Origin of the sequence: Sphingomonas zeicaulis (assembly GCF_050433225.1) — a bacterium.
In the GTDB taxonomy this organism is placed as follows: domain Bacteria; phylum Pseudomonadota; class Alphaproteobacteria; order Sphingomonadales; family Sphingomonadaceae; genus Sphingomonas_D; species Sphingomonas_D zeicaulis.
In genome coordinates, this window is sequence record NZ_JBNPXQ010000003.1 from 343,385 (window position 1) to 536,717 (window position 193,333).

Below are 193,333 nucleotides of genomic sequence, written 5' to 3' on the forward strand. Positions count from 1 at the left end.
CCTCTGTGCCCGATCTCGGGCCGAAGCCGCAGCCCCGCGCCGCCGGTGACATCGCCGCCACGCGCAGCTTCGTCAGCGCCACCAGCGCCTGGCCCGTCGACCAATGGTGGAGCGCCTATGGCGATCCTCAGCTTGCCGGGCTGATCGATGAAGGGCTGAAGAATTCGCCCGACATGGCCGCTGCCACGGCGCGCTTCCGCCGCGCGCAAGGCCTGGCGCAGCAGGCCGGCGCGCCGCTACTGCCTTCGATCGACGCCAACGGCACCGCCTCGGTCGACAAGCAGAGCTACAATAACGGCATTCCCAAGGAATTCGTGCCCAAGGGCTGGCAGGATCGCGGCGGCGCCTCGATCGGCGCCAATTTCGATCTCGACATCTGGGGCCGCAACCGCGCGTCGCTCGCTGCCGCCACGTCCGAGGCGCGCGCCGCCGAGATCGACGCCCAACAGGCACGGCTGATGCTGACCACCGGGATCGCCGATCTCTATGCCGATCTCGCCCGCCTTCACGCGCTGCGCGACATCAGCCAGCAGACGCTCGACCTGCGTAGCGCGACCAACAAGTTGGTCGCCGATCGCGAACGCAACGGGCTGGATACACGCGGCAGCGTCCGCCAGGCCGACGCCACCGTCGCTTCCGCGCGGGCGGAACTGTCCGCCGCCGACGAGGCGATCGCGCTCCGCCGCAACCAGATCGCCGCGCTGGTCGGCGCCGGTCCCGATCGCGGGCTGGACATCGCACGGCCGCAACTGGGCGCGCTCGCGCCGCGCGGCCTGCCGACCGACGTCACTACGGACCTGATCGGCCGCCGGCCCGACATCGCCGCCGCGCGCGAACGCACCGAGGCGGCGGCGAGCCGGATCAAGGTCGCCCGCGCCGATTTCTTCCCGGCAATCCGGCTGAGCGCGCTGATCGGCGTGCAGTCGCTGGGGCTGAACAATCTGGTCGAAAGCGACTCCACCTATGGCAGTGTCGGCCCCGCGATCAGCCTGCCGATCTTCCGCGGCGGCGCGCTTTCGGGCGCCTATCGCGGCGCGCGCGGCACCTATGACGAGGCCGTCGCCGATTATGACAAGACGGTGCTCACCGCCTATCAGGAAGTGGCGGACGCGCTGACCAGCCAGCGCATGCTCGCGCAGCGGCTGACCGATGCGCGCGCGGCGCAGACCGCCGCCGAGGATGCCTACAACATCGCCCGCCAGCGCTACGAAGGCGGGCTTTCCACCTATATCGACGTGCTGAACGTGGAGGATCGCCTGCTGGTCGTGCGGCAGACGGTCGCGGAGCTCGACGCCCGCGCCTTCGCTCTCGACGTCGCCCTCATCCGCGCGCTCGGCGGCGGTTTCACCACCACGACCGCCGCCGCATTCAAGGAAGATCCGAATGGCTGACGCCGCCCCTTCGCCGCAGACCGCCCCCGATCAAGCCGATGCCGCCGCCGCCGCCGCCGGTCGCGGCGCCACACGGCGCAAATGGCTGATCCGGCTGGCGATCGCCGTCGCCGTCGCCGGGGTCATCTGGGCCGCCTATTATTTCCTGATCGGCCGCAACCATGTCAGCACAGACAATGCCTATGTGAATGCGGAAGTGGCGCAGATCACGCCGCTGCTGTCCGCGCAGGCCGTGGCGGTCGAAGTGTCGGACACGGCGATGGTGAAGCCGGGCCAGGTGCTGGTGCGGCTCGATCCCTCCAACGCGAAGATCGCGGTGGCGCAGGCTGAGGCCGAACTGGCCGAGGCGCGCCGCCGCTTCCGCCAGACCAGCGCGACCAGCACCGCCCTCTCCTCCCAGGTCAAGGCGCGAGGCGCTGACATCGCTCAGGCGCAGGCGCGGCTGGCGACCGCCCGGGCCGATGCTGACAAGGCGCGCATCGACCTGCAGCGCCGCGAACAACTCAAGGACAGCGGCGCGGTTTCGGGCGAGGAACTCACCGCCGCCCGCACTGCCTACGCGGCCGCGCGTGCCGCGCTGCTGCAAGCGCAGGCTGCCGTCGGCCAGGCGCAGTCCGCACGCGGCGCTGCCATCGGCGAACTCGAAGCCAATGACGTGCTGGTGCGCGGCTCCACCGAGGATACCGATCCCGGCGTGCTTGCCGCCAAGGCCAAGCTCGATGCGGCGCGGCTCGACCTCGACCGCACGATCATCCGCGCGCCGATCGCCGGCGTCGTCACCAAGCGGCAGGTGCAGGTCGGCCAGCGCGTGACCCAAGGCACGCCGATCATGACGATCGTTCCGGTCGCCACCGTATATGTCGATGCCAACTTCAAGGAACGCCAGCTCCGCCGCGTGAAGATCGGCATGCCGGCGACGGTGACGGCGGACATCTATGGCGGCGACGTCGAATATCATGGCAAGGTCGTCGGCATCGCCGGGGGCACCGGATCGTCGACGGCGCTGATCCCGGCGCAGAACGCGACCGGCAACTGGATCAAGGTGGTGCAGCGCCTGCCGGTGCGCATCGCACTCGATCCGAAGGAACTTGCCGAACATCCGCTGCGCATCGGCCTTTCCGCCGAAGTCGAGATCGATCTCTCCGAACAGTGAGGCCCGGCCGATGCCCCAGCAGGCAGACAGCTATACGCTGATCGCACCCTCCCGGCGGCTGCTCGCCGGGCTGGTGCTGGCGCTCAGCAACTTCATGGTGGTGCTCGACCTCACCATTGCCAACGTTTCCGTGCCGCATATCGCCGGCAATCTGGGCATCGCGCCCAGCCAGGGCACCTGGGTGATCACGGGCTATGCGGTGGCGGAGGCGATCTGCGTGCCACTGACCGGCTGGCTGGCGCTGCGTTTCGGCACGGTGCGCGTGTTCATCGCCAGCATGATCGGCTTCGGCTTCTTCTCGGTGATGTGCGGGCTTTCGCCGACTCTCGGCATGCTCGTCGCCTGCCGGCTGGGCCAGGGCGTTTGCGGTGGCCCGATCATGCCGATGTCGCAGACTCTGCTGCTGCGCATCTTCCCGCCCGAGGCCCGCGGGAAGGCGATGGGGCTGTGGGCGATGACGACCTTGCTCGGGCCGGCCATGGGGCCGATCATCGGCGGCTACATCAGCGACAATTGGAGCTGGCACTGGATCTTCTTCATCAACCTGCCGGTGGCGGCGATCTGCACGTTCGCGGCGCTCGCGCTGCTCAAGCCTGTAGAGACGGATCGCCAGATCCTGCCGATCGACCGCATCGGGCTGGTGCTGCTGATCTTCTGGATCGGCTGCCTGCAGATCATGCTCGATCTCGGCCGCGAGCATGACTGGTTCGCCGATCCGATGATCCTGACCCTCGCGATCCTGGCGGGCATCGGCTTCCTCGCTTTCATCATCTGGGAGCTGACGGAAGAACATCCGATCGTGGACCTCAGGATCTTTCGACATCGCGGCTTCACGGCGGGGGTCCTCGCACTCGCGCTGTCGTTTGGCGCCTATTTCGCGAGTATCGTGGTGATCCCGCAATGGCTGCAGACCTCGATGGGCTATACCGCGACAATGGCGGGCATCGTCACCGCCTTCACCGCGATGGCGGCGCTCACCACCGCCCCGATCGCGGCGCGATTGGTGGGCAAGGTCGATCCCCGCATCATGGTTTGCGGCGCGGTGTTGTGGCTGGCGATCATGTCGGTGTGGCGCTCGCAATGGACCAGCGGCGCTGATTTTTGGACATTGGTGCTGCCGCAGCTTGTGCAGGGTTTCGCGATGCCCTTCTTCATCGTTCCCCTGACTACGATCACGTTGAGCGCGGTCCGCCCCTCCGAAACGGCATCCGCCGCCGGGCTGCAGAACTTCCTGCGCACGATGGCGATCGCGATCGCGACATCGGTGGTGCTGACCTTCTGGGAAGATGCGCAGAAGGTGTCGCGCAGCGAGATCGTATCGACGCTGCAGCCCGATGCGGTGCAGTCCAGCCTTTCGGGCGCGGGATTCGGGATGGAGCAGATCCGGCAGATCATCTCCAACACCGTCGACCAGGAAGCGACGATGCTGGCGGTGGATCATACCTTCCTGATCAGCGCCTTCGTGCTGCTGTTCGCGGCATCGGTGATCTGGCTTTCGCCGAAGCCGAAACCGAACGTGGATACGTCCGCAGCGCACTAGAGCGTTGTACTGATCCGTTCGCCCTGAGTAGGAACTGAGCCTGGCGAATGCCCGTATCGAAGGGCTTGGCTCCGAGCGTGGCCCTTCGATACGCGTCTTCGGCTTCGCTCAGCCGCTACTCAGGGCGAACGGTTAGATTGCTCCGGCTGCCCCGGTAAACCGGGGGAACGTCATCGGCGCGCCCCCGATCTGTCATCAAAACGTATTCCAGCGCCTCTAGCCGGCCAGCGATGGGTGGCACGAAGGGTTCTACGCGCGACGGGGCGCTGATGGTCGGCTGGGCGCGGCTGCGCGACCAAATCGCGCGGATGACGCGGCGCGACGATGCCGAGGATCTGCTCCACGATGCGTGGATCGGCATCACCCAGCGGCAGACGCAGGCACAGAACAGCGAGGCGCTGCTCGCCCGTGCGGCTGCCCACCGCGGCATCGACGCCTATCGTCGCGAACGTCGGATGGGATCGACATTGGTCGCCGAACCCGCCGCCGACGCCATCGCCGATTGCCGCCCCCTGCAGGATGAAGCGCTCATCGCCCGCCATCGCCTCGAACGGCTGCGCAGCGGCGTCGCGCAGCTGAGCCCGCGCACGCGGGAGATCTTCTTGATGCATCGGCTCGACGGCCGTAAATATCGCGAGATCGCGCAAGAGCTCGGGATCAGCCAAAGCGCTGTCGAGAAGCATATCGCGAAGGCGATGGCGTATCTGGCCGATTGGATGGAGAATTGGTGACGTGATCTTCCGCAGCGAGCCGGAGCGTATCAACCGGCAGGCGGCGGACTGGTTGGCGAGACTGCACGCAGACGATCGCGCGGCCGAAGACGAGGCCGCGTTTCGCGCGTGGCGGAAGGCCGATCCGTCGCATGAAGACGCGTTTGAGCGCGCCTCGATGATCTGGGATGCCGCCGGCGGCCTGCGCGATCAGCCGTTCGCGCGGGACATGCCCGCGCCTGCGGCGCGCCTGTCTCGCCGTGCGGTGCTGGCGGGGGGCGGCGCGCTGTTCGTTGCCGGCGGGCTGGGGCTGGGCTGGCAGCAGGCCTATGCCGGCGTCTATCATACCGGCATCGGTGAGCAGCGACGGCTGGTGCTCGAAGACGGTTCGCGGGTGATGCTCGATACAGACACCAGCATCCGCTTCCGCGCCGGCAACGCAGCGCGCACGCTCTCGCTCGCCACCGGCCGGATCGACCTCGATATCGCCCGCGACACCCGCCCCTTCGTGATCGAAGCGGGCGAGCGGCGGGTGATCGCAGCGGCAGCGCGGCTCGACTTGCGCCGCGACGGCGACGCTGTCGCGCTGACCGCGATTCAGGGCAACGCACGGATCGACGCGCCCGAGGCGGTGGGCGCACCGGCAGCGGTGCCAGTTCCGCAGGGCACGCGCATCGCGATGGCTCGGGGGCGCCCCGATCGCCTCGACCAGCCCGAGCTCGACGACCTCATCGCCTGGCAGAGCGGCCGGCTGGCCTTTCGCGACGAGACGATCGCGCAGGCCGCCACCGAGATGAACCGCTACAGCAAGCGTGCGCTGGTGGTCTCCGATCCCAAAGTCGCGGCGCTGCGGCTGAGCGGCGTCTACCGTGTCGGCGATCCCGAGGCTTTTGCACGATCGCTGGCGGTGCTGCTACCGGTGCGGGTGGCAGCGGACGGCGAAACGATCCGGATTTCTGCCGCCGACTGATTTTTTTCACGCAGGGGGGGTGAGGAAAAGCCCGCCGCCATCGTCGAGGGGGCGAGCGCTCGCAAGGAGCGCGACACGGGGACATCAAGATCATGACAAGTCTGAAACGGCAGCTTTGCCGATCGGCGGCGCTTGCGCTCACGCTTTCGACGCTGGCGGTCGCCACCGCCGCCGAGGCGCAGGCGATGGCGCGCCGCGTGCGCATCTCAATCGCGGCGCAGCCGATGGACCGCGCGCTTGAGCAGCTCGCCCGCCAAAGCGGCAACGACATTCTCTTCACCCGCAGCGCGGTCGAGCGGCTGACCGCTCCGGCGCTGGCCGGCGAGTTCGATGCCGAGACCGCGGTGCGCCGCCTGATCGCGGGCAAGCCGCTGACCGTCGTGCGCGACGAGACGGGCGCTCTGATCGTGCGCCCTCAGGTGGCGGCGGCCGAACAAACGCCATCCGTCGCCCGCGCTGACGCGCCTCCGGGCGAGGACATCGTCGTCACCGCGCGCTTCTCCGACGGCGTCGAACGCGCGCTCGACGTCAAGCGCAACGCAGACTCGATCTCGGATGCGGTGGTCGCGGCGGACATCGGCAAGCTGCCCGCCTTCAACGTCGCCGAGGCGCTGCAGCGCGTGCCCGGCGTTACCATCGTCCGCGAGGCGGGCGAGGGCCAGTTCATCAGCGTGCGTGGTCTGGGCCCGAACTTCCAGGCGGTGACCTTCAACGGCATGCCGCTCGCCTATAACGAGAATATCCGCAACTCGGGCCAGTCCGGCCGCCAGTTCCGCCTGCAGGTGCTGCCCGCGCAGCTCATCGACAGCGTGGTGGTCACCAAATCGCCCACCGCCGATCTCGTCGAGAGCGGCGTTGGCTCCACCGTCGACATCCGCCTCGCCAAGCCGCTCGACCGTGGCTCGTTCGTCGCCGCCAGCGCCTATGGCGGCTATGAGGAGCGCACCGACACCTTCAATCCCAATGGCTCGATCGCCGCGGGCTGGCGCAGCGCGGATCGCAGCTTCGGCATCCTCGGCGGCATCTCCTACACGAAGCGCGAAGTGCAGTTCGACCGTCTCCGCCTCGGCTGGGACGATGCCGAGATCGCGAGTCTAGGCAGCTTGCGCGTGCCCGGCGACGCACAGCCCTATCTGGAGCTGGAAAATCGCAAGCGGCTGAGCGCGGTTGTCGACATGCAATGGCGGCCGACGTCCAACCTCGAGATCGAGATCGACGGCCTCTACTCGCAGTTCGACAATGAATCGATCGAACGGCGGCTGACCTACTACATCCCCAGCCAGCTCTCGCGGCTCGACCTGTCCACCGCGGTCGTCGAGGACGGCCGGCTCGTCGCCGGCACGATCCGCGGCGCGCGCATCCGCAACTATGCCGAATATATGGAGCAATCGCACGAGAACCTGCAGCTCAACGGCATAGTGAAGCTTAATCTGGGCGGCTGGCATATCGAGCCGCGCTTCAGCTATGCCCGCGCGCGCAGCGATCTCGATACGCCGATCCAGCGTGTGCAATATCGCACCGCCAACGGCCGCGGCGGCAATTTGACGTTCGATTTCAGCGGCGATGTGGTCGGCAAGGGCCGGGTCACCTCGCTCTACAGCGATCTCGACCTCACCGATCCGTCGCTGATGCCGTTCGAGAGCTTCGCGGTCCGCCCGATCAATTCCGAGGATGAGGACAAGACCGCCATCCTCAACGTCTCACGTGACACCGACTTCGGCGTCGGCGGGTTCAACGTGACCCGCGTCCGCTTCGGCGGCCAGGCCTCCGACCGGTACCGCGATTATCAGCGCCGCGACCGCGCCACCACGGTGCTGCGCGACGGCCTCACCCGCACCGGCGACTTCCTCTCTTATCCGGTGCCGGGCAACGCCTTCGACCAGTCGATCGTCAACCGCCAGCCCTGGACCAATGTCGACTGGGATCTGTTCAACCAGTCCTATGTGCTCGCCGGCGAATATGATGGCGTGAACCCCAGCGCCTACGACCTCGAGCCGAACGCCGCCGACCTCCAGAATTCCTACCGGATCGGCGAGAAGATCTATGCCGGCTATGGCCGGATCGATTTCGAATCGGTGATGGGCGACGTGCCGGTGACCGGCAATCTCGGCGTGCGCTATGTGCGCACCGAAACCACTGTGCGCGGCACGACGGTGTCGGCGGTCGCCAGCGGTGCCGGCGGCGTGACCACCACGGTGACGCCGGTGACGACAAAGGCGCATTATGCCGAATGGCTGCCGAGCGCCAACGCCACCTTCCGCTTCACCGACAATGTCCAGCTTCGCCTTGGCGTCGCGCGAACGATGACCCGGCCGTCGCTTTCCGAACTGCGCAACTCGATCAACACCAACAGCGTCACCGTCACCAGCATCTTCAACGAAGGTGCCGCGGCGCTGGCCGATCCGACGCTCAACCTGCAGGCGTCGGCCGGCAATCCGAACCTGCGCCCCTACACGTCGTGGAATTTCGACGCGTCGTTCGAATGGTATTTCAGCAAGTTCGGCGCCTTCACCGTTGCCGCCTTTCACAAGGATATCAGCGACTATGTCGCGTCCGACTTCGAGACGCGGACATTGGCCTTCGCGGTCAATGACGGCTCCACCCTGCCCGTCGACATTCTCGTCGCCACGCCCACCAACGTCGGCGACGCGAAGATCTCGGGTGTCGAGTTCGGCTATACCAACAAACTGCCGTTCGGCCTCGGCGTGACCGCGACCGCGACCTTTGCGACCACCAAGCTGGAACTGGACCGCGCCGGCGTGGGCCTGCAGTCGGCTGGCATCCAGGGTGTTTCGGACGTGAGCTATTCAATCACGCCTTTCTTCGAGGCAGGACCATTCGAGATCAACGTCAGCTACACCTATCGCAGCAACTACATCACGGACTCGGGCGCACTGGTGACTTCGCTGCCGACGCCGGATGATGTCGTCGCCTATTACCAGAAGGGCTTCGGCATCGTCGACATGGGCGCCAGCTACCAGATTCGCCCCAATATCGAGGCCTTTGTGCAGGCGGTGAACCTGCTCGATCAGCGCCAGGTGTCTTATGCCGGCACCAAGGCCGAGTTCACCGAGATCCACACCTTCGGCCGCTCGGTCAATTTCGGCGTCCGCGCGATGTTCTGATCGGGGATCGAACATCTTGAAGCCGGTTGCCGGGCGCGCTTTCAGCGCCTCCGGCAACCGGCGGCATCAGAAGCTTACGTTCAGCGATGCACTGAACCGGCGCCCATCAAGGACGTGGGCGAAGCCATCTTCCGGCGATACCTGCGTATTGGTCAGCTTATAGACGCCGACATTGATCCGCACATCCCCAGTCGCGGTGACAACGCGCCGAAATTGTGGAAGGTGTAAGGTGGATAGCGGAAATCATTGGTGCCCGAACCGCTGGAATTCGTCGTGCGGCCGGAGGTCTTGCCGCGATAGTTCAACTGCCCTCACAGCTTCACCGGCTCCGAGACATCCCAATCGAGCGATGCGTTGAACACATGCTCCGGAATGTCGTGGAGCGGCTTGTCGGCATTGACGCCCGATGTCTGCTCCGTCTCCGGATAGGTGGAGCCATGGCGATAGCGCAGCGCGTCGGTGATCTTCCATTCGACCGTCCACGCGACGCCCTTCAGCTTTACAGAATCGACATTCTCATAGGTGGCGTAGCCGAACTGGTGCGTCGGATAGGTCACGCCATTATGTTCGCACATGGTGTTCTGCGCGCAGATGCGACCGGTGCGCAGCAGCTTGTCCTCGAACTCGCTGTTATAGGCTGTCAGGCTGGTCGAGATGCCCGCATCACGATTGACGTAGCTGACCCCGGCTTCATAGTTCAGCGTCTTTTCCGGCTTTAGCGCCGGATTGCCGATGATGACGCGACCCATCGAGGTCGAGCCGAAAACGGTCGCTGCGAGGCGCAGGCTGGGCACCTTGTAGCCGGAGGTGATGCCGCCCTTGATCGTCAGCGTTTCCGTGGCGTTGAACATGGCATAGGCCTTGGGACTGAAGCGACCACCGAAGGTTGCTGGCCCGGCGCTTCCCGCCCCCCGGCGGCAAAACATTCTTGTTCTCTCAATCGCCTGGCTCCGATCGCAACCCTCTCTGAACGCCGCGCGGCACGATGGGCGCCGTGCACCGCCATTTGCCCCTTCTCTCTGCAACATGAGTGTCATCAACCGCGCCTAGCGGCCAAGGGCACGCAATGCTGGGGATCTTGATTCGATGAGCGCGACGATGGCGATGGATGCGGCAGGCGCGCGGCCGGATCTCGACAAGGGGCTGGGCATTGCCGGCAAGGTCGGCTTTCTGGCTACCATCATCGCGGCTTTGCTCTATGTCGCGTACAGCATCTATGCCGATGCCACCGCCGCGGGCGTGGAGCCGACCACCTACCTTCCCTTCGCGCTGCTGTTCATCGCGCTGCTGATCGCGCTTGGCTTCGAGTTCGTGAACGGCTTCCACGACACCGCCAACGCCGTCGCTACGGTAATTTATACCAACGCGATGCCCGCCAATGTCGCGGTGGTGTGGTCGGGCTTTTTCAACTTCCTCGGCGTGCTGCTTTCTTCGGGCGCGGTGGCTTTCGGCATCGTCTCGCTGTTGCCGGTCGAACTGATCCTGCAGGTTGGCTCCAACGCCGGCTTCGCGATGGTGTTCGCACTGCTGATCGCGGCGATCCTGTGGAACCTCGCAACCTGGTGGCTGGGCATCCCCTCCTCCAGTTCGCACACCTTGATCGGCTCGATCATCGGCGTCGGCGTTGCCAACGCGATCATGCACGGCAAGAGCGGCACCGCCGGCGTCGACTGGAGCAAGGCGACTGAGATCGGCAAGGCGCTGCTCGTCTCGCCGCTGATCGGCTTCGGCGTGGCGGCGCTGCTGCTCATCGCGATGAAACTGCTCGTGCGCAACAAGGCGCTGTACGAGGCGCCCAAGAATGGCGTGCCGCCGCCGCCGTGGATCCGCGGCTTGCTGATCTTCACCTGCACCGGCGTGAGCTTCGCGCACGGCTCCAACGACGGCCAGAAGGGCATGGGGCTGATCATGCTGATCCTGATCGGCACGGTCCCCACGGCCTATGCGCTCAACCGCGCGGTGCCCGCACATTATACCGCGGAATTTCATGACCGCTCGCGCGCCGCCGAAATGGCACTGGGTCAGCCGGTCCCCACCGAAGCCGATACCAGCGCCGCACGGCGCGAGATAACGCGCTACATCGCCGACAAGAGCTTCAGGCCCGAAACGGTGGCCTCCCTCACCTTGCTCGTTCATGATGTCGACCAGCAGGTCACCGAATATGGCTCGCTGGCCAAGGTGCCGGCGGCGGCGGTGAGCAACATGCGCAACGACATGTATCTCGCGTCCGAGGCGATCAAGCGGCTGGGCAGCGAAAAGGCCGCTGACCTTTCGGAGCCGCAGCAGGCGACGCTCAAGACCTACAAGGGCTCGCTCGATGCCGGCACGCGTTTCATCCCCACCTGGGTCAAGGTGGCGGTGGCGTTTGCGCTCGGCCTCGGCACGATGGTCGGCTGGAAACGCATCGTCGTCACCGTCGGTGAGAAGATCGGCAAGACCCACCTCACCTACGCGCAGGGCGCCGCCGCCGAGCTCGTGGCGATGGGCACGATCTTCGGCGCCGACCATCTAGGCCTGCCGGTTTCGACCACGCACGTCCTCTCGTCGGGCGTGGCGGGGACGATGGCGGCCAACAAATCCGGCTTGCAGATGAGCACGGTGCGCAACCTGCTCACCGCCTGGGTGCTCACTTTGCCGGCCTCGATCATCCTGGCCGGCCTGTTGTATATGGTGTTCGCCCAACTGATCTAAGCGGAGGCTGCCATCGTCGCGGAACCGCCCAGATTCGTGCCCCTACCCCTCTCGCTCGGGGGGATGGGCCCCGGTTTGATCTGGGGGATCGACTTCACCGACGAGGGTGCACAGCCCGTACAGCGTTGCGAGGCCCAACCCGCCGGACGTTTCCGCTGGCTGCATCTCGCGCTGGCCGACCATGGCACGCGCAGCTTCATCGAGCGCGCGGACCAATTGCCGGCGGATGTGCGCGAATTGCTGCTCTCGCCCGACACACACCAGCGCGCGCTGGTGGATGGCGGCACGGTGGGCTGCGTGCTGCATGATTTCGAGCGCGACTTCGACGTGGCGGATACCGCGCGCGTCGGCGCGCTGCGTATCGCGCTGACTCCGGACCTGATGCTGACGGCCCGGCTCCACCCGCTGCGTTCCGCCGACATCGCCAAGAGCCGCCTCTCCAAGAGCGCCTCGCCGATCGGCCCAGCGCAGGCGCTCGATCTGCTGGTCGGCGCGATCGGCGACAACATCACCGACATCAGCCGTACACTGGCTGCCGATGTCCAGCACGCAGAGGACGCCTTCCTCGATGGCCACCATCCGCCCAGCGCGCGCGACCTGATCGGCATCCGTCGTCGGCTGGCACAGATCCACCGCCTGCTCTCCGGCATGCGCGGCGTGTTCCAGCGGCTGGAAAAGGATGAGGAACTGCCCGAAGCATTGCTGCCAACGGTCGAGAAGCTGACGCAAAGGCTGCAATCGCTGGATGCCGACACATTGGAGGTACAAGGGCAGCTCCGCCTGCTGCGCGAGGAACTTGATATCCAGGAAGCGCAGCGGACCAACCAGAACCTCTACATCCTGTCAATCGTCACCGCGTTGCTGCTGCCCGCGACGTTGGTGACGGGTATCTTCGGGATGAACACCGGCGGACTACCCCTGGCCGAGGGACCGTGGGGAACGTTCCACGCAACGGTGCTGGCGGCGATGGCGGCCGCGGCGACCTATTTCTGGTTGCGATGGATGGGGTTCATGCGGCGATAGGGCCATGCGCCGTTCATTGCGCGTTCGGCGGGGACGCGGCAGCTTGACGTCCCATGGTCATCGCCCACCTCGACCGCCGCGCCGTGCTGACCGGCCTCGCTGCGAGCCTTACCGTGCCTGCCCTCGCCCAGCCGCAGCGTCGAAGCGCCACCGCGCTGATCGCCTCGGCGCGCCGCCAGGTGGGCGTCACCCTCAGCTATGACCCGGCCTATTCGGTGCTGGCCTTCCCCAATGGCGACGTGCCCCGCGGCAAGGGCGTGTGTACCGACGTGCTGATCCGCGCCTATCGCGACGCGTTCGGGATCGACTTGCAGGCGCTGGTCAACACCGACATGAAGGCGGCCTTCTCCGCCTATCCCAATACCTGGGGGCTGCGCCGCCCCGATCGCAACATCGATCATCGCCGCGTCCCCAATCTGCAGACCTTCATGGCGCGCAAGGGCGGCAAGCTGCCCGTTCCCACCGATGGCGGCGGCTGGCGGCCGGGGGATATCTTCACCAGCCTCGTTGGCGGACGGCTGCCGCATATCGGCATCGTCTCGGACCGGCGCGCCCCCAGCGGTCGCTGGTCGATCATCCACAATATCGGCGCCGGCGCGCGCGAGGAAGACGCGCTTCTCGCGCATCCACTGACGGGTCGCTACCGCTTCATGCTCGACGGCTGATCCGGACAGGCATTGCCATGCACCCTTCCCGGGCTCCAAGCATTGATGGGCAAGGACGCGCGTGGAGGGCGGCATGAGCGAAGATTTCCTGATCTTCGGGTCCAACGATGTCGACCTCGCGCGATCGCCGTTGCGCCGGTCGCTCGACGCGCTGACCTATGTGCTCGGCGCGTCCAACCCGGGTCTGGCGGTGCTGACCTCCGGCAATCTTCTTCTGACGGTGCGCGTCGCCGAGGCGCTGCAGGAAGCGATAACCGGCGAGCATGTGCTGGCGATCCGCTGGACACCGGATGGCTATGTGCTCGACCGGCACCCGCTCGTCGGCGCCAGCATGAAGGATCCGCGCCAGTCGAGACTGCACATGCCACCCACCGCATGCTCGCGCTCACCTCTCTGTCATGGCTGCCGCCGGTGGAACCCCTGATGGCGGCGGCCGCATCTTGGCGGTCCATTATGACAAGGCGATCCAGCCCGCCGCATCCTACCAACATGATGGCATCGAGGACGCGCGGATCAGCGAGGTCGACAGGTGCTGGTACATGACCACCTGTTCGGTCTCTGCCGAACGCCACTGCATGACGCTCTAAACCTGTGACAACGGCCTCGACTATCGGCTGGACGGCGTCGTCCTCGACCATCAAAACAAGGATATGATCCTGTTCGAGGGCAAGGTCGGCGGTCGCTTCGTGGCACTCACCCGGCCGCGGGGCGAATTCCATTTTCACCTGTGCGCCGGAAAGCCCCCTATGTTGGCGCCCCCCGCGATCAACCTTGCCCAATCGCCCGACGCGCTCCACTGGAAGCCACTCGATCGGCCCTTCCTAGTCCTCAAGCGCGGCTCGCTGGCCAATATGAAGCTGGGCGGCGGCAGTCAGCAGGTGCTGACCCCTGAGGGCTGGTTGATGATCTACCACGGCGTGGAGACGCGCGAGGCAGTTGGCATCTATCGCAGCTTCTGGGCGCTGCTCGACCGCGACGATCTATCAAAGGTGCTGCGGCTCGAGGACGAGGTGCCACTGCTCGAAGCCAATGCCGCGCCCATCGCCGACCGCCTCTATCTGCAGCACCCGGCGGTCTTCACCACCGGCATCGCCGACGCCGACGATCCTTTTATATCATCGCCAGCGGCGAGGCCGACCTCGCCTGCCACATCACGCGCATCGCGAAGACGTCAATTCGATGATCGATGATGTGCAATATATTGCACATCATATAAGATCAAGGGTCGACCGGGCTGGGGCCGAGCCGAACACAGCACCGAATTTTTGACTTTCGGGTGCGGAACCGACATGTCGACTTCGTCGGTAGAACATGGACGCAGGGTCGATGAGAAGCGCATTCACCGCCGCTGTCGTTGCCGTTTTCGGCGCGTCGATGGCGTTGAACATCACGGGAGCGGTCGTCGACGCGCATTGGCTTGCGCTGCCCGCGCTAGCGGTTGGCTGGTATGTCGCCGACATGCTCTCCGGCCTGATCCACATGTATATGGACTATCGCCCCTGCCCCCCGGGCCACGGGCTGGACCGGCTCTATTTCTATGAAGGCTCGCGCGCGTCCGACGAATATGCCAGCCTGTTCCGCGCGACGATGAAGCCACTCAACCCGTTCGAGCGGCTGGTCTACGACTTCAAGAACCACCATCCCCGCCCCGACGCACTCGGTCGCCGCGCAATGTGGCGCCAGATCGGGTCGACGGTGATCGCGGGCACCCTGCCCGTTTCGCTGCTGCTCAACCTCGTCTGGCTGACTGTGGGGCTGCCCGGCTGGGTGATGGCCGGGTTCGTGGCGCTGCTGATCGGCGGCAGCTTCGCCCAATATTTCCACGGCACGCTGCACCGCGCCGACAATCCCTGGATCGTGCGCGCGATGCGCCAGGCCGGGCTGCTGATGACGCCGGAAGCGCACCAGCTTCATCATGACACGTTGAAACGCGACTTCAGCACCAATTGCGGCTGGTCCAACCCGCTGCTCAACCGGCTGTTCGACAGAGCGCGGGCACGCGGACTTTTCGATGAGTCCGGGCTGGAGCCAACGACATGATCGGTGCAATTGTTCCGGCCCCGGCGCATCATTTCTCCGTGCATCCACTTGCTTTTTGCAAAGGCATAAAGAAAGGCCGCCCCTTAGGGGCGGACACAACACACTGCGCACTTTGGCGCGAACGCGAGTCGAACGTGGGCATCTGTTCAGGATAATCTATTTATTATGGGTCGGAATTTTTCGGCGCGGTTGCGGGGTGTCAACCGGCTCTTCCTTTTAACAGTCGCCATTCCAACGGCTCTGGCGATGATTTATTTCGGGTTGATCGCCTCCGATGTTTACGTATCGGAGTCGCGTTTCGTCGTTCGCAGCCCCGACAAGCAGCAAACGGCGGGCCTCGGCTTCCTGCTCAAGAGCACGGGTTTCGGCAGCGCCGGCGAAGAAATTTATGTGGTTCAGGATTATGCCCTCTCGCGCGACGCGCTGAAGGAACTCGATCGCGGAGGCGAGGTGTCACGGTCCTACAGCAATCCGCGCGTGGATTGGTTCAACCGCTTCGGCAGTCTTACCGATGGCAGTTTTGAATCGCTCTACAAATATTACCAGGCGATGGTGACGACCGAACATGACACCACGTCCACCATCACGACGTTAACCGTCCGCGCCTACACGCGCGACGAAGCTTTTCGATTGAACGAGCGCCTGCTCCAGCTGAGCGAGACGCTCGTCAATCGCCTCAACATCCGGGGCCAGCGCGACCTGGTGGTCTATGCCGAGCGCGAAGTTGAGGAGGCGGAGGAACGCGCACGGCAGGCTGCCGGCGCGCTCGCAGCCTACCGCAACCAGCAAGGCGTGGTCGATCCGGAAATTCAGGCGAAGGCAGTCCTTCAGCTCATTTCGAAACTGCAGGATGAGTTGATCGCGACCCGCACGCAGTTGGTTCAATTGCGCGCCTTCGCTCCCCAGAATCCACAGATCGGGGCGCTTCAAGCGCGTGCCGCAAGCATTCAGCGCGAAATCGACGACGCGATGTCGGGCGCGGCAGGAAACCGCCGTTCGCTGGCGAACCAAACCACGCAGTTCCAGCGCCTGCAGCTGGAGAGCCAATTTGCCGATCGCCAGCTCGCCAGCGCGATGGGATCGCTGCAGGAGGCACGGAACGAAGCACGTCGGAAGCAGGTCTATCTTGAAAGGATCGTGGCACCGAACCTTCCGGACAAGGCAATCGAACCCAAGCGTTTGCGCGGCATCTTTGCCACGTTCGTCCTCGGCCTCGTTGCCTGGGGTATTCTCTCGATGCTGCTCGCCGGCATACGTGAGCATCAGGGCTGAGGCGGATGAGCGGCCTAAACGCCCTTTCCAACGGATGGCTGATGCAACGCCGCGTGATCGGCGCGCTGCTGATGCGGGAAATATTGACCCGCTATGGCCGCCACAACATCGGTTTCCTTTGGCTGTTCGTCGAGCCGATGCTGTTCACCATCGGCGTGACGACGCTCTGGACGCTGACGAAGGCGACCCACGGTTCAGACCTTCCGATCGTCGCATTTGCGGTAACCGGATACTCGAGCGTGCTGCTCTGGCGGAACATGCCCGGCCGCTGCATCGGCTCCATCCAACCGAACCTCTCGCTGATGTTTCACCGGCAGGTTAAGGTCATCGACATCTTCATCTCGCGCCTTTTGCTTGAGGTTGCGGGTGCGACATCATCCTTCATCACGCTCAGTTGCATATTCTATTCAATTGGTTGGATGAAAATGCCGGAGGACGTTCTTCAGGTCATCATCGGCTGGTTGATGCTGGCATGGTTTGGGGCTTCGCTCGCGATGCTGCTCGGTGCACTCGCGGAAGAGCATGAGACCGTCGACAAGCTTTGGCATCCCTTTTCCTATCTCATGTTTCCGCTGTCGGGCGCGGCGTTCGTCGTCGACATTCTGCCGAAAATCGCGCGCGATGTCGTGCTCTACCTGCCGATGGTGCACGGCGTCGAATATCTGCGCGGCGGATTCTTCGGATCCGCATTCAAGCCTCACTATGACATGGCCTACATGACATTCTGGTGCCTGGGCCTGACAATCCTTGGGCTTGCGCAAACACGCAAGATCAGCCGCGCAGTGGTGCCGGAATGATTGTTCTGGATCATGTCAGCAAAAGCTACCCCACCCGGCACGGCCAGATCACCGTCCTCGACGACATCGATCTCACGATCAAGCCTGGGGAAAAGGTCGGTATCCTCGGCCGGAACGGTGCCGGTAAATCTACGCTGATCCGCCTCATCAGCGGCGCCGAGCGGCCGACCAAAGGTGCGGTGGAGCGTCGGATGAGCGTCTCCTGGCCGCTGGCCTTCGGCGGAGCGTTTCAATCCGCATTGACCGGACTCGACAACCTCCGCTTCATCTGTCGCATCTACGGCATCGATGCCAAGGATAAGATCGACTATGTTCAGGAGTTCTCCGAACTCGGTCGTTTTCTGGGGGAACCGATCCGCTCATATTCGTCGGGCATGCGGGCGCGACTGGCGTTCGCGATCTCGATGGTAATCGAATTCGACTGCTTCCTGATCGACGAGGTCGTGGCTGTGGGTGACGCCCGCTTTCAGGAAAAGTGCCATGAAGAACTGTTCGTCAAACGCGCCGATCGCGCCATGATCATCGTTTCTCATGACATGACCTACATTAATCACCATTGCGAAAGAACGAGCGTCATCCATCAAGGACGCTGCTTCAATTTTGATAATATCGAAGATGGTGCCGAGTACTACCAGGCTACATACGCATAATTGACAAACAGGAACTCTCTCTACGTACCGATCAGGGCAAGGATGGTCGGCGGAAATACTTCGAAATGGACGGCAATGCGCATAGTTGTTGACACCTACAATCTTTCCAAGAAAGGCGGCACAGGCGTCGCGAGCTATGCACGCGGATTCACGAACGTTGCGCGTCGGCAGGGCCATGAAGTGGCCTTGCTGACCAGCGAAATCTTGAAATCGCGAGGCAATGCCTTGATGGAAAATGTCGCGCTCGCAGATTCTGAGCGATCATCCGGAGGGCTAATCCGGCGGAAGATGGGCAAAATCTGGGGATCGATGCGCGCGCTTGCTGGCAACCCAGTTCATCCCTTCACCCCTGTCGGCGAAGTTCATGGCGGCGTCGATCGCCTGCCTGAGGCCGACTTGATCTGGAACAGCCCTGACATCTTCAGGCGTGCGATCGGCGCATATCGCACGACGGGCCGGACCACGAAGATCGACATACCGGGTGCCGATCTGGTGCACTGGACCTATCCCCTGCCCATCAGTGCCCGCAATGCCGCGAACGTCTACACTATACACGATCTCGTCCCCCTCAAGATTCCGGAGGCGACGCTGGACGACAAGGATCGATATTACCGGCTCTGCAAGCGCATCGTTGACCAAGCGGACCATATCCTCACGGTCTCCGAAGCATCGCGTTCGGACATCGTCAATATGCTGAACGCGGATCCCGCGAAGGTCTCGAACACCTATCAGGCCTGTGATGTCGAGCCGGAATTGCTGAGCCGTAGCCTCGAAGAAGAGGCGGGCTACGTCAAAGGCGTGTTCGATCTCGATTGGAAATCCTATTTCCTCTTCTTCGGCGCCATCGAGCCGAAAAAGAATATCGGCCGGATCATCGAAGCCTATCTCGCCAGCCGTGTCGCAGCGCCATTGGTCATCGTTGGCGCTCCAGGCTGGAAATCTGAGGACGAGATGCGGCTGCTGGATTCGTTGCGACATACGCCGATGGCGAAGCAGATCCTCCAGGTAGAGTATCTTCCGCGATCGACTTTGGTCTCGCTGATCCGTGGCGCCAAGTCCGTCCTGTTTCCGTCTTTGTACGAAGGGTTCGGATTGCCGGTGCTCGAAGCGATGTCCCTTGGCACCGCAGTGATCACCTCGACGGCCGGCAGCCTTCCCGAAGTCGGTGGGGATGCGGCGCCTGCGGTCGATCCTTACGACACAACAGCGCTGATGCGCGCGATCCAGCAGATGGATGGGGATCAGGAATTCCGTCTGCAATGCGAGGCTCGCGGCCGCGTTCAGGCTCGATTGTTCAGCGCTGAGGCCTATGGCGCACGATTGAGCGAGGTTTTTCGCCAGTTCGGCACTATGTCCGTCCAGGCACCCTGGTCGAACATGACAAACGCCGTCAACGGCGAGCAGCAGGAATATCAGCGATGAGTCTCCCCCGCGCGATGTGGCGCCTTGCTTCCCTGGTGGCATTGGGTGCCGCTTCTCAGTCTCTCGTCGGCTGTAGTTCCGGTTTCATGTCTTCTGCGGGCCCCTCGACGGGGAACATGCTGAAGGTGGGGAAGCCTGCGGACACCTCCGGCATCGCCTTCGTCGAGATCGACGATGTGGTGGCGCGGCGCCTGCTCTCCTCCGAAAAGCGCGACCTCTTCTCGACGACATTGGGCGAAGGCGTGCCTGTCGGAACGATCGTCAGGCCCGGCGATGCCGTCGAAGTCACGCTTTGGGAAGCGCCGCCCGCGGCCCTGTTCGGCACGAGCCCGGCCGGCGCGCAGTCGATCCTTGCCAACACAACTTCGCAATCGGTCAGCCTGCCCGAACAGACGGTCGATCTGACCGGCAAGATCAACATCCCCTTCGCGGGCATGATCGATGCCTCGGGTCGGACGACTGCGCAGATCGAGGCGGAGATCATCCGACGCCTGAACGGCAAAGCACATCAGCCGCAGGCGCTGGTGAGGATCGTCAGAAATTCCACCGCTACCGCGACCGTGGTCGGCGAAGTGGGCGGAAGCAGGCTCGTCCCGCTCAGCCCGCGGGGTGAGCGCCTGCTCGACGCACTGGCGTCGGCCGGCGGCACGCGTCAACCGGTTGGCAAGACGACGATCCAGATCACGCGCGGCGCGGAGGTTCACCGCATGTCGCTGGACCGTATCATCGCCGATCCGCGGCAGAACATCATTCTTCAGTCCGGCGATGTCGTGACCGCGTTGTTCCAGCCCTACAGCTTCACCGTCGCCGGCGCTGCCGGTCGCAACGAGGAGATACCGTTCGAATCGTCGGGGCTGACGCTCGCTCAGGCGCTGGGCCGCATCGGCGGACTTCAGGATCAGCGGGCTGACGCACGCGGCATGTTCGTATTCCGCTTCGAGGATCCGGCAGCGCTCGATCCCACAGCGGCGATCGCGGCCCGTCGTACGCCGGACGGCCGGGTTGCCGTCATCTATCGCGCCGACCTGCGCAATCCGGCGACCTTCTTCGCGGCGCAGAGCTTTCCGATGCGCGACAAGGATATCATCTACGTCTCCAACGCGCCCCTGGCGGACCTGCAGAAGTTCGTGAACATCATCTCCTCGATCGTGTTCCCGCTGGTCACGCTGGAGAATGCGACCAGCAACTGAGTGCGGCAAGGATGACCGAACCCGAGGTGCTGCTGGACGTCAGCCGCCTGATCTGGCGCGCATCGACCGGCCGACTGCCGACCGGCATCGATCGCGTTTGCCTAGCTTATGTGGAGCATTACCGGCATCGCGCGCGCGCCGTCGTCCAGTATCGGACGATGCGCCGCGTGCTGCCGCGTTCGCTTTCCGACGAGCTCTTCGATCTGCTGCTCACCAGCAGCGACCAGTTCCGGCGCGACGCAACGCGGCTGGTGCTGCGGTCTTTCTCCACGCTCCGCAGCCCACGCAGCTTTCACGGCGAGATCTATCTCAACATCGGTCACACCGGGCTCAACCAGCCCGGGCTGGGCGAGTGGCTGGCCGCTGCCGACACACGCCCGGTGTACATGCTGCACGACGTGATCCCGATCACCCACCCGGAATATTGCCGTCCCGGCGAGCGCGAACGCCATGAAATGCGGCTTGCGACAATGCTGCGCAGCGGGGCGGGCCTGATCTGCAACTCGGCGGCAACGCGCGCGGCAGCAGCAACCCATGCCCGCAGTGCCGGCTTGCCGTTGCCGCCGGCGGAAATCGCATGGCTCGGGACCACGCCCCTCCCCCTTGCCGACGAGCCGCCTTCGACCGATCGCCCCTATTTCGTCATGCTGGGGACGATCGAAGGACGAAAGAACCATCTGCTGATGCTGCAGATCTGGCGCGAGCTGGTTGAGGGATGGGGCGACGCTGCACCGCGCCTACTGATCGTCGGGCAGCGCGGTTGGGAGGCAGAACAGGCGCTCGCGATGATCGATCGCGCGCAAGCGCTGCACGGTGTCGTCATCGAGATGCCGCGCTGCACGGACGACGAACTCGCAGGGCTGCTCCGCGGCGCGCGTGCACTGCTGTTCCCTTCCTTCGCCGAAGGCTATGGGATGCCGCTTGTCGAAGCGCTCGCACATGGCACACCCGTCGTGGCAAGCGAGATCGACGTGTTCCGTGAACTGGCGGGGCCAATACCCGACTATGCAGCACCTACCGACGGAAAGCGCTGGCGGAAGCTGATCGAAGCCTATGCCTTCAGCGCAGACCGCATGCGCTCCGCGCAACTTTCAAGGCTGGTCGGCTTTCACCCGCCAACATGGTCTGGGCATTTTGCGATCGTCGACAGCTGGCTGGCGACGCTTCCGACGCGGTGAACGCTCAAGCCGAGCGTTGTACGGCGTGCTGCCAGTCACCGAACAACCGCTCCTCGATCGAGTCGATCAGGATATTGGTCGCGGATTTGCTGGCGAGTCCACCGCGTACGAGGCAGCGGGCGTGGAGGACACGCTTGAACGCATCATAGACATGCGGCTCGGGCGCCTGCGGATCGATCCAGAACCGATCAAGCCCCGCCTGGTGGGTAACACCGCGGATTGCATAGATCGCATGGCCAAGCACCATCACCGGTACGCCTGCGCCAAGCGCCAGCGTACCCGAGGTGCTGTTGACGCAGACCATGCCGGACGATGCTCGCGAAAGCGCATCCAGGTCTCCTCCGTCGATATGGAGGATGCGGTCGGCACAGCCCAGTGCACGCGCCTTGTTCGCGATAAATCGCCGCCAATTGAAGAAGGTCGAATCCAGCGGATGTTCCTTGACGAGCAGCATCGTCTCCGCGGGCGCGTGGCGGGCAAAACTCTGCAGCACATACTCCGCCGCGGTCGCCATATCATCGAAGGGCGAATGCGCGCGGATCTGATAATCCGAGGTCAACTGAAGCGGGAAGAGGTAGAAGCGCTTGCCGTCTACTGCGGCCAGCGCCGCTTCCGCCTGACGCGCGCGGCGCTTGCGCATCGCGAAGCGGTTGAGCCAGCCAAAACCGTCCAGGGTGATCGAACCGGGCCGGTGTGAACGGTAGAAGGGGAAGCGCAGCTTGCCCGTGACGACATGATGGTAATGCCAATAGCTATCATGCGCCCGACGCCGGAAGCTCGCCGTGATCGGCTCGAGGTTCGGCATCGGCGGCAATACGGCCGCCTGCTGCAGGAACCAGCGTGGATCGCGCGACAAGGTCGAGCGGCCGTTCACGCCGTCCGGCTCCAACGTCATCCAGTCCGGCCGGATATAGCCTTCCTCCAGCACATGGATGTTGACGCCGCGAAGCTTCGCCATGCCGGTCGCGGCGATGTGCATCGGCCGGCAATCGCCGAACAGCAGCAGATCGGTGATGCGATTGTCGCGCATATATTCGTTGATGAACAGCGACCAGCGCGAACCACGTCCGCGATAATCGACTGCACCCTCCGACCAATCATAGCGATCGCCACCGTTGACATTGATGCGATGGACCGCACAGCCGCGCGCGCGCAGCCGTTCGCCGAGCATCGAGAAGAGCGGCCCCGGCGGCCCCTGCAGGAACAGGAAGGATCGCTGACCGATATCGATCGGTTTCATGCCGTCGCTCCGATACGCGAAAAGGTTCGGCGCAACGCGCCTTGCAGCCGCCGCCACGAAACGATCGCCTCGTTCTGGCGCCGCGCGCCGCCCGCGAGCCGGCGCACAAGTATCTCGGGCGAGCAGGGCAGCAGGGTCAGCGGATCGAGATAGCGCGGATAGGCGATCAGGACCGCGGCGATGAGGTCATCGACGCTCCGGCGGCGCCTGCGGCGTGCAGGCACGTCGCCCAGATCCTCAGTCAGTCCCCAGCCGGCATAGAACGGTACGCCGTGGGTCGTGACGGGCTTATCGCGAAGCAGTGCCTCAAACCCCGCAAGCGAGGTCAGGACATGCACCTCATCGACCATGTCGAGCAGTTGCGACATCGCTGCATCGCGCACGACCAGATCGGCCAGGCTCAGCGTCTCTGTTTCGGATATGCGACCGGTCCGATGCCCGGATTCGACATCGGGATGCGGTTTGTAAAGGATGAACGCATCCGGGTTCAGCGCGCGTACCCGCCGCAGCAGATCGAGATTGCCGGCGACCGCGCCGCCGCCTGCGCGCACCGATCTGTCGTCCTCGACCTGCCCGGGCACGAGGATGTGCCGACGCGCGCCGCCGGGGCGCGGCAGAGCCCCCGAGCCGACCTCATATTTGCTCAGTCCAGAAAGCCGGATGGCGACGCGCAGGCGCGCCGCCTGATCGCGCGTCGCCGCATCGAATTCGGCACGTTCGAGCAGATTTTCGAGCGCGCTCGGTCGTGACGGATCATAATGAACGCCGACCGGATCGACCACGACCGACAAGGGCGGCACGCAGTTGGCGCCAAGGCCGACGGAACGGATGAAACCGTCCTCCACCTCATGAAGCGCGTTCGGCGCCGCTTCGGCGGCAGCAAGGAACGCTTCGGGGACCCGCGCCTTCCAGATGGCGAGGCCTTCGTCCGGGGCGAGATCGGACAGGATCGCGGGATTGGCCGGCACGAAACGCACGCGATCACTGCCGTTCCACAGCAACGGCTCTACTGTCTCACGTTTCCAACGCGCGAAGCCAACCGCCGCGCCGATCGCGCGGTTGCTGTCGATCAGCCTGCGCCAACTGCCCAGCAATTCGATGATCGCGAGTGCGTCGCTCGGATCGCCCTCGAATGGATCAACATAAGTGAAACCGGTTACGACATGACGCGCCACCAGGGCCTCGGCAGTTCCAATGGCATAGGGACCAGCGCCAAACGGCGTCACCGCTGCGCCGGCAATCCGTGCGATCAGCATCACCTCATCCGCCGCATCGGCCCACAAAGTCTCCGCATGACCGATCAAATGCCACGGGTCGCAGGGATCGCTCACCCACGCGATCGACGATCGCGCCGGACGCCAGGACAGCGTCGCCGGCATCCAGAACAACAGCTTATGTTCATTGCCTTCCGCGCAGGCCCGTTCCAGCATCGCTTCGGCCTGCGCCGCACTGGCGGGGCGCGCGACGAGACGGCGTCCGGCATCGAGCGCGGGCTGGGCCGCCCAAAAACTGCCGCCGACACGGTGCTGCCGCAACGCCCGAACGCAGGCTCCTGGCGCGGCCTGCGCGCCATGCGCCCCGCGAACGGCAACGTCGCCCACCCGAGCGCCCGGAAAGGGCGGCACGCGCAGCAACGGCTCGGGAACGATCATGCTTCGGCCAGTTCTCGCGCGGGCAGCGGCATCGCCGCCTCGCGGATCGCGAGCAACTGCCGCAGCAGCGGCTCGATCTGATCGAGCGGCCACGCATTTGGGCCATCGGATAGCGCCTGATCGGGATCGGGATGCGTTTCCATGAACAGCCCGTCCACCCCCGCCGCCACCGCCGCCCGCGCGAGCAGCGGCACGAAGCGGCGCTCGCCGCCCGAACGATCGCCCAAGCCGCCGGGCAGCTGCACCGAATGCGTGGCATCGAACACCACCGGGCAACCGTTTTCGGCCATGATCGCCAGGCTGCGCATGTCGACGACGAGATTGTTGTAGCCGAACGAGGTGCCACGCTCCGTGAGGATGATATTGTCCGCTGACACGCCAGCTGCGGTCGCGGCGCGGCGCGCCTTTTCGACCACCTGCCGCATGTCGGCCGGCGCCATGAACTGCGCCTTCTTGATGTTGACCGGAATGCCGGTCTCCGCCGCGGCGACAATCAGGTCGGTCTGACGTGCGAGAAAGGCCGGCGTCTGGATGACATCGACCACATCGGCCGCGGCACGTGCCTGTTCCGGCGTATGGATATCGGTCAGCAGCGCCAGGCCGGTCGCATCGCGCACCCTTTCGAGAATGCGCAGCCCTTCCTGCTCGCCCGGCCCGCGATAGGAAGCCGACGAACTGCGATTGGCCTTGTCGAAGCTGCTCTTGAAGATCAGCGTCAAGCCGAGCCGGTCAGAGATCGCGCGCAGCGTTTCCGCCACGCTCAACGACATGGCCTCCGATTCTATAACGCACGGCCCGGCGATCACGAACAGCGGCTGACCCGAACCTATGTTATTGTTCCCCAAGCGCATCATGGCTCTATGCGATGCCCCTGGCGGCAAGAACAGCCTCGATCGTCTCCAGATCGGAGGGATTGTTCAGTTCTATACTGTCCCACCCGGCGGGTTCGCAGCGGACGACCGCCATCGGCACGCGATGGTGAAGAAAACGGAGCTGCTCCAGCCCTTCGAGCGTTTCGATCGGGGCGGGCTCGGCGGCGACATAATGCGCCAGCGCCTCGCGCCGATACGCGTAAAGCCCGAGATGCATCAGCACCGGCAATGGATCCGACAGCCGGTCCTCCGGCACGAACGGGATGACCCGCTTGGAGAAATACATCGCGTCGCCCTTGGCATCGACCACCACCGTGGTTCCGCCGCTGCGCCCGGCCGCCTGATCGTCTACGAGATGACGATAGGCGCTGGCCGTGCAGGGAACCGCCACTGTCGAGACGGCACAGTCGGGATAATGCCGCATGTGGGCGACGAGCGCCTCGACATAGGCCGGCGGCGTAAGCAAGGCGTCTCCTTGAAAGTTGACGATGATCTCCGTCTCCGCCGGCAGCAGATGCAATGCCGCAGCCACTCGCTCAGTTCCGTTCGCGCAGGTCGACGGGGTATCAATGACGTCCGCGCCCATCTGCCGTGCCGCATCGCCGACGCGCTCATCATCGGTCGCGACGTGAATGGATGCGATCCCCCTGACCTGCGAGGCCGCCTCATGGCTTCGCTGGATCAGCGATTTGGCGATCCCTGTTGCACCTCGGATCGCCGCAAGCGGCTTGCCCGGGTAACGGCTGGACGCGAAGCGCGCCGGGATGACGATCGAGACTGCTGCTTGCGCCATGCGGCCAACGCCCTTCAGGCAGTGGGTGCCAGATCGTGGATGTGAAGGACCGCTACAGGCCGCGTCGGATTCTCTGTATCCATCATGAACATCACGGTGATCTTGGCTTCGGTCATCAGATGACGGGCCTCGGCCACGCTGACCGAGCCGAGAACCGTGCGCGGGTTCGCGGTCATGATCTCAGCCGCGGTGGCGATCAGCATCCGATCGAACCCGCGACGCAGGTCCCCATCCGTGATGATGCCGATCAGATCGCCGGCATCGTCCACCACACCCGCCACGCCCTTGCCGGCCGACGTCATCTCGAAGACGACATCGCGCATCCCGGCATGCGAAACGACCAGCGGCAGTGGATCGCCGCGACGGACGACGAGGCTGACGGGCATGGCATCGCGGCCGATGTTGCCGCCCGGATGCCAGCCGACCAACTCCCGGCGCGACACGCCGCGCAACCGCATTGCCGCGACCGCAAGCGCGTCGCCCAGCGCCAGCATCATCGTCGACGACGTGGTCGGCGCGATGCGTTCAGGGCAGGCTTCTGGCACCTTGGGAAGCATCAGGACATAATCCGAAGCCTCCGCCAACCACGAACCGGGATCGGCAACGACCGCTACCATCGGCACGCCAATTGCCAGCGCATGATCGACCAGCGGTCGCAGTTCGGGCGTCTTGCCCGAGTTGGACAGGACGATCATGGTGTCATCGGCACGCAACATGCCGAGATCCCCATGCATCGCCTCGCCAGCGTGCAGGAAATAAGCCGATGTGCCGGTGGCGGACAAGGTTGCGGCGACCTTGCGGCCGATATGCCCCGACTTGCCGATGCCGGCTACGATGATCCGCCCCGGAGTTGCGACGAGCAACCGGACCGCATCGGCGAAACTGGCGTTCACCGTATGAGCGAGTGCTTCCAGCGCACGCGCCTCCTGCCGGATAACTGCCAGCCCCTCTTCGACGATGTCGATCGGCGGTTCAATGATCTTGGACGTAATCATTACGCAACCCCAACGTATTATATCCAGGCGTCTTTTATCTTGCGGGGCTATGCCTTAATGCCCCGCGTGTCGAGCATGCCGATCAATTTATGGTTCGCCGGGTCGTTTCCTGCCGACATTTTGCCACGGCTGACCGATCCATCGCGCCAAAACATCGCGTGCGGACCACATTAGCGGCACACGGTTCGCCGCAAGTCCCGGAAGCGTCGCAGGATCAAAGCCCGCCCAAGGCAGGAATGGATTTCTGCGGCTATAGCTCCAGATTTCGATGCGCGTTGAAGGCCGCGCCGAGTGGCCGCGCGCGTGAAAACCGAAGGTGTCAGCGATGATCATCGTGTTGGCGCGCACCGCCAGCGCCTTCGGTGCCGGCAGCCGCATCGCCTCGAACTCGTCCGGCGAGACGCGCATGGAACCGCGCGCGGAAAGATGATCCACGCCTTCGGGGGCAAGCAAGCTGCGCCGCTGTTCCCAGGCCAGGCGCTCGGCCGTCGGCTTGTGCGATCCGGGCACGTAGCAGAACGGCCCCTCGTCTTCCGCCACGTCGGTCAGGAAGAACCATGCTTTCATCGTCGGATGGAATGTGTCCGAGTGAAACATGGTCTGAGGATCCGCCGGTGCATCGGCGCGATGGGTCAGGATCGTTTGAACATAATGGACCGGTTCGCTGTCATGGCTCGCAATGTAGCGGCTCAACCCCCGCCAGCGCTGGTCGCCGAGCAGTGCGCCGATGCCGGGCACATCACGCATGAAACGACTGTCGATGGCGATTCGCCGGGTGATCGTATCGCCCTGAAGCATTTCGCGCGCGGGTGCCTCATGGCCCAGCACTGCCTCCCGAAGCGCGTCGAACACAGGCTGCGGCAAGACATCGTCGATGCGTACGAAGCCGTTGGCATCGAATTCGGCGACGTGGTCCAACGTCAGCCGCGCCACCATTCGCGCCCGCCGAATGCTGGCCATATGATGCGCCAGCGCGATGCGGCGCACGTGCAACCCGGCGCGGTTTAGACGTTTCGAACCGATCAGCGGATTGTCCTTGAAGGATTTCGCGCCGGTTGCGAGTTGGAGCAGCCACCATGGCATGCCGAGGACGGTGCGTAGCGGACTTACGCTCATTGGTTCCATACTATCGATGCCGTTCACAACGGCGATAGTGCCCCTCATGTGTCCTCACGCGGTATGTTGCAATCGCTCACTGAGCTAGACGGCAGCGTTGAGCGACTCCCGCACCCGCATAAGCGCCGTGGATTGTGGTTCTTTCTCGCCAAGCAATGCGAAAGTGCCGTTCAATTCGAAAAAACAATGGCCGTGCACGGTGGCGACCAGCGACCGCGCGAGTGCCGCAGCCTCGCTGATCCGCGCCGGCGGCAGCACACGGGCGATCTCGGCGGCGACGATGCCGGTCAATTCGCCGCGTTCGGCAGCGTAATCCTCGGGCATCGGGTCCCCGGGCGGCAGGCGGTGATCGTAGATCGCCATCCAGAGATTGGTGTTCTCGCGTGCGAAGCTGAAATAGCCGCCGACCAGCGCCGCGATGCGATCTTCGGGCTGGTGGGCCAGGCAGGCACGCAGATGATCCGCCCAGAGGCGAAAGGTTAGCGTGTTGATAGACAGCATCAGCCGATCATGCGTGCCCATCACGTTGTATACGGTGCCGACCGAATAGCCGATCCGTTTTGCCACCTCTCGCGCGGAGAAGCGGGCGAAGCCCACCTCCGCCATCAGGGCATGCCCTTCGGTGACGATGAGGCTTTCCAGTTCAGCCCGACTATGATCCGATCGCCTACCCATGGCGATCCGCCTAGGCTTCAAATTGATCACTGTCCAATTTTTTAATTGAACACTGATTAATTATGGCCTAGACGGGCTGCGCATATCTGGAGTTGCGTTCATGCTGTTCGCCTATGCGCTGATCATCGTCCTCGCGGTTTTGTTGTTCGACACACGCAGCAAGCTTGCCTTCCTGCGCAAGCGGCTCGAAGTGCTGGAGGATCAGGATCGCGCCGCAACGCGGCCGGAGCATCGGACGGCAGCCGCCGCCCAGTCGTCACCATCGGCGACGGATGTACGGGCGGTCGAGGACGGCCGGCCTCCGGATCATGCTGGCGGGCGGCCTTTGGAAGAGGTGCGCAAAACGGCGCCTGCCGTCGCGCCGCAGCCCGCCATTGTGCTGGCCAAGGTGCAGGCCCCGCGCCCGCCCGAACCGCCGCGTGCCGCGCCGGCCGCGCCAGCGGGGCCGGCGGGGCAGCCTGTTACGCCTCCTGCCCCGCCCCGCCCTGCAGCGCCGGTCAAGCCGCCGCGGCCGCGGATCAGCTTCGAGGAATTGTTCGGCCGTCGCCTGCCGATCTGGGCCGGCGGCGCGACGCTCGCGGTCGCGGGCGTGCTGATCGTCAAATATTCGATCGACGCGGGGCTGCTCTCGCCACTCGTGCGCGTCGTTATGGGCCTGCTGTTCGGCGCGTTGCTGATCGGCAGTGCCGAAGCCGCCCGCCGGTTCGAGGCGAAGCTGCGCGACCCGCGTGTTGCGCAGGCGCTGTCGGGTGCGGGCATCGCCAGCCTCTATGCGTCGATCCTGATCGCCGCCAACCTCTATGGGCTGATCTCCCCCACCCTCGCCTTCATCGGCCTTGCAGGGACGACCGCGCTGGCGCTCGGCCTTGCGTTGCGTTTCGGCGCGCCCAGCGCATTGCTCGGGCTGATCGGCGGTCTCGCCGCGCCGGCGCTGGTCGGATCGACCGAACCCAATATCCCGCTGCTCGTGACCTATCTCGCGCTCGCGATCGGCGGCCTTGGCACGCTCTCGCGCGGCCAGCGCTGGGCGTGGCTGGGGATCGGCGCGCTGATCGGCGGCTTCGGCTGGGGCGCGGTGCTGCTGCTGACCGGTGCGCTCGATCGGTTGAGTGCGGTTTCGCTCGGCCTGTTCCTCGTGCTGCTGGGCGTCGGCCTGCCGATGCTCATCGCCAGCGGCCGCCTGCAGACCTTGATCCGCGGCGTCGCTCCGCTCGTAGCCGCGGCGCAGATCGCGACATTGGTCGCGACCGGCGGCTTCACCTTGCTGCATTGGGGCCTGTTCGCCCTGATCTCGGTCGCGATCATCTGGCTTTCGACGCGTGACGCGAAGCTGGCGCGCCTGCCGGCACTCGCGGTCGCCATCGCGCTGCTGCTGTTCGGCACTTGGCCCGATCCCACGATCCGGGACTTCGCCATCGCCGCGACCGGGCTTGGCCTGATCTTCGCCATCCCGGCGCTGGTCCGGCTGTGGCGGACGGGCGGCGGCCTCGTCGAGGCCGGGCAGATCGCGGCCATTGCGCTCGCCGGCCATGCCGTCACCCTGTTCCAGTTCCGCCTCGGCGATGCGAGCCGGGATGCCGCGCTGGCGCTGATCGCGCTGGCGACGGCGCTGCCGCCCGCGCTCGGTGCGGGGCTCGGCTGGCGCACGGCGGAGCGGCGCAACGACTTCCGCTTCGTCACGCTGGTGACGGCGGTCGCGCTGTTGATCGGCAGCGCCATCATCCTCGGCCTCGTCGAATGGAGTTGGACGCCGATGGTCGCGCTGGTCGCAGGCGGGCTGCTGCTGCTCGGCCGCGCCGTCGGCGACAAGAGGATCGAGCCGGTCGGATGGGGCGCGGGCCTCGGTGCAATCATGCTGCTCGTCGCCGGCGATCAGGACATGCTCGACCAGTTCGATCGCATCGTCGGGATCCCGGCGGATGTCACGCTGCTGCCGGCGCTGCTGCGCTGGAGTGCGTTGACGGCGGTCGCCGGGCTCTACGCCTGGGGCGCCGGCCACCGCATCACCCGTGCGGTCGCGCAGGTGCTGACCGTCCTCTTCGGCTATTGCGTGATCGCACAGGTCGTGCCGCCCACGCCGCTGCCACTCGTCACCGCCGCGCTGCTCGTCGCGATCGCGGCCGCCGCGCGGGCACGGCCGCAGCTATCGTTGCTGCCGGCGCTGGGCGGCGCGCTGTTCCTCATCCTCGGCTGGGCGGCGCTGCCGTTCGCGCATTGGGCAGGCCCGGCCTATATCTCACTGGTCGGTGATCCGCTGTTGATGACCGAACTGCCCGCGCTGCGCGACACGCTGCTGCGACTGCTGATCCCCGCCGCCGCGACCGGCGGTGCGCTGTGGCTGCTTGGCACCCGTCTCACCACCGTTCCGCGCTGGATCGGCACCACCGCCGGTCTCGCGCTGGCAATCGGCGTCGGCCAAATATTGTTCAAGCAGATCTTCCATATCGACAGCTATGAGGCCTTCACCCGCCTCGGCCTGATCGAGCGAACATGCTGGGAGGCCTTGCTCGCCGCCGCCGGCATCGCGATCTGGCGCCGGCATCGGATCACCGGCCGCATCGTCATCGGCGCGGCGCTCGCCCACTTCACCTGGTACACGCTCGCCCTGCACAACCCGCTGTGGTGGGAGCAGGCGGTGGGCGGCATTCCGGTGCTGAGCTGGCTGCTAGCGGCCTATGGCCTGCCCTTGGCGCTGCTGTGGGCGTTCGGCCGCTACGAGCCGGAGGCCGCCCGCCGCTTCGCAATGCCGCGCGCCATTGCGCAGATGGTGCTGATCGCGATCCTCGCCGGCTCGGTGCTGCGCCAGATCTTCGTCGGCAACCTGCTGACCGTGATCGGCGTCAGCGAGATGGAGGATATCTCACGCTCCGTCATCACCATCGCGCTTGCGATCGGCTTCCTGCTGTGGGGCATCGCCAAACGATCTCGCCTGTGGCGCGTCGCCTCGCTGCTGCTGATCATCGCCGCGGTCATCAAGGTGTTCCTGTTCGACGCCGCCGGGCTCGACGGGCTGGCGCGGATCGGATCCTTCGTGGCGCTGGGCTTCAGCCTGATCGGCATCGGCTGGCTTTACAGCCGCCAGCTCAGCCGCGATCAGGCCCCGGAAAAGACGACGGAAGAAGGAGTTAACTGATGTCGGCGCCCGATATCTCGCTGCTGGCGAAGCGCCGTTTCGCGCCGATCTTCGTCGTCCAGTTCCTCGGCGCGTTCAACGACAATGTGCTGAAGTTCGCGATGCTGTTCCTCGCCAGCTTCACCTTGTTCCGCGACGCGCCGGAGAATGCCGAACTGCTGGCGACGATCGCCACCGGCCTGTTCATATTGCCCTATTTTCTGTTCTCCGCGCTCGCCGGCCAGATCGCCGACGCGTGGGACAAGGCACGGCTGGTGCGGCTGGTGAAGGCCGCCGAGATCCTGTTCATGGGTATCGGCCTCGCCGGCTTCTGGTTCGAATCCTTGCCGCTGCTGCTGCTCGCGCTGTTCCTGATGGGCTGCCACTCGACCCTGTTCGGCCCGGTCAAATATTCGATCCTGCCGCAGCATCTTGCTCATCATGAGATCGTCGGCGGCACCGGGCTGATCGAGGCCGGCACCTTCCTCGCCATCCTCGGCGGGCAGTTGCTGGCGGGCGTGCTGCCGCCGTGGGAGGCCGGCCTCGTCGCGACAGGCCTTGCCATCCTCGGCTTCGGCGCCAGCCTCGCGGTGCCGGCCGCGCCGCCCCTGCAGAAGGGGCTGGTGATCGATCGCAACCCCTTCCGCAGCACCTGGCAGGTGTTGGCCGCGGCGCATGGCGGGCGCGGCATCTGGCTGGGCATCCTCGGCATCAGCTGGTTCTTCGCGGTCGGCGCCGTGCTGCTCGCCGGCTTCGCCCCGCTCGTCTCCAGCGTGCTGGGGGCGGAGCAACAGGTCGCGACCTTGTTCCTGCTGATCTTCTCGGTCAGCATCGCGATCGGATCGCTGATGGTGAACCGGCTGCTCAAGGGTGAGGTCTCGGCGCGCTACGTGCCGGTCTCCGCGCTGCTGATGGCAGCGTTCATGGTCGGGCTGTGGCTGGCGACGCGCAACTATCCGACCCCGCAGATCGCCGCCGACATCGCCGATTTCGCGCGCGCGCCGGCGAGCTGGCCGATCCTGCTGTGCCTGGTCGGCATCTCCTTCGCCGGCGGCATGTTCATCGTGCCGCTCTATGCGATCCTGCAGAGCGCCAGCCCGCCCGAGGAACGATCGCGGATCATCGCCGCCAACAACATCGTCAATGCGGCGGTGACGGTGGCGGTGGTCGCTGTGACGGTGGCGATGCAGGCGACCGGCACCAGCATTCCCGGCGTGATCGGCGCGCTCGGCTTCGCCACCTTCGCGATCGCCCTGATCAGTTGCTGGCTGCTGCCCGAAACGATGATCAAGTCGCTCGTCCGTTCGGTGCTGACCCTGCTCTACCGCGTCGAAGTGACGGGTGCCGACAATATGCCGGCGCCCGGCGAGCGCGCGGTGGTGGTGGTCAACCATGTCTCCTGGCTCGATGGTCTGCTGCTCGCCGCCTTCCTGCCCGGCAAGCCGGTGTTCGCGGTGCACAGCGCGGTGGTCGCGCGCTGGTGGATCAAGCCGACGCTCAGCCTGTTCCGCGCCTTCCCGGTCGATCCGACCAATCCGATGTCCGCCAAGGCGATGGTCAAGGCGGTGCGTGAGGGAAATACGCTGGTGATCTTCCCGGAGGGACGGATCACGGTGACGGGCGCGTTGATGAAGGTGTTCGACGGCCCCGGCATGGTCGCCGACAAAGCCGACGCACCGATCGTGCCCGTGCGGATCGATGGCGCGCAGTTCAGCCCCTTCTCCCGCCTCGCCGGCAAGGTGAATCGCCGGCTGTTCCCGAAGATCAGGCTGACGGTGCTGCCGCCGCGCCGCTTCGCGATCGAGGGCGAGATGACCGCGCGCACCCGCCGCGCCATCGCCGGCCGCCGCCTCTATGACGAGATGAGCCGGATGATCTTCGCGACCTCGGACCTCGACCGGTCGCTTTTCACCGCCCTGCTCGACGCACGCCACATCCATGGCGCGGCGACCGAGGTGGTGGAAGACATCAAGCGCACGCCGATGACCTATGGCCGGCTGATCACCGGCGCCCTCGCGCTGGGTCGCCGGATCGAGCCGCGCACCCACGCCGGCGAGGCGGTGGGCGTGCTGCTGCCCAATGTCTCGGCGGTTGCCGCGACGTTCTTCTCGCTGCAGGCGATCGGCCGCGTACCGGCGATGCTCAACTACACCGCCGGCGCCACCAATGTGAAAGCCGCCTGCGCCGCCGCCGAGGTCCGCATGGTGCTGACCGCGAAGGCATTCGTCGAACAGGGCAAGCTGCAGCCGCTGGTCGAGGCGCTGACGTTGGAAGGCATCACCGTTCTCTATCTGGAGGACATCGCCGGCGAGATCGGCACCGGCGCCAAGCTGCGCGCGCTGATCGCATCGCGCTTCGCCCGCCGCAGCCATCGCCGCCGCGCGATCTCTGCCGACGCGCCGGCAGTGATCCTGTTCACCAGCGGATCGGAAGGTCTGCCCAAGGGCGTGGTGCTGAGCCACCGCAACCTGCTGGCCAACTGCCACCAGCTTGCGGCGCGGATCGACTTCAACGCGGCGGACATCGTGCTCAACGCGCTGCCGGTGTTCCACAGCTTCGGGCTGACCGGCGGCACGCTGCTGCCGGTGCTGAACGGCATCAAGACTCTGCTCTATCCCAACCCGCTGCACTACCGGATCGTGCCCGCTCTGGCCTATGACGCCAATGCGACCATCCTGTTCGGCACCGACACCTTCCTGGCCGGCTATGCTCGGATGGCGGGCAATTACGACTTCTACGCGATGCGCTATGTATTCGCCGGCGCCGAGCGCGTCCGCGACGAGACCCGCAAGGCGTGGAGCGAGAAGTTCGGCATCCGCATCATGGAAGGCTATGGCGCCACCGAGGCGGCACCGGTGATCGCGGTCAACACGCCGATGCACTTCAAGGCGGGCAGCGTCGGCCGGCTGCTGCCGGGGATCAAGGCGCAAGTGGAGCCGGTGCCCGGGATTGACGAGGGCGGCCGCCTGTCGATCCGCGGCCCCAACATCATGGCCGGCTATCTGAAGGCCGGCGCGCCGGGCGTGCTGCAGCCACCCGCCGAAGGCTGGCACGACACCGGCGACATCGTGACGATCGACGATCAGGGCTTCGTGACGATTCGCGGCCGCGCCAAGCGCTTCGCCAAGATCGGCGGCGAGATGGTCTCGCTGCCCGCGGTGGAGGGCTATGCGGCCGCAGTGTGGCCCGAGGCCGAACACGCCGTCGTGACCCGCGCCGATCCGCGCAAGGGCGAGCAACTCGTGCTGTTCACGACGCGCGCCAATGCCGCAGCCTCCGAGCTTCAGGGCTGGGCGCGCGCCAATGGCGTCGCCGAGCTTGCGATCCCGCGCGACATCCGCACCGTCGAGGCGCTGCCGGTGCTAGGCACGGGCAAGCTCGATTATGTGACGATGGGTCAGATGGCGGCGGGCTGAGCGCGCCGCACACAAAAAAGCCGCCGTTCGAACAACGTCCGGGATGATGGCAGTTGGGTAGTGAGATCAGGGTTGCAGCGCGGTCCAGTAGACGCTGCCGGGTTCGATGCCGACGAAGCCATAGGCGGCGTTCAGCGTCGACTCCGGATCGAGTGCGGTAATTAACACTATTGCGATTGCGTCGCATTTATGAAGGGATGCGTTCAGCGTCGAGCGGGTGAGTATTTCAATTTGTTGGCCTGAACAATCCCAGTGCTGCCAGATCAGCGGGCGTATTGATGTTGGGCTGGCGCCGGTCACTGTCGATGGCCGCCGCGCCCACCGCCGCAGCGAAACCGCGCATCGATCGGCGCGGATCGCTCGCGAGAAACGCCTCCAACGCGGCGGCCAGCGATACCGGCCACAGCCCGATCACCGGCTGCGCCGCTAGATAGCAGGGCGGCTTGGTGAGCAGGTCTGCGGGCACATCGAGGCAATCGACGCTGCAGCTCAGCACCGCGTCGTAACCCTCCGCCGCAGCATGGCGCAGCGCCCCGCACAATCCGCCGAGTGGGCCGAGATCAGGTGCCGGCCAATCGGCGATGCCGGGCACCGTGCCATGCGCACGGCCGACGATCGCGACCGCATCTACATGCGGCTGCAGTGCCCCCAGCGCATGATCAAGCAAGGTCCGACCATCGAAGCGCGCCAATGCCTTGTCCGATCCGAAGCGGCTGGAACGACCGCCCGCAAGGACAACACCCAGGCGCCTCACACGATGCTGCCCCAGGGGTCGCTCAGCACCAGCATCGAATCGCGCCGGGCAAGCGCCGCCAATGTCAGCCCCGCCGCCCGCGCGCGTTCGACGGCGAGGCTGGTCGGCGCCGAGATGGTGACGAGCAGCGGGCAGTTCGCCCGCGCGGTTTTCTCGACCAGCTCATAGCTGCAGCGCGAGCTGAGCAGGATGAAGCCGTCGCTGGCGGCGATGCCGCCACGGATGAGCGCGCCCATCACCTTGTCGAGCGCGTTGTGCCGGCCGACATCCTCGCGGACGAGACGGATAGTGCCGTCGGCATCGCAGAAGGCGGCGGCATGCGCTGCGCCCGTCGCCGCGCTCAGCGCCTGACGCGCCGGCAGAGCGTCCAGCGCCGCGGCGATCGCGGCGCGATCTGTAGAAATCCGCGCGGTGACCGGCGGCAGCGGGCGCAATACCTGCTCGATATTCTCGATGCCGCACAGCCCGCAGCCGCTTTCGGAGATCCGGGTGCGCGCCCGCGCCAGCACCGGCTCCATTCGATCCTGCGCCAGCGCGATACGCACGATCCAGCCGCCGGCGACAGCATGGACGTCCACCGCATCGATATCGTTGGCCTTCTCGGCCAGCCCGTCCGACAATGTCAGGCCGACTGCGAAATCCTCGAGGTCAGCGGGGGTCGCCATCATCACGGCATAGCCGATGCCGTTATATTCGATGGCGACCGGCGCCTCGATCGCGATCTCGCGCGCCACTGCCGCATCCGCGCCGCCATCGAAGGCGACCCGCCTGGTGTCGAGCGGGATCGCGGATGCGGTCATGCCGACGGCTTCAGCGCTTCAGCCGTTCGGCATGCCAGGCGACATGCTCGGCCATGAAGCTGGAGATAAAATAATAGCTGTGATCGTAGCCCGGCTGCATCCGCAGGGTGAGGTCGATGCCAGCCTCGGCGCAGGCCTCGCGCAGCAACTCGGGCTTGAGCTGGGTTTCGAGGAAGCCGTCAGCCTCACCCTGGTCGACGAGAATTTCCGGCACGCGTGACCCGTCTGCAATGAGGGCGCAGGCATCATAGGGGCGCCACGCCTCGCGATCGGCCCCGATATAGCGGGTCAGCGCCTTCTCGCCCCATGGGCAGTTCAGCGGTGACACGATCGGCGCGAAGGCGGAAACCGAACGGAAGCGATCGGGGTTGCGCAGCGCGATCGTCAGCGCGCCGTGACCGCCCATCGAATGGCCGGTGATCGACTGGCGGGTGAGGTCCGCCGCCGGCAGATGCGTCGCGAGCTGCACCGGCAACTCATCCTCGATATAGGCGCGCATTCGGTAATTCGCCGACCACGGTTCCTCCGTCGCATTGACGTAGAAGCCGGCACCGAGGCCGAAATCATAGGCGCCCTCGGGATCGTCCGGCACGCCCTCGCCGCGCGGGCTGGTGTCCGGCGCCACGAAGATGATGCCGTGTTCGGCGCAGGCGGCGCGATACTCGCCCTTCTCGGTGACGTTGGCGTGGGTGCAGGTGAGGCCGGAGAGATACCAGAGCACCGGCAGCTTCGCGCCTTCCGCATGATCCGGCACGAAGACCGAGAAGGTCATCGGCGTCGCGGTGATCGTGGAATCGTGGCGGTACACATACTGGGTGCCGCCATGGGCCTTGGTGGTGGAGAGGGTTTCCATGACAGGCTCCAGATAGGAAGACGAAGGCCAGCGCCCAACCCTCTCCGCGGAGGCGGAGAAGATTGGGAGAGCCTGGACCCTTCTTAGAAAACCACGACGCTGCGAATGCTCTCGCCCGCATGCATCAGGTCGAAGCCCTTGTTGATCTCCTCCAGATTCAGCACATGGGTGATCATCGGGTCGATCTCGATCTTGCCGTTCATGTACCAGTCGACGATCTTCGGCACGTCGGTCCGGCCCTTGGCGCCGCCGAACGCGGAGCCCTTCCAGACGCGGCCGGTGACGAGCTGGAACGGGCGCGTCGAGATTTCCTTGCCCGCTTCGGCCACGCCGATGATGATGCTCTCACCCCAGCCGCGGTGGCAGGCTTCCAGCGCGGTGCGCATCACGCCGGTGTTGCCGGTGCAGTCGAAGGTATAGTCGGCGCCGCCATCGGTCAGCGCGACGAGATGCTGGACGAGATCGCCCTCAACCTTGGTCGGGTTGACGAAGTCGGTCATGCCGAAGCGACGGCCCCATTCTTCCTTGGCGTCGTTGATGTCGACACCGATGATCTTGTCGGCGCCGACCATCTTGGCGCCCTGGATCACGTTGAGCCCGATGCCGCCGAGACCGAAGATGATGACGTTGCTGCCGGGGGTGACCTTGGCGGTCTTCACCACCGCGCCAACGCCGGTGGTGACGCCGCAGCCGATATAGCAGCTCTTGTCGAACGGCGCGTCCTCACGGATCTTCGCCACCGCGATCTCGGGCAGCACGGTGAAGTTCGAGAAGGTCGAGCAGCCCATGTAGTGAAAGATCGTCTGGCCCTTGTAGCTGAAGCGGCTGGTGCCATCGGGCATGAGGCCCTTGCCCTGCGTCGCGCGGATCGCGGTGCAAAGGTTGGTCTTGCCGGAAAGGCAGCTTTTGCACTGGCGGCATTCGGGCGTGTAGAGCGGGATCACATGGTCGCCGGGCTTCACGCTGGTCACCCCTGCCCCCACCTCGCGAACGATGCCGGCGCCTTCATGGCCGAGCACGGAGGGGAACAGGCCTTCGCTGTCCAGCCCGTCCAGCGTGTAGGCATCGGTATGGCAGATGCCGGTCGCCATGATCTCCACCAGCACCTCGCCGGGCTTCGGCCCTTCGAGATCGAGTTCGACGATCTCCAGCGGCTTCTTGGCTTCGAATGCTACGGCGGCACGGGTCTTCATCGCAGGGTCTCCCTTGTCTTGGGGCGCCTATGGCACGGCGATCCGCTCTTGTCGCGATTCGGGGACGTCGCCTAGGGACTTGGAGATTGCCAAGGAGATCCCATGACGACGCTGCCCACCCGCACGATCGGCCCGTTCACCGTCTCCGCCATCGGGCTCGGCTGCATGAACCTCAGCCACGCCTATGGCGTGCCGCCCAGCGAAGCGGACGGGATTGCGCTGCTGGAGCATGCGCTGGATCGCGGCATAAGCTTTTTCGATACCGCCGCGGTCTATGGCTTGGGCGGCAATGAGCGGCTGGTCGGCAAGGCGATCATGCATCGCCGGCAATATTTCACGCTTGCCAGCAAGTGCGTGCTCCACGCCGAAGATGGCCCGCGTGGGCTCGACGGATCGCCGGCGATGATTGCGCGCACGCTGGACAATGCGCTGAGCCGGCTGGGCACCGACCATATCGATCTCTACTATCTTCACCGGCTGGACCGCAACGTGCCGATCGAGGAGTCGGTCGGCGCGCTGGTCCGCGCGAAGGAAGCGGGCAAGATCGGGGCCATCGGCCTGTCCGAAATGTCGGCCGCGACGATCCGGCGCGCGCAGGCGGTGCATCCGATCGCCGCAGTGCAGACCGAATACTCGCCGATGGTCCGCAACCCGGAGATCGCGGTACTCGATGCCTGCCGGGAGCTGTGCATCGGCTTCGTCTCGTTCTCTCCCGTCGCACGCGGCCTGCTTGCGGGGGCCGTGCGCGGCGACGATTACGCCGCGGGTGACATCCGCGCCGGCATGCCCCGCTTCACCGGCACCAACCTTGAGCATAACCTGAAGACGGTCGACGCATTCGATGCGCTGGCCGCCGAAGCCGGCATTACCCCGGCGCAGCTCTCGATCGGCTGGGTGCTGGCGCAGGGTGACGACATCGTGCCGATCCCCGGCACCACCAGCATTGCGCATCTCGACGAGGACATCGCTGCCGCGACGATCCCGCTCGCGCCGGACCTGCTCGCCGCAGTCGATGCGCTGTTCGTGCCCGGCGCGATACGCGGCCCGCGCTACAACGCGGCGATGCAGGCTTGGGTGGAAACCGAGACCTATCCCGACGAGGAACTGGCGCCGGTGACGGCCTGAGCGCGCGCGGGGAGCCGGCCATGCATGTCTTCCTCGATTTCGAGGCCTCGTCGCTCGGCAAGCAGGGCGTGCCGATCGAGGTCGCCTGGGTGTTCGAGGACGGGCGAGAGGAAAGCCATCTGATCCGCCCCGCCCCCGGTTGGACCGATTGGTCAGCCGAGGCGGAAGCGATCCACCATATCCCGCGTGCCCTGCTCGCCAGCGACGGCGAGCCGCACGCCATCGTCGCACAGCGGATGGTGGATTGTCTTACCGGACACGACCTCTTCGCGAGCGCCCCCTCGTGGGACGGTAAATGGCTGAGCGCGCTGCTGCGGGGGGCCGGACTGCCGCGCCACACGCTGCGGCTGCGCGCGACCGAGGCGGCGCGCAGGGAGACCGTTGCCGGCATCATCGCCCCGCATGTCGGGGGGGCATCGCTCGACAATCTGGTCGAGGAGATATTGACGCTGCTCGACGTGCGTGCCCGGGACGACGACCCCGCTCACCGCGCACTGCCCGATGCGCGCGTCGAGCAAATTCACTGGCTGGCGGCGCGGGATGCGGCGCTGGCGTTCGTTGCCGGCGGCGGCGGTTCGCGCAGCAGCGACCAGCCCGCCGGCAGATAGTCGGTCGACATGTAGAAATAGAAAGCGCAGCTCTTGTCCGGTCGGTAGCTCGCGCCCTTGACGATCCCCAGCGCGGTGGTGCCGATGAACACCGGCCCGCCGCTGTCACCGCCGCGGCAATGCGGCCCCGCCACCGTCACCCAGGTCGGCAGGCAGGCGCCGCCGCACAATTCGCCGGCGGGTGCGAAATCGACCAGTTCCACCTCGGCGCAGTGATAGCCGGTCTTCTCGCCGCGATGGCAAACGAAATCGCCGGCGCGCGTTGCTTCGCGCGATTGCTGGCCGGTCACCGGGCGCAGCCGGGTACGTGCGGTATCCGCGTAGAAGAGCGGTTGCAGTGGTCCAGGCGCCAGGTGTACCTGCACGTCACGATAGCCCCAGCCCCATTGCGCGACGAAATCGAGCGGCGTCTCGCCGCCGGTGGGATCGAAATGGCTGATCGTGTCGACGCAATGGGCGGCGGTGACTACGCCCTGCTGCGCACCATTGGTGACGACGAAGCCGGTGGTGCAGAGCTTGCGCAGCTTGTCGTCCGGATCCACGCCGATCAGCCGCGATCCACCCTCTACGCTGAGGTTGCGATCCTCGCGATCCTGCAGCCGGATCTGAACGGGCACGCCGGTGATGCCGGCGATCTTGCCGCGCAGTACATCGGCACCGCCCTTGCTGCGCACGACCGACTGGTTGACGACGATGACGAGTTCGCCCGTCCGCGGATCAAGCCCCATCGACGGCGCCACATTGAACAGCGCACGGATTTCCGCCTGGTGCGTCGTCATCGCCCAGACGACCCGGTCACGCGTCGCGCGCGCGCCGGTGCGGAAGATCACCGCCACGTCGAGCCCACCGACATGCAGATGCTCGGGTGCGACCGGCGTTGCGCCGGTGAGATAGACGTTGATGCCGTAGGTAGGGCGATGCTGGATCGAGATGCCGGCGATGCGATCGCGAAACCGTGCCTCAATGCGCTCGGTTGCGGCAACGCTTTCAGTCTGGGCGTGAAGGCGGCGTAACGCAACCTCTGCCGGCACACCGTAAAGCGCGGCATATTCGGCGGCGTCGCGCGCCAACGCCTCTTCGCTGCTCTCGATACGCGCCGCGGGCGGAGGCAAGGTCGCAGGCTGTGCCGGCCGAATTGTAATACGTGGCGCTGGTGCCGGCGGTGCGATCACGGGCGGCGCGGCAGCCATCGTCAACATCGCAAGCAGGCTGGCCAGAATCCGCACGTCTCGAGCCTTAGAACATCGCGGCGCGAATCTGAATATGCCGCTTGCCGCGCCCCGCCAATCCATAGCCGTTGCCTATGACGTGGCATGATCTGACGATTTGATCCTGCAGCCATCCCATGCGAGCGCATGCCGGACAAGAGGAGCGAGAGGTATGGCTGATATCATCACCCGGCGGGGCTTCGTCGGTGGCGCAAGCGCGATGCTGATGGGTGCGTCTGCACGCGACGGTGCGGCCATCCGTCGATTGGCCAAGGCTCGCATCATCGTCGACAATGATTTCGCGGGCGATCCGGACGGGCTGATCGCGCTCGCCCACCAGCTCCTCACCCGCGCCGCCGTCTGCACATTGGTGACGACCTCGCCGCTCGATCCCGAGCTTGCGGCGCTCGGCGGGCTGCCGGCGGGCGCGACGGCGGAGGCGGGACGGGTGGCGGCGCTGGATCTGATCGGCCGGATAGGGCTGGCCAAACCGCCCGCGATCATTGCCGGCAGCGAAAATTTCGGCGCCAATGCCACCTCCCCCGCTGCCGAAGCGATCATTGCCGAGGCGATGCGCGACGACCCGCTGCCGCTCTATCTCACCTGCGGTGGCCCGCTGACCAACCTCGCGCAGGCCTTGCGGGCGCAACCCGCGATTGCGCGCCGGATGACGCTGATCTGGATCGGCGGCGCCGCATTCCCGCAGGGCGGCGCCGAATACAACCTGTCGACAGATCTCGACGCGGCACGCGAGGTGATCGAGCGCAGCACGATCCCGGTCTGGCAGGTGCCCGAACCCGCATATCGGCAGTTCCAGCTCTCCGTCGCCGAGCTGACATCCGTGATCCGGACCATCTCCCCGCTCGGCGCCTGGCTTCACGATCGCTATGCCGCGCTGCCGCCGTTCGTAAGCCTCGGCGGGTCGATCACGCTGGGGGACAGTCCGCTCGTCCTCCTCGGCTCGCTCTCCGCTGACAGCAGCGAGGCGCGCGAACAGCCCGCGCGCCGCATCCTCGACGATGGTCGCTACGCCGCGGACATACCCGGCCGCACATTGCGCGTGTTCGAACGGCTCGATGCGCGGCTGGCGCTGACCGACTTCGTGGCGCTGCTTCGTGAACAGGCGCATTGAACAGGCACCTCGCCTATCGCCCCAAAACCATAACTAGATATATAACACGTTATGGATATAGAATGTGTCGATGGAAGATGTGATTCGGCATTTCGGTCATCTCACGCTCGGTACGCGGCTGAAGCGGCTGGGCGAGCAGCTGCAGCAGCAGACGCAAGAGATCATCGACAGCTTCGGCGTCGAGCTTGCGGTTGCGCATTTCCCGGTGCTGGCCGCGCTCGACCGGCTGGGCTCGACGACCGTCGGCGGCCTCTCGCAGGCGCTGGGGCTCGCGCAGCCGGGCATAACCCGCTCGCTGAGCCGTCTCGAGGCGGACGGATGGGTGGAGACCGAGATTGCCGACGACGACAGGCGCGTGCGCAGGGTGCGGCTGAGCGTGGCAGGCACATCGCTGATCGCGACCGCGAAGCGGGAGATCTGGCCGCTGATCGATGGCGCCGTCGCCGAGGCCGCCGCGTCGGACGAAACCTCGCTGCTGGGGCAACTCCACAGTCTCGAAGCCCAACTGGCGCGCACAAGGCTGTTCGATCGCGCGGAGCGCACACGACCATGACCGCCTCTCACCCGCTCGATCGCCCCATCTGGTCCGCGCTCAACTCGGTCCATGCCCATCTTGCCGAGGGCGGAGAACGGGCCAGGCGCTATCGCAGCGAAATCGGCATCTTCACCGCCGCCGTGGACGAAACCGACGCTTCGCTCGCGGCCCTCGGCGCCTTGCTGCGGCCGGGCGAGAGGACGGTCGCGCTGCAGGTGCCTGAAATCCCTACGCTCGACGGCATCGAGACCGAGCGATCGCACGGCGTGCAAATGTGGCTGCCGCAGCGCATCGAGATTGGCGCCGATCGCACCGACATCATCGCCCTCGACGAACGGCATGTCGATGAGATGTGTGCGCTGGCGTGGGCGACCAATCCGGGGCCGTTCATGCCCGGATCGCTTGCGCTCGGCCGGTTTTTTGGCATTCGTCGTGACGGCCGGCTCGTCGCAATGGCCGGGGAACGCATGGCGACGCCCGATTTCGTCGAGGTCAGCGGCGTGTGCGTGGATCCCGATTTCCGCGGTCACGGCTTCGCCGCCCGGCTCTCCGCCTGCGTCGCCGAAACGATCCAGCAGCGCGGGCGGACGCCCTTCCTCCATGCCTGGCACACCAACTACGGCGCGATCGCGCTCTATCGGAAGCTGGGGTTCGCTCTGCGGCGGGACATCCACATCACCGTCTTCAGCCGCGCCGGTCAGACGCCCAGCCGGTCCAGTTCGGCATCGACCGCGCCGGCATAGCCCGCACCGAACAGCCGCAGATGCACGAGCAGCGGCCAGAGCCGATAGACCGGCAGCCGGTCGCGCCAGCCGGCATCGAGTGCCATCGCCTCGAAGAAGCGCGACGGCGGCTGATCGAACAATGTCAGCATCGCCACATCGACCTCGCGGTCGCCATGGTAGCAGGCAGGGTCGATCAGGCCGCTGATGCGATCGCCGTCGACCAGCACATTGCCGCCCCACAGGTCGCCATGCAGCAGCGACGCCGGTGGTCGTGCGGGCAGATGGTCGCCGATGCCGTCGGCGAGTCGCTCGATCCGGCGGGCAAGCGCGGACGCGATATCCGGCAGGTGGCAGCGTAGCCGGCGATCGGCCCAGAACGCCGGCCAGTCGGCGGACTGCCGGTTCTCGATCGCCACCGGGCCGAAGCGATGATCGCGGTGCCAGCCATAGGCGGCGCCGGTCGCGGCGTGGATCGGCGCCAATGAAGCCGCAAGTCCCTTCCATACCGGGCCAGCCAATCCCCCCTCACTGGGCAGATGCTCGATCAGCAGCAGCGCATCTGAGAAGGCAAGCACCGCCGGGGCGGGGCCGCCGGCTGCCGCGATCGCGGCCAGCATCTCCGCTTCCGCCGCCGCAGTGTCGCCGGCTTTCGCGACAACGCGCCCACCATCTGCCAGGGTGACCAGCCAGACGCCCGAGATATCACCGCCAGCGAGCGGCTGCAGCGCGGTGACGGCACGACCGAGCAGGCACTCGATCGCTACGCGATCAGGATCCCTGGGCGCCGTCATCCAGCCCGCCGCCCAGCGCGCGGACCAGCGCGACATGCGCGCGCATCCGCTGCGCCTGGATCGAGATCGCTGCACGTTCCGCCGCGAGCGCGTCGGTCTGCGCGGTGACGACTTCGAGATAGTCGGAGGCGCCGTCGCGATAGCGGGTCATCGCCAGATCGCGCGTGCGGCCGGCAGCGGCAGCGGCGTCGCGCTGGTCGTCACCCTGCGTCGCGAGATAGCGGTTGGCGGCGATGGCATCCTCGACCTGCCGGAACGCGCCGAGCACGGTCTCGCGATAGCCTGCCGCCTGCTCGTCATAATCGGCGCGCGACAGCGCGACCTGCGCGCGGCGGCGGCCGCCATCGAACAATGTCAGCACGCTGGCGAGCGGCCCGAGACCCCAGAAGGTGCTGGGCGTCGAGAACAGATCGCCGCGCGTCGTCGCCACACCGCCGGACAGGCCGAGCGACAGCGACGGGAACCAGGCCGCGCGGGCTACGCCGATGCGTGCATTGGCCGCGAACATCCGCCGTTCGGCGGCGGCGATATCGGGCCGGCGCTGGAGCAGTTCCGAGGGCGCGCCGGTCATCACCGGTTGCGGCGGCTGCAGCGGCGTGACCGCCGCCGGGATCGAGAAGTCGGAAGCGACCGCCCCGACCAGTGCTGCGATCTCATGCTCCACCGCCGCGCGCTCCTGCGCGACAGCGGAGATTTGAGCGCGCGCGCTCGCCAGCACGCTTTGCGCGCGGTTGACGTCGATCCCGGAGGCGATGCCGCCCTCATGGCGGGTTGCGGTCAGGTCATAGGCGCGGCCGAAGGCCTCGACCGTCTGCTGCAGCAGCGCCGCCTCCGCATCGAGCCCGCGCAACCGAAAATAGGCGTCGGCCACCGAGGCTTGCAGGCTGAGCCGCGCCGCGGCGAGATCGGCACCGCTCGCATCGACATCGGCACGCGCGGCGGAAACGCTGTTGCGGATTCGCCCCCACAGATCGATCTCATAGTCCAGCGTGCCGCCCAACGTGATGCCGGAATAGGTGCGCGGCACGCCGCTGCCACCCAGCCCGTTGCCCGACGCGCGGTTGCGCGACACGTCGCCACCGACATCGATGCGCGGGAACAGGTCCGCGCGCTCATCGCGCGCAATGGCGCGGGCCTGATCGTAACGCGCGAGCGCCGCCGCCAAGGTGGGGCTGGCGGTCTCGGCACGCCGTTCGAGATCGTCCAGCACCGGATCGCCGAAGCTGCCCCACCACGCCGCACGCGGTGCCGCGTCCATCGGCGCCGCCGCGACCCAGCCGGCAACTTCCTTATAGACCGCGGGCGCTGCTGTTTCGGGGGGGCGATAGTCCGGCGCCATCGAACAGGCAGCGGTGAGCGACAGCGCGGTCGCGGCGAGCAACCCGCGGGCAGCCATGGAGACCTGCATCACGGCGATCCTTACTTGGCCTTGGCCGGCGCCGCGACCTTCACGACGTCACCGGTACGGATCGCGTCGGGCGGGGTATCGATCACGCGGTCCCCCGCAGCCAGGCCGGTCGCGACCTCGACGACATTGCCCTCGTCACGCGAGATGGTGATCGGCTTCACCGTCACCCGGCCATCGCCGCCCACCACAGCGACCGTCGGGCCGCTGTTGCTGTAAAGCACCGCGCTGCCGGGCAGGCGCATGCCGCCGGTGGTCGGCACGTCGAAGCGCACCTGCGCGAAGGCGCCGGGCTTGAGCGCGCCGTCGCGATTGTCCGCCTGCAGCTCGACCAGCACCGCGCCCGACTGCGCATCGACCGCGCCGGCGCTGCGGGTGACCGTGGCCGCGAACTCGCGGCCGGCATATTCGGGCAAGGTCAGCTTGGCGGTAATGCCTTGGCGGATCTGCGCGGAATAGACCTGCGGTACGCGCACGTAGATGCGCATGCGGTGCGTGTCCGACACGGTAAACAGCGGCTGCGCCGCCGCATTGCCGGATACGACGAGCGCGCCGAGCTGCGCCGAGCGGCTGGTGACGACGCCGTCGAACGGCGCGGACAGGCGGGTGAAGCCCTGCAGCGCCTGCAGCCGCCGGACATTAGCAAGCTGCGCATTGGCGAGCGCTGTGCGCGCGGCGAGATCGCCGTTCTTCTCATCGGATTCTTGCTGCGACACCGCATCCTTGGCGAGCATCGTCGACCAGCGTTGCGCCGTAGTCGCCGCCAACCGCTGGTTGGCGAGCGCGGTCTGATAGTCCGCCTTCGCCTGCGCCAGTTGCTGGTCGAGTTCGGGCGCATCGAGGATGGCCAGCGTCTGTCCCGAGCGGACATTGTCGCCGATATCGGCCACCCAGCGGCGGACATAGCCGTTGGTGCGCGCGAAGATCGCCGCGCTGTTGAATGCCTGCACATTGCCCGGCAGCACCAGCGGGCTGCCATTGCCGCCGGTTTCCGGTTTGATGACCGCGACGGTCGGCACGGACGCGTCCGCCGCCGTCGCGGCCAGATCCGCCGCATCGCCGTTGCGGCTGGCGATGCCGAGACCGACGACGATGGCGGCCGCGAGCACCGCGCCGATGCCGGCGCGCTTCAGCGTCTTGTTGCTCGGGCCGGCGGACGCCTGGGCCGATGCCTCGGCGCTGGCTGCGGGGTTGTGTGCGGGATCAAGCATGGGCGGGTTTCATTTCCATCGAGGCCGCGTTGGCGGCACGCTTGCGGTGGACGTAGGAAAAGACGGTAGGCACGAAGAACAATGTCGCGATCGTCGCCGCGATCAGGCCGCCGACAACCGCGCGGCCGAGCGGGGCGTTCTGTTCACCCCCCTCGCCCATGCCGAACGCCATCGGCGCCATGCCGATGATCATCGCGAGCGCGGTCATCAGCACCGGTCGGAAGCGGACGGCACCGGCCGAAAGCGCCGCCTCGGTCGCGTCGCCCAGCTTCTCGAGCTGTTCGCGCGCGAAGCTCACGACAAGGATCGAGTTGGCGGTCGCCACGCCCATACACATGATCGCGCCCGTCAGCGCGGGCACCGACAGCGGCGTGCTCGACGTGAACAGCATCCAGACGATGCCGGCCAAAGCCGCGGGCAGCGCGGTGATGATGACGAACGGATCGACCCAGCTCTGGAAGTTGACGACGATCAGCAGGTAGATCAGCACCACCGCGCCCAGCAGGCCCCAGCCGAGACCTGAGAAGGCGGTGTTCATCGTCTGGTACTGGCCGCGCAACGTGACCGTGGTCGTCTTGGGCTTCTCATTCTCCAGCGACTTGATCGCTGCTTCGATATCGCCCGCCACCGCGCCGAGATCGCGCCCTTGCACGGTGCCGTACAGATTGATGACCGGCTGAATGTTGTAGTGGCTGACCACCGGCACCGTCGAGGTGCGGGAGACGCCGGCAAGTCCGCCCAGCAGCTGGGACGAGCCGCCCGTGTTGTTCGACACCGGCACATTCTCCAGCGCGCTCACCGAATCGACCAGATATTCCGGCGCCTGCGCCACCACCGGATAGGACACGCCATTGTCCGGATTGACGAAGAACACCGGCGCGGTCTGCGAGGTGCCGGCGAGCGAGCTCGCCAGGCTGGTGGTCACATCGCGCTCGGTCAGGCCATATTGACCCGCGCGCGAGCGATCGACATCGACGCTGAGCTGCGGCGCGCTTGCGGGCTGCTGGATACGCGCATCGGCAAGGCCCGAGATGGTCGAGATCTTGCGCAGCAGCTTTTCGGCATAGGCGCGGTTCCCGGCAGCATCCTTGCCGGTCACCTGGATGTCGATCGGTGCGGGGGCGCCGAAGTTCAGGATCTGGCTGGTGATGTCAGCGGGCAGGAAGGCGAAACTCATGCCCGGAAAGCGACGTGGCAGTTCGCGGCGCAAGGTCGCGACATGCCCCGCGGTCGGCTCATGCCCATGCTTCAGCGTGATCAGGATGTCGCCATCCTGCGGGCCGATCGTGCCGGTGTTCGAATAGACCGTGCTGATCGCGCTGACCGGCAGGCCGATATTGTCGGTCACCGATTCCAGTTCGCCTTCCGGGATCATCTCGCGGATTGCGCGACCGACTTTGTCGAAGCGCGCCGCTGTATCCTCCAGCCGCGATCCGACCGGCGCGCGCACATGCATCGCGATTTGGCCGCCATCGACGTCTGGGAAGAAATTGCTGCCGAGGAAGGGCAGCAAGCCGAACGAGATAAGGACCACTGCCATGAAGCCGAGCATGAACGGCTTGCGCGCATGGAGCGCACGGTTGAGCAGGCCGACATAGCCGCTGCGGATCCGTTCGAAGCGATGTTCGAAGCCGCGCTGGAAGCGCACCAGCGGATTGCGCGAGATCGCGGTGCCGGCAAGATGCTCATCCTCGCCCTGCTGGTGCGGCTTCAGCAGATACATTGCCAACGTCGGCACCAGCGTGCGCGACAGGATGAAGGAGGCGATCATCGCGAACACGACGGACAGCGCCATCGGCACGAACAGATAGCCCGACACGCCCGGCAGGAAGAACATCGGCACGAACACGATGCAGATGCACAGCAGGGAAACGAAGGCGGGCACCACGATCTGCTGGGCGCCGTCGAGGATCGCCTCGATCACGCCCTTGCCCTGTTCGAGGTGCCAGTTGATGTTCTCGATCGTCACCGTCGCATCGTCGACGAGGATGCCAACCGCGAGCGCTAGCCCACCCAATGTCATCACGTTCAGCGTCTGCCCAAACGCAGCCAGCGCGGCGATCGCGGCAAGGATGGCGAGCGGGATCGACAGCGCGATGATCACCGTCGAGCGCCATGAACCGAGGAACAGCAGGATCATCAGCGAGGTCAGCGCGGCGGCGATCAGGCCCTCATGGATGACGCCCTCGACCGCGGCCTCGACGAACAGCGACTGGTCACCAATCGGATCGATCTTGAGCGTGTCGGGCAAGCCCGCCTGGATGCGCGGCAAAGCCTGCTTCACGCCCTCGACGATCGACAAGGTCGAGGTGCTGCCATTCTTGAGCACGGTGAGCAGCGCGGCGCGCGTGCCGTTGACGTGGACGACGTTCTGCTGCGGCGCCGACCCGTCGCGCACATAGGCGACGTCGCGCATGTAGATGGTCGCACCGTTGACCACCTTCACCGGCAGGTCATTGAGTGCGGCGATCGAGTCCGGCGCGTTGTTAAGGCGGACGCTGTACTGCAGCGAGCCGATCTTGACGAAGCCGGCCGGGTTGATCTGGTTCTGCGCGGCGATCGCATTGCCGACATCCTGCGCCGACAACCCCTTTGACTGGAGCGCGAGCGGGTTAAGATCGATCTGCACCTGGCGCTGCCGCCCGCCCGACGGAAAGGGCATGGCAAGGCCGGGAACGCTGGTGAGCTGCGGGCGGATCTGGTTCTGCCCCGTATCGAACAATTGCTGCTCGCTCAGCCCCCTGCCCGACAGCGCAAGCTGCAGGATCGGCACGGTGGACGCATTGTAGTTGATGATCAGCGGCGGGTTCACGCCCGGCGGCATCTGGCGCAGGATGGTCTGCGAGATCGACGTGACCTGCGCGGTCGCGGTGCGGATGTCGACGCCCGGCTGGAAGTAGATCTTGACGATGCCGACGCCCTGCAGCGACGTACTCTCGATATGCTCGACATCGTTGACCGTCGTGGTCAGCACGCGCTCGTACGGCGTGATGATGCGCGCGCCCATATCCTCCGGCGGCAGGCCGGCATAAGTCCAGGCGACCGCGATCACCGGAATGCGGATCGGCGGAAAGATATCCACCGGCGTACGCACCGCGGCCATCACGCCGACGACGGCGATCAGGATCGCCATGACGATGAAGGTGAGCGGTCTTTGCAGCGCTACCTTGACGACCCCGAGCATTCGTTACTCCACAGACGAGAACGGGCGCCCACGCGGGGGCGCCTGCTTGCTAACCAGCCGTTCCTCTCCACTTATGTCATTGATCGTGCAGCGCGGCGAACCGCGAGCCGAATGCGTTCCGAATTGGAACCTATTTTAGATGCACGTTCATCCGTTAGCGGTCTAATATATAATACGCCTCGATCCATACACAGAAAGACATAATCCATGGAGTTGCGCCACCTGCGATATGCGATCTGCGTTGCGGATGAGATGCATTTCGGCCGCGCCGCCGCGCGCCTCGGCATTTCACAGCCGCCGCTAAGCCAGCAGATTCGCGCGCTGGAGGAAGAACTGGGCGTCGACCTGTTCGAGCGCACCAGCCGGCGCGTGCTGCTGACCGAGCCGGGGCGGCGGTTCGTTGAGGAGGCGCGCAAGGCGGTGGCACAAGTGGAGCATGCCGCCGATCAGGCACGGCGCGCTGCGAGTGGCGAGATCGGCACGTTGGCGGTGGGCGTCGTCGCCTCGGCGCCACTGATCGAGGCGGTCGCCAGCGCCTTCCGCGCGTTTCGCGAGAAGCATCCGCGTATCCGGCTGGCGCTGCGCGAACTCAATATCGAGGACCAGATGGATGCGCTGGTCGGCGGCCAGCTCGACATTGCCTTCGTCCGTGGGCTGGACATGCCAGTGCTGGCGGACGGATTGTCGGCACGGATGCTGATCGAGGAAGATCTGATCGTCGCCGTGCGCGACGATCATCCGCTCGCCGAACGCCCCCTGCTCTCGGTCGCCGACCTCGCCGACCAGCCTTTCGTGCTTTACGAGCGCGCGCTGGGCGCCGGCTTCAACGATCATATCGCCACGCTATGCCGCGCCGCCGGCTTCACCCCCAATGTGATCCAGGAAACCGGCGGCCTGGCGACGCTGCTCGGGCTGGTTTCCGCCGGCTTCGGCGTGACGGTGATCGCCCGATCGCTCGCCGCGATCCATATCGATGGTCTCGCCTATCGCCCGCTGAAGGATGCCGATGCGATCAGCCGGCTGTGGATCGTCACGCATGACACGCCATCGGTGTGCTGCCGCCGGTTCCTCGACATCCTCGAAGGCTGCAGCGCCCGCAAGCTCGCGCAGCAGGCGGCACTGGCCTCATGAGCGCCCCCGGCGATCCCGTCGATGAAACAGGCACGCTGGTGCGCGACGGCGGCGGCTTCGTGCTGCGGCGCGATCGCGGCGGCCGCTGGCACCTCAACCTCCATCGCGTGCCGGTGGATCATGTCGAGAAACGCGTCCGCGTCGTCGGCGTGATGGCGGGCGCGGATCTTGTCGATGTCGAAGGCGTTGCGCCGGCGGAGGATGCCGCCGGCTCGCGCTAATCCCGGCTCAGCGCTGGCGCGCCGGATTGCCCGCGACGGTGGCGCCGGCCGGCACGTCGCGCGTCACCACGCTGCCCGCGCCGACGATCGCATCGTCGCCCACCGTCACGCCTGGCAGGATCAGCGCGCCGCCGCCGATCCACACATTGCGCCCGATCGTGATCGGCCGACCCGATTCCAGCCCGGTCGCGCGTTCGGCGGGATCGCGGGGATGGTCGGCAGTGAGGATCTGCACACCGGGCCCGATCTGCGTGCCGTTTCCGATCACCACTTTCACCACATCGAGGATGATGCAGTTGAAGTTGAGGAACACACCGCTGCCGAGATGAATGTTGTAGCCATAGTCGCAATGGAAGGGCGGCCGCACCACGACCCCGGCGCCCACCGACCCCAGCCCTTCCCGCAGCAATGCCTCACGCGTTGCGACGGGCAAGGTCGAGGCGGCGTTGTAACGCTCGGCCCATTCCAGCGCGGCCTGATGATCGGCGATGATCTCGGGATCGCTCGCATGGTAGAGATCGCCATTCAGCATGCGCTGCTTCTGCGTCGGCTCGGTCACAGTCCATCTCCTCGATCGGAGGTGCCGGGTGGCAGGCGAGGCCGTCCGGCGCAAGACGCCACCTCGGGCCAGCCGCGGGCTGTGCTCTGCGGCATGACATCCCACAGCAGCGCGGATCGTTTGATCGAACGATCACATGACCTGCCCGCAGGCTCACTGCTGTATACACCGCGCGCCATGCAGCGGGAGTGGCTTCACGCTATCCCCAAGACCCCAAGCGTCGGCGCCCGCATAATTTTGACACTTCGCTTGCTGATCTGACGGGCCTTTTCCGCCTGGAAGACCTTCACACGCCCTTCCCCCGCAGCCAAGCCCCGCCCGCTCCCGCAAGCGGGAGGGGGACTGATCAACTCCGGTACTGCGCCACGATCTCCTCGATCGCCGGCTTTACATCCTGCCGCCGATATCCCAGCAATTCCGCCACCTTCGGGTCAGTCTCGTAGAACAGTGAATTGCCGCGCCCGAAGAACAGCGCGCCATCGGGCAGCATCGGATGCTCCTCGTCGCGCACCGGTGGCTTGGCACGGCCGACACCTTCGAAGAAGGCGCCGAAATAATCCTGGAAGCTCAAATTCTCGTCGCCGACCAGATAGGAGGCGCCAGGTTCGCCCCGTTCAAGCGCACCCTCGATCGCCTCGGCGAGCGATTGGGTGGAGATGAAGTTGGTGCCGCCGGGCGGAGTGAATTCGGGCATCGGCGCGAACTTGCCCTCGGCATATTGGGTGTAGGCCGCGAACATCGGCAGGGTCAGCCCCGGCACCGCGCCGACCACGAACGGCGCGTTCACGCTCATCGCGGCGAAATTCTCGTCGGCCAGCGCCGCCACGCCGTCATCCGACTCCTTGCGTGAGCGGACATAGGCGTTGGTCGGCACCAGTTCGGGGGCCGCCTGCGGATAGAAGCTGCCGACATTCACCGCGCGACGGATGCCCGCTTCCTTCGCCGCCGCGAAGAAGCGCGGCACGCCGACCGAATTGGCGTCATGCCAATAGCTGTCGTCGATATCCTGCGGCTTGTGGCGCACATCATTGCCAGCGGCGAACACCAGCGCATCGAACTGGCCGAGCGCTGCGCGATCGAACTCCATGTTGATATAATCGACGCGCAGGAAGGGCAGGTCGCCAAGCGGCGTGCCGGGGGCCGGCGGGGTGCGGCCGGCAATCGTCACATCGTGCCCCTTGCTCTTGAGATGGAGCGCAGCGCGGCCACCGATCATGCCGGCGCCGCCAACGACGAGTATCTTCATGGGTTCGCCCCTTTGCGTCAGAAGTTGAGGCCGTTGCCCGACAGCACCGGCAAGTTGGTCCACACGTCGCGCGGGTCTCGGTACCAGCCCGCGGCTGCCAGCGCGCCGCCATCGATGTGCAGCGCCGTCCCCGTGATCCACGCCGCCTGATCGCTGGCGAGGAAGAGGATGCCGGAAGCCATGTCCGCCGGCGTGCCGAAGCGGCCCAGCGGGATCCAGCGCGGGATATGGTCGCGATGCTCCTCGGGCACCATCAGCGACACTGGCACCTGCGGCGTATCCGTGGTTTCCGGCGCGATCAGGTTCACGCGGATGCCGCACGGTCCGAGTTCCAGCGCGAGGCTCTTGGTGAAGCCGGTCAACGCGGCCTTGCACGCGGCATAGACCACGCAATTTGGAATGCCGCGAAATCCCTCGATCGAGGAGACCGAAACGATGCTGCCGCCCGCCCCCTTCTTACGCAGCAGCGGGATCATCGCGTGCGTTACGCTGAACACCTGGCCAAGATTGGTCGCATAGAGCCGGTGGATCTCCTCGGCCGTCAGTGCCTCGAACGGCTTGGCCAGCATCAGGAAATCGCCGACATTGTTGACGAGCACATCAAGGCCGCCGAACCGCGCCTCGATGGCATCGGCAAGACCCGCGACCACTGCGGGATCGGTCACGTCGCCGGTCACGACCAGCGCCTCGTCGCCCAGCGCCGCCTGCGCGTCTGCAGCGCGATCGGCATCGATCTCGACAATCGCCAGCTTGGCCCCGGCCCGCGTGAACGCTTCGGCGGCCGCCCGGCCGATGCCGGCACCTCCGCCCGTCACGAGCACGATCTTGCCGTTGAAATCGAACATCTTCGCCTCTCCGCCCGCTTCCGGTCTGCCGCCGACGCGACTTACGCCTATCGCGATGGCGCACCAACATCAACAGTCATAAACGCATTTGGCACATTCATAGCCAATTATGTTTGCATTTGCGTTTTTGATTCGTCACGATGCTGCGAAACAGCAAGTCAGGAGGGGAATCAGCATGCAGGCGCAGACCATGCAGGCAATGGCGCTCGACCGCTTCGGCGGGCCCGAGGTGCTGGCGCTCGCCACGCTCGAGCGGCCGCGCGCTGCTCCGGGTCAGGTGATCGTCCAGGTCGCCTATGCCGGGGTCAATCCGGCCGACTGGAAAGCGCGCGAAGGCTGGCTGTCGCGCTATTTCGACTATCATTTCCCCTTCGTCGTCGGCTTCGATGCCGCCGGCATCGTTGCCGAGGTGGGCGACGGCGTGACCGGCCTTGCGCCGGGCGACCGCGTCGTCACCGCATCCAACCAGGGCAAAGGTGAGCGCGGTAGCTATGCGCAATATGTCGCATCGGATCGCGAGCGCGTCGTGAAGCTGCCCGACAATGTCGGCCTGCGCGACGCAGCGGCATTGCCGACCGCCGCCATCACCGCTTGGGAAGCCGTGTTCGACGTCGGCGGCACGCAGGCTGGATCGACCGTGCTGGTCAATGGCGGCGCGGGCGGCACCGGCGGCTATGCGATACAGCTCGCGCGGATGGCGGGCGCCCGGGTGGCCGCCACCTGCGGGCCGATCAATCTTGACTATGTCCGGTCGCTGGGCGCCGAGCTGGCGATCGATTACCGGCAGGGCGGCGTCCAGGAAGCCGTCGCAGAATGGGCGCCGGAGGGCGTCGATCTCGTCGTCGATACGGTCGGCCAAGGCAGCCTGCTCGATGCGGTCGAGATGGTCCGCCCCGGCGGAATCATCGCGCCGATCGCCACATTGATCGCCGACGAACCGAAGTTCGATGCAGCCCGCGCCGCCGAGCGCGGCGTCCACATCATCCCGACCATCGCCGATTTCGCGCACCAGGAGCGGCAGTTGAATGCGCTGGTCGAAGCACTGGCGGCCGGCCGGATCCATACGCCCGAGCTGACCATATTGCCGCTCAACGAAGCCGGCGAGGCGCATCGTCGCGTTGCTGCCGGCCATGTCCGCGGCAAGATCCTGCTCGCGGTGGACGAGGCGCTGGCATGATCTGGATCGTCGACGAGGTCGAGACGAAACCGGGCATGGGGGCGGCCTTCCTCGACGCCTATCTCACCCGCTACGCGCCGGGCAACACCGCGCGGGGGTTGCGGCTGGCGCACCGGATGGTCGAGCCGGCAATGTGGCTGGACGACGCCCCCAACCGGCTGCTGCTGGTTTGGGAGGCGGATGATGCCGGCGCGGTGTGGGCGGCCAAGCACCAGGCGCGCGGCGACGCCGCGGTCGACGCATGGTGGAACGAGGAGGCGCCGTTCTTCCTGCTGTCGCGCCGCCGCGCCACATTGGCGGGCGCGGACGAACTGGAGGCACTGGCCAATGTATAGTCGCCTGATCGTCCTCACCTTCGCCGACGATGCCCGCGCCGGAGCGATGGCGAGCATCGCCGCCGCCACCGAGGCGCTGGACGCCGAATCGCGCCTGTTCGCCCCGACCCTGCCCGGCGTCTACAATGGTGGTGACGCGTTGTGGCGCGTGACCTTTGCGGACAGGGCCGCCTGCGACGCCGCGATGGCGAGCCCGGCCTGGGCGTCCGCGGCCGAATTGCTCGCCGACCCGTCGATCACCGTGCATCAGGACAGCGTCGGCTTCGAATGCGGCGCGATCGGCGGGCCGACCGATGGCGGCGGCCTCTATCGCGTCGCCCTGTTCCGCGCGAGCATTCGCCCCGATGCCGAACGGCTGGCGGCATTCGCCGCGCAGACCGCAAGCCTGCCGCGCCACATCCGCACGATCCGACGCTGGCAGATCGCCTATACCGACGAGGCGGCCGGGCTCCACGCTTGGACGCATGTGTGGGAGCAGGAATATGCCGACCGCGCCGGGCTTGAGGGCACCTACATGCTCCATCCAGCGCATTGGGCGCATGTCGAGCGCTGGTTCGATCCCGAATATGTCGAGCATCTCGTCCATCCGCTGCTGGTCCACAGCTTCTGCACCATCGACCGGCCGGTGATCGTCGGATGAGCGCGATCGCTGCCCCCAACCACCCGCTCGCGGTGCGCATGGCCGCGATCGCCTTCGTTGCGCAGAATGCCGGCGTCGGATTCATGTTCGGCTCGTTCGGACTGTTGCTGGAGCCGGTGGAAGCCAAGCTCGGCATCGCCCGCGATACCAGTTCGCTCGGCATGGCGCTGGTGATGCTGGGCATGGCGCTGTGCGCGCCGCTGGTAGGCGCGCTCTCCGCACGATTTTCGCTGCGCACGCTGATGATGGCGGGCGCGGTGATGAGCGCGTCGGGCTATGTGTTGCTCGCGGTAGCGAGTTCAGTCGCCGCCTATCTCGCCGCCTATGGCCTGCTGATCGGCCCCGGCCTCGCACTAGTGGCGACGGTGAGCCCGGCGACACTGGTGACGCGCTGGTTCGACCAAGGCCGTGGCCGCGCGCTGGGCCTCGTTCATATGCCGATCCTCGTTGCGGCAATGCCGCTCGCCTGTGCGGCTGTGTTGGCGTCGGCAGGGCTGGCGGCGACCTATCTGATGCTCGCCGGCGGCATGGCGCTGTTGCTGCTGCCGCTGCTCGCGGTAGTCGATCGGCCGCCCGTGGTGGCGGACCCGGCTGCACAGGATCCCAGCGCCGGCGGGCTTTCGGAAAAGGCGCTGCTCCGGCAGCCGAGCTTCTGGGCGCTGACATTGGCGGCAGCCGCGATCAGCACCGGCGGCACATTGCTCGTCACCCACCTTGCGCCGATGGTCGGTGGCTGGGGGTTCGACGTCGCCGAGGGCGCGACATTGCTCTCGGTGATGGCGCTGGCGGGCATCGCCGGCTCGCTGCTGTTCGGCTGGGTTGCCGACCGGATGGGCGGCGCGATCGCGCTGGCGGTCAATTGCGTCAACCAGGGTTTGTTGTGGGCGGTGCTGCTGCTCAAGCCCAACTTCCCGATCATGCTGGTCGTTATCGCGCTGATCGGCGTCCATGCAGCGGCAATCACCGCCACCTTCGGCCTCGCCCTCTCGCAACGCTTCGGCGCGGCAAGCTTCGGGCGGGCATTCGGCCTGTCGAGCCTGCTGACCTTGCCATTCCTCGTCGCGGGCGTACCGGTCGGCGCGTGGTTCTACGTCAACACCGGCAGCTATGCAGGTGCGATCATGACACAGATCGGCTTCTATGCGGTGGGGGCTGTCGCCGCGATCGCCACTGCGCGGACACGCGCCGCATAAACAAGTGCGGACGCGCGCCGCATAAACAAAACGGGCCGGGGTTGCCCCCGGCCCGTTTCATGTTCGCTTGGGAGTCGCGATCAGGCCGTCGCAACCTCGGCGACGTCGACCTTGACGCCCGGCCCCATCGAGCTGCTCAGCGCAACCTTGCGCAGATACTTGCCCTTGGCGCCCGTCGGCTTGGCCTTGACCACCGCATCGACCAGCGCATCGAAGTTCGCGCGCAGATCTTCCGCCGGGAACGACGCCTTGCCGATGCCCGAGTGAATGATACCGGCCTTTTCGACGCGATATTCGACCTGGCCGCCCTTGGCCGCCTTGACCGCCTCACCGACGTTCATCGTGACGGTGCCGAGCTTCGGGTTCGGCATCAGGCCCTTCGGGCCCAGGATCTTGCCGAGACGGCCGACCAGGCCCATCATGTCCGGAGTCGCGATGCAGCGATCGAACTCGATCTTGCCGCCCTGCACGATCTCGAGCAGGTCTTCCGCGCCGACCACGTCGGCACCGGCTGCGGTCGCTTCCTCGGCCTTCGCGCCGCGGGCGAACACGCCGACGCGCACGGTCTTGCCGGTGCCCTTGGGCAGCGTCACCACGCCGCGGACCATCTGGTCGGCGTGACGCGGATCGACACCCAAGTTGAGCGCGACTTCGACGGTCTCGTCGAACTTGGCAGTGGCGTTGGTCTTCACCAGCGCGATCGCCTCATCGACGCCATACAGCTTCTCGCGGTCGACCGCGGACGCCATGATCTTCGCCTTCTTCGTCAGCTTGGTCATGGAATCAGCCCTCCACCACTTCGAGGCCCATCGCGCGGGCGCTGCCTTCGATGATGCGGGTCGCCGCGTCGATGTCGTTGGCGTTCAGATCCTTGAACTTCAGCTCGGCGATCTCGGTGAGCTTCGAACGCGCGATCTTTCCGGCGGAAACCTTGCCCGGCTCCTTCGAGCCCGCCTTCAGGTTCGCCGCCTTCTTGATCAGGAACGACGCCGGCGGCGTCTTGGTCTCGAACGAGAAGCTGCGATCCGCATAGACGGTGATCACCGTGGGGATCGGCGCGCCCTTTTCGAGGTCGTTCGTCGCCGCGTTGAACGCCTTGCAGAACTCCATGATGTTGACGCCGCGCTGACCCAGCGCCGGACCGATCGGCGGCGAAGGATTGGCGGAGCCAGCCTTCACCTGGAGCTTGATATAGCCCGTAATCTTCTTTGCCATTTTACCTACTCACTCTGTTTCAAGCTTAGCGGTCCATCCGCGGGCCCGAAGGCCCGCTCCCGCCAGGTTTCCCGGTTTCAGCCGGAAACTTTCAAAAATATGCTCGTTCGCTGGGAAGCACACCTTACTTGGCGCGCTCGACCTGCTCGAACTCGAGCTCGACCGGGGTGGCGCGACCAAAGATCGACACCGAAACCTTCACGCGGCTGCGATCGAAATCCAGTTCCTCGACCACACCATTGAAGCTGGCGAACGGCCCGTCGAGCACCTTGACCGAATCGCCGATCTCGTAATCGACCTTGATCTTGGTCTTCGGCGCGGCGGCCGCTTCCTCCTTGGTGTTGAGGATGCGCGCGGCCTCGGCCTCGCTGATTGGCTGCGGCTTGCCGCTCGATCCCAAGAAGCCGGTGACCTTCGGCGTGTTCTTCACGAGATGGTAGACATCGTCGTTCATCTCGAGCTTCGCCAGCACATAGCCGGGGAAGAACTTGCGTTCCGACTGCACCTTCTTGCCGCGGCGAACCTCGGTCACGGTCTCGGTCGGCACTTCGACCGAATCGACCAGCGCCTCGAGACCCATGCGCGCCGCTTCGGCCACGATCGAATCGCGAACCTTGTTCTCGAAGCCGGAATAGGCGTGGATGATGTACCAGCGCGACATGCTCGTTCCTGAAATCCTTGTGCTCAGCCAGCGACCAGATCGACCAGCGCCTTCATGACGAAGCCGAACAGCCGATCCACGCCGAAGAAGAAGACGCCCAGCAGCGTCGTCATGATAACGACCATCACCGCGGTCAAAGCCGTCTCGCGGCCCGTCGGCCAGACGACCTTAGCCGTCTCCGCCTTGACCTGGTTCACGAACTGACCGGGATTAAACTTCGCCACCGAAACCGTTCCTTGCCAAACGCAAATACGAGGCCACCGGCAGCCTATCCGGTCCTTCGACCGGAGCCGCCCTGACCTCGTCATCTCTCTGCCCTGCAACCTAGGTCAACATCCCCGACCTCGCAAGGTGGGGGCCGCCGATCGGCTGCAGGCCATGACTGGCAGGAGTGGAGGGACTCGAACCCACGGCCCTCGGTTTTGGAGACCGATGCTCTACCAACTGAGCTACACTCCTCCGTGTCACGGAAGAGGGTGCGCCTTAGCGGGCGCGATCACGGTGCGCAAGGCGCGTTTTACAAACCGGTCAGATAGATGATGATCTGCGCGGCCAGATAAATGGTCACGATCGCCAAGGCGATCGAGCAGGTGTTGTTCGCAAGTCCATCAAGCTTCGTGAACATCGTTGGCATCCTCTTCCCCCCAAAAACGGCGCCGGATTTGAAGGTTTCACCTTTTCCGATCTTCCGCAAGAGGCAGGTTTGCACGATTCGCGCGGCTCGTCCAGCAAATGGGCGCGCATATTGATCCCAACACCCCCTACCCAGCGACCACACGCGCAAAAACGCCGTCATTTCAACGAGCAACATGCGATTCGCTCGCAATTTCACAAATTTGTCGCATGCGAAACGCCGCCCCGCGCAACGAGGCGCGGAGCGGCGAAAAGAGTCTTCGTCCAGCGTGTGACGGAGCCGGTCCGCAAGCCGGCATCACCGCGTCAGGCGGCCAGATCGTAGGGCTGGATCTCGCCGGAAAGGTAGAGGTTGCGCGCCTTGGCGCGGCTGAGCTTGCCTGAGCTGGTGCGCGGCAGGGTACGCGGTGGCACCAGTTCGACGACGCAGTTCATGCCCGTGATCGAACGGACCCGCTCGCGGATCTCGTCACGCAGGCGGGCGCGTTCTTCCACGTCGGACGTGCGGCATTGCACCAGCACCGCCGGCGTTTCCTCACCGCCTGGCGTGGTGATCGCGAAGGCGGCGATATCGCCCGCCTTGAAACCGGGCAGTTGCTCCACCGCCCATTCAATGTCCTGCGGCCAGTGATTCTTGCCGTTGACGATGATCATGTCCTTGGCGCGGCCGACGATATAGACATAGCCATCCGACAGATAACCCATATCGCCGGTGTCCAGCCAGCCATCGACCAGGCAGGCCGCGGTCGCCTCGGGGTCGCGGAAATAGCCTTCCATCACAGAACCGCCGCTGCACCACACCTTGCCGATCGCGCGATCCGGCAGCGGGGTGCCGTCTTCCTCGCGGATCTCCACGGTCATGCCGCGCGCGGGCTTGCCGCAATTGACGATGGCGCGGAAACGCTGCGGCCGATCCTCATGCCCGGCGGCACCCGACAGCTCGGTCTCTGCGACCAGCTCGACGACGATCCCCTCGCCCGGCGGCATGATTGAAACTGCCAGCGTCGCTTCGGCGAGACCGTAGCTCGGCAGGAAGGCGGAAGCCTTGAAGCCGGCATCGGCATAGGCATCGACAAACGCCTGCATAACATCCGGCCGGATCATGTCGGCGCCGTTGCCCGCCACCCGCCAGCGCGACAGATCGAACCGATCGGCGATGTTGGTCTGGCTGGAGATGCGGCGCGCGCAGATGTCATAGCCGAAGGTCGGCGAATAGCTGAGCGTCGTGCCCTTGTTGCGGGTGATCAGATCGAGCCATGCCAGCGGACGGCGGGCGAAATCCTCGGTCTTGAGATAGTCGGCGGACACCTGGTTGGCGACCGGCGAGAGCAGGCAGCCGACCAGTCCCATGTCATGGTACCAGGGCAGCCACGAGACGCAGCGATCACCCTCGCGCACTTCCATCCCGTGCGAATGCGCCGCGAGATTTTCGAGCAGCGCGCTGTGCGACACCGCCACGCCATGCGGGAAGCGCGTCGAGCCGCTGGAATATTGCAGATAGGCGATATCGCTGGATTGCGGCTGCGCCAGCGGCGCTTCGGGCGCATCGCGCTCGGCGAACGCCTCATAGGCATGGCCTTCCACGCCCGCGGACTCGGCCGCGACCGAAGCCATCGCCGCAAGCTCCTGTGGGAACAGCAGCATGCGCGCGTCGGAACTGCCGAGCTGCAGCTTGAGCTGATCGACATAGGCATCGCGACCGCCGAAGCTGGTCGGCAATGGCAGCGGCACCGGCCAGGCGCCGGCATAGACCGCGCCGAAGAAGGCAGCGGCGAATTCGGGCGCGGTCTCGGCAACCAGCGCGATGCGGTCGCCCGGCACGATGCCGTGCGCGATCAGCCGATAGGCGTGCGCGATCGCATCCGCGCGCAATTCGCTATATGGATAGGGCCGCTTGAGCCCGCCGCGCGCGTCATGGAAATTGAGCCCGCGGACGCCCTGGGCGGCATAATCCAGCGCCTCGCCAAGCGTGGCGAAGTCAGAGAAGCGGCGCGCAAGCGCGTCGTCGGTGGGCGTGTGCGACAAGGTGCCCATAGTCCCCTCGCTCTCTTTTACGGAGCCGTGCGTTTCCAGCATCCTCGGATGCCCTTTCAATCTCTAACGACCGGGCGGCCCCCCGCCGCCGATTAACCATGAAGCCCGCCGTACTAGCCGACGACAAGCGTTCTAATTCCGGCCCGACTGTGGCATAAACGTGGCGCGTGTTTCCGGCTACCTCCAAATCCCGCCGTCCGCCCCTTGATTGCGCGGCCCTCGATCGCCTCGCACTGGCCTATGTCGCGCGGTTCGCGACGACGCGAGCGAAGCTCGCCCAGTACCTCAAGCGCAAGGTCGAACAGCGCGGCTGGGCGGACGAGGGCGCGCCGCCGGTGGCCGCGATCGCCGATCGGATGGCGGCACTGGGCTATGTCGACGATCAGCTTTTCGCTCGCGCCCGCGCGAACGCATTGACCCGCAAGGGCTATGGCCGGCGTCGCGTCGCCGCGGCGCTCGCTGGCGCGGGCATAGACGCGGACGATGCCGCCGCCGCGATCCGGGGGCGCGGACCTGACCATATCCAGGAAGAAGATGAAGGGGATGCCGCGATGACGGTCGCGCTCGCCTTCGCGCGCCGCCGCCGGATCGGACCGTTCGCGACAACGCCGCCCGACGATGCGGCGCGGCGGCGCGCCTTTGCGGCGCTGATGCGCGCGGGCCATGATCCTGATGTAGCCCGCCGCGTCATGGCGCTTGCACCTGGAGAGGCTGATCCGGATTGAATCTTGCGAGCAACCGAAGAAGTTCACAAGGAATTTACGTTTAGGTTCCAAACCACTGGCTGCGCGTGTTACAGTGAGGAGTCGCTTGGGGGAGTGGCGTATGAGAAACGAGCAGGTCGCTGAATCGCTACCACGCGAGGCGATGGCCAATTTCGGGCCGGACGCTTCGCATGGGTTGCAGGGATCCGCAGATGCGGACGAACGCAACGGGCACCAGGAAGATACGAACGATGGGGCGCTGCACGGCGGCCTCGTCAAATGGTTCGACACGACTCGCGGATTCGGATTCATGGTGCCGGACGAGCCGGGCACCGGTGATATCATGATCCATTTTTCGGCGTTGCGCGATCATGGCCGGCGCAGCTTGCCCGAAGGCACGCGCGTTGTTTGCAAGGCGGTGCAGCGCGAACGCGGCATGCAGGCGACGACCGTGGTTTCGTTCGATCTGACCACCGCCACCGGCCCAGATGCCGACGCGATCGACCGGCGCACGGCCGATCATGTCGATCCCGTGAGCCTGATTTCGGATGCCGGGCCGCCGCTGGACGTGAAGGTCAAGTGGTTCAACCGGCTGAAAGGCTATGGTTTCCTGATGTGCGATGACGGCACGCCCGATATATTCGTGCATATGGAAACGCTGCGGCGCGGCCAGATCGCCGAGGTCGAGCCCGATCAGCCGTTGATCGCGCGCATTGTCCAGGGCCGCAAAGGCCCGCTGGCAGTGGTCGTCAACCGACCGGAGTAAAGCGTAGATGCGTTTCGTTATTGCCGCCCTCGTCGCGTGTTCCGCAGCGGCAAGCCTGACCTCCTGCACATCGGAACCCGAGGCCGAAGCCCGGCAGGCGGAAAAGTTCATCCCGCTCAGTATCCGGACAGCGTCGGGCGAGCACAAGTTCAAGGTGGAGGTGGCGCGGACTCCCGAGGAGCAGGAGCGCGGGCTGATGTTCCGGACCTCGCTGGCGAGCGATGGCGGGATGATCTTCCCTTATGATCCGCCCCGCCCCGCGAGCTTCTGGATGAAGAACACGCTCATCCCGCTCGACATGATCTTCATCCGCAAGGACGGCACGATCGCGCGGATCGCCGACAACACTACGCCCGAATCGCTCGAACCGGTGCAGTCGGGTGAGCCGGTTGCGGCAGTGCTCGAACTTGCCGGCGGCCGCGCTGCCGAACTGGGCATCTCCGAAGGCGACAAGCTTGACTGGAAGGACTGAGCTTTTCGACGAGGGGGACAAACGGTGCTGCGGGGGTGGTAGCCTTTTCCCGCGGCACCGACTATCTGGCCATCCGCAATGGAGACGTCAGACCTTCGGATCGCGCTGTTCAGCGGCAATTACAACTATGTCAGGGATGGAGCGAACCAGGCGCTGAACCGCCTGGTCGGCTATCTGCTGCGCCAGGGTGCCTCTGTGCGCATCTACTCCCCCGTCGTCGAGAAGCCGGACTTCCCCGCGACCGGCGATGTCGTGCCGATCCCGGCACTGCCCTTCCCCGGCCGCGGCGAATATCGCGCACCGCTGATGATCCCGCCGCGCGCCAAGCGCGATCTCAAGGCGTTCGCGCCCAACCTGATCCATGTCGCCAGCCCCGAGATCCTCGGGCATCGCGCGGTCAGCTATGGACGCAACCATAATCTGCCGGTGGTCGCCTCGGTCCACACCCGGTTCGAGACCTATCCGCGCTACTACGGCCTCGCCTTTCTCGAGCCTCTCGTGGAAGCTGCGCTTCGCCGATTCTACCGGCGGTGTGACGCGATCGTCGCGCCCTCCGAGTCGATGGCGCAACTGCTGCGCGACCAGCGCATGAGCTACGACGTTGGCATCTGGACGCGCGGCGTCGACAAGGAAATCTTCACGCCGGCCCGCCGCGACCTCGCCTGGCGGGAGTCGTACGGAATCGCCCCCGATGATGTCGTGATCACGTTCGTCGGCCGGCTGGTGATGGAAAAGGGGCTCGACGTCTTTTCCGACGCGATCGACCTGCTGACCAAGCGCAAGGTGCGCCACAAGGTGCTGGTGATCGGCGATGGCCCGGCGCGCGACTGGTTCGAAAAGCGCCTGCCCGAAGCGGTGTTCGTCGGCTTCCAGGGCGGCGCCGATCTCGGCCGCGCCGTCGCCTCGTCGGACATCCTCTTCAACCCGTCGGTCACCGAGACCTTCGGCAATGTGACGCTGGAGGCCAAGGCCGCGGGCGTACCTGTGGTCGCGGCGATCGCGACGGGCAGCCAGAGCCTTGTCACCAACGGCGTCTCCGGCCGGCTGGTCACACCCGGGGCTATCGGCGATTTCGCCGATGCGTTGCGCTATTACTGCGAACATCCCGACGCCCGCCGCGCCGCCGGCAAGGCCGGGGAGGCGGAAACGGTGCGCTTCGGCTGGGATGCGGTGAACCAGCAGCTGGTGGACACCTATATCCGGCTGGTCCGCCAGCGCCGTGCGGGCGGCAAGGGCCCGGCGCGGAGCCGGGTGCCTTAACCGCTTGAAACCCGGGCCACGCCATCCACTGTTCGTCCCGAGCGAAATCGGGGGACGAACAGTGGATGGGCGCCGGGCGGGAAAGCCCCCTACCCAGCCGCCTGCCAGGCAAACGCCAGCGGCGCCTCGCGAAACGCGAACCGGTCGAGGTGCCGCTCGATCACGCCTTTCAGCCCTTCGAGTTGCTCGGGTGAGCTTGCATCGATGCGTACGCCCAGCGTCTCCGCATGCGCATCGAAGGTGGCGACCGCATCCCCCGGATAAGCGGCGCCGCGCGCATCCTTGGGGAAAGTCACTGTGCCATGTTCCGGGGTGAAATCGACCGCGAGGTTATGCGACCAATGCTTGAGCAATTGCTGAAGGTAGCGGCTGCCGTTGGTGGTCGGCACGTCGGCAATGGCGCTGGTCATCACAGCCTCTCAATCTTCTGCGCCGCCTCGTCGAGGATCGCGGCTACCTGGTGGAGCGTGTCAGCATCGACATCGTCGCGGCTGAGGCGGTTGTGGAGCACCTGGCGCATATTGCCCATGGCGCGGCGGATCGGTGCGCCGTCGGTCTTCTCCCGCATCGCGCTCAGCGATGCGAGCCGTTCGAACAGTGCGACAACATCCGCCTCGTTTTCGGCGAGATGCGCAGTGCCGGCCTCGGTGATCGCGAATGCCTTGCGCGAACCGCCTTCGGCGGCTTCCTCGATTAACCCCATGTCCGCGAGCAAGGTCAAGGTCGGGTAGACCACGCCTGGGCTCGGTGCATAGGCACCGCCGGTACGCTCCTCAACTTCGCGGATGAGGTCATAACCGTGGCGCGGCTGGTCGGCGATCAGCCGCAGCAGCACCAGCTTCAATTCACCACCATCAAACAGCCGTCGACGACCGCGGCCACCGCCGCCGCCGCCGCCGCGATGATGATCGTGACCGTGCCGGCCACGGCCGAAGCCGCGGCCCTCCTTCATGCCAAACCCTTCGGTCCAGCTCCCATATCCCATTCCAAAACGCATTTCGATCTTTCTCCGATATATCTTTGCGTGATAGCTTCGATATATCTTGAGTCTTTTAAGATGCAAGACCCCGGCGTTGGCCAGCGCGAACTTTTCCCAACGCGCCCGAGAACCTATATCGAACATCGCATGGCCGACCTTTTCGAACCCGACCCGCAGGACACCCCCGCGCCTACCGCCGGACCGCTGGCCGACCGACTGCGCCCGCAGGCGCTCGAGGAGGTGGTGGGCCAGCATCACCTGACCGGGCCGGATGGCGCGATCGGCCGTATGGTCGCTGCGGGGAAACTGAGCTCGATCATCCTTTGGGGTCCGCCTGGCACCGGCAAGACGACGATCGCCCGGCTGCTCGCCGATGCGGTCGGCATGCGCTTCGAGGCAATCTCGGCGGTATTCTCGGGCGTCGCGGACCTCAAGAAGGTGTTCGCCGCAGCGCGCGACCATCGCCGCATGGGCGACAAGACATTGCTCTTCGTCGATGAGATCCATCGCTTCAATCGCGCGCAGCAGGATGGCTTCCTGCCCTATGTCGAGGACGGCACCGTTGTGCTGGTCGGCGCGACCACCGAGAACCCCAGCTTCGAACTCAACGCCGCATTGCTGAGCCGCGCGCAGGTGCTGATCCTCAACCGGCTCGACGCATCGGCCATGGAGGAATTGCTCGCCCGCGCCGAGGCGATCGAGGAAAAGCCGCTGCCGCTCGACGAGAATGCCCGCGCCGCGCTGGTCGCCAGCGCCGATGGCGACGGGCGCTTCCTGCTCAACCAGGTCGAGACGCTGTTCTCGGTCGCAGGCGCCGACCGGCTCGATCCCGCCGGCCTTTCCGCCCTGCTTCATCGCCGCATGGCGGTCTACGACAAGGATCGCGAAGGGCATTACAACCTGATCTCGGCGCTCCACAAATCGCTGCGGGGCAGCGATCCGCAGGCAGCGCTCTATTATCTCGCGCGGATGCTGACCGCCGGCGAAGAACCGCTCTACGTGCTGCGCCGGATCACCCGTTTCGCCAGCGAGGATATCGGTCTCGCCGATCCGCAGGCGCTGGTGCAGTGTATTGCAGCCAAGGAAGCCTATGATTTCCTGGGCTCACCCGAAGGCGAACTCGCGATCGTCCAAGCCTGCCTCTATTGCGCGACCGCGCCCAAATCCAACGCCGCCTACAAGGCGATGGGCAAGGCATGGAAGACCGCGAAGGAAACCGGATCGCTGATGCCGCCCAAGAATATCCTCAACGCGCCGACCCGGCTGATGAAGGATATCGGCTACGGCAAGAACTACGCCTACGATCATGACGCTGCCGACGGATTTTCCGGCGACAATTACTGGCCGGAGGAAATGGCGCCACAAACCTTCTATGCTCCGGTCGAGCGCGGGTTCGAGGCGAAAATCGGCGAACGGATCGCGTACTGGAACCGGCTGCGCAGCGAGCGCGGCTAAGCCCTTTCCCCCCCGGGGGGGGAGAGCAATTCTGAGCCTCAGCTCTTCGGCCGCGGGCCACGCGGCGGTCGGCCGGTGCCGCCGCCGGGGCGCGGACCGCCCTTGCCGTCCGGCCCGCCATCGCGCTTGGGCGGGGGCGGCGGGCGGCGGTCCCGGCCGCCATGGCCCATCGTGTCGCGGCGCGGCGGCAGCGGCGGCGTGCGCGGCTGGACGGGCGCGCCGGTTGACACAGAATAGCCTTCCTTCTGCAGCCGCGTGAACGCCGCGCGCACATTGGTGGTGATCGCCGCCTGCAGTTCGGGTGACAGATCGGCAAAGGTCACATTGTTATGCAGCGCGTTAAGATCGCGCAGCAAGGTGTTGGGCAGCCCCTTGGAGGCGACCTTCATCGCCGCGATGGAATCGATCACCGCGGAGAAAAGGATCTCCTGCATCACATCTGTAGCCGACTTCGCCATGGCGCCCCTCTAGCGGGGTTCGCCCCGCTTGTCGCGGGGGATCAACACCCGGAATTGACGATATTTAGCCACTGACGCGCCGCTTACCCACCCCCTTCCCACGGCGCGAACGCGCGTTATGTTCCATCGCCATCCGGCAACGACCGGCCATGGAGGGGCGAGCTATCGATTTGAGGGGGATTTTGATGATGGCTGAGCCAGGATCAGCGACGCAGGACGCGCCACCCGCCGGCTGGCTGGAGCGCCGCTTCGCGCTGACTGAGCGCGGCACCACGCCGCGCACCGAGATCCTCGCCGGCCTCACCACCTTCCTGACAATGGCCTATATCATCCTCGTCAATCCCGCGATCCTCGGCCAGGCCGGCATGCCGGTGGCCGCGGTCGCCGCTGCGACCTGCTTCGCCGCCGGCGTCGCCAGCATCATGATGGGCTTCACCGCCAACACGCCGCTGGCGCTGGCGCCGGGCATGGGGCTCAACGCCTATTTCAGCTTCACCGTCGTCCAGCAGATGGGCATCCCCTGGCCGGTGGCGCTGGGCTGCGTGTTCGTTTCGGGCGTCGCCTTCCTGCTGCTGACATTGGCGGGCGTGCGCCAGATGATCGTCGCGGCCATTCCGCAGCATCTGTTCGCCGCGGTCGCCGGCGGCATCGGGCTTTTCATCGGTTTCATCGGCCTGAGGAACGGTGGCATCGTCGTCTCCAACCCGGCGACCGGCGTCGCGCTGGGCGATTTGCGCGCCGGCGGTGCCGCGCTTGCCTTGTTCGGGCTCGCATTGATCGCGGTGCTGAGCGCTTGGAAGGTACGCGGGGCGATGCTGATCGGCATCGTCTCCACGACCTTGGCCGGCATCGCCGCGGGCCTCGTCCAGTTCTCGCCCGCGCCCTATTCCTTCGCTGCACTCGGCGAGACCGCCTTCGCGCTCGACCTCGCCGGCGTGTTCACCGCGCAGGGCGGCGTCGGCATCATCGAGATCCTGTTCGTGTTCCTGTTCGTCGACCTGTTCGACAATCTCGGCACGCTGGTCGCCGTCACCAAGCGCGCCGGGCTGATCGGGCCCGACGGGCGCATCCCACGGCTCAACCGGATTCTGGTGACCGATTCGGTGGCGACGATGATCGGCGCCACTGCGGGCACCAGCACCGTCACCTCCTATGTCGAAAGCGCCGCGGGCGTGCAGGCGGGCGGGCGCACCGGCCTCACCGCGATCGTCACCGGCGTGCTGTTCCTGCTCGCGATCTTCTTCGCGCCCTATGCACAGCTGGTGCCGCTCGCCGCGACTGCGCCGGCGCTGATCCTGGTCGGCGCGCTGATGATGGCGCCGCTGATCGAGGTGGCGTGGGACGATCCCGAAGCGGCGATCCCCGCCTTCCTCACGGTGGCGATGATCCCCCTCACCTTTTCCATCGCCAATGGCCTGGCGTTCGGCATCACCGCGCATGCACTGCTCAAGCTGCTGCGCGGGAAGATCAGCCGCAGCGACTGGTTCCTGTTGATCCTGTCCGCGCTGTTCGTGGTCCGTTTCGTCTGGCTGGCGGCCGCCTGATGCTACACTCCGTACGATCGCAACGCGGCATGGTGACCGCACCTCATCACCTCGCAGCGCAGGCGGGGCTCGCCGTCCTGCAGGATGGCGGCAATGCGGCGGAGGCGACCGTCGCCATCGCCGCGACGCTCGCCGTCGTCTATCCGCACATGACCAGCATCGGCGGCGACGGCTTCTGGCTGATCGCCGAGCCGGACGGCCGGGTCGAGGCGATCTCCGCCTGCGGCGGTGCCGCCGCGGCTGCCGACCTCTCGCTCTATCGGGAGTTGTCCGCGGTGCCGTGGCGCGGGCCGCTGGCCGCCAACACGGTCGCCGGCACCATCTCCGGCTGGGAGGCGGCGCTGGTCGCGACCCGCGCGATGCTGCCGCTGGAACGGTTGCTGCGTGACGCCATCCACCATGCCGAAGCCGGCGTCGCCGTCACCCGCGGCGGTGCCGAGATCGCCGCTGCCAAGAGCCCCGAACTGCGAGGCCAGCCCGGTCTTTGGGCGAGCATCTTCGAACCCGAGGGCCGTCAGCTTGTCGAGGGCGACCTGCTGCGCCAGCCCCTGCTTGGCGCAACCCTGCGGCGGCTAGCGAGTGAGGGACTCGGCAGTTTTTATGAAGGCTCGCTGGCCGCTGACATCGCTGCCGATCTCGCGGCGCTCGGCAGCCCGGTGACCGCGGCCGACCTCGCCATGCACCGCGTCGAGCGGCCGATCCCGCTCTCCACGCAGATCGCGGGCGCGACGCTCTACAACATGACGCCGCCCACGCAGGGCCTAGCTTCGCTGCTGATCCTCGCGCTGTTCGATCGGCTGGAGGCGGAAGGCGCGGACGGCTTCGCGCATATCCACGGGCTGGTCGAGGCGACCAAGCAGGCCTTTCTCGTCCGCGATGCGCATGTCGGCGATCCCGCCTACATGACGATCGACCCTCAGGCGCTGCTCGACGATCGCGCTGCGCTCGATGCGATGGCGGACCGGATCGATCCTGCCCACGCGCTGCCTTGGCCGCAGCCCAGCCAGTTGGGCGACACCTGCTGGTTCGGTGCCGCCGACGCCGAAGGCCGCGTCGTCAGCGCGATCCAGAGCACCTATTTCGAGTTCGGATCGGGGCTGGTGCTGCCGGGTAGCGGCATCACGTGGCAGAACCGCGGCGCCAGCTTCCGCCTCGCCGAGGCCGGCTGGAACGCGCTGAAGCCGCGCCGCAAGCCCTTCCACACGCTCAACCCCGCGCTCGCCCGCTTCGACGATGGCCGGGTGATGGCCTATGGCACTATGGGCGGCGAAGGCCAGCCGCAGACCCAGGCGGCGCTGTTCACCCGCTACGCCCGCTACGGCATCAACCTGCAGGAAGCGATCACCCGACCGCGCTGGCTGCTCGGCCGCACCTGGGGCGAGGACTCGACCAGCCTCAAGCTCGAGGATCGCTTCGATCCGGCTCTGTACGCGACGCTGCGCGCCGCTGGCCATGAGGTCGAACTGCTGCCCGCTTTCACCGCGACGATGGGCCATGCCGGCGCGGTCGTCCGCCATCCGGACGGCCAGTTCGAGGGCGCTACCGATCCGCGCAGCGACGGCGCGGTCGCCGCGTGGTGAGCGAGGGCGCGGCCGGTGGCGTGCGTGCGGTCACGCGCTGCGATCTGCTGGCGCGCCCACCCTATAGCAGCGCCGACGACATGCTGTTCCGCGCCTATCTCACGCCCGCGCACGCCGCCGCGTTGGAGGCGATCGCGGTGTGGATGCGCGAGGCGGGCATGACCGTCCACATCGACGCCGCCGCCAACCTGATCGGGCGTTATGAAGGTGCCGATCCGGCCGCCCCCGCCCTGTTGATCGGCAGCCATGTCGACAGCGTGCGCGACGGCGGCGCCTATGACGGTCCGCTGGGCGTGATGCTGGGGATCGAGGCGGTGGCCGCGCTCGCTGCCGTTGGCCGCCGCCTGCCCTTCGCGATCGAGGTGATCGCCTTCGGCGACGAGGAAGGATCGCGTTTTCCGGCCGCGATGCTCACCAGCCGTGCGGTCGCGGGCACGCTCGAACGCATGCCCTTTGACATGGTCGATGCCGACGGCGTGAGTTTGGGCGCGGCGCTCAGCCTGTTCTCGCTGCGCGGCCATGGCGGCATGCGCGGCGCGGCGCGGCCGGCGGGTTCGACGATCGCCTATTTCGAAGCCCATATCGAGCAGGGTCCGGTGCTGGATGCAGAGGGCCGGGCGGTCGGCACGGTCACGGGCATCGCCGCGCAGCATCGTTACCAGGTGGTGGTGCAGGGGCTCGCAGGTCATGCCGGCACATCCTCTATGCCGTTGCGCCGCGACGCGCTGACCGCAGCGGCGGAGATGATCCTCGCCGCCGAGCGCATCGCGCGTGAAGCCGCCTCCGATGTGGTCGCGACCGTCGGCAAGCTGGTGGTGGAGCCGGGCGCGCCCAACGTCATCCCCGGCCGCATCGCCTTCACCATCGACGTACGCGCCGGCGAGGCCAACCGGCGAGACGCGGTGGCCGCCGCGATCCTTGGTGACATCGGCTTGATCGCAGACAGGCGTGGGGTCGAACTGGCCAGCGACCTGATCCACGACCTGCCCGCCTCCCCGTCCGATCCGATGCTGATGGATCTGCTCGACGAAGCGACCGCAGCCGCGGGTCAGCCCCTCCGCCGCCTCGTCAGCGGCGCTGGGCATGACGCAATGGTCATGGCATCGTTATGCCCGACGGTGATGCTGTTCCTGCGCTGTGCGGGCGGCATCAGCCACAACCCCGCCGAGCGGGTCGATCCTGCCGATGCCGAGATCGCATTGGCGGTGATGCTCGGCTTCATCGATCGGCTTGGAGAGCGTTTTGCCTGACCTTGATCCCCTGCTTTTCGGCGAGATCGATCCGCCCCAGCGGCTGCTGATGGGTCCCGGCCCGGTCAATGCGCATCCCCGCGTGCTGCGCGCGATGTCCGCCGACCTGCTCGGCCAGTTCGACCCCGAGATGACCGGCTATATGGAGCAGGTGATGGCGCTCTACCGGCCGATCTTCGGCACGGAGAATCGCTGGACCTTCCTGATCGACGGCACCGCCCGCGCCGGGATCGAGGCGGCTTTGGTCAGCATCGTCGCGCCCGGCGAGACGATGCTGGTGATCGATTTCGGCCGCTTCGGGCTGCTGCTGCGCGAGATCGGCGAACGAATCGGCGCGAAGGTGGAAATGCTCTCGGTGCCTTGGGGTGAGGTGGTGCCGCTGGACGCGGTCGAGGCCGCGATCGCCCGCACCGGCCCGCGCCTCGTCGCCTGCGTGCATGGCGATACGTCGACGACGATGGCGCAGCCGCTCGACGGCATCGGCGCGCTGGCGGCGGCAGCGGGCGCCTTCACCTATGTCGACGCCACCGCGACGATCGGCGGCATGGCGCTGGCAGCGGAGCGCTGGGGCGTCGACGTCGTCACCGGCGGCCTGCAGAAATGCCTCGGCGGCCCCTCCGGCTCCTCGCCGATCACCGTCTCGAACCGCGCCGCCGACCATATCTTCAGCCGCCGCCATGTCGAACGCGGCATCGCCCGCGACGATCTGGTCGCCGGCCCCGGCCCTCGCATCGCCTCCAACTATTTCGACCTCGCGATGGTGATGGATTATTGGAGCGAGAAGCGCCTCAACCACCATACCGAGGCGACAACGATGCTCTATGGCGCCCGCGAATGCGCGCGGGTCGCGCTCGGCGAGGGGCTGGAGGCGCGCTATGCCCGCCACGCCGCCGCCGGCCGCGCCGTCACCGCCGGAGCCCGCGCGTTGGGGCTGACCGTGTTCGGCGACGATCGCTATCGGATGACCAACGTCACCGGCATCCTGATTCCGGACGGCGTCGACGGGGAGCGCGTGCGGATGCGCATGCGCGAGGATTTCGAGATCGAGATCGGCACCGCCTTCGGGCCGCTGGCCGGCAAGGTCTGGCGGATCGGCGCGATGGGCTACAACGCGATGAAGCATAAGGTGCTGATCACGCTCGGCGCGCTGGAGGCGGTGCTGCGGGCGGAAGGGTATAAGGCGCCCGCCGCGGCCGGCGTGGATGCGGCGCTGGAGGCATGGGGATGATGCCCTTCTCCTTCCCGAGCAGATTTACGCATCAGCGAAATGCCCGGATGGCGCCGACATTCGAGTCGCGCGCCGAACTGCCCTCTCCCGCACTTGGCGGGAGAGGGTTGGGTGAGGGGCCGAGCGCAGCGAGGCTTCTTCCTGTTCTTCAGCTCCGCATCAGCCGACGCATCAGCGCCGAACAACGCTCGCTTCGCTCGCGCCCTCACCCAACCCTCTCCCGCGAAGTGCGGGAGAGGGCTTTATGCGCGGCTCCAGCCCAAATGTGCGAATGCGGTAACCCCGTTCCGGGGAGAACATTTACGATATGACCCGCGATCTCATCGGCTACGGCCCCACCCCGCCCGACCCGCGCTGGCCGAACGGCGCGTGCGTCGCGGTGCAGTTCGTCATCAACTATGAGGAAGGCGCCGAGAACAGCGTCCTCAACGGCGACAAGGGCTCGGAAGCATTCCTCTCCGACATGGTCGGCGCCGCCAGCCATCCCGCGCGCGCGATGGCGATGGAGAGCCTCTACGACTATGGCAGCCGCGCCGGCTTCTGGCGGCTGCACCGGCTGTTCACCGAGCGGCAGGTGCCCGTCACCATCTTCGGCGTCGCGCGGGCGATGGAGATGAACCCTGCCGCGGTCGAGGCGATGCTTGCCGCCGACTGGGAGATTGCCAGCCACGGCTATCGCTGGATCGACTATCAATATGTCGAGGAAGCGATCGAGCGCGAGCATATCGCCCGCGCCATCGAGACGCACCGGCGCCTGACCGGCACCCGCCCGCTCGGCTGGTATCAGGGCCGCACCTCGCCCAACACCGCCCGCCTCGTCGCCGAGGAAGGCGGGTTCGTCTATGATGCGGACAGCTATGCCGACGACCTGCCCTATTACGATCGCACCCATGGCCGGGCGCAGTTGATCGTCCCCTATTCGCTCGACGCGAACGACATGAAGATGGTCGCGCTCAACGGCTTCACCGAGGGCGAGCAATTCTTCCGCTATCTGCGCGACACGTTCGACCAGCTTCGCGAGGAAGGCGGGCGGATGATGTCGATCGGGCTGCACGGCCGCATCGCCGGTCGTCCGGCGCGCGCGCGGGCCGTCGCCCGCTTCCTCGATCATGTGCTGGCGAGCGGTGACGCGTGGATCGCGCGCCGCATCGACATCGCACACCACTGGCTGGAGACCCACCCCGCATGACCCTGAACGACCCCGCCATCGTCGCCGAAGTGACCGCCGCCTTCCTGGAATATGAGCGCGCGCTGATGGAGGATGATATCCCCGCGATGGACACGCTTTTCCACGATAGCCCCACCACCGTGCGCTACGGCGTCGGCGAAGTGCTCTACGGGATCGAGGAGATCCGCGAATTCCGCAAGAGCCGCGGCGGATCGCCGCAGCGCAAGCTCGGGCGCCTGGCGGTCGCCACCTATGGCAGCGATCTCGCCACCGCCAATGTCGAATTCTTCCGCGAGGGCAGCGACCGGCGCGGTCGCCAGAGCCAGACCTGGGTACGCTTTCCCGATGGCTGGAAGGTCGTTTCCGCGCATGTCTCGCTCGAGGGCAGCACCTCGTGACAACCGACGCCGCCGCCTTCGTCGCCCGATATGGTGCCTTGTTCGAGCATAGCCCCTGGGTTGTCGAGCGTGCGGCGGCGCGCCTGCCCTTCGCGGATCTCCATGTCGGGCTGATGAGCGTGGTGCGGGATGCGACGCGCGACGAGCAGCTGGCCCTGATCCGCGCGCATCCCGAACTCGCCGGCAAGGCGGCTATCGACGGAACGCTGACCGAAGCCTCCACCGCCGAGCAGGCGTCCGCGGGGCTCGACCGGCTGACGCGCGAGGAATATGATCGCTTCCATGCGCTGAACGCCGCCTATCGCGCGCGGTTCGGCTTTCCTTTCATCATTTGCGTCCGGCGGACCAACAAGGCGGGCATATTGGCAGCAATGGAACAGCGGCTGCAACAAGACAGCGAGGCCGAGATCGAAACCGCGATCGCCGAAATCGCTGAGATTGTGCGGCTGCGGCTGGAGACGCTGGCATGAGTCTCGCCGATCTCGAAGCGCGTCTCGCGCATGACCTTGCGCTGCTCAACTGGGGCGAACCGGACTGGCTGGTGCCGACACCGCATCCCGACGGCCATGTCCATGACGTGATCATCATCGGCGGCGGCCAGAGCGGGCTCGGCGCCGCATTCGGGCTGATGCGCGAGCGGATCGGCAACATCCTTATCCTCGACGAGAATCCGGCGGGCTTCGAGGGCCCATGGGATACCTATGCGCGGATGCGGACGTTGCGCACACCCAAGCATCTCTCGACCATCGAATATGGCCTGCCGTCGTTGAGCTTCCGCGCCTGGTATGAGGCGCAGCATAGCCGCGCCGCCTGGGACACGCTTGACAAGATCCCGCGCGGCGAATGGATGGATTATCTCCGCTGGTATCGCCGTACGCTGAAGCTGCCCGTGCGCAACGAGGCGCGGGTGGCGCTGATCGAGCCGCGCGACGGGATCCATTTCGTGAAGCTGGATGACGGCGAGGTGCTGCGCGCGCGCAAGGTCGTGCTCGCCACCGGCATCCAGGGCGGCGGGCAATGGCACACGCCGGCGATAATCAAGGCGGTGCCGCGCGACCTTTATGCCCATTCGTCCGAGCCGATCGACTTCGGCTGGCTTGCAGGCGGCCGCATCGCGGTTCTCGGCGGCGGCGCCTCGGCGTTCGACAATGCTACCGCCGCCCTCGAGGCCGGGGTCGGCAAGGTCCATGTGTTCATGCGCCGCAAGGACATGCCGCGGATCAACCCGATCCGCTTCATGGAGCGCGCAGGCATGACGCGGCGTTTTCCCGCGCTCGACGATGGCGCGAAATATGCGGTGATGGCGTCCTTCTTCGATCGCAACCAGCCGCCGACCACGGACATGTTCGAGCGTGCGGCCACGTTCGAGGGATTCCACCTCCATCTCGGCAGCCCGTGGACCTCGGTGGAGCAGAACGACGACGGTGCGATCACGGTGACGACGCCCAACGGCCGCTTCACCTATGACTTCCTGATCCTGTCGACCGGGCTCGTCACCGATCCGGCGCTGCGTCCGGAACTGGCGCTGGTCGAAAGTCGCATCGCACGCTGGGGCGATCGCCATGTGGCCGACGACAAGGTGCGCAATCCGCTGATCGAGGCGCACCCCTATCTCGGGCCGGGCTTCCAGTTCCTTCCGCGCGAGCCCGAGGATGCGGCGGCACTGCACGGCCTGTTCGCGTTCAATTATTCGGCGCTCGTCAGCCTCGGCCTCTCGGCCGCCGCGCTCTCCGGTCTCGACCATGCGCTGCCGCGGCTGGTTTCGGCGGTGGCCGACCAGCTCTTCCTTGATGATCGCGACGAAATTCTCGCCGGCTATTTCGCCTATGCCGAGCCCGAGTTCCTCGCCGAATGGCGGCCGCGCGGCACGCGTGAGATGGTGCGATGACCGGCCTCACCACCCACGTGCTCGACACCACCCACGGCCGACCGGCGGCTGGGGTTACGCTGACGCTCTATCATGAAGGCGAGGCGGTGTTCCGCGGCGCCACCAATGAGGATGGCCGCTGCCCGGGGCTGATGAACGAGACCGAGCTGCGGAAGGGCCGCTACCGCATCGAATTCTCGGTCGCCGCCTATTTCCGCGGACAGGGCGTGGTGCTGCCCGAGCCGCCCTTCCTCGATGTCGTCGCGATCGATTTCGGCGTGGCCGAGCCGGCGGGGCATTATCATGTCCCGCTGCTGGTCTCGCCGTTCGGCTATTCGACGTATAGGGGAAGTTGATGCGTGGCGCGAAGCACCAGGCATCAAGCCCAACCCCGTTCCGGGGAGGAAAATCTTGATCCGTTTCCTTCTCGATGATGACCTCGTCACCATCGACCCCGTCGACCCCACCGGCACCGTCCTCGACCTGCTCCGCTACCGGCTCGGCCGCACCGGCACCAAGGAAGGCTGTGCGGAGGGCGATTGCGGGGCCTGTACCGTGCTGCTCGGCACGCTCGAAGCCAGCGCCGTCGCGTGGCGCGCGGTCAATGCCTGCATCCTTTTCCTGCCGATGCTCGATGGCAAGGCGCTGCTCACCGTTGAGAGCCTTGGTCGCGACGGCGCGCTCCACCCCGTGCAACGCGCGATGGCGGACGGGCACGGGTCGCAATGCGGCTTCTGCACCCCCGGCTTCGTGATGTCGCTCTACGGCCGCAGCATCGGCGCGTGCGGCACGCGCGGCACCGCCGTAGCCGATGTGATCAGTGGCAATCTTTGCCGCTGCACCGGCTATGGCCCGATCCTCGCCGCGGGCGAAGCATTGGAGATCGCGCCGCGCGACGGTGCCGAAACCGCGCGCCGGCTCGCCGACATCCAGCGCACTAGCGCGATCCGCTACGCCGACCCGCTGACCGGCGGTGAACGCCATGCCTTCGTGCCGCAGAACGCTGACGATCTCGCCGCGTTGCTGCTGGCGCATCCCGATGCGCGGATCGTCGCGGGCGCGACCGATGTCGGGCTGTGGGTGACCAAACAGCATCGTGTGCTCGAAACATTGATCTTCATCGCCGACATCGCCGATCTGCGGACGATCGCCGAGGATGAAGCCGGCCTCACCATCGGCGCGGGCGTACGCTATGCCGAGGCGCATGAGGCGCTGGCGCGGCTCCACCCGGAGCTGGGCGAACTCGTCCGCCGGGTCGCCGGGCTGCAGGTGCGCAACGCCGGCACGATCGGCGGCAACATCGCCAATGGCTCGCCGATCGGCGACATGCCGCCGGCGTTGATCGCGCTTGGCGCAACGGTGACCTTGCGGCGCGGCGATAGCCGGCGGACGCTGAAGCTGGAGGATTTCTTCATCCGCTACGGCGAGCAGGATCGCCAGCCGGGTGAGTTCGTCGAGAGCATCCACGTCCCCCGCCCCACCCCGGGCGCGCTGATCCGCATCATCAAATTGTCCAAACGCTTCGACAGCGACATTTCCGCGGTATGCGGCGCCTTCGCGCTGAGCATCGTCGATGGCAACGTCTCCGACGCGCGCATCGCCTTTGGCGGCATGGCCGGCGTGCCGGCGCGGGCGCGTGGCTGCGAGACGGCGCTGATCGGCCAGCCATGGAACGAAGCCAGCGTCGAAGCGGCCGCCGCGGCGCTCGCCGAGGATTATCAGCCGCTCTCCGACCTGCGCGGATCGGCCGATTATCGCCGCCTCGTCGCCGCCAACCTGTTGCGGCGGCTGTGGGCCGAATGGGAGGCGCCGGCCGACCCGGTCAGCGTGCTCGCCTGTGGCTGAGGCGGACATCCGCCGCCCCGCCGGCTTCGTCGCCGCACCGCTGCGCCATGACAGCGCGGAGGCGCATGTCGCGGGCAGCGCGCGCTATGTCGACGACATGCCCGAGGCGCCGGGCACGCTGCACCTCGCCTTCGGCCTCTCGACGCAGGCGCATGCGCGGATCGAGGCGATCGATCTCGATCCGGTGCGCGCCGCGCCCGGAGTGGTCGGCGTCTTCACCGCAGCGGACATTCCGGGCGTGAACGATGTCAGCCCGTTCGCGGGGGACGATCGCCTGTTTGCCGAGCGCAACGCGCTCTATGTCGGCCAGCCTCTGTTCGCCGTGGTCGCGACCAGCACCAAGGCGGCGCGCGTCGCCGCGCGGCTGGCGAAGGTCGATTACGCCCCCCTGCCCCCGCTGCTGACCATCGCGGCGGCGCGCGAGGCCGGATCGCTGATCGAGCCCAGCCAGCGCATGGGGCGTGGCGACGTGCCGGCGGCGCTGGACACAGCGCCGCACCGCATCGCCGGCCGGATCGCGATGGGCGGTCAGGAACATTTCTACCTCGAAGGTCAGGCCGCGCTCGCCATTCCCGGCGAGGATGGTCAGGTCCATGTACTGAGTTCCACCCAGCACCCCAGCGAAGTGCAGCATCTGATCGCCAAGGTGCTCGGCCGCAGCCATGCCGACGTCACCGTCGAGGTTCGGCGGATGGGCGGCGCCTTCGGCGGCAAGGAAACCCAGGCCGCTGCCTTCGCCGCCGCCTGTGCGCTCGCCGCCACGCGCACCGGCCGCGCGGTCAAGGTTCGCGCCGACCGCGACGACGATATGGTGATGACCGGCAAACGCCATGCCTTCGAGATCGACTATGATGTCGGTTTCGGCGGTGACGGCCGCATCGCCGGCATCAGGCTGGAACTCGCCTCGCGCTGCGGCGCTACCACCGATCTGTCGCCGGCGATCAACGACCGCGCAATGTTCCATTCGGACAACACTTACTATTTCCCCGCGGTCGAGATCCTCTCACATCGGCTGAAGACCAACACCGTCTCCGACACCGCGTTTCGCGGTTTCGGCGGGCCACAGGGCATGGTCGGGATCGAACGGGTGATGGATGCGATCGCCGCCCATCTCCGTCGCGATCCGCTGGCGGTGCGCCAGGCCAATCTCTACGGGCCGGGGCGCGACGTGACGCCCTATGGCATGACCGTCGAGGACAATATCGCGCCCGACCTGATCGCCGAGCTGGCCGAGGCAGCGGGCTATGCCGCGCGCGTGCAGGCCGTCGCCGCATTCAACGCCAGCCACCGCGTCCTGAAGAAGGGGCTCGCGCTGACCCCGGTCAAGTTCGGGATCAGCTTCACCACCACTCACCTCAACCAGGCCGGCGCGCTGGTGCTGGTCTATGCCGACGGATCGATCCAGATCAATCACGGCGGCACCGAGATGGGTCAAGGTCTGATGGTGAAGGTGGCGCAGGTCGTCGCCGAGGTGTTCCAAGTGCCCGTCGACCGTGTTCGGGTGACCTCGACGCGCACCGACAAGGTGCCCAACACCTCCGCCACCGCCGCCTCTTCGGGCGCAGACCTCAACGGCATGGCCGCGTTCAACGCGGCGGAGACGGTGCGCGAACGGCTGGCAGCGTTCGCGGCGGATAAATTCGGCTGCGATGCCGGCGCGGTGCGCTTCACCGCCGATGGCGTGATCGCCGGCGACGAGATCCTGCCCTTCGATGTGCTGTGCCGGATGGCGCATCTCGGCCGCATCTCGCTTTCCGCCACCGGCTTCTACGCAACGCCCAAGATCCATTATGACCGCGCGACGCACAGCGGCCGCCCCTTCCTCTATTTCGCTTATGGCGCGGCACTGAGCGAGGTGGTGATCGACACGCTGACCGGCGAACACAAGGTGCTGGCGGTGGACATCCTCCACGATGTCGGCCGCTCGCTGAACCCGGCGATCGATCTCGGCCAGATCGAGGGCGGCTTCATTCAGGGCATGGGCTGGCTGACCACCGAGGAGCTGGTGTTTTCGGAGGACGGTCGCCTGCTGACCCACGCCCCCTCCACCTACAAGATCCCCACCGCCTCCGACCGCCCTGCGCAGATGAACATCCGGCTGTGGGAACGCGGCCGCAACGCCGAGGCGACGATCCACCGGTCGAAGGCGGTGGGCGAGCCACCCTTCATGCTGGCGATCTCAGTGCTGTCCGCACTGACCCACGCGGTGGCCGCGGCGGTGCCGGGCAAGGGCCTGCCGGACCTGGACGCACCGGCCACGCCGGAGCGGGTGCTGATGGCGATCGAGGCGCTACGGCGGCGTGGATGAGCGATGCAGACTAAGCCCTCTCCCGCACTCCGCGGGAGAGGGTTGGGTGAGGGCGCGAGCGAAGCGAGCGTTCTTCGGCGCCGATGCAGCGGTAGCTTCGGCACGTGAAGAACAAGAAGCCTCGCTGCGCTCGGCCCCTCACCCAACCCGTGCGGCGGTTATGACGGGTCGATCATGCCCCCGGCATGATCTGTGGGATGCCGGGGGCATCCCACACCCGTCAGAACCGACGCACGCCCGCCAAGTGCGGGAGAGGGCAGTTCGGCGTGTGTCGCGGATATCGCGATCCTTTCGGCATCACTTCTTTCGGGTGAAACCGATGGTCCCTGAAGGGGAGGGGCTTGAGTTTCGCGCCCCGGAAACCCCACGGTGACTCCCGTCTCCGATTGGGCGACCCTCGCGCTGACCGCTTCGCCCCACACCCCCGTCGCCCTCATCACCATCCTCGCCACCGAGGGCTCCGCTCCACGCGGCGCCGGCACGCGCATGGCGGTCTCCGCCGCGAGCCTTTCCGGCACGATCGGCGGCGGCGCGCTCGAATTGCGTGCGATCGAGCAGGCGCGGGCGATCCTCGAGCTCGCACCCGGAAGCTGGCGCCTGCAGGATTATCCGCTCGGCCCGCTGCTCGGCCAATGCTGCGGCGGGCGCGTCCGCCTGCTGGTCGAACGGATCGATCCGGGCACGACCGACTGGCTCGCACATGAGGGCGAGGCGATGGTCGCCACGCTCACCGACAGCGCCGTCCAGCGCACACCTGGTGATACCGCCCCCCTGCCCTCCGCGCGCGGCGAGCGCCCTGCCGCCGGTGCCAGCTTCGCCGAGCCTGCGGATGTCCGCCGGCTGCCGGTGATGCTGTTCGGCGCTGGCCATGTCGGCCGTGCCATCGCCCGCGCCGTCGAACGCCTGCCGGTCGCCCTCGCCTGGTTCGACCCCCGCGTGGCCGAGGCCGGTCACGCCGGCGTGATGCTGGTGGACGAACAGCAGGCGGTCGATTGCATCGGCGAGGCCGGCGCGGAGAGCGCGATCCTCATCCTCACCCATGATCATGGCCTCGATTATCGCCTGACCGCCGCGGGCCTGCGCAGTGCCGCCGGTTTCGTCGGGCTGATCGGCTCCGCTACAAAACGCGCACGCTTCCTGTCGCGGCTGGCGGACGACGGGTTCGACGGGGCCGCCCGCGCGCGGCTGACCTGCCCGATCGGCCTCGCCGGCATCAGCGGCAAGGAGCCGGACGTGATCGCCATCGCCGTCGCCGCCCAATTGCTCGCAATGAGACCCGCTGCATGACCGCCATCGCCTATCGCGCCGAAATCCTCGCCGTGCCGGAGGATCCGCTGCGCGCCGGGTCTGAAGCGATCCGCCATCATCCGGACGGGCTGCTCGTCGTCGAGGACGGCATCGTCGTCGCCTGCGGCAGCCATGAAGACCTGGCCGATCGCTTCGCAACCGTGCCGACCGAACGGCTGACGGGCATCCTCGTGCCCGGCTTCGTCGACACCCATGTCCACTACCCGCAGACCGAGCGCATCGCCTCCCATGGCGAGCAGCTTCTGCAATGGCTCGACCGCCACATCTTCCCCGCCGAGGCCGCCTTTGCCGACCGCGCGCACGCCGACGCGATCGCCGCCTTCTTCCTCGACGAACTGCTGCGCAACGGCACCACCACCGCGCTGGTCTACCCCACCGTCCATGCCCCGTCGGTCGATGCGCTGTTCGAGGCGGCGCTGGCCCGCGACATGCGCATCGTCTCGGGCAAGGTGCTGATGGATCTCGGCCCCGCCAATCTGCGTGACAGCGTCGCCAGCGGCCGCGCCGACAGCGAGGCGCTGATCGCGCGCTGGCGGGCACGCGGACGACTGGGCTACGCGGTCACCCCTCGCTTCGCGCTGACCTCCACTGACGGGCAGCTGGAAGATGCCGGCCGGCTCGTCGCGGCGCATCCCGACGTGCTGATGCACACGCACCTCGCCGAGAATCTAGGCGAGATCGCCGCGGTCGCCGCGCGCTTCCCGCACGCGGCCGACTATCTCGACGTCTATGACCGCTTCGGGCTGGTCGGCGACCGATCGGTGTTCGCGCATTGCGTCCACCTCGACACACGCGCCCGCAACCGCATGGCGGCGGCCGGCGCCGGCATTGCCTTCTGCGCGACGAGCAACATGTTCCTGGGTTCGGGCCTGTTCGATCTCGCCGCGACCGATGCGGCGGGGATCAAGACCGGCATCGGCACCGATATCGGCGCAGGCACCAGCTTCTCGATCCTCCACACTTTGGGGGAAGCCTATAAGGTTTGCCAGTTGCGCGGCCAGGTGCTCGACCCATTTCGCGCGCTCTATCTGGCAACGGCGGGCGGCGCGCGGACGCTCAACCTGGGTGACCGCATCGGCGGGTTGCGGCCAGGACAGGAAGCCGATTTCGTCCTGCTCGATCCGGCCGCGACGCCCTTGCTCGCACGCCGCACCGCCGGTGCGTCGATCGCCGACACCTTGTTCGCGCTGCAGATCCTCGGTGACGACCGCGCGGTTGCGGCGACATATGTCGCGGGGCGGCGGGCGCTCAGTCCTTCCAAAAGCGGCGCGTGTCGATAAGCCGGTCGAACGCCTTGGCTGCCTTGCGCAGCACCTTGTCCCGGGGAGCGCCGTCCGGCGTCAGCGTCGCGGTGATGCCGAGGCTAGCGAGCAATTCGGCCCCCATCGCGACATCGTTGAGATCGCCAAGCTTGTCCTGCAGCCGCGCCAGCGCCTTCACGAATGTGGCGTGGCGCTTTGTCGCCGCCTCATCTTCGCCGAAGCAGGACGCGAAGAAATCGGCGGCGTAGCGCAGCTTCTTCGCCTCGATCCGCACGCGGTGCCGATGCTCGTTATCGAGTTTGGCCAGATCCCGGCCTCTACGGCGGACGCTGCGATAGCGCTTTGCCAGGACAATCTTGGCGAAGTCCCGGGCTGGCAACTGTTGAACCGTCTGGAGGTCGGCCGCATCCCGCCACCGGCCCAGCGCCATCCATTCGACGAGGTCGAGCGGCAACGCACGCGCGCGGGACAGGTCGAGCGCGTCACGCAATCCGGTGAAACGACGTGCGCGTTCGGCACCGAGCAGCGCCTGCGCCGGGCGATCGACCCGCGGGATCAGCACGTCGATATCGCGCACTTTGCCGAGTTCACCGGCCAGACAGCGCAACTCGCCACGCAATCGCGTGGCATCGGGATCGTCGCCGAACAGCGGCTTGAACAGCGTGAACGCCGATCGTAGCCGCCGCAGCGCCACACGCGCCTGATGGATCGGCTCGTCGCCATCGGCAGCCAGAATCAGCGCCTCGTTCAGCCGATAGTGGCGGATGCAAGTGGTGATCACTGCGGCGAACGCCGTGCGCGCATTCGCCTCTGGCCCCAATCGGATCGGTTCGCCACGCACCGCATCACCGCCGCTCGCGGCGAGATCGAGCAGGCGATAGCCACGCTCCGCCTTGGACAGCACGCCGAGCCGCAACGGTGCATGACGATCCAGCGCGCGGGCGAGCGCAAAGAGCGCCGCGGCGTCGCCGTCGAGCAGTTCCAGTTCCAGCTCGGCGACCACGACCTTGTGTGCGCCGCTATCGACCCTGCCGGTATCGATCGCACATTCGATCCGCGCGTCGCCAAAGTTGATGCGGCGGCGGTGTCGATGCACATCGGTCCTGAAGGCCGGCCCGATCCGCTCGATCCAGGCGGGATCGAGCATGTCCGTGAACGGCGAGCGGGGGTCGTCGAGCACCAGAGTCCAGCCGCGCACCGGCAGATCCCATTCGGGGCGAACGAACAGCCCCGCCGCCTTGCCGCCCGCCTTCAAGGTCTGGATGTGCTGGCGGCCATCGCGGCGGATGCGCAGACTGAATCCCGCGCGTGCCAGGTCTGCGGCGGGTGTATCGAAATAGGTGGCGACGAGGTGGCGCTCGGCCGCATCATCCGCCGCGCCCAATTCCCCGGCGGAGCGCAACGCGACAGCGTCGCCGGCCATGAATTCGAGCTTCAGCTCAACCTCGACCGGATCGCCCATCTGCCTGCGCCTCGTCCCAACCGGCCGCAACGGCACGGCAAGGACGGCAGCTTTGCGCGCCTCGGCGATCTGGATCAAGCGCGTGCCGGCGCAAGCCGCAATCCGGACAGTGCGAGTCAACCCGCCGCTCGCCCTCGAACCCGGCGGCGAGCGGCGGCACTTCCTATTCGTAGCGCAGCGCGTGGACGGGATTGGTACGCGCCACCCGCCAGGCATGGGCGGAAATCGTCAGCACCGCGATCACCAGCGCGAGCAGCCCCGCGGTCAGGAAAGGCGTCGGCCCCAGCCCGATCCGCACGTCGAACTGGTTCAGCCAATCGCGCATCACCCACCAGGCGATCGGCCAGGCGATCAGGTTGGCGATCAGCACCGGGCGGGTGAACTGCCACACCAGCAGGCGGACGATGTCGATCGTCTTCGCACCCAGCACCTTGCGGATGCCGATCTCCTTGGTCCGCCGTTCCGCGGTGAAAGCAGCGAGGCCGAACAGGCCGAGGCAGCCGATCACCACCGCGAGGATCGCGAACATGCCGAACAACTGCGCGCGCTTCTCGTCGGCCACATACATGTCGTTGACGATGTCATCGACCAGGCGGGCCGAATAGGGGATCTCGGGCACCAGCCGCTGCCACACCGCCTCGGCGCGGCTGTTCATCGTCGCCGGCGAGATGCCGCTGAAGCGCACCAGCATGTCCGAATAACCGGTCGTGCTGTGATAATAGAGGATCGGCTGCAGCGGATCGCGGACGGTGCGGTAGCGCACGTCGCCGACCACGCCCACGATCGTCGCCGGCGTGTTGCCGCGATCCGTGTCACCGGGCGAGAAGGCGACCAGCAATTGCTTGCCGAGCGCGGCCTGCGGGCTGTCATAGCCCAGCCGCTTCACCGCCGCTTCGGAGATCACCACGTTGATGCCACGCAGCATCAGTGCCCGCTCCGCCTCGGGCGTGGCCGGGAACGGCAGCGTCGCATCGTCCATCGGCTGGCTGGGAGAAAAATTGCGGCCGGCGATCAGCCGCCCGCCCAGCGACTGGATGAAGCCGGCATCCATCGCATAGATGCCCAGCGCCACTTGCTGTTCGGCGCTGGTGCCGGCGCGGCGCACCGAGGTGATGTTGTTGTTGCCGGTGTTGAGCGCGATCGTGCCGCGGCCGACGGCGGTGACGCCCTCCAGGTTGCGCATCTCCTGCACCAGTGCCTCGCCCACCGCCTGCGCCTGCGGCGTGGAGAGCGCCGCGATCTGCAGCAGCCCGTCACGCTTGTAACCGGAATCGACGGTGCGGGCGTAGATCGTCTGGCCATAGACCACCGCGGTGCAGATGATCAGCGCGATCGAGATGGCGAATTGCGCGACCACCAGCAGGTTGCGCAGCCGGCCGGAGCCCTGCGCGTCCGCCGCCGACTTGTTCGCCTTCAGCACCTGCGCAGGCTGGAAGCGGGAAAGATAGAAGGCCGGATAGAGCCCGCCGGCGAGGCCGACGAGGATGGTCAACCCGATCACCGGCAGCAGCAGCCCTTCCAGGCCGAAATAGGCGATGGTCATGTCGGCATCGAGAAAGGCGTTGAGCCCCGGCAGCGTGATTTCAACCAGCGCGAGGCCGATCAGCATCGCGATGACGGCGACGATCATCGATTCCCCGATGAATTGCGTGATGAGCTGCGCGCGCGTCGCCCCCAGCACCTTGCGCAGCGCGACCTCCCGCGCCCGCTGCGAGGCGCGCGCGGTGGCGAGGTTGGTGAAGTTGACGCAGGCCATGCCCAGGATCAGCAGCGCGATGATCGCGAAGGTCACCACCGTGCGCTTGTCGCTGCCGGGCTTCTCGGCGGCATCCTGCGCCTCGCCCAGATGGACGTCACGCACGTTCCGCATTTCCCAATGCTGATAATCGCCAGGGTTGGTGCGGTCGGAATCAGAGACATCGTCGGGAATGTTGCGCTTTTCCCAGGCGGGCAGTCCGCGCGTGATATCGTCGACGTCGGCACCGGGTTTCAGGCGAAAATAGACCTGGCCGCCCTGGCTGTTCCACGAGGTGAACATGAACTGGCGGTCGCGGAACAAGGCCTGGATATCGACATGCGCAACCAGGCTCATCACCATGTGGGTATTCTTGGGAAGATCGCGGAACACGCCGGTGACGCGATAATCCTGCGTCAGGCGGCCGGTGGTGATCGTCAGCGTCTTGCCGATGGGGTCCGCCTGGCCGAAATGCTTGATCGCTTCCGCCTCGCTCAGCACCACCGTACCCTGGCGATCGAGCGCGGTCGCCCGGTCACCACGGACGAAGGGCACGCGGATCACGTCGAACAGATTGCCGTCGGCATAGATGCCATTGTTGACCCGGCTCGGCTCGCCATTCTGCGTGATCGTCATCGGCGGCGAGGTGAGGTAGACCAGATGCTCGATCTGCGGGAAATCCTTCTTGAGCGCCTGCCCCGCCGGATAGCTGGTGATCTGCAGCTCGAACGCCTCGGTGCCCCGCGGCGTCGCCTCATAGAAGTTCTGGACCTGGAAGGTGCGATCGGCATCCTCCAGCCAGCTGTCATAGCTGAATTCGTAGCGGACGAAGGTGAGGATCAGCAGGCAGGCGGCGATGCCCAGCGCGAGCCCGAAGATGTTGATGAAGGCATAGGTGCGGTTCTTCGCCAGCGCGCGGATACCGACCGTGAGATAGTTGCGCCACATGGCGATGATCCTCTCTTTGCGTTCAGGCGGCGCGGCGGCGTTCCTGGAGCACGCGGCCATCCAGCATGTGGACGACGCGGCTGGCATAATCGGCATGCGCGGGTGAGTGGGTCACCATCACGATGGTCGCGCCATCCGCGTTCAGCCCCTTCAACATGCTCATCACCTCGTCGCCGTGGCTGGTGTCGAGGTTGCCGGTCGGTTCGTCCGCCAGAATCAGGCGCGGGCTGGCCACCAGTGCACGGGCAACGGCGACGCGCTGCTGCTGGCCGCCCGAAAGCTGCGTCGGCCGGTGGCGCGCGCGGTGGGCGATGCCAACGCGGTCCATCACCTCGTCGGTGCGGCGGCGACGCTCGGCGGCGGGCACGTCATGATAGAGCAAAGCGAGCTCGACATTCTCGCGCACCGTGAGTTCGTCGATCAGGTTGAAGCTCTGGAAGATGAAGCCGATCCCGGCCTTGCGTACCGAGGCCAGTTCCGCCTCCGAAAGCCCGGCCACCTCGCGTCCGTCGAACATATAGCTGCCCGAACTCGGGCTATCGAGCAGCCCGACGAGGTTGAGCAACGTCGATTTGCCGCACCCCGAGGGGCCCATGATAGCCACGAACTCGCCCTCGGCGATGTCCAGGTCGATCGCATCGAGCGCCACCGTCTCGATCGTATCGGTGCGGTAGACGCGGCTCAGGGCGCGCATGTGCAGCAGCGGGGTTCCGGTCATCAGCGTCTCGCCTTTCATCGTGTCAGGTCCAGCCGATCCTTGTCGGCAAATCCGGTGTAGGGGGATGTGATCACGCGCTCGCCAGCCTCCAGGCCTTCCAGCACCTCGATCACTTCGGAATTGCGCCGGCCCATTCGCACTGGGCGCTTGATGGCGCTGGTGCCGTCAGGTGTGGCGACGAAGATCCAGTTGCCGCCGGTCTCGCCATAGAAGGCGCCGTTGGGCACCAGCAGTGCCGGTGCGGGATCGCCCAGGGTCAGCCGCGCCTGCAATGTCTGGCCGCGCTGGAGGTCGGCGGGCTCGGTGCCGATGAACTGCAGGTCGACGGTGAACTGGCCGTTCTGGACCTGCGGATAGATCTTGGTGACGCGTGCGCGAAACGTCTTGCCACCGCGTTCGAGCAACGCAGCCTGGTTCACCTGGACGCGGCCGAGATAGAATTCGTCGATGCCGGCGACCAGCTTGTTGCGGCCGGGGCTGTCGATCTGGCCAATGCGCTCACCGCGCGACAGCGACTGGCCGACCTGGATCGAGAATCCCGAAAGGCTGCCCGCCACCGGCGCGCGCAAGTTGAGCGCGTCGAGATTGGCGCGCGCCAGGGTGAGGCTCGATTCCAGCGATTTCGCGGCGGCGCGGAGCTGCGCGAGTTGGCTGGCCTGCAACCGCTCATCGGTGGCCTGGCCGTTGCGGAGCACGACTACGCGGCGGCGTTGATAGTCGCGATCGTCTTGCGTGTCGGCGAACTGGCGCTTGCTCACGAAGCCGCGGCCGATCAGCGCCGCCTCACGGTCGTGTTGGCGTTCGGCCTTGCGGCGCTCGGTTTCCGCCTCAAGCAGCGCGCGCTCGTTGGTGACGCGCGACTGCGCCAGCGCCAGTTCCTGGCTGCGCATCGTATTGAGCTGCTGCGTCACCTCGGTCTGGCGTGCCAGTACCGAAAGCTGCAGCTCGGCGTTGGAAAGGATCGCGATCGGCTGGCCGGCGGCGACGGTTGCGCCATCCTCGACCAGCACCTTCTCGACCCGCCCGCCCTCGATCGCATCGAGATAGACGGTGACGAGCGGCGTCACCCGCGCACGCAGCGGAATGAAGTCCTCGAACGTGCCGCGCGAGACGGTGGAGATCTTCACTCGATCTGCGGCGATGGTCTGGCTGCCGGTGCGGGGCATCAGCCACCAGATCGCCGCCAGCACGAGGATCGCCACAACCACGGCGATGGCAATGCGGAATTTGCGGGGGATGCCCCGCTTCGCGACGACGCGATCCATGCCGCTGCCACTTTGCGGACGGTCCAGCTTCTGCTCCTCGGCGATACGAATGACGCTCATGTCGTTCATCCAGCAAGCCCCATGCCAATCGCAACGGCGCCGCGCGCCCGGATCCGGTCGCCGCGACTGTCCGTTTCCGAACAGCGTTGTCCGCTAACGAACAGCGGGTGACCGGTTCCGATCACGCCAGCGGCACCTTGGGGGTCGTTTCGTCACAAGCGACGGCATGGCTCGGCGCCAGCGTAGGCGCGGCGATGCAGACGAGAAACAGGGCGATGACGCTCATCGTCCTGATGCCGGCGGGGACCTTCATGATGCGCTCCTCCCAAGAGATCATGCCGGGGAGAATGCAGGAAGCGTGCCAGAGCGCTTGGCTTTACGTTTCGCGAAAAGGGTTTTCTGCCAGTTGGCACGCATTTTGATTGTCCGATTTCGTACACCGTACGAGAAGGGACGACATGCCAGCCAAACCCGAATTCGATCTGTGTGTTGTCGTCGACGATGATGAGGACATCCTCGTCGCAGCGCGCCTGCTGCTGCGTCAGCTGTTTGCGGAGGTGCGCACCTTCTCCACGCCCGACGAGGCCATGACGGCGATCGCCCAGCGCTCACCCGATCTGGTCCTGCTCGATGCCAATTTCGCGCGTGGCGCAACGGATGCGCATGAGGGGCTTGCCTGGCTGGGCAAGCTGCTGGCGCATGATCCGGAAATGGTGATCGTGATGATCACCGCTCATGTCGGCCTGCAGGTGGCGATCGCCGCCATGAAGCAGGGCGCGACCGATTTCATCTCCAAGCCGTGGTCCAACGAACGGCTGCTGGCGACCGCGCGCACAGCCGCCGCGCTGCGCCGATCCCGCCGCACCGTCGCTACCGAGCGCGGCAAGGTCGCAACGATCGCAGGGGTCGGCGCCAGCACGGGTGCCCCCGGATCGCTGCTGCTCGGCGCCTCACAACCGATGCGTCGGGTGGGTGACCTGATCGCGCGCGCCGCGCCGACCGAGGCCAATGTCCTCATCCTCGGGGAGAATGGCACGGGCAAGGAACTGGTCGCGCGCGAACTGCATCGCCAGTCCCGCCGTGCCGACAAGGTGATGCTGACCGTCGATCTCGGCGCGATCAGCGAGGAACTGATCGATTCCGAATTGTTCGGCCATGTGAAGGGCGCCTTCACCGACGCGCGCACCGATCGCATCGGCCGCATCCAGGCGGCCGATGGCGGCACATTGTTCCTCGACGAGATCGGCAATCTGCCGCTGCACTTGCAGCCCAAGCTGCTGACCGTCCTCGAACAGCGCAAGGTGACGCCGGTAGGCGCCAACCAGCCGATCCCGGTCGACATCCGCGTGATCGCCGCGACCAACCTCTCGCCCGACCGGCTCGGCGACGAGCGCGTGTTCCGCACCGACCTGCTGTTCCGCCTCAACACCGTCGAAATCGAACTGCCGCCGCTGCGGCAGCGTCGCGACGACATCCCGCAACTGCTCACCCATTTCCTCGATCATTACGCCAAGCGCTACAACCGGCCGGTGCCCGAGGTTAGCGACGCGGCGATGGCCGCGGTGGTCGCGCATGACTGGATCGGCAATGTCCGCGCGCTGCGCCATGCGGTCGAACGCGCCGTCATCCTCGCCGGTGACGCACCGCTTGCGCCCGAGGATTTCCCGCTTACCTCTGGCACGCAATCACGGACCGCGCCATCGCTCGCGCCGCCCGCCCCCTCCCCCGCGCCGATCACGGCGCCCGCGATCACGACGGCTACCGCAGCGTCGGGCGGCGAGGATCTCAACCTCGACCGGGCGGAGAAGCGGATGGTCGAATCGGCGCTGCGCCGCCACGGCTACAACATCTCGCTGGCAGCGGCCGATCTCGGCGTATCGCGCGCCGCGCTCTATCGCCGGATGGAAAAATATGGGCTCTGACCGGCGCTTCGCCGCAGCGCTGGCGTTGCGCGTGGCGGCACTCGCGCTCGCCATCCTGCTGTTCGCCGCCAGTTTCGAGGTCAAGGGGCTGGGTGCCGCGCGGATCGTCGCCGCCGGGCTGGTGGCGGGGGCGATGCTGTGGCTGTGGAGCCATGTGACGCGCACCAACCGGCAGCTCGCGCGCTTCGTCGAATCGCTCGCGGTCGGCGATGTCGCGATGCGCTTCGACGGCACCGGCGGCCACAGCTTCGCTGAGGTGGCGACCGCCTTCGACGCCGCGCTCGATCGTCTGCGCGCCGAAAAGCTGGCCGATGCCGACGAACTCCGCTTCCTGCAGGCGCTGCTCGACGATGTGCCGGTCGCCCTGCTCGTCGTCCACGCCTCGGGCACGGTCGAACAGCAGAACAAGGCCGCGCGCCGGCTGTTCGGGCATGACGATGCGACGACGATCGACGATTATCGCCGCTACGGCGCCACCTTCGCGCGTCGGCTGGGCGGCACAGGCGCGTGGGAAGAGACGCTGGTGCTGCGGCTTGAAGGCCGGCAACAGCGCGCGATCGTGCGCACCGCGGAGGTCTCGCGGCTCGGCGTCGCGCTGCGCGCGGTGACGGTGCAGCCCGCCGAGGGCGCGTTCGATGCGGTGGAAATGGCCGCGCAATCCGATCTGGTGCGCGTGCTGACGCATGAGATCCTGAACTCGCTGACGCCGGTGACCTCGCTCGCCGCCACTGCATCCATGCTGATCGATACGCTTGAGCCTGGCGACGAGGACGCGCTGGGCGACGCCCGCGCCGCGATCGCAACGCTCGCGCGCCGTGCGCAGGGGCTGACCGAATTCGTGCAGGGCTATCGCGCGGTGGCGCAGCCGCCAGAGGTCAAGCGGCAACGCTTCGCCGCGCGCGGCTGGGCGGAGGAACTGGCGCGGCTCATCGCCGCAGAATGGCCCACCCTCCCGCTCACCCGCACGGTCGTTCCCGAGGATCTGACGATCCACGCCGATCAGGACCTGATGTCGCAGGTGCTGATCAACCTGCTGCGCAACGCGGCGCAAGCGGCGGGCGAGCATCGCGCCGACCCGCAGGTGGTGCTGCGCATCGCCGAGGATGCGCGCCATGATGTCGTCATCAGCGTCGCTGACAATGGCCCCGGCATTCCCGAGGCGCTGCGCGAGGATGTGTTTCTGCCCTTCTTCACCACGCGGCGGTCGGGCAGTGGAATCGGCCTCAACCTCGCGCGTCAGATCGTCGTCGCGCATGGCGGCACGATCGACATCGATGGGGAAGCCGAGGGCGCGACGATGGTCATTCGACTATAATCATATCGGCCAGAGGTTCTGGATCATCGATCAATCGAAGCGATTGTGCGGGAGATTGCACGCCCACTCGTCCGTTGTTCCTGCATCGATGGCGATAGCCGAGGAGGATGCGATGCCGGCCAAATCAGCGGCGCAACAGAAAGCGGCGGGTGCCGCACTGTCCGCCAAGCGCGGCGATACGCCCAAGAGCAAGCTCAAGGGCGCGTCGCGCGAGATGGAAAAATCGATGAGCGAGAAGCAGCTCGAGGAGTTCGCGACAACGAAGCGCAAGGGCAAGCCCGAACATGTGAAAGACTGATAGCGGAGACCAGCCATGCTCGACGTGCAATGGCAGAGCCGTGCCAGCCTGATGCGGGTCTCGCGCCAGGGCGTCCCCGAGCCGGAAGAACGGCTGGTCGCACGTGACACGCTGGAAGCCCTGGTCGCGACCGTCATCGAGATGCCGCCCGACCGCCAGCGCGGGCTGCTGATCCGCGTCGAAGGCCCCGAACATGTCGAAGAATATGACGATGCGGGTATCCGCGAACTCGCCGCACAGCCCGCTGGCGACGATGCCGAGCGGACCGAGACCGGCGCTTTGCCGTCGCAGCTCTCATTCGGAGACTGGCGGGCCTAACCCCACATCGTGCACCATTTGCGTCGCTGGCGCTCGTCATCCTCCGCGGCCTTTGCCGCCGCTGCCCGCCTCACCGCGGCCGGCCCCATGCCCGGCGCCGCGCGGCGGGCACGCCCGACCTTCACGAACAAGGCCGCGCTGGGCTCGACGCCGGCGCGCGCCGCGATATGCGCCATCAGCCCACGCGCGGCGTTCCAGCGCTGCTGCCCGCGTCGTTCGTCGGCGGTCGGTCGGTCCCGCCCGCACACCACACGCCAGAAGCGATCATGCATGCGGCGATCGCCGTCGCTCGCGGCATGCAGGCAGGCAAGTGCGAGGCGCAACGCCAGCGTCGGCACCACCGGCGCTCGCCGACATCGCTCCGCGGCATCGTCGAGCACACACAGTGCAAGGAAGATCGTGCGGTCAGGGCCGATTCGCATCCGGCCAGGATAGAGAACAAAAAGTGAACAGTCACGAGCCCCACATGCGGCTCAGCTGCTGTAGAGCGCTCCGCTGTAGACAGGGTTTTCCAACGCCGCGCCGGCGCCTTGCGCGACGCAGAACAAGGCGTTGTCTGCCACCTTCACCGGCAGGCCGGTGGTTTCCGCCACTGCCTGATCCAGCCGTGAGAGCAGCGCCCCCCCGCCGGTCAGCGTGATCCCCTCATCGATGATGTCCGCAGACAGTTCGGGCGCGGTATTCTCAAGCGCGGCCATCACCGCGCTACGGATCTGGCCGACGGGTTCGATCAGCGCCTCGGCCACCTCGGCCTCGGTGATCTCGATCTCGGACGGGCGGCCGGTGACGAGATGGCGGCCCTTCACCGTCATCCGCCGTCCCTCGCCCGCCGGCATCGTCGCAGCGCCGATGCCGTGCTTGACCCGCTCTGCAGTGATCTCGCCGATCATCAAATTGTGCGCCCGGCGGACGTGCGACGCGATCGTCTCGTCCATCCTGTCGCCACCCACCCGCACCGAGGCGCTGTAGGCGATGCCCTGCAGCGAAAGCACCGCCACCTCGGTGGTGCCGCCGCCGATATCGACCACCATCGCGCCGCGCGGCTCCGTCACCGGCATGCCCGCACCGATCGCCGCCGCCATCGGCTCGTCGATCAGTTGCACCTGTCGCGCTCCCGCATTGGACGCGGCATCGCGGATCGCCCGCCGTTCGACCATTGTCGCGCCGGTCGGCACGCAGATCACCACGCGTCGGCCGCGCGCGAACCGACGATGACCAAGCGCCTTCTGGATGAAGTGCTTGATCATTTGTTCGGCCACCTCGATGTCGGCGATCACGCCATCGCGCAGCGGCCGCATCGCCTGGATGTTGGCCGGCGTCTTGCCCATCATCAGCTTGGCTTCGTCACCGACCACCTTGACGCGGCGAACACCGTCGACCGTCTCGAGCGCGATCACCGACGGTTCGTTGAGGACGATGCCACGATCACGCACATGGACCACGGTGTTCACCGTGCCGAGGTCGATCGCCATGTCGTGGCCGGGAGAACTGAACAAACGGAAGAATCTCATATGGAATTGGCGGCCCTCATGCCTCGACCCCGCTTCTGCATCGGCCGTTCTTCGACCCTGTACGCCCAGGCTTGTCGAGCCCCTGCGTGCTGTGTGGCGGGCGTGGGTTCGTCAATCCGGCGTTGCGGCGGACTGTCCGTTTCGCGCGGCTGGCTGCGGCGCGGGCAGGTGAGAACCGTCCAGCCGCACGCAGGGGCGGGCAAATGGAGGCAATGGGGTCGCATCCAGCTTCGACCTCCGACGATGGAATGGAGAAACAGCATAATCCGGTATCCCGATAACGTATATTGAGGATTCTCCTCAGCCTCCTCTCCGCGACTTAACCTGACGCCATCTCTCGCGTAGAGCGTTGGGCAAACATGTCTGCTCCGCTTCCCCCCGTGTCCGTTGACGACCCCCGCGCGCCGTTCCGCATTCCGATCTTCCGCGCTGTGTGGCTGGCGTCGATGGCGTCCAACTTCGGCGGTCTGATCCAGTCGGTCGGCGCATCCTGGATGATGATCGCGTTGCAGGGCAGCGAACAGCAGGTCGCGCTGGTACAGTCGTCGCAGGCGTTGCCGATCATGCTGCTGTCGCTGCTCGCCGGCGCGGTGGCGGATAATATGGATCGCCGCACGGTGATGCTTGCCGCGCAGATCTTCATGTTGGTCGCTTCGGTGGCGCTGACCATCTTCGCCTGGATGGGCGGATTGACGCCCTGGCTGCTGCTCGCCTTCACCTTCCTCGTCGGCTGCGGCACCGCGGTGAACAGCCCCGCCTGGCAGGCATCGGTGGGGGAGATGGTGCCGCGCCCGGTGTTGCCGAGCGCGGTCGCGCTGAACAGCATGGGCTACAACATCGCGCGCAGCCTCGGCCCGGCAATCGGCGGCGTCATCGTCGCCGCGGCCGGCGCAGCTGCAGCCTTCCTCGTCAATGCGCTCAGCTATGTCGGCCTTATTTTCGTGCTGGCACGCTGGCGCCCGCCCGCCGTACCGCGCCCTCTGCCCCCCGAGCGCATCGACGTCGCGGTGGCCGCAGGCATCCGCTATGTCGCGATGTCGCCCAACATCCGCGCGGTACTGATCCGTGCGGTGCTGTTCGGTTTCGCCGCGAGCGCAGTGCCGGCGTTGATGCCTCTGGTCGCGCGAGACGTGATCGCGGGCGGTCCGCTGACCTACGGTCTGCTGTTGGGATCGTTCGGCGTCGGCGCGGTCGCGGGCGCGCTCAACAGCGGCCGGCTACGACGGCTGATGTCGACCGAGCGGCTCGTCGCGCTGGCATCGGTCGGGCTGGCGATCGGCGCGGCCGGCACCGGCGTCAGCCCTTGGCTGCCACTGACGATGGCCGCACTGGTTCTGGGCGGCGCCGGATGGGTGCTGGCGTTGTCGACGTTCAACGTCTCGGTCCAGCTCGCGGCACCGCGCTGGGTGGTGGCGCGCGCGCTGGCGCTTTACCAGATGCACGCCTTCGGCGGCATGGCGGTGGGCAGCTGGGTGTTCGGCTTCGTCGCCGAAAAGGAAGATGTCGGTACCGCACTGCTCGCGGCGGCGGGCGTGCTGCTGCTGTCGGCGGTGCTGGGGTTGCGCCTTCCGCTGCCGCAGATCGAAACGCTTGACCTCGATCCGACCGGCAAATGGCAGGAACCAAACACCGCGGTTGCGGTCGAGCCGCGCAGCGGTCCGGTGGTCGTCACGATCGACTATCGCATTGCCCGGGAAGACGTTCCCGCCTTTCTCGCCATCATGAGCGAGCGGCGCCGGATCCGCCGGCGCGACGGCGCACGACATTGGACGCTGCTGCGCGATCTGGCCGACCCCGAATTATGGGTCGAACGCTATCATGTGGCGACTTGGCTGGATTATGTGCGCCACAACCAGCGGCGCACCAACGCCGATGCGGAGAACAGCCTGGCGTTGCGCGCGCTGCATCGCGGTGATGAGGCACCGCGCGTCCACCGCATGCTCGAACGCCAGACCGGGTCGCTGCCGGTGACACGGGAGCCGGGGCCGCGCGAGATGGCCGATCCGATGACGGACGCGTCTCGATCGGCCTGACGGGAACCTACAGCGCGGGCTGCGCGGTCAGCGGCGCGACGATGGGCGCGACCGCGACCGACAGCGCGAAGGTGCCGACGAACAGCGCGCCGAAGGTCGCGAACAGGGTGCGGCGGATGTCCATGCTGGTACCGGTCATGACGACGGTCTCCGGGTTAGCGTTGCGCTGAGGAATCAGAGCAACGGCTGCGCGGTCATCGGCGCAACGGTCGGCAAGACCGCGGCAGACAGGGCCAGCGTGCTGACGAAAAGCGCACCGAAGGCGGCGAACAGCGTCCGGCGGACGTTGGGGATGGCGGTCATCGAAATTCTCCCTGGATCTGGTTGGCGGTGGTTCAGAGCAGCGGCTGCGCGGTCATCGGCGCGACGGTCGGCACGATCGCGGCGGACAAGGTCAGCGTGCTGACGAAAAGCGCGCCGAAAGCGGCGACGAGGTTCCGGCGGACGTTGGAAATGGTGTTCGTCATCTTGGTCACTCCTGATTGCGGCCGCATCATTGCGGTGGGATGCCAGGAGTAGTGCAGGGAGCGTGCCAATTCGCCGAAGCACGGATTCCCGGGGCTTGCTCGGCGAGATCGTAATAGTCGCGCCTCAAATTTCGCCGCTATGCGGCAATCATCGCCAATTCGTGGCGTTTCGCGCAATTCGCGCTTCGCTACGCTGTTCGATTTCGAACGACTGTCCGGTTCGGGACAGTGGCGCCTAGCCGACCGCCGAGGCGTGGACCGGCGCTATCCTTCGCCGAGCAGCTGCGGCCAATCCACGTTCGGGATCTGCAGCAGGTACTTCTCCAGCACGGCCACCTCATCATCGCGCACTTCGGAGACAAGCGGGCTGGGCAGTTCGCCTTCGCGCTGATAACCGACGCGGGCAGCATAGGCGAGCGCGCTGGCGACGGACAGCCAGGCGGCCTTTTCCGTTTCGTCGCCGGTCTCTTGCTCGCGGATGAGGATGCCTTCATCCTGCTCGTTCTGGAGCGTGTCTTCCGCCGCATAGGCCGGCGCCTCGCTGGCCAGCATCCGTCGCGCAAGATCGAGCGCCGAGCGCGCGTCGGCGATCTGCCCGGCGTCCGAGAGCCCTTTCAGCCCCTCTTCCCCGCCGTCGAGTGCGAGCAGTGCACGGCGTTCGTGGGGGAGCGCAGCGGCAAGCTGCGCAAATTATCCGGCCGTCGGCATCCTATTCGTCAACGATCACGCGCGACATACCGCCCGTTGCGCACCGTGAAGTCACTGGGATCGACCAGCCGCGCACCGGGCTGCGTTTCCACCGTGACGCGGATGTGGAGGTCGGGATAAGCGTTCGCTGAGCTGCTTGATCACGTCAGCCGGCTTGTCCCGATGCAAGTCCCTGGCGGCAGGTGTTGCACACCCCGGTCGAGTTGGAGATGTGCATGCTCAGCGTGCGGGCCGGCCACGTCAGCCTGCCTCAACCCGGCCTGATCGAAGGCGCGGATGAACTGGTTGGCAATATCCTCCTGGCGTGCGCGCGAAGGGAGCGCGGGCCGTCCACCTGCCGACAACGCCGTCACCCACCTGCTCGGCCCGGTGCCCAGCGAATCGCATGTTTATGTCAGCCTCAAGCATGGCGTGCCGCTGTCGGTGATCGCCACCGACAATGAAGAGCATTGGGTGGTCGACGGGGAACGGATCAGCCTGCTCTGACCGCGCTCAAACCGCGCGCAGATAAGCCAGCACCGCACTGACCGCTTGCCGCTCGAGCGCGGCGGCGTCGCGCGGCTCGCGCGGGTGGACGAGCGCGGCGTGGGCGAGGCTGTGCATGATCTCCGCGACGACCAGCGGGGCATGGTCGGCATCGACGCAGCTTATCTCTGCCTTCACCGCCGCCGGCAGCAACCCCATCTGCTCCGCCACCGCCTGCTTGGTCGTCGGGTGATGGTGCCCATGCTCGGCGCCATGGCCGAAATCATGGTCGAGCGCATCGTGCAGCGCCGGATCGAGCCGGTGGGCGGCGAAGACGGCATGGACGATCCGCGTGATCGCCTCTTCCAGCGTTGCAGGCGGCGGCCGCATCGCGTCCGTCACGAGCGCGTGGATGCGATGGCCGTGGCGGTGCACCAGCGCGGCGATGATCGCCTCCCGGTTCGGAAAATATTGATAGAGCGAGCCGATGCTGACGCCGGCTTCAAGCGCGATCGCGTTGGTGGTGGCCGCTTCCCGGCCGCCGCGAATCAGAATGCGAGCGGTCGCGTCCAGCATCGCCTCCACCATTGCCTGCGATCGCGCCTGCCGCGGCAGTTTTCTTGGCGCCGAACCATGCATCGGATGATTTCCCCCCGCGAGTATCAAACGCGATCGATCGCTCGCATTATCCCTTTAGCGAAGTTACGCAGCAGGAGGAATGACGGATGCCGCTGGCGAAGCTTGCGGTCGCATCTTTGTTGATTGTCCCCGCATCGGCACTGGCGCAGCAGACGCAGGCGGATGCTCCCTCTTCTCCAGATGATCCCATCATCGTCTATGGCCGTGAACTTGAACAGATCGGCATCGCCCAGTCCGGCTCGCAAGGTGTTGTCGGCTATAAGGATTTCGAGGACCGACCGATATCGCGCGTCGGCGAACTCGTGGAGAATGTGCCGGGCGTGATCGCCACCCAGCATTCGGGCACCGGCAAGGCCAACCAATATTTCCTGCGCGGCTTCAACCTCGACCATGGCACTGATTTTGCCGGCTTTGTCGATGGCGCGCCCGTCAACATGCGGACGCATGGCCATGGCCAGGGCTATCTCGACTTCAACTTCCTGATTCCCGAGCTGGTCGAGCGCATCGACTATCGCAAGGGCCCCTATTTCTCCGACGTCGGCGATTTCAGCGGCGCCGGCACCGTCGCCTTCAAGACCTGGGATCGCCTCCCCGCCCCGGTGATCGAGGCGCAGGTCGGCGAATATGGCTATTATCGCGGCCTTGCCGCCGGCAGCGTCGTCACCGGCAATGGCGGCGCGCTGCTGGTCGGCGTGGAGGGCACCTTCTCCAACGGCCCCTGGGTGCTCGACGAGGATCTGGAGAAATATAACGGCTTCGCGAAATATTCGCAGGGCACGGCCGAGCATGGCTGGAACGTCGCGGCCAGCGTCTACCATTCGCGCTGGACCTCGACCGACCAGGTGCCCGAACGCGCGATCGACAGCGGATCGATCGACCGCTTCGGCTTCGTCGACGATGATCTCGGCGGCAAGTCGAGCCGCTACGCGCTGACCGCGCAGGGACGCTGGGGCGGCTTTTCCGCCAACGCCTATGCGATCGGCTATCGGCTGCGGCTGACGTCCAACTTCACCTATTTCCTCGAGGACCCGGTCAACGGCGACGAGTTCCAGCAGCGTGACCGGCGCGGGCTGTTCGGCGGCGCCGCCTCCTACGCGGCGGATTTCGGATCGGTCTCGATCAAGCTGGGCGGTGACCTGCGCTACGACGCGATCGGCAAGGTCGGCCTCTATCGCAGCAGCGGCGGCCGGATCAGCGACACGGTCCGCGAGGACCAGGTCGATGAACTCAGCGCCGGTCTCTATGCGCAGGCGCAGATCACCGTTGCACCGGGGCTGCGCGCGATCGTCGGTTTGCGCGGCGACCTCTATGATTATGATGTGAAGGCCGGGCTGCCCGAGAATAGCGGCGACGGATCCGATGCGATCCTCGCCCCCAAGTTCGCGCTCGCCTGGGCGCCCGTCAGCGGCGTCGAACTCTATGCCAATTATGGCGAGAGCTTCCATTCCAACGACGTGCGCGGCGCCACGATCAGCATCGATCCCGCCACCGGCGACCCGGCCGATCGCGTGCCGGTGCTGCCGCGGGTTCGCGGCGCCGAACTCGGCGCCCGCGTCGAGCAGGGGCGGTTCACCGCCTCGCTGGTCGGCTGGTGGCTCAAGCTCGAATCGGAACTGGTGTTCGTGGGAGATGCCGGCTCGACCGAGCCCAATGACGCGACCCGCCGCTACGGCGTGGAAGCGACCGGCTTCTGGCGCCCTACCGACTGGCTGACGCTCGATGGCTCCGCCGCCTTCACCCATGCCCGCTTCCGCGGCGTGCCGGCAGGTCTTCGCCGCATCCCGGGATCGGTGGGCGAGGTGATCGCGGCGGGCGCGACGGTGGACCTGCCCAACGGCCTGTCCGGCACGCTGCGCGTCCGCCACTTCGGCAGCGCGCCGCTGATCGAGGATGGATCGGTGACGTCCGATCCGACGACCTTGGTCAATCTGGGCGTCTACTACCGCACCGGCCCTGTGCGGCTTGGGTTGGATGTGTTCAACCTGTTCGACGCCAACGACGCCGACATCACCTATTTCTACGAAAGCCGTTTGGCCGGCGAGGCCAGCGGGGTGGAGGATCGTCACCTCCACCCGGTGGAACCGCGGCAGCTCCGTGCGTCGGTGCGCCTGACCTTCTGACGCTGCCGCCGCCGCGGTTGCGCGATCAGCTTGCCGCGAACACGCCGCAGGCGATACGGCCGCCGCTGTTGCCGGCAGGGTCGCTCTTCATGTCGTCCGGCCCGGCGTGGATCACCAGCGCCGCGCCGTCGGCGTCGAGCAGCGGGTTGGTGCCGCCGCTGAGGCTTGCGCCCGGAATGTCGATCTCCAGCGTGCCGCGGCCGTCGGTGCCGATCATCAGGTTCGGCAGATCGCCCATATGCGCTCCTTGCGGATTGTCACGGCCGTGCTGATGGTTCGTCGGATTCCAGTGGCCGCCGGCGGTCGTGAAATCGGGGCCGTCGCAACGACCGACGGTGTGGATGTGGAAGCCGTGCGCGCCCGGCGGCAAATCCATGCCCGAAATTGCAAGGCGGACGCCATCGGCAGTCGGCGTCACGCTGGCCTCGCCGCGCGGCGCGCCCTGCCCGTCGAACAACGACGCGAAGGCGCGCGTGCCCTTGGGTTCCGTTCCGTCGCTGGTGGTGCCGGTGGTGGCGCACCCGCCGAGCAGGAAAAGCGTGGCGGCGGCAACGGACATGGTCAGGCGCATGGTCGACTCCTTCGGGTTGGCCCCGGCGCGCGCCACGACCCTGCGACGCACCCCTTCGCCGATGGCAACGAGGCATGTGCCGAAAGGTTGCGGCCCTTGCGACACGTTCGCAGCGCTTCTGCACGATCCGTTCCGCCTCGGCAATGAGCGGGATCGGTCGCGCCGCCACCACGGCCCGTCGTGATCGTCATCGACAGCACGCACGGCCCTGCCAAGCGGATGCGGATCGAAACGGACGAGGTAGGTCCATGATTCATCGCGTAATTCTTTCGGCCCTGTTGCTTGCCACGGTTGCCGCCGCGCCCGCCCAGTCGCCACGCGATGCCGCCACCAGCGCCGCGCCCGCCACGCGCTTCACGCGCGATCCGTCGGCGTTCAAGGCAAAGCAGGCCCAGATCGTGGCCAGCATGCGCCAGCAATCGCCGCAGGCCGCCGCCGAGCTTGAGGCGCTGTTCGCGCAGGATCTGCCCGCCATGATCGCGCCAGAGATGCGCCGCATGGGGCTCAACATGGAGGATATGGCGGATATGACCGCGGTCTATTGGGTCGCCGCGTGGGAAGCCGCCAACGGCATCGTCGGCCAGAAGACCGATCCCCGCCTCGCCAAGGGCGCCCGCGACCAGATCGCGCGGACCTTCGCCGGCAATGGCGGCCTCGCGCAGATGAGCGATCGCGACAAGCAGGATGTTGCCGATGTCATGCTGCTGCAGGCGATCCTCGTCGAGGCGCGGATGCTGACCGCCAAGGCCAACCCCGCGATGCGCAAGCAGGTGAGCGACGCCATCCACACCGAGGCGGGGCAATTGATCAAGACCGACCTGCGCCGCGTGAAGCTGACGCCAACCGGCTTCATTGCGCTGCCGGATGGTGCGGGCGGCCCGGTGCCAGCGCCCACCCCTTCCACGAACACCTCGGCAGCGGTGGCACCCCCCGCCCCGCCCCCCGCGGGCGGCGGCGCGCGCTTTGCGGCGAACTGGCAGAAGGTGGAGGGCGTCTATTTCAAATCCTTCACCAATTTCGGCGTCGGCGGCATGATGACGCAGGATTTCGAACCGATCATCCTGTTCAAGGACGGCAGCTATTATGAGATCGAAGGTCCGGCGCTGGAGGATGTCGATCTTGACGCCAGCCGTCGCGCGCGCCCGATCAAATGGGGTCGCTGGTCGCGCGGCGGCAAGGGTTTCGTGCTGACCAACTCCAAGGGCAAGGCCAATGACTATGCCTTGCAGCAGGGTGCCTTCTTCAAGGCGTTCCCGGCGGAAGCGGCCGGCAACAAGCTGGCCGCGAAATATTCGCGCGTATCTGGCGGCGGCAATTCCGCGCTGGGCGGCGAACTGACGATCGGCGGGAAGACGGACCTGACCTTCTCGCCCGATGGCAGCTATGGCCGCGCTTCCGCTGGCGGCGCGACCGGTTCGGGCAGCCAGAGCGGCGTCGGATTCGGCGTTTCCAGCCGCAGACCCGCCGCCGGCATCGGCCGCTATCGCATCGAGCGCCACACCATCACGCTGGTGGAGCCCAACGGCGAGACAAAGCGCCAGTTTTTCGCCTTCGGATCGCGCAAGACGCCGGCGCAACCGGCGACGAGCATGATCTTCATGGGGGATCGGGTGTTCGTGGATATGGATTGAGGGGTACGGGCAAACGCCCCCGTCGACCCCAAGCGAAGTCGATGGGGGAGCGGGAAATCTTCTGGACAGCGCGCGAAGAATCCCATCCGGGCGATCAGCCAGCCCCCACCCGGATCGGCCGCGTGATCCCGATCGCCTCCAGAAACCGCTCATCATGACTGACCACGATCAGCGCCCCGTCATAAGCGGCAAGCCCCGCCTCGATCGCCTCGATGCTCTCCAGATCGAGATGATTGGTGGGCTCGTCGAGCAACAGCAGTTCAGGCAGAGGTTCCGCCCCCAGCAGCGCCGCGAGCGCGGCGCGCAGCAGCTGGCCGCCGCTGAGCGTACCGGAGCGGCGCAGCGCCATGTCCGCGCGGAACTGAAAACGGGCGAGTGCGGAGCGACTGAAATTGTCGTCGGCGTGCGGGTTGAGCGCGCGAAAATTGTCGAGCACGGTCAGCGTCGGATCGAGCATCGCCACGGTCTGGTCGAGCATCGCGATGCGGACATGGCGCTGAATGCTGCCACTCCAGGGTTCCAGCCGCCCGGCGATCAGGTGCAACAGGCTGGTCTTGCCCGATCCGTTGTGGCCGGTGAGCGCAATGCGTTCGGGGCCGACCACGTTCAGCGACAGGCCGTCGATCAACGGCACTGCCGGGTCATGCCCGAAGCACAGGCCGGCGATGTCGAGCACGCGACGATCGGGGGCGAGGCCGGTTGGCGGCAGCACGACCTTCAAAGTCTCCAACTGCTCCACCTTCGCGCGCGCTGCGGTCGATGCGGCGCCCGCCTCCAGCGCCAGCCGCTCGGCGAGGCGAGCACCGCTGCCGCCGCTATTCTCGGCCCGCTCGCGGCGCGCGCCGATCAATATCTTCGGCATGTCGCCCCGCGCGCCCTTGCGGGCACCAGCGGCGTCGCGGCGCTGCTTGCGTTCGCGGGCGACCTGCGCTTTTCGGTCGACCTCGGCGCGCTGGCGATCCGCGACCGCCACATCATGCTCGGCGGCGGCCAGTTCGATCGCCTTGCGCTCGCGATAATGGCTGAAATTGCCGCCATAGCGGGTGGCGCCGAGCGATGTGAGCTCGACGATCGCGTCCATGCTTTCCAACAAGGCGCGATCATGGCTGACGATGATCGCGCCTGCGCGCCACTCCGCGAGCACCGTATGAAGCGCGGCCCGGCCCTCGGCGTCGAGATTGTTGGTCGGCTCGTCGAGCAGCAGGAAATCGGGCTCGGCGAACAACGCCGCCGCCAGCGCAGCGCGGGTGCGCTGGCCGCCGGACAGCGAGGCCAGCGGTGTTGCCGCAGTCGCGCTCAGCCCGACGCGGGCAAGCGCAGACCCCAGCCGCGCCTCCAGCGTCCAGTCTGCCTCGGCCAGCGCCTCGATCGACGCCGTGCCGGCCTCGGCCGCAGCAAGCAGCGCAAGGCCATTGGCAATGCCGAACAGGTCGGCGATGGTTTCGTCTGGGGTCAGCTGGACGATCTGGCGCAGCGTTTCCACGGCGCCGTTGATGGTGACGGCACCGGTCGCGGGTTCAAGCTGTCCCGCGATCAGCCGCAGCAGCGTCGATTTGCCGACGCCGTTGCGGCCGACGACACCGCAGCGTTCACGAGTGAAGGAGAGATCGAGGCCGGTGAGGACCGGGTCGCCGTCAGGCGTGGACCAGCCGAGATTGGCGACGGAAATGGAAGCGGAACGAGACATGGGACATCCTGAAAGCAGTGCGCGCGGGCGATGCTGTCAGGGTGCGATCCATGGTAGGTTCCTTCTTCTGCCCTGCTTGGGCCAACGGGTGGTCTTTAGCCGTCCGGCGGCGTTCGGTCAAAACATCCCCAGTATGCGCTGCAACGCCGCCTGGAAATGCGCCGAAAGCGCCGCCTCCGCGCGGTCCGCATCGCGGTCGCGACAGGCATGGAGGATCTCCAGATGCTCGCGCAATGTCCGCATCGCCAGCGGCTGCGTGACCAGCCGCTCCAGCCGGATGATCCGCACATAATTCTTCAGCCGGCGCACGGTGGTCTCGATCAGCGGGTTGCGCAGGCTGGCGATCATGCTGCCGTGGAAGCGCTCCTCCAGTTCGTCGAGCGCCGTGATTTCGGGCGTGCCGAGGCCGCTGGTCTCGACGCGTTCGAGCAGCGTCTCATGCCCCTCGATGAGCGCTTCGATATCCCCGGCCCTGGCGGTTTCGGAGAAGGTCCGCGCCGCCGCGCGCTCGATGATCGAGCGGAACTGATAGGTGCTGCGCGCCAGTTCGAGATCGGGCTTGAGGAACTGGATGCCGGATCGAGGGTGGATCGTAAGCACCCCTTCCGCCTCCAGCACGCGCAGCGCATCGCGCAACGGCTGCACTGGGATGCCGAGCAGGCGGACGAGTTCGTTCTGCGACACGAAGGCGCCCGCAGGCACGGTCCGCTCGAACAGCCCTTTGAGGATTCGCGCATAGGCAATGTCGCTGAGGCGCTGATTGTCGCCGCCCGCGTTCACCGGAGCGATCGCCACCGGTGCTGCGGTCCGCCGCCGGCCGCTTCCCAAGGTAACTGCTTCTCTCACTGATATCTCAACTACCATGAACTGGCCGACATGCTAGCGGGCGACGGGCGGGGCGTCGACCTATGAAGCGACCGTTCCGACATATGATGCGCATGATGCGATCAGCGCCCGGTCGCGGGCAGCCAGCGATCGGCAAAACGCAGGTAGATCACCCAGTCCGCGGCGGTGATCGAATGGGGCCCGGTCCGGACATGATAGGCGATGCGATCGCCCACTGGCCGGTCGGGCGGCGGCATGGCATCAGCGCCGAGGCTGCCGGCGCCGAGCAGCCGGTAGACCGGCTCTGCGCCCCTGGCAGCGAGGAACTCACCGCGCGGGTCGGACCACCAATCCTCGCTGGCGCTGGCGATATAGACCGGGCGCGGCGCGATCAGCGCGACCAGTTCATGCGCGTCGACCGGCAGTTTGTCCTCGCGATCGGCGAACGTCTTGAAGCGCGGCGCGAACCAGTAGTTGTTCATCACCCGGATCGTCTCGCCGAAGCGACGGCGATAGAGAGAGGCGCCGCCCTCCCCCGACTGGTTGGCGATCACCATCGCGAAGCGCGGATCACGCGCGCCGGCCCACAACGCCGCCTTGCCGTAGCGCGAATGGCCGATCAGGATCACGCGGCTTTTGTCCACCGCGCGATCGGTCGCAAGATAGTCATAGACGCGGCTCAGCCCCCACCCCCAGGTCGCGACCGCGCCCCAGTGCGACGGATCGGAGGGGCTGGTGCCGAAGAAGGGGTGGATGCTCTCCGCCACCTTGTTGTCGCCATCAGGGTAGAGATCGCCGGGGAAATAGGTGGCGACGCCATAGCCCGCCGCGAGAATCGCCTCGATCGGCCATTCGGAGGCGTCGATGCCGCGCGAGTGGACGGTGGCGCTGCCCTTGCGAATGCCTTCCGCCGGCACCACCCAGTTCGGCGTGATCGCGATGCCGGGATCGGGGTGCACGGCCTGGTTGCCGTGGAAGTTGAGGCCGACGAACATCGGCACCGGCCCCTTCGCGGCGGCCGGTAGGTAGATCAGCACCGACATTTGGGGCCCGCGTTCGCTGCCGTCGAGCAGGATCGTCACCTGCCGCCGGATCGCGCGGCCGCCCAGCGCATGGGCATCCTCATCGGTGACGACGAAACGCTGGCGACGCGGCGCCGGCGGCGCCACGCCGTAGATCGTGCGTTCGAACAGGGCGAGCAGTTCGGGGCGGCGCTGCTTCGCCCACATCGCCGGCGAGGTCACCGGCCGCCCGTCCGCCATCACCAGCGGATCGGGCAGCCGGTAGGCCGGCACCTTCGTCTCGTCACCATTGCCGTCGAGTTGCGCCGCCGCCGGGCCGGCAGCGGCGCAGATCGCCAACAGTGCGAGCAGTCCCCGCATCTCAGGCCGCGTCAGAAATTGACGCGGACGCCGAGCTGATAGTTGCGGTCATACTGGTTGGAGACCGCGGGGATATCCGAGGTCCCATAGTATTGCCGCTGGTAGGCGTTGAGCAGGTTGACCGCATCGAACTTCACCGAGACATGCTCATTGACCGCGTAGCTGATGGAGAAATCCATCTGCTCCAGCGGCGCGTTATAGAGCGCGCGGCCGGCGGAGTCCGCGAAATTGGTCTGCACGCTCTTCGACCGCCAGTTGTACGAAAGCTGCGCGGAAACCGGGCCCTTTTCGTAGATGCCGGTGATGTTGAACGCATATTTGGAAAGCAGGTCGGCTGCAACCATCTCGGTGCGGCCGAGCACCGGCAGGCTGCTGTCGACGTAAGTGAAATTGCCCTGGAACCCTAGGCCGCTGAACGCGCCCGGCAGGAAATCGAAGAACTGCTGGTAGAAGACTTCGAAGCCCTTGATCGTGCCCGGGCCGCTGTTGCGCGGGCGGGTGATCAGGAAGGTTTCGCCGTCGATGATCTCGTTCTGCGCGAACTTCTGGGCGAAGCCGACGACGTCCTTCTGGAACAGCGAGACCGCGGCATAGTTGGACTTGCCGAAATAGAATTCCAGCGACGCGTCATATTGATCCGCCTTGGTCGGCGCGAGATCCGGGTTGCCCGCGCTGCCGGTGCCGTTGAGCACGCTCAGCACGACGGCCGGCGAGAGATTGCCGAACTCCGGCCGGGTCAGCGCCTTCGAATAGGCGAGGCGGAGATAGAGATCCTTGGTTAGCTCGCCGCGGATGTTCACGCTGGGCAGCCAGTTCTCATAGCTGCTTTCGCCGCGCACCGGATCGAAGTTCGAACCATTGGCGATATAGACGAGCTGCTTGTTGGTGGTGTGGACGTAGCGCAGGCCGACATTACCGTCGATCGGCAGCCCCAGGTCGAACGCGAAATCGGCCTTGCCGTAAGCCGCCCAGGCAGTCTCGCGATAGTTGTAATAGTTGGTCGGCGGATAGACAGGATCATTGGAATCGACGCCGACGAGCGCGCGGGTGCGACGCTTGTCGAACAGATATTTCTCCTGGAAGGTCAGCCACTGGTTGGTGGACGCGGTGCGATCGAAGAACAGCTCGTCCGGCGTCAACTGCGTCACCGAGGTGATCGGCTGGGTCAGCGTGACGTTCTGGCCGATGCTGTAGACCTCGTTGATCGCCTGGCGCTTGGCATAGCGCACGCCGGCGCTGATCGCGGTGATCGGGCTGTTGTCGAACTTGTAGGTGGCGTCGAGCCGCGCCGAGGTTTCGTCGCCATAGGCCTGCTGGCCGAGGTCCGAATAGGTCGTCTGCCCGGTATAGGCGGCCGGCGAAGTCAGGTCGACGCCGCCGACCGAGAAGTCGGGCGTGTTGGTCGACAGATCGATGTTGGCCGTCGGTGCACGCCCCTGCAGCACCACGCTGCGCGAATAGAAGGGCGCGGTCGAGTCGACATAGGACACCTGCCCACCCAGCGTGAACCGGTCGGATTTCCAGTCGAAGCCGCCGGCATAGCTGTTGGTGTGCTGGTTGAAGTCCGACGCGCCGCGGCTGGAGCGGATCAGCGCATTGGTCAGCGTATAGCTGTCAGGGATGTTGGAGTTACCGTCCTTGAAATCGAACGACGATCCGGTGCCGCGCGCACCGTCGGTCTGCACCGAAAGCTGCTGCGTCGCGCTGGTCGACTTTGTGTTGAAGCGCATCGCGTTGGCATAGAGCGTCAGCTCTTCCACCGGACGCCACTGGAGCGCGCCATAGATGCTCGAACGGGTCAGGCGGCCGGTTTCGTAACGGCCGCGCACCTGCGACGGCAAGGTGACGACATCGCCCGCATCATTGGGGAACGCGCCGTCGCCGTCGCGGTCGAACAGGTTGCGATTGTCGGCATAGGCGTTGGTCGAGGTCTGGTAGCCGCCCGAGAAGACGCGCTCGAACTGGCCGCCGACAAGCACGCCGATCTCACCGATGCCGGTGTCGAAACGGTTGCTGAGCACCAGCGAGGTGCGCGGCGTGAGCTTGTCGTTGATGTCGCTGTAATAGCCGGAGAGCGTGCCGGCGACATGCAGCCCGTCGAAGTTGAAGGGCTGCGCCGAATGGATGTTGATCAGGCCGCCGAGACCGCCCTCGATCTGGTCAGCGGTCGCGGTCTTGTAGACGTCGATGCCCGACAGGATGTCCGCCGACAGCTCCAGCAGGTTGGCGGCGCGGTTGGTCGACGAGAAGATCTGGCGGCCGTCGATCGTGGTCGTCACCTGCTTCAGGCCGTGAACGACATAGGTGTTGCCCTGGCCGCGCGTGTCGCGCGCAAGCTGGATGCCGGGAATGCGCTGCAGCGTGCTGGCGATCGAGGTGTCGGGCAGTTTGCCGATATCCTCGGCGACGATCGATTCCTGGATCTGGCCCGAATTGCGCTTGAGTTCGCGTGCGCTGGTCAGCGTGCCGCGAATGCCGGTGACGACGATTTCCTCGACCTCGCTATCGGAAGGTGTCCCAGCACCCTGATCCGCCTGCGGCGCCGGGGCCGGCGCTTCCTGCGCCATCGCTGGCATGGCAAAAGCCAGCCCCATCCAGCAGACCGAACCCAGCAACAGCTTCGCCTTCACCATTTCCGACAACCTCCCACATGGGGCCCCCTTCAGAGGCGCCTCGATGCAGGATCAAATACAGTGTCTGATATGTCAGTCAAGCTGGTCAGGCCGATTCTGATATTTCTGTTCCACATGGTGATATTGACCTGACCGACGGCCACCGCCTAAACCGCCCCCGTCGATGCAAGGATCAATCACCGGCGCGTGCCGGAATCGACGGGGAGAGGATGATGGATAGCAGTCGTCGCCAGATGCTCCAGGCGCTTGCCACCGCATGCGGTGCCGCTGCCCTGCCCGCCCGCGGCTGGGCGCAGGAGAGCGGAGTCGCGCTGACGCTGGATGGCGCACGGCGCGGTGCGACGATCCCGGCAAATTTCGTCGGCCTTTCCTATGAGCGCGCGCAACTCGCCAACCCTGGCTACTTCTCCGCCGAAAACAAGGCGCTCGTCGCGCTATTCAAGGGGCTTTCCCCGGTCGGCAACCTGCGCATCGGCGGCTCTTCCGGCGAGCACACCGCCTATGTGGCGGAGAATGTGCCGGCGAAGTCGCCCTTCGAGATCTTTGGCCCCGAGCATAACAAGACGGTGAAGGAAGGGCTGATCTGCTCCACGCCGGCGCTCCGTAGCCTGCGCACCTTCCTCGACGCCACCGGCTGGACCTGCATCTACGGCCTCAACCTTGCGCACGCGACGAAGGAACAGGCGGCGGCGGAGGCCGCCGACGTCCACCGCATCCTCGGGCCACGATTGCTCGCCTTCCAGATCGGCAATGAGCCGGACGTGTTCCGCAACCGCTATCGCCCTGCCGAATGGGGTCCTGAGGATTTCGTGCGCGAATGGGCGGCATTCCACGATGCCATCGCCGCCGCCGCACCCGGCGTGAAGTTCGGCGGACCGGATATCTCGAACAAGCTCGACTATCTCACCGTGTTCGCGCGCGAGGCGCATCGCTTCCCCGATGTGATCATGCTGACCGGCCATTATTATGCGATGGGCCCGGCGGGATCGCCCGACGCGACGATGGCGCAGTTGATGGAGCCGGAGCCCAGGACCACCACGCTGAAAGATGCCGGCGTCGAAACGGTGCAGGCGGCGGTGAAGCAAGCCGGGCTGCCCTTCCGCATGGCGGAGGGCAACAGCTGCTGGGACGGCGGCAAGCCGGGCATTTCGGACACCCACGCCTCGGCGATCTGGGGCGCGGACGCGATGCTGAAATTCGCCGAGCGCGGCTGGATCGGCATCAACTGGCATGGCGGCGGCTATGGCCATTATTCGGCGATCGTCGGCACACCCTCGGCCGGGTTCAGCCGGCGGCCGCTCTATTACGGCACCCAGTTCGGCCAGATGCTGGTGGGCGCCACCTTCCTCACGCTCGATGTCCAGCCGGCCAGCCCGTATCTCGGCTGCTATGCGCTGAGCCAGGGCAGCAAGACGAAGATCGCGCTGGTCAACAAGCATAGTTCGCCCTTCACCGTCACATTACCCTCCATGCCCGAGGCCAAGGTCGTGGTGCTGACCGGCCCGTCGCTCGCCGCCAAGGACGGCACGACATTGAAGACGGTGACGATGCGCGCGGTGCGGCAGGTGACGGTGCCGCCCGCCACCGCGATGCTCTTCACCTTGGGCGGGCGCTGATCGATGACGGAGGGAATTTCGCGCCGCGGCACGCTCGTTGCTGGAGCCGGTCTCGCGATCAGCGCGACGCTGCCGCGCGGCGCGCGCGCCGAGTCAAATACCCCCCTCCATCCCAACCGGCTCTGGTATCGCGAGCCCGCCGACGAATGGGTGCAGGCTCTGCCGCTGGGCAACGGCCGATTGGGCGCGATGATCTTCGGCGGTATCGCCAACGATCGCATCCAGCTCAACGAGGACAGTTTCTTCGCCGGATCCCCCTATGACGGCACCAACCCCAAGGCAGGCGAGGGCCTGCCCAGGGTCCGCGAACTGATCTGGGCCGGCCGCTACGCCGAGGCGCAGGCGCTGGCGGACGAGGTGCTGGTGGCACGCCCCCCGCGGCAGATGTCCTACCAGCCGATCGGTGATCTCATGATGCTCTTCCAGGGCATCGAGAACAGCCAGAGTTACGAACGCGCGCTCGACCTCGACGGCGCGATCGCGACGACGCGGTTCAAGGTGCGCACCGTCACCCATCTGCGCGAAGTGATCGCCTCGCCGGTCGACCAGGTGATCGCGGTTCGCCTCTCCACCGATGCGCGGGCGGGCAACGTCAACGTGACCCTGTCGTTGACCACGCCACAGGATGGCGAGATCGCGGTCGACGGAGACGATACGCTGGTGATGCGCGGTATCGGACCCGCCCAGCACGGCATCCCCGGTGGCATCCGTTTCGAAACGCGCGTGAAGGTGCGCCGCACGGGCGGCCGGCAGACGGTCGGTCGCGGCGCGATCCGCATCGAGGATGCGGACGAGGTCGTGCTGCTGGTCGCCACCGCCACCAGCTATCGCCGCTTCGACGATATCGCCGGCGATCCCAACGCGATCACGACGCGGCAGATCGAGGCCGCCGCGGGCAAGAGCTGGGGCACGCTGCTCTCAGCGCATCAGGCCGAGCATCGCCGGCTGTTCCGCCGCCTCTCGGTCGAACTCGCCTGCACGCCGGCGGCGTCACTGCCCACCGACGAGCGCATCGCGCGCTCGGGCGAGTTGGATGATCCCGGTCTCGCCGCGCTCTATCTGCAATATGGCCGCTATCTGCTGATCAGTTCCTCGCGCCCCGGCACCCAGCCCGCCAACCTGCAGGGCATCTGGAACGAGCGCACCGCACCGCCCTGGGAGTCCAAATGGACGCTCAACATCAATGCGGAGATGAACTACTGGCCGGCCGACCCCGCCAATCTCGGGGAGTTGGTCGAGCCCCTGTTGCGGCTGACCAGGGATCTCAGCATCACCGGCCAGCGCACCGCGAAGAATGACTGGGGTGCGCGCGGCTGGGTCGCCTATCACAACACCGATGGCTTCCGGCAGGCGACGGTCAATTCGCAGGCGCTCTACGGCATGTGGCCGATGGGCGGCGCGTGGCTGCTCAACACGCTGTGGGATCATTGGGACTATAGCCGCGACCGCGCCTTCCTCGACGAACTCTACCCGCTGATGGTGGGGTCGTGCCGCTTCTATGTCGATGCGCTGACGCCGCATCCGAAAACCGGCGAGCTGGTGATGAACCCGTCCAATTCGCCGGAAAATTCGCACCATCCCGGCGTGTCGATCTGTGCGGGGCCGGCGATGGACAGCCAGTTGCTGCGAGACCTGTTCGCGCACATGATCACGGCTTCCGAACTGCTCGGCCGCGACGCCACGCTGCGCGCCGAGGTCGTGGCGGCGGCGGCGAAGCTGGCCAAGGAGAAGATCGGCAATGCCGGCCATCTGCAGGAATGGTTCGACGATTGGGACATGCAGGCGCCCGAGATCAACCATCGCCATGTCAGCCATCTCTACGCGCTTTACCCCAGCGACCAGATCAGCCTGCAGCGCACGCCCGAACTGGCGGCGGCGGCGCGGCGTTCGCTGGAGATCCGCGGCGACGAAGCGACCGGCTGGGGGATCGGCTGGCGGATCAACCTGTGGGCGCGGCTGGAACAGCGCGAACGCGCGTACAAGGTGCTCAAGATGCTGCTGCAGCCCAGCCGCACCTACCCCAACATGTTCGATGCCCACCCGCCCTTTCAGGTCGACGGCAATCTTGGCGGCGCCGCCGGTATCATCCAGATGCTGATGCAGAGCCATTCGGGCATGGTCCACCTGCTGCCGGCTTTGCCCAAGGCTTGGCCCAGCGGCCGCATCGCCGGCATCCGCGCACGCGGCAATCTCGGCGTGGACCTCGTCTGGTCGGGCGGCGTGCTCGAGGAAGCGGTGATCACCGCCGACAGCGCCGGCCCGGTGCGCGTGCGCTATGGCGACGCACAGGCCGCGATCGACCTCCGCAAGGGCGAGCGCGTGGCGGTGCGGGGCACGGCGAAGGGGATCGAATTGCGGAAGCTGCGGGCGGGGTAAAAGGCGGCCGCCAGCACTTCCGCGGCGGAAGGCTGAACGCCCCCTCCGTTCGGCCCGAGCGGAAGGGTGCTGGCCTTCCCCGGAAAATGGGGAGCGCCAAGACGCTCCCCCTTCGCGCCTCAGTGATTATCCCGCGGCAGACCCATGGTCTGAGCGATGCGCTGATACTTCTCCGCACCCTCCAGGATCGCGCCGGTGCCCATCTGGCCGACCACCGCGCGCTGGATTTCCTGCCACGGGGTCTGCGACGCCGGATAGGCATAGCCACCCGCCGCCTCCAGTTCTGCCCGGCGCGCCGCCAGTTCCTCGTCGGAAAGCAGCACATTGGCGGTGCCCTTGCGCAGGTCGATACGGACGCGGTCACCCGTGCGCAGCAGCGCAAGGGTACCGTTCACCGCCGCTTCGGGGCTGGCGTTGAGGATCGACGGGCTGCCGCTGGTGCCCGACTGACGGCCGTCGCCGATGCACGGCAGCGAGTGGATGCCGTCGACGATCAGATGTGCCGGCGGGCGCATGTTGACCACCTCGGCCGCGCCCGGATAGCCGACCGGGCCGGCGCCGCGCATGATCAGCAGCGTTTCCGGGGTAATGCCGGTCGCGCGGTCGTCGATACGGTGGTGATAGTCCTCGGGGCCGTCGAACACGACGACCGGACCCTCGAAGGCGTCGGGATCATCGGGGTTGGACAGATAGCGGTCGCGAAACTCCTCGGAGATCACGCTGGTCTTCATGATCGCGCTGTCGAACAGATTGCCCGAGAGCACGACGAAGCCCGCGGCCTCCTTCAGCGGCTCGGCGAACCGGCGGATGACCTTCTCGTCCTCGATCGCGACGCCGCGGCAATTCTCGCCGATCGTCTTGCCGTTGGCGGTGATCGCGCTTTCCGCGATCAGCCCCTGTTCCATGAGCTGGTTGACCACCGCGGGCACGCCGCCGGCGCGGTAATAATCCTCGCCGAGATACTCGCCCGCCGGCTGCAGGTTGACAAGCAGCGGCACGTCCAGACCGCGCTCCTGCCAGGTCTTCACCGGCACATCGACGCCGACATGGCGGGCGAGCGCGGTCAGGTGGATCGGCGCGTTGGTCGAGCCGCCAATCGCCGAGTTGACGACGATCGCGTTATGGAACGCATCCTCGGTCAGGATGTCGGACGGCTTCAGATCTTCCCACACCATGTCGACGATGCGCTTGCCGGTGAGGTAGGAAACCTCCTGGCGATCGCGATAGGGCGCCGGGATGGCGGCCGAGCCGGGCAGCGACATGCCGAGCGCCTCGGTGAGGCTGTTCATCGTCGTCGCGGTGCCCATCGTATTGCAATAGCCGGTCGACGGCGCCGAGCTGGCGACGAGGCGGATGAATTCCGCATCGTCGATCTCGCCGGCGGCAAGCATCTGGCGCGCCTTCCACACGATCGTGCCCGAACCGGTGCGCTCGCCCTTGTGCCAGCCGTTGAGCATCGGGCCGACGGAAAGTGCGATCGCCGGGATGTTGACAGTGGCAGCGGCCATCAGCGCGGCGGGCGTCGTCTTGTCGCAGCCGATCGTCAGCACCACGCCGTCCAGCGGATAGCCGTAGAGCACCTCGACGAGGCCGAGATAGGCGAGGTTGCGGTCGAGGCCAGCGGTCGGGCGCTTGCCGGTTTCCTGGATCGGGTGGACCGGGAACTCGATGACGATGCCGCCGGCCTCGCGGACGCCTTCGCGCACGCGCTCCGCGAGCACCAGGTGGTGGCGGTTGCACGGGCTGAGATCGCTGCCGGTCTGGGCGATGCCGATGATCGGCTTGCCCGAGCGCAGCTCGTCGAGGCTGAGGCCGAAGTTCAGATAGCGCTCGAGATAGAGCGCGGTCATGTCGATGTTCGCCGGGTTGTCGAACCATGCGCGGCTGCGGAGCTGGGAAGGGGTAGTCTGGCTGGTCATCTTGGGAAGGCTCCGCATTGACGGGTTGTCGATCCGGATATACTCAGACAATTAGAATTTCAACGGCCTTGCGAGGGGATGATGGCGCTCACGCCAACGACTGCAACGACGACTGCGGGCGGCCCGCCGTCCAGCGGAAAAAGCTATGGTCCCGCGCTCGCGCTGCTGGCGAGCCTGTTCTTCATGTGGGGTTTCATCACCGTCATCAACAACACGCTGCTGCCCCATCTGCGCAGCGTGTTCGATCTCAGCTACACGCAGACGACGCTGATCGAATCGGTGTGGTTCATCGCCTATTTCGTCGCCTCGATCCCGTCCGCCAAGCTGATCGAGCGGGTCGGTTATCAGAAGTCGCTGGTGATCGGCCTGCTGATCATGGCGGCGGGCGCGCTGGGCATGACGCTGGCGGCCAGCCTCCCCTCCTATGGCGTCACCCTTGTGATGCTGTTCGTCATCGCCAGCGGCATCACGCTGCTGCAGGTCGCCGCCAATCCCTATGTCGCGGTGATCGGCCCGGCAGAGACGTCGTCGTCACGCCTCAACCTGGTGCAGGCGATGAACTCGGCGGGCACGATGCTCGCCCCGCTGTTCGGCGCCTATCTCATCCTCGGCCGTTCCAAGGGCGGCACGGCGGAAGCCGGCGCGGTATTGACACAGGCGGAGCGCCTTGCCGACGCACAGTCGGTGGTGCTGCCCTATGTGCTCGTCGCGGTGGTGCTGGTCGTGCTCGCGGTGGTGATCGCTCGCTTCCCGCTCCCCGCGATGGGATCGGCCACGAGCCGGGTCGCCAAGGAAGAACGCCACAAGCATTCGCTGTGGAAGCATCGCAACCTGGTGTTCGGTATCCCCGCGATCTTCATCTACCTGATCGCCGAGATCGGCGTCGCCAACCTGTTCGTGAACTTCGTCAGCCAGCCGGACATCGCCAACCTGACGCATGAGCAGGCCGGCCGCTACCTCACCTTCCTGTGGGGTGGCATGATGGTCGGCCGCTTTGTCGGTTCCGCGCTGATGCAGCGCATCGACGCCGGCATCGTCCTCGCCGCCTTCTCGATCGGTGCGTTCGTGGTAATGCTCGTCACGGTGTTCACCACCGGCCCGATCGCAATGTGGGCGCTGATCCTGGTCGGCCTGTTCCACTCGATCATGTTCCCGACGATCTTCACCCTCGGCATCAAGGGCCTTGGCCCGCTCACCGAAGAAGGATCGGGTCTGCTGATCATGGCGATCGCCGGCGGTGCGCTGGTGGTGGTGCAGGGCTGGCTGGCCGACGAATATGGCCTGCAGACCAGCTTCTGGCTGACCGCGGTGTGCGAACTCTATGTGCTGTTCTACGCGCTGTGGGGCAGCAAGGTGACGACCGACCTCAGCGGCATCAAGCTGGAAGAAGATCCGTTCAAATAAGCGACGTCGCGGCCCCTTCCCTTCTGGGAAGGGGCTCGGGATGGTGAGCGCCCGCGCGGCATCGATGGCCGCTCGGGCGCTTTCTTTTTCGCCAAGCCTATTCGAACACCCGCAAATCCACCGCATCCGCCATCGCCTTGAACCCGGCCGGATTGGGATGCAGCCCATCCCCCGTGTCGAACGCGGGGTTCAGATACTCCGCGCGCGCCCGATCGCGCATCACCCGGTCAAAATCGATCACCGAGTCGAAATTCCCCGGCGCCCGGATCCAGGCGTTGATCGCCTGCCGGTCGGCCTCGGTCGCGGCGTCCGGATGGTAATAGTCATTGCCGCGGAACGGCAGCAATGTAGCACCATGCACCTTGATGCCGCGCGCGCGGGCACGCGACACGATCTGCGCATAGGCACCCGTCAGCTGCGCCACCAGCGCGCGATGCTCCTCCGCGGTCGCCGGCTTCTCGCGCGCCAGGCTGCCGATGTCGTTGATCCCCTCCAGCAGCACGAGGTGGCGGACGCCCGGCAGTGCCAACACGTCGCGATCGAGCCGCGCCAGCGCGTTAGGCCCCAGCCCGTCGAGCAGCACGCGGTTGCCGCCGATGCCCTGATTGATCACCGCCGCCCTGCCCTTCAGCCGCCGCGCGAGCAGGTCCGTCCAACGGTCATTGCCGTTAGTGGTCGAGCCGCGGCCATCGGTTATCGAATCGCCCAGCGCCACGATCGCGCCCTTCGCCGAGCAGCTTTCCACCTCGATGCCCGACAGAAGGAACCAGTGATCGGTCGACGTCACATCGATAGGCGCCCCTGCCCACACCTGATCGCCCCGCGCGACATAGGATGTCGCGCGCGAACCGGGATGGGAGGTCTGGACGTCGGGCTGGTCGAGCACATGCAGGCTCACCGCCAGATCGTCGAACGCGGTGACCGGCAGCGCCACCGGATCGCTCAGCCAGTCGCCGCCGGGCGGGATCACCACCCCGGCCGCCCCCGCAAAGGCCAGCGCCCGCGCCGTCGCGACGTCGATCCTCGCCGAGCGATTGTTCGCCGAGCGCGCCAAGGTCGCAGCCCCAATACGCAGCGGCGCGCGGCCGAACGCGTTCGACAACCGCACGCGCACCCGCGCACCACCGATCGACGGCCGCACGATCTGCCGCAGGGTCGCGTTGGCCAAGACGCCCGCGGGCAGGCTGTTGTTGGCGTCCGGCACCATCTGCGAGGATCCCCACGCCGGCAGCCAGGGGCAGGTGCCGGCGGCGATAGCCGGTGTCGCGGCAAGGATCAGCGGCGTCAGACACAGGGCGAGCGCGACACGCATCTCATTCTCCCAAAAAAATTGCGGGCCAGCCCATAGAGGCCGACCCGCAGGATGTTCGCAACAGGGGGCTGCGAGGATCAGAAGTTGGCGCGGACGCCGGCCAGCACCTGACGGCCCGGATAGAAGACGTTGTAGGTGGCGTTATCGTAGCCGAAGGTAGTGCGGATCGGCTCGTTGGTGATGTTGAGCACGTCCAGCGTGATGCGGAAACGCTTGCCGGCGAAGGGAAGCTGATAGCCCGCCGACAGATCGAGCTGGCCGCGATCGTCCGCACGCAGCGGCAGCGGCAGGTTGTTCTGCGGTGCGTTGGCGGCGATCACCCCGCCCTGCCACACATAGTTGAGGCTCAGCGACAGGCCGTAATTCTCATAATAGCCCTGCACGTTGTACTGCCACTTGGGCACGCCCGACGCGACGAGGCCCGAGCTGGAGCTCTGCCCGATCCGGGTGCCGTTGGCGTTGAAGCCGAGACCCTTCACGAGGAAGTCCAGCGGCTGCGCCCAGGTCATCTCGATGCCGCGGATGCGCAGGTTCTGCAGGTTGACCGGCCGGTTGACGGTGATCGGCACCGCCTCCACCGCCACGCCCGCCGCGCGCGCGCGATCGCTCAGCGCCTGCTGCTGGGTCGACTGCAGCGAGGCGAACGGGATGTTGAGCGTGCCGAACGCCACCTGCTGTTGCTGGGTGACGGTGAAGCCGTCGATCTTCTTCTGGAACAGCGCCACGCCGACATAGCCACTGCCGCCGGTGTAGAATTCACCGCCGAAGTCGAGATTATCCGAGGTGTAGGGCTTCAGCTCCGGATTGCCTGCGCTGGCGATCTGCGCGGACGGATCGGAGAAGGTGACGCCTGGCAGGATCTGGCCGGCATCGGGGCGGGTCAGCGCCTTGGACACCGCGAAACGCAGCTTCAGATTGTCGAGCGGGTCGTAGGTCAGGTTCACCGACGGCAGCACCTCCTCATAGGATGAGTCCGCGGTGATATCGACGATGGCCGAGCCGACCTGGCTCGGACCGGTTACGCGCTGTTCGGTCTTGGTATAGCGGAAGCCGGCATTGGCCCGCACTTCGCGGCCGAACAACTCGGTGACACCGTTGATTTCCGCATAGCCGCCATAGACTTTCTCCTCGACGTCGCCGGTGGCACCGCCGGTCACCGCACCGCGTGCCTCGGGGGCGGTGTCGCGGAATTGTTCATAGTTGGTCACCCGGCGCAGCGCATCGAGGTCGGGGATGATGAAGCTGGTGACGCCGAACTGGCCGCGCGAGAGGTGGCCGAAATTGTCGAAGCCCACGCGGTTGAGGTATTGCGGGATCGCGCTGGTCGGCACGGTGCCGGTGTTGCCCGTGCAGGGATTGCCGCATACCGAAAGCTGGAAGGCGTTGGTGTTGTCATAGGCGCGCACGCTACGCTCGGCCTGGTCGAAGGCGCCGCCCACCTTCACGTTGAAGCTCTCGTCGCCATACATGAAGTCGAGATGCGCGCCCTTGGTCTCGGTCTTGCGGCGCACATTCTGCACGTTCACACGATACCATTGCCAGCCGAGGTTCGGATCGCCGAGATCGCGGTTCGCCGAGATGATCGGCTGCGGGCTGTTGGTCGTGTTGTCGTAGGTGACTTCGACGCCGGAGTTGGGCGCAGTCTGGAAGGCGAAGGTCGGCTGCTCGCGGAAGAAGTTGCTCTTGCCCCAGTTCAGCGAGAGGTCGACCTTGATCAGGTCGCTCGGTCGCCACGTCGCACTGGGCGTGACGTTCCAGAACTCGGTGTCCTGGTTGAAGATGCTGTTCTCGGAGAAGAAGGAGGAGTTGGCGAAGGTGCCGCGGGTGACGACATTATTCTCGTCCACCTCGATGTCGAACGGCACCATGCCGCCCGTCGATTGCGGCGAGGTGCCCGGACCCGAGTTGCGCACCTGCCAGTTCATGTTGGAGCGCAGATAGTCGCGCTTCGACTTGGCGTAGATGCCGTCGATGTTGAAATGCAGCGCGTCGGAGGGGCGGAACTCCACCGCACCCACCACCGAAATGCGCTCACGCTTGCCTGTGGTCAGCACCGGGCGACCGAGCCGCGGGATCAGCGCCTTGGAAAGCTGGTCCAGCGACAGGCCGGAGGTCGCGGCCAGGTCGATCGGCTGGCCGGCGACGAGGCCATGGCCGACATTGGCCGGCGCGACGCTGGCGAAGGAGAAGCCGTTGCTTTCCGGGGGGGAGACGTTGCAGCCCGGCCCGCAGGGCAGGTTGGCATCGGTGAAGCCGACCGTGTCATAGCCGTCGATCCGCGTCTTCTGGCTGACGCCGGCGACGCCGACGAGGATGCCGAGCGTGTCCCCGAATGTATGGCTGGCGACGATCGCGCCGCGCGGGCCAACCTTGTTATTGCTGTCGGTATACTGCCCCTGCGCCACCACCGTGATGTGCGTGCCGGGCTTGTCGAACGGCCGCGCGTTGCGGAGATTGACGGTGCCGGCGATGCCACCTTCGAGCATCGACGCGGTCGGGCTCTTGGCGACGTCGAGGCGGGTGAACAGTTCGGACGGGAAGAAGTCGAGGTCGACCTCGCGATTGCCGCCTCCGGAGCCGTTGGTGCCGCCGTCCGAAGCGACCGCGAACTGGGTGCCGTTCAGCAGCACCTTGGAGAAGCTCGGGCCGAGGCCGCGGATCGACACCTGCGTTCCTTCGCCGCTGATGTCGCGGTTGAGGCGGACGCCAGGGATGCGGTTCAGCGTTTCGGCGAGGTTGGTGGCCGGCAGCTTGCCGATGTCTTCCGCGAAGATCGAATCGCCGAACGCCACGGACTCACGCTTGGCGTTTGTCGCGCTTTCCAGCGACTGGCGGATGCCGGTGATGACGATATCCTGCTCGGTGTTGTCCGCCGGCAGCGTGCTTTCCTCGACAGGCGCGGGCGTGTCCGTGGTCTGCGCCACCGCGGTGCCGACAGCGACGACATTCAGCGCCACCGCCCCGAGCAGGGCCGCGCGCACGACATGACGATATGCGTAAGCCTTCATCTTCCCCTCCTTCGCAAACACACCCGCTTCGACCGTCGGGTCAGCGCATTCTGTTAGCGCTATCAGTTTGCGATACGGGTCAGACCAGCGATCGTCAAGTACTGACCATCCGGCATGACATATTGGTCGACCATCTGTGGCGCGGATGCGACAGTATCATCCGCGCGCGGATCTGCGCCGGAGGGACTTAAGGGGGCGTAACGGGGGCGATAAGGGTGTCTAAAGGGGGCGATAAGGGTGTCGCCGGATATGCGAAAGGGCAGGCTTTTCGGCGCCTGCCCTTTCACCGGATGCGTCCTCCCGACGTCGTGCGCCGGGAAGAGAGGATTACAGCGCTTCGACCGCCGCCAGCGCGCCGGAGCGTTCGATCGTATCGAGGCGCGTCGCGATTGCGGCCTTCGCCTCTTCGTCGAGCGCGATCCCCAGCACGCCGAGCAGCGCCTCCACGCGGTCCGCAACAGTCGCGGCTGCGGCGTTCGCCGCCCCCAGGGCTTCGGCGAGCGGATCGTCGACCGTGAAGCGCTCACCCGCATCGGTCACGCCGGCCTGCCAGCGCATCCACGCCGCCACCGCCAGCGCCAGCGCGCCAACTGACTGGCCCCTGGCACGGCGTTCCGCGATGCCGGCCAGCAGCCGCTGTGGCAGCTTCTGCGAGCCGTCCATTGCGATCTGGCGCGTGCGGTGCTGCAGCGACGGATTGGCGAAACGCGCCATCAGCTCGGCGCGATAAGCCGGGATGTCGAGCCCCGCCGGCGGATCGAGCGTGTCCTGCGCCTCGTCCCACAGCGCCTCGACGAAGCGGCGGCCCGCGGGGCGGCTGACGAACTCGTGGACGAACGCATCGCCCGCGAGCCCGCCGAGATACGCGATGCCCGAATGCGACCCGTTGAGCAGGCGTAGCTTGGCGTCCTCCCACGGCGCGACCCGATCAGTGAGTTGCACGCCGAACGCCGCCAGATTGGGGCGTTCACCAGCGAACTTCTCCTCGACCACCCACTGGGTGAAGGGCTCGGTCTTCACCATCGCGCGATCCTCAAGGCCCAGCCGTTCGGCCAGCGCCGCGATGTCGGCATCGGTGGTCGCCGGCACGATCCGGTCGATCATCGTCGCCGGGAAGGCGCATTCCTCAGCGATCCACGCGACCAGCGATTCGTCGTGCGCCATCGCCATCGCCAGCACCGCGTCACGCAGCAGCGCGCCGTTGTGCGGCAGATTGTCGCACGAGATCACCGTCAAGGGCGCCAGCCCGGCAGCACGGCGCGCGGCAAGGCCGGCGACGATGAAGCCGGGCGCGGTGCGTGGTGCCTCCAGCGAGGCCATGTCGTGTGCGACATCGGCATCGTCGGCGAGCAGCCCGCCCGTCGCCCGATCGAGCTTGTAGCCCTTCTCGGTGATGGTCAGCGTCACCAGATGCGTGTCGGGCGACGCGATTGCGGCGACGACCGCGGCGGGATCCTCGGGTGCCACCAGCACAGTCTGTACCGCGCCGATGAGTTGCGCCTGTTCCGCGGTGCCGTCACGAACGAGCATCGTGTAGAGGCCCTCCTGCGGCACCATCTGGTCGCGTACGCCGGCGGAACGCAGCGAGACGCCGATGATCCCCCACCGCAGATCGCCGGAATTCAGCGCGGCTTCGAGATAGGCGGCCTGGTGGGCGCGGTGGAACGCGCCGATGCCGAGGTGGACGACCCCCGCCTTGACCGCGGCGCGGTCATAGGCGGGGCGGACGACGTCGGCGGGAAGCCGGTCGAGTGTTTCGGTCGAGAGTCTCACAGCTGATATGCCGCCTTCACGAGGTCATAGGCCAGGGCGCGGGCGACTTCATGCGCCTCGTCTTCCGGCAGGCGATGCTCGGCGACGAGCTGGGCCAGCCATACGCAATCCATGCGACGTGCGACGTCGTGACGCGCCGGGATCGACAGGAAGGCGCGGGTGTCATCGTTGAAGCCAACAGTGTTGTAGAAGCCGCCGGTCTCCGTCGCGCGCTCGCGGAAGCGGCGCATGCCCTCCGGGCTGTCATGGAACCACCACGGCGGGCCAAGCCGCAGCGACGGATAATGGCCGGCGAGCGGCGCCAGTTCGCGCGAATAGACATCCTCGTCGAGCGTGAAGAGGATCAGCGTCAGGCGCGGATCATTGCCGTAGCGATCGAGCAGCGGCTTGAGCGCCTTGACGAATTCGCCCGCGGTCGGGATGTCGCCGCCCTTGTCGCGGCCGAAGCGCGCGAGCACCGCGTCATTGTGGTTGCGATGCACAGCCGGGTGAAGCTGCATCACCATGCCGTCCTCGACGCTCATTCCCGCCATTTCGGTGAGGATCTGCGCGCGGAACAGCTCGGCTTCCTCCGCCGTCGGCGCGTCGAGCACCTTCGCGTAGAGCGAGGCTGCCTCTTCCGGCGACAGGTCGGCGGTCAGCGACGACGGATGGCCATGGTCGGTCGAGGTCGCGCCAGCTTCGCGGAAGCGCGCGCGGTGAAAGCGATGCGCGGCGAGATAGCCAGCATAGGTCGCGGCATCCTCCCCCGCGGTTTCGCAGAAGCGGCGGACATTCTCGGCGAAATTCTTGGCTTCCGGATCGACCACCGGATCCGGCCGGTAAGCGGTTACCACGCGACCTGTCCATCCGCTCTCGCGAATCGCCTTGTGATGCTTGAGCGGGTCCAGCGGGCTCTCAGTCGTCGCGATCACCTCGATATTGTAACGCTCGAACAGCGCGCGCGGGCGGAAAGCGTCGGTCTTCAGCGCCGCATCGATCGTGTCGTAATAGAGATCGGCGGTCTCGGGCTCGAGGATCACGTCCAGCTTGAACACCTCGGCGAACACCCAGTCGAGCCACATGCGCGAGGGCGTGCCGCGGAACAGGTAATAATTCTCGGCGAAAATCTTCCAGATGCCGCGCGAATCGGTCGAGGTCGGGCTCCCGTCTACCGTTGGCACACCCAATTTCTCGAGCGGAATGCCCTGGCTGTAGAGCATGCGGAACACATAATGGTCCGGCACGATCAGCAGGCTCGCCGGATCGGTGAACGGCTCGTCATAGGCGAACCACGACGGGTCGGTATGGCCGTGCGGGCTGACGATCGGCAGATCCTTCACCCTTTCGTAAAGCGAACGCGCGATCGCGCGCACGGTCGGATCGGCGGGAAACAGCCGATCTGGGTGGAGGGCAAGCGGTCGGGTCATGCCGTTTTACTCATCTGGACATCCGCGTAGCGCGGATTGAGGCGGTGGATCACGACGAGCGCGAAAAGATACGCGACGCCGCAGGCTACGAAGAAAGGCTCATAGCTGCCAACGGTGTCAAGAAGAACACCCAAAGATTTGGAAGCGATGAAACCACCCGCTGCCCCAGCGAAACCGCCGAGCCCGATCAGCGTGCCCTGCGCATAGCGGGGGAAGCTGTCCCCCGGCAGCGCGAACAAATTGGTCGAGAAGCCCTGGTGTGCGGCGCAGGCGAGGCCGATCAGCACCACCGCGATCCAGATATTGCCCGCCTGGGCCGCGAACATCACTGGTAGCGCGAACAGCGCGCACACGAACATCGCCTGCTTGCGCGCCCGGCCCGTCGCCACGCCGCGCTTCATCAGGTTCGAGGAATACCAACCGCCGACGATCGCACCGGCGTCCGCGAGCAGATAGATCGCGACGAGCGGCGGGCCGAAGCTCTTGAGATCATAGCCATATTGCTTGTTGAAGAAGTCCGGCAGCCAGAACAGGAAGGTCCACCACACCGGATCGATCAGGAAGCGCCCGGACATATAGGCCCATGTCTGGCGGTGGCGCAGCACCTGCCCGAAGGTGGCGCGACCGACATCCTCGGCAGGCTCTGCGGTCACATAGGCGCGCTCCTCCGCTGACAATGTCGGATGCTCTTCGGGCCTGCGGTAGAAGCGCCACCATGCAGCCAGCCAGACGAGGTTGAGCAGGCCGGTGATGATGAACGCCCAGCGCCAGTCGAGCAGCATCCCGGCGACAATGAAAGAGACGAGCAAGGGCGTGACGATCGCGCCGACATTGGCGCCGGCGTTGAAGATGCCGATCGCCAGCGCGCGTTCCTTCTTGGGGAACCATTGCGAGACCGCCGCCAGCGCCGACGGATATGTCCCCGCCTCGCCCAGCGCCAGCGGGATGCGCGCAATGACGAAGCCGGTGGTGCTGGTGACGAGCGTCTGCGCAAAATGGCCGAGCGTCCAGCTTCCCATCGCCAGCAAATAGCCCATGCGCGGGCCGATGCGGTCGATCAGCCAGCCGAAGGCGAGGAAGCCGATGCCGTAGAAGACCTGGAAATAGCCGGTGACGTCGCCATAGCCGGTGTTGGTCCAGCCATAGAGCGTCTCGAGCTGGGGCTTGAGCACGCCCAGCACCAGCCGATCGATGTAGGACAGCACGACTGCCAGGAACAGCAGTCCGCAGATGAACCAGCGAATGCGCCCCGCCGGCCGCGGCACCTCTGCCACGGCGGTCGCGGGGGCATCGGCTGCGGCGTCGGCGGTCTCGCTCATCGGATCACCAGCTATGCAACGTGCCGTCTTCCAGCCGGTTCACCGGCAGGAAGGCGCGCTTATACTCATAGCCCTTGGCCAGTTCCTCGTCGATGTCGACGCCGAGGCCCGGGGCATCGCCCGGGTGCATCATGCCATCGTCGAAGCTGTAGCTGTGCGGGAAGACCGCGTCGGTTTCGGGCGTGTGGCGCATATATTCCTGCACGCCAAAGTTCGGCACCGAAAGGTCGAAGTGCAAAGCCGCCGCCATGCACACCGGCGACAGGTCAGTCGCGCCGTGGCAGCCGGTGCGGATCTGGTAGAGGTCGGCCAGCGCCGCGATCCGGCGGAGATGGGTGATGCCGCCGGCATGGACCACGGTCGCGCGGATATAGTCGATCAGCTGGTTCTGGATCAGGTCCTTGGCGTCCCAGATCGAGTTGAAGATCTCGCCCACCGCCAGCGGTGCTGTCGTGTGCTGGCGGATCAGGCGGAACGCTTCCTGGTTCTCCGCCGGGGTCGCGTCCTCCAGCCAGAACGGGCGGTACTGCTCCAGATCCTTGCCCAGCCGGCCCGCCTCGATCGGGGTCAGGCGGTGATGGATGTCGTGCAGCAGATGCACCTCCCAGCCCAGCGCCTCGCGCGCCGCCTTGAACAGTTCGGGCACGATGCGGAGATATTTGGAGGTGCTCCAGACATTCTCGGTCGGAAGATCCGCGTCGGCCGGCTCGTAGAAGTAGCGATCCTTGGAGACGCCATAGGTGCTCGGCATGCCCGGCACGCCGCACTGGATGCGGATCGCCTTGTAGCCCTGCTGCTGATAGTCGAGCGCCGCCTCGATCGTGTCCTCGATCGTGGTGCCGTTGGCATGGCCATAGACCATCACGCCTTCACGGCTCGCACCGCCGAGCAGCTGGTAGACCGGCAGCCCCGCCAGCTTGCCCTTGATGTCCCACAAAGCCATGTCGACCGCGGCAATCGCGGTCATCGTCACCGGGCCGCGGCGCCAGTACGCGCCCTTGTAGAGATACTGCCAGATATCCTCGATGCGATGCGCGTCGCGGCCGATCAGGCAGGGAATGACATGGTCGGTCAGATAGCTGGCGACCGAAAGCTCGCGGCCGTTCAACGTCGCGTCGCCGACGCCGGTGGTGCCGTCATCGCACTCGATCTTCAAGGTCACGAAGTTCCTGCCGGGGCAGGTGACGATAACGCGGGCGTTGACGATCTTGGGCATAATGTCCTCAGACGATTTCGAGAGTGGTGGTCTGGACGTCGCGGCTGTTCGCGCCGACCATGATGTCGAACAGGCCCGGCTCGATCACTTCGCGCTGGCTGGCATCCCAGAAGCGGAAGGCCTCGGGGCCGAGCTGGAAGCGGAGGGTACGGCGTTCGCCGGGTTTCAAGGTCACGCGCTCGAAACCCTTGAGCTCCATTACCGGGCGCGCGACCGACGAGACCTGGTCACGGACATAGAGCTGGACGACCTCGTCCCCCGCGCGCTCGCCGACATTGGCGACATCCACCTCGACGGTCACATTGCCGGCAATGGCGATGCGGGGTGTCGAAAGGCGCGGCGCCCCGATCTCGAATCTCGTATAGCTGAGCCCGAAGCCGAACGGGAACAAGGGCGTCTTGTCGGCGAACAGATAGCCGCGCCGCGCCGAGGGCTTGTGATTGTAGAAATAGGGAATCTGGCCGACGTCGCGCACCACGGTCACGGGCAGCTTGGCGCCCGGATTGACGTCCCCGAATAACGCCTCCGCAATCGCGGTGCCCCCCTCTTGCCCGACATACCAGCATTCGAGCAACGCGTTGGCATCCACAACGACACTCGGCCATGACGGGGGACGGCCGTTGAGCGCGACGACGACCACCGGCTTGCCGGTCGCCTTCATCGCCGCGAACAACGCATTCTGTTCGCCGAGCAGGTCGAGATCGGTGCGGTCGCCGAGATGGTTCTTGGCATAACCCTCGCGGCTGGTCTGTTCGGTGTCGCCGATCGCCAGCAGGATGATGTCCGCTGTCTTTGCCACCGCCACCGCTTCCGCGATGAGCTGATGATTTTTCGCGGGATCTGCGAGCAGCACCTCGTTGGCGGAGCGATCCTCGCTTTGCGTGATGAACACGCCCTGCGCATGGACGACCTCAGCCTTGCCGGCGAGACGCGCCTTCACAGCCTCCAGCAACGAGACGGGCTTCGTCGGCAAGGACGAATAGCCACCCAGCCGCGCGACCGCGGCGTTGGGCCCGATCACCGCAACGCGCTTATGGGCGCCGGGCGCAAGCGGCAGAGTGCCGTCGTTGACCAGCAGCGCGATCGAGCGCCGCGCCGCCTCCAGCGCCAGCGCCTTCGCCTCGGCATTGGCGGTCAATCGCCTGGCGGCAGCGGGATCGACCGGCGCCGCCTCGAACAGTCCGGCGCGGAACTTCAAGGTCAGCATCCGTCGGCAGGCCGCATCCACCGCCGCCAGCGGCACCTTGCCCGCGCGCACCTGATCGGCGAGCGCGCGATAGGCCACGCCATCCGGCAGGTCGCTATCGACGCCGGCGACCAGCGCCTGCCGTGCCGCATCGCCCATGTCCGCCGCGACATGGTGGAAGGTCGCAAGTTCGGGGATCGCCGCGTAATCGCTGACGACCGCGCCGTCGAAACCCCATTCGCCGCGCAGCACCTCAGTCAGCAGCCAGCGATTGCCATGCGAAGGCACGCCGTCGATCTCGTTATAGGATGGCATGACCGCGGCAATGCCGGTGCGCTCGACGACGGCGCGGAAGGGCGGGAAGAAACTTTCGCGCAGTTCGCGCCGGCCGATCGGCGCGGGCGCGACATTGTTGCCCGACAGCGGCTGGCCGTGGCCGGTCATGTGTTTGAGCGTCGCGAACACCTTGCCGGGCTGGAGAATGTCGCTGCTGCCTTGCAGTCCCTCGACCGCGGCCACGCCCATCTCGCTGCAGAGGTAGGGATCCTCGCCGAACGTCTCCTCGATGCGCCCCCAGCGCGGATCCCGTGCGATATCTACCACCGGCGACAGCGCCAGCACGGTGCCGTGCGCCCTCACCTCCCGCGCGATCACCGAACTCACCTGGCGCATCAGATCGGGATCGAAGCTGCCGGCCAGCGCTATCGCCTGAGGGAAGCTGGTTGCCTCGGGCGCCATCAGCCCGTGCAGCGCTTCCTCGTGAAACAGGATCGGGATGCCGAGGCGGCTGCGTTCCCGCGACCATTTCTGGGCGGCGTTGACGAAGGCGATGGTGTCCGCTGGCGCGCGCCAGCGGCCGGTGACGTCGGTGCCGGTATTGGTGGCGGTCGCGGCACCGCCCCGGTCCGACGGACGGGCGATCTGGCCGATGCCGTTGGGATAAGCGGTATCCGCCTTTGCCGGATCGAAGGCGCTCGCCTCGTCCATCACGTCGCGCTTGGTGGTCGACAGGGTGATGAGCTGCGCCACCTTCTCGTCCAAGGTCATCCGCGCCATCAGGTCCCGCACGCGCAGGTCGATCGGCGCGCGCGCATCCTTGTAGAGCGGCGCGTCGCCGCGCGCGGCGGCGGGCAGGAAGGCCAGCAGCGAGGCACCGGCGGCCCAGCGGAACAGCTCGCGGCGCGTGTTCATTGCGTCACCGTCAGCGTGGCGGCCTTGAGGTCCACCGAATTGGCGCCGGTCATGATCTCGAACTCCCCGGGCTCCACCACCCGCTCCATCCGGTCGTTCCACATGCGCAGATGCTCCGGGGTGATGGTCAGTGTCACCGTGCGCGTCTCGCCCGGTGCCAATGTCACGCGTCTGAAGCCCTTCAGCTCCTTAAGTGGCCGGGTGACCGACGATTGCTTGTCGCGGATGTAGAGCTGCACCGTCTCGTCGCCTGCGCGGGCACCGGTGTTGGCGACGTCGACCGATACGGTCACACTGCCGCCCGTGCGGATGCTGGCCGCCGAGAGGCGCGGCGGCGACAGGGTGAAGCTGGTGTAGCTCAGCCCCCAGCCGAACGGGAACAAGGGCTCGGTGCTGTCGAACAGATAGCCGCGGCCCGAGGAAGGCTTGCGATCATAGGTCAGCGGCAACTGGCCGACATCGCGCGGGATGGTGACCGGCAGTTTGCCGCCCGGATTGACCGTGCCAAACAGCATGTCCGCCATCGCGGCACCGCCCTGCTCACCGAGATACCACCCCTCGACCAGCGCATTGGCCTCATCGGCGATCTTCATCGTCGAGGCCGGGCGGCCGTTGATCAGTACCACCGCGATCGGCTTGCCCAGCGCCTTCAGCGCATCGAACAGCGCCTGCTGCTCGCCGACCAGATCGAGGCTCGGCCGGTCGCCCAGATGCGTATTGCCCCATCCTTCGCGGCTGGTCTGCTCGGTGTCGCCGATCGCGAGGATGATCTTGTCGGCGCCGCGAGCCGTCTCCACCGCTTGCGCAATCAGCCGGCGATTGGCCTCGGGATCGGCGAGCTTCACCTCGTCCGCCCACCAATCGTCATTCTCGGTGATCTTCACGCCCTCGGCGAACAGCAGCCGGGTGCGCCCGTCGAGCCTGGCGCGCAGCCCGTCGAGGATTGATACGGTCTTCGGCGGTTGGCCATAATAGCCGCCGAGCCGCGCCACGCCGGCATTGGGGCCGATCACCGCAATCGTGCCGCCTTCGGCCAGCGGCAGCATGCCGTCATTCTTGAGCAACGTGATCGCGCGTTCGGCCGCCTTGCGCGCCAGTGCGCGGGCCGCCGGGGTGTTGGTATCCGCCGCCGCCTTCGCTGCATCGGCATAGGGCCGCTCGAACAGCCCGGCGCGGAACTTCAGTTCGAGCATCCGGCGCACCGCGCGATCGACCGCGGCTTCGCTCACCCGCCCATCGCGCACCGCTTTCTCAAGCGTCGCGTAGGACAGGCCCTCGGGCAGGTCGCTGTCGACGCCGGCTTCGAGCGCGCGCATCGCCGCCTCATCGAGCGACGCGGCGATGTGGTGCAGGCTCTGGAGCTGGTCGATCGCGGCATAATCGCTGACCACGGCGCCGCGGAATCCCCACTCGCCGCGTAGCACATCCTGCAACAGCCATTTATTGGCATGGCTGGGGACGCCGTCGATCTCGTTGTAGGATGCCATCACCGCCTCGATCCCGGTCCGGGTGACCACCTGCTCAAACGGCGGGAAGAAGCGCTCGCGCAATTCCCGCTCGGAAAGCGGCGCCGGGCCGACATTGGTGCCGCTCTCGGGCTGGCCATGGCCGGTGAGATGCTTCAGCGTGGCGAACACCCTGCCCTTTTCCAGCATCCGCGCGCGGCCGGGGCCCTGCAGCCCCTCGACCGCGGCGACGCCCATCTCGCCGACCAGATAGGGATCCTCGCCGAACGTCTCCTCGATGCGACCCCAGCGCGGATCGCGCGCGACGTCGACGACGGGCGAGAGCACGAGGCTCACACCCCGCGCCGAGATTTCCTTCGCGATGACTTCGTTCACCTGCCGGATCAGTTCCGGATCCCAGGTCGACGCCAGTCCGATCGCCTGCGGAAAGCTGGTGGCGCCGAGGGCGGCATAGCCGTGCAGCCCCTCTTCATGAAACAGGACTGGGATGCCCAGCCGCGTCTCGCCCACCGCCCAGCGCTGCAGTGCGTTGACCAACGCCACCGTCTGGCGCGGATCACGGCCGGGCACGAGCCGGGGAGATCCCCCGCCCTTTGCGTCGGATGGCCGGGCGAACTGGCCGAGACCGTTGGGAAAGCGCGCGCGGAGCTTGGCAGGATCGAGTTGCAGCTTGTCGTCAAGGATCGCGATCTTGCCGTCCCAGATACACAGGATCTGCGCGATCTTCTCGGCCAGTGTCATCCGCGCAAGCAGATCGTCGACACGTTGCTCGACCGGCAGCGAGGCGTCGCGATACGGCGCCGTCACGGGCGTCTTGGCCGTCTGGGCGACCACGGGAGATACGGCTGTCATGATCGCAGGCAGCGCCGTAGCCAGCGCCAAGGTTGCGACGATGCGATTCAAAACACCCCTCCTGCTTTTCGATCCGGCGCTTGCATACGCTCTTGATAGCGGTAACATGCGCGAGACCAGACGCGGTTGTCAACCGCGCCAAAAGGATGATGGAGAGGAACGGTATGACCAGGCGGTTTCAACTGCGCAGAGCGGCGGCGATGCTAGCCGGTGCCGCGGCGCTGACGCTAGCGACCGCCGCGCATGCCGAGGACGGGTACCGCCTGTGGATGCGCTATGACGCCTCTGCGGGTGCGCAAGTCGAGGTGCGCGGCAAATCGCCGACCCTGGCGATTGCCTCCGACGAATTGCGGCATGGTCTGACCAAGGATGCCGGACCGGTGGTGATCGCTCCCGCGACCGATGCCGCGGTTGCCGCCCTCAAGCTTCCGACCGGCGCACTCGGCCGCGAAGGCTATCTCGTCCGCCGCGTCACGCTCGCCGGCCGCCCGGTCACCCTGGTCACCGGCAACACCGATGTCGGTGCGCTCTACGGCGCCTTTGCGCTGCTGCGTCATCTCGGCACCGGCGGCACCACCGCCGATATCGCGCTGAGTTCGGCACCCAAGATCAAGCTGCGCGTGCTCAACCATTGGGACAATCTCGATGGCGTGGTCGAGCGTGGTTATGCCGGCCAGTCCTTGTGGGACTGGTGGACGCTGCCCGACTTCAAGGATCCGCGCTACGCCGATTATGCCCGCGCCAACGCGTCGCTCGGTATCAACGGCACCGTCCTCAACAACGTCAACGCCAAGGCGGAGAGCCTCACCGCTCCCTACATCGCCAAGGCGGCGGCGCTAGCGGATGTGTTCCGCCCCTATGGCATCAAGGTCTATCTCTCGGCGCGCTTCTCCGCGCCGATCGAGCTCGGCGGGCTGAAAACCGCCGATCCGCGCGATCCCGCGGTCGCTGCGTGGTGGAAGGCCAAGGCCGACGAGATCTACCGCACCATCCCCGATTTCGGTGGCTTTCTGGTGAAGGCGAACAGCGAGGGGCAGCCCGGTCCGCGCGACTATGGCGCGACCCATGCCGAGGGCGCCAACATGCTCGCCGCCGCGGTCGCGCCGCATGGCGGCATCGTGATGTGGCGCGCCTTCGTCTATGCCGATACCGATCCCGACGATCGCGCCAAGCAGGCCTATAGCGAGTTCAAGCCGCTCGACGGCAAGTTCGCGGACAATGTGCTGGTCCAGGTGAAGAACGGCGCGATCGACTTCCAGCCGCGCGAGCCCTTCCATCCGCTGTTCGGCGCGATGCCCAAGACGCCGCTGATGATGGAATTCCAGATCACGAAGGAATATCTCGGCTTCGCCACCCACCTCGCCTATCTCGGGCCGCTGTTCGAGGAAACGCTCGACGCCGACACCCAAGTGAAGGGCAAGGGATCGACCGTGGCCAAGGTGGTCGACGGTGCGCTCGAGGGCCACAAACTTACCGGCATCGCCGGCGTCGCCAATATCGGGCGCGACCGCGACTGGTCCGGCTCCAGCTTCAACCAGGCCAATTGGTACGCGTTCGGCCGCCTCGCCTGGGATCCCGACCTGTCCGCCGAGGCCATAGCGCGCGAATGGGCGCAGCAGACATTCGGTACCGATGAGCGCGTGGTGGAACCCGCGGTGGCGATGATGATGGCCTCTCGCGAGGCGGTGGTAGACTATACCGGCCCGCTCGGACTCGCCCATCTGATGGGCACCGGCCACCATTATGGCCCCGCCCCCTGGGTCTCGGAGCTCCAGCGGCCCGAATGGAACCCGGTCTATTATCACCGCGCCGACAAGCAGGGCATCGGCTTCGACCGAACCAGGACCGGCAGCAACGGCGTCGCGCAATATGCGCCGGCGGTGGCGAAACTCTTCGCCGATCCCAAGACGACGCCGGAACGGGATCTGCTGTGGTTCCACCATCTCTCATGGGACTGGAAGACGCAGTCAGGCCGCCCGCTGTGGGAAGAACTGGTCCACCGCTACGAGCGCGGTGTCGCCACTGTCGCCGACATGCGCCGCCAATGGGATGGCCTGAAGTCGCTGGTCGACGCCGAACGCTGGCAGAAGACCGCGACCTATCTCGCCGTGCAGGAACGCGAGGCCCGGTGGTGGCGCGACGCGAGCCTCGCTTATTGGATGTCGATCAACGGCCGCGCATTGCCGGCCGGCGTGGCGGCACCGGAGCATGATCTGGAATGGTACAAGTCCCAGCGCTTCCCCTACCCGCCGGGCAACCCGCAATAGGCAATCGCCCCTCCCCTTCAAGGGAGGGGCTAATTTTCCTCAACAGCTCTTGCCCGCGGCCCATTCGATCGCATTGCCGATCAGCCGCCGATGCGCGGGCTCGGCATAGGCCGAGCCATGATGCCCGAGCGCCGAGAATATCGATCGCCCTTTCACCACACAGCGCGTCCACACCATCGGGTGCACCCGCCCCATAACCAGCTTCTCGGGCAGCTTGTAGGTCGACTCGTCGACCGTCGCGAGGATGCGGGTACCGTTACCCTGCGGCAGTTTGTCGAAAGAATACCATTCCTCCACCCGTTCCCACCGTCGCGGCACGCCGCGCATCACCGGATGATCGGGTTCGACCACGTCGATGCGCGCCTGCTGGAACTGCTCGGGCTTTGACGTGTGGCCGATGAAGCGCGCATCGAGCAGCGCATCGCCGAACCAGGGCCATTCATGGCTGCCGTCGCCTGCGCCATGCAGCAGCACGACGCCACCGCCGCGCTCGACCCAGTCGCGAAACGCCGCGCGCTGTGGCTCGGTAAACAGGTTGCCGCTCGCCGAATTGAGTACGATCACCGAAAAGCGCTTCAGATCGCTGGGATTCATCACCGCTGCATTTTCGGTAACGAACGCATCCCGCCCCACCTCCTTGGCGATCTGTTCGATCGCGACATTGGCAGCGACGATCTGCTCTTCGTTTCTGAAGCCGTTGGTCTTGGAAAGCACCAGCACCGCTCCTCGCCGAAGCTGCGGGATCGTGGGCGGCGTGCTGTCCATCACCGGTTTCGGCCATGATTTGGGGTCTCTCGGCGGCGGTGCTGGCTGTACCGCTGCTGCCAACGCGAGCATTATCGCTAACATCGTCTCTCTCCTGATCTTGCCCACGGGCGTGAACTAGCCGTAACGAGTGTAGCGAAAGGATAAACATGAAAGAAAGCAGGGGATCCCGCCGCCAGCGCAATGCGCCCACGATCAGTGACGTGGCAGCACGCGCCGGCGTCTCGCCGATGACGGTCAGCCGCGTCATCAACGCCGAGGGCAATGTGCGCGAGGAGACCAAACGCCGGGTCGAAGAAGCGATCGCCGCGCTCAACTATGCGCCCAGCGTCGCCGCCCGCACCCTCGCCGGGGGTGAGGAGATCCGGATCGGCCTGCTTCATTCCAACCCGTCCTTCGCCTATCTCAGCGCCTTCCTCGTCGGCAGCCTCGATCAGGCGAGCCGCGCCAACGTCCAGCTCGTCGTCGAGAAGTGCGACGAGGATGGCAGCGAGGCCGCGGCGATCGAGCATCTTCTGCGCGGCCGTATCGACGGCATCGTGCTGCCGCCGCCGCTCAGCGATTCGCCACCCGTGCTCGCAGCACTGGAGGGCCGCGGCATTCCCGTGGTCGCGGTGGCGACCGGGCGCGCGCCGGATTGGGCGCTGTCGGTCAGCATCGACGACCGCCAGGCCGCCTATGACATGACCTGCCATCTCGTGCGGCTGGGCCATGCGCGCATCGGCTTCATCACCGGCAACCCCAATCAGACCGCCAGCGCCGAACGGCTCGATGGCTATCGCGCGGCGCTCGCCGACATGCAGTTGCCCGATGCGCCCGAACTGGTGGTGGAAGGGCTGTTCACCTACCGCTCGGGCCTCGACGCCGCCGACCAGTTGCTCGACGTGAAGGAGCCGCCCTCGGCGATCTTCGCCTCCAATGACGACATGGCCGCGGCCACCGTGGCGATCGCGCATCGCCGGGGGCTCGACGTGCCCAGCGACCTCACCGTTTGCGGCTTCGACGATACCGCGCTGGCGACGACGATCTGGCCCGAACTGACCACCATCCGCCAGCCGGTCATCGAGATGTCGCGCACCGCCGTCGACCTGCTGGTGCGCGAGATCCGCATGCGCAAGGCGCCGGCCGGCCGGGTGAACCACCCGCATGTGCTCGCGGACTATGAACTGATCCGGCGTCAGTCGGATGCGGCACCGCGACGCCGGCCGAACACCCAGCGCCGCTGACCGCGGCGGAGGGTTGCAAGGGCGCGCGCATCGTGGCGCTTCGCGATCACGCAGCCCGGTGAAACGGTCGGATCGGCGGATCATCCGGCGCAGGCATCGTGCCCTTAAGCGACATTATCCGCGGTGCGCGCATGCCGGAATACGGATCTTTGCAATCAGGCCGGTTGCGCCGTTCGACAGGCGCAGCGTGCCGTCATGTGCGATGGCGATCGCGTTGACGAGGTTCAGCCCCAGCCCGAACCCGCCGCCCGCACGGGACCGGTCACCGCGGGTGAAGCGCCGCGTTAGTTCGGGAAGTTGGGCGTCAGGCACGCCGGGTCCATCGTCGCTGACCGTAAGTTCCGCGAAGCCTCCGTCGCGGCGCAGGTCGAGAGCGATGCGCGTGCCCGGCGGCGTATGGCGCAAGGCGTTCTCCAACAGGTTGACCAGCGCCTGCGCCACCAGTTCCTCATCGCCGACGATCCCTAGGTCGGGCTCGATCCGGCAGTCGAGCCTTTTGCCCCGATCCTCCGCCGCCGGCAGATAGGATTCGCACAGCGCACCGACGACAGCGCTCAAATCGATCGGACGGAAAAACTGCCTGAGCGTGCCTGATTCTACCTCGGAGATGCGCAGCAGCGCTCCGAACAGAGAGAGGATCGCACCCGACTGTGCGATCGCTGCCTCGACCTCGCAGTGCAGCTTCCCGTCGGACCCGGTACGCGCAAGCGCGCGCTCCAGCCGCTGGCGGAGATGCGCAAGCGGCGTGCGCAGGTCGTGGGCGATGTCGCTCGACACCTGCCGGAGATTGTCGATCAGCATCGAATTGCGATCGAGCATGAGGTTGAGCGTCGTGGCGAGGCGGCCGAATTCATCGTCGCGGTCGCTGATCGGCACGCGCTGGCTCATGTCGCCGGCGATGATCGCCTGCGCGGTGTCGTTCATCGCGTCGAGGCGTGAGCGGATCGCGCGGCTGAACAGCAGGCCGCCAGCGATACCGCCAAGCAGGATCGCGCCGATCCCGACCGCCAGGACCCATGCAGTGGTACGGCGCAGTTGCCGCGCCGGTTCCAGCTCGGCGACCACGGTCAACCGGCCGCCGTCGTTGAGCGCAAGCGTGAGCGCCCGCGCGGCGTTCTTCTGACCATCGGGATCAGTGAACTCGATCGTGCGCCACCCCGGCGGCGGCGGCGAGATGCCCAGCTCGCCGCCTTGGCGGCCGCCACCGCGATCGACCAGCAGATAGCCGAGCGCGTTGACGCCGCGATCGTCGCGACGCTGCAGCACCGTTTTCAGCCGGTCGAGCCCGCCCTGTTCGTGGACGTCCTCCAGATAGTCCGCCTCGGCGCTGATCCGATCGTCGAGCTGGTCGCGCACCGCACGGTCCCCGACGAGATAGGCAGCAAGCCCGAGGAGCGCGGTCGCCAGCGTATAGAAAGCGATGAAATAGACGGTCGCGCGACGGGTCGTGCCGATGCTGTCGAGACCGATCCGCCTAAACATCGTCGCGCAGCAGATAGCCGACACCACGCACCGTCTGGATGGCGTCTTGCTCGAAACCGGCGTTCAGCTTCTGGCGCAGGCGGCTCATATGCGTCTCGACGATATTTGTCTGCGGATCGAAGTGGAAATGCCACACCTGCTCCAGCAGCATCGCACGCGACACCACGCTGCCGGGCTGGCGGATGAGTTGTTCGAGCAGTTCATATTCGCGCGGCTGCAGCACGATCCGGCGCCCGTCCCGCCACACCTCGCGGCGGATCCGGTCCACCTTGATCGAACCGCAGGAGGCGGAATCGCTAAGGCTGGCCTGCCCGCGACGGATCAGCGCGTCGATCCGCGCGCCGAGCTCGGCCATCGCGAACGGCTTCACCACATAATCGTCGGCGCCGCTGCGCAGGCCCTTCACCCGATCGGTGATCGCGCCCAGCGAGGTGAGCATCAGCACCGGCCGGTCAATCCCTTGCCGGCGCATATCGGCGACGAGCGTGAAGCCGTCGATATCGGGAAGCATGCAATCCACGATCAGCACGTCGAAATTCTCGGCCTGCGCGCGGCGGAAACCGGTCTTGCCCTCTACCGACACGACAAGGCTATGGCCCGCCTCCTCCAATCCATCGGTGATGTAGGCAGCCATTTCGGCATCGTCTTCTATGAGCAATAGGCGCATGGGCTTCCGGCTGCTGTTAGAACGACCTTCGCCGTAGCGCGACGGTCACAGCGATGTCTGGCCAAATCCTAGGCCGAAGATTGAATATTCCCAACCTTCAGCAAATCAGGCCCGCCTGTCACCGAACCGTCATCCGCCGGATCAAAGGGCCAGCCCGCACGACGCGAACGACGTCGACCTTCATCTCAGGGGGCTTTTTCCATGCGCTTGATCCGCACATTCTACTGGCGTGGCAGCTCTGCCGCGCTCGCCGTGGCACTCGCCGTACCGGGCATCGCCCATGCCGGCGAAATCACCGGTTCGGTCTCCGATGCCACTGAGACGCGCGCGCTGCAGGGCGCACAGCTGCGCATCGTCGAGCTCGGCCGCGTCGTCGAAGCCGCGCGCGATGGCAGCTTCCGCTTTCCGGACGTCCCCGCCGGCACCTACACCATCGAGGCGCGCTATGTCGGCACCGTGCCGGTGCGGATGACAGTCGAGGTCAGCGACGCCGCGCCGGCGCGCGCCAACATTCTGCTCGGCACCGACAGCGAGATCATCGTCGTCGGCCAGGTCGCCAATCTGTCGAGCAGCCTGTCGCGTCAGCGCGCTGCCGATGGCGTGGAGAGCGTAGTGACGCGTGACTCGATCGGTCAGTTCCCCGACCAGAACGTGGCGGAGTCGCTGCGCCGTCTGCCCGGCATCAACATCCTCAACGATCAGGGCGAGGGTCGCTTCGTCTCGGTCCGCGGCCTCGATCCCGAACTCAACGCCGCCTCGATCAACGGCACCCGCGTGCCCGCGCCGGAAAGCGACGTCCGCTCGGTCGCGCTCGACGTCATCCCCTCCGAGTTGATCGCGTCGATCGAGGTCAAGAAGTCGCTGACGCCGGACATGGACGCCGACACGATCGGCGCCTCGATCGAGATCAACACGACCAGCGCGTTCGACCGCAAGAAGGATCTCTTCTCGGTCAAGCTGGAAGGCAGCTACAATGACTATGCCGATGCGCTGACCCCCAAGGGCAGCTTCGACTTCTCCAAGCGCATCACCGACAATTTCGGCATCGCCGGCGGCTTCAGCTATTATCAGCGCAAGTTCGAGACCGACAATGTCGAGGCGTCGGGCTGGGACGTGAACGACGATGGCGTCGCCTATGTCGAGGAAGTCCAGTATCGCGACTATGATGTCGAGCGGAAGCGCCTCGGCGGCTCGCTGAACCTCGACTGGCGGCCGAGCGCGTCGACCAAGCTCTATGCGCGCGGCCTCTACAGCCAGTTCAGCGACCAGGAATATCGCCGCGACCTGACCTTCATCATGGACGAGCCCGCACGCTCGGGCGACGCCGACAACGCCTTCTTTTCCGACGAGGATGGCCGCATCGAAGTCCGCCGCGGCATCAAAGACCGGTTCGAAAAGCAGCGCATCAAGTCGCTGACCCTGGGCGGAGAGACCGAGACGGGGCCGTGGAAGGCGACCTATTCGGCCGCCTGGTCCGAAGCGAGCGAGAAGGAGGACGGCTCGCTGGATCCCACCCGCTTCCGCGCGCGGTTCGAGGAGGACGGCGTCGACGTCAACTTCGATTATGGGAACATCAAGAAGCCGCTCTACAGCGTCACCGGCAACACCGATCTGTTCAACGACCCCGAAACCTACGGCTTCAACCGCATCGAGCGCACCGCGCTGTCGGACTCGCGTGACCGCGAATACACCGTCCGCGGCGATCTCTCGCGCGCCTTCGCGACAGATACCGGCACCTTCACCATGCAGGGCGGCGTCAAGGCGCGGTGGCGCAAGAAGAGCTATGACTTCCAGCTCGAATTCTATGACGATTATGATGGCGACTATACGCTCGCCGACGTGCTCGGGAAGCAGACCTATCGCATCACCGATCTCGGCCCGATCGGCTCACACACTGCGCCGCGCGATTTCTTCGAGCGCAACCGCAGCGGCTTCTCGATCGATCCGATCGAGACCGCGCTGGGCAACGCCTCGTCCGACTATGCGATCGATGAGGATATCCTCGCAGGTTACCTGCTCGGCCGGTGGGACAGCGATGTGGTACGCGTGGTCGGCGGACTGCGCATGGAGCGCACCCGCAACGACATCCGCGCCTTCCTGACCGAAACCGATGGCGACGACGTCACCGTCACCCCCAACCGCTTCGCGCGCGACTATACCGACTGGCTGCCGAGCGTCACCGTCCGCTACGAGCCGGTGCGCAACGTCGTCCTGCGCCTGGGCGGCTTCAAGAGCCTCGTTCGCCCGAAGCTCTCGAACCTCGCACCGCGCTTCCTGCTCAACGAGGATCGCGAGGCGGAATTCGGCAACCCCAACCTCTCGCCCTATCGCGCCTGGAACCTCGACGCCTCGGCAGAATGGTATTTCTCCAGCAACGGCGCGCTGACCGCGGGCGTGTTCTGGAAGTCGATCAAAGACTTCGTCGTCGAGCAGCGCGACTTCGAGCCCGGCACCGCCTATGGCATCGACTATACCGAGGCACTGACCTTCGTGAACGGCGAGACCGCCAAGGTGAAGGGCGTCGAGCTGAGCTACAGCCAGGTGTTCAGCTTCCTGCCCGCGCCGTTCGACGGGTTGCTGGTCAACGCCAACTACACCTACACCGACGCCACAGGCACGGTGATCAGCTATGATGACGATGACATGGCCTATAACCGCAGCATCGCGCTGCCGGCCGCGTCGAAGCACACCTTCAACGTCGTGCTGGGTTACGAGAAGGGCCCGGTCTCGTTGCGCGCAGCGGGCACCTATCGCGACAAATATCTCGACGAGCTGGGCGGCGCCGCCAACGAGGATCGTTTCATCGCCAGCCAGTTCCAGCTCGACCTCAGCGCGAAGTATCGCATCACCAAAGGCGTGCGGGTGTTCGCGGAGTGGGTCAACGTCACCGACGCGCCTTATTACGCCTATCAGAACTTCGAGGGCCGCCGTCGCCTGCTGCAATATGAGCAGTATAACTGGACGGCGAAGTTCGGCATCACCGCCAGCTTCTGATCGATCGGAAAGACTGCGCCGCTGCCCCGCATCATACGGGGCGGCGGCTTCCCATTCTCCAAACCGGGGCAGCCCCATGCACATCCGCTTTCATAACTTCCGCCGCATGGCCCTTGCCGCCCTGCTGGCGACGGCCGCCGCGGCAAACGCCCAAGGCCCCATCCCCCGTTCCGCCGGCACCCCCTACGCCCCGCGCAACCTTGCCGACCGCATCGTGCTTACCCCCGCAGCCGATCCCAGCCGCGAGATGGCTGTCGCGTTCCGCACGGATGCTGCGCAGCAATCGAGCGAGGCGCAGATCGCGGTCGCGGTCGACGGCCCCACGCTGGAGGAGAAGGCCGTCACGATTACCGGCACTGCCGGGGTGCCGATCGAAAGCACCAACGGCCCGGCGCTCTACCATCACATCCGCTTCGCCGATCTCCAGCCCGATACGGTCTACGCCTATCGCGTGAAGGGCAGCGCGGGCTGGAGCGAATGGTTGCAGTTCCGCACCGCCGCGGCCGAGGCGCGGCCGTTCCGCTTCCTGTATCTGGGAGACATCCAGAACGGCATCCTCACCTACGCCTCGCGCGTGATTCGTCAGGCGTTCCACGCCAACGGCGGCATCGAACTGGTCGCCCATGCCGGCGACCTCGCGGCGCAACGCGACGATCTCGACCACGATGATGAGTGGGGCGAGTGGAACCAGGCCGGCGGATATAATTACGCGATCGTGCCGCAGATGCCGGCCACCGGAAACCATGAATATATCGATGTGGCGCTGCCCAACGGCGCCGAGAGCCGCAAGCTCGGGCCCTATTGGCCGCTGCAGTTCGCGCTGCCCAACAATGGCGCCGCGCCGGTGAAGGCGACGACCTATTTCGTCGACTATCAGGGCGTGCGCTTCATCGTCCTCGACGGCACGTCGGCGATCGATCTCGGCACGATGCAGGCGCAGACGCGCTGGCTCGACGAGACGCTGGCCGCCAGCAAGGCGCGTTGGAACGTCGTGTTGTTCCACCAGCCGGTATTCACCTGCGCGCGTTCCAAGGACACTACCGAAGTGAAGAAGGCGTGGAAGCCGATCTTCGACAAGCGCAAGGTCGATCTCGTGCTGCAGGGCCACGACCATTGCTACAGCCGCCTGACCGTCGACGCGGGCCGCGACGCCGGCAAGGCGGCGCGCGCCAAGGGAGCAATCCAGGGGCCCGTCTATCTCGTCTCCGTCACCGGCTCAAAGATGTACGGCCTCAACGACCGTGCCCGCACCCAGCCCGACAAGACCGCCGAGGCGACCGAACTCTACCAGATCGTCGACGTGGCTGCGGACCGGCTGACGTTCCGCACCTTCACCGCATCGGGCAAACTCTACGACGGCTTCGAGCTCGAACGTGGAGCGGACGGCAACAACCGGCTGTTCGAGATCGACGAGCCGATGATCGCGGTGCGGACGTGCAACGGCGACATGGGACCGGACGGCGGACGGTGCGTCGCGCGAGGCAAGTAGGACCCCCCGACGCCACGCGCCTTCCGCCCGTTGTCGGACGAAGGGCGCGCGCGTCGAGCGAGGATCAGGCTTCGATCCGGTCCCCGAAAACGGGGTCGGTTCGCAGCCGTTCCCACGCATCATCGATAATCGCCTCGGCCATGCCTTGCCGCGCCGTTCCCTCCAGATGCAGGAAACGGAGATCGGCAATCCCCATCGTCAGCAGTACGTCGCGCAGATAACCCGTCAGAAGGTCGGGCTGCAGCGCCGACTGATGGCTCACAATCCCGCCGGACGTGACGACCACCAGGGTCGGGCGATCCTGCAGCAGGCCGAACTTGTTGCCACCCTCGCTGCCGAAGCTGCGGCCGAACCGCAACGTATAGTCGATCCACAGCTTCAACGATGCGGGCACCGCGAAATTGTGCATCGGCGTCGCAATCACTAGCCGATCGGTCTGCTCGATCTCCCGGATCAGCGTTTCCGACAGCGCGAACGCCGGATCGTCATGCGGCCGCTGGCCGAGGATCGCCTCGACATAGGCCAGCGGCAGCACAGGTTCGGCCAGCAGCGAAAGATCGCGTTCGACCAAAGTGGCTGCCGGGTTCGCCCCCAGCATCGCCGCGCAGACCTGCCGGGCGAACCGATACCCCCGCGACGCATCGCCATAGGGGCTGGCGTTGATGAGCAATGTCCTCGTCATTGCCGCACTCAGGAGAGGTTCGCCTTGTCGAGCCCATAGAGCTTGTCGGTCGATCCGGGCACGAAGGCATAGGCGATCGACTGGCGGTTCCAGGCGTTGATAACCATGATCTGGAACGTCAGGTCAGCGACTTCCTGCTCCGAAAACGCCTCGCGCACCGCGGCGAAGGCTTCGTCCGAAATGCCCCCGGCAGGCAATTTCGTCAGTTCCTCGGTCCATGCCAGCGCCGCGCGCTCCCGCGCGCTGAACAGCGGCGATTCATGCCACACCGCCACATGGTGGATGCGCAGTTCGCGCTCGCCGCCGATCCTGGCTTCCTTGACGTGCATGTCGAGGCAATAGGCGCAGCCGTTGAGCTGCGAGGCGCGGATGTCGACGAGGTGGAGGATGGCGTGCTCGATGCTGCCATGCTTCACCGCCATCGAGAATTCGACCATCTTCTTGAAGATCGCGGGGCTCTGCTTTGACGGGTCCAGTCGCAGGGTCATGATCATGTCCTATTGTTCGGCCGTAAACGGCGTTTTTGGGCCGGCGTTGGCGGGCAGGCGGGCATGTCTCGCCCGCCCGCGCCGCTGCTCACTTGCGGATGAAGGCCAGCAGATCGGCGTTGATCGTGTCGGCGTGCGTCGTCAGCATGCCGTGGGGGAAACCCTTGTAAACCTTGAGTTCGCCCTGCCGGAGCAGCTTGACCGAGAGAAGCGCGCTGTCTGCGATCGGCACGACCTGGTCGTCGTCGCCATGCATCACCAACGTCGGCACGGTGATCGCCTTCAGATCCTCGGTCTGGTCGGTTTCGGAGAATGCCTTGATGCCCAGATAATGCGCATTGGCGGCGCCCATCATGCTCTGGCGCCACCAGTTGTAGATCATGCCTTCCACAGGCTTCGCGCCTGGACGGTTGAAGCCGTAGAACGGGCCACTCGGCACATCGAGGTAGAATTGCGAGCGGTTGGCGGCGAGCGACTTGCGGAAACCGTCGAACACCTCGACTGGGGTGCCGCCCGGATTGCTCGCGCTCTTCACCATGATTGGCGGGATCGCGCTCATCAGCACCGCCTTGGCGACCCGGCCATGGCCATAGCGCGCAACATAGCGCGCCGCCTCGCCGCCGCCGGTCGAATGACCGATATGGACGGCGTTCTTCAGGTCGAGATGGTCGGCGACCGCCGCGGCATCCTGCGCATAGGTATCGATGTCATGGCCGTTGGTGACCTGTTCCGACCGGCCATGACCGCGCCGGTCGTGCGCGACGACGCGGTAGCCCTTGTCGAGAAAGAACAGCATCTGCGCATCCCAGTCGTCCGACGAAAGCGGCCAGCCATGGTGGAAGCAGATCGGCTGCGCATCCCTGGGCCCCCAATCCTTGAAGAAGATCTCGGTACCGTCCTTCGCCTTCACCGTGGCCATCGTCATATCTCCCGTCATGTTGGGTTGGGCGTGAGCGCGGCCGGCGACCGGCCCCGCCGAAATCATGATCCCCGCGAGCGTCATGCCTCCCAGCACGTCGCGGCGGTTCGTCTCGAACATCATCGGATTGAAGGTCCCGCTGGGGGGAAGCATGGGCGTTGATCCTTTCCCGAGAGGCATCTGGCCGCTCGTGATGATCCTGGACGCTTGCGCGGCGCCCTGATCGACGACCGCGAAAATAACGACCGCCGCGACTGCGGACGACCCGATGGAGGGCAAGGTCGGGCTATACGAAGGGGTAGGTCGAACGCGCCGAAATCTTCGGCTTCAGACAGATCAAGCTGCGATCGCGACGTCCAAAACGGCGCGAAAGTGACACGCGTTACAGTGAAATTCAGCCCGCGCCCCGAGTCGCTGCCCGACTGTACGGCGTCGGTCGCGCGTCGCCTGCCCCGGGTCTATGCAAGGCGAGCTCCGATGTGAATCGCGGGACGGCGCAAAAATGCCCTCGAAGAGAGCAGTCCGATCTGCCCTACTTCCCCATCGCCTCCGCCGGCGCCTCGTCCGCAACGGACACCCGCACCTTGTCGATCCGGCTCGGCAGCACCGATTGCACGGTGAAGCGCAGCCCCTCGCGTTCGATCGTTTCGCCCACGTCGGGCATCCGGCCGAACTCGAACAGCAGATAGCCGCCCAGAGTGCCGTAGCGGCCGGAAGCGGTCAGCGGGCGGCGGTCGAGGGCTTCGGTCAGTTCCTGCAGCGCGATCGAGGAATCGGCGTCGATCGTGTGATCGTCCACCCGCTGCCATTCCGCCTCATCCTCATCCTCGGCGAGGTCGCCGGCGATCGCGGCGAAGATGTCGGTGGTGGTGACGACGCCCTCGATATTGCCGCGGCCATCGACGACCACCGCGAAGCGTTCGCCGGTCTCGCGCAGGATATCGGTCAGCCGCAATGTCGAGATATCCTCGGAAACCACCAGCGCGCGTACTGCATGGCGACCAAGATCGGGTTCGTCGCGCATCAGCGGCGGCAGGATGGTGCGCGCCTCGACCACGCCGAGCAGATTGTCGATGCTGCCGCGGCACAGCAGCACGCGGGTGCGGCCGCTTTCGATCAGGCGGGTCAGGTTGGTTTCGGGCGCTTCCTCCACGTCGAGCCAGAAGATGTCGGCGCGCTCGGTCATGATCGCCTTCACCGGCAGCTCCGCGAGCGCGATAACGCCATGAATCATCTCGCGCTCTGCGGGCTGGAACGCCTCTTCCTCCGCCTCGCCGGTCGCACCGCCAGCCTCGGGCTCATGCGAGGCGCCATCGGCGTCGAGGCGGCTCGCCGGGGTGAGCAGGCGATAGATGCCGTCGGCGGCGCGTTGGCGCAGCGGCAGCTGATCGAGCGCGCGGCGACGGTTGTGGGTGCTGATCTGGTTGAAGCCCTCGATCAGGATCGAGAAACCGATCGCCGCATAGAGATAGCCCTTGGGCAGATGGAAGCCGAAGCCTTCAGCCACCAGGCTGAAGCCGATCAGCAGCAGGAAGCTGAGGCACAATATGATCACCGTCGGGTGGCGACCGACGAAGGCGGTGAGCGGTTTCGAGGCGGCGATCATGATCGCCATCGCGATGACGACCGCCGCCATCATCACCTCGAGATGCTCCACCATGCCGACCGCGGTGATGATCGAATCGAGCGAGAACACCGCGTCCAGCGCGATGATCTGCGCGATCACCACCCAGAAGGCGGCATGAACGTGGGCGCTGCTGCCATGATCGGGCGCGCCTTCCAGCCGCTCGTGAATCTCGCTGGTTGCCTTGACGAGCAGGAAGATGCCGCCGCCCGCCAGGATGATGTCGCGCCACGAGAAATCGAAGCCGGCGACCGAGAAGACGGTGGCCTTGAGCCCAACGATCCAGGCAATGCTGGCAAGCATCACCAGCCGCATCCCCAGCGCAAGGGTCAGCCCCAGCAGGCGCGCCCGATCGCGCTGATGCGGGGGCAGCTTGTCTGCCAGGATCGCGATGAACACCAGATTGTCGATGCCGAGCACCACCTCCAGCACGATGAGCGTGGCAAGCCCCGCCCATATTGAGGGATCGAGCAGCATCTCCATTGTCGTTCAGGCTCCTGCGTTGAGGCCGCGATCGGGGGCGGCCGGCGATTTCATGGCTGGGGTCACGGATTGCGCCCCCGCTTGCGGCGATTGCGATAGCGGGCGCTGCCGAGGATACGGGTGGTGATCGCCATGCCGCCCAGCGTGATCACGACGATGCCGACACCGAACAGGATCATATCTCCCTCGGTGATCCGCACATTCGGGCCGATGCTGTTGGCGGCAAGATAGCCGGGCGCGAACATCAGCGGCACCCAGAGGATGGCGGAAGCGATGTTGGCGATCTGGAACGGGCGCTTCTTCATTTCCATCACGCCCGCGACGAGCGGGATGGTCGCGCGGATCGGCCCGAGGAACCGGCCGAGGAACACCGCGGTGAAGCCATATTTGCGGAAGAACAGCCGCGCGCGCGCCACCATCGGGCGATGCTTGTTGAGCGGCCAGCGGCGGTAGACCGAGGGGCCGATGCGGCGCCCCATCCAGTAGGAGATCCAGTCCCCCAGGATCGCGCCGCCCATCGACCACAATATGATCGGCCAGGGATCGAGCACGCCGGTGCCCAGCAGTCCACCGATCGCGAGCATGACTGCTGTGGCGGGAATGAAGATGCCGACGATCGCCAGCGATTCGCCGAAGGCGAGGACGCCGACGATCGGCCCGGCCCAGAACCCGTGTGCCGTCACGAAGGCGGTGGCACGGGCGATGAAGTCTTCCACGGCTCAGCCCTCGCCCACGCCGGGGCGCATGGTTCGGTGTCGGCTCACCGGGCTGCGATCTGGCCAGTCGCCAGCAACGTCAACAGCACGCCGCCCAGGGCGACGCGATACACGACGAACGGCATATAGCTGGCCGTTGAGACGATGCGCAGAAAGGCGATGATCACGACATATCCTGTGACGAACGCGGTAACGGTCGCGACCGCCGTGGGCAATGCCATATCCGTATTGAATGTTTGCCAATGCCCCAGAAGCTGAAACAGGCCGGAGGCGAGCACCGCCGGAATTGCCAGCAGGAAGGAGTAACGCGCCGCCGCCTCGCGCGTGTAGCCGAGCAACAGCCCGGCGCTGATCGTGCCGCCCGAGCGCGAGACGCCGGGGATCAGCGCCATCGCCTGCGCCAGCCCCAGGACCAGCCCATGTCCCCAGCCAAGCCGATCGAGCCGCAGCCGGCGCGCGCCGACGCGATCGGCGATGCCCAGCACCACGCCGAACAGGATCAGCATCGCCGCCGTCAGATAAAGGTTGCGGAGATGGCCTTCGATGAGATCCTTGAAGGCAAGGCCGAGCAGCGCGATCGGCAAGGTGCCGACCAGGATCAGCCAGCCCATCCGCCGGTCCGCGGCGGCGCCGCGACGGCCGATGCCGAACTGCGCCAGCCAGGCCGTGGCGATCCGCCAAATGTCGCGCCGGAAATAGAGCAGCACCGCCGCCTCTGTGCCGATCTGGACCACGGCGGTGAAGGCGGCGCCCGGATCGCCCGACGCCAGCCAGGGTCCGGCGATGCGCAGATGCGCGCTCGACGAGACCGGCAGGAACTCGGTCAATCCCTGGATCAGCCCCAGCAGCAGGGCATCGATCAGGGTCATCGCCGGGAGATGCCCCGGCACAGTCGGTCAAACGGCACGTTCGGCATCGCTCGCATCGGCATCGGGCCGGCAGGCGGCCACTGTCCAAGCGCTTCGCCTAGCCGGTTCGCGCGCCAGGTCGAAGCGCCTGCCGACAGGTTGGGAATTATCAATCTTTTGGCGATCAAAGTTCGCGGATGATGCGGATGCCCACGCGCGGCCGGGCGACATCGCCGCGGTTGCGCTCGACGCCGAAGCCCGCCTGCACGTTGAACGCTGCCCCCAGCTTGCGGTGGATCTGCGGCATCACCAGCACGCCGCCCTCATGCCCGCCCTCGAAGTTGAACTCCACGCCCAGCACCGTCGCCGGATCGGTGTTGAGGAACAGCGACTGGTTGGCGATCAGCGCGTTGTGGCCGCGGCCCTTGCCAGGGGCGATGTCGCCAAGCCCGACCATGCTCATGCTGCTCACGCGGTCGCTGAAGCGGTGTCCGAGCATGTAGACAAGTGTGCTCGAATAATCGCCGCTGTGGCGATCATAGATGCCCAGATATTGCACGCCATGCGCGGAGCGGCCGCCGTTGAATGCGCCGAACGCCGCCTGCAGGCCGAGCTTGAGTTCGGTCAGCCGCCGGTTCTCGAACGGCAGCTCGAACTCGATCGCCATGCCGTCGGCGAAGGCATATTCGATCTCCGGCGCCCAAGCGATCGGATCGCCGCCCGAGAGCGGCGCCTGCGCCAGCGTGTTGACCTCCAGCTCGCCGCGTTTGGCGCCCAGCGGGCGCATCATGTCGAACACCATCGGCTCGGGGATGTCGGGATAGGATGACGCCGCGAGCGGCGCTACGGGAGAGGCGGCGAGGGTAAGGGCGAGCGCGCGCCGGATCGGCGCCGGGCGAAGCGGAAAAGGCATGGACGATCCCGTGCTGGAAGAGACCGTGCCGCTATCTACCGCCCGCGCCGCGAACGTGAAGAAGGCGCAAACAGCCTTGGGAATTATCAATGCCGGGCCGCCGGCGTGCCTCCGCCTCCCCTTCCCCGACAGGCCGTTCGCGTTGACGGAGCAAAGCGGCGATGTCACCCACTTGGAAACGGCGGGAGGATGAGATGAGCGACATCGAGGATCGCTTGCGCGCGATCGAAGACCAGCTGGCGATCTACCAGCTGGTCTCCGCCTATGGCTATGCGGTAGACGGCTGCAACGCGGAGGTCGTCGGATCGCTCTATGCCGAGGACGGCGTCTATGCCGTCGGCGACCTGCCGCCCTTCGAGGGCCGCGCGGCGATCGCCGCGATCACAGATGATCCGCAGCATCTCGCGCTGGTCGGCGCGGGCTGCGCGCATGTTTCAACCTTGCCGCATGTCGTGATCGACGGCGATCGCGCCACCGCGACGTGCCACACCCTGCTGGTGCAGAAAGCCGAAGGGGACGGATTCTTCGTCGGCAGGCTCAGCGCCTCGCGCATCGAGCTTTCCCGCAGGGCGGAGGGCGGCTGGCAGATAGACCATCGCCAAAACTGGCTGCAGACCGGCGACGGACTGGGCCCGGCACTGCTCGCGCGGTTGAAGGAGCCGCCCGCGCCGGGAAACTGAGCCCGAGGAAGCGGCGACTTGCGACGCAGGCGGTGACGCGCGGGCCAGAAACGTGCAAAGGGGCTGATGGGTGACGTGTTTGCCGCCGCCCGTTCCATCCACTCGGGGAGCCCCCGCAAGACCATGTCCTTCCGTATCGAACCGACCGCCAATCCGACATCCGACGCCGATCGCAAGGCGCTGGTCGAGGCACCCGCCTTCGGCCGCGTATTCACCGATCACATGCTTACGATGCGCTACACCGCCGATGCCGGCTGGTCCGATGGCGTCATCGCGGCGCGTGCGCCGCTTGCGATCGATCCGGCGGCCGCGGTCCTTCACTACGCGCAGGAGATCTTCGAGGGGATGAAGGCCTATTGGCTTGCGGACGGTACGGCTGCGCTGTTCCGCCCCGAGGCCAATGCCGCACGCTTCAACCGCTCCGCGGTGCGCATGGCGATGCCCGAACTGCCCGAGGAAGCGTTCGTCGAGGGCATCAAGCAGTTCGTTGCGCTGGAGCGCGACTGGATTCCCAGCGGCGACGGCGCATCGCTGTACCTGCGCCCCTTCATGTTTGCGACCGAGGCGTTCCTGGGCGTGCGCCCGGCGCGCGAATATCTGTTCGCGATCATCGCCTCGCCCGCGGGTTCCTATTTCAAGTCCGGCTCGGCCGGGCTGCGCCTGTTTGTGTCGCGTGAGCATGTCCGCGCCGCGCCCGGCGGCACCGGTGAGGCGAAGTGCGGCGGCAACTATGCCGGCGGGCTGATCGCGCAGTCGGTCGCGTCGCAGGCGGGCTGCGACCAGGTGCTGTTCCTCGACGCGCGCGAGCAGCGTTGGATCGAGGAACTGGGCGGCATGAACATCATGTTCGTGTTCGACGACGGTTCGATGGTCACCCCGCCGCTGGGCGGCACCATCCTGCCCGGAATCACCCGCGACTCGCTGCTCCAGCTTGCCCGCGATGCCGGCGTGACGGTGCGCGAGGAGCCTTATTCGATCGAGCAGCTCAAGACGGATGCCGCCTCCGGCAAGCTCGTCGAGGCGTTCGCCTGCGGAACCGCCGCCGTCGTCTCCTCGATCGCCACCTTCGTCGACGGTGACCGGGAAATCAGCCTGCCGACCGCGACGCCGCTGACGACACAGCTTAAGTCCGCGTTGCAGAGCATCTATGCCGGCACCGCGGAAGACCGCCACGGCTGGCTGACGCGGATCGCGTAACGCCGATCGACAGGGGCGTCGCCGTTACTGCGGCGCCCCGAACCCGCCGCCGCCGGGGGTGTCGATCACGAACACGTCGCCGGCCGCCATCTCCACGCTCTGGGTCGATCCAAGCACCTCCACCGAGCCGTCTGCGCGCCGCACGCTGTTGCACCCGAGCGCGCCCGGCGCGCCGCCCGCCAGCCCGAACGGCGGCACGCGGCGGCGGTTGGAGAGGATCGTCGCGGTCATCGGCGCGAGAAAACGGATGCGGCGGTGGACGCCGTCGCCACCGCGGTGACGCCCTGCCCCGCCCGATCCGCTGCGCGTCTCGAACGCCTCGATCAGTACCGGGAAGCGCCATTCGAGCACCTCGGGGTCAGTGATCCTGCTGTTGGTCATGTGCGTGTGCACCGCAGAGGTCCCGTCGAAATCGGGGCCCGCCCCGGCCCCGCCGCAGATCGTCTCATAATATTGGTGCCGCGCGTCGCCGAAGGTAAAGTTGTTCATCGTCCCCTGCGCCGCCGCCATCGTGCCGGTCGCGCCATAGAGCGCATCGGTGATGACCTGGCTGGTCTCGACATTGCCGGCGACCACTGCGGACGGATAGGCCGGGTGAAGCATCGACGCCTCGGGAATGATGAGGTCGACCGGCCTCAGGCAGCCATCGTTCATCGGGATATCCTCGTCGATCAGCGTGCGCATGACGTAGAGGGTGGCCGCGCGGCAGATCGAGGGCGGTGCGTTGAAATTGGTCGGCTGCTGGCCGCTGCTGCCGGTAAAGTCGATCCGCGCGCGTCGCGCTTCGCGGTCGATCGCGACGTCGACATGGACCTGTGACCCGTCATCCAGTTCATAGGTGAAGGCGCCGTCGGGCAAGCGCGTGAGGATGCGGCGCACCGCCTCCGCCGCATTGTCCTGCACATGGCCCATATAGGCGAGCACGACGTCCCGCCCGAACGCGGCAACCATCTTGCCGATCTCGGCAGCGCCGCGCGCGCAGGCGGCGATCTGCGCGCGGATATCGCCGACGTTGCGATCCGGATCGCGCGCCGGATAGGGGCCGGATGCCAGCGCGGTGCGGAACTCCGCCTCGCGGAAATGGCCCTGTTCGACGAGCAGGAAGGAATCGAACAGCACGCCTTCCTCATCGAGAGAGCGGCTGTCGGGCGGCATCGATCCCGGCGTGGTGCCGCCGACATCGGCATGATGGCCGCGCGCCGCGACGAAGAAGGAACATTCGCCGGCATCGTCGAACACCGGCATGACGACGGTGAGGTCGGGCAGGTGCGTGCCGCCCTTGTAGGGGTTGTTGACGAGGAAGACGTCGCCGTCGCGCAGGCCGACCGTGGCGAGCGCCTTGTCTCGCACCGCCTGGACGCTGTCCCCCATCGACCCCAGATGCACCGGCATGTGCGGCGCGTTGGCGATGAGCGCGCCGGTACCGTCGAACAGCGCGCAAGAAAAATCGAGCCGTTCCTTTATGTTGACCGACAGCGCCGTGTTCTGCAGCGCCTGCCCCATCTGTTCGGCGATCGCCATGAACAGGTTGTTGAAGATCTCCAGCCGGACGGGATCAAGCGCGGCCAGCCCCGCCTCTCCTTGCGGCCGCAGCGCTTCGACGCGCTCCATCACGATATCGCCCGTGTCGCGGCGCTCGATCGACCAGCCGGGCTCGACGATGATCGTCGCGGTATCGTCATAGAGAATCGCCGGGCCCGGCGTGGCCACGCCCACCGGCAGCGCCTTCCGCGGCATGATCCGGGTCGTGCGGATCGCGCCGGCCATGAAGGTCTCCACCATCCGCGCCGCCGCCTCTGGCACATGATCGGTGCCGAAGCTGGCCTGCGCCCGTTGCGAGGGCACGATCAGTTCGACCGAGACCGATTCCACGATCAGCGCCACGCCCGGCGTGGTGAAGCTGAAGCGTTGCTTGTACTGGCGCTCGAAATCGGCGCGTGCGGTTCCGGCATCGGCCTCCGCCACCTCGATCGCAGTGTCGGTGCCGCAGTAGCGCAGCATCAGGCTGCGGCGGTAGTGCGCCGCGCCGACGTCAAAGCCGTTCCCCTCGACATCCGCGCCGCATTCCTCCTGCAGTGCGTCGAGCAGTCGCGCCGCATCAGCCAGGCTGTCCGCCCCCAGTTCGGCCTCCAGCGCGCGCTGGCGGACGATGCGCTGGTCGGCAAGGCCGATGCCATAAGCGGAAAGCACGCCCGCCAGCGGGTGGACGAGCACATGGCGCATGCCGAGCGCGTCGGCGACCAGGCAGGCATGCTGCCCCGCGGCACCGCCGAAGCAGGACAGCACATAATCGGTCACATCATGCCCCTGCGCGACCGAGATCTTCTTAATCGCATTGGCCATGTTGTCGACCGCGATGGCGAGGAAGCCTTCCGCCAGTTCCTCGGGGGAGCGGCGCGGATGGCCCGCGGCGACGATCGCCTCTACAACCTCGACGAAGCGGTCGCGCACCACATCGGGGTCGATCGGCAGATCGCCGTTCGGGCCGAACAGGCTGGGGAAGCAATCGGGCTGGAGCTTGCCGAGCATAACGTTGCAGTCGGTGATGGTCAGCGGCCCGCCGCGGCGGTAGCAGGCGGGGCCGGGATCGGCGCCGGCGGATTCGGGGCCGACGCGCAGCCGGGTACCATCGAAGCGGCAGATCGAGCCGCCGCCCGCCGCGATCGTATCGATCGCCATCATCGGCACGCGTAGCCGGACGCCAGCGACGACCGTCTCCAGTGAGCGTTCCAGCGTGCCGGCATAATGCGATACGTCGGTGGAGGTGCCGCCCATGTCGAAGCCGATGACCTTTTCGAAGCCTGCGATCCGCCCGGTTTCGACCATGCCGACGATGCCGCCGGCCGGGCCGGACAGGATGGCATCACGCCCACGGAACGAGGTCGCGCCGGCAAGGCCGCCATTGGATTGCATGAAGGAAAGCGGCACGCCTTCCCCCAGCGCATCCGCCACCTGCCGCACATAGCGGTTGAGCACCGGAGAGAGATAGGAGTCGACCAATGTGGTGTCGCCGCGACCGACGATCTTCATCAGCGGGCTGACGCGGTTGCTGACCGAAACCTGCTGGAAGCCCAGTTCCTCCGCGATCGCGGCAATGCGTTCCTCATGCGCGGGATAGCGATAGCCGTGCATCAGCACGATCGCGGCGGCGGTGCAGCCGGCGTCGCGCGCCGCCCGCAGTTCGGCGCGGACATGATCCTCGTCGAGCGCGAGGAGGGTGTTGCCGTGGACGTCCACCCGCTCGCGCGCCTCGATGACGGAACGCTCCAGCCGATCGGGCAGCAGGATGTTGCGATCGAACAGCCGCGGACGGTTCTGGTAGGCGATGCGCAGCACGTCGCGGAAGCCCTGCGTGGTCACCAGCACCACCGGTTCGCCCTGCCGCTCGAGCAGCGCGTTGGTGGCGACGGTGGTGCCCATCTTCACGCTGGCGATGCGATCAGCGGGCAGCGGATCGCCCGCGGCGAGCCCCAGCACGTCACGAATGCCCTGGATCGCGGCATCCTTGTAGCGTTCGGGGTGCGCGGAGAGCAGCTTGCGGGTGACGATGCGTCCTTCCGGCGACAGCGCGACCAGATCCGTGAACGTGCCGCCGCGATCGATCCAGAAATGCCACATTGCCCTTCGTTCCCATTCCCTGTCCGCCTAGAGCCGCATAACCCCGTTCGGCGCCTGGCGCGACAGTGCCGAATGCAGGGCGGCGTATCGGACCCTGACCGGCATATAAAACCGTTATCGCGTGATTTTTAATCTATCGCTGGAAGATTCTCCGCAATCGCAGCATGGATGTCGCAGCGAACGAGCAGGAGCAAGCGATGAAGAGACTGGAGGGCAAGCGCGCCGTGATCACCGGCGCCGCCCATGGCATCGGCAAGGCGATCGCCGAGGCATTCGCGCGCGAAGGCGCCACGTTGATCCTCGCCGACATCGACGAGGCTGCCGTGACCGCGCTCGCCGAAACGCTGGGGCAGACGCCGGCGCGCGTCGATGTGGGCAAGAAGGCCGAGATCGACACGCTGTTCGCGCTGGTCGAAAGCCAGTGGGGCGGCATCGACATCCTCGTCAACAATGCCGGCGTCACCCATGCCTGCGACCTGCTCGACCTCGCCGAGGAGGATTTCGACCGCGTCTTCGCGATCAACCTCAAATCCGCGCTGTGGGCGACGCAGGCAGCGGGCCGGTTGATGCGGGCGGGCGCCGTCATCATCAACATGTCGTCGGTCAACGCGTTGCTGGGTATCCCCAACCAGATTCCCTACGCGCTGTCGAAGGGTGCGATGAAGCAGTTGACCAACGTCTCGGCGCTGTCGCTTGCGCCGCGCGGCATCCGCGTCAACGCGATCGGGCCGGGCACGATCCTGACCGAACTTGCCCGCTCGATCATGACCGACAAGGCCGCCGAGGACCGCATCCTCAGCCGCACCCCGCTCGGCCGCACCGGCGCGCCCGAGGAGATCGCCTCGGTCGCGGTGTTCCTGGCGTGCGACGAATCTTCCTACATCACCGGGCAGACCATCTACCCCGATGGCGGCCGGTTGGGGCTGAACTACACCGTGCCGATCGTGCGGGTGGAGTAAGCGGAGACGGGCCCTCTCTCCCAATGGGGAGAGGGCCGGCTACGCGCCCTGCATATAGGCCGCCGGCGCCTCCTCCAAGATCATCGTTTTGGCTTCGAGATAGGGGTTGAGCCCCTCGACGCCGCCCTCGCGGCCGAGGCCGGATTGTTTGAAGCCGCCGAACGCGATGGTGAAGTCCGTCTTGAAGCTGTCGTGCCCCACCGTCCCTGCGCGAACGCGCCGGCCGACGGCATAGGCGCGTTCGGGATCGTTGGTGAACACGCTGCTGTTGAGCCCATAGATCGTTTCGTTGGCGACGGCGATGGCCGCTTCCTCGTCGGCCACCGGGATCACGCTGAGGACGGGGCCGAAGATCTCCTAACGCTCGATGGTCGAGCCATTGTCGACATCGACGGAGACGGTGGCTCAATATAATAGCCGCGGTTGAGATGCGCCGGGCGGCCGCCGCCCGCCGCCAGCCGCGCCCCTTCGGCCTGCCACTGCCCGATCAGCGCCTCCACCCGATCACGCTGCCGCGCCATCGCCAGCGGCCCCATCTGGCTGGTCGCCTCGAACGGATCGCCGACGCGGATCCGGCCGAAGCTGGCGGCGAGCGCATCGACCAGATCGTCCTGCCGCCGCTCGCTGACGACGATGCGGGTGAGCGAGGAGCAGACCTGCCCCGTCATCAGCGGCGCGAAACGCGCGATCGTCTCCGCCGCCTTGCCGACATCATAATCGTCGAGGATCAGGGCGGGGGACTTGCCGCCCAGTTCCAGCGTCACCCGCGCGATGCGATCGCTGCAGATCGAAGCGATCCTGCGCCCCGCCGCGGTCGACCCGGTGAAGCTGACCTTGTCCACGCGCGGAGCGCGCACGAGCAGTTCGGAAACCTCGCGCTCGACGGTCAGCACGTTGACCGCGACGGGCCGGCAGCTAGACCTCCTCGCAGATCTCGGCGAACAGATAGGACGATGACAGTGCTTCGGGCGAGGTCTTGATGATCACCGTGCAGCCGGCGAGCAGCGAAGGGGTGATCTTCGCGGTCATCAACTGGTGCGGCGCATCCGCCCCACCAGCAGCGCGGCGCCCCGCGACCCGGCCCTGTTCGAGCACGCCGCACGTGCGCTGACCGTGCCGACCCTGCTGGTGCGCGGCGGACGCAGCCGCGTCGTCAGCCGTGAGGGCGCCGCGGCGTTTCTCGATCTGGTGCCGCACGCCGAATGGGTCGATGTGGCGGGGGCTGACCATATGGTCGCGGGCGATGCCAATAATGCGTTCAACGCCGCAGTGTTCGCCTTTCTCGACCGCCACGTACCTGCCAGCGCGCGCACCTAGACCCCGATCGCGCGCAAAGCCCGCTCGATGCCTTCGCGACCTGCCGACGGTGCGAACGGAAAGGCGCGCAGGAAGGCTGCGCCTGTCACCTGCGGATCGAGCAGCCGCGCACGCTCCACCCACATCGCGGCGCGATCCCCCTGCCCCGCGGCATGGGTGCCGAGCGCCGCGATCAGCGCGATGTGCTTGTGCGCACCGGGCGAGCGCGCCGCGCGTTCGCCCCATTCCGCGGCGCCCACCACGTCGCCCGCGAGCAGCGCGTTGACCGATCGCACCGCGAGCATCGCGTAGCGCAGCGGATCGAGCGGGCTTAGGCGCAGCGCCAGCGCGGCATGATCGTCGCTGTCCACCCCGCCCTGCGTCATTTCCGCCCAGGCCCGCGCATAGATCGCCTGCGCATAATTGGGGCTAAGCGCGATGCAGGCGCCGAGCCGCTCGATACTGTCGGTCATCGCACCGTCGAGCCAGAGCGCGCGGCCGAGATTGAGGTGCGCGAAGGGATCAAGCGGATCGCTGTGCAGTGCACGTTCGGCAAGCGCCCGCGCACGATCCGCCTTCGCCGGCCCATCGTCCGAATATTGCAGGAAGCAGTCCTGGAAGCAGGTGAAGGACAGGCCCGACAGCGCCCGCGAGAAATCGGGATCGAAGCCCAGCGCGCGATCGAACAGCGCTGCGGCACGCGCATTGTCGGCGCGGTTGAAGCGGAACATCAGGTCCAGCCCAAGATGATAGGAGGACCAGGCATCCAGCGCCGCGTCGGGCATGCGTCGTGCCCGATCGACCTCATCGCGCACAATGCGCGTTTCCAGATGCGCTACGATCTCGGCCAGGATCTCGTGGCGCAACGCCTGCAATTCGCCTTGCCCGGCGGTGAAGCGATCGGCCCAAAGCAGCGCGCCATCCACCGCACGCGCCAGTTCCACCGACAGCGTCACCCGATCCACCGCCACCGCCGCGGTGCCAGTGAGGCAATAGCGGACGTTGAGCGCCGCGCCGATCTCGGCGCAGTCCACGTCACGATCGCGAAAACGGAAGCTGGAAGCGCGCGCGATGACCAGCAGCCAGCGCAGGCGCGACAGATCGGCGATCAACTCGTCCGCCAGCGCCTCCGCCACGAATGCCAACGGACCGGCATCGCCGATGACGCGGAAGGGCAGCACCGCAATCGAGGGCCGTTCTTCCGCCGCAGGGGAAACCCGGTCGGACCGCACCGCGAACGCACCCGGAGGCCCGGCATCGAAGGTCACCGGATGGGTGAAGCGGAAGCCCCGGCCATGAATGGTGCGGATGAAGCGCTGCGCCTGCCCGTCATCCCCCAGCGCCTGCCGCGCCGCCTTCACCCGTGAGGCGATCGCCGCATCGGAGATGAATCGGCCGCCCCAGATCTTCTCGACGATCTCATCCTTGCCCACCAGCCGGTCGGCATTGCCCGCGAGCAGCAGCAGCAGTTGCAGCACCTGCGGTTGCAGATGGCGCGGCTGCCCATCCGCACGCAGCTCGAACCGGCCGAGATCGAGCTCGAACGCATCAAAGCGGAAGATCAATGAAGAGGATGACGACAAGAAACCCGCTTTCTCCATGAATTCTCCATACCGGGATCAAGCATGACAGCGGGGCAAGACTATGGCGACAGCAGAAGCCGATCGCATGATCCGGCAAAAGGAGAGTGATTATGTCTTCGATCGAACCCGTCGCCGCCCCCGCAGCGCCGACAATCAATCCGAACAAGGCCTTGTGGGAAAAGGGTGATTTTACCCGGCTGGCCGCAACGATGCGCGACAGCGGCGATGCGGTGATCGAATCGCTGGGCGTGCATCCCGAAATGGATGTGCTCGATCTCGGTTGCGGAGACGGCACCACCGCGCTGCCCGCGGCACAGCGCGGTGCGCGCGTGCTGGGCGTGGACATCGCCGCCAACCTCGTTGCCGCCGGCAACGCCCGCGCCGTGATGGGGAGCCTCGACAATCTGCGCTTCGAGGAGGGCGATGCCTGCCGGCTCGATGCGCTGGCGGACGACAGCTTCGATCTGGTGGTGAGCGTGTTCGGGGCGATGTTCGCGCCGCGGCCGATCGACGCCGCGCGGGAGATGGTGCGCGTCACGCGGCCCGGCGGGCGGATCATGATGGGCAACTGGATACCCGGCGATCCCACATTGATCGCGCGCGTGCTGCAAATCTGCGCCACCTACACTCCACCCCCGCCTGAAGGCTTTATCAGCCCCGTCACCTGGGGCCGCGAGGAGATGGTCCGCGAACGCTTCGCCGCCGCAGGCATCCCGGACGACCGCATCGACTGCACCCCCGCCACCTACACCTTCGACTATCCCGGACGCCCGCACGATTTCCTGGCGATCTTCCGCGATTATTACGGCCCGACGATGAACGCCTTCGACGCGGCAGAACGCAACGGCAGACGCGCGGACCTGCAGGCCGAACTGGAGGCCCTGTTCGAACGGGAGAATCGCGGCGATGCGAATCGGACGATCATTCCCGCGACCTATTTGAGAGTGATCGTGCGGACATAGGCTGAGGGGGTGCGCGCCCGGCTTCGGCCGGGCCGCAGCACTTCAGCGATCGACGCCCTCAAGCCCCAGCCACTGCGCCATGCGCTCCAACGTTTGCTGCAGCGCCTCCGGCGCATGATCGGGCGCGTCCGGCTCGAAATGGATGGCGCGCGCGATCAACCGGCCGGCCTGCCGATCGGCCTTCAGGTCGACCCGCGCCACCAGCCGGTCATCGAGCAGGAAGGGCAGCACATAATAGCCGTGGAGGCGGGCTGGCGCCGGCACATAGATCTCGATGCGATAGCGGAAGCCGAACAGCCGCTCGGCGCGGTCGCGCTCCCAGATCAGCGGATCGAACGGCGCAAGCAGCGCCTGCGCCTCGATCCGGCGAGGATGGCGGGCATCGCGGTGCAGCCAGGCATGGCGCCAGCCGGGCACGTCGACGGGAATGAGCACCCCCTCCTCCGCCAGCGCCTGGACCGCGGGGCGTGCCTCCTCGGGCGACTGGCGGAAATAGTCGCGCAGCTCGCGTTCGGTGGCGATGCCGTGCGCCATCGCGGCGCGTTCGATCAGCGCCCGGTGCGCAGCGGCATCCGTCGGAGTCGGCAGCGCCAGCACCTCCGCCGGGATGACCCGCTCGGTAAGGTCATAGACGCGCTCGAAACTGCCACGACGTGTGGCGGTGGTGATGTGACCCGCCCAGAACAGCCATTCGAGCGCGCGCTTGGTGTCGCTCCATTCCCACCACCCCGATTGCCCCTTGTGCGCCTCGAAATCGGACGCGGCGAGTGGACCTTCGTCGCGGATGCGATCGAGCAATGCCATGGCCTCCGCCCGTCGATCGACGGCGTAGGTGCGCATTGCGCGCCAGCCGGTCTCGCCGCGATCGGCCTGCGCCATGCGCCAGCGCAGTAATGGGTGGAGATCAAAGGGCAGCAGCGAGGCTTCGTGCGCCCAATATTCGAATAGCGCGCGCTTCCGCTTCGGCCCCCAGGCGAGCGCATCGAGATCCGCGCGGTCATAGACGCCGAGGCGCGAGAATGCGGGGAGATAATGCGCGCGGGCAAGCACGTTGACGCTGTCGATCTGGTGCAACGCCAGCCGGTTCAGATTGCGCCGCAAATGGCCAGCGCCCGGCGCATCCGGCTGTTTTGTGCCAAAGCCTTGCGCGGCAAGGGCGATCCGCCGCGCGAGCGGCAACCCGATGCGCTCTACCTTCATCGCCGCCGACAGCTAAACGGCCGGGTGGCACGTGGCAACCGCCGGCCGCGAACGACGTGGCCGGGGAATATCCCCCGGCCATGCATTGATCACATGCTCAGCCGCGCACCGAACAGGATGGTGCGGCCGAAATGATTATTCTCATAGGCGCGCTTGGTCGCCTCATCGACATAGCGAGTGCGGTAGGTGTCGAGCAGATTGGTGCCCTGCACGGACAGTTCCACCCAGTCGGTCAGCTTGTAGCGGATCGATGCGTCGAGATTGGTGTAGCTGAGATAGCCCTCGAACACATTGTTGTTGCCGCTGCCCTGATCGTTGAACGGTCCGCGATAGGTGAGCGAGCCGCGCGCGCTGAAGCGGCCATCATCATAATAGAGCGTCGCGTTATAGGCATATTTGGACAGGTTGTAGAGCGACGAGCTGTAATTCCCCGGCACGCCCGCCAGCGAACAGGCCGCGGTGGGGGTACGCCGCGTGCAGGCCTGCGTCGCGGGGCCGGTCAACTGGTAGGTCGCGTCGGAATCGACATAGGTGGCATTGGCCTGCACGCCGAAATGGCTGAACGCGCCGGGCAGGAAATTGAAGGGCAATTGCACCGCGACTTCGACGCCCTTCAGCGAGGCGCCGGTGCCGTTCGCGAAGCTGGAAATCTGCCAGATCGGTTGCGAAAGCAGCGCCGGATTGACGCTCGCCGGATCCGCCGGGCTCAGTACCGATGGCGGCAGGCCGGTTTCGAGGAAGGTGCCGGTGCGCGTTTCGCTGATCGGGAAGCTTTCGATGTCCTTCTTGAACAAGGCCACCGAGAACACCGACTCCGGCCGGAAATACCATTCCACCGCCACGTCGTACGATGTCGCGCGATAGGGATCGAGTTCGGGATTGCCGAAGCTGATCGTCTGCGCAAAGCCCGAGGCGGAGCCCCCCGGGGTGAGCTGCCCCAGCGCCGGGCGGGTCATCACCTTGGCGATCGCGCCGCGGATGATGAGGTCTCGCGAGGGATAGAGCGCGATGTTCATCGCCGGCAGCCAGTCGTCATAGGCGCGGTCCACCACCACCTGGACGCCATTGGTGAGGCCGTAAGAGGATTGCTCGGTGCGAACATAGCGGACGCCGCCGTTGAACGCATAATCGAGACCGAACAGCGTGCCCTTGGCATCGATTTGCAGATAGCCGCCCTTGGTGGTTTCCTGCACGCCGCGCGTGCTGCCGACGTCCTGCACCAGCGGGATGTTGTAGAAGTTGGTGAAGGCGGTCGTCGCCGGCAGGTTGGCGACCACCCATTCGGTAGTCGTGCCCGCAGGTGCGCCGGCGCTGGGCAGATTGACCAGTTCGGCAAGGCTCGGCGTGACGGGGAAGCCATAGACCGCGTTGGCGCCGAATACGCTGGCCGCGGTGCAGGTGATCGTGCCGAGCACGCGATCGGGACCTGCGCCGCCGCACACCTGGGTGTTGCGATTGAACGCGACCAGATCGAAATTATAGCGCCGCCAGACGCCGCCGAACTTCACCGTGAAGCCGTCCACCGCTTCCCATTCGCCGGCGAACTGCACCGTCTTGAACTTGTTGGTGTTGGTCGACGGCGCGTCGCGCAGTTCGGAAAGCTGGAAATTGGCGGGGTTGGTCACGCTGGTACCGAAGCTCAGCACCGGATGATCCATATCCGTATAGTCGTATTGATAGCCCTGCGCATCGCGATCGTCGAACATCATCGTCGTTTCGATCGGCACATCGGCGGTGGATTTGGAAAGGCCACCGCGCAAGGTGAACTTGAACCGGTCGGTCACCTCCTGGTCCAGCGTGGCGCCGACCTGGTAGAATTCGGTTTCCGAATGCTTGCTGAAATGCTCAGTGCGGACATAGACATCGTTGAGCGTGGCCGAGACCATATTGCCATTATCGTCATAGACCGGATTGACGACATCCACCGCGCGCTCGTTGGAACGCAGCAGCACTTCGGCCCATTTCTCGTCGCGCACTTCCTTGAAGTTGGAATAGAGGCCGTCGATCGAGATCTTGGTGCGGTCGGTCGGCGCGAACTGCACCGATCCGGTGATGCCCAGACGCTCGCGATCATGGCCGACCACGCCGTAGCGCGGGATGCGCGGGTGGAAAGCGAGCGATGCGGCATCGCAGGCGGCGCTCGGCCGATAGCTGCCGCCGCTGTTGGAAACCGGTGTCCCCCCTGTCGCGCCGGGCACGGAGTAGAAGCATGGCGTGCCATCAACCGAGTCGAAATAGGATTGCGCCCAGCGCACCGTGTTGTTGCCGGTCTCGATCGTGTCCGTCTTCGAATAGGCGACCGAAGCCGAGACGCCGAAGGTGCCTGCGGGGTTTTTCCAGCTCACAAGCCCGGCAATGCGCGGCCCGAGCGTGTCCGACAGGTCGTTATAGGAGCCATTGACCGAGGCGACCGCGGTCAGCCCATCCTTGCCGGCCAGCGGGTTGCCGGTGTTGAGATCGACGACCGCGCCCAGCGAGCCTTCGTCGAGACTCGCCTCCGCAGTCTTGTGGACAACCAGGCTGGAGAAGAGTTCGGACGCGAAGACGTTGAAATCGAAGGAGCGTTCACGATTCGCCGAGGCGCCGTCCGACGTGGTGGTGATCGTTTCCAACCCATTGACGCGAACGCGGGTGAACTGCGCGCCGAGGCCGCGCACGGTGATCGCCCGGCCTTCGCCGCCATCGCGCTGGATCGAGATGCCCGGAATGCGCTGCAGCGACTCCGCGAGGTTCTGGTCAGGGAATTTTGCGATATCTTCTGCCACGATGGCGTCGACTGACGACACTTCGTTACGCTTGAGGTTCAAGGCGGCCTGCAACGATTGACGGTAACCGGTTACGACGATGTCTTCGACGGCAGCTTCCGACTCCACCGACTGCACCATATCGTCAGTCGGGGGCGGTGCTTCGGCGGGCGTGGACTGCGCAAAGGCCGTCGGCGCAAGTGCGGCCAACCAGATCGCCACGGCCGAAACACCGGTGAACCGCGCAGCGCGAACTCGGACAGATGATTGTTTTTCCAGCATTTTCCCCAACTCCTCACCCAGAACCTGTTTTCTGCCCGCAATCGCACCTGCGTGCGGACATCATTCGGGAGAGATGGGCGCTTAGGCCAAACAACCCGCCTCCCCGCGCGGCCGCTATGACGGTCCGCACCGATGATCACGTCGAGCATGGTCACCGGTGTCATGCATGTTGATCGGTCGCGCTCCGCGCGTCAATGGAAATGTTGCCCCAATCTTTCGAAGGGTTTCGAAACGGCGCCATTTACTCACGCCAGCCGTCGTCGCGCGCACGGCCCTGCCGGCATCGGGCGACCCGTGGCTCACGATATTTGCGCGCATCCGTAGCTTTTCGCACGCTGCCCTGGCATCGCCGCGCCCTGGCGCCCGGCACGCCGCGATGCCCTGCCCGCACGCTATTCCTGAAGCCGAAGCGGTCTTGCCGCGCCTGCTTGTCGATCAGGCGTGGGAGATCCAGCCGCGCCACGTGAAGGCCGCGTAGAACAGCCGCACATCGGCAAAACCGCCCGCGCGAATGATCGCCTCGTCCGTCTCCGGATCGAAACTGTTCAGGCTCGCCGCCACCGCAGCGCGGGCGCCGTTCACCTGATCGGGATCGACGCCCATCGCGATCGGATAGGCCGCATAGCGATCGAGCCAGACGTCACGCTCGGCAGCGGCCTGTGGGAAGCTGGCATGCGCAGCGACGAACGGCGCGCCAGGACGCAGCCGGCTGTGGATCGCGCGGACGGTCCGTTCGCGCTCGGCCTCTTCGAGGAAATGCAACGTCAGTAGGCAGGTCGCGCCATCGAACGGCCCCGCCGGCGCGTCGTCGATATAGCCCTCGAGCAGTTCGACCCGTTCGCGGTGCGGCCCCAGAACGCGCGCGGCCAGCCCCAGCATCTCCGCGGCGGGATCGACGCCGACGAAGCTCCAGCCCGGATGCGCATCCGCCATCGCCCGCAGTTCCTGGCCACCCCCGGCACCCAGCACCAGCACGCGCGCGTCCGCGGGCATGCGCTCCGCGAGCAGCAGCCCGGTCATCCGGTGCAGCGCGTCGAGGCCGGGCACGAAGCGCTTCGGCCCTTCCTCATAGCGTGCCACCGCCTGCGGGTCGGTGAAATTTTTCAGGAAGGGCTCCTGCGCAGCATCAGCCATGATGATCGGTCTCCGAACAGTCGCCCGGCGCGCGCTGCGCCAGGCGATCGTGAAAATATGTGCTGAGGTCGGCCAGCGTGACGGTGCCGAACGAGGCGAGCAATTGCCGCTCGGCGGCGTCGAGGCTGGCGCCCAGTGCGGCATTGACCGCCTGCTCGACCGCGCAGTCGGGATTGTCGCTGCGGTTGCCGATCGCGAAGAGCGGCGGGGCGCCGATGCCGTCATAGATATCGCGCAGCGTGATCGTGGCGAGATCCCGCGCGATGATCCAGCCGCCGCCATGCCCCTTGCCGGACTGGACATAGCCCTGCTGCCGCAGCCCCGCCATCACCCGGCGGATCACAACGGGGTTGGTGCGCATCACCCGCGCCAGCGCCTCGGAGGTCACCGGCCCCGGATGCTCCGCCATGTGCAGCAGGACGTGGAGCACGCCCGAAAGACGACTGTCGCGACTCATGTAACTATCAATATTACATGACTCGATGAAGGGTCAAGCGGGGTTTGATGTTCGTCAATGCCGCCACGGCCGCGCCCGCTATGACCGGCGGCATGCAATGCGATGTGATCGTGGTCGGCGCGGGACCGGCGGGGCTGGCCTTCGCCCGCGCGCTTGAGGGAAGCGGGCTCGACGTGGTGCTCATCGAGCGCCAGCCGCTCGAACGGCTCAAGACACCCGCCGACGACGGGCGCGACATCGCGCTGACCCACCGCTCGGTCGATGCGCTGCGCCGGCTGGGAGCGTGGGATCATATCGATCCGGCGGCGGTAGCACCGCTGCGCGCGGCGCAGGTGCTGGACGGCGCGTCGCCCTTCGCGCTGGCCTTCGATCCCGGCCCCGCCACCACCGATGCGCTCGGGCGCCTGGTCGCCAACCACCATATCCGCCGCGCCTTGTTCGCTGCGGTAGACGGCCAGCCCGGGCCGACCATCCTTGCCGGCGCCGAAGTCGCCGGGCTGGTCACCGGCAAGGCCGGCGCCGCGGTGACGCTGCGGGACGGACGGACGATCAGCGCGCGGCTGCTTGTGGGCGCGGATTCGCGCTTTTCGGACGTGCGGGCGCGACTGGGCATAAAGGCGCGGGTCGATCGGCTCGGCCGCTCGATGCTGCTCGTCCGCGTCGCGCATGAGCGCGATCATCGCGGCATCGCCACCGAATGGTTCGATCACGGTCAGACCATCGCACTGCTGCCGCTGGCGGGGCGCCATTCGTCGGTGGTGCTGACCTTGGATGAGGATGAGGCGGCGCGGGTCGCGGCGCGCGATCCCGAAGCGCTGGCGGCAGAACTGACCCGGCGGTCGGCCGGGCGGCTGGGCACGATGACATTGGCCGGCACGCCGCGCCTCTGTCCGCTGGCGACCGTCTGGAGCCGCGATTTCACCGCCCCCCGCGCCGCGCTGATCGGGGATGCGGCGGTGGGCATGCATCCGGTGACCGCGCATGGCTTCAATCTGGGGCTGCGCGGCGCAGTGGCGCTCGCAGACCTCATCCAGCGCGCGCTGCGACGGGGCAGCGACATTGCCGCGCCGCTGCTCCTCGCCCGCTACGAGGCCGGGCACCGGCTGGCCGCCGGACCGCTGTTCACGGCGACCGCGCTGATCGTGCGGACCTTCACCGACAATCGCCCCGCCGCACGCATCGCGCGCCCGGCGCTGCTGCGTCTCGCCCACCGCCTGCCGGTGGTGCGCGCCGGGATCACCCGCATGCTGATGCAACGTTGACAGGAGTTTCCCCGACGATGGCGACTTCGCCCCTGCCCGAACCCGAACAGAGCCCGTACGAGCGCATCGGCGGCGCGCCGGGCGTCGGCCGGCTCGCCAACCGGTTCTACGATCTGATGGAGGACGTACCGCGCTACGCGACATTGCGCGCGATGCATGCGCCCGATCTCGCGGCTACCCGCCAGTCGCTCACCCGCTTCCTCACCGCATGGCTGGGGGGCCCGCGCGACTGGTTCGTCGAGCGCCCCAGCGCACGATGCATCATGTCGATGCATCGTGCGCTGGGGGTGACCCCGGCCACCGCCGCGCAATGGCTGCACGCGATGAGCCGCGCACTGGAGGATGTGGAGGTGGAACCCGCGCTGGCGTCGATGATGCGCAGCGCCTTCGCGCGCATGTCCAGCGCGATGATCGTGCGCGACTGACGGTGCGGTCGAAAGAAGGAGTGGCCGGCGCATGAACCAGCGATCGAGCAAACCGGGATCTTGGAACCGCACGCACCATCTGGGCCGCATGGACCTGCGCGACCTGATCGCCGCCTATGCCACGCACCATGCGGTGATCGTCTATGCGCTGCTGACGCTGGCCTGCGCAGCGGCCTTCATGCTGTGGCCCGCGCCGCCGCTGCCGGCAATGGCGACGATCCTGTTCGTCGCGCTCGCCTATCCGCTGGTATGGTATGCGCTGCACCGCTGGGTGCTGCACAGCGGCTGGATGTTCAAGCTGCCCGCGCTCGCCGGGCTGTGGAAGCGCATCCATTATGATCATCACATGGATCCCGACCGCTTGGAGATATTGTTCGGCGCGCTGTGGACGACGCTGCCGACATTGCTCCTCGTTGCGGCGCTGCCCGGCTGGGCGATCGGCGGCCCCGGCAGCGCTCTGGCGGGGTTTGCCACCGGACTCGTCTGCACCGCCTTTTACGAGTTCGCGCATTGCGTGCAGCATCTCGGCTGGAAGCCGCGCGGCCGCTGGCTCGCGACGATGAAGCGCCGCCACATGGAACATCATTTCCACGACGAGGACGGCAATTTCGGCATCACCAACTTCGCCTGGGATCGCCTGTTCGGCACGCTCTATACCCGCAGCGAGCGCCCGGCGAAGAGCCCGACCGTGTTCAACCTGGGCTACACACCGGAGATGGCTAGGCGCTATCCGTGGGTGGCGGCGCTGGCGCGGGACTGACCACTGGCGCGTCCGCCGGGATGCGGATCGGCCCCTCGATCAGATGCGGTGACAGCGGCGGATTGCGCGGCGTCGCGCCGCGATCCCATGGCACCTTTGTCAGCCCAATCGGATAGAGGGTCAGCGCGCCGTCTGTACCGATGCGCAGCCGCAGGAAGCCCTTGTAGCCGCGATGCCCGATCGACGAGAACGCCTCGTTCGAGTGGCGGCTGAACACCAACAGCATCACGAGAAGATAGAGACCGAAGATCGTTGCGGAAACCACGGCCGATACGAAACCGATGCCGGCGATGAGCCCTATCTGCTGGGCGAAGGCGGTGAGCGTTTTGAGTTCTGCCGGCCAGATCGAACACGCGGCCCGGGCGAGCAGACAGGTCGTCACCGTCACCGCTGCGGCACTTGCCGCCGCATGCACCGCTCCAGCGGTGAACCGGCCGAGCCCGTTCTTCACGTCAGCGAAGAAGTGATAGCCCGCCAGCGTTACGCCGAGAAGCAGCGGCGCGAGCGGTGAGGCAATGACAAACTGCCAATATAATTCTACGGCACGCCATAGGCTGCCACCGCGAAAGAGTGCATCGCCGAGCCCTACCTTCTGGCCCAACCGCGCGTTGAAATCGAGGATCCAGATGAACAGCGCGTAGGCCGGCGTAAGCAGCAGCGGGAATTTCCAGTTCTTGAACGCGAACAGCAGGTTCCAGAAGGTCAGCAGCCGCGAGGTCGCCGCCGCGGGATAGACTGCGGGCGTGCCATCCGCGGACTGCGCGACCTTGAAGCTGCGCGGTGTCCGCGGATTGCCCCGCCGGTGCCGCACACCGGGCTCCGGGAATTCCGAGGTGAAATTCTTGTCCGTCACCTGCTGGGTCGGGTGGAGGAACGCGCCGCCGCCGCCGGAGGTAATATAGTGGCGATCGCCCTCGACGAAGCGGACATAATGGTGGCTGTCACCGGTCAGCACGAGGCGCAGTTGATGCCCCATCGGCTCCCCATTGTCGTCCTCCTCCACCCCGGCGAGCCGTTCGAGGTAGGAGAAGCTGGCGAAACCCGGATCGGGATCCTCCTCATCGACATATTGCCAGCTCGGTGTACCGACGCAGAGGATGAGCTTCGAACCCTTGGGCATCCAGTAACGTGCGGCATGCCGGAAATATTCGATCTGGGGCTGGTCGATATAGCCTTCGAGCTGGCTGTCCGTGCCCCACAGCCACCAGCCGCCGGGCAGTTGCAGTGCGAAATAGCTGCGCGTCTGGTGCGTTTCCCAGCCGGCGATCGGTCGTCCGGCGCGCGGCTGGCCGATGGCGCCGGGGATCGCGATGCGGCGGCGGCAGAATAGGCCGAAAAAGGCGTTGAGCCCGTCATACCAGTCATGGTTGCCGGGGATCGCATAGAGATCCGGCCGAGCTTCTTTCTCGGGCCAGCCATTCGCCTGCGCTTCTGCCTCATGCGCCGCCTCGAACGGGGCAAGCAGGCGATCCTCATATTCGGCGCGGCTGGCGGTGGGGTAGACTTGATCGCCGCCCATCATCAGCACCCGCCCACGGGGCAGCACATCCTCGCCGATCGTGAGGCTCTTCGCGCTAAGCAGGCGAGCGATCGCGTAGGTCGAGTTCCAGCCGTCGCCGGTGTCGGCGACAAAATCGAGCCAGAAGCCGTCCGCTCCTTTGGTCGAATAATCGAAGCTCTCGTCGAACGGCTGCGGTGCGATCGCGTTGGCCGCGGCGAGCGCCTCGCGCTTGTCGGCGAACTGGCCGAACACGGTGGAGATGGCGACGCGGATGCCGGTCTGCGCGAGTTGCGCCGGATCATACCAGCCCGTCATCGCTCGCTTGCGCCTCATCGCCCCGCCCCCCTCATGCCGCACCCTTCGCAAGCAATCCGATCGCGCGCTCGGCCAGCGCAGCGATCGTGCGAGAGGGGTTCACCCCCACCGCTTCGGGCACGATCGCGCCGTCCAGTACCAGCAGCCCTTCGTAGCCGAACACCCGCCCGACATGATCGACGACGCCGCTATTGCGTGAGGTGCCCATATTGGCGCCGCCCAGCGGGTGCGGCGTGACGAGGAAGCGCGCCACCGACCAGCTCGGCGGCACCACCGGCGTGCCGTTCGTCTGGTGCGACAGCCGCTCATGCATGTCGACGATCGTGTCCATCAGCTTGCGCGACTTGGCGATGTTCCACTTCAACGTCAGCCGCCTGGGTCCGAACAGCCACCAGCGCCGCCTGAGGCTGAGCACGCCATCTGCTGCGTCCACGCCCTGCGCGAACCAGGGCATCATGCAATCGAGCGGGCCATAGGCGGCCATCGCCTTGCGCATGACATCAAGGAAGCGAGAGACGTCCTTGTGCGAGGTATCGGCAGCCTCGATCCAACCCTTGATCAGATCGGGCAGGCCACCATCCTCGATCCAGAAGGATTGGCCGTCCACCGATCCGTCGAGAAAGTCGATCGCGCTGGTGATCGTCGGCCCGCGGTGCGGATGGAGCTTGAGGCCGGGGTAGAAGGCCGGCGTCAGGAAATCGCCGTTGCTCGACCAACTCCGTCCCGCGAACGAACTGAGCGCGGGCAAGGTCTTGTAGACGTCTCGGCATCGCAGCAGCAATTCGGTGGAATTGAGCGACCCCGCCGCGAGCACGACGCGCTTCGCCGTCAGGCTGCCGCCGCGGCGCTCACCCTCGATCCGGTCGAAATGGACGCGCCAGCCATCCCCGCCGTTGCGCCCCAGCGGCTCGATCGAGATCACCAGATGGAGCGGCCGGATATCGGCGCCATGCTTCTCGGCGACGACGAGATAATTCTTGTCGAGCGTGTTCTTGGCATCGGCGTCGCAGCCGATGTCGCAATTACCGATATGGACGCACGTGCCCTGTTCCACGCCATGCCGGTTGGGCGAGCGGCGGCTGCGCGCGACCGTCATCGCGTCGGGAGCCTCATAGTTCCAGTCGGGGTCGAAGCGCACCGCCAGATCGAGCTTGCGGAAGCGCGCACCGGCACCAATCGCCTCCGCCCCCTTCTTCATCATCTTCATCCGCGCCGGCCACTGGTTGTCCGGCACCTGTTGCACCTCCATCACCGCACCGACGGTGGCGTAATGCGGCGCGAGATCGGCAAAGCTAATTTCCGGCGGCCAGCCGGCATCGAAGGTCGATGCCGCCGGCACCGCCGAGATGTTGGCATAGATATGCGATCCGCCGCCCACCGCGGCCCCCTGTGCCACCGCCATGTTGCGGAACACACGCAGGTCCAGCCAGCCGTTGCGCCTTACCGGGTCGTCCTGGCTCCACAGCCATTTGTCGGTCATGGTGCGGGGATAGTTAGCGGTGGACCAGCGCCGGCCACGTTCCAGCACGATCACCCTTTCCCCCGCCTCGGCCAGCCTCGCCGCCGCTACCGCGCCACCGAAGCCGCTGCCGATGACGATCGTGTCACAGTTCATGGCGATCGCCCATCGCGGCCTCAGCCCCCGTCTCGACCCTGCAGGCCGTAACTGTCCCACAACTCGCCGAGGAACATCCGGCCGAAGCGCGCCAGCACCTTCGCCTCTTCTGCAGTATCGGCCGCGCCGGTCGCCCGCATTGTCGACATCAGCCGCACCAGATCGGCGACGCCCAGGCTGAGCACGCCGGCGCCCATGACCGGGCCGCCGGCGTCCGCGCCTTCGTGCAGCCGGGTGAACAAGGTCGTGGTATCGCTCCACAGGTCGAAGCCCGGATCGTCGCGCACCTCCTTGCGGCCCGCCAGATAATAGGGCTGCCCGCCGTGCGCGAACGCCAGTTCATAGACCATCAGCTTGAGCCGCGGCTGGCCCGACGGGCTGAACAGGCGGAAGACGCCGGCGGTCGCCGCGATTCCCTGGCCCCAGCCCGGCACGTCGAGCGTACCGCCAAGCGCGCCATTGTGCCCCGGATCGGTGAGGAAAAGATCGACATCGTCGATCGCCACCTGGGCGTGCATCGTCAACGCCCGGCCGGTCCGCTCGCCCTGTCGCCGTCCCGCTTCGGGATCAGTCTCTCCAAGCACGAAACCGCCCGTCATCGCTTCGTTGAAGCGAATCCCTGCCATCGACGCACCCCGCCCAAATCCAGCCTTCAAATCATCATGAATCCAGTTGCCGTTCAAGGCGAAATCAACCTTTGCCGTAATTTGATCTGTTCCAAGTCAACAAGGTTTGTTACCCATGCCGGTCATGCCCCCGACTTGCGCATGGGGATCCGCGTTTTAGGGACATTGGCCATGACGCGAACAATTCCGCTGTTTACGCTTGCAGGCGTACCGGACTGCGAGACATCCACGCACTATATCGCCACCGAGGACATGCTGGGGCTCAGCCTGCTGCGCTTCAACAAGGCGCCCGCGCGCGATGTAGTGATGATTGTCCACGGGCTGACCACCTCGTCCGACATGTTCATCATGCCTGAACATGAGAACCTCGTCCGCTATCTTCACGGCAACGGCTATCCGGACGTGTGGTGCTTCGACTACCGGATGAGCAACCGCCATCCCTACAACCTTACCCGCCACCGCTATACGATGGACCATATCGCGTTGTTCGACTTCCCGCCGGCGCTGGCGAAGATCCGCGAGATTTCCGGCGCGGACGTGCGCATCCACGTCATCACCCATTGCCTGGGCGCGGTTTCCTTCTGCCTGGGGCTGTTCGGCGGCGCGATCACCGGGGTGGCCAGCGCGATCGCCAACAGTGCGGGGCTCACGCCGCGCGTGCCAGGCTGGTCCAAGATGAAGCTCAGGATGGCGCCCTTCCTGATGGATTATATCATCAACGAGCCCTATCTGGCGCCCAACTGGGGCGAGGAACGCGGGCTGACGCCGGGCAAGCTGGTCAGCAAGGTTGTCGACCTGTTCCACCCGGAATGCGACAACAAGGCTTGCCACATGCTGAGCTTCATGTGGGGCACGGGCCGGCCGGCGCTCTATTCGCACGAAAATCTGCTGGACGTGACGCATGAGCGCGGCGGCGACCTCTATGGGCCGACCTCCCCGCAATATTATCGCCACGTCAACAAGATGGTGAAGCATGGCCATGCAGTGAAGCTCGATCCGTCCGACCCGAGCCTGACGCGATTGCCGGACGATTATCTGTCCCGCGCGAGCGAGGTGACGACGCCGGTGCTGTTCACCACCGGCCGCGACAATCATGTGTTCACGAACAGCAACATCGTCTGCCACGAGATGCTCGAAAAGATCACGCCGGGGCTGCACGAGCTCAAGATCTATGACGGCTACGGCCATCAGGACGTGTTCATGGGCAAGGACGTGGCGCGGGACGTGTTCCCGGCGATGCTCGATTTCATCCGGCGCCATTCGTGGAGCGACGACCAGATCCGGGCAGCCTGACGCAGACGCGAGCGCAAGCGCGGACGGGGGGAACGACAAGACCAACAATCGGGGGGAAGAGGATCATGCAGGCCTATCGCTTCACCAGCCATGAGGGCTTCGATCACGACAGCATCGACAGCTTCGGCTATGACTGGGGCCGCATCGGTGACCGCGCGACCAAGCCCATCCGGCCGCTCAAGATCTACCTGCCCGAGACCACCGAGGATCTGGTCGCGGTGCTGAAGGAAACGCACCAGCTCGGCCAGCGGCCGATGGTCCGCAGCAAGGGTCATTCCTCCAACGACCTCGTGCTCAGCGATCGTGGCGCGGTGATCGGCACCCAGATGATGACGGGCATCGTCGCGCTCGACGAACCCAACGCGCAAGTGACGATCCGGTCGGGCACGGTGCTGGCCGAGCTGGACGAGGAACTGGCCAAGCATCATCTCGGCCTCAAGATCATCGGCGATCATAATCATATCACCGCGGGCGGCTTCGCTTCGGTCGGCGGGATCAGCCCCGCCTCGCACCGCTTCGGCCTATTCCTCGATACGGTGCTGGCTCTCGACCTCGTCACCTGGGAGGGGGAGGTCATCCATCATGACAAGGCGGCGGACCCCGCCGGGCTCAACCGCGTTCTGGGCGCGTGCGGCCGACTGGGCGTGATCGCAACGATGACGCTGGACCTGCAGCGCGTCGACAAGTGGGTGGAGCTTGTCCACAACCGGCGCGTCATCACCCGCGACATGGCGAAGTTCATCGCCCATTCGGGCAAGATCATCGCCGATCCCGGCGACGCGGTGATGGAACGCGGCGTGTGGCTGGAATATCCGATCGGCAAGCGCATGCTGACCCTCGGCCAATTCTCATCCTATCATGCCACGAAGCAGTCCGGCTGGGCGCGCTTCGTCAACCGGGTGCATTACGGCTATCTCCACTGGATCGGCGACCGCGCCGGCCGCTCAGCCGCCTGGTTCGAAAAGGTGCTGAAGGTGCTGGGCATGCTCGGCATTATCTACAGCCCCAAATATGCGACCCTGAAAAATGTCGAGACCTTCAGCGACCGCATCATCGACAGCAGCGAGGGCGACCCGCTGCGCATGCTGATCGTGCTGGCGCCGATGGACCGATACGAGCCGCTGTTTCGCGGCCTCCACGCCATCCTCGACCGCTTTCGCCGCGACCATGACGCCTTCGCCTTCATCTCCTTCTATGTGAAGGCGATCAAATCGGCCTGGCTTTCGGGCGGTGAGGCCGAGCCGTTCTGCGAACTGATGCTCTATCTGGGCATCCGCCCCGGCCTGACCCCCGAATTGCTCACCGCGCTCGTCGCCGACATCGACGCGCTGTGCATCGAGCAGGGCGGCTTCCGCTACATGCACACCAAGACCAGCAAAGACGCCGCGATCCGCGCGAAGGTGGACCCCAACTCGGTGCACTACAGCGCGGATCTGGCGTGGTCATGAAGGCCGCGAATGGCGAAGTTGCTTTCGTGCGGTTGCGGCTTCCTGCTCTGATCGATCGACAATGAGAAACGGCCGCGCCGTCAATTGCGTGCTCGACACGTCAGGCGCGGCTCCGGCGATCGAAGCAGGGTCGCCGCGCGAGCGTCGGCGTACCACCGCCGCTCGACGCGACGATCAGCCCCAACATCCTGCACCTGCAGGATGGCGGAGAGGCCGGGGGCAAGCCACTCTGCAATCGATATACGCATTGCGTCGGCGCGACGATCGACCACCGCATTGGCAGTCGCTCAGGCAGCGATTTTCGCGCCCTCCTCGGCCTCCTTCATCGCGCTCAGCAGGCGGCGGGCCTGGTTGACCGCGCCGTCGCTGGCGATGCCGACGAACGGCCGTTCGGGCTCGTCGTCGATCCGGCGCTGCTGCGCCTCCAGCGTCTCCTCATCCTCGCTGATCGTGTCGAAGAACTGATCGAACAGCACGTCCGGCACACCGCTCTCTCGCGGCGCGGTGGTGCAGATCGTCCAAAGATAATGGCTCGTCGTTTCGGTTTCGGGCGTGATGAAATGGTTGTTCGCCAGCATGAAGCCGTTGTCGCGCCTGCCTTCATAGGCGCCTGTCCCGACTTCGCAGCCGCCGGCGTTGACGCGGCACGTCATGCCGATCGCAGGTTCGAAGCGCACCTCCTGCCAGCGGTCGACGCGACCTTTGAACCCGCCCGCATCGACATAGGATTTGGGCGGGATCGAATTTGGCATCTTGCGCAGCAGGGTCACGCGGCGGCCGTCGAACTCCACCTTGGTATCGGCGCTGTAATGCTGTTCCGGATTCCCGCCGATCGTGCGCGCATGGATATAGGGCACGTGCGTCAGGTCCATGATGTTGTCGATGATGAGCTGCCAGTTGGCCTTGACCGGGAAATTATAGGGTCGCCACGTCCAGGCGGGATCATCATGTTCGGGGCTGTCGACGATGATGGCGGGGTCCGCCAGCGCCGGCTCCCCCATCCAGATCCAGATCAGATGGTCCTTCTCGACGACCGGATAATGGCGGACATTGGCGGATACGGGAATGCGCGCCTGGTTGGGAATGCGCGTGCAGGTGCCACGTCCGTCGAACTCCACGCCATGGTAGCAGCAGCGGATGACGTTGCCGTCGACATGGCCGGCAGAAAGCGGCATCGCCCGGTGACTGCAGCGATCCTCGAGCGCGGCGATCTCGCCGCCTTCCGTCCGGAACAGCACCACGGGCTTGTTCAGATACTTGCGGCCCAGCGTCTTGCCCGCCTCGATATCGGCAGCGAAGGCGGCCACATACCATGCGTTGTAAATGAACATGCAACTCTCCGTTTCTCGGCCAGGCGCAGCGCGCCGGCATGGCTTCATTGTTTGCGCCGATTATGGGTCCGCCGCGCGCCACCGCCAATCGCTATCCAATAAAGCCATAAGATAATCGGGAAATGAGGGTAGCGAAGCGGAAGCAGCGGGCGGCCGTGCCAGTCAGCGGAGATAAAGCCCCCCATTCATGTCGAGCGTCGCGCCGACGAAGAAGCCGCCGCGGTCCGATGCGAGCAACGCCGCCGCCGCCGCAATCTCCCCCACCGCCATGAAACGCCCCACCGGCACCTCCGCCTCGACCCGCGCGATCTGTTCGGGCGAGAGGCGCGCCTTGGCGGTATCGATCGGCCCCGGCGCGATCGCATTCACGGTCACGCCGGTGCCCGCGAGATAGCGCGCGAAATATTTGGTCAGCATGATCGCTCCGGCCTTCGACGCCGCATAATGGGGCGAGGCCACCGTCCCGCCGTTCTGCCCGGCAAGCGAGGTGATGTTGACGATCCGGCCATAGCCGTTGGCGCGCATATGTTCGGAAAAGATCTGGCAACTGAGGAACACCGAGCGCATGTTGATCTGGACGATCGCGTCGAACTCCTCCGGGCTGATCTCCTGTGTCGGCGTGCGCTTGGCGAAGCCGGCATTGTTGACGACGATGTCGACCTTTCGCCACCGGCCGGCAATGACATCCTGCGCGGCGATAAAATGATCCTTCTCCCGCACGTCGAGCGGCAGCGCGATCGCGGTCGCGCCGGTCCGATCGAGCGAGGCGGCGACGGCCTCAGCGACCGCGATATCGACATCGCTCACCGCCACCCGGCCGCCCCCAGCGTGGATCTCGCGCGCCACCGCCTCACCGACGCCGCGGCCGCCGCCCGTGATCAATGCGGTGCGCCCTGCGAAGGAGAAGCTGCCATTGGCGGGGAGCGTGAAGGTCTCGTCCATCGTTCGTCCCGAAGCTAAGAAAAATGGGGGAAGGCGGCCTCGCCCCTCCCCTTCCCCGAAGGTCGCCGTTTACGGACGCACCGAAAGCGTCACGCCATAGGTCCGCGGCGTGTTGGTGAAGATCTTCCAATAGGTCGTGCCGTTGCCCGGCACCGCAAGGAAGGCGGTGATGTCGTCGGCATTGACGATCTGATAATTGTTGGTGAGGTTCTTGCCCCAGATGCCCAGCGTCCAGCGGCCGTCTTCGCTCTCGTAATTCAGCCGCGCATTGAACGTCCGCCCCCGGGTGTCGTTGTGGAGATTGTCGTAAAGGCGCAACGTGTTGGCATCATCGGTGGAGATCCGCGACGAGTAGTTGAAATCCGCCTGCGGTGTCAGCTTCGCGCCGCTGGCCATTTGCAGATCATAGCTGGCGCCGATGGTGAAGCTGTCGCGCGGCGCGAACTTGGCCGGATTGCCCGAATAGTCGAGATTGACCAGCGGATCACGCAGATCGGTATAATTACCCACTAGATGCGTGTAATTCCCCGTCAGGCGCAGCCCATCGATCGGACGCAGCACCGATTCGATTTCCCAGCCCTTCATCTTGAGCGTGCCGTTATAGGTATGGGCGATGCCGCCCGCGCCCGAGAAGTTCTGGAGGTTCTTGGTCTTCTGCTGGAACAGCGCGACGTTGAAGTCGAGCCGGTTGTCGAACAGCCGGGTCTTCGCGCCGATCTCGTAATTCTGCGCTTTTTCCGGCTCCAGCGGGATCGTCGGGTTCAGGTAGGCATTGTCGACGAACCCGCCCGACTTGAAGCCCTTCGCCCAGGTCGCATAGAGATTCACATTGTCCATCGGGCGATATTTCACGGTCATGCGCGGCGTAAACGCATTCCACGTCTTGCCCCCCGACGCGGTCACCTCGCCCGGGAAGCCGAACCCAGGAATCGCGCCCGGATCGGTCGTTGAGAAGGCATGATAGTCGATCTTCTTGCGATCGGAGGTGTAGCGCCCACCCGCGACCAGCGAGAGCCCGTCGACGACCTCGAACGTCGCTTCACCGAACACCGCGAGGCTGCGGACATTGCCATCCTGCATGCGAGTGATGTTGGTGACGCCGGGGTTGCGGCGCACGCTGGCGTTCACCGCGGATCCGGGCAGCGGGCTGTAGAAGAAGATGTTGGTCGTCGAGACGTCGGCGGACAGATAATAGGCGCCGACCACGTAGGAGAGCCGCCCCGGCGCCGAGGCGAAGCGCACCTCCTGCGTGAAGCTGCGATTCTTCACCACCTGCCGGCGATCGAACACCGGCACCACCGTCGCCACCGGCACATCGTCGTTGATCGCGCGACTGTCGTTCATCCGATAGCCGGTGATCGAGGTCAGCGTGCCGCCCAGAACCTCGAGATCACCGCGCAGATAGCCACCGCGCAGCCGCTGGCGATAGGGGGAGCGGGCGAAATCATTGTTCGTCCACTTGTCGTCATCATAGTCGCCGAAGGTGGCGGGGATGCGCTGGACGCCGCCAATGCCGAGGCCGATCGCGCCACCATTGCCGTCCGTATAGTTATAGTCGCCCGACAGGACGATGCTGAGCGTCTCGGTGGGCTTGAACAGCAGCTTGCCGCGCACCGCGATCCCGTCGGTCTTGCCATAGCTACCGCTCTGGTTTGGCGTGTCGATGAGGCCGTCGGACGATTCGGAGCTGAACGCGAAGCGGGCGGCGATCTTGTCGTCGACGAGGACGCCGTTCACCATCCCCTCGGTGCGGACATAGCCTGCATTGCCAGCGGTTACCTGGCCGAACCAGTCGGTGCGCATTTCCGGATTGTTGGTGATGACCGCGATCGCGCCGCCGACCACGTTGCGGCCGAACAAGGTACCCTGCGGCCCGCGCAGCACCTCGACGCGCTGGGTATCGAAGAAATTGGCGTTCAGGTCATTGTTGAACACATAATAGACGTCGTCCATGAAATAGGCGACCGGCGTGTCCAGCGTGGCGGTGCGGAAGGTGGAGACATTGCCGCGGATCGCGACGATCGACAGCGACTTGTCCGCCGTGTTGATGGTGATGCCGGGCATCTGCTGGGTCAGCGCGGCCGGGCTGAAAACCTGCGTCGCTCGAAGCTGCTCACCCCCGAACGCCGCGATCGAAAAGGGCACTTCGCGCACCGTTGACGATCGGCGCTCCGCGGTGACGATGATGTCCTCGGGCAGTGCGCTGGCCGGCGCGGCAGCGTCCGCCGCGGCGGCCGGCTGGGCATCCTGCGGTGCATCCTGACCGTCCTGCGCGATCGCCGGCGCGGATGCCAGCATGGCGGAGATCGCGCACATCGCGGACATGGTTTTGAAGCTGAAAGGCACTGGCTGGTCTCCCCTAAACGTCGCGGCTTGGTGCCGCCTGGCCACCGTGAAGCAGCAAAATGGAACCACGTGCAACAGCATCATCCCGATTATTGAATGGTCCGACCACATTCCGATTGGGGCCGCAGCGCGCCAGCTTCTAGCGAGGAAGCACGGATTTCACGCGCTTCGATCCAGCCGGGTCGGGGCGAGGTTGAACAACAAGGGTATGAGGAAGAGGCTGAGCCATGCAGTCCAGTGATAGCGCCGACATGACGAGGGTGGGGCCGGGCACGGTCATGGGCACGATGATGCGCCAATATTGGCTGCCCGCCTGCCTGTCATCCGAAGTGACCGCCGATGGCGATCCCGTGCGCCTGATGATCCTGTGCGAGAAACTGATCGCCTTCCGCGACAGTTCCGGCCGCGTCGGCATCATGGATCATCGCTGCCCGCACCGCTGCGCGTCGCTGTTCATCGGCCGCAACGAACAGAACGGCATCCGCTGCGTCTATCATGGCTGGAAGTTCGACGTGGACGGCAAGTGCGTCGACATGCCCTCCGTCCCCGCCCGGATGGACTTCAAGGACAAGGTCCACGCCAAGGCCTACAAGACGCACGAGGCCAATGGCCTGATCTGGGTCTATATGGGCGAGAACCAGTCCGCCCCGCCGCCGCTTCCCGAGATCGAGGCGACGATGCACCCGGATGCGGAGATCTGGTGCCTGCAGCGCGACTGCAACTGGCTGCAGGCGCTGGAGGGCGATATCGACACCAGCCATGTCGGTTTCCTGCATGTCGGCTCGATCGAGGCGGACGATCTGGACGAGGATCATCCGATGCGCCCGACCGTGCTCGACCGCGCGCCCGAATATGAGGTCGCGCAGTCGGACTGGGGCGTGATGTATGGCGGCTATCGCCCCAATGACGACGGCCAGATGAGCTGGCGCGTCGCGCACTACATGTTTCCATTCTGGACGCAGACACCGAACAACCGCTTCGCCACACGCGCCATCGCCCGCGCGTGGGTTCCCATGGACGACGAGCATTCGATGCTGTTCGACATCACCTGCGGCGTCGATGCGGGCAATCCAGCCTATACCTCCACCTTGAAGGACGGCACGCCGCTGTTCGCGCCGCTCGCCTATGCGCCCAACACCACGGACTGGTTCGGTCGCTGGCGGTCGCCCGACAGCGAGAAGAATGATTGGGCGATCGACCGCGAATCGCAGCGCAACGGCACCCAGTTCACCGGCATCCCCAACATCACGATGCAGGACCAGGCGGTGACCGAGAGCATGGGGCCGATCACCGATCACAGCTTCGAGAATCTGGCGCCCACCGACCAGATGATCGCCCGCGTCCGCCGCCGCGTGCTGCTCGCCGCGCGCGCGCTTGCCAACAAGGGCACGCTGCCGCCGGGTATCGAGGATCCAGGCGTGTTCTATCGCGCGCGGGCGGGATCCTTCCTGCACGATCCGAACGACACGCTTGCCAATGCCTACAAGTCGGCGCTGGCGAAGGCCGTGCGCTGGCCCGAAAAGATCGAGGCGGCCGAATAGGATGATGAACCGCGGGCCGGCGCGATCCATGCACCGGCCCCACCGATGAGGATGATGGGGTGACGAAGAGCATCGCGGCTTGTCCGGCCCGCCGATCCATGGCGCACCGGCCCTGCCAAAAGACGCATCGCACCGGATGGAGAGGCTGATGCGCGCACGTTTGAAGAATATCCGCTGGGAAGCCGAAGGCATCAACAGCTACATATTGGAGCCCGTCGGCGGCGGGCTGATGCCGCCGTTCGAGCCCGGCGCCCATGTCGACGTCCAGCTTTCGCCCGGCCTGGCGCGCAGCTATTCGCTGGTCAACGACCCCGCGATCCGCGGCTATTACGAGATCGCCGTCCACCACGCGATCGATAGCCGCGGCGGATCCCGCCACATCCACGAGCAATGGCGCGTCGGTGAGATCTTCGACATCTCCGAGCCCAAGAACAATTTCCCGATGGTGGAGGATGCCAGCCACACCGTGATGATCGCGGGCGGGATCGGCATCACGCCGATGCTGCCGATGATCGCGCGCCTGGAAAGGCTCGGCCGAAGTTGGGAACTCCATTATGTCGCGGCCACGCCGGAACGCGCCGCCTATGTCGATCGCCTCTCCGACCATGACCGCGTCGAGATCGTTTATGACGGCATCCCCGGCGGCCAGCGGCTCGACCTGAAGGCGATCTGCGCCGCCGCCCCCGCCGACGCGCACCTCTACTGCTGCGGCCCCGGCGGCATGCTCGACGCCTTCGTCGCGACCAATTGCGATCGACCCAAGGGCCACGCCCATATCGAATATTTCTCTGCCGAGACCGACGTGGCGAGCGATGGCGGCTATACGCTGGAACTGGCGAAAAGCGGAAAGACCATCACCGTCGAGGAAGGCGAGACGATGCTCGACGCGCTGCTCGGCGCCGGGGTCGATATCGGCTTCGCCTGCGCCGAGGGCGTGTGCGGCACCTGCGAGGTCAAGGTGCTGGGCGGCGTGCCCGACCATCGCGATCATTTCCTGACCGACGAGGACAAGGCGGCAAACCGATCGATCATGGTGTGCTGCTCGGGATCGAAGACCGCCAACCTCGTCCTCGATCTCTAGCGCTAAGGGAGCACAGCCGCACTTTCCGTTTCTTCAATAACAAGACGCCGGTCTTATGGCGCGACGATCCAACGATATGGCCGAAAACGGCCCCAGCCTGAGGAGATGATCTTGGCGGTCGCCATCACAGAGGGCAGCGCGAAAAACATGCTGGACGACCTGCCGATGTCGTCCTTCCAGATCTGGTCGGTGCTGATGATCGCCGCGACCGTCATCCTCGACGGGCTCGACAACCAGATGCTCGGCCTCGCCGCGCCCTCGCTGCTCAAGGAATGGGGCATCGGCCGCGACGCGCTGGGTTCTGTCTTCGCGCTGGGCTTCGTCGGCATGGCGATCGGCACACTGACCTCGGGATGGGTCGGCGACCGCTTCGGCCGGCGCGGCGCGCTCATCGCCGGCGTCGCCATCTTCGGCATCGCCACGCTGCTCACCGGCTTTTCCAACGCGCTCTGGCAGGTCGCCTTGCTCAAGACGCTGGCGGGCGTCGGCCTCGGCGGCGTGCCCGGCACGGCGAGTGCAATGATCGCAGAGTTCACGCCGGTACGCTGGCGCAGCGTCGCCGTGACCTTCGGCGTCGTCTGCGTCTCGATCGGCGGGATATTGGGTGGCGTCGCCGCCGCGCTCATCCTGCCGGGGCTCGGCTGGCGCTGGCTGTTCTACATTGGCGGCGTCGTCACCCTGCTGTTCGTCGCCTGGCTCTGGCAGATCCTGCCCGAATCTCCACGTTATCTGGCCGAACGGCCTGACCGCGCCGGCGAACTCGACCGGATCCTGCGCCGCATCGGCCATCCCGATCCCGCCTCCGTCGCCCACGCCCCCCGCACGGTGGGGGAGAGCGCCCGATACGAGCCGATGAGCAACCTGTTCAACGCCGCGCTGCTGCGCGATACGCTGGCGCTGTCGGTGGCGATGTTTTCCGGCATGTTCATGATCTACCTGATGTTCAACTGGGCACCGACGCTGCTGACCAGCGCCGGCTTCGGCCTGCAGACCGCCAGCCTCGGCCTCACCAGCTTCAACATGGGCGGCACGATCGGCGCGATGATCGCGTCTCTGGGGATCATCCGCTTCGGATCGCGCCCGGTGCTGATCCTGATGGCCGTGGTCGGCGCCGCGGTGTGCACCGCGCTCGCGCTGTTGCCGATCAGCGGCGGGCGCAACGAAGCCGCGGTGCTGGCCGGTCTCGGCGCGCTGGGCCTGTTCGCCAGCGCCGCGCAATCCGCGATGTTCGCGCTCGGCGCGCATGCCTTCCCTACCGGCCTGCGCGCGCGCGGGCTCGGCCTGATGGGTGCCGCCGGCCGGGTCGGCGCGATCGTCAGCGCGGTTGCCGGCGCGATGCTGATCGACGGCGGCAATCTCGGCTTCTTCGGCGCGCTCGCAGCCCTGCTGCTCGTCAACGCGCTGGGCTTCATCGCCGTGCGGGGCCACGTTCCCCGCCTCACGCCCAAGGACGCGCAGGCATGAACGACATGTTCGATTATGACTATATCATCGTCGGCTCGGGTTCGGCCGGCAGCCTGATGGCCAACCGCCTCTCCGCCGATCCCTCCAACCGCGTCGCGCTGGTCGAGGCGGGCCCCTCCGACCGGAAATGGCCGGTCAACCTCAAGACCGCGATGCCGGTCGGCAACATCTTCCTGCTGCCGCACGAGAAATATAATTGGAAGCAGCAGCTTCGGGGGAATGTGGCGATCAACGGCCGCCAGATCAACTTCCCGCGCGGCAGGCTGTTCGGCGGGTGCAGCGCGATCAATGGCGGCGTCTATATCCGCGGGCAGAAGGCGGATTATGACGGCTGGGCGGCCGCCGGGAACCGGAACTGGTCCTATGCGGATGTGCTGCCCGCCTTCACCGCGGTCGAGAATTATGCCGGCCCCGATCGGCCGTGGCACGGCAAGGGCGGCGAACTGGACGTCCAGAAGCCGAAGAGCTGGAACCCCATCGCCACTGCCATCGTCGACGCCGCGGCGGAGGCCGGACATCACCGCAATGAGGATTTCGCCGGCGAACGGCAGGACGGTTTCGGCCGCTATGACCTCAACCAGCGCAACGGCACCCGCCTGTCGAGCGCGCGCGCGTTCCTGCACCCAGCGCTGAAGCGCCCGAACCTCACCGTCCTCGACGAGACGATGGTCCGCCGCATCCTATTCGACCGGGGGCGAGCGGTGGGGCTGGAGATCGAGAAGGGCGGTGCCCGCAGCACCATCGCCGCCCGCCGTGAGATCATATTGAGCGCAGGCGCGACCAACTCGCCGCAACTGCTGATGCTGTCGGGCATCGGTCCCGCGGATCATCTCCGCGAGATGGAGATCGAGGTCCTCCACGACCTGCCCGGCGTCGGCGCACATCTGCAGGATCACCCGACCGTGCATATCGCGATGGAGAACCCTTCCACGGAATCCTACGCCATCTCCGCCAAGGCGCTGCCCCGCATCCTCGCCAGCCCGTTCCAATATCTGTTCGGACGCAAAGGCATGCTGGCATCGAACGTGGCCGAATGCGGTGGCTTCTTCAGTACCGACGGCAGCGGCCGACCCGATATCCAGATCACCTTCCTCGTCGGCCTCAAGATCGATGCGCGCGCGATCCCCCGCCGTCACGGCTATATGGCGTTGATCCAGTTGCTGCGCCCGAAGAGCGCCGGGTCGGTCAGGCTGGCCAGCAACCGGCCGGAAGACAAGCCGGTGATCGACCCCAATTTCTTCGCCGATCCCTATGACATAAAGACGCTGATCGCCGGCTTCCGCGAGGCGCGCCGCATCTTCGCACAGCCCGCGCTCACAGCAATGACCGGCGCCGAGATCGAACCCGGCGCGCAGCACCAGAGCGATGAGGAGATAGACGCGGCGCTGCGCAGGATCGTCAACACCGCCTATCACCCCACCGGCACCTGCAAGATGGGTCCGGACCATGACCCCATGGCGGTGGTTGACGACCGCCTGCGCGTGCGCGGCGTATCGGGCCTGCGCGTCGTCGACGCGTCGGTGATGCCGGAGATCATCAGCGGCAACACCTCCGCCCCCACCATGATGATCGCCGAGCGTGCCGCTCGCTTCATTCTGGATGACGCCGTCACATCCAATATCGCCGCCTGATCGCGGCCCGGAGACGATCGATGAAAATGATGACCATCCCGCCCCGCCCCGCCCTGCTCGACATGCCGGAGCAGGATATGCTGATCGGCGGCCGGCGCGTGCCCGCGCTTTCGGGCAAGCGCTTCGAAACGCGCAACCCCGCCACCGGCGCGCTGCTCGCCACTGTCGCCCAGGGCGATGCCGAGGACGTCGACCGCGCGGTAAAGGCCGCGCGTGCCGCCTTCGAAGGCCCGTGGCGCCGGATGAAGCCGGTGGAGCGCCAACGCATCCTCCTCAACCTCGCCGATCTGGTCGAGGCGCATTATGAGGAACTGGCGATGCTCGACACGCTGGATCTGGGGGCGCCCTACAGCCGCACGATCATGGGCAAGGCGCGCGCGGGCGCGCTGCTGCGCTATTATGCGGGCCAGGCGACGTTGATCACCGGCGACACGATCGACAACAGCGCTCCCGGCGACGTGCTGTCGCACACGCTGAAGGAGCCGATCGGCGTCGTCGCCGCGATCAATCCGTGGAACGGCCCCATCGGCATGTCGGTGTGGAAGGCGGCGCCGGTGCTGGCCTCCGGCTGCACCTTGGTGATGAAACCCGCCGAACAGACTCCGCTCTCCGCTCTCCGCTTCGGAGAGCTCTGCCTGGAAGCGGGCGTGCCGGAAGGCGTGATCAACATCATCACCGGCCTCGGCGATGCCGGCGCGGCGCTCTCCAGCCATCCGGACGTGGACAAGATCGCCTTCACCGGCTCGACCGGCGTGGGCCAAAAGATCCTCCAAGCCGCGGCTGGGTCGATGAAGCGCGTGACGGTGGAACTGGGCGGAAAATCGCCCAACATCGTCTTCGCCGACGCCGATCTCGACAAGGCGGTTCCGGCGGCCGCCATGGCGGTGTTCGCCAATAGCGGTCAGATCTGCTCGGCGGGCACCCGCCTGTTCGTCCAATCATCGATCCACGACGATTTCATGGAGCGCCTCGCCGCCTTCACCAAGGGCATCCGCGTCGGCGATCCGCTCGATCCGGAAACGCAGATCGGCCCCGTCGTCTCGGCGGTGCAGATGGACAAGATCCTCGCCTTCATCGACGGCGCGCGCAGCGAGGGCGCGCGTCCGCTGACTGGCGGCGGCCGCCTGTCCGGCGCGGGCCTCAACGACGGCTATTTCATCGAGCCGACGATCTTCAGCCATGTCGGCGACGACATGACGATCGCGCGCGAGGAGATTTTCGGCCCCGTCCTCTCCGCCTTCTCCTTCGACAGTGTGGAGGAGGTGCTCGTCCGCGCCAACGCTACCGACTTCGGCCTGGGCAGCGGAGTGTGGACCCGCGATCTCGCCACCGCGCACCGCATGGCGCGCGGCATCCGCGCCGGGTCGGTCTGGGTGAACTGCTATCAGATGCTCGATCCGGGCGTGCCGTTCGGCGGCTACAAGATGAGCGGCTTCGGCCGCGAATCCGGCCCGCACCATATCGAGGATTATCTCGAGACCAAGGCGGTGTGGATCAAGCTGGACTGAGCGGTTCAGACCCAGCCCGATTGCCGCAGGTCGGGCTGGCCGGCTTCCGCCCGTTCACCCTTCGCCGCGTCGCCCAGCATGTCGAGGAAGCGCCGCTGGGTCGCGGTCGGCCGCCAGCTCCGCCGGGTCGTGATCCCAACCACGCGCTTGGTGCCCTCCAGCGGCGCGCCGATCTGGGTCAGCAGCCCGCTGCGGATCTGCAGCGCGACCTGGTCCGGCGAGAGCAAAGTCAGGAAGTCACCCTCGGTCAGCAGCCGGCCGATGATCATCACCGAGCCGCACTCGATCGGCGTCGCCGGCATCTTGCCCTGGCCGAAGAGCTTCTCCCATTGCTCGCGCAGCGGCGAATTGGCGGGCGCGACGATCCACGGATAGGTGGCGAGTTCCGCCATCGTCGGCTGCGCCGTCCGCGCCAGCGGGTGCTGGCTGCCGGCGGCGATCACCAGCCGGTCCTCCGACAGCGGCATCTGATAGAGATCGGCGATTTCATGCGGCCGCAGCGCGCCGACGATCATGTCGATCACCCCGTCGCGGAGCGGCTCGACCAGTTCGCGCCAGCTTCCTTCCAGCACCTTGAACGCCGCGCGCGGGTCGCTGCGCGCCATCCGCGCCATCGCGGCGGGCACCAGATAGGGGCGCGACAGGGGGAGCGCCCCGAACGCGATCAGTTCGCTGCCGCTGCCGCTGTCCCGCCCGATATCGGCGAGCGCGGCGACGATCTCCGCCACCGCGAGCCTCGTGCCGCGCGCCAGCCTCTTGCCGGCGGGGTTGAGCCACACCGCCCGCCCGCGCCGTTCGACCAGCTTGCCGCCGATCATCTGCTCCAGATCGCCGACCGCGCGATGCACCGCCGTCTGCGACATCGCGCCGCTGCGCGCGGCCGCGGCGAAGCTGCCCGCCTCCGCCAGCGCGAGGAAGGCGCGAAGCTGCGTCATCGTCATCAGCCGCTCGGGATATTGGAACACGCCCGACAGCCCCTTGGCCGCCTGCGACAGATGATCGAGCGCGGCGCGCGCGCGCCCGATTACGATCTCGCCCATCGGCGTCGGCACCATCCCGCCGGAGCGCCGCTCGAAGAAGGTATAGCCGAACTGGCGCTCCAGCTTGGCCAGCCCCTGTGTCAGCGCGGGCTGCGAGAGGCTGACGATATCGGCCGCGGCGGTGATGCTGCCATGCTCATGGATCGCCAGCAGCGCGCGCAGGTGTCGCAGGTTCAGGTCGAACGGGTCGGTCGCCATGGATTGTCGCTCGCATCCTCCTCCCGCGCTCTGACGTCATCGGGTGCCGCCATCCTAGAGCCGGACCGGGCGAACGCCAGCCTTTCTCCAAAAAGCCAATGGACCGACCATTAGATTTAATGGTAGGACCATTCCAACGAGATGCCGACCGCATCCAAAGGATTCGAACGAGAAGGAGGCTGCCGCGTGGATTTCGAACTGCCCGACGACATCAAGGAATTCTGCGACGTGACGCGCAGCATCGTGCGTGACCTGCTGCCGCACGAGATCGAATTCCAGGAAACCGGCAAGGTACCGCCGATCGTCCGCAAGACGCTGGTCGAGAACGGCTATTTCGGCATGGCGCTGCCCGAGCAATATGGCGGCCTCGGCCTCGGCACGCTGGCGCAGGCGGCGGTGCAGATCGAGCTCGCCCGCCTGCCCCCGCAATTCTGGACCGAGCTGCGCCCGCTGATGGGGCCGGGCGCCAAGAACATCGTATATCACGCCTCCGAGGCGCAGCGCGAACAACTCATCCCCGGCATGGTCTCCGGCGAGATTCCGATCGCCTTCGCCCTCACCGAGCCCAATAGCGGCTCCGACCCCGGCTCGATGCGCACCACCGCCGTCCGTAATGCCGATGGCTGGGTGATCAACGGCTCGAAGACGTTCATCTCCAACGGCAAGAACGCCAAATATGTGATCGTCTACGCCTATACCGACAAGGCGGCCGGACCGCGCGGCGGCATCTCCGCCTTCCTGATGCCAGCGGACACGCCCGGCTTCCGCGTTACCGGCACGATCGAACTGATGGGTACCGCGACGCCCGGCGTCTACGAGCTGAGCTTCGACGAGTGCCAGGTCGGCTCGGACGCGCTGATCGGCGAGGAAGGACGCGGCTTCCATTACGCGCTCGAAGGGCTCAACGAAGGCCGCATGAATGTCGGCGCGACCGCGATCGGCATGGGCGAGTTCGCGCTTGAACTGGCGATCGAGGAATCGAAGGTCCGCCCCGCCTTCGGCGGCGTCATTTCCGACTTCCAGGCAATCCGCCATTATATTGCGACCATGGCGACGGACATGCGCGCCGCGCGGCTGATGCTGCTCGATGCGTGCTGGCGCTATGATCAGGGCGACAAGAGGCGCGAGCTCGCCTCGATGGCCAAATTGTTCGCAACCGAGGCGGGCAGCCGCACCGTCGACACCGCGGTGCAGATCTTCGGCGGCAACGGCTATTGCCGCGGCTTCGTGGTCGAGCGGCTCTATCGCGATATCCGCATCACCCGCATCTATGAGGGCTCTTCGGAGATCCAGCGCAACACGATCGCGCGCGAATTGCTGCGCTGATCGCCGGAGCGGGAGGGGCTGGCCCCTCCCGCCACTTCCCTAAAGCAGATCGCCCTTGGCGCGGAGCGCTCCGACCTCGGCATCCTCCACCCCAAGTTCCGCCAGCACCGCGGCGCCATCCGCGCCCAGCCCGGCGACATAATCGCGGGCCTCGGCACGTGATTTGCTCATCCGGAACGGCGGATTCGGCACGCGGAACCGGCCAGCACCGTCCCCGATCTCGGCCAGTGCGCCGCGCGCTTCGAGTTGCGGATCGTCGAGCAGTTCGCCGATCTCGCGATAGCGCGCGCAGGGAACGCCATGACGTGAAAGGATCTCCTCGGCCTCTTCGGCACTATGGCCGAGCGTCCATTGCTCGGTCAGCGCGAGCAATGTCGCCCAGTTGGCGTTGCGATCCGCATTGGTCAGGAAACGCGGATCCTCGCGCCATTCGGGATGCCCCACCGCGTCCGACAATTGCTCGAAATTGCGCGGGCTGGTCGGCGCCACCATGATGAAGCCATCGCTGGTCCTGAGCGGCGTGTAGAGCGGCCGCCGCGCATCCCCCGGGAACTGCGCCTCCTGCGTCTCGAACACCAGCATGCCGACCATCGCCTCCAGCATCGATAGGTCGATATGCTGGCCGAGGCCGGTCTTCTCGCGCTGGTAGAGCGCCGCCTGGATCGCTCCGAAGGCATGGGTGCCGCCCAGCACGTCGGCAATGAAGATGCCGCTGGTCGCCGGTCGGTCGGCGCCGTCCTGATAACGCAGATTGACCATATCGAAGCCGCTCGCGGCATGGATCACCGGGGCATAGGCCGGGTACAGCGCCTTCGGCCCGGTCTGGCCATAGCCCGAGATCGAGCAGTAGATGAGCCGCGGATTGATCGCCGCCAGCGCTTCGGGATCGAGGCCGAAGCGCTTCATCACGCCGGGCCGGAAATTCTCCACCAGCACGTCGCAGCTTTCCACCAGCCGCCTCATGAGCGCGACGATCTCGGGCGATTTCAGGTTGCAGGCGATGCTGCGCTTGCCCGCATTGAGATTGCCGAAATAGGTGCTGTAGCCATCGCGCCGGGGCGGCCGCGCGCGGACCTGATCGCCTTCCAGCGATTCGACCTTGATCACCGCGGCGCCCAGATCGGCAAGCATCCGCGTCGCGAACGGCCCTGCCATCACGCTGGTGAAATCCAGCACGCGCACCCCGTCCAGCGCGCCGCCCATTGCCTTCCCGTTCTCGTCAGCCATGCCTCGCCCGCCGCTATAGGACCATATATTTAATGGTCCTACCTATTGCATGCGACGTGGGGACGGTCAATCGGCGGCGGCGCTGCTCAGCGCTTCGCTGCCTTGCTGTTCTTGCGGACATGGCGATGCACGCGTTCGAGATGCTTGCGCATCTCGGCGACCGCTGCCGTTTCATTCTTGTCGCGCAGATGGCGCACGAGCTTGAAGCGCGATTCGATCAGCGATTGCTGCAACGTCTCATAATCCGGCCCCTGGACGAATTCGTGCAGGATGGCCGACAGCGAATCGACGAAGATGCCGAAGATGCGGTTCTTGGTCGCACGCGCCAGCACGCCATAATATTCGGCTGCGCACTGATAGCGTGCCTCGACGCTGGTTTCCTGCCGGGTGCGCTCGGCGATCGCCTCAAGCTCGGCAAGGTCCGCCGCGGTCGCCCGTTCGCAGGCGAGGCGGACGATGATGTCCTGCAGTGCCAGCCGCGCCTCGGTCAGTTCGTTGAGCGAGATGTCTCCCAGATGGACATAATCCTGCATCGCCTGGACAATCCGGTCTGGCTCCGCGGTCTGCACGAACGCCCCGCCCTTCACCCCCTTCACGTTGCGGATGATGCCCGCCACCTCAAGGCTGCGCAGCGCCTCGCGCAGCGCGCTGCGGCTCACCTGGAATTCCACCGCCAGTTCACGTTCGGCGGGCAGTTTGTCGCCGGCCTTGAGCGTGCCCGCCGCCAGTTGCGCCCGGATCTGCTCGCAGATCACCTCGAAGGCACGCTGCGTCTTGATGGGGGCGAAACTCGGCCTGCCCGGTGATGTCGTTGCCATGCGATACGCTCCGAATGAAGTGCGCCGAAACTACATCCGTGCGCGCGAAAGGCGCAATGGCCGGACCGAAACGAGATTGACAGCCTTAACCATTATACTAATGGTCCTACCATTCATGCGAGGAGGGAGCGTCATGAAGATCCTTGTGCCCGTGAAGCGGGTTATCGATTATAATGTGAAGCCGCGGGTGAAGATGGATGGTACGGGCGTCGACCTGGCCAACGTCAAGATGTCGATGAACCCGTTCGACGAGATCGCCGTCGAAGAGGCGATCCGCCTGAAGGAAAAGGGCGCCGCGACCGAGAT

At 66.2% G+C, this 193,333-nt stretch carries 165 protein-coding genes, 1 tRNA gene and 1 pseudogene (1 of these 167 only partly in view); 83 read left to right on the top strand and 84 right to left on the bottom strand.

Annotation, left to right across the window (positions count from 1 at the left end; translation table 11 throughout):
* From FHS96_RS14315 to FHS96_RS14340, 6 genes are all read left to right on the top strand, one after another.
* Positions 1-1,391, top strand: the 3' portion of a protein-coding gene (locus FHS96_RS14315) for an efflux transporter outer membrane subunit (RefSeq protein WP_429592586.1). It extends 70 nt beyond the left edge of the window; 1,391 of the gene's 1,461 nt are visible here — the last part of the coding sequence; its start codon lies off the left edge, out of view; its stop codon occupies positions 1,389-1,391.
* Positions 1,384-2,544, top strand: coding sequence for an HlyD family secretion protein (locus FHS96_RS14320; RefSeq protein WP_429592589.1), 1,161 nt, complete (start codon positions 1,384-1,386; stop codon positions 2,542-2,544). The genes FHS96_RS14315 and FHS96_RS14320 overlap by 8 nt, the downstream gene beginning before the upstream one ends.
* Positions 2,545-2,554: 10 nt before the next feature.
* Positions 2,555-4,084 (top strand): DHA2 family efflux MFS transporter permease subunit, encoded by a 1,530-nt coding sequence (locus FHS96_RS14325; RefSeq protein ID WP_429592592.1) that lies wholly within the window; start codon positions 2,555-2,557, stop codon positions 4,082-4,084.
* A gap of 230 nt (positions 4,085-4,314) precedes the next feature.
* Positions 4,315-4,815, top strand: coding sequence for an RNA polymerase sigma factor (locus FHS96_RS14330; protein ID WP_429592594.1), 501 nt, complete (start codon positions 4,315-4,317; stop codon positions 4,813-4,815).
* Between the two features lies 1 nt (position 4,816).
* Positions 4,817-5,764 carry a FecR family protein gene (locus FHS96_RS14335; protein WP_429592597.1) on the top strand — a complete coding sequence of 316 codons (948 nt, stop codon included), beginning with the start codon at positions 4,817-4,819 and terminating at the stop codon, positions 5,762-5,764.
* Positions 5,765-5,856: 92 nt separating this feature from the next.
* Positions 5,857-8,889: a TonB-dependent receptor gene (locus FHS96_RS14340; RefSeq protein ID WP_429592600.1), complete on the top strand. Its 3,033-nt coding sequence runs from the start codon at positions 5,857-5,859 to the stop codon at positions 8,887-8,889.
* 311 nt (positions 8,890-9,200) lie between these two features.
* Here FHS96_RS14340 and FHS96_RS14345 read toward each other — a convergent pair whose 3' ends face one another.
* Positions 9,201-9,740: a TonB-dependent receptor domain-containing protein gene (locus tag FHS96_RS14345; protein ID WP_429592603.1), complete on the bottom strand. Its 540-nt coding sequence runs from the start codon at positions 9,738-9,740 to the stop codon at positions 9,201-9,203.
* A gap of 235 nt (positions 9,741-9,975) precedes the next feature.
* Between FHS96_RS14345 and FHS96_RS14350 the strand changes: the two genes are divergently transcribed.
* From FHS96_RS14350 to FHS96_RS14410, 13 genes are all read left to right on the top strand, one after another.
* A complete protein-coding gene (locus tag FHS96_RS14350) occupies positions 9,976-11,580 on the top strand; it encodes an inorganic phosphate transporter (RefSeq protein WP_429592606.1) in 1,605 nt (534 codons plus the stop codon).
* Between the two features lie 75 nt (positions 11,581-11,655).
* Positions 11,656-12,603, top strand: coding sequence for a transporter (locus FHS96_RS14355; RefSeq protein WP_429592609.1), 948 nt, complete (start codon positions 11,656-11,658; stop codon positions 12,601-12,603).
* Positions 12,604-12,656: 53 nt separating this feature from the next.
* On the top strand, positions 12,657-13,268 hold the full coding sequence (locus FHS96_RS14360) for a DUF1287 domain-containing protein (protein WP_429592612.1): 612 nt from the start codon (positions 12,657-12,659) through the stop codon (positions 13,266-13,268).
* Between the two features lie 73 nt (positions 13,269-13,341).
* Complete coding sequence (locus FHS96_RS14365) at positions 13,342-13,692, top strand: hypothetical protein (RefSeq protein ID WP_429592615.1); 351 nt, start codon at positions 13,342-13,344, stop codon at positions 13,690-13,692.
* Positions 13,693-13,708: 16 nt separating this feature from the next.
* On the top strand, positions 13,709-13,855 hold the full coding sequence (locus FHS96_RS14370; RefSeq protein WP_429592618.1) for a hypothetical protein: 147 nt from the start codon (positions 13,709-13,711) through the stop codon (positions 13,853-13,855).
* A 63-nt stretch (positions 13,856-13,918) separates the two neighbouring features.
* The gene (locus FHS96_RS14375) at positions 13,919-14,458 is read left to right on the top strand and encodes a glycoside hydrolase family 130 protein (protein ID WP_429592621.1); all 540 of its coding nucleotides are present in this window, start codon (positions 13,919-13,921) and stop codon (positions 14,456-14,458) included.
* A 136-nt stretch (positions 14,459-14,594) separates the two neighbouring features.
* Entirely contained in the window at positions 14,595-15,308 is a 714-nt protein-coding gene (locus tag FHS96_RS14380) for a fatty acid desaturase CarF family protein (protein ID WP_429592624.1), read from the top strand.
* A gap of 246 nt (positions 15,309-15,554) precedes the next feature.
* The gene (locus tag FHS96_RS14385; protein ID WP_429592627.1) at positions 15,555-16,580 is read left to right on the top strand and encodes a KpsE/RkpR family capsule polysaccharide export protein; all 1,026 of its coding nucleotides are present in this window, start codon (positions 15,555-15,557) and stop codon (positions 16,578-16,580) included.
* A gap of 5 nt (positions 16,581-16,585) precedes the next feature.
* Positions 16,586-17,377, top strand: coding sequence for an ABC transporter permease (locus FHS96_RS14390; protein ID WP_429592630.1), 792 nt, complete (start codon positions 16,586-16,588; stop codon positions 17,375-17,377).
* Positions 17,374-18,027 carry an ABC transporter ATP-binding protein gene (locus tag FHS96_RS14395; protein ID WP_429592633.1) on the top strand — a complete coding sequence of 218 codons (654 nt, stop codon included), beginning with the start codon at positions 17,374-17,376 and terminating at the stop codon, positions 18,025-18,027. Before FHS96_RS14390 ends, FHS96_RS14395 begins: the two co-directional genes overlap by 4 nt.
* 42 nt (positions 18,028-18,069) lie before the next feature.
* Entirely contained in the window at positions 18,070-19,449 is a 1,380-nt protein-coding gene (locus FHS96_RS14400; RefSeq protein WP_429592636.1) for a glycosyltransferase family 4 protein, read from the top strand.
* A 116-nt stretch (positions 19,450-19,565) separates the two neighbouring features.
* The gene (locus FHS96_RS14405) at positions 19,566-20,639 is read left to right on the top strand and encodes a polysaccharide biosynthesis/export family protein (RefSeq protein ID WP_429592638.1); all 1,074 of its coding nucleotides are present in this window, start codon (positions 19,566-19,568) and stop codon (positions 20,637-20,639) included.
* Positions 20,640-20,650: 11 nt separating this feature from the next.
* Entirely contained in the window at positions 20,651-21,817 is a 1,167-nt protein-coding gene (locus tag FHS96_RS14410; RefSeq protein ID WP_429592641.1) for a glycosyltransferase family 4 protein, read from the top strand.
* A 4-nt stretch (positions 21,818-21,821) separates the two neighbouring features.
* Here FHS96_RS14410 and FHS96_RS14415 read toward each other — a convergent pair whose 3' ends face one another.
* The 7 genes from FHS96_RS14415 to FHS96_RS14445 form a co-directional block, all read right to left on the bottom strand.
* Positions 21,822-23,057, bottom strand: coding sequence for a capsule polysaccharide biogenesis protein (locus tag FHS96_RS14415; RefSeq protein ID WP_429592644.1), 1,236 nt, complete (start codon positions 23,055-23,057; stop codon positions 21,822-21,824).
* On the bottom strand, positions 23,054-24,709 hold the full coding sequence (locus FHS96_RS14420) for a capsular polysaccharide export protein, LipB/KpsS family (protein WP_429592647.1): 1,656 nt from the start codon (positions 24,707-24,709) through the stop codon (positions 23,054-23,056). Before FHS96_RS14420 ends, FHS96_RS14415 begins: the two co-directional genes overlap by 4 nt.
* On the bottom strand, positions 24,706-25,560 hold the full coding sequence (gene kdsA / locus FHS96_RS14425) for a 3-deoxy-8-phosphooctulonate synthase (RefSeq protein WP_429592650.1): 855 nt from the start codon (positions 25,558-25,560) through the stop codon (positions 24,706-24,708). The genes FHS96_RS14420 and kdsA overlap by 4 nt, the downstream gene beginning before the upstream one ends.
* Before the next feature lie 7 nt (positions 25,561-25,567).
* On the bottom strand, positions 25,568-26,374 hold the full coding sequence (locus FHS96_RS14430; RefSeq protein WP_429592653.1) for a 3-deoxy-manno-octulosonate cytidylyltransferase: 807 nt from the start codon (positions 26,372-26,374) through the stop codon (positions 25,568-25,570).
* 14 nt (positions 26,375-26,388) lie between these two features.
* Positions 26,389-27,369, bottom strand: a complete 981-nt coding sequence (locus FHS96_RS14435) for a KpsF/GutQ family sugar-phosphate isomerase (RefSeq protein WP_429592656.1) — start codon at positions 27,367-27,369, stop codon at positions 26,389-26,391.
* 87 nt (positions 27,370-27,456) lie between these two features.
* On the bottom strand, positions 27,457-28,485 hold the full coding sequence (locus FHS96_RS14440; protein ID WP_429593070.1) for a phytanoyl-CoA dioxygenase family protein: 1,029 nt from the start codon (positions 28,483-28,485) through the stop codon (positions 27,457-27,459).
* Positions 28,486-28,569: 84 nt separating this feature from the next.
* Positions 28,570-29,160 carry a TetR/AcrR family transcriptional regulator gene (locus FHS96_RS14445; RefSeq protein WP_429592659.1) on the bottom strand — a complete coding sequence of 197 codons (591 nt, stop codon included), beginning with the start codon at positions 29,158-29,160 and terminating at the stop codon, positions 28,570-28,572.
* Between the two features lie 100 nt (positions 29,161-29,260).
* Here FHS96_RS14445 and FHS96_RS14450 point away from each other — a divergent pair, with 100 nt between their 5' ends.
* Both FHS96_RS14450 and FHS96_RS14455 read left to right on the top strand, forming a co-directional pair.
* On the top strand, positions 29,261-32,293 hold the full coding sequence (locus FHS96_RS14450) for a DUF2339 domain-containing protein (RefSeq protein ID WP_429592662.1): 3,033 nt from the start codon (positions 29,261-29,263) through the stop codon (positions 32,291-32,293).
* Positions 32,293-35,688: an acyl-[ACP]--phospholipid O-acyltransferase gene (locus tag FHS96_RS14455; protein ID WP_429592664.1), complete on the top strand. Its 3,396-nt coding sequence runs from the start codon at positions 32,293-32,295 to the stop codon at positions 35,686-35,688. The genes FHS96_RS14450 and FHS96_RS14455 overlap by 1 nt, the downstream gene beginning before the upstream one ends.
* 226 nt (positions 35,689-35,914) lie before the next feature.
* Here the strand turns inward: FHS96_RS14455 and mobA are convergent, their stop codons facing one another.
* The 4 genes from mobA to FHS96_RS14475 all read right to left on the bottom strand — a co-directional run bounded on the left by mobA (position 35,915) and on the right by FHS96_RS14475 (position 39,288).
* Positions 35,915-36,442: a molybdenum cofactor guanylyltransferase gene (gene mobA, locus FHS96_RS14460; RefSeq protein ID WP_429592667.1), complete on the bottom strand. Its 528-nt coding sequence runs from the start codon at positions 36,440-36,442 to the stop codon at positions 35,915-35,917.
* A complete protein-coding gene (gene fdhD, locus FHS96_RS14465) occupies positions 36,439-37,242 on the bottom strand; it encodes a formate dehydrogenase accessory sulfurtransferase FdhD (RefSeq protein ID WP_429592670.1) in 804 nt (267 codons plus the stop codon). The genes mobA and fdhD overlap by 4 nt, the downstream gene beginning before the upstream one ends.
* Before the next feature lie 10 nt (positions 37,243-37,252).
* Complete coding sequence (gene fghA / locus FHS96_RS14470; RefSeq protein ID WP_429592673.1) at positions 37,253-38,095, bottom strand: S-formylglutathione hydrolase; 843 nt, start codon at positions 38,093-38,095, stop codon at positions 37,253-37,255.
* Positions 38,096-38,178: 83 nt separating this feature from the next.
* Complete coding sequence (locus FHS96_RS14475; RefSeq protein WP_429592676.1) at positions 38,179-39,288, bottom strand: S-(hydroxymethyl)glutathione dehydrogenase/class III alcohol dehydrogenase; 1,110 nt, start codon at positions 39,286-39,288, stop codon at positions 38,179-38,181.
* Positions 39,289-39,390: 102 nt separating this feature from the next.
* On the opposite strand from FHS96_RS14475, the gene FHS96_RS14480 reads away from it, so the two are divergent.
* Together FHS96_RS14480 and FHS96_RS14485 are read left to right on the top strand one after the other, a co-directional pair.
* Positions 39,391-40,413, top strand: coding sequence for an aldo/keto reductase (locus tag FHS96_RS14480; RefSeq protein WP_429592679.1), 1,023 nt, complete (start codon positions 39,391-39,393; stop codon positions 40,411-40,413).
* Positions 40,414-40,433: 20 nt separating this feature from the next.
* A complete protein-coding gene (locus tag FHS96_RS14485; protein WP_429592682.1) occupies positions 40,434-41,021 on the top strand; it encodes a 3'-5' exonuclease in 588 nt (195 codons plus the stop codon).
* Here FHS96_RS14485 and FHS96_RS14490 read toward each other — a convergent pair.
* The gene (locus FHS96_RS14490) at positions 40,934-42,247 is read right to left on the bottom strand and encodes a chymotrypsin family serine protease (protein WP_429592685.1); all 1,314 of its coding nucleotides are present in this window, start codon (positions 42,245-42,247) and stop codon (positions 40,934-40,936) included. The genes FHS96_RS14485 and FHS96_RS14490 overlap by 88 nt on opposite strands.
* A gap of 154 nt (positions 42,248-42,401) precedes the next feature.
* Here FHS96_RS14490 and FHS96_RS14495 point away from each other — a divergent pair, with 154 nt between their 5' ends.
* The 3 genes from FHS96_RS14495 to FHS96_RS14505 all read left to right on the top strand — a co-directional run bounded on the left by FHS96_RS14495 (position 42,402) and on the right by FHS96_RS14505 (position 44,639).
* The gene (locus FHS96_RS14495; protein ID WP_429592687.1) at positions 42,402-43,361 is read left to right on the top strand and encodes a nucleoside hydrolase; all 960 of its coding nucleotides are present in this window, start codon (positions 42,402-42,404) and stop codon (positions 43,359-43,361) included.
* Positions 43,362-43,431: 70 nt separating this feature from the next.
* On the top strand, positions 43,432-43,914 hold the full coding sequence (locus FHS96_RS14500) for a MarR family winged helix-turn-helix transcriptional regulator (RefSeq protein WP_429592690.1): 483 nt from the start codon (positions 43,432-43,434) through the stop codon (positions 43,912-43,914).
* A complete protein-coding gene (locus tag FHS96_RS14505) occupies positions 43,911-44,639 on the top strand; it encodes a GNAT family N-acetyltransferase (RefSeq protein ID WP_429592692.1) in 729 nt (242 codons plus the stop codon). Before FHS96_RS14500 ends, FHS96_RS14505 begins: the two co-directional genes overlap by 4 nt.
* Here the strand turns inward: FHS96_RS14505 and FHS96_RS14510 are convergent.
* From FHS96_RS14510 to FHS96_RS14525, 4 genes are read right to left on the bottom strand one after another with little or no spacing between them, the layout of a single operon-like run.
* Positions 44,594-45,448, bottom strand: coding sequence for a fructosamine kinase family protein (locus tag FHS96_RS14510; RefSeq protein ID WP_429592695.1), 855 nt, complete (start codon positions 45,446-45,448; stop codon positions 44,594-44,596). The genes FHS96_RS14505 and FHS96_RS14510 overlap by 46 nt on opposite strands.
* Positions 45,390-46,820 (bottom strand): efflux transporter outer membrane subunit, encoded by a 1,431-nt coding sequence (locus FHS96_RS14515; RefSeq protein WP_429592698.1) that lies wholly within the window; start codon positions 46,818-46,820, stop codon positions 45,390-45,392. Before FHS96_RS14515 ends, FHS96_RS14510 begins: the two co-directional genes overlap by 59 nt.
* Positions 46,821-46,831: 11 nt before the next feature.
* Entirely contained in the window at positions 46,832-48,028 is a 1,197-nt protein-coding gene (locus tag FHS96_RS14520; protein WP_429592701.1) for an efflux RND transporter periplasmic adaptor subunit, read from the bottom strand.
* Positions 48,021-51,212 (bottom strand): efflux RND transporter permease subunit, encoded by a 3,192-nt coding sequence (locus tag FHS96_RS14525; protein WP_429592704.1) that lies wholly within the window; start codon positions 51,210-51,212, stop codon positions 48,021-48,023. The genes FHS96_RS14520 and FHS96_RS14525 overlap by 8 nt, the downstream gene beginning before the upstream one ends.
* Before the next feature lie 207 nt (positions 51,213-51,419).
* On the opposite strand from FHS96_RS14525, the gene FHS96_RS14530 reads away from it, so the two are divergent.
* Positions 51,420-52,343 carry a LysR substrate-binding domain-containing protein gene (locus tag FHS96_RS14530; protein WP_429592707.1) on the top strand — a complete coding sequence of 308 codons (924 nt, stop codon included), beginning with the start codon at positions 51,420-51,422 and terminating at the stop codon, positions 52,341-52,343.
* Positions 52,340-52,564, top strand: a complete 225-nt coding sequence (locus FHS96_RS14535) for a DUF5818 domain-containing protein (protein WP_429592710.1) — start codon at positions 52,340-52,342, stop codon at positions 52,562-52,564. Before FHS96_RS14530 ends, FHS96_RS14535 begins: the two co-directional genes overlap by 4 nt.
* Positions 52,565-52,571: 7 nt before the next feature.
* Here the strand turns inward: FHS96_RS14535 and FHS96_RS14540 are convergent, their stop codons facing one another.
* The 3 genes from FHS96_RS14540 to FHS96_RS14550 form a co-directional block, all read right to left on the bottom strand.
* A complete protein-coding gene (locus FHS96_RS14540) occupies positions 52,572-53,123 on the bottom strand; it encodes a sugar O-acetyltransferase (protein ID WP_429592713.1) in 552 nt (183 codons plus the stop codon).
* A 346-nt stretch (positions 53,124-53,469) separates the two neighbouring features.
* Positions 53,470-54,369 carry an NAD-dependent epimerase/dehydratase family protein gene (locus FHS96_RS14545; protein WP_429592716.1) on the bottom strand — a complete coding sequence of 300 codons (900 nt, stop codon included), beginning with the start codon at positions 54,367-54,369 and terminating at the stop codon, positions 53,470-53,472.
* A gap of 17 nt (positions 54,370-54,386) precedes the next feature.
* Positions 54,387-55,214 carry an SDR family NAD(P)-dependent oxidoreductase gene (locus tag FHS96_RS14550; RefSeq protein ID WP_429592719.1) on the bottom strand — a complete coding sequence of 276 codons (828 nt, stop codon included), beginning with the start codon at positions 55,212-55,214 and terminating at the stop codon, positions 54,387-54,389.
* Positions 55,215-55,389: 175 nt separating this feature from the next.
* Here FHS96_RS14550 and FHS96_RS14555 point away from each other — a divergent pair, with 175 nt between their 5' ends.
* From FHS96_RS14555 to FHS96_RS14570, 4 genes are read left to right on the top strand one after another with little or no spacing between them, the layout of a single operon-like run.
* On the top strand, positions 55,390-56,391 hold the full coding sequence (locus tag FHS96_RS14555; RefSeq protein WP_429592722.1) for an NADP-dependent oxidoreductase: 1,002 nt from the start codon (positions 55,390-55,392) through the stop codon (positions 56,389-56,391).
* Positions 56,388-56,726: a hypothetical protein gene (locus FHS96_RS14560; RefSeq protein WP_429592726.1), complete on the top strand. Its 339-nt coding sequence runs from the start codon at positions 56,388-56,390 to the stop codon at positions 56,724-56,726. Before FHS96_RS14555 ends, FHS96_RS14560 begins: the two co-directional genes overlap by 4 nt.
* A complete protein-coding gene (locus tag FHS96_RS14565) occupies positions 56,719-57,366 on the top strand; it encodes a Dabb family protein (RefSeq protein ID WP_429592728.1) in 648 nt (215 codons plus the stop codon). The genes FHS96_RS14560 and FHS96_RS14565 overlap by 8 nt, the downstream gene beginning before the upstream one ends.
* Positions 57,363-58,559, top strand: coding sequence for an MFS transporter (locus FHS96_RS14570; protein WP_429592731.1), 1,197 nt, complete (start codon positions 57,363-57,365; stop codon positions 58,557-58,559). Before FHS96_RS14565 ends, FHS96_RS14570 begins: the two co-directional genes overlap by 4 nt.
* An 80-nt stretch (positions 58,560-58,639) precedes the next feature.
* Here the strand turns inward: FHS96_RS14570 and rplA are convergent, their stop codons facing one another.
* From rplA to FHS96_RS14605, 7 genes are all read right to left on the bottom strand, one after another.
* Positions 58,640-59,338: a 50S ribosomal protein L1 gene (gene rplA, locus FHS96_RS14575; protein ID WP_429592734.1), complete on the bottom strand. Its 699-nt coding sequence runs from the start codon at positions 59,336-59,338 to the stop codon at positions 58,640-58,642.
* Between the two features lie 4 nt (positions 59,339-59,342).
* Positions 59,343-59,774: a 50S ribosomal protein L11 gene (rplK, locus tag FHS96_RS14580; protein WP_429592737.1), complete on the bottom strand. Its 432-nt coding sequence runs from the start codon at positions 59,772-59,774 to the stop codon at positions 59,343-59,345.
* 124 nt (positions 59,775-59,898) lie between these two features.
* Complete coding sequence (gene nusG / locus FHS96_RS14585; protein ID WP_025290446.1) at positions 59,899-60,435, bottom strand: transcription termination/antitermination protein NusG; 537 nt, start codon at positions 60,433-60,435, stop codon at positions 59,899-59,901.
* Between the two features lie 23 nt (positions 60,436-60,458).
* A complete protein-coding gene (gene secE / locus FHS96_RS14590) occupies positions 60,459-60,659 on the bottom strand; it encodes a preprotein translocase subunit SecE (protein WP_429592741.1) in 201 nt (66 codons plus the stop codon).
* Positions 60,660-60,818: 159 nt separating this feature from the next.
* Positions 60,819-60,894: transfer RNA gene (locus FHS96_RS14595), tRNA-Trp, on the bottom strand.
* Between the two features lie 58 nt (positions 60,895-60,952).
* Positions 60,953-61,246: a hypothetical protein gene (locus tag FHS96_RS14600; RefSeq protein WP_429592744.1), complete on the bottom strand. Its 294-nt coding sequence runs from the start codon at positions 61,244-61,246 to the stop codon at positions 60,953-60,955.
* 128 nt (positions 61,247-61,374) lie between these two features.
* On the bottom strand, positions 61,375-63,144 hold the full coding sequence (locus FHS96_RS14605) for a fatty acyl-AMP ligase (protein WP_429592747.1): 1,770 nt from the start codon (positions 63,142-63,144) through the stop codon (positions 61,375-61,377).
* Positions 63,145-63,269: 125 nt separating this feature from the next.
* Here FHS96_RS14605 and FHS96_RS14610 point away from each other — a divergent pair, with 125 nt between their 5' ends.
* From FHS96_RS14610 to FHS96_RS14625, 4 genes are all read left to right on the top strand, one after another.
* On the top strand, positions 63,270-63,827 hold the full coding sequence (locus FHS96_RS14610) for a RecX family transcriptional regulator (protein WP_429592750.1): 558 nt from the start codon (positions 63,270-63,272) through the stop codon (positions 63,825-63,827).
* Complete coding sequence (locus tag FHS96_RS14615; RefSeq protein ID WP_429592753.1) at positions 63,799-64,572, top strand: cold-shock protein; 774 nt, start codon at positions 63,799-63,801, stop codon at positions 64,570-64,572. Before FHS96_RS14610 ends, FHS96_RS14615 begins: the two co-directional genes overlap by 29 nt.
* Positions 64,573-64,579: 7 nt before the next feature.
* A complete protein-coding gene (locus tag FHS96_RS14620) occupies positions 64,580-65,044 on the top strand; it encodes a DUF192 domain-containing protein (protein WP_429592756.1) in 465 nt (154 codons plus the stop codon).
* Positions 65,045-65,122: 78 nt separating this feature from the next.
* Entirely contained in the window at positions 65,123-66,304 is a 1,182-nt protein-coding gene (locus tag FHS96_RS14625; RefSeq protein WP_429592759.1) for a glycosyltransferase family 4 protein, read from the top strand.
* 89 nt (positions 66,305-66,393) lie between these two features.
* On the opposite strand, the gene FHS96_RS14630 is transcribed toward FHS96_RS14625, so the two are convergent.
* Together FHS96_RS14630 and FHS96_RS14635 are read right to left on the bottom strand one after the other, a co-directional pair.
* The gene (locus FHS96_RS14630) at positions 66,394-66,714 is read right to left on the bottom strand and encodes a DUF2218 domain-containing protein (protein ID WP_429592762.1); all 321 of its coding nucleotides are present in this window, start codon (positions 66,712-66,714) and stop codon (positions 66,394-66,396) included.
* The gene (locus tag FHS96_RS14635) at positions 66,714-67,301 is read right to left on the bottom strand and encodes a PadR family transcriptional regulator (RefSeq protein WP_429592764.1); all 588 of its coding nucleotides are present in this window, start codon (positions 67,299-67,301) and stop codon (positions 66,714-66,716) included. Before FHS96_RS14635 ends, FHS96_RS14630 begins: the two co-directional genes overlap by 1 nt.
* A 129-nt stretch (positions 67,302-67,430) precedes the next feature.
* Between FHS96_RS14635 and FHS96_RS14640 the strand changes: the two genes are divergently transcribed.
* Positions 67,431-68,738 carry a replication-associated recombination protein A gene (locus tag FHS96_RS14640; RefSeq protein WP_429592767.1) on the top strand — a complete coding sequence of 436 codons (1,308 nt, stop codon included), beginning with the start codon at positions 67,431-67,433 and terminating at the stop codon, positions 68,736-68,738.
* A gap of 38 nt (positions 68,739-68,776) precedes the next feature.
* Here FHS96_RS14640 and FHS96_RS14645 read toward each other — a convergent pair whose 3' ends face one another.
* Positions 68,777-69,196, bottom strand: a complete 420-nt coding sequence (locus FHS96_RS14645) for a hypothetical protein (protein ID WP_429592770.1) — start codon at positions 69,194-69,196, stop codon at positions 68,777-68,779.
* Positions 69,197-69,384: 188 nt separating this feature from the next.
* Here FHS96_RS14645 and FHS96_RS14650 point away from each other — a divergent pair, with 188 nt between their 5' ends.
* The 13 genes from FHS96_RS14650 (at position 69,385) to guaD (ending at position 84,972) form a co-directional block, all read left to right on the top strand.
* The gene (locus FHS96_RS14650; RefSeq protein ID WP_429592772.1) at positions 69,385-70,740 is read left to right on the top strand and encodes an NCS2 family permease; all 1,356 of its coding nucleotides are present in this window, start codon (positions 69,385-69,387) and stop codon (positions 70,738-70,740) included.
* On the top strand, positions 70,740-72,320 hold the full coding sequence (locus FHS96_RS14655; protein ID WP_429592774.1) for a gamma-glutamyltransferase family protein: 1,581 nt from the start codon (positions 70,740-70,742) through the stop codon (positions 72,318-72,320). Before FHS96_RS14650 ends, FHS96_RS14655 begins: the two co-directional genes overlap by 1 nt.
* Positions 72,314-73,570: an allantoate amidohydrolase gene (locus FHS96_RS14660; RefSeq protein ID WP_429592777.1), complete on the top strand. Its 1,257-nt coding sequence runs from the start codon at positions 72,314-72,316 to the stop codon at positions 73,568-73,570. Before FHS96_RS14655 ends, FHS96_RS14660 begins: the two co-directional genes overlap by 7 nt.
* The gene (locus FHS96_RS14665; protein WP_429592780.1) at positions 73,563-74,798 is read left to right on the top strand and encodes a pyridoxal-phosphate-dependent aminotransferase family protein; all 1,236 of its coding nucleotides are present in this window, start codon (positions 73,563-73,565) and stop codon (positions 74,796-74,798) included. The genes FHS96_RS14660 and FHS96_RS14665 overlap by 8 nt, the downstream gene beginning before the upstream one ends.
* Positions 74,799-75,105: 307 nt before the next feature.
* Positions 75,106-75,987 carry an allantoinase PuuE gene (gene puuE / locus FHS96_RS14670; protein ID WP_429592783.1) on the top strand — a complete coding sequence of 294 codons (882 nt, stop codon included), beginning with the start codon at positions 75,106-75,108 and terminating at the stop codon, positions 75,985-75,987.
* Entirely contained in the window at positions 75,984-76,364 is a 381-nt protein-coding gene (hpxZ, locus tag FHS96_RS14675; protein WP_429592785.1) for an oxalurate catabolism protein HpxZ, read from the top strand. Before puuE ends, hpxZ begins: the two co-directional genes overlap by 4 nt.
* The gene (gene uraD / locus FHS96_RS14680) at positions 76,361-76,834 is read left to right on the top strand and encodes a 2-oxo-4-hydroxy-4-carboxy-5-ureidoimidazoline decarboxylase (protein WP_429592788.1); all 474 of its coding nucleotides are present in this window, start codon (positions 76,361-76,363) and stop codon (positions 76,832-76,834) included. The genes hpxZ and uraD overlap by 4 nt, the downstream gene beginning before the upstream one ends.
* Positions 76,831-78,252 carry an NAD(P)-binding domain-containing protein gene (locus FHS96_RS14685; protein WP_429592791.1) on the top strand — a complete coding sequence of 474 codons (1,422 nt, stop codon included), beginning with the start codon at positions 76,831-76,833 and terminating at the stop codon, positions 78,250-78,252. Before uraD ends, FHS96_RS14685 begins: the two co-directional genes overlap by 4 nt.
* The gene (gene uraH, locus FHS96_RS14690; protein ID WP_429592794.1) at positions 78,249-78,587 is read left to right on the top strand and encodes a hydroxyisourate hydrolase; all 339 of its coding nucleotides are present in this window, start codon (positions 78,249-78,251) and stop codon (positions 78,585-78,587) included. Before FHS96_RS14685 ends, uraH begins: the two co-directional genes overlap by 4 nt.
* Positions 78,588-78,639: 52 nt before the next feature.
* The gene (xdhA, locus tag FHS96_RS14695; RefSeq protein WP_429593073.1) at positions 78,640-80,076 is read left to right on the top strand and encodes a xanthine dehydrogenase small subunit; all 1,437 of its coding nucleotides are present in this window, start codon (positions 78,640-78,642) and stop codon (positions 80,074-80,076) included.
* Positions 80,069-82,384, top strand: a complete 2,316-nt coding sequence (xdhB, locus tag FHS96_RS14700; protein ID WP_429592797.1) for a xanthine dehydrogenase molybdopterin binding subunit — start codon at positions 80,069-80,071, stop codon at positions 82,382-82,384. Before xdhA ends, xdhB begins: the two co-directional genes overlap by 8 nt.
* Positions 82,385-82,753: 369 nt before the next feature.
* Entirely contained in the window at positions 82,754-83,671 is a 918-nt protein-coding gene (gene xdhC / locus FHS96_RS14705; protein WP_429592800.1) for a xanthine dehydrogenase accessory protein XdhC, read from the top strand.
* Positions 83,668-84,972 (top strand): guanine deaminase, encoded by a 1,305-nt coding sequence (gene guaD, locus FHS96_RS14710; protein WP_429592803.1) that lies wholly within the window; start codon positions 83,668-83,670, stop codon positions 84,970-84,972. Before xdhC ends, guaD begins: the two co-directional genes overlap by 4 nt.
* Here the strand turns inward: guaD and FHS96_RS14715 are convergent.
* The 5 genes from FHS96_RS14715 to FHS96_RS14735 all read right to left on the bottom strand — a co-directional run bounded on the left by FHS96_RS14715 (position 84,941) and on the right by FHS96_RS14735 (position 91,395).
* On the bottom strand, positions 84,941-86,416 hold the full coding sequence (locus FHS96_RS14715) for a CYTH and CHAD domain-containing protein (protein WP_429592806.1): 1,476 nt from the start codon (positions 86,414-86,416) through the stop codon (positions 84,941-84,943). The two genes, guaD and FHS96_RS14715, sit on opposite strands and share 32 nt — an antisense overlap.
* 163 nt (positions 86,417-86,579) lie before the next feature.
* The gene (locus FHS96_RS14720; RefSeq protein WP_429592809.1) at positions 86,580-89,099 is read right to left on the bottom strand and encodes an ABC transporter permease; all 2,520 of its coding nucleotides are present in this window, start codon (positions 89,097-89,099) and stop codon (positions 86,580-86,582) included.
* Positions 89,100-89,121: 22 nt separating this feature from the next.
* Positions 89,122-89,817 carry an ABC transporter ATP-binding protein gene (locus tag FHS96_RS14725; protein WP_429592812.1) on the bottom strand — a complete coding sequence of 232 codons (696 nt, stop codon included), beginning with the start codon at positions 89,815-89,817 and terminating at the stop codon, positions 89,122-89,124.
* Between the two features lie 14 nt (positions 89,818-89,831).
* Positions 89,832-91,142 carry an efflux RND transporter periplasmic adaptor subunit gene (locus FHS96_RS14730; protein ID WP_429592815.1) on the bottom strand — a complete coding sequence of 437 codons (1,311 nt, stop codon included), beginning with the start codon at positions 91,140-91,142 and terminating at the stop codon, positions 89,832-89,834.
* A gap of 121 nt (positions 91,143-91,263) precedes the next feature.
* The gene (locus FHS96_RS14735; protein ID WP_429592818.1) at positions 91,264-91,395 is read right to left on the bottom strand and encodes a hypothetical protein; all 132 of its coding nucleotides are present in this window, start codon (positions 91,393-91,395) and stop codon (positions 91,264-91,266) included.
* A 145-nt stretch (positions 91,396-91,540) separates the two neighbouring features.
* Between FHS96_RS14735 and FHS96_RS14740 the strand changes: the two genes are divergently transcribed.
* The 4 genes from FHS96_RS14740 to FHS96_RS14755 all read left to right on the top strand — a co-directional run bounded on the left by FHS96_RS14740 (position 91,541) and on the right by FHS96_RS14755 (position 94,935).
* Complete coding sequence (locus tag FHS96_RS14740) at positions 91,541-93,004, top strand: sigma-54-dependent transcriptional regulator (protein WP_429592821.1); 1,464 nt, start codon at positions 91,541-91,543, stop codon at positions 93,002-93,004.
* Positions 92,994-94,319 carry a sensor histidine kinase gene (locus FHS96_RS14745; RefSeq protein ID WP_429592824.1) on the top strand — a complete coding sequence of 442 codons (1,326 nt, stop codon included), beginning with the start codon at positions 92,994-92,996 and terminating at the stop codon, positions 94,317-94,319. The genes FHS96_RS14740 and FHS96_RS14745 overlap by 11 nt, the downstream gene beginning before the upstream one ends.
* Positions 94,320-94,431: 112 nt before the next feature.
* A complete protein-coding gene (locus tag FHS96_RS14750) occupies positions 94,432-94,617 on the top strand; it encodes a DUF3008 family protein (RefSeq protein ID WP_429592827.1) in 186 nt (61 codons plus the stop codon).
* A gap of 15 nt (positions 94,618-94,632) precedes the next feature.
* A complete protein-coding gene (locus tag FHS96_RS14755) occupies positions 94,633-94,935 on the top strand; it encodes a hypothetical protein (RefSeq protein ID WP_429592830.1) in 303 nt (100 codons plus the stop codon).
* Here FHS96_RS14755 and FHS96_RS14760 read toward each other — a convergent pair.
* Complete coding sequence (locus FHS96_RS14760) at positions 94,932-95,276, bottom strand: hypothetical protein (protein ID WP_429592833.1); 345 nt, start codon at positions 95,274-95,276, stop codon at positions 94,932-94,934. The two genes, FHS96_RS14755 and FHS96_RS14760, sit on opposite strands and share 4 nt — an antisense overlap.
* Before the next feature lie 132 nt (positions 95,277-95,408).
* Positions 95,409-96,446 carry a rod shape-determining protein gene (locus tag FHS96_RS14765; protein WP_429592836.1) on the bottom strand — a complete coding sequence of 346 codons (1,038 nt, stop codon included), beginning with the start codon at positions 96,444-96,446 and terminating at the stop codon, positions 95,409-95,411.
* A gap of 359 nt (positions 96,447-96,805) precedes the next feature.
* Here FHS96_RS14765 and FHS96_RS14770 point away from each other — a divergent pair, with 359 nt between their 5' ends.
* Positions 96,806-98,479 (top strand): MFS transporter, encoded by a 1,674-nt coding sequence (locus FHS96_RS14770; RefSeq protein WP_429592839.1) that lies wholly within the window; start codon positions 96,806-96,808, stop codon positions 98,477-98,479.
* A gap of 7 nt (positions 98,480-98,486) precedes the next feature.
* Here the strand turns inward: FHS96_RS14770 and FHS96_RS14775 are convergent, their stop codons facing one another.
* The 4 genes from FHS96_RS14775 to FHS96_RS14790 form a co-directional block, all read right to left on the bottom strand.
* The gene (locus FHS96_RS14775; protein ID WP_429592842.1) at positions 98,487-98,618 is read right to left on the bottom strand and encodes a hypothetical protein; all 132 of its coding nucleotides are present in this window, start codon (positions 98,616-98,618) and stop codon (positions 98,487-98,489) included.
* A 35-nt stretch (positions 98,619-98,653) separates the two neighbouring features.
* Positions 98,654-98,782, bottom strand: a complete 129-nt coding sequence (locus FHS96_RS14780) for a hypothetical protein (protein ID WP_429592845.1) — start codon at positions 98,780-98,782, stop codon at positions 98,654-98,656.
* 32 nt (positions 98,783-98,814) lie between these two features.
* Positions 98,815-98,946: a hypothetical protein gene (locus FHS96_RS14785; protein ID WP_429592848.1), complete on the bottom strand. Its 132-nt coding sequence runs from the start codon at positions 98,944-98,946 to the stop codon at positions 98,815-98,817.
* A gap of 264 nt (positions 98,947-99,210) precedes the next feature.
* On the bottom strand, positions 99,211-99,594 hold the full coding sequence (locus FHS96_RS14790; protein ID WP_429593075.1) for an Imm6 family immunity protein: 384 nt from the start codon (positions 99,592-99,594) through the stop codon (positions 99,211-99,213).
* Between the two features lie 345 nt (positions 99,595-99,939).
* Here FHS96_RS14790 and FHS96_RS14795 point away from each other — a divergent pair, with 345 nt between their 5' ends.
* A complete protein-coding gene (locus FHS96_RS14795; RefSeq protein ID WP_429592850.1) occupies positions 99,940-100,140 on the top strand; it encodes a hypothetical protein in 201 nt (66 codons plus the stop codon).
* A gap of 6 nt (positions 100,141-100,146) precedes the next feature.
* Here FHS96_RS14795 and FHS96_RS14800 read toward each other — a convergent pair whose 3' ends face one another.
* Positions 100,147-100,695: a TetR/AcrR family transcriptional regulator gene (locus FHS96_RS14800; RefSeq protein WP_429592853.1), complete on the bottom strand. Its 549-nt coding sequence runs from the start codon at positions 100,693-100,695 to the stop codon at positions 100,147-100,149.
* Between the two features lie 149 nt (positions 100,696-100,844).
* Between FHS96_RS14800 and FHS96_RS14805 the strand changes: the two genes are divergently transcribed.
* Positions 100,845-102,878 (top strand): TonB-dependent receptor, encoded by a 2,034-nt coding sequence (locus tag FHS96_RS14805; RefSeq protein WP_429592856.1) that lies wholly within the window; start codon positions 100,845-100,847, stop codon positions 102,876-102,878.
* A 25-nt stretch (positions 102,879-102,903) separates the two neighbouring features.
* On the opposite strand, the gene FHS96_RS14810 is transcribed toward FHS96_RS14805, so the two are convergent.
* Positions 102,904-103,449, bottom strand: coding sequence for a superoxide dismutase family protein (locus FHS96_RS14810; protein ID WP_429592859.1), 546 nt, complete (start codon positions 103,447-103,449; stop codon positions 102,904-102,906).
* A 248-nt stretch (positions 103,450-103,697) separates the two neighbouring features.
* Here FHS96_RS14810 and FHS96_RS14815 point away from each other — a divergent pair, with 248 nt between their 5' ends.
* Complete coding sequence (locus FHS96_RS14815; protein ID WP_429592862.1) at positions 103,698-105,080, top strand: hypothetical protein; 1,383 nt, start codon at positions 103,698-103,700, stop codon at positions 105,078-105,080.
* Between the two features lie 94 nt (positions 105,081-105,174).
* Here the strand turns inward: FHS96_RS14815 and FHS96_RS14820 are convergent, their stop codons facing one another.
* The 4 genes from FHS96_RS14820 to FHS96_RS14835 all read right to left on the bottom strand — a co-directional run bounded on the left by FHS96_RS14820 (position 105,175) and on the right by FHS96_RS14835 (position 111,607).
* On the bottom strand, positions 105,175-106,767 hold the full coding sequence (locus FHS96_RS14820) for an ATP-binding cassette domain-containing protein (RefSeq protein ID WP_429592865.1): 1,593 nt from the start codon (positions 106,765-106,767) through the stop codon (positions 105,175-105,177).
* 117 nt (positions 106,768-106,884) lie between these two features.
* Positions 106,885-107,595, bottom strand: coding sequence for a GntR family transcriptional regulator (locus FHS96_RS14825; protein ID WP_429592868.1), 711 nt, complete (start codon positions 107,593-107,595; stop codon positions 106,885-106,887).
* A 119-nt stretch (positions 107,596-107,714) separates the two neighbouring features.
* Positions 107,715-108,974 (bottom strand): glucuronyl esterase domain-containing protein, encoded by a 1,260-nt coding sequence (locus FHS96_RS14830; protein WP_429592871.1) that lies wholly within the window; start codon positions 108,972-108,974, stop codon positions 107,715-107,717.
* 11 nt (positions 108,975-108,985) lie between these two features.
* Positions 108,986-111,607 carry a TonB-dependent receptor gene (locus FHS96_RS14835; protein ID WP_429592874.1) on the bottom strand — a complete coding sequence of 874 codons (2,622 nt, stop codon included), beginning with the start codon at positions 111,605-111,607 and terminating at the stop codon, positions 108,986-108,988.
* A 212-nt stretch (positions 111,608-111,819) separates the two neighbouring features.
* Here FHS96_RS14835 and FHS96_RS14840 point away from each other — a divergent pair, with 212 nt between their 5' ends.
* On the top strand, positions 111,820-113,223 hold the full coding sequence (locus tag FHS96_RS14840; protein WP_429592876.1) for a hypothetical protein: 1,404 nt from the start codon (positions 111,820-111,822) through the stop codon (positions 113,221-113,223).
* 3 nt (positions 113,224-113,226) lie between these two features.
* Positions 113,227-115,599 (top strand): glycoside hydrolase family 95 protein, encoded by a 2,373-nt coding sequence (locus FHS96_RS14845; RefSeq protein ID WP_429592878.1) that lies wholly within the window; start codon positions 113,227-113,229, stop codon positions 115,597-115,599.
* A 119-nt stretch (positions 115,600-115,718) separates the two neighbouring features.
* Here FHS96_RS14845 and FHS96_RS14850 read toward each other — a convergent pair whose 3' ends face one another.
* Positions 115,719-117,518, bottom strand: coding sequence for an IlvD/Edd family dehydratase (locus FHS96_RS14850; RefSeq protein ID WP_429592881.1), 1,800 nt, complete (start codon positions 117,516-117,518; stop codon positions 115,719-115,721).
* An 81-nt stretch (positions 117,519-117,599) separates the two neighbouring features.
* Between FHS96_RS14850 and FHS96_RS14855 the strand changes: the two genes are divergently transcribed.
* Positions 117,600-118,922: a sugar MFS transporter gene (locus FHS96_RS14855; RefSeq protein WP_429592884.1), complete on the top strand. Its 1,323-nt coding sequence runs from the start codon at positions 117,600-117,602 to the stop codon at positions 118,920-118,922.
* 97 nt (positions 118,923-119,019) lie between these two features.
* On the opposite strand, the gene FHS96_RS14860 is transcribed toward FHS96_RS14855, so the two are convergent.
* The 8 genes from FHS96_RS14860 to FHS96_RS14895 form a co-directional block, all read right to left on the bottom strand.
* Positions 119,020-120,234, bottom strand: coding sequence for an SGNH/GDSL hydrolase family protein (locus FHS96_RS14860; RefSeq protein ID WP_429592887.1), 1,215 nt, complete (start codon positions 120,232-120,234; stop codon positions 119,020-119,022).
* Between the two features lie 77 nt (positions 120,235-120,311).
* Positions 120,312-123,242: a TonB-dependent receptor gene (locus FHS96_RS14865; protein WP_429592890.1), complete on the bottom strand. Its 2,931-nt coding sequence runs from the start codon at positions 123,240-123,242 to the stop codon at positions 120,312-120,314.
* Positions 123,243-123,569: 327 nt separating this feature from the next.
* Positions 123,570-125,015: a mannitol dehydrogenase family protein gene (locus FHS96_RS14870; protein WP_429592893.1), complete on the bottom strand. Its 1,446-nt coding sequence runs from the start codon at positions 125,013-125,015 to the stop codon at positions 123,570-123,572.
* Positions 125,012-126,424 (bottom strand): glucuronate isomerase, encoded by a 1,413-nt coding sequence (gene uxaC, locus FHS96_RS14875; protein ID WP_429592896.1) that lies wholly within the window; start codon positions 126,422-126,424, stop codon positions 125,012-125,014. Before uxaC ends, FHS96_RS14870 begins: the two co-directional genes overlap by 4 nt.
* On the bottom strand, positions 126,421-127,743 hold the full coding sequence (locus FHS96_RS14880; protein ID WP_429592899.1) for an MFS transporter: 1,323 nt from the start codon (positions 127,741-127,743) through the stop codon (positions 126,421-126,423). Before FHS96_RS14880 ends, uxaC begins: the two co-directional genes overlap by 4 nt.
* Positions 127,744-127,747: 4 nt before the next feature.
* A complete protein-coding gene (gene manD, locus FHS96_RS14885) occupies positions 127,748-128,959 on the bottom strand; it encodes a D-mannonate dehydratase ManD (RefSeq protein WP_429592901.1) in 1,212 nt (403 codons plus the stop codon).
* Between the two features lie 7 nt (positions 128,960-128,966).
* A complete protein-coding gene (locus tag FHS96_RS14890; protein WP_429592904.1) occupies positions 128,967-131,336 on the bottom strand; it encodes a glycoside hydrolase family 3 N-terminal domain-containing protein in 2,370 nt (789 codons plus the stop codon).
* The gene (locus tag FHS96_RS14895; protein WP_429593078.1) at positions 131,333-133,654 is read right to left on the bottom strand and encodes a glycoside hydrolase family 3 N-terminal domain-containing protein; all 2,322 of its coding nucleotides are present in this window, start codon (positions 133,652-133,654) and stop codon (positions 131,333-131,335) included. Before FHS96_RS14895 ends, FHS96_RS14890 begins: the two co-directional genes overlap by 4 nt.
* 164 nt (positions 133,655-133,818) lie before the next feature.
* Between FHS96_RS14895 and FHS96_RS14900 the strand changes: the two genes are divergently transcribed.
* Positions 133,819-135,921, top strand: coding sequence for an alpha-glucuronidase family glycosyl hydrolase (locus FHS96_RS14900; RefSeq protein ID WP_429592907.1), 2,103 nt, complete (start codon positions 133,819-133,821; stop codon positions 135,919-135,921).
* A 39-nt stretch (positions 135,922-135,960) separates the two neighbouring features.
* On the opposite strand, the gene FHS96_RS14905 is transcribed toward FHS96_RS14900, so the two are convergent.
* On the bottom strand, positions 135,961-136,686 hold the full coding sequence (locus tag FHS96_RS14905) for a ThuA domain-containing protein (protein WP_429592909.1): 726 nt from the start codon (positions 136,684-136,686) through the stop codon (positions 135,961-135,963).
* A gap of 149 nt (positions 136,687-136,835) precedes the next feature.
* Here FHS96_RS14905 and FHS96_RS14910 point away from each other — a divergent pair, with 149 nt between their 5' ends.
* Complete coding sequence (locus FHS96_RS14910) at positions 136,836-137,912, top strand: LacI family DNA-binding transcriptional regulator (RefSeq protein WP_429592912.1); 1,077 nt, start codon at positions 136,836-136,838, stop codon at positions 137,910-137,912.
* Positions 137,913-138,026: 114 nt separating this feature from the next.
* On the opposite strand, the gene FHS96_RS14915 is transcribed toward FHS96_RS14910, so the two are convergent.
* Complete coding sequence (locus tag FHS96_RS14915; RefSeq protein WP_429592915.1) at positions 138,027-139,394, bottom strand: sensor histidine kinase; 1,368 nt, start codon at positions 139,392-139,394, stop codon at positions 138,027-138,029.
* Positions 139,387-140,061 (bottom strand): response regulator transcription factor, encoded by a 675-nt coding sequence (locus FHS96_RS14920; protein ID WP_429592917.1) that lies wholly within the window; start codon positions 140,059-140,061, stop codon positions 139,387-139,389. The genes FHS96_RS14915 and FHS96_RS14920 overlap by 8 nt, the downstream gene beginning before the upstream one ends.
* Positions 140,062-140,262: 201 nt before the next feature.
* Here FHS96_RS14920 and FHS96_RS14925 point away from each other — a divergent pair, with 201 nt between their 5' ends.
* Positions 140,263-143,055, top strand: a complete 2,793-nt coding sequence (locus tag FHS96_RS14925) for a TonB-dependent receptor (RefSeq protein WP_429592920.1) — start codon at positions 140,263-140,265, stop codon at positions 143,053-143,055.
* A 76-nt stretch (positions 143,056-143,131) separates the two neighbouring features.
* Complete coding sequence (locus FHS96_RS14930; RefSeq protein ID WP_429592923.1) at positions 143,132-144,544, top strand: purple acid phosphatase family protein; 1,413 nt, start codon at positions 143,132-143,134, stop codon at positions 144,542-144,544.
* A gap of 64 nt (positions 144,545-144,608) precedes the next feature.
* On the opposite strand, the gene FHS96_RS14935 is transcribed toward FHS96_RS14930, so the two are convergent.
* The 7 genes from FHS96_RS14935 to FHS96_RS14965 form a co-directional block, all read right to left on the bottom strand.
* The gene (locus FHS96_RS14935; RefSeq protein WP_429592926.1) at positions 144,609-145,226 is read right to left on the bottom strand and encodes an FMN-dependent NADH-azoreductase; all 618 of its coding nucleotides are present in this window, start codon (positions 145,224-145,226) and stop codon (positions 144,609-144,611) included.
* An 8-nt stretch (positions 145,227-145,234) separates the two neighbouring features.
* Positions 145,235-145,714, bottom strand: coding sequence for a carboxymuconolactone decarboxylase family protein (locus FHS96_RS14940; protein ID WP_429592928.1), 480 nt, complete (start codon positions 145,712-145,714; stop codon positions 145,235-145,237).
* 88 nt (positions 145,715-145,802) lie between these two features.
* Positions 145,803-146,633, bottom strand: coding sequence for an alpha/beta fold hydrolase (locus FHS96_RS14945; RefSeq protein ID WP_429593082.1), 831 nt, complete (start codon positions 146,631-146,633; stop codon positions 145,803-145,805).
* Between the two features lie 532 nt (positions 146,634-147,165).
* A complete protein-coding gene (locus tag FHS96_RS14950) occupies positions 147,166-148,740 on the bottom strand; it encodes a TerC family protein (RefSeq protein ID WP_429592931.1) in 1,575 nt (524 codons plus the stop codon).
* Between the two features lie 62 nt (positions 148,741-148,802).
* Complete coding sequence (locus FHS96_RS14955; protein WP_429592933.1) at positions 148,803-149,456, bottom strand: DedA family protein; 654 nt, start codon at positions 149,454-149,456, stop codon at positions 148,803-148,805.
* Positions 149,457-149,500: 44 nt separating this feature from the next.
* Complete coding sequence (locus tag FHS96_RS14960; protein WP_429592936.1) at positions 149,501-150,325, bottom strand: undecaprenyl-diphosphate phosphatase; 825 nt, start codon at positions 150,323-150,325, stop codon at positions 149,501-149,503.
* Positions 150,326-150,488: 163 nt separating this feature from the next.
* Positions 150,489-151,217 carry a hypothetical protein gene (locus tag FHS96_RS14965; protein ID WP_429592939.1) on the bottom strand — a complete coding sequence of 243 codons (729 nt, stop codon included), beginning with the start codon at positions 151,215-151,217 and terminating at the stop codon, positions 150,489-150,491.
* On the opposite strand from FHS96_RS14965, the gene FHS96_RS14970 reads away from it, so the two are divergent.
* The 3 genes from FHS96_RS14970 to FHS96_RS14980 all read left to right on the top strand — a co-directional run bounded on the left by FHS96_RS14970 (position 151,216) and on the right by FHS96_RS14980 (position 153,094).
* Positions 151,216-151,410 (top strand): hypothetical protein, encoded by a 195-nt coding sequence (locus tag FHS96_RS14970; RefSeq protein ID WP_429592942.1) that lies wholly within the window; start codon positions 151,216-151,218, stop codon positions 151,408-151,410. The two genes, FHS96_RS14965 and FHS96_RS14970, sit on opposite strands and share 2 nt — an antisense overlap.
* A gap of 1 nt (position 151,411) precedes the next feature.
* A complete protein-coding gene (locus FHS96_RS14975) occupies positions 151,412-151,897 on the top strand; it encodes a nuclear transport factor 2 family protein (protein ID WP_429592945.1) in 486 nt (161 codons plus the stop codon).
* A 66-nt stretch (positions 151,898-151,963) separates the two neighbouring features.
* Entirely contained in the window at positions 151,964-153,094 is a 1,131-nt protein-coding gene (locus FHS96_RS14980; protein WP_429592948.1) for a branched-chain amino acid aminotransferase, read from the top strand.
* Between the two features lie 24 nt (positions 153,095-153,118).
* Here FHS96_RS14980 and FHS96_RS14985 read toward each other — a convergent pair whose 3' ends face one another.
* Positions 153,119-156,712, bottom strand: a complete 3,594-nt coding sequence (locus FHS96_RS14985) for a hydantoinase B/oxoprolinase family protein (RefSeq protein ID WP_429592951.1) — start codon at positions 156,710-156,712, stop codon at positions 153,119-153,121.
* A gap of 197 nt (positions 156,713-156,909) precedes the next feature.
* Here FHS96_RS14985 and FHS96_RS14990 point away from each other — a divergent pair, with 197 nt between their 5' ends.
* Complete coding sequence (locus FHS96_RS14990) at positions 156,910-157,671, top strand: SDR family NAD(P)-dependent oxidoreductase (protein ID WP_429592954.1); 762 nt, start codon at positions 156,910-156,912, stop codon at positions 157,669-157,671.
* A 39-nt stretch (positions 157,672-157,710) separates the two neighbouring features.
* On the opposite strand, the gene FHS96_RS14995 is transcribed toward FHS96_RS14990, so the two are convergent.
* From FHS96_RS14995 to FHS96_RS15005, 3 genes are read right to left on the bottom strand one after another with little or no spacing between them, the layout of a single operon-like run.
* Positions 157,711-157,995: an aldehyde dehydrogenase family protein gene (locus tag FHS96_RS14995; RefSeq protein ID WP_429592957.1), complete on the bottom strand. Its 285-nt coding sequence runs from the start codon at positions 157,993-157,995 to the stop codon at positions 157,711-157,713.
* Between the two features lie 5 nt (positions 157,996-158,000).
* Positions 158,001-158,564: an aldehyde dehydrogenase family protein gene (locus FHS96_RS15000; protein WP_429592960.1), complete on the bottom strand. Its 564-nt coding sequence runs from the start codon at positions 158,562-158,564 to the stop codon at positions 158,001-158,003.
* Positions 158,565-158,586: 22 nt separating this feature from the next.
* Positions 158,587-158,700, bottom strand: a complete 114-nt coding sequence (locus FHS96_RS15005; RefSeq protein ID WP_429592963.1) for an aldehyde dehydrogenase family protein — start codon at positions 158,698-158,700, stop codon at positions 158,587-158,589.
* A gap of 6 nt (positions 158,701-158,706) precedes the next feature.
* On the opposite strand from FHS96_RS15005, the gene FHS96_RS15010 reads away from it, so the two are divergent.
* Positions 158,707-158,988: an alpha/beta fold hydrolase gene (locus FHS96_RS15010; RefSeq protein WP_429592966.1), complete on the top strand. Its 282-nt coding sequence runs from the start codon at positions 158,707-158,709 to the stop codon at positions 158,986-158,988.
* On the opposite strand, the gene FHS96_RS15015 is transcribed toward FHS96_RS15010, so the two are convergent.
* Entirely contained in the window at positions 158,985-160,568 is a 1,584-nt protein-coding gene (locus FHS96_RS15015; RefSeq protein WP_429592969.1) for a winged helix-turn-helix domain-containing protein, read from the bottom strand. The genes FHS96_RS15010 and FHS96_RS15015 overlap by 4 nt on opposite strands.
* A 92-nt stretch (positions 160,569-160,660) precedes the next feature.
* Between FHS96_RS15015 and FHS96_RS15020 the strand changes: the two genes are divergently transcribed.
* On the top strand, positions 160,661-161,512 hold the full coding sequence (locus tag FHS96_RS15020) for a class I SAM-dependent methyltransferase (protein WP_429592973.1): 852 nt from the start codon (positions 160,661-160,663) through the stop codon (positions 161,510-161,512).
* A 42-nt stretch (positions 161,513-161,554) separates the two neighbouring features.
* On the opposite strand, the gene FHS96_RS15025 is transcribed toward FHS96_RS15020, so the two are convergent.
* From FHS96_RS15025 to FHS96_RS15040, 4 genes are all read right to left on the bottom strand, one after another.
* Positions 161,555-162,712, bottom strand: a complete 1,158-nt coding sequence (locus FHS96_RS15025) for a winged helix-turn-helix domain-containing protein (protein ID WP_429592976.1) — start codon at positions 162,710-162,712, stop codon at positions 161,555-161,557.
* Between the two features lie 89 nt (positions 162,713-162,801).
* Positions 162,802-165,738, bottom strand: coding sequence for a TonB-dependent receptor (locus FHS96_RS15030; protein WP_429592979.1), 2,937 nt, complete (start codon positions 165,736-165,738; stop codon positions 162,802-162,804).
* Between the two features lie 435 nt (positions 165,739-166,173).
* Positions 166,174-166,872, bottom strand: a complete 699-nt coding sequence (locus FHS96_RS15035; RefSeq protein WP_429592982.1) for a class I SAM-dependent methyltransferase — start codon at positions 166,870-166,872, stop codon at positions 166,174-166,176.
* A complete protein-coding gene (locus tag FHS96_RS15040; RefSeq protein ID WP_429592985.1) occupies positions 166,865-167,329 on the bottom strand; it encodes an Rrf2 family transcriptional regulator in 465 nt (154 codons plus the stop codon). Before FHS96_RS15040 ends, FHS96_RS15035 begins: the two co-directional genes overlap by 8 nt.
* 47 nt (positions 167,330-167,376) lie before the next feature.
* On the opposite strand from FHS96_RS15040, the gene ubiM reads away from it, so the two are divergent.
* Genes ubiM through FHS96_RS15055 form a run of 3 tightly spaced genes read left to right on the top strand, consistent with a single transcriptional unit; the run spans position 167,377 to position 169,776 of the window.
* Positions 167,377-168,591: a 5-demethoxyubiquinol-8 5-hydroxylase UbiM gene (gene ubiM / locus FHS96_RS15045; protein WP_429592987.1), complete on the top strand. Its 1,215-nt coding sequence runs from the start codon at positions 167,377-167,379 to the stop codon at positions 168,589-168,591.
* Positions 168,592-168,608: 17 nt separating this feature from the next.
* Positions 168,609-169,016: a group II truncated hemoglobin gene (locus FHS96_RS15050; protein ID WP_429592990.1), complete on the top strand. Its 408-nt coding sequence runs from the start codon at positions 168,609-168,611 to the stop codon at positions 169,014-169,016.
* 31 nt (positions 169,017-169,047) lie between these two features.
* Complete coding sequence (locus FHS96_RS15055; RefSeq protein WP_429592993.1) at positions 169,048-169,776, top strand: sterol desaturase family protein; 729 nt, start codon at positions 169,048-169,050, stop codon at positions 169,774-169,776.
* Here the strand turns inward: FHS96_RS15055 and FHS96_RS15060 are convergent.
* The 3 genes from FHS96_RS15060 to FHS96_RS15070 are packed head-to-tail and all read right to left on the bottom strand — an operon-like array spanning position 169,736 to position 173,833.
* Positions 169,736-171,610: a hypothetical protein gene (locus FHS96_RS15060; RefSeq protein WP_429592996.1), complete on the bottom strand. Its 1,875-nt coding sequence runs from the start codon at positions 171,608-171,610 to the stop codon at positions 169,736-169,738. The two genes, FHS96_RS15055 and FHS96_RS15060, sit on opposite strands and share 41 nt — an antisense overlap.
* A 13-nt stretch (positions 171,611-171,623) precedes the next feature.
* On the bottom strand, positions 171,624-173,207 hold the full coding sequence (locus tag FHS96_RS15065) for a GMC oxidoreductase (protein ID WP_429592999.1): 1,584 nt from the start codon (positions 173,205-173,207) through the stop codon (positions 171,624-171,626).
* 20 nt (positions 173,208-173,227) lie between these two features.
* Positions 173,228-173,833, bottom strand: coding sequence for a hypothetical protein (locus tag FHS96_RS15070; RefSeq protein WP_429593002.1), 606 nt, complete (start codon positions 173,831-173,833; stop codon positions 173,228-173,230).
* 171 nt (positions 173,834-174,004) lie between these two features.
* On the opposite strand from FHS96_RS15070, the gene FHS96_RS15075 reads away from it, so the two are divergent.
* Positions 174,005-175,126: an alpha/beta hydrolase family protein gene (locus FHS96_RS15075; RefSeq protein ID WP_429593005.1), complete on the top strand. Its 1,122-nt coding sequence runs from the start codon at positions 174,005-174,007 to the stop codon at positions 175,124-175,126.
* 65 nt (positions 175,127-175,191) lie between these two features.
* Positions 175,192-176,574, top strand: coding sequence for an FAD-binding oxidoreductase (locus tag FHS96_RS15080; RefSeq protein WP_429593008.1), 1,383 nt, complete (start codon positions 175,192-175,194; stop codon positions 176,572-176,574).
* Positions 176,575-176,861: 287 nt separating this feature from the next.
* On the opposite strand, the gene FHS96_RS15085 is transcribed toward FHS96_RS15080, so the two are convergent.
* The 3 genes from FHS96_RS15085 to FHS96_RS15095 all read right to left on the bottom strand — a co-directional run bounded on the left by FHS96_RS15085 (position 176,862) and on the right by FHS96_RS15095 (position 181,145).
* Positions 176,862-177,905 carry a Rieske 2Fe-2S domain-containing protein gene (locus FHS96_RS15085; protein WP_429593011.1) on the bottom strand — a complete coding sequence of 348 codons (1,044 nt, stop codon included), beginning with the start codon at positions 177,903-177,905 and terminating at the stop codon, positions 176,862-176,864.
* Positions 177,906-178,067: 162 nt separating this feature from the next.
* Positions 178,068-178,847 carry an SDR family NAD(P)-dependent oxidoreductase gene (locus FHS96_RS15090; RefSeq protein WP_429593014.1) on the bottom strand — a complete coding sequence of 260 codons (780 nt, stop codon included), beginning with the start codon at positions 178,845-178,847 and terminating at the stop codon, positions 178,068-178,070.
* 69 nt (positions 178,848-178,916) lie between these two features.
* The gene (locus tag FHS96_RS15095; protein WP_429593017.1) at positions 178,917-181,145 is read right to left on the bottom strand and encodes a TonB-dependent receptor; all 2,229 of its coding nucleotides are present in this window, start codon (positions 181,143-181,145) and stop codon (positions 178,917-178,919) included.
* Positions 181,146-181,420: 275 nt separating this feature from the next.
* On the opposite strand from FHS96_RS15095, the gene FHS96_RS15100 reads away from it, so the two are divergent.
* The 5 genes from FHS96_RS15100 to FHS96_RS15120 all read left to right on the top strand — a co-directional run bounded on the left by FHS96_RS15100 (position 181,421) and on the right by FHS96_RS15120 (position 188,418).
* Positions 181,421-182,734 carry a Rieske 2Fe-2S domain-containing protein gene (locus FHS96_RS15100; RefSeq protein ID WP_429593020.1) on the top strand — a complete coding sequence of 438 codons (1,314 nt, stop codon included), beginning with the start codon at positions 181,421-181,423 and terminating at the stop codon, positions 182,732-182,734.
* Positions 182,735-182,882: 148 nt separating this feature from the next.
* Positions 182,883-183,815 (top strand): PDR/VanB family oxidoreductase, encoded by a 933-nt coding sequence (locus FHS96_RS15105; protein WP_429593024.1) that lies wholly within the window; start codon positions 182,883-182,885, stop codon positions 183,813-183,815.
* Between the two features lie 111 nt (positions 183,816-183,926).
* Positions 183,927-185,279, top strand: a complete 1,353-nt coding sequence (locus tag FHS96_RS15110) for an MFS transporter (protein WP_429593026.1) — start codon at positions 183,927-183,929, stop codon at positions 185,277-185,279.
* Positions 185,276-186,910: a GMC family oxidoreductase gene (locus tag FHS96_RS15115; RefSeq protein ID WP_429593029.1), complete on the top strand. Its 1,635-nt coding sequence runs from the start codon at positions 185,276-185,278 to the stop codon at positions 186,908-186,910. The genes FHS96_RS15110 and FHS96_RS15115 overlap by 4 nt, the downstream gene beginning before the upstream one ends.
* 20 nt (positions 186,911-186,930) lie before the next feature.
* Positions 186,931-188,418, top strand: a complete 1,488-nt coding sequence (locus FHS96_RS15120) for an aldehyde dehydrogenase family protein (RefSeq protein ID WP_429593032.1) — start codon at positions 186,931-186,933, stop codon at positions 188,416-188,418.
* Between the two features lie 5 nt (positions 188,419-188,423).
* Here FHS96_RS15120 and FHS96_RS15125 read toward each other — a convergent pair whose 3' ends face one another.
* A complete protein-coding gene (locus FHS96_RS15125; protein ID WP_429593035.1) occupies positions 188,424-189,656 on the bottom strand; it encodes a LysR family transcriptional regulator in 1,233 nt (410 codons plus the stop codon).
* A 186-nt stretch (positions 189,657-189,842) separates the two neighbouring features.
* Here FHS96_RS15125 and FHS96_RS15130 point away from each other — a divergent pair, with 186 nt between their 5' ends.
* Positions 189,843-190,982: an acyl-CoA dehydrogenase family protein gene (locus FHS96_RS15130; RefSeq protein WP_429593038.1), complete on the top strand. Its 1,140-nt coding sequence runs from the start codon at positions 189,843-189,845 to the stop codon at positions 190,980-190,982.
* 39 nt (positions 190,983-191,021) lie between these two features.
* On the opposite strand, the gene FHS96_RS15135 is transcribed toward FHS96_RS15130, so the two are convergent.
* Positions 191,022-192,209, bottom strand: a complete 1,188-nt coding sequence (locus FHS96_RS15135; RefSeq protein WP_429593041.1) for a CaiB/BaiF CoA transferase family protein — start codon at positions 192,207-192,209, stop codon at positions 191,022-191,024.
* An 86-nt stretch (positions 192,210-192,295) separates the two neighbouring features.
* A complete protein-coding gene (locus FHS96_RS15140; RefSeq protein WP_429593044.1) occupies positions 192,296-193,027 on the bottom strand; it encodes a FadR/GntR family transcriptional regulator in 732 nt (243 codons plus the stop codon).
* 133 nt (positions 193,028-193,160) lie between these two features.
* Between FHS96_RS15140 and FHS96_RS15145 the strand changes: the two are divergent.
* Positions 193,161-193,333, top strand: a pseudogene (locus FHS96_RS15145) (electron transfer flavoprotein subunit beta/FixA family protein); the annotation flags it as partial.

What these genes read in the sequence shown, in the direction of transcription:
- FHS96_RS14630 (WP_429592762.1), bottom strand. Translation starts at nt 66,714, where the DNA reads ATGACCAGCGCCATTGCCGACGTGCCGACCACCAACGGCAGCCGCTAC.
- FHS96_RS14375 (WP_429592621.1), top strand. Translation starts at nt 13,919, where the DNA reads ATGATCCTGTTCGAGGGCAAGGTCGGCGGTCGCTTCGTGGCACTCACC.
- FHS96_RS14560 (WP_429592726.1), top strand. Translation starts at nt 56,388, where the DNA reads ATGATCTGGATCGTCGACGAGGTCGAGACGAAACCGGGCATGGGGGCG.
- FHS96_RS14515 (WP_429592698.1), bottom strand. Translation starts at nt 46,820, where the DNA reads ATGCAGGTCTCCATGGCTGCCCGCGGGTTGCTCGCCGCGACCGCGCTG.
- FHS96_RS14450 (WP_429592662.1), top strand. Translation starts at nt 29,261, where the DNA reads ATGCTGTTCGCCTATGCGCTGATCATCGTCCTCGCGGTTTTGTTGTTC.
- FHS96_RS14950 (WP_429592931.1), bottom strand. Translation starts at nt 148,740, where the DNA reads ATGGAGATGCTGCTCGATCCCTCAATATGGGCGGGGCTTGCCACGCTC.
- FHS96_RS14985 (WP_429592951.1), bottom strand. Translation starts at nt 156,712, where the DNA reads ATGTGGCATTTCTGGATCGATCGCGGCGGCACGTTCACGGATCTGGTC.
- FHS96_RS14905 (WP_429592909.1), bottom strand. Translation starts at nt 136,686, where the DNA reads ATGGACAGCACGCCGCCCACGATCCCGCAGCTTCGGCGAGGAGCGGTG.
- FHS96_RS14550 (WP_429592719.1), bottom strand. Translation starts at nt 55,214, where the DNA reads ATGTTCGATTTCAACGGCAAGATCGTGCTCGTGACGGGCGGAGGTGCC.
- uxaC (WP_429592896.1), bottom strand. Translation starts at nt 126,424, where the DNA reads ATGACCCGACCGCTTGCCCTCCACCCAGATCGGCTGTTTCCCGCCGAT.
- FHS96_RS14980 (WP_429592948.1), top strand. Translation starts at nt 151,964, where the DNA reads ATGGGTGACGTGTTTGCCGCCGCCCGTTCCATCCACTCGGGGAGCCCC.
- FHS96_RS14390 (WP_429592630.1), top strand. Translation starts at nt 16,586, where the DNA reads ATGAGCGGCCTAAACGCCCTTTCCAACGGATGGCTGATGCAACGCCGC.
- FHS96_RS14805 (WP_429592856.1), top strand. Translation starts at nt 100,845, where the DNA reads ATGCCGCTGGCGAAGCTTGCGGTCGCATCTTTGTTGATTGTCCCCGCA.
- FHS96_RS15015 (WP_429592969.1), bottom strand. Translation starts at nt 160,568, where the DNA reads ATGGAGAAAGCGGGTTTCTTGTCGTCATCCTCTTCATTGATCTTCCGC.
- FHS96_RS15030 (WP_429592979.1), bottom strand. Translation starts at nt 165,738, where the DNA reads ATGCTGGAAAAACAATCATCTGTCCGAGTTCGCGCTGCGCGGTTCACC.
- FHS96_RS14485 (WP_429592682.1), top strand. Translation starts at nt 40,434, where the DNA reads ATGCATGTCTTCCTCGATTTCGAGGCCTCGTCGCTCGGCAAGCAGGGC.
- FHS96_RS15120 (WP_429593032.1), top strand. Translation starts at nt 186,931, where the DNA reads ATGAAAATGATGACCATCCCGCCCCGCCCCGCCCTGCTCGACATGCCG.
- FHS96_RS14555 (WP_429592722.1), top strand. Translation starts at nt 55,390, where the DNA reads ATGCAGGCGCAGACCATGCAGGCAATGGCGCTCGACCGCTTCGGCGGG.
- FHS96_RS15085 (WP_429593011.1), bottom strand. Translation starts at nt 177,905, where the DNA reads ATGTTCATTTACAACGCATGGTATGTGGCCGCCTTCGCTGCCGATATC.
- FHS96_RS14865 (WP_429592890.1), bottom strand. Translation starts at nt 123,242, where the DNA reads ATGAAGGCTTACGCATATCGTCATGTCGTGCGCGCGGCCCTGCTCGGG.
- rplK (WP_429592737.1), bottom strand. Translation starts at nt 59,774, where the DNA reads ATGGCAAAGAAGATTACGGGCTATATCAAGCTCCAGGTGAAGGCTGGC.
- FHS96_RS15125 (WP_429593035.1), bottom strand. Translation starts at nt 189,656, where the DNA reads ATGGCGACCGACCCGTTCGACCTGAACCTGCGACACCTGCGCGCGCTG.
- FHS96_RS14510 (WP_429592695.1), bottom strand. Translation starts at nt 45,448, where the DNA reads ATGTCGCGCTGGTCCGCGCGCTGGGCGGCGGGCTGGATGACGGCGCCC.
- FHS96_RS14410 (WP_429592641.1), top strand. Translation starts at nt 20,651, where the DNA reads ATGACCGAACCCGAGGTGCTGCTGGACGTCAGCCGCCTGATCTGGCGC.
- FHS96_RS14990 (WP_429592954.1), top strand. Translation starts at nt 156,910, where the DNA reads ATGAAGAGACTGGAGGGCAAGCGCGCCGTGATCACCGGCGCCGCCCAT.
- FHS96_RS14350 (WP_429592606.1), top strand. Translation starts at nt 9,976, where the DNA reads ATGAGCGCGACGATGGCGATGGATGCGGCAGGCGCGCGGCCGGATCTC.
- FHS96_RS14320 (WP_429592589.1), top strand. Translation starts at nt 1,384, where the DNA reads ATGGCTGACGCCGCCCCTTCGCCGCAGACCGCCCCCGATCAAGCCGAT.
- FHS96_RS14755 (WP_429592830.1), top strand. Translation starts at nt 94,633, where the DNA reads ATGCTCGACGTGCAATGGCAGAGCCGTGCCAGCCTGATGCGGGTCTCG.
- FHS96_RS14420 (WP_429592647.1), bottom strand. Translation starts at nt 24,709, where the DNA reads ATGATCGTTCCCGAGCCGTTGCTGCGCGTGCCGCCCTTTCCGGGCGCT.
- FHS96_RS14605 (WP_429592747.1), bottom strand. Translation starts at nt 63,144, where the DNA reads ATGCTGGAAACGCACGGCTCCGTAAAAGAGAGCGAGGGGACTATGGGC.
- FHS96_RS14325 (WP_429592592.1), top strand. Translation starts at nt 2,555, where the DNA reads ATGCCCCAGCAGGCAGACAGCTATACGCTGATCGCACCCTCCCGGCGG.
- FHS96_RS14930 (WP_429592923.1), top strand. Translation starts at nt 143,132, where the DNA reads ATGCACATCCGCTTTCATAACTTCCGCCGCATGGCCCTTGCCGCCCTG.
- FHS96_RS14910 (WP_429592912.1), top strand. Translation starts at nt 136,836, where the DNA reads ATGAAAGAAAGCAGGGGATCCCGCCGCCAGCGCAATGCGCCCACGATC.
- FHS96_RS14715 (WP_429592806.1), bottom strand. Translation starts at nt 86,416, where the DNA reads ATGGGCGATCCGGTCGAGGTTGAGCTGAAGCTCGAATTCATGGCCGGC.
- FHS96_RS14800 (WP_429592853.1), bottom strand. Translation starts at nt 100,695, where the DNA reads ATGCTGGACGCGACCGCTCGCATTCTGATTCGCGGCGGCCGGGAAGCG.
- manD (WP_429592901.1), bottom strand. Translation starts at nt 128,959, where the DNA reads ATGCCCAAGATCGTCAACGCCCGCGTTATCGTCACCTGCCCCGGCAGG.
- FHS96_RS14765 (WP_429592836.1), bottom strand. Translation starts at nt 96,446, where the DNA reads ATGAGATTCTTCCGTTTGTTCAGTTCTCCCGGCCACGACATGGCGATC.
- FHS96_RS14455 (WP_429592664.1), top strand. Translation starts at nt 32,293, where the DNA reads ATGTCGGCGCCCGATATCTCGCTGCTGGCGAAGCGCCGTTTCGCGCCG.
- FHS96_RS14845 (WP_429592878.1), top strand. Translation starts at nt 113,227, where the DNA reads ATGACGGAGGGAATTTCGCGCCGCGGCACGCTCGTTGCTGGAGCCGGT.
- FHS96_RS14820 (WP_429592865.1), bottom strand. Translation starts at nt 106,767, where the DNA reads ATGTCTCGTTCCGCTTCCATTTCCGTCGCCAATCTCGGCTGGTCCACG.
- FHS96_RS15065 (WP_429592999.1), bottom strand. Translation starts at nt 173,207, where the DNA reads ATGAACTGTGACACGATCGTCATCGGCAGCGGCTTCGGTGGCGCGGTA.
- FHS96_RS14365 (WP_429592615.1), top strand. Translation starts at nt 13,342, where the DNA reads ATGAGCGAAGATTTCCTGATCTTCGGGTCCAACGATGTCGACCTCGCG.
- FHS96_RS14925 (WP_429592920.1), top strand. Translation starts at nt 140,263, where the DNA reads ATGCGCTTGATCCGCACATTCTACTGGCGTGGCAGCTCTGCCGCGCTC.
- FHS96_RS14960 (WP_429592936.1), bottom strand. Translation starts at nt 150,325, where the DNA reads ATGACCCTGATCGATGCCCTGCTGCTGGGGCTGATCCAGGGATTGACC.
- FHS96_RS14495 (WP_429592687.1), top strand. Translation starts at nt 42,402, where the DNA reads ATGGCTGATATCATCACCCGGCGGGGCTTCGTCGGTGGCGCAAGCGCG.
- fdhD (WP_429592670.1), bottom strand. Translation starts at nt 37,242, where the DNA reads ATGACCGCATCCGCGATCCCGCTCGACACCAGGCGGGTCGCCTTCGAT.
- FHS96_RS14840 (WP_429592876.1), top strand. Translation starts at nt 111,820, where the DNA reads ATGGATAGCAGTCGTCGCCAGATGCTCCAGGCGCTTGCCACCGCATGC.
- FHS96_RS15080 (WP_429593008.1), top strand. Translation starts at nt 175,192, where the DNA reads ATGCAGGCCTATCGCTTCACCAGCCATGAGGGCTTCGATCACGACAGC.
- FHS96_RS14655 (WP_429592774.1), top strand. Translation starts at nt 70,740, where the DNA reads ATGCTACACTCCGTACGATCGCAACGCGGCATGGTGACCGCACCTCAT.
- FHS96_RS14750 (WP_429592827.1), top strand. Translation starts at nt 94,432, where the DNA reads ATGCCGGCCAAATCAGCGGCGCAACAGAAAGCGGCGGGTGCCGCACTG.
- FHS96_RS15135 (WP_429593041.1), bottom strand. Translation starts at nt 192,209, where the DNA reads ATGGCTGACGAGAACGGGAAGGCAATGGGCGGCGCGCTGGACGGGGTG.
- FHS96_RS14850 (WP_429592881.1), bottom strand. Translation starts at nt 117,518, where the DNA reads ATGACCAGCCAGACTACCCCTTCCCAGCTCCGCAGCCGCGCATGGTTC.
- ubiM (WP_429592987.1), top strand. Translation starts at nt 167,377, where the DNA reads ATGTTCGTCAATGCCGCCACGGCCGCGCCCGCTATGACCGGCGGCATG.
- rplA (WP_429592734.1), bottom strand. Translation starts at nt 59,338, where the DNA reads ATGACCAAGCTGACGAAGAAGGCGAAGATCATGGCGTCCGCGGTCGAC.
- FHS96_RS14345 (WP_429592603.1), bottom strand. Translation starts at nt 9,740, where the DNA reads ATGTTCAACGCCACGGAAACGCTGACGATCAAGGGCGGCATCACCTCC.
- hpxZ (WP_429592785.1), top strand. Translation starts at nt 75,984, where the DNA reads ATGACCCTGAACGACCCCGCCATCGTCGCCGAAGTGACCGCCGCCTTC.
- FHS96_RS14635 (WP_429592764.1), bottom strand. Translation starts at nt 67,301, where the DNA reads ATGCGTTTTGGAATGGGATATGGGAGCTGGACCGAAGGGTTTGGCATG.
- FHS96_RS14475 (WP_429592676.1), bottom strand. Translation starts at nt 39,288, where the DNA reads ATGAAGACCCGTGCCGCCGTAGCATTCGAAGCCAAGAAGCCGCTGGAG.
- guaD (WP_429592803.1), top strand. Translation starts at nt 83,668, where the DNA reads ATGACCGCCATCGCCTATCGCGCCGAAATCCTCGCCGTGCCGGAGGAT.
- FHS96_RS15105 (WP_429593024.1), top strand. Translation starts at nt 182,883, where the DNA reads ATGCGCGCACGTTTGAAGAATATCCGCTGGGAAGCCGAAGGCATCAAC.
- FHS96_RS14435 (WP_429592656.1), bottom strand. Translation starts at nt 27,369, where the DNA reads ATGATTACGTCCAAGATCATTGAACCGCCGATCGACATCGTCGAAGAG.
- FHS96_RS14810 (WP_429592859.1), bottom strand. Translation starts at nt 103,449, where the DNA reads ATGCGCCTGACCATGTCCGTTGCCGCCGCCACGCTTTTCCTGCTCGGC.
- FHS96_RS14570 (WP_429592731.1), top strand. Translation starts at nt 57,363, where the DNA reads ATGAGCGCGATCGCTGCCCCCAACCACCCGCTCGCGGTGCGCATGGCC.
- FHS96_RS14340 (WP_429592600.1), top strand. Translation starts at nt 5,857, where the DNA reads ATGACAAGTCTGAAACGGCAGCTTTGCCGATCGGCGGCGCTTGCGCTC.
- nusG (WP_025290446.1), bottom strand. Translation starts at nt 60,435, where the DNA reads ATGTCGCGCTGGTACATCATCCACGCCTATTCCGGCTTCGAGAACAAG.
- FHS96_RS14440 (WP_429593070.1), bottom strand. Translation starts at nt 28,485, where the DNA reads ATGAGCGTAAGTCCGCTACGCACCGTCCTCGGCATGCCATGGTGGCTG.
- FHS96_RS14730 (WP_429592815.1), bottom strand. Translation starts at nt 91,142, where the DNA reads ATGAGCGTCATTCGTATCGCCGAGGAGCAGAAGCTGGACCGTCCGCAA.
- fghA (WP_429592673.1), bottom strand. Translation starts at nt 38,095, where the DNA reads ATGGAAACCCTCTCCACCACCAAGGCCCATGGCGGCACCCAGTATGTG.
- puuE (WP_429592783.1), top strand. Translation starts at nt 75,106, where the DNA reads ATGACCCGCGATCTCATCGGCTACGGCCCCACCCCGCCCGACCCGCGC.
- FHS96_RS15005 (WP_429592963.1), bottom strand. Translation starts at nt 158,700, where the DNA reads ATGACCGCGAAGATCACCCCTTCGCTGCTCGCCGGCTGCACGGTGATC.
- FHS96_RS14940 (WP_429592928.1), bottom strand. Translation starts at nt 145,714, where the DNA reads ATGACCCTGCGACTGGACCCGTCAAAGCAGAGCCCCGCGATCTTCAAG.
- FHS96_RS14725 (WP_429592812.1), bottom strand. Translation starts at nt 89,817, where the DNA reads ATGACCGGAACCCCGCTGCTGCACATGCGCGCCCTGAGCCGCGTCTAC.
- FHS96_RS15115 (WP_429593029.1), top strand. Translation starts at nt 185,276, where the DNA reads ATGAACGACATGTTCGATTATGACTATATCATCGTCGGCTCGGGTTCG.
- FHS96_RS14685 (WP_429592791.1), top strand. Translation starts at nt 76,831, where the DNA reads ATGAGTCTCGCCGATCTCGAAGCGCGTCTCGCGCATGACCTTGCGCTG.
- FHS96_RS14975 (WP_429592945.1), top strand. Translation starts at nt 151,412, where the DNA reads ATGAGCGACATCGAGGATCGCTTGCGCGCGATCGAAGACCAGCTGGCG.
- FHS96_RS14625 (WP_429592759.1), top strand. Translation starts at nt 65,123, where the DNA reads ATGGAGACGTCAGACCTTCGGATCGCGCTGTTCAGCGGCAATTACAAC.
- FHS96_RS14890 (WP_429592904.1), bottom strand. Translation starts at nt 131,336, where the DNA reads ATGAACACGCGCCGCGAGCTGTTCCGCTGGGCCGCCGGTGCCTCGCTG.
- FHS96_RS14830 (WP_429592871.1), bottom strand. Translation starts at nt 108,974, where the DNA reads ATGCGGGGACTGCTCGCACTGTTGGCGATCTGCGCCGCTGCCGGCCCG.
- FHS96_RS15075 (WP_429593005.1), top strand. Translation starts at nt 174,005, where the DNA reads ATGACGCGAACAATTCCGCTGTTTACGCTTGCAGGCGTACCGGACTGC.
- FHS96_RS14780 (WP_429592845.1), bottom strand. Translation starts at nt 98,782, where the DNA reads ATGACCGCCATCCCCAACGTCCGCCGGACGCTGTTCGCCGCCTTCGGT.
- FHS96_RS14520 (WP_429592701.1), bottom strand. Translation starts at nt 48,028, where the DNA reads ATGCTTGATCCCGCACACAACCCCGCAGCCAGCGCCGAGGCATCGGCC.
- FHS96_RS15020 (WP_429592973.1), top strand. Translation starts at nt 160,661, where the DNA reads ATGTCTTCGATCGAACCCGTCGCCGCCCCCGCAGCGCCGACAATCAAT.
- FHS96_RS14530 (WP_429592707.1), top strand. Translation starts at nt 51,420, where the DNA reads ATGGAGTTGCGCCACCTGCGATATGCGATCTGCGTTGCGGATGAGATG.
- FHS96_RS14385 (WP_429592627.1), top strand. Translation starts at nt 15,555, where the DNA reads ATGATTTATTTCGGGTTGATCGCCTCCGATGTTTACGTATCGGAGTCG.
- FHS96_RS14380 (WP_429592624.1), top strand. Translation starts at nt 14,595, where the DNA reads ATGAGAAGCGCATTCACCGCCGCTGTCGTTGCCGTTTTCGGCGCGTCG.
- FHS96_RS14720 (WP_429592809.1), bottom strand. Translation starts at nt 89,099, where the DNA reads ATGTGGCGCAACTATCTCACGGTCGGTATCCGCGCGCTGGCGAAGAAC.
- FHS96_RS14445 (WP_429592659.1), bottom strand. Translation starts at nt 29,160, where the DNA reads ATGGGTAGGCGATCGGATCATAGTCGGGCTGAACTGGAAAGCCTCATC.
- FHS96_RS14900 (WP_429592907.1), top strand. Translation starts at nt 133,819, where the DNA reads ATGACCAGGCGGTTTCAACTGCGCAGAGCGGCGGCGATGCTAGCCGGT.
- FHS96_RS15090 (WP_429593014.1), bottom strand. Translation starts at nt 178,847, where the DNA reads ATGGACGAGACCTTCACGCTCCCCGCCAATGGCAGCTTCTCCTTCGCA.
- FHS96_RS14430 (WP_429592653.1), bottom strand. Translation starts at nt 26,374, where the DNA reads ATGGCGCAAGCAGCAGTCTCGATCGTCATCCCGGCGCGCTTCGCGTCC.
- FHS96_RS14945 (WP_429593082.1), bottom strand. Translation starts at nt 146,633, where the DNA reads ATGGCCACGGTGAAGGCGAAGGACGGTACCGAGATCTTCTTCAAGGAT.
- FHS96_RS14400 (WP_429592636.1), top strand. Translation starts at nt 18,070, where the DNA reads ATGGTCGGCGGAAATACTTCGAAATGGACGGCAATGCGCATAGTTGTT.
- FHS96_RS14740 (WP_429592821.1), top strand. Translation starts at nt 91,541, where the DNA reads ATGCCAGCCAAACCCGAATTCGATCTGTGTGTTGTCGTCGACGATGAT.
- FHS96_RS14360 (WP_429592612.1), top strand. Translation starts at nt 12,657, where the DNA reads ATGGTCATCGCCCACCTCGACCGCCGCGCCGTGCTGACCGGCCTCGCT.
- FHS96_RS14965 (WP_429592939.1), bottom strand. Translation starts at nt 151,217, where the DNA reads ATGCCTTTTCCGCTTCGCCCGGCGCCGATCCGGCGCGCGCTCGCCCTT.
- FHS96_RS15140 (WP_429593044.1), bottom strand. Translation starts at nt 193,027, where the DNA reads ATGGCAACGACATCACCGGGCAGGCCGAGTTTCGCCCCCATCAAGACG.
- FHS96_RS14505 (WP_429592692.1), top strand. Translation starts at nt 43,911, where the DNA reads ATGACCGCCTCTCACCCGCTCGATCGCCCCATCTGGTCCGCGCTCAAC.
- FHS96_RS14860 (WP_429592887.1), bottom strand. Translation starts at nt 120,234, where the DNA reads ATGCGTGTCGCGCTCGCCCTGTGTCTGACGCCGCTGATCCTTGCCGCG.
- FHS96_RS14915 (WP_429592915.1), bottom strand. Translation starts at nt 139,394, where the DNA reads ATGTTTAGGCGGATCGGTCTCGACAGCATCGGCACGACCCGTCGCGCG.
- FHS96_RS14650 (WP_429592772.1), top strand. Translation starts at nt 69,385, where the DNA reads ATGGCTGAGCCAGGATCAGCGACGCAGGACGCGCCACCCGCCGGCTGG.
- FHS96_RS14735 (WP_429592818.1), bottom strand. Translation starts at nt 91,395, where the DNA reads ATGAAGGTCCCCGCCGGCATCAGGACGATGAGCGTCATCGCCCTGTTT.
- FHS96_RS14535 (WP_429592710.1), top strand. Translation starts at nt 52,340, where the DNA reads ATGAGCGCCCCCGGCGATCCCGTCGATGAAACAGGCACGCTGGTGCGC.
- FHS96_RS14770 (WP_429592839.1), top strand. Translation starts at nt 96,806, where the DNA reads ATGTCTGCTCCGCTTCCCCCCGTGTCCGTTGACGACCCCCGCGCGCCG.
- FHS96_RS14895 (WP_429593078.1), bottom strand. Translation starts at nt 133,654, where the DNA reads ATGACAGCCGTATCTCCCGTGGTCGCCCAGACGGCCAAGACGCCCGTG.
- FHS96_RS14405 (WP_429592638.1), top strand. Translation starts at nt 19,566, where the DNA reads ATGCTGAAGGTGGGGAAGCCTGCGGACACCTCCGGCATCGCCTTCGTC.
- FHS96_RS15100 (WP_429593020.1), top strand. Translation starts at nt 181,421, where the DNA reads ATGCAGTCCAGTGATAGCGCCGACATGACGAGGGTGGGGCCGGGCACG.
- FHS96_RS15025 (WP_429592976.1), bottom strand. Translation starts at nt 162,712, where the DNA reads ATGAAGGTAGAGCGCATCGGGTTGCCGCTCGCGCGGCGGATCGCCCTT.
- FHS96_RS15095 (WP_429593017.1), bottom strand. Translation starts at nt 181,145, where the DNA reads ATGCTGGCATCCGCGCCGGCGATCGCGCAGGACGGTCAGGATGCACCG.
- FHS96_RS15070 (WP_429593002.1), bottom strand. Translation starts at nt 173,833, where the DNA reads ATGGCAGGGATTCGCTTCAACGAAGCGATGACGGGCGGTTTCGTGCTT.
- FHS96_RS15040 (WP_429592985.1), bottom strand. Translation starts at nt 167,329, where the DNA reads ATGAGTCGCGACAGTCGTCTTTCGGGCGTGCTCCACGTCCTGCTGCAC.
- FHS96_RS15055 (WP_429592993.1), top strand. Translation starts at nt 169,048, where the DNA reads ATGAACCAGCGATCGAGCAAACCGGGATCTTGGAACCGCACGCACCAT.
- FHS96_RS14600 (WP_429592744.1), bottom strand. Translation starts at nt 61,246, where the DNA reads ATGTTGCTCGTTGAAATGACGGCGTTTTTGCGCGTGTGGTCGCTGGGT.
- FHS96_RS14970 (WP_429592942.1), top strand. Translation starts at nt 151,216, where the DNA reads ATGGACGATCCCGTGCTGGAAGAGACCGTGCCGCTATCTACCGCCCGC.
- FHS96_RS14480 (WP_429592679.1), top strand. Translation starts at nt 39,391, where the DNA reads ATGACGACGCTGCCCACCCGCACGATCGGCCCGTTCACCGTCTCCGCC.
- FHS96_RS14775 (WP_429592842.1), bottom strand. Translation starts at nt 98,618, where the DNA reads ATGACCGGTACCAGCATGGACATCCGCCGCACCCTGTTCGCGACCTTC.
- FHS96_RS15035 (WP_429592982.1), bottom strand. Translation starts at nt 166,872, where the DNA reads ATGGCTGATGCTGCGCAGGAGCCCTTCCTGAAAAATTTCACCGACCCG.
- FHS96_RS14920 (WP_429592917.1), bottom strand. Translation starts at nt 140,061, where the DNA reads ATGCGCCTATTGCTCATAGAAGACGATGCCGAAATGGCTGCCTACATC.
- FHS96_RS14815 (WP_429592862.1), top strand. Translation starts at nt 103,698, where the DNA reads ATGATTCATCGCGTAATTCTTTCGGCCCTGTTGCTTGCCACGGTTGCC.
- FHS96_RS14525 (WP_429592704.1), bottom strand. Translation starts at nt 51,212, where the DNA reads ATGCTCGGGGTCGTCAAGGTAGCGCTGCAAAGACCGCTCACCTTCATC.
- FHS96_RS14785 (WP_429592848.1), bottom strand. Translation starts at nt 98,946, where the DNA reads ATGACGAACACCATTTCCAACGTCCGCCGGAACCTCGTCGCCGCTTTC.
- FHS96_RS14935 (WP_429592926.1), bottom strand. Translation starts at nt 145,226, where the DNA reads ATGACGAGGACATTGCTCATCAACGCCAGCCCCTATGGCGATGCGTCG.
- FHS96_RS14620 (WP_429592756.1), top strand. Translation starts at nt 64,580, where the DNA reads ATGCGTTTCGTTATTGCCGCCCTCGTCGCGTGTTCCGCAGCGGCAAGC.
- FHS96_RS14880 (WP_429592899.1), bottom strand. Translation starts at nt 127,743, where the DNA reads ATGAGCGAGACCGCCGACGCCGCAGCCGATGCCCCCGCGACCGCCGTG.
- uraH (WP_429592794.1), top strand. Translation starts at nt 78,249, where the DNA reads ATGACCGGCCTCACCACCCACGTGCTCGACACCACCCACGGCCGACCG.
- FHS96_RS14500 (WP_429592690.1), top strand. Translation starts at nt 43,432, where the DNA reads ATGGAAGATGTGATTCGGCATTTCGGTCATCTCACGCTCGGTACGCGG.
- FHS96_RS14415 (WP_429592644.1), bottom strand. Translation starts at nt 23,057, where the DNA reads ATGAAACCGATCGATATCGGTCAGCGATCCTTCCTGTTCCTGCAGGGG.
- FHS96_RS14565 (WP_429592728.1), top strand. Translation starts at nt 56,719, where the DNA reads ATGTATAGTCGCCTGATCGTCCTCACCTTCGCCGACGATGCCCGCGCC.
- FHS96_RS15050 (WP_429592990.1), top strand. Translation starts at nt 168,609, where the DNA reads ATGGCGACTTCGCCCCTGCCCGAACCCGAACAGAGCCCGTACGAGCGC.
- FHS96_RS14395 (WP_429592633.1), top strand. Translation starts at nt 17,374, where the DNA reads ATGATTGTTCTGGATCATGTCAGCAAAAGCTACCCCACCCGGCACGGC.
- FHS96_RS14330 (WP_429592594.1), top strand. Translation starts at nt 4,315, where the DNA reads ATGGGTGGCACGAAGGGTTCTACGCGCGACGGGGCGCTGATGGTCGGC.
- FHS96_RS14835 (WP_429592874.1), bottom strand. Translation starts at nt 111,607, where the DNA reads ATGGTGAAGGCGAAGCTGTTGCTGGGTTCGGTCTGCTGGATGGGGCTG.
- kdsA (WP_429592650.1), bottom strand. Translation starts at nt 25,560, where the DNA reads ATGCGCTTGGGGAACAATAACATAGGTTCGGGTCAGCCGCTGTTCGTG.
- FHS96_RS14745 (WP_429592824.1), top strand. Translation starts at nt 92,994, where the DNA reads ATGGGCTCTGACCGGCGCTTCGCCGCAGCGCTGGCGTTGCGCGTGGCG.
- FHS96_RS14640 (WP_429592767.1), top strand. Translation starts at nt 67,431, where the DNA reads ATGGCCGACCTTTTCGAACCCGACCCGCAGGACACCCCCGCGCCTACC.
- FHS96_RS14545 (WP_429592716.1), bottom strand. Translation starts at nt 54,369, where the DNA reads ATGAAGATACTCGTCGTTGGCGGCGCCGGCATGATCGGTGGCCGCGCT.
- FHS96_RS14855 (WP_429592884.1), top strand. Translation starts at nt 117,600, where the DNA reads ATGGCGCTCACGCCAACGACTGCAACGACGACTGCGGGCGGCCCGCCG.
- FHS96_RS15060 (WP_429592996.1), bottom strand. Translation starts at nt 171,610, where the DNA reads ATGAGGCGCAAGCGAGCGATGACGGGCTGGTATGATCCGGCGCAACTC.
- FHS96_RS14645 (WP_429592770.1), bottom strand. Translation starts at nt 69,196, where the DNA reads ATGGCGAAGTCGGCTACAGATGTGATGCAGGAGATCCTTTTCTCCGCG.